Source organism: Cupriavidus cauae (genome assembly GCF_026210475.1).
Classification (GTDB): domain Bacteria; phylum Pseudomonadota; class Gammaproteobacteria; order Burkholderiales; family Burkholderiaceae; genus Cupriavidus; species Cupriavidus cauae.
Genome location: NZ_CP080293.1, coordinates 56,239 through 283,377, shown reverse-complemented (window position 1 = coordinate 283,377; position 227,139 = coordinate 56,239). Strand labels below are relative to the sequence as shown.

Here is a 227,139-nt window from a genome sequence, read left to right as displayed (position 1 = left end):
TCCGGGTAGGGCGCGGGCTCGTGGCGCAGCGCGGCCAGATAATTGGCCTCGTCGCGCTCCATCATGCGCGGCAGCCGATGCACGACCACGTTCAGGAAGCTGCCGACCACCAGCCCCAGCAGCGCCGCCGCGCCCAGCAGGAACCACGGCGGCAGCGCGGCCAGCGCGGCGATGGTCCAGGTGCCGGCCGGCATGGCCGCGTTCCAGTTCGACAGGAAGCCTTGCATCTCAGACCACCTGCGCCAGCTTGAAGATCGGTAGATACATTGCGATCACCAGCCCGCCGATCAGCACGCCCAGCACCACGACGATCAGCGGCTCGACCATCCCGGCCACCGCGGCGACGCCCTCGTCGACCTCGCGCTCGCAGCATTGCGCGACATGCAGCAGCATCGTGTCGAGCGCACCGGATTCCTCGCCGATGCGCGTCATCTGCAGCGCCATCGGGTCGAACACGGCGCTGGCGCGCATCGCCGTGGCCAGGCTGGCGCCGCAGCGCACGGCGCGTTCGATCTGCCGGGTGGCGTCGCGATACACGCGATTGCCGGACGCCCCCGCGACCAGCGCCATCGCCTCCACGACGGGCGTGCCCGCGGCGGACAGCGTCGCGAGCGTGCGCGTCCAGCGCGCCACCGCCGCCTTGCGCAGCAGCGGACCGGCCAGCGGCAACAGCAGCAGCGCCCGATCGCGCGCATGGCGCAGCGGCGGCGAGCGGCCCAGCGCATGCCGCAGGCCCAGCCACGCCAGCGGCGGCAGCGCCAGCAGCCACTGCCAATGCACGACGAAGCCGTCGGACAGCGCGATGACGAATTGCGTCGGCGTCGGCAGTTGTGCGCCGGCGCCGAAGCCGACGAAGACCTGCTTGAAGGCCGGAATCACGAACAGCATCAGGATCGTCGTCACGGCGGCGGCTACCGCGAGCACCACCAGCGGATAGCGCAGCGCGGCGCGTACCTGACGGCGCAGCGCGATTGCTTGTTCCTGGCAGGCACAGAGCCTGTCGAGCATCCCACCCAGTGCGCCGCCTTGCTCGCCGGCGTCGACCAGGCTGCAGTACAGCGCATCGAACGTGCGGGGATGCCGGCGCATGGCCTGGGCCAGGCCGCTGCCGCTCTCGATGTCGCCGCGCAATTGCGCCAGCAGACGGCGCCACGCCGGATCGCCGTGGCCGCGCGCAATGATGTCGAGCGCCGGCAGCAGCGGCACGCTCGCGCCCAGCAGCGTCGACAGCTGGCGCGTGAAGCGGGCAATGTCCTCGGCACGGATTCGTGGTGGCGCGATCGTGCGCGCCACGGCGGGGCGGCGGACTGCGGCGCGCGGAGCGGGGGCTGCCATGTTGGACCCGGATGGCATGATCGTTCGGTCGATCTTCGTTATGGATTGGTGGTCGCCAGCACCTCGGCCAGCGAGGTCGTGCCCGCCCTGACCTTGAGCAGCCCGGCCTCGCGCAACGATAGCACGCCCTCGCGGCGCGCCTGCTGCGCCAGCGCGCGCGTACTGCCGCGCGACAGGATGATGCCCTGCATCGCGTCGGAGACCGGCATTACCTGGTGGATGCCGCAGCGCCCGCGGTAGCCGCTGCCGCGGCAGGCGGCGCAGCCGACCGGCTGGCAGGGCTGCCAGTTGCCATCGAGCAGGGCGTCCGCGAAGCCCGCCTCGCGCAGCGCGGCCAGCGGCACCGGGCCGGGCCGTTTGCAGGCGCACAGCATGCGGGCCAGCCGCTGCGCGGTGATGACCAGCACGCTGGCGGCCAGATGGAAGGGCGCGACACCAAGCTGCGCCAGCCGTGTCAGCGTGCCCGGCGCATCGTTGGTATGCAGCGTCGACAGGACCAGATGGCCGGTCTGCGCGGCCTTGACCGCGATATCGGCGGTCTCGGCGTCGCGGATCTCGCCGACCATGATCACGTCCGGGTCCTGACGCAGCAACGCGCGCAGCACGGCCGGAAAGTTCAGGCCGACCTTGTCGTGGATATTGACCTGGTTGATGCCGGCCAGCTGGATCTCTGCTGGGTCCTCGGCCGTCGAGATATTGCGCTCGTCCTGGTTCAGCAGATTGAGAAAGGCGTACAGCGAGACGGTCTTGCCGCTGCCAGTCGGGCCGGTGACCAGCACCATGCCGTGCGGACGGCGCAGACGCTCCAGCAGCACGGCGAGCTGCGCCGGCTCGAAGCCGAGGCCGTCCATGTCGAGCCGCACGCTGGAGGCGTCCAGCATGCGCAGCACGATCTTCTCGCCGAACAGCGTCGGCAGCGTGGATACGCGCAGGTCGATGGCCCGCGTCGCCGCGCCCTGCGGCCCCGCATCGCCGTCGCGCCGCGGCACCACGAAGCGCATGCGGCCATCCTGGGGCACACGCTTCTCGGCGATGTCGAGCCGCGCCAGCACCTTGATCCGTGTCGCGATGCGGTCGCGAATGTCCAGCGGCGGGCGCGCGACCTCGTGCAGCAGTCCATCGATGCGAAAGCGTACGCGGTAGAAGCCTTCGTACGGTTCGAAGTGCAGGTCCGAGGCGCCGCGCCGGCAGGCCTCGGTCAGCAGCGTCTGGACGAAGCGCACGACCGGCGCATCATCGGCCGAGGGCATGGCGGGGTCGTATTCGATCGGCGCATCGGCGGTGGCGATCATGGCGAGGCAGGGCGCAGTGGAGGAGTGGCCCAGTGTGCGACGCGCCGGCCGGGGACGGGAATGCGCGCAGTCTCAAAATGGAATGGCCGGCGCGATGTGGCGTACCTGCCCGGTCCTTGCCCTGGTACCTGCGTAATCGTGGCGTGCAGCAGCCTGCCAAAACGAACGGCGTGCCGAAATGCCGCGGCGCCGGCGGCGATGCGACGACACATCCAACGCACCAAAGCAAAAGGGCCGTGCATCGCTGCACGGCCCTTCTGAAAAACTGGTCGGGGTGAGAGGATTCGAACCTCCGGCCTCTACGTCCCGAACGTAGCGCTCTACCAGGCTAAGCTACACCCCGTTTTTGTTCCCCGCCGCGTCAGAACTGACGTTGCAGCGAGAAAGCACATAACTTTATCAGTGTTTCTTTCAGTTGTGAAGGGGGAAATTGCATTGCCGCGCGTTCGGCCGCATCGGCCTCGCGTTTTGCGGCCTCGAAGGTCGCATCCAGGGCCCCGCATTGATGGATGGCGGAGAACACCGCGTCGAAATGTTCGGTGCCGCCCTGGACGATCGCCTCGCGCGCCAGCGCGCGCTGCTCCGCGGTGCCATGCTCCATCAGATGCAGCAGCGGCAGCGTCGGCTTGCCCTCGCGCAGATCGTCGCCGGCGTTCTTGCCCATCTGCTCCGCGCTGGCGGTGTAGTCCAGCATGTCGTCGATCAGCTGGAAGGCGGTGCCGATGCGGCGCCCGTATTCGGCGGCCGCTTCCTCCATCTCCGCGTCGGCGCCCGCCAGCACCGCGCCGAGCTGGGCCGAGGCCTCGAACAGCTTGGCGGTCTTGTAGCGGATCACCTGGAGGTAGCGCTCCACGGTGACGTCCGGGTCGTGCATGTTGAGCAGCTGCAGCACCTCGCCCTCGGCGATCACGTTGGTCGCATCCGACAGGATCTGCATGATGCGCATGCTGCCGGCATCGACCATCATCTGGAAGGCGCGCGAATAGAGGAAGTCGCCGACCAGCACGCTGGCGGCGTTGCCGAACACCGCGTTGGCGGTCTGGCGGCCGCGCCGCAGCTCGGATTCGTCGACCACGTCGTCGTGCAGCAGCGTGGCGGTGTGGATGAATTCCACCACCGCGGCCAGTTCATGATGGCGATGTCCGTCATAGCCGAGCGCGCGCGCGGACAGCAGCAGGATCACGGGGCGCAGGCGCTTGCCGCCCGCGCCGATGATGTATTCGCCGATCTGTTCGATCAGGGGCACTTCGGAAGACAGGCGCTGCCGGATGACTGCATCGACGGCGCGCATGTCGGCAGCGACCGGAGCGAGCAAGGCAGAGGCGGAAGACTCGGACAAGATGATCACCGTTACGCAGAACGAGCGATTATATGCGATGGCCGTGTCCAGATGGCTTGTCGTACGCGCCATCTCGCGCCATCGCGCACCGGTTCGGCGGCCGGTCTTGCCCGCTGCGGGGCGCCGCCGGAGCGGCGCACGAGCGGCCCCACACGCGGCCCCACACGCGGCCCCACAGGCGGCCCCACAGGCGGCACCACCAGGTGGTCCACACGCGGCGCCTATAATGCGGGCATGAACAAGCCCGCCGCTCCCGATGGCCATGGCCGCCGTCCCTCCCGCCGCCTTGCGTGGTGGGTCGCGTTCGCCGCCCTGGCCGGATTCCTGCTGGCCGAGGCGACCTGAGGGCCGGCTCCGGCAAGTGCGTTGCCCGCCTCTGCGGGCGTATGTGTTTGTTTTCTTTGCACTTTTCCCGTTGCTCGTATAGAATGCCGAGTTTCCTCCGGCTGAACTGCTGTTGTTGCGTCCGTGCCGGCGGGAGATAACCGGGCCGAAAGCGCATTGCCTGGCCGCTTCGCTTCACCGCGAAGCCGCGCCGGCGCTGGCTTTTGGGCGTTTATTCACATCGAGAGGTTCGACAATGTACGCGGTCGTAAAAACCGGCGGCAAGCAATACAAGGTTGCTGCTGGCGAAAAACTGAAAGTAGAACAGATACCGGCAGACATTGGCGCAGAAATCACGCTCGACCAAGTGCTCGCAGTGGGCGCTGGCGACCAGATCAAGTTTGGTACGCCGCTGGTCAGCGGGGCTTCCGTCAAAGCTACCGTTATCTCCCAAGGTCGTCACGACAAAGTGAAGATCTTCAAGATGCGCCGTCGCAAGCATTACCAGAAGCGTCAAGGCCATCGCCAGAACTACACCGAACTGCGCATCGAAGCGATCGTTGCCTGAGTCCACGCGGACGGCAACGAGACAGCAAATCGAGCGACAACTAGGTAAAGCGACAGGAGTTAAGTCATGGCACAGAAAAAAGGCGGCGGTTCCACACGGAACGGCCGCGATTCCGAATCGAAGCGTCTGGGCGTGAAGGTGTTTGGTGGCCAGGCCATCAACGCCGGCGGCATCATCGTCCGCCAGCGCGGTACCCGCGTGCATGCCGGCGAGAACGTCGGCGTGGGCAAGGACCACACCCTCTTCGCCCTGGTTGACGGCCACGTGAAGTTCGCCGTCAAGGGCGCTGCCAAGAAGCAGCAGGTCAGCGTCGTTCCGGCAGCCTGATCACTGCCTTGCAGCACGAAGGCCCCGCAACCCTTGCGGGGCTTTTTCTTTTCTGGCGACAATGTCGAACGTCGCCCGCCGCCGGCAGCGCCTGACCAGGCCTTGCGACGCGGCACGCTCCATCACGGAACCATCATGAAGTTCATCGACGAAGCCCGAATCGAAGTCATTGCCGGTAACGGGGGCAATGGCAGCGCGTCGTTCCGGCGCGAGAAGTTTGTGCCGTTCGGCGGGCCGGACGGCGGCGATGGCGGCCGTGGCGGCAGCGTCTACGCGGTGGCCGATCGCAACATCAACACGCTGATCGATTTCCGCTACGCCAAGAAGCACGTCGCCCGCAACGGCGAGAACGGCCGCGGCTCCGACTGCTACGGCGCGGCTGGCGAGGACGTGACCCTGCGCATGCCGGTCGGCACGCTGATCACCGACATGGACAGCGGCGAGGTCATCGCCGACCTGACCGAGCACGGCCAGAAGGTGTGCCTGGCCGAGGGCGGCATCGGCGGCTGGGGCAACCTGCATTTCAAGTCCAGTACCAATCGCGCGCCGCGCCAGCAGGTCGACGGCAAGCCGGGCGAGCGCCGCATGCTCAAGCTCGAACTGAAGGTGCTGGCCGACGTGGGCCTGCTGGGCATGCCGAACGCCGGCAAGTCGACCTTCATCTCGCACGTCTCCAATGCGCGGCCGAAGGTGGCGGACTATCCGTTCACCACGCTGCATCCGAACCTGGGCGTGGTGCGCGTCGACCACGAGCAATCGTTCGTGATCGCCGATATCCCGGGGCTGATCGAAGGCGCCGCCGAGGGCGCGGGCCTGGGCCATCAGTTCCTGCGCCATCTGCAGCGCACCGGGCTGCTGCTGCATATCGTCGATCTGGCGCCGTTCGACGAGGCCGTCGATCCGGTCGCCGAGGCGCGCGCCATCGTCAACGAGCTGAAGAAGTACGACGCCGAGCTGTACGAGAAGCCGCGCTGGCTGGTGCTGAACAAGCTCGACATGGTGCCGGAGGACGAGCGCGAGGCGCGCGTCAAGGACTTCATCAAGCGCTACAAGTGGAAGGGGCCGGTGTTCCGCATCTCGGCGCTGACCGGCGAGGGCTGCCGCGAGCTGGTCTACGCGATCAAGGACCATCTGGCCGCGCTGAAGGCCGAGGAGGCGGCGGCGCTGGCCGAGCCGGACGTGCGTCTGGACGAGCGGCTGCACAACGTCGACCGCGACGGACAACAAGGCTGATTTCGCGCCAAATATCCGCCCCGAACATCCGCCCCGAACATCGGCCCCGATTCGCCACGATCTGCCCCGAACACCCGCGCCGAATTTCCGCGCCGGTTCATCGCCCGGCACGACCTCACTTCAGGAGACAGAGTTGCCCACCCAATCGGTCATCGCGCAGGCCCGGCGCATCGTCGTCAAGGTCGGATCGAGCCTCGTCACCAACGATGGCAAGGGGCTTGACCACGACGCCATCGCCCGCTGGGCGGCGCAGATCGCCAAGCTGCGCACCGCCGGCAAGGAAGTGGTGCTGGTCAGTTCGGGGGCGATCGCCGAGGGCATGCAGCGGCTGGGGTGGGCGCGTCGCCCGCGCGAGATCCATGAGCTGCAGGCGGCCGCCGCGGTCGGGCAGATGGGGCTCGCCCAGGTCTACGAAAGCCAGTTCGGCCGCTATGGCATCCGTACCGCGCAGGTGCTGCTGACCCATGCCGACCTGGCCGACCGCGAGCGCTATCTGAATGCACGGTCCACGCTGCTGACGCTGCTGAGCCTGGGCGTGGTCCCGATCATCAACGAGAACGACACGGTCGTCACCGACGAAATCAAGTTCGGCGACAACGACACGCTGGGCGCGCTGGTGACCAACCTGATCGAGGGCGATGCGCTGGTGATCCTGACCGACCAGCGCGGCCTCTACACCGCCGATCCGCGCAAGGACCCGGCCGCCGAGTTCGTGCACGAGGCGCTGGCGGGCACGCCGCAACTCGAGGCGATGGCCGGCGGTGCCGGCACCGCGATCGGCCGCGGCGGCATGCTGACCAAGATCCTGGCCGCCAAGCGCGCGGCCAAGTCGGGCGCCCATACCGTGATCGCATCCGGTCGCGAGGCCGACGTGCTGGCGCGGCTGGCCGGCGGCGAGGCGATCGGCACGCAGTTGCTGGCGCCGACCGGGCGGCTGACCGCGCGCAAGCAGTGGATGGCCGACCATCTGCAGCTGCGCGGGCGCGTCGTCATCGATGCCGGCGCGGTCGACAAGCTGACCGCGGGCGGCAAGTCGCTGCTGCCGATCGGCGTGGTGGAAGTGCAGGGCGAATTCGCGCGCGGCGAGGTCATCGCCTGCGTCGATGCGCAGGGACGCGAGGTGGCGCGCGGCCTGACCAACTATTCGAGCGCGGAGGCGCGGCTGATCGCCCGCAAGCCGTCATCGGAAATTGAATCGGTGCTCGGCCACCTGAACGAGCCCGAGCTGATCCACCGGGACAATCTGGTGCTGGTCTGAGCGGAAGGCGAAGCGCCCCCCAGCCTTCTGAGCGGACGGCTAATCGCCGCCCCCGGCCTTTCTGAACGGACGGAGGGCGAATCGGCCCTCCGGTCTTCATTCCTGCCGACCGATTCGCCTTACCGGTACGCGCCCTGCCGCGCGACGCCGTCGCGGATCGCCCGCACGATGTCCTCGGTCTTGCCCGCCACCGCGCGTCCGTCGCACAGGTATTCGGACGCCAGCGTCGCCGCATAGCTGTTGCGCACGCTGGTGCTCATCGTGCGCCATTGCTCCGCGCCCGCGCTCTGGTTCGGCACCCAGGTCTTGCTGCCGGGCGGCATGGTGGCGAACAGCTTGCGCTGGAACACGTCGCAGCGCACCCCTTCGTAGCTGATGTTGCGCACGCCGGTCGGGCTGGTGATCACCGCGGTGTAGCGCACCGCGCCGTCCTCGCCGACCATGATGGACTTGGCGTCCACGGCGAACGACAGGCGCCCGGTGGTGCTGACGTCGAAGGGCAGCAGGTCGGCGTCCGCGGGCGGCGGCGGCAGCTTGGTCGCGGCCTCCTGGAAGCCCTTGGAGGCGAGCCGGTCGAGCAGGAAGACCGGTTCCTCGGCCTCCTCCGCTTCCAGCTGGGCGGCGCGCTTGGGCGTTTCTGTGCTGGTGGAACAGGCGCTCACCAGGGCGAGCGCGAACAGCGTGGCAAGCCCGGCAGCCAGACCCGAAGGGGTCGCGCTGCCGGCGCGGCGTCGGCCGAAGCCGGCGGGTTTATTCATCAGTGCTCCGCGTTTGCGCGCAGACCGGCGGTTCCGGCTGCGTCAGGGTAGGGGACGGCTGGCTGGCGGCCGGCGCATTGCCCGGTCCTTGCCGGCCTGCGCGTGGGCCGCCGGCGCGGCCGGGGTTGCCATGGGTCCCGGCATGGTGGTTGCCGTAGGGACTGAGCGGCGCCCGCGGGCCGCGATGCAGAAAGCGCGACAATTCCGTCAGCGCCATCTGGTAGACCTCGCGCTTGAATTCGATCACCGCGTCGAGCGGCACCCAGTACTGGCTCCAGCGCCAGGCATCGAATTCCGGGTGGTCGGTGGCGCGCAGGCAGATATCGCAATCGCGCGCCGCCATGCGCAGCAGGAACCAGATCTGTTTCTGCCCCTTGTAATGCCCGCGAATCTCGCGGCGTATGAACTTGTCCGGCACCTCGTAACGCAGCCAGTCGCGCGTGCGACCGACGATCCTGACGTGCTCGGGCAGCAGTCCGACCTCTTCATGCAGTTCGCGGTACATCGCCTGTTCCGGCGTCTCGCCGTATTTGATGCCGCCTTGCGGAAACTGCCAAGAATGTTCGCCGATTCGCTTGCCCCAGAACACCTCGTTCCGTGCGTTGATGAGGATGATGCCGACGTTCGGGCGAAAGCCTTCACGATCGAGCATGACTGCACCTCGAATCCTTTAGAATTACGTCGATTATAAAGGAAGCGCGGGGTCCGTCCGGGCCGCTCCGGGGTGGTGGTTTTCCCCGACGAAATGCGCCGTTTCAGGCGCCTTTCGCCGGTCCGCAAACCGTCTCACCACCCGGGTCCTTGCCCGCCTTTCCTTGACCTGTTTACCCCTTACGCCTTTTCCCATCGATCCGCGCCGCGCGCGCTGTCCCAACCGAAAGCCACGGATGAAAGCTTCGCAATTCTTCATTTCCACTCTCAAGGAAGCCCCCGCCGACGCGGAGATCGTCTCGCACAAGCTAATGATGCGCGCCGGCATGATCAAGAAGCTGGGTGCCGGCATCTATAGCTATATGCCAACCGGCCTGCGCGTGATCCGCAAGATCGAGCGGATCGTCCGTGAGGAGATGAACCGCGCCGGCGCCGTCGAACTGCTGATGCCGTTCGTGCAGCCGGCCGAGCTGTGGCAGGAGACCGGCCGCTGGGACAAGATGGGCCCGGAGCTGCTGCGCCTGAAGGACCGCCATGAGCGCGACTTCGTGCTGCAGCCGACCTCGGAGGAGGTCGTCACCGACATCGTCCGCACCGAGATCCGCAGCTACAAGCAGCTGCCGCTGAACCTGTATCAGATCCAGACCAAGTTCCGCGACGAGCGCCGGCCGCGCTTCGGCATCATGCGCGGGCGCGAATTCACGATGAAGGACGCCTATTCCTTCGATCGCGACGAGGAAGGGATGAAGGTCTCGTACCGCCAGATGTACGACGCCTATATCCGCATCTTCCAGCGCTTTGGCCTCGAATTCCGCGCGGTGGCGGCCGACAACGGCGCGATCGGCGGCTCGGGCTCGCACGAGTTCCACGTGATCGCCGACACCGGCGAGGACGCCATCGTCTACTGCCCCGAGTCGGACTACGCGGCCAACATGGAGGCTGCCGAGGCGCTGCCGTTGGTCGCCGAACGCGCGCCCGCGCGCGAGGCGCTGACGCGCACGCCCACGCCGGGCAAGGCCAAGTGCGAGGACGTCGCCGAGCTGCTGGGCATTCCGCTCGAGCGCACCGTCAAGTCGATCGTGCTGGCGACCGAGGGCGCCGAGGGCGAGCCCGCGCAGATCTGGCTGCTGCTGCTGCGCGGCGATCACGACCTGAACGAGATCAAGGCGTCCAAGGTGCCGGGCCTGGCCGAGTTCCGCTTCGCCACCGAGGCGGAGATCGTCGCCACCTTCGGCACGCCGCCGGGCTATCTGGGCCCGATCGGTGCCAAGGCGCCGATCCGCGTGGTGGCCGACCGCACCGTCGCCAACATGAGCGACTTCGTCTGCGGCGCCAACGAGCGCGACTATCACCTGACCGGCGTCAACTGGGGCCGCGACCTGCCCGAGCCGCTCGTCGCGGACCTGCGCAACGTGGTCGAGGGCGACGCCTCGCCCGACGGCAAGGGCCGCCTGGCGATCTGCCGCGGCATCGAGGTCGGCCACGTGTTCATGCTGGGCACGCGCTATTCGGCGGCGATGAACGCGACCTTCCTCGACGAGAACGGCAAGACCCAGCCGATGCAGATGGGCTGCTACGGCATCGGCGTGACCCGTATCGTCGGCGCGGCGATCGAGCAGAACTACGACGAGCGCGGCATCATCTGGCCCGCCGCGATCGCCCCGTTCGAAGTCGTGGTGTGCCCGGTCGGCTACGACCGTTCGGAAGCGGTCAAGGCCGAGGCCGACCGCATCCATGCCGAGCTGCTGGCGGCCGGCGTCGACGCGATCCTGGACGACCGCGGCGAGCGCCCCGGCGTGATGTTCGCCGACTGGGAGCTGATCGGCGTGCCGCACCGCGTGGTGGTGGGCGACCGCGGCCTGAAGGAAGGCCAGGTCGAGTACCAGGGCCGGCGCGACGCCGAGGCGAGCCGCGTGGCGGTGGCCGACATCGTCGGGCATGTGCGCAAGCTGCTGGCCGACTGAGGCCATGCAACCGCCGCGATGCGCCGCCATCGCGGCGGCGCCGCTTCCCGGCAAGTCTCCGGTCATGCGTCCGGGCGAGTTTGCGGGCAGCGTTCCGGGCAGGGTCCGGGGCAGGTTTGCTGGCCCAACGTCGGGGCTGGCGATGTTGGCGGCTGCGCTGCTGTCCGCGCTGGCGCTGCTGCTGGCTTCGCCGCCGGCGCACGCCGGTGCTCAGCGGGAAGAGCAGCTGGCCGACGCCGTGCGCGGCGCGCTGGCCGCGGCGATCGCGGATGCGCGTCCGGCCCGTCCGGTATTCGTCTCCGCCGGCGAGCGCGACGCCTATCTGCGCTGGGTGGCCGAGATGTCGCGCCGCCTCGAGCCGCGCATCCCCGAGCCGTTGATCCGCACCGAGCTGGTCGAGACCGTCTATTACGAGGCCAAGCGCGCCGGGCTGGAGCCGGCACTGGTACTGGGGCTCATTCAAGTCGAGAGCAATTTCCGCAAGTACGCGATCAGCACGGCGGGCGCGCGCGGGCTGATGCAGGTGATGCCGTTCTGGGCGCGCACCATCGGCGATGGCGACGCGCGCAAGCTGTTCCATCTGCAGAGCAATCTGCGCTACGGTTGCACCATCCTGCGCCACTACCTGGACCGCGAGTCCGGCGACCTGTTCCTGGCGCTGGGCCGTTACAACGGCAGCCGCGGCCGCGCGGAATACCCGAACGCGGTGCTGGCCGCGTGGAAGCGCTGGCAGCAGGCCGAGGTCGCGGTCACGGTGGCGAGCGCCGCCGAGTCCAATGGCGCGCTGGCGGCCGCAGCCCGCCCCGGCCGTGCGGGCGATGCCGCCGCGCGCCTGCTGCCGGCGCCGTCCCGACCCCTCGGCGGCCCCGCCGCGTTCCCGCCCACCCGCCTGTCCGATCCGTCATGACCTCCCGCTCGCATCCGGCGGCCGGCAAGACCGGCTACGCCACCTCGTCGCCCGAACTCGAACGCTGGCTGGCCCGGCATATCGCGCAGGGCTTCGGCGCCGACGCGCTGGTGCGGTCGATGTGCCAGTCCGGCTACGATGCGGGCTTCGCGCGGACCACCGTGCAGGCCGCGCTCGCCGGAGCCGGGGCGCGCGGCGCGCGGTCGGGTCCATCGCCGGCGGCATCCGCATCGTCACTGTCATCGTCATCGTCATCGTCATCGTCATCGTCGTCATCGCCATCGTCGTCGTCATCGCGGTCCGCGAAGGCCAGGACCGCTGCGGAAGTCACGACGCACACTGCGCAGGCCGCCGCCGACGCGACCCCCGCCATCACCGCCCCCAATGCGCTGCCCGCCGGCGACGGCCGCGACGTGCCGGTACTGTTCGCGATGGAATCGCCCCGCATCGCGCTGTTCCAGCGGCTGCTGATGCCGGACGAATGCGAGGCGCTGATCGCGCTGTCCCGCGGCCGGCTGGCGCGTTCGCCGGTGGTCAATCCCGATACCGGCGACGAGAACCTGATCGACGCGCGCACCAGCATGGGCGCGATGTTCCAGGTCGGCGAGCATCCGCTGATCGAAACGCTCGAGGCGCGCATCGCGGCGGTCACCGGCGTCCCGGTGGAACAGGGCGAAGGGCTGCAGATCCTGAACTACAAGCCCGGCGCCGAATACCAGCCGCACTACGACTTCTTCAATCCGCAGCGCCCGGGCGAGGCGCGCCAGCTGCGCGTCGGCGGACAGCGCATGGCGACGCTGGTGATCTACCTGAACGACGTTCCCGCCGGCGGTGCGACCGCCTTCCCGAAGCTGGGTTTGCGCGTCAATCCGGTCCAGGGCAATGCGGTGTTCTTCGCCTATCTCGGCGAGGACGGCGCCCTCGACGAGCGCACGTTGCACGCGGGGCTGCCGGTGGAGCAGGGCGAGAAGTGGATCGCCACCAAGTGGCTGCGGGAAGCGCCGTATCGGGCGGAAGGCTGAACGCACGCCGGCCCGGGCCGCCTGGCGCTCGATCGCGATCCGCGCCCGGGAATCCGCCCCCGGGAATCCGCCCCCGGAATCCGCCCCCGGAATTCGCCCCCGGACTTCGCCCCCGGAATCCGCCCTCCAGCTGTGCCGAACCGCAAGCAGCACTGTGCCGGTAATTGCCCGGCAATCTGTACCGGTACTGTATAGGACCGCCACGCTAGACTGCCGCTTCCCCTGCATTCCAAGGAGTTGCCATGGCACTGTCGGAACTGGCGGCAGGCTCTGCCGTGTTTGCCGCCTTCGGCGGCTTCGTGCTGGTGTCGTCGATCACCCCGGGACCGAACAACACGATGGTGCTGGCGTCCGGCGTCAATTTCGGTTTCGTCCGCACCATTCCGCATCTGCTCGGCATCAGCAGCGGCTTCGCGCTGATGATCGCGCTGATCGGCCTCGGGCTGGGCTCGCTGTTTACCGCACTGCCGTGGACCTGGCCGCTGCTGCGCGTGGCGGCCACCGTGTACCTGGTCTATCTGGCGTACAAGCTGGCCACCGCCGGCGGCGTGCAGGACCGCCAGGTGGCCAGGCCGATGAGCTTCCTGCAGGCGGCCGCGTTCCAGTGGGTCAATCCGAAGGCTTGGGTGATGGCGGTGGGGGCGTGCAGCGCCTATGTGCTGCACCCCAATCTGTGGCTCAACGTGCTGCTGCTGGCCGGCCTGTCGGCGATCATCAATCTGCCGAGCGTGGCGGTGTGGGCGGTGTTCGGCGCCTCGCTGCGCCGCTGGCTGGCACGGCCGCGCGTGCTGCGCGTGTTCAACGTGACGATGGCGGTCCTGCTGCTCGGCTCGCTGTGGCCGATCCTGGCGGCCGGACACTGAGGGGCGTCCGGCGGGTTTGGGCTGCGGCTCTGGCCGTGGGTGCGGTGGAGGTGCTGGAGTCCGAGCCGGAGCCGGAACCGCGGCTGGAGTCGACTCCCGCGCCGGGACCGCCTCCGGAGCCGGTGCAGGCTCAGCCCTTCAGCGCCCGGATCGTGCCGAGGTTGCGCCAGTAGCCCTTGGCGTCCATGCCGCAGCCGAACACATAGCGGTCCGGCACCGTGAAGCCGCAGAAGTCCGGATGCATCGGCTTGGCCTTGGCCAGCGTCTTCTCGCACAGCACCGCGGCGTAGAACTCGCGCGCGCCCATGTCCATGATGCGCTGGCGGATGGCCGCCATGGTCTCGCCCTCGTCGAGGATGTCGTCGAGCACCAGCACGGTCCGGTCCTTGACCGACTCGCGCGGCGCCACGCGCCACTGCATCTCGCCGCCGACCGTCTTGTTGTTGTAGCGGGACAGGTGGATGTAGTCGAACTCCAGCGGGAATTCGAGCTTGGGCAGCAGCATGCCGGTGAAGACCACGGCGCCGCCCATCACCGACAGCACCAGCGGGAAGCGGTCTCCCATCTTGTCGGTGATCTCGCGCGCCATGCGGTCCAGCGATTGCTGCACGGCCTGGGCGCTGACGATTTCCTCGGAGTTGGCCCACAGTTCGCGGGCCTGTTCGGCAGTCATCATGATGTTCGGTCCTGGTCTGGCGGTGTTCTTTGCGGCGGCAGCCGGCCAGGGAGCCAGCGTGCCGCGGTCGGTATTGCGATTGGTGGGTCCGATTGCTGGTGCGATTGCTGGTGCGATTGCTGGTGCGATTGCTGGTCCGATTGCTGGTGCGATCGATGGCGCGGTCGGTGGCGCCATCGGGCTTCGCTCGGCGGATCAGCGGTTGAACAGGCCCTTCATGCCGCCCTTCATCGCGCCCATCGAGCGCATCATCTTGGCCATGCCGCCGCCCTTGAGCTTCTTCATCATGCTCTGCATCTGGTCGAACTGGTTCAGCAGCCGGTTCACTTCCTGCACCGGCACGCCCGCGCCCGCGGCGATGCGGCGCTTGCGGCTGGCCTTGATCAGCTCGGGCTTGGCGCGCTCGGCCGGTGTCATGCTGTTGATGATGCCTTCCATGCGGCGCACCTGCTTCTCGGCCTGATCCATATTGGCGCCCTGGGCCTGCTGGGCGAACTGCGCCGGCAGCTTGTCGACGAGGCTGCCCAGTCCGCCCATCTTCTTCATCTGGCCGATCTGCGCCTTGAAGTCCTCGAGGTCGAAGCCGCCGGTCTTCTTGATCTTCTTGGCCAGCTTCTCGGCCGCTTCCATGTCGACGCCGCGCTGCGCCTCCTCGACCAGCGCGAGGATGTCGCCCATGCCCAGAATGCGCTGGGCCATGCGGTCGGGGTAGAAGGGTTCGAGGCCGTCAAGCTTCTCGCCGACGCCGACGAACTTGATCGGGCGGCCGGTCACGTGCCGCACCGACAGGGCCGCGCCGCCGCGCGCATCGCCGTCGAGCTTGGTCAGCACCACGCCGGTCAGCGGCAACGTGTCGTTGAAGGCCTTGGCGGTGTTGACCGCGTCCTGGCCGAGCATCGCGTCGACCACGAACAGCGTTTCGGCCGGCTTGAGCGCGGCGTGCAGCGCGGCGATCTCCTGCATCATCGCCTCGTCGATGCCGAGCCGGCCGGCCGTGTCGACGATCAGCACGTCGTGATAGTGCTTGCGGGCCCAGTCGACCGCGGCGCGGGCGATGTCGACAGGCTTCTGGTCCGGCTGCGAGGGGAAGAAGTCGGCGCCGACCTGTTCGGACACGGTCTTGAGCTGGGCGATCGCGGCGGGCCGGTAGACGTCGCACGAGACCGTCAGCACTTTCTTCTTCTTGTTTTCCTTGAGCCATTTGGCCAGCTTGCCCACCGTGGTGGTCTTGCCCGCGCCCTGCAGGCCGGCCATCAGGATGATCGCCGGCGGCTGCACCGCCAGGTTCAGCTCGGCCGCCTTGCCGGGCGCGCCGTCGGCCGAGACGGCTTCCTCGCCGCCGATCACCACGGTCAGTTCGCGCTGCACCACGCCGACCAGGGCCTGGCCCGGCGTGAGGCTGCCGACCACTTCCTCGCCCAGCGCCTTTTCCTTGACGCGGGCAACGAACTCGCGGACCACCGGCAGCGCGACGTCGGCCTCGAGCATGGCCAGGCGAACCTCCCGCAACATCTCGGCGGTATTGGCTTCGGTCAGGCGTGCCTCGCCGCGCATGGTCTTGACGACCCGCGCCAGGCGTTGAGTGAGATTGTCCAGCATGGCAGAAATCCGGAGAGGGGCTTTGTAGGGTTGCGGCGCGCCGCCGCGCTTATCGGCCAGTCATCGATCGGTTGTTGGCCGACCATCGGCCGGCTGTCGACCGACTGGTAACCGAGCGTCGACCGGCCATCGACCGACCGGTGACCGGGCTTCGACTGCATCGTCGACCGCGCGGGTCCGGACCGTGGCGTGGCACCGGCGGGGGGCGATGGCGCCGGGCGTCCATCGCGGCGTCGCCCGTCCGGCCTTGCCGCCGCGGCCACTGCCGTCGGTCACCACGGCAGGCGCTAGGGTAAACTGCGCGAATGGCGATTGTACTGTATGCCCTGACGGCACTCCTCTATTGCGCGCTGGCCTATCACGGCTGGGCGACGCGCCACGCCGGGCTGGCCGCCAGCACGGCGGGCGGTCCGGCGGGCGGACCCGGTATCGGAGGCCAGCCGGGCTCGATGGTGCTCGTGCCGGGCCCGACGCCGGGCGGCAGCGCCGAGGGGCAGCCCGCCTGGTGGCATGTGCTGATGGTGGCGGTGCTCGCCAGCCACGGCATGCTGCTCCATGAAACCATCTTTCCGGCCGACCGCATGGTGTTCGGCTTCGCCTTCGCGCTGTCGGCGATGCTGTGGCTCGGCGTCGGCATCTACTGGATCGAGAGCTTCTTCTTCTCGCTGGCGGGCCTGGGGCTGGTCGTGATCCCGGTGGCAATGCTGGCCAGCCTGATGCCGCTCGCCTTCCCCGGCGCGCAGATCCTGGGCTACGCCGCGCGGCCGCTGTTCAAGCTGCATTTCATCATCGCCAACGTCGCCTACGGGCTGTTCACGCTGGCGGCCTTCCATGCCTTCCTGATGCTGCTGGTCGAGCGCCGGCTGCATGGCTTCAACCGCGGCCACGGCGTGCACGTGCCGGGCGGCGCGATGGCCGCCGGCGCGCCGCAGCAGGTCGGCTGGCTGGGCCGCTGGCTCGATCTGCTGCCGCCGCTGCTGACGCTCGAGAAGCTGCTGTTCCGCCTGATCGCGGCCGGCTTCGTGCTGCTGACGCTGACCATCGCGTCCGGCCTGCTGTTTTCCGAGGAGCTGTTCGGCCGGGTCTTCCGCTTCGACCACAAGACCGTGTTCGCGGTGGTGTCGTGGGTGATGTTCGCCGGCATCCTGGCAGGCCGGCGGTTCTACGGCTGGCGCGGCCGCGTGGCGCTGCGCTGGGTCATCGCCTCGTTCTGCATCCTGCTGCTGGCCTATGTCGGCAGCCGCTTCGTGATCGAAGTGATTCTGCATCGCCTCTGAAGCAAGGCATCGTCGATGGCACGTCTGTTCCTGTTGCTGGCGATCCTGCTGGCCATTTTCTGGTGGCTCGGCAGCCGCGTGCGCGCGCGCCGGGCGGAACCCCCTCCGGTCGATGCCGGCGTGCCGCGGCAGGGCACCGACGGCCGCGCGCAGGAGCCGATGGTGCCGTGCGCCCATTGCGGCGTGCATCTGCCGCGCAGCGAGGCGATCGCCTACCAGGGCCTGCATTACTGCCGTGCCGCACATCTGCCCGAATCCCGGGACCGTTTTGGCGACGAGGGCGGCGATAACGGTGACAACCGCGGTGGCAACCGCGGCGACCGCGGCGGTCCCGCATGACGGCGCCGCTTCCGTCCCGGCTGCGGCTCGACGGCGCGGGCTGGGTCGAGGGCGCGCGCCGGGTGCCGTCGCCCAACTTCGATCCGCGTCCGCCCGGCATGCCGGTCGACCTGCTGGTGGTGCACAACATCAGCCTGCCGCCCGGCGAGTTCGGCAGCGACGATATCGAGGCGCTGTTCCTGAACCGGCTCGACCCGGCTCGCCATCCTTTCTTCGCCACCATCCACGCGGTCCGCGTGTCGGCGCATTTCCTGGTGCGGCGCAGCGGCGAGCTGGTGCAGTTCGTCTCGTGCCAGGACCGCGCCTGGCATGCCGGCCAGTCGGCCTTCTTCGGCCGCGAGCGCTGCAACGACTTCTCGATCGGTATCGAACTGGAAGGCTGCGACACGCTGCCCTTCGAACCGGCCCAGTACGACACCGCCACGGCGCTGACCCGGCTGCTGCTGCGCGCCTATCCGATCGGAGCCGTGGCCGGCCACAGCGATATCGCCCCCGGACGCAAGACCGACCCCGGCCCCTGCTTTGACTGGCCGCGCTTTGCGCGAGGCGCCGGACTGGCGCCGGCGATGCTGCCGTACCGCCGCGGCGGGGCGGCGGCCTAGCCGAAAACCCCTGCCGGTGCGGGGCTATCGCGGGCTACCGGTCGGGATCTTGGCGGGGCTATCGAAAGCGCGGCGCTCATCGAAAAAAATTCTTTCGTCGGTGCGGCAACCGACAAAACGGCCGCAAGCCTTGAGCCGCTTGGTCTGGCGGGGAGGTGGGGGTCCGGCGTGGCGCCGGAGCGGCCTGCCGAAGCGCTTGTCAAGACTGGTCAACGCGATTCATTTCACTATACTTAGTCCAGCTTTTCGTTATGACCACTATATCTAGTGGTGCTTTCGGGGAGCCGACCTAGGCGTGCAGCGTTCGCCACGGGCTCGGCAGGTTGCCTTCGCGCCACGCGCGTCAAGCGTTTCCAGCCGGCCGCCAGCGCATGCACCGGCGCGCCACAGGGTCGGCACGTCACAAGAGCCCTCCACGGGAATGCAGCAAGGCAGTAATCCGGCACGGCATCGCCGCGCACGGGATGTCTCTTTTTGCGCATTTTCCAGGGGCTCTTTGTCGTTGATAACACTGGTCAAAAAAAACAGGAGTGCTTCATGCAGACGGCCCAACAAGAATTCGCCGGCAAGGCCGGTTCCGCCGCCGTGGCGCAGCCGAGCCCCGCCGCTGACAACGCCGCTGGCAACTACCAGGATTACAAGATCATCCGCCGCAACGGCGCGGTGGTCGCTTTCGAGCCGAGCAAGATCTCGGTGGCGATGACCAAGGCCTTCCTCGCCGTCAATGGCGGGCAGGGCGCCGCCTCGGCGCGCGTGCGCGAGCTGGTCGAGCAGCTGACCCAGAACGTGGTGCGCGCGCTGCTGCGCAGCCGTCCGAACGGCGGCACCTTCCACATCGAGGACGTGCAGGACCATGTCGAGCTGGCGCTGATGCGCTCGGGCGAGCATGAGGTCGCGCGCGCCTACGTGCTCTACCGCGAGAAGCGCAACCAGGAGCGCAGCCACGCCAACGCGCAGGCCGTCGCCCGCGTGCAGGGCGGCGTCAGCTTCAACGTGACCGATGGCGGCGTCACCCGGCCGCTGGACCTGGTCGCGCTGCACGCGCTGATCGACACCGCCTGCGCCGGCCTGGGCGGCGGCGTCGAGGCCGAGCCGATCCTGAAGGAAACGGTCAAGAACCTGTACGACGGCGTGCCGATGAGCCAGGTCTACGACTCGGCCATCCTCGCCGCCCGCACGCTGATCGAGAAGGACCCGGCCTACAGCCAGGTCACGGCCCGCATCCTGCTGCACACGATCCGCAAGGAAATCCTCGGCGAGGAAGTGACCCAGGCCGAGATGGGCAGCCGCTACGCCGAGTACTTCCCGAAGTTCATCGCCCGCGGCATCGAGGCCGAGCTGCTCGACGAGAAGCTGGCGACCTTCGACCTGGCGCGCCTGGGCGCGGCGCTGGACGCCTCGCGCGACTTCCAGTTCAACTACCTGGGCCTGCAGACGCTGTACGACCGCTACTTCCTGCACATCGACGAGACCCGCATCGAGATGCCGCAGGCCTTCTTCATGCGCGTCGCGATGGGCCTGGCGCTGAACGAGAGCGACCGTGAAGGCCGCGCCATCGAGTTCTACAACCTGCTGTCGTCGTTCGACTTCATGTCGTCGACGCCGACGCTGTTCAACTCGGGCACGCGCCGCTCGCAGCTGTCCTCGTGCTACCTGACCACGATCTCCGACGATCTGGAAGGCATCTACGAGGGCCTGAAGGAGAACGCGCTGCTGTCGAAGTTCGCCGGCGGTCTGGGCAACGACTGGACCAATGTGCGCGCGCTGGGCTCGCACATCAAGGGCACCAACGGCAAGTCGCAGGGCGTCGTGCCGTTCCTGAAGGTGGTCAACGACACCGCCGTGGCGGTCAACCAGGGCGGCAAGCGCAAGGGCGCGGTCTGCGCCTACCTGGAGACCTGGCACCTGGACATCGAGGAATTCCTCGAGCTGCGCAAGAACACCGGCGACGACCGCCGCCGCACGCACGACATGAACACCGCGAACTGGATTCCGGACCTGTTCATGAAGCGCGTGATGGAGAACGGCGAATGGACGCTGTTCTCGCCGTCGACCTGCCCGGACCTGCACGACAAGGTCGGCAAGGAATTCGAGAAGGCCTACCTCGGCTACGAAGAGAAGGTCGCGCGCGGCGAGCTCAAGCTGTTCAAGAAGATCCCGGCGATGCAGCTGTGGCGCAAGATGCTGGGCATGCTGTTCGAGACCGGCCATCCGTGGATCACCTTCAAGGATCCGTGCAACATCCGCAGCCCGCAGCAGCACGTCGGCGTCGTGCACAGCTCGAACCTGTGCACCGAGATCACGCTGAACACCAACGACAGCGAAATCGCGGTCTGCAACCTGGGTTCGGTGAACCTGGTCGCCCACCTGAAGCAGCAGGCCGACGGCAGCCACGTGCTCGACCACGCCAAGCTCGAGAAGACCATCCGCACCGCGATGCGCATGCTCGACAACGTGATCGACATCAACTACTACGCGGTCGACAAGGCGCGCAATTCGAACCTGCGCCACCGCCCGGTCGGCATGGGCATCATGGGCTTCCAGGATTGCCTGCACGTGCTGCGCGTGCCGTACGCCAGCGACGCCGCCGTGCAGTTCGCCGACACCTCGATGGAAGCGGTCTGCTACTACGCCTACCAGGCCTCGACCGAGCTGGCCGAGGAGCGCGGCCGCTACAGCACCTACGAGGGCTCGCTGTGGGATCGCGGCATCCTGCCGCAGGACTCGCTGAAGCTGCTGGCCGAGGAACGCGGCGGCTACCTCGAGGTCGATCAGTCGTCGACGATGGATTGGGACAAGCTGCGCGCCCGCATCAAGCAGCACGGCATGCGCAACTCGAACTGCATCGCGATCGCGCCGACCGCGACGATCTCGAACATCATCGGCGTGTCGGCCTGCATCGAGCCGACCTTCCAGAACCTGTACGTCAAGTCGAACCTGTCGGGCGAGTTCACGGTGGTCAACGACTACCTGGTGCGCGACCTGAAGGCACGCGGCCTGTGGGACGAGGTGATGGTCGCCGACCTGAAGTACTTCGACGGTTCGCTGGCCCGCATCGACCGCATTCCGCAGGACCTGCGCGACCTGTACGCGACCGCGTTCGAGGTCGAGCCGACCTGGCTGGTGGAGGCCGCCAGCCGCCGCCAGAAGTGGATCGACCAGGCCCAGTCGCTGAACATCTACATGGCCGGCGCCTCGGGCAAGAAGCTGGACGACACCTACAAGCTGGCGTGGATCCGCGGCCTGAAGACGACCTACTACCTGCGCACCATCGCCGCCACGCACGTCGAGAAGTCGACCGTGTCGCGCGGTTCGCTGAACGCGGTGTCGTCGGGCGCCGCCGCCGGCGGTGCCTCGGCCTCGGCGCTGGACCAGGCCGCCGCCTCGGCGCCGGCGATGCCCGAAGCCGAAGGCGCGGTCTGCACGATGCGCCCGGGCGATCCGGGGTTCGACGAGTGCGAGGCCTGCCAGTAAGGAGAGAGCGATGACTAAAGAGACCTCCAAAGGTGTTGCCAGCCAAGCCTCTAAGGTGCTGCAGACATCTTCGAGTCCCGCTGTAAAAACCGTAGCTGCTAGCGTGCTGACTCAAACGAAATCGCCAGCAGAGGGGACTTCTAGTCGAGTAGCTACTGCGGCGTCAAAGATTCTGTCTGACCGCAGATTTGGAAGCGCGGCAAAGTCGGTCGCTGGCAGCGCGCTGGCGCAGAAGGGCCGCAAGTAGTGCATGCGCCGGGGGTTGTCCCCGGCCTTCAAAAAGACGCGGAAAGTATTTCGGAGCTACAAACTATGCTGAGCTGGGACGACGACGTTCAAGCCAATCCGCAGGCTGCCCCGCAGCCCGCGCCTCAACCCGCCCTGCAACCTGCCGTTGCCGCCACCGCCGACCAGCAGGGCGTGCTGCCGCCCGCTGCGACGCAGCCGGGCGCCGGCATCCTCGGCAACAACCCGAACGCCGCGGCCGCGCAGAGCACGCGCCGCGTCAACGCCGCCGACAAGCGCGTGATCAACGGCGCCACCGACGTCAACCAGCTGGTGCCGTTCAAGTACAAGTGGGCCTGGGAAAAGTACCTGGCCGGCTGCGCCAACCACTGGATGCCGCAGGAAATCAACATGTCGCGCGACATCGCGCTGTGGAAGGACCCGAACGGCCTGACCGAAGACGAGCGCCGCATCATCAAGCGCAACCTGGGCTTCTTCGTCACCGCCGATTCGCTGGCCGCCAACAACATCGTGCTGGGCACCTACCGGCAGATCACCGCGCCCGAGTGCCGCCAGTACCTGCTGCGCCAGGCCTTCGAGGAGGCCATCCACACGCACGCCTACCAGTACATCGTCGAGTCGCTGGGGCTGAACGAGGCCGAGATCTTCAACGCCTATCACGAGGTGCCGTCGATCCGCGACAAGGACGAGTTCCTGATCCCGTTCATCGACACGCTGACCGATCCGTCGTTCAAGACCGGCACGCCGGAGAACGACCAGAAGCTGCTGAAGTCGCTGATCGTGTTCGCCTGCATCATGGAAGGCCTGTTCTTCTATGTCGGCTTCACGCAGATCCTGGCGATGGGCCGGCAGAACAAGATGACCGGCGCCGCCGAGCAGTACCAGTACATCCTGCGCGACGAGTCGCTGCACTGCAATTTCGGCATCGACCTGATCAACCAGATCAAGCTCGAGAACCCGCATCTGTGGACGGCGGAGTTCAAGGAAGAGATCGTCGGCCTGTTCAGGAAGGCGGTCGACCTCGAATACCGCTACGCCGAGGACACTATGCCGCGCGGCGTGCTGGGCCTGAACGCGCCGATGTTCAAGAGCTATCTGCGCTTCATCTGCAACCGCCGCTGCCAGCAGATCGGCCTCGATCCGCTGTTCCCGAACGAGGAAAACCCGTTCCCGTGGATGAGCGAGATGATCGACCTGAAGAAGGAGCGCAACTTCTTCGAGACGCGCGTGATCGAGTACCAGACGGGCGGTGCGCTGTCCTGGGATTGAGATTGCCAGCGTCGCGCCGGGCTGTCGGACGGTAGCGAAATCAGCGGTAAGGAAGGGGACGTTTCGGTCGAAACGTCCCTTTTTTCATCAAAGAGGATGCGGGTGCGAGCGGAGCGGGGTGGGAACGCCATGCAGCAAGAGCGGATCGCGGGCAAGGAAGCCGAACTCCGGCGCATGCAACGGGTGGCGCTGGCATGCGTCGGCGCGGCGGCGGCGGTGTTCGTGGCGACGCTGTTCCTGCCGCCCACGTTCTGGGTCCGGCTGGTCCGGGCCGGTGCCGAGGCCGCGATGGTCGGCGGCCTGGCGGACTGGTTCGCGGTCGTGGCGCTGTTCCGGCGCCCGCTTGGCCTGCCGATCCCGCATACGGCGATCATCCCGAAGAACAAGAACCGCATCGCCGACAATCTTGCGGTGTTCGTTCGCGACAAGTTCCTGAACCCCGAGGTGCTGACGGACCTGATCCGGCGCAGCGATCCCGCCCAGCGGCTGGCGGTCTGGTTCAGCGAGCCCCCCAATGCGCACCGCATCGGTCAGCACGCGGCCAATCTGATGGGCGTGCTGCTCGATCTGGTGGACGACCGGCGCATCCAGGCGTTCCTCAACGATGCCGCGCGTACGGTCATCGGCCGCATCGATTTCTCGCCGGCGCTCGCTTCCGTGCTGGAGATGCTGACAAAGGGAGGCAGCCATCAGCAACTGCTCGACGCCGTGCTCAGGCATGCGATCGCGCTGCTGAAAAGGCCGGAAACCCAGCAGCTGATCGCCCAGCGCGTGGTCAACTGGCTCAGGAGCGAACACAAGTGGAAGCAGATCGTGCTGCCGACCGAGTGGCTGGGCGACAAGGCCGCGGAGGCGGCGCGCACCAACGTGATCGACTTTCTCGACGAGGTCGCCCGGATGCCGGCGCACGAGCTGCGGGCGGCCTTCGACAAGGAGCTCGAAGCGCTGATCGCGAGGCTCAAGACCGACGAAGCGTTCCTGCGCAGGGGGGAGGAGCTGAAGGACTTCGTGCTGCGCAATCCCGAGCTTGCCGACTATGCCGCCAGCGTGTGGGCCTCGCTGCGCGAATGGCTGTCCAACGACCTCCAGGCGAGCTCGCCACAGCTGCAGCAACAGGTCGAGCGCGTGGGCCTGTGGTTCGGCCGGAAGCTGTCCGGCGACGAGGAATTGCGCCGCTCCATCAATGACCACGCCGAGTCGTTCGCCGCGACGGCCGCACCGCGGTTCGCCGACTTCCTGACGTCGCATATCAGCGACACGGTGCGCAACTGGGACGCGACGGACATGTCCCGGCAGATCGAACTGAGCATCGGCCCCGACCTGCAGTACATCCGGATCAGCGGCACGGCGGTGGGTTGCTGCATCGGCATCCTGCTCTTCCTGGTATCGCACCTGGGCGAGATCTTCTGAGCGGCTGCCCGGCTTCCGCGGCGCGTTTCCGGGCTTCTTCCCCCGGGGCGCGTTTACCCTGAAGTCCGCGCCGAACTGCAAGGTTTTTTTGCCGGGGCGGTCCCTCGTCGTGAGGCCTGGGTCACCAACCCCGCAAGGAGCGGACCAAAATCGATAGTCTGCTGCCCTAACGGCATGGTCGGACGTCTCCGCCGCGGGAACAATGGCTGCCATTCGATTCGACGCTTTGATCCGACCCATCGATTCAACGCTTCGAGTCGACCCTTCGATTCAACGCTCCAATTCGATCCTTCCAGTCGAACGTCGAATCGAACAATCCACCGAGCAGCCTGATTCCACAGCGGGAGAGCCGACATGACCATTCCCAGTATCCACCGCGGCGTTGCCGTGCCTTCCGCGTCGGAGCAGGCCGGCGCGATCCCTACCGCGTCCACCAGGCCGGTGAATGCCGGTATCCAGCTCGCGGTGCATGACGCCAGCCACGCCGAGTCACCGGGCCACGATGCCGCGCCCCGGCAGCGCGGCTGGCAGGGCTTTCTGGAGCTGGCCCGGCGGCTGGTCGGGCTGCACGCGGGCGACGCCTCCCGCGCCCCGTCGACGACCGCCGCGCAGCGCAGCGCGCTGCTGCGTGGCGTCAGCCTGGACCTGCGCGACGAGGCGCCCCTGGCGGCGCTGGCCTTCGATTTCAGCAATGCGGACCTGGCGGGTGCCGATCCGCCGGTTGCCGGCGTATCGCATCTGCGTTTCAACGGCGCCAACCTGAAGCAGGCGACGCTGCGCGATATCAGCCTCGCATGGACCGATTTCAGCGGTGCCGAGCTCGACGGGGCGCGCATCACGATCGCCGCGGAGACGTTGGCGCGGGTCGCGCGGCCCAGCGTGCTGGCGCTGGCATTGCAATCGATTGCAACCATCGACCCGCGCCATGCCGGGCTGCGGCGCGCGGTGATGGAGCAGGTGCTGGGCGCGCTGCAGCAGGCGGCGGCGCTGGCCCGCAGGGACCGCGTCATGCTGCCCGCCGAGTTGCGCGCGCTGGTCTCGGTGCATCCGCTGTTTGCCGGCCTGCCGGGCCGGGAGACGGTGCTGGAGCGATGCGCACCGGCTGGTGCCGAGCGGCATCCGGCCCGCTGAGACGCCGAGCCGCCGAGCGACTGAATCGGCGAATCGGTGTCGGTGAGCCAGGGCCGGTATCGACGCCGGCCCCGTATCGAAAACCGCCGAGGCTGGCGACTACCGCCGAAACCGGCCTCAGCCCTTCCGTTCGCCGCCCAGCGCCTCGGTCAGATCGCCCAGCATGGCCGACAGCTCGCCGGCCATCAGCGCGAAGTCCGCGTCGAAGCGCTCGTCCTCGTCGCTCATGGTGCCGTCGATCTGCTCCTTGACCACATCGAGCGGCGCCACGCGCTTGATCGCCAGCGCGTCGGTCAGCACGAAGGAGACGCGGTCGTTCCAGGTCATCGCCAGGCGCGTGCAGCGCTTGCCGGCGGCAATATGGCGGCGCAGCTCTTCGGCGTCGAGCGGATGGCGGACATAGCGGACGGTCGCCTTGCTCTCGGCGCTGGCCTGCAGCTCGATCTCCTGATCGACGGTAAAGCCGGCCGGCGCCGCATCGTCGGCCAGCCAGCCGGTCATCGCCGCCACCGGCGACTGGTTGACCTGCAGCGAGGTCAGCGGCAGCGGGTCCAGCGCCTTGAACAGCAGCGTGCGGACCTCGTCGGCCTTGATCGCCGAGGCCGCGTCGATTGCCAGCCAGCCGCGCTCCGGGTCGATCCAGACGCGGGTATCGCGGCGGATGCTGAAGGCGCGCGGCAGCAATTCCTCGGTGATCTGTTCCTTCAGTTCGCGCAGCTGCTTGCGGCCCGGCTTGTAGCCCTGCTGCTCCTCGAGCTCGGCGGCGCGCGCCTTGGTCACCTGATTGACCACGGTGGCCGGCAGCAGCTTCTTCTCGGCGCGCATGGTCAGCAGCATCTGCTTGCCCACGCGGTGCACCAGCGCGCCGTTATCGCGCGGCGAGGCCCATCCCTGGGTCTGCATTTCGAGGCTGGTACCCGGATAGAAGGCGTGCGAGGCGAGGCAGGCCTCGACCTCGTCGGCGTCCTTGTTCCAGGGTGCGGAGAAGCGGTGTAGCTGAAGATTCTTGAACCACATGAGAATTCGGTACCTCGGCCGGTTGGCGAAAGGGACGAATTCTAGCGGCTTGGCGTTGCCGGTGTCGCGGACGTTGGCGTGGCGGAGGAAACAAAGGCGGCAAGGAGGCCGGCAAGGACGGCGGCAACACGGCTCGGCTTCCCAGCCACGGAATCGACAGGAAAAAGCGCCGCGGCCCCCTGCCAAGGGCCGCGGCGCGAGGTGCTGCAAGGCATCACCAGCAGATGGCGCGCCTTACAGGTCCAGCTTGGTGATCTTGGTGCCTTCGAGGCTCAGGCCAGCCATCAGGCCTGCGTTGGTCAGCGCGAAGCCCACCACCGGCTGCTGCACGGTATTGGTGTCGAGCGCGCCGTTGGCGCCGACCTTGGCGACCGCCACGGTGGCGTCGACACCCGCGGTCCAGCCGTCGCTGGCCAGGAATTTGTCGAGCGCCTGCTGGTTCATGAACATGAAGATCAGCGCCTTCGATTGCGCGCCGATCTGCCAGCCCAGCGAACCCGAGATGGTGCGGTAATAGCCGCGGGTGGTATTGCCCACGCGCAGCGCGCCATCGCCATATTCGCCGCCGACGAAGAAGCCGGCCGACAGCGTGCGCGGAAACACCAGGATGCCCCGGGCGCGCGAGGCGAGGTCGCGCGAGCCGTTGACCGAGCTGTACAGCCGGTCCAGTGTGTTTTGAACGCCGGAATCGATCTCGCGGCGGCGCGTCGTTTTCTCGGCCGGGGAAGAAGCCGAATCGCGCGTGGTGGTGCACGCGCCCAACAGCAGGCCGCTGCCGGCCACCGCCAAACCGAGACCCGCACTGGCGTTCAGGAATGCCCTACGTTCCATGTTGTTCTCCTTTGTTCCTGTCAAACACTGCGATGCCAACCAGGATGGCGCCACGCCGACGGTCGCTGGATCGTTGGACCGGGCAAATGGCTTCCATCACGCTGCCCTCCGTTTGTGCAATATACAAAGCGAGGAACGCGACCGCTGTAGGACTTCCCGCCCAGCCGGGGTGGTGTCTGTCCTACACGGCACTTTTTGCGGCGCCAATGCAACGCGATGTAACGAGGTGTTGCGATGTCCGACGTCGGCGCTACCATGCGGCATGCCTAAAGTTCTTGCCCTGATCCCCGCCATCCTGCTGGTCGGCGCGTGCGCCTCGCATGCGCCCGCGGACCAGCAGGCCGCCGCTGCCGCCACCGCCGCCGCCGCCGAGAGCCAGGCCGCCTCCGGGCCGCCGCCCGAGTGGCAGAAGAAGCGGCAGCAATACACCGACTGCGCGCGCGACAAGGCCGAAGCCCGCTCGGCCAAGCCCGGCACGACCCAGGCCGTGGTCAACGATGCGCTGCGCGACTGCCGCGGCGAACTCGATGCCGTGCGCACGTCGTTCCGCGAGTATCTCGATGGCCAGATGGTGTCGGCCCACGGCAAGCGCTCCGCGCGCCAGGCCGCCGACCGGCTGGGCCGCGATACCGAGGACAAGGTGCGCGCCTACCTGCTGCGCCACGTCGAGTACCACCGCGCCGTCGCCGCGCGCCAGTAAGCCGGCGTTCGCACCTGCGCGGCGGCCCGCCGAGGGCCGCCCGCCGCCGGGCACCGCCTCGATGGCCGCCCGGCCTTATCTCGATATTCCTCTCGATATTCCTCCCGATATTCCCCTCAATGCGGCGCGCCACTGCGCGCCGTTCCTGCGTCCGCCTGCCGGATCGGAATTCCCCTGAGTTGACCCGCGCCATTGGCGCCATGCGCGCTGTCCGGGCGCGGATAGCGCTGCGCGTCGAAGCGGTGCAGCAGCTCGGCCGCACGCGCGGTGGCGACCGCGTGCGCGGCCAGCTTGATATGGCCGAAGCCGCGTACCTTGGCAGGCAATTGCGCGATCTCGACGGCGATCGGCAGCCGCGCCTCCGTCAGCGCCGGCAGCAGGGCGCGGATGCGGGCCTCGTAGTCGGCGATGGACTGCCGCTCCAGCCTGCGCTCCGCGGTCCTGCCGAACGGGTCGAAGCGCGTGCCGCGCAGCCGCTTGCCCCTGGCGAGCCATCCCATCAACGGCCATAGCCAGGCGCCAAAGGCGATCTTGCGCGGCGGCTCGCCATGCTTGCCGGGCCGGGACAGCAGCGGCGGCGCCAGATGGAAGCGCAGCCGCAGCGGGCCGTCGAAGCGCTCGCGCAGCGCCTGCCGGAAGGCGGGATCGCTGTGCAGCCGCGCGACCTCGTATTCGTCCTTGTATGCCATCAGGCGCGCGAACTGCTCGGCCACCGCACGGGTCAGCCGGCGCTCGCGTCCGGCCTCGCCAAGGGCGTCCTCCGCGGCCTGCACGGCCTCGACGAGCGCGGTATAGCGCGCCGCGTAGGCGGCGTCCTGGTAGGCGGTCAGCAGCGCCACGCGCTCGGCGATCAGCTGCGGCAGCGGCGTGGCCGAGGTCGCCGCGGGCTCGGGCGCGACCAGGGCCAGGCCGGCGGGTTTGCCATTGCTCGCGCCCAGGCGCGTCAGCGCGAGAGGATCGCCGGCCGCCAGGCGTCCCAGCGCCAGCGCTTCCAGGTTGGCGTCCACCGCGACGCCGTTCAGCTCGATCGCCCGTGTCAGCGCCGCCAGCGAGACCGGCACCAGGCCCTTCTGCCAGGCAAAGCCGAGCACCACGATGTTGGCCGTCACCGTATCGCCGAGGAAGGCCGTGGCGAGCGCCTGCGCGTCCAGCGTGTCGATGCCGCCCGAACCCGTGGCGTGGCGCAGCTTGGCGAGCAGCGCGTCGGCATGCAGGTCGGCATCCGGATTGCGCTGGAATTCGGCCACCGGCGTCGGATGGGTATTGGCGACGATCTGCGTGCGCCGCGGCGCGACCGTCTGCAGCACGTCGGGCGAGGCGCCCACCGCCAGGTCGCAGGCCAGCACCGCATCGGCCTGCTGCGCGTCGATGCGCGCCTGGTTCAGCCACTGCCGGCTCTGCGCGAGCCGCACGAAGGACAGCACCGCGCCGCCCTTCTGCGCGAAGCCCATGAAGTCGAGCACGCTGGCCACGCGCCGCTCCAGGTGCGCCGCCATCGCGATCAGCGCGCCGACCGTCACCACGCCGGTGCCGCCGACGCCGACCACCAGGATGTCGAAGGGCCCGGGGCCGAGCCGGGGCGCCGGCTCGCGCAACGCCGAAGCCTGCTCGCGCAGCGCCGTGGCGGCGCGCTCGTGGCCCACCGGGTGGCGCAGCGTCGCGCCCTCGACGGTGACAAAGCTCGGGCAGAAGCCCTTGACGCACGACTCGTCGTGATTGCAGCTGGCCTGGTCGATCTGGCGCTTGCGCCCCAGCGCGGTCTCGACCGGCTGCACCGCCAGGCAGTTGGACTGCACGCTGCAGTCGCCGCAGCCCTCGCATACCGCCTCGTTGATGAAGACCTGCCGCGCCGGCGCCGGCGCACGGCCGCTCTTGCGGCGGCGGCGCAGTTCCGCGGCGCAGGTCTGCTCGTACAGCAGCACGGTCACGCCCGGCACCTCGCGCAGTTCGCGCTGCACCGCATCGAGCGACTCGCGCGGATGGAAGGTGGTGCCCGCCGGAAAGCAGACGCGGCGGCCGCGATGCACGTCGATGCGATCGCTGACCACGGCGACGCGCGCGACCCCTTCGGCGCTGACCTGGCGCGCGATCGCCTCGACGTCGAGCGGGCCGTCGACCGGCTGCCCGCCGGTCATCGCCACCGCGTCGTTGCACAGGATCTTGTAGGTCACGTTGGTGCGCGCGGCCACCGCCTGGCGGATCGCCAGATAGCCCGAGTGATAGTAGGTGCCGTCGCCCAGGTTCTGGAACACGTGCGGCGTCGCGGTGAAGCAGCTGTGCGCGACCCAGTCGACCCCTTCGCCGCCCATCTGGATCAGCCCCGAGGTCTCGCGGTTCATCCAGCTGGCCATGAAGTGGCAGCCGATGCCGGCCTGCGCGCGCGAGCCTTCCGGTACGCGGGTCGAGGTGTTGTGCGGACAGCCGGGGCAGAAGTAGGGCTGGCGGCGGATGCCATCGGCCGCGTTGGACAGCAGCGCGTGCTCGCTGAACTGCGGCACCAGTTCGCGCCGGTCCAGGCCGCGGCTCAGGCGGGCGAGCCAGTCGGCCACCGGCTGCATCAGCCGCGACGGCCGCATCTCCTCGCGCTCGGGCAACAGCGGCCGGCCATCGATGCCGAGCTTGCCGGCGATCGCGGGGCGCACGCCGTCGGGCGCGTTATAGAACAGCGCCTGCAGCTGCCGCTCCACCAGCGGGCCCTTTTCCTCGACCACCAGGATCTCTTCGAGGCCGCGCGCGAAGGCCAGCAGCCGGGTCGGCTCGACCGGACAGGCGAGCCCGAGCTTGTAGACGCGGATGCCGGCGTCGGCCAGCGCCTGCGTCGAGATGCCCAGGCGCCGGAACACTTCCATCAGATCGTGATGCGCCTTGCCGCAGGTCACGATGCCGGCGCGGGCTTCGTCCGCCTCGACCACCATGCGGTCGATGCTGTTGACGCGGGCGAAGGCGCGCACCGCGTCGAGCTTGGCGCCGAGCCGCTGTTCGATGCGCGGCGACGGCAGGTCGGGCCAGCGGTAGTGCAGGCCGTCGGGCGGCGGCATATGGCCGGTGGCCCGGCGTATCGCCTCCGCGTCCTGCCAGCAGGCGACGCGCGCATGGACCTGGTCGAGGTCGACCGTCATCGCGCTCTCGACGGTCTCCGACAGCGCGGTGAAGCCGACCCAGTTGCCCGAGTAGCGCGACAGCGCCCAGCCGTAGAGGCCGAACTCCAGGTACTCGGCGACATCGGCGGGGGCGAGCACCGGCATCGACCAGGCCTGCATCGCGAAATCGCTCTGGTGCGACATCGACGACGACACGCAGCCATGGTCGTCGCCGGCCACCACCAGCACGCCGCCGTGCGGCGTGCTGCCATAGGCGTTGCCATGCTTGAGCGCGTCGCCGGCGCGATCGACGCCGGGGCCCTTGCCGTACCAGAGGCTGAAGACCGCGTCGACGGTGCGTTGCGGATCGCCCTCGACCTGCTGGGTGCCGAGCACCGCGGTGGCGGCGAGCTCTTCGTTGATCGCGGGCAGGAAGCGGACGCCGGCGGCATCGAGCAGCGGCGCGGCCTTCCACATCGCCTGGTCGACCATGCCGAGCGGCGAGCCGCGATAGCCGCTGACGAAGCCGGCGGTGCCCAGGCCGGCGGCGTGGTCGCGCCGCGCCTGTTCGAGCACCAGGCGGACCAGCGCCTGCGTGCCGCTCAGAAACACCTGGCCAGCGGGCGCGGTCAGGTTGTCCGACAGTCGATAGTCGGTGCGCAGCGTGCGTGTCTCCATTGCGGCCTCCTTACGGCCTGCCGACCAGCCTCTTCTTTGGCCTGCGAGCAGCGTCCGGGCAGCGTCCCGGCAGCGCGCTGTCGTTGACGCACGGGCGATGCGCGGGCGATGCGCCGCCGGTGTACCGGCCGTCTCCAGGCCCATCTCCTGAAGACCATGTTAGGCACGCGATCGGAGAAATGGATTTCTCAATTTTGCCGCCAGGGCCTAGATTGGAGAAAACCCATCTCGATAACGGGCGATATGAAGAACGAAGAGGTTCTGGACGAGTACTCGCGCCGCATCCTCGCCGAGCTGCAGCGCGACGCGCGCCAGTCGCTGCAGCAGCTGGCCGGCGCGGTGGGCCTGTCGGTCACCCCCTGCTGGAAGCGGCTCAAGGCGATGGAGGAGAGCGGGGTGATCCGCAACTACACGGTGTGGGTCGACCGCGAGCGGGTCGGGCTGTCGAACTGCGTGCTGGCCGAAATCAATCTGACGCGCCACAGCGAGACCGTGGTCGACGAATTCGAGGCCGCGGTGCGCCGCTGCCCGGCGATCGTCGAGTGCTATCGCACCACCGGCCAGGCCGACTATCTGCTGAAGGTGCTGACGCCGGACATCCGCGCCTACGACGCCTTCCTGCACGATGTGATATTCCGGCTGCCGGGCGTCACCGGCATCCGTTCCAGCATCGTGCTGTGCGAGGTCAAGAGCGGGGCGCCGCTGCCGATCGGCGCTTGAGTTGGAGCCTGAGTCGGGGCCTGAGTCGGGGCCTGAGTCGGGGCCTGAGTCGGGGCCTGAGTCGGGGCCTGAGTCGGGCCTGAGTCGCGCGCCTGAGTGGTGCTCCCGAGTGGTGCTCCTGAGTCGCGCGCCGGAGCTGCGCGCATGCCTCGGTGCCTTGGTCGCTCTTCCCGGTCCGCGCCGGCGGTGCTACAGCATCTCCAAGGGACGCGGCCCGCGCGGCGGCGGAAACAGGGCATCGAGCTCGGCCAGTTGCGCGGCGTCGAGCGCGATCGACACCGCCGCGGCGTTCTCGCGCAGTGCGTCGCGCCGTCCCGTCTTCGGGATCGCGATCACGCCGTCGCGCGCCAGCAGCCAGGCCAGCGCGGCCTGCGCCGGGGCGATGCCATGGCGCGCGGCAAATTTCTTCAGGCCGGCATGGCGCAGCAACCGGGCCTGCTCGATCGGCGAATAGGCCATCACCGGCACGCCGCGCTCGCGCAGCCATGGCAGCAGATCCCATTCGATGCCGCGGCGGCCCAGGTTGTACAGCAGCTGGTTGGTCTGGACCCGGTCGCCGCCCGGTACCTTCCACAGCTCGCGCATATCGTCGAGGTCGAGATTGCTGACGCCAAAGTGGCGGATCTTGCCGGCCTGCTGCAGCGCGAGGAAGGCCTCCATGGTCTCGGCCAGCGGCACGCCGCCGCGCCAATGCAGCAGGTACAGGTCGATGCGGTCGGTGCCGAGCCGGCGCAGGCTCCGTTCGCAGGCCGCCACCGCGTCGCGCCGTCCGGCGTTGTGCGGATAGACCTTGGTAACCAGGAACACCTCGTCGCGCCGGCCGGCGATCGCCTCGCCGACCAGTTCTTCCGACAGCCCCTCGCCATACATCTCGGCGGTATCGATCAGCCGCAGGCCAAGGTCCAGGCCGAGCCGCAGCGTGGCGATCTCCTCGGCGCGGCGCGCGGGATCGTCGCCGATATTCCAGGTTCCCATGCCGAGGGCCGGCACGCGTTCACCGCAGGGCAGCAGCACTTGCTTCATGGCGCATCGCTCCTATGTGTTCCGGGATTCGAGGTTCGGGATCGGGATCGGGATCGGGATCGGATTCGGATTCGGATTCGGATTCGGATTCGGCATCGGGGATCGGGATCGGGATGCCGATGGCGTGGGCGCATCGGTCGGCGCCGCATCCATCGGCGCTGCCTTCGTCGGCGCTTCATCCGTCCACACTTTATCCCTCGGCGCTTCGTTCGCCGGCGCGGCCATCGATGCCGCTCTGCTGCACCAGCCATTGGCGGAACGCACGCGCCGCGGCCGGCTCGGCGCGCTCGCGCGGCCAGATCGCGTAGTAGCCGCCGCCCAGGGTCGCGCTCGCCTGGGTTGCGCGCACCAGCAGGCCGTCGCGCAGGCAGGCATCGATCATATGCCGCCAGCCCAGCACGATGCCGTGGCCCTCGATGGCCAGCTGCAGCAGGATCGGATACTGGTTGGCCACCACGCGATGGTTGGGGCGCGCATCGGGCAGGCCGTTCTGCGCCAGCCAGGTCTCCCATGACATCCATTGGCGCTGGGCGTCCTCGAGCACAAGCAGCGTCTCGTCGACCAGGTCGGCGGGTTCCAGATGCCGGCCGCGCAGGTAGCCGGGCGTGCAGACCGGGAACACTTCCTCGTCGTACAGGCGCCGTGCCGCGAAGCCCGGCGGCGGACCTTCGCGCAGGTAATAGAGGCCGATATCGAACTCGGCGCCCGACATCGAGGCGAGGCTGTCGTTGACGACCAGGCGCAGGTGGATGTCCGGATGCGCGGCGCGAAAGCGCGCCAGCCGCGGCGTCAGCCACAGCACCGCGACGCCGGACGAGCAGGCTACCGACAGCTCGGTATGTCCCTTGCGCTTCATCACGTCCTCGGTCGCCTCGGCGCATCCGACCAGCAGCCGCTGCACCACCTCGGCATAGCGCTGGCCGCTGACGGTCAGCCGCAGCGCGCGCGGCTCGCGCACGAACAGTTTCTTGCCGAGGAATTGTTCGAGCTGGGCGACCTGCCGGCTGATCGCGCTCTGCGTCAGATGCAGCTCGGCGGCGGCGCGCGTGAAGCTGCCGTGCCGCATCGCCGCCTCGAAGGCGATCAGGCAGGGCAGCGGAGGAAGCGGGGAAATGCGCATGGCGGCGTCCGGTCGGTCAAGCCGCCATGATAGTGGAGGGCCCACGTTGGGCATGAAGGGACAGCCCCGCATGGGGCTCCCCTCTCCCGCTCGCGGGAGAGGGATTGGGGGAGAGGGCAAGCGCGCTCGCCATGCGATGGGGCGCCACATCTCCCCCTCTCCCCGGCCCTCCCCGGGAGAAGGACAACTACAGAGCGACAGAGGCAGTGGACGCTACTGCGCCGCGCGTGTATGGATTCGCCCGCCCTGCATCACCAATGCCAGGTGTTCGCCCTGGCCCATCAGCAGGCCGATGTCGGCCAGCGGGTCGCCGTCGACCACCAGCAGGTCGGCCAGCGCGCCGGCGCGCACCGTGCCGAGCTCGCCCTCGCGCTGCAGCAGCGCGGCGGCGATCGAGGTGGCCGAGCGGATCGCCTCCAGGTTGCCGAGCGCGTCGGCGCGGATGCGGAACTCCTCGCTCTGGCACTGGTGCATCTCGCCGAGCAGGTCGGAGCCGAAGGCCATCGGCACGCCGGCCTCGGCGTAGATGCGCAGCGAGTCGTGGCCGGCCTGGCGCACGGTCTCGATCTTGGCTACCGACTCGGCCGGCAGGCCCAGCCGCGCGCCGTCGCGCGCCAGCGCCTCGTAGGTGATCACGGTCGGCACCACGAAGGCGCCATGCTCGCGCATCACCTCGGCGGTGGCGCGGTCGACCAGGTTGCCGTGCTCGATCGAACGGACGCCGCAACGCACCGCGCGGGCGATCGCGCGCGGCGTGTAGGCGTGCGCCGCGACATAGGTCTGCGCGGCCTCGGCCTCCTCGACGATGGCGCGGATCTCGGCCTCGCTGTACTGCGTGTTGGCGATCGGATCGGTCGGCGAGGCGACGCCGCCCGAGGCCATGATCTTGATCTGGGTCGCGCCCTTCTGGATCTCCTCGCGCACCGCCAGCCGCACCGCGTCGACGCCGTCGACCACGCGCGCGATCGCGCCGGCGCGGAACGCGCACGAGCAAGGCTCGAGCGTGTCGCCGCGCGGGCGGAAGTCGCCGTGGCCGCCGGTCTGCGACAGCGCCTTGCCCGACGGGAAGATGCGCGGCCCCGGGATCAGGCCGCTGGCGACCGCCTGCGACAGGCCCCAGTCGGCGCCACCGGCGTCGCGCACCGTGGTGAAGCCGCGCTCGAGCATCGCGCGCATGATCGGCAGCGCGCGGATGGCCACCAGCACGTTGGGCTGGGTCGCGTTCAGGCCGAGGTTGGCGAGCGAGGCCAGCACGTGCACGTGGCAGTCGATCAGCCCAGGCATCACGGTCTTGCCGGCGACGTCGATGCGCCGCAGGTCGGGGGCGTCTGGCAGGTCGAGCGGCGTGGCCGATACCGCGGCGATGCGCTCGCCGTCGATCAGGACGTCGTGGCGGCGCAGCAGGCTGCCGTGCGCCGGGTCGAGGACGTTGCCGCCCTGAAGCAGGATTCTGGTCATGAGTCTCAGTGTCGTTGCAGATAGGCCGGCTCGCGGACGAAGCGCGTGCCGACGAAGCTGATGGCGGCGGCGATCATCACGTAGAAGGCGGGCGCCATGGTGCTGCCGGTGCTGGCGATCAGCCAGGTGATGATGAACGAGGCGAAGCCGCCGAAGATCGTCACCGCCAGGTTGTAGGCGACCGACAGGCCGGTCGACAGCACCTTGGCCGGGAACAGTTCGGAGAAGGCCGCCAGGATCGGGCCGGTGTACGCGGCGATCAGCACGCCGAACACCAGCTGGAACACCAGCAGCGACGCCAGGCCCGGCACGTGGTTGATATAGAAGAACATCGGATAGGCCAGCAGCAGGATCAGCAGCGCCGAGCCCGACAGCAGCGCGCGCCGGCCGATGCGGTCGGCGAGCCAGCCGACGATGGGCGAGAACACCATGATCGCGAGGCCGCCGACCATGCCCGCGATGAAGCCGGTGGACTGCGGCACTTGGAGCACTTTGACCGAGTAGGTCGGCATATAGAACAGCAGCACGTAGGTGCAGACCGTCCACAGGATCACCATCGAGAAGCTCGCCGTGGTCTCGCGCGGGTAGGTCTGCACGATCTCCTTCAGCGGCGAGTCGGAGCGCTCGGCGTTGTCGCGGAAGGTCGGCGTCTCGTCCAGGTGATGGCGGATGTAGTAGCCGACCGGACCGATCACGATGCCCAGCAGGAAGGGCAGGCGCCAGCCCCAGCTGTTCAGTGCCTCGCGGCTCAGCGCGCTGGTGACGAAGGTACCGACCGCGGCGCCGAGCAGCACCGCGACGCCGATGCTGGCCTGGATCCAGCTCGAATAGAAGGCACGCTGGCGGGCGGGCGCGTACTCGGTCAGGAAGGCGGTCGCGCCGCCCATCTCGCCGCCGGCGGAGAAGCCCTGCATCAGCCGCGCGACCACGATCAGCAGCGGCGCGAAGACACCGATCTGGTCGTAGGTGGGGGCGATGCCGATGATGGTGGTGCCCAGCGCCATCAGCAGGATGGTCAGCGACAGCGCCTGCTTGCGGCCGACACGGTCGGCATAGATGCCGAGCACGATGCCGCCGACCGGGCGCATGAAGAAGCCGACGCCGAAGGTGGCGACCGCCAGCAACAGCGACGACAGGTCGTTGCCGGTCGGAAAGAACAGCCGGGCGATGATGACCGCGAAGAAGCTGTAGACCGTGAAGTCGAACCACTCGAGGCCGTTGCCGATCACCGTCGCGACGATGGCGCGGCGGCGTTCCCTGGCGTGAGTGGCGGGCAGCGCGTCGGCGTGGGCTACGCTCGCTTGCATGTTGTTCTCCTGTGCATGGTTTCCTCCTCTGAGATGGACAGCGCCCGTCCGCGGCAGGCGCAGCGGGCCCGACGGCCGATGTTAGAAGCTGGGCCCGCGCAGGCGGTAACGAAATCTGCGCATGTCCGCATGCCGTCGGCGCATGGATCGGGGCATGCGTCGGCGCATGCGTAGGGGCATGCGCAGGGGCATGCGATGGTGTCCGCCATCGTCCGACAGTCAGGCGCCGGCCAGCGATGGCGAGCGATGGAGGGCGATGGCGATCGAGGACCATCGAAGGGGCGTCGTGGATGCCGTCGGTCAGCGTCGAGGGTCGCGGAAGACCGTCGACGATGCGGTCGAGCGCGTGGTCGATCGCCCTCGACGGTCATCGATCGAACGTCGATCGAGCGTCGGTGGGGCATCGACATCGCGCTCGCGAAGGGCAAAGCGTTGCGTCGGCGCATCACTCGATCGACGTGCGTGCACGCTGCGCGACGACGCGCGAGGCGATGTCGATGCGCGATGCGTGCCACCATGTCGCGACGTCTGTCGTCGCCGTCGATGCGCTCGTCGCTGGGCTCGCCGCGACGGTGTCGAGCGGTGCCGCGATGCGCTGCGATGACGCCGCGGCGCACGCCGAGCAACGCGCCCGCGCCACGTGCGAACGATCTTCAGTGCATGCCGCAAAGCCTTGTCACATGCGGCTTTCCGGCAAGCATGCGGGTTCTCCCTCGTGTCGTCGTTGCGCCCGTGCGAGGGTTGGCGAAGGGGCGTCGCGAACGTCGTCGCGAGGTGCGCGCGCAGCGGTCGCGCACCGCATCGTCGGCATATCGATGAGGCCGCGATGCGATCGACGACGAGGGGCTCGCAGCGTGTCGTCGCGGCATGCGATGCGTGTCTCGACAGCGCGTCGCGCATGTCATCGCATCGATGTGTTCGTCATCGCAATGCGCGCGCATTCGATGGCGTGATTTTTTGGAACTTTTTTCTTAACATCACCGACCAAACGAATTATGATTCGCCTTGACAAGAGTCTCTCTTCATTGCATGAAGCAAGACATCGCGAAGCGAAGAACTCGAACAACAACCGCGGCGCGTTTCGATGCAGTGATGCAGGTAGCCGAGGAGCAACAGAACTTTGACGCAGACCAGACCGGGCTGGCTTCTTACAACGCGTACAGTCTCCTGTGGCCCATTGACGGGATGGGTTCGCTACCTCGAACAACACGGCGTCTGCCTGGCGCGGGCCATGATCGCGAATGCAGGTCTGCCGTCGGAATACTCCTACTTGGAAGCCGCGTGTCGTCGGGCAACGACGCGCGAGCGGATCGAATACTGCAGGACGCGGCGAGCGTTGCGCGCGGGTCATCGCGTTGCACGTCGCCACGGAAGCTTCGCCCTGCGCGGAGCGCCTGCCAAGGAATTCATTAGCGTGCGGCAGCCGTATTGCGGCACGCCGATGAATCGCTCGCTCGACTGGGGTTCGCAAGCAATAACGCCTCGGGTCGGTCGGGTCGCCAATTTTGGACATTCGATATTCACGCTCTAGTGAAGGAGTCATCCATGGCAACGACTGCGAAGAAGAAACCTGCGGCCAAGAAGGCCGCGCCCGCCAAGAAGGCAGCCGCCAAGAAGGCCGCACCGGCCAAGAAGACCGCGGTGAAGAAGGTCGCCGCGAAGAAGGCCGCGCCGGCCAAGAAGGCCGCGGCGAAGAAGGCCCCCGCCAAGAAGGTCGCGACCAAGAAGGTAGCGGCGAAGAAGGCGGCACCGGCCAAGAAGGCCGCAGCGAAGAAGGCCCCCGCCAAGAAGGTCGCGACCAAGAAGGTAGCGGCGAAGAAGGCGGCACCGGCCAAGAAGGCAGCAGCGAAGAAGGCCCCCGCCAAGAAGGCCGCGACCAAGAAGGTAGCGGCGAAGAAGGCGGCACCGGCCAAGAAGGCCGCGGCCAAGAAGACCACCGCGAAGAAGGCGACCGCCAAGAAGGCCGCGCCGGCCAAGAAGGCTGCCGCGAAGAAGGCGCCGGCGAAGAAGGCTGCCGGCAAGAAGGCCGCTGCCCAGCCTGCCTCGGCCCCTGCCTCGTCGCCCGCCTCGGCTCCCGCGCCGGCCGCCAAGACCGCGCTGAGCCCGGCCGCCGCCTGGCCGTTCCCGACCGGCAGCCGTCCGTAAGCGTTGACGCGCGACCTGTGCGCGCTCGATTCCTGCGGGAATCCTCGGGGCACCTTCGCGTGCCCGGATGACCGGATACCCCGTATCCGGCCGGCATGACTGTGGTCCTGCCAACCCGCCGCCGGCGACAGCCGCGGCGGGTTTTTTGTTTGGGGTTCGTCCCGACGCACCGCGATCTGCCCGAACGCAGCGCGACGCCATAGCGGCTCTCCGGGATCGCGCCGCCGGCGCACGCGCAAACAAAAACGCCGCCCCCCGAAGGAGGCGGCGTCGTGATCGACGGCCGGTGAAGCGCGCCGCTCAGTGCGTACGGCTCAGTACGCGGCGCTCAGTGCGTGCCGCTCAGTGCGTGACCCGCGTGACGCCGCCCGAGGACAGCAGCCGCACGCGTTCGCCCGGACGGAAGATCTCGTCGGCGTCCTGCGTGATCGCACGCATCTCGCCGTTGTCCAGGCGCACCGTGATCTCGAGCCCGCGCCGCTGGTCGACCCGGTTCTCGATCGCGCTGCCCGCCATGCCGCCGAGCACCGCGCCGAGGATGCCGGCCGCCACCGAGCCGCTGCCGCTGCCGATCGAGCTGCCCGCCGCGATGCCGCCGATGGCGCCGCCCGCCAGCGTGCCGACGCCCGATTGCTGACCCTGGATCATCACCTCGCGCACGCTCTCGACCACGCCGTAGCGCAGCGTCTGTTCACGCTGCGCCTGCCCGGGCGTATAGATGCTGGCGGAGTTCGATTGCGTGGCGCAGCCGGCCACGAGGCTGGCGGCCGCCACGAGCGCGACGCCGCAGGTTCGGATAAGGGTTTGCATGGTGATTCCCCAGCAAGGGTTTACGCGTAACGGTAGCCGAAGGCCGACTCGAACATCTGGCCGATCTGCTCGCGCGAGACCTTGTAGTTCTGCGGCCCCTGGTGCGCGATCTTGATCGCGCCCATCAGACTCGCGAGCCGGCCGGTAGTTTCCCAGTCGAGGCCTTCCTCGATGCCGTACAGCAGGCCGCCGCGGAAGGCGTCGCCGCAGCCGGTCGGATCGACGACCCGTTCGGCCTGCACCGCGGGAATATTGTACTGCCGGCCATCGGCGTGAATGGTGGCGCCGCGCTCGCCGTGCGTCACGATGAAGGCGCGCACGCGCGCCGCCACCTCGGCGCTGCTCCAGCCGGTGCGCGACAGCAGCACCTGGCCTTCGTAATCGTTGACCGTCACGTAGCTGGCCAGCTCGACGAACTGGCGCAGGTCCTCGCCGTCGAACAGCGGCATCGCCTGGCCCAGGTCGAAGATGAACGGAATGCCGGCCTCGGCGAATTGCCGGGCGTGGTGCAGCATCCCTTCGCGGCTGTCCGGCGCGACGATGCCCAGCCGGGGCGCGCGTTCGCCCTTGAGCGCGTCCTGCACCTGCGACAGCTGCGACTGGCTCATCGCGCCCGGATGGAAGGCGGTGATCTGGTTGTTCTCCAGATCGGTGGTGATCATCGCCTGCGCGGTGAAGGTGCCGGGCAGCGTGCGGATGTGCTCGGTGCCGATGCCGAGCTCGCGCAGGTAGTCCAGGTACGGGCCGGCATCCTCGCCGACCGTCGCCATCACCACCGGCTCGCCGCCGAGCAGCTTCAGGCTGTAGGCGATATTGCCCGCGCAGCCGCCGAACTCGCGGCGCATGCCGGGGACCAGGAAGGACACATTGAGCATGTGGATCTGGTCCGGCAGGATGTGTTCGCGGAACCTGCCTTCGAACGTCATGATGGTGTCGTAGGCGACGGAGCCGCAGATCAGGCTGGGCATGGATGCTCCAAGGTGTTTTGGTTCTGGTGGATCGCTGGTGGTGCTGCTTGTTTTTTCCCTCTCCCGTGGGCGGGAGAGGGAAACACGGTCGCTTACTTCAACGCTGCCAGCGCCGCGTCATAGTCCGGCTCGTTCTTGATTTCCGGCACCAGCTGGCTGTAGGTCACCGTGTCGTTCTGGTCCAGCACCACCACCGCGCGGGCCGTCACGCCGGCCAGCGGGCCGCTCTGGATGTCGACGCCGTAGTCGTGCTTGAACTGCGCGCCGCGCATCGTCGACAGCGGCACCACGTTGCTCAGGCCTTCCGCGGTGCAGAAGCGGCCCATCGCGAACGGCAGGTCGGCCGAGATGGTCAGCACCACGGTGTCGGCCAGCGCGCTGGCCTTCTCGTTGAACTTGCGGGCGGAGGCCTGGCACACCGGCGTGTCCAGGCTCGGCACGATATTGAGGACCTTGCGCTTGCCGGCGAAGTCGGCCAGCGTCACGTCCTTCAGGTCCTTGCCGACCAGCGAGAATGCGGGGGCCTTGTCACCGGGTTGGGGAAATTTGCCGCCGACTTCGATCGGGTTGCCGCCGAGGGTCACAGTGCTCATGGTCGCTCCTGGTTGAGGGGGGACGCGGCGCGCGCGGCCGGATGCCGCGGCGGCGCATCCCGGGGAATTCGAGGATGGTTCGGGTGTTCGGCGATGCATCAGCGATGCATTCGGGATGCTCAGGGATAAAACACCGACACGCGGTAGTTGTCCGCTGCCTGCCGAGTCCGGAATCGTACCTGAAGGGGCAGCTCGGCGCCCGCCTGCAGGCCCGCGGCGCCATCCGGATCGCGCGCGCGGTGGGCCGCCGGGAGGTAGTCGGCCGGCATCAGCACGCGCCGCTGCAGCGGGCGGTCCTGCGCGTCGGTCAGCACCAGCTCGATCGCCGGCAGCGCCACCACCGCGCGGCCCTCGTTGCGCAGCGTCATCGTCAGCAGATAGTCCTCGGTGCCGGCATCGGGCATCTGCAGTTGCGAGCCGTCGATGCGCAGCGCGGACAGGTGTTTCGCCGGCGGCACGCGGCAGCCCAGCGGCGCGCAGGCGGCCTCGAGCCACGGCCGCAGTGCAGGCACGCGTCCGGCCAGTTCGGTGCGCCACAGCAGCGCCGCGGCGAGCAGTGCCAGCAGTGCGGCCAGTACCGCGGCGGCCGCGGCCCAGCGCAGGCGACGGCGGCGTGCGGCCGCCCGCCGCGCCGCTAGGGCGGCCTCTTCGGGCGTGCCGGACAGATCGGCGGAGAAGGGAACGGTGTCGGGGGCGGCGCCGCCTTGCCAGCGGCGCATGGCCTGTTCGCGCGCGATCGCGCTCGGGGCGATCTCGTTGGATTCGGCGGCCCGTGCGCGCAGATAACCGCCGGCGCTCAGGCCGGCTTTGGTGCCGACGTTGGTGCCGACGTTGGTGCGGGCGTTTGCGTCGGCGCTGGCGTCGGCGTTTGCGTTGGCTTGGGCAGTGGTCCCGACGTTGGTGCCGGTGTTGGCGTCGGCGCTGGCGTCGGCGCTGGCGTCGGCATTGGTGCCAACGTCGCTGTCGGCATTGGTGCCCGCATTGGTGTCCGCATCGCTGCCGGCGTTCGTGGCGGCGTTGGCACCGGAGCGGGTGCCAGGGTCCATGCCGCCGTTGCGGCCGGCATGCCGCGGCCCGGCCTCGCGCCGGGCGTCTTCAGGGAGTTCGGAGTGATCGGCGTCAGGGGCGGGTGCCATGCAGACACACCCAGCCTTCGTCGCTGCGCCAGACGCTCAGCGGTAGCCACGGCGCATAGGCGGCGGCGACCTCGTCGGCTTGCCGTTCGAGCACGCCCGACAGCACCAGCCGGCCGCCCGGCCGTACCCGCGCGCTCAGCATCGCGGCCATCAGCTTCAGCGGGTTGGACAGGATATTGGCGACCACCAGGTCGTGGGTCGTGGCGCCGGTGGAGGCAGCCAATGCCGCGGCGTCGTCCGGCAGCGCGAAGGTCGCGCTGACACGGTTGCGCTCGGCGTTGTAGCGCGAGGCCTCGACCGCGTTCGGATCGATATCGACGCCGAGCGTGTCGCCGGCGCCGAGCTTCTTCGCGACGATGGCCAGGATGCCCGAGCCGCAGCCGTAGTCGAGCACGGTCTCGCCCGGGATCAGGTTCTGCTCGAGCCACTGCATGCACAGCCGCGTGGTCGGATGGCTGCCGGTGCCGAAGGCCAGGCCCGGATCGAGTTCGAGCACGACGGCGTCGGGTTCCGGGGCATCGTGCCAGGACGGCACCACCCAGATGCGCTCGCCGATGCGGATCGGCTCGAACTGCGACTGCGTCAGCCGCACCCAGTCCTGGTCCTCGACGCTGCGCACCTCGCTGGCTGGCACCGCGCAGCCCAGCGCGTTGGCCGCGGCGGCCAGCACCAGCGCCGGGTCGGTGTCCGCGTCGAACAGCGCCACCAGCCGCGAGTGCTGCCATGCCAGCCGGGTCGGTTCCATGCCCGGCTCGCCAAACAGCGGCTGCTCATCGGGCGTGTCGGCGTCAGCGTCCTCGACCGAGACCGACAGCGCTCCCAGCTCGAACAGCGCGTCGGACCAGGCCTCGGCCTGATCCTGGGCAATCTCGATTACACATTCCTGAAATGCCACGCGCTTTCCCCATGCTGGCCGCCTGCCGTGGTCGGCGGGGCGGCCGTCAAACTGCCTGCTGCAGCCGGCCCGGCTCGGACCGGCCCGAACCGGCTCAGACCTTCTCGCCCTTGGCCACGCTCTTCTGGGCCAGGCGGTGCTCCAGATAATGGATGCTGGTGCCGCCTTCGACGAAGTTGGCGTCGAGCATCAGCTCGCGGTGCAGCGGCACATTGGTCAGGATGCCGTCGACCACCATCTCCGACAGCGCGATCCGCATGCGGGCGATGGCCTGCTCGCGGGTGGCGCCGTAGGTGATCAGCTTGCCGATCATCGAATCGTAGTGCGGCGGCACGAAATAGCCATCATACGCGTGCGAATCGACCCGCACGCCGGGGCCGCCCGGCGCGTGCCAGGCGGTGATGCGGCCCGGCGACGGCGTGAACTTGAACGGATCTTCGGCGTTCACGCGGCATTCGATCGCGTGGCCGCGGAACTGCACGTCCTTCTGGCGATAGCGCAGCTTCTCGCCGAAGGCGATGCGGATCTGCTCCTGCACGATGTCGATGCCGGTGATCATCTCGGTCACCGGATGCTCGACCTGCACACGCGTGTTCATCTCGATGAAGTAGAACTCGTTGTTCTCGTACAGGAACTCGAACGTGCCGGCGCCGCGGTAGCCGATCTTCTTGCAGGCCTCGGCGCAGCGGTCGCCGATCCGCTCGATCAGGCGGCGCGGAATGTGCGGTGCCGGCGCTTCCTCGATGACCTTCTGGTGGCGGCGCTGCATCGAGCAGTCGCGCTCGCCCAGCCAGATCGCCTGGCGATGCTGGTCGGCCAGCACCTGGATCTCGATATGCCGGGGGTTCTCCAGGAATTTCTCCATGTAGACCTCCGGATTGCCGAACGCGCGGCCCGCCTCCTCGCGCGTCATGTTGACGGCGTTCAGCAGCGCGGCCTCGGTGTGCACCACGCGCATGCCGCGCCCGCCGCCGCCGCCGGCCGCCTTGATGATGACCGGATAGCCGACCCGGCGCGCGGTGGCCAGGATCTCCTTCGGATCCTCGGGCAGCGCACCTTCGGAGCCCGGCACGCACGGCACGCCGGACTTGATCATGGCCTGCTTGGCCGACACCTTGTCGCCCATCAGCCGGATGCATTCCGGGGTCGGGCCGATGAAGACGAAGCCGGACTTTTCCACGCGCTCGGCGAAGTCGGCGTTCTCCGACAGGAAGCCGTAGCCCGGGTGGATCGCCTGTGCGTCGGTGACCTCGGCCGCCGAGATGATGGCGGGCATGTTGAGGTAGGACTGGGGGGAGGGCGCGGGGCCGATGCAGACGGCTTCGTCGGCCAGCTTGACGTACTTGGCCTCCTTGTCGGCTTCGGAATAGACCACCACGGTCTTGATGCCGAGCTCGCGGCAGGCGCGCTGGATGCGAAGGGCGATTTCGCCGCGGTTCGCGATCAGTATTTTTTCGAACATAGTCTCTCTCTGCGCAGCAGAAGGGCGGTCACAGAAGGGCGGTTACGCCGGGGGCCGGCCACGAACGCCGCGTTGCGACCGGCGGCCGGCACCGCACGCCGCCACGCGAAACGCCCGCATGGTGCGGGCGTGGGGCGCGGCGTGCGGTCCTCGGAATCAGCCGATGACGAACAGCGGCTGGCCGTATTCGACCGCCTGGCCGTTCTCGACCAGGATTTCCTTGATCACGCCGGCCTTGTCGGACTCGATCTCGTTGAGCAGCTTCATCGCCTCGATGATGCAGACGGTCTGGCCTTCCTTGACCGTGTCGCCGACGTTGACGAAAGGCGCCGCGCCGGGCGACGGCGCGCGATAGAAGGTGCCGACCATCGGCGAGGTCACGACGTGGCCCGCGGGCAGCTGGGGCGCGGCCGGTTCGGCGGGGATCGCGGCGGGAGCGGCGGCCGGAGCCGGCGCCGCGGCGATCGCCGGGGCGGCCTGCATCGGCATCGCCTGGGCGACCACCTGGGGCGGCGCCTTGACGATGCGCACCTTGCCTTCGCCCTCGGTGACCTCCAGCTCGGAGATGCCGGATTCGGCCACCAGGTCGATCAGCGTCTTCAGCTTGCGCAGGTCCATCTTCTATCCTCCTGAATCGGGTTGTCCGGCACCGCCGCGATGGCGGGGGCCCGGAGAAAATCGTTGCGGCCGGCAATCGCGCCGCCGCGCCGGGCACGCGAGGTAGCCGGCGAGGGCGCGCACACCGGCGCGCGCCATGGGTACTGTGTCTGTTTCTGTTCGACGCGGGGGTCAGGCCCCGGGTGGCGCCTGTTCCTGCCCGAGGGCGTAGTCCAGCGCCAGCAGGTAGCCCTGCCAACCCAGCCCGCAGATCACGCCGACCGCCAGATCGGAAAAATAGGACCGATGGCGGAAGCTCTCGCGGCGATGCACGTTCGACAGGTGGACTTCGACGAACGGTATCGACACGCCCGCCAGCGCGTCGCGCAACGCCACGCTGGTGTGCGTGTAGGCGGCGGGATTGATGATGATGAAATCCACACCCTGCTCGCGCGCGGCGTGGATGCGGTCGATCAACGCACCTTCATGGTTGGACTGGAAGGTCGCCAGCCCGATGCCTGCCGCGGCCGCACGCTGCGCCAGGGCGGCATCGATGTCGGCCAGCGTGGTCGTGCCATACGTCTGCGGCTCCCGCGTGCCCAGCAAATTCAGGTTCGGTCCATGGAGGACCAGCACCTGACGGTAGCGGGCGGCGCTAGGGCTTGGACGGATATCGGTCACGGCAGCTCGACCAGTTCTACGAAATTGCGCGGAGATTACCGTAGCTTAGAGGGATTTGTCTAGCACACGGTACAAGGCGGATCCGCGAATCCCGTCTTGCCGGGGCACTATGCATCGCATTTGACCGAGCCGGGCCTTGTCATCGCCCCGTGCTGCACCATTTCGCCACAATTGCGGACCGGTTCGCCGCAGAAGGCGGCAAAACCACGTTGGCGGCACCTGCGCGGCGGCGCGTGCGCCGTTATCCCTTTGGCAGCACGGCGCGCAGTTCGTCGGGCATCACGCGTCCCATCTTGCGCATCCGCACCACGCCATCGGGATCGATCACCACCGTATAGGGCAGGCCGCCTGCGGCATTGCCGAAGCTGCGGGTCAGTTCGGTACCGGCAAAGCCGGCCACCGCCAACGGGTAGGCGACCGGGACCTTCTGGACGAACTCGCGGATATTGCTGGCCGAATCGATGCCGATGCCGACAAATTCGACGCCGCGCGACTGGTATTCCTTGTGCAGGGCGGTCAGGTCGGGCATCTCTTCCACGCAGGGGCCGCACCACGGCGCCCAGAAGTTGACGACCACCGTCTTGCCGCGCAGCGCGTCCATCCGGATCGGCTTGCCGTCCGCATCCGGCAGCTCGGTGCGGTACAGCGCTTCGACCGCCTGGTCGCTGGCCGGCTGCGGCGAGAAGACCCGGTGGCCGACCACGGCGCCGGCAATCGCGGCGGCGACGGCGATGGCCAGCCAGAACCACAGGCGGCCGCGACGAACCGGCTGCGGCGCGGAAGGTGGCGAAGACGGGGCGGAGGACGTGGACGGTTTCATGGGGCCTCTGGCAAGGAAGACGAAGAGATGGCGCCAGATGGGCGCCGGTTCTATTTATATGGTGTCGCCGTCGGGGGCCGGGTTGCCGGCCGCCGCCTCGTCCGCGGCGATCAGCGTGCGCAGCGCACCCTCGTCGATCCGCAGTGGCCGGCCGCCTGGCTCGCCGCGGGCGCCGCGTTCGTCGTTGGCGTCATACAGCGCAATATGGATGCCGACGGGCGCGCCCAGTTCGGCGCGGACCTCGCCGGCCAGCAGGCGCGCCTCGCGCTGCGCCGGCCACTGGCCGCGCCACAGGAAGCTCAGCGTCTCGACCTCGCCGCGGTTGGCGAAGTGGCGGGATTCGCTGGTCTCGAAGTCGACGCCGGCGTTCAGCAGGTGCAGCGCGACATCCTTGGGGCTGTCGCAGAAGCACTGCAGATGGATGTCGGAATGCTCGGTCGCGGTGCCGTTGAGCACCGCGCCGGCCAGATACGGGCGGAAGCCGGCCAGATCCTGCATCGCCAGCAGGGCCACGCGGCGCAGCAGCGCCAGGATGCGCGGCTGGCTGTCGGCATGGAACAGCGCCTGATAGGCGCGCACCTCGTCCTCGACCATCTCGTTGTCGGGCAGCCAGTCGCCCGCGATGCGCACGTCGCCGAGCAGCTGGCGGGCGGCCTTGCGCTTGGCGGTGGCGTAGTCGGCGCCATCCTCGGCGATCATCCGGGCGGCGGCTTGCGCGATCTCGTTGCGCAGGCGCGCCGGATCGATGGGGGTACGTCGTGACATCCCACGATGATACCCGCTGCCGCCGAGGCCCGGCTCGCACGGTACAATGCGGCACTGCGGCACGGTGCGGTCGCGCCGATGCCCGCGTCCCGCGCATCGCCGGCGGCGATCCTCGCGCCCCATCGATGCCCGCCCGATGCCCGCCGCCGGGCCGGCATCGGCCTTCGCCGCGGCTCGCGCCATCAACCCTCGCTTTCCATCCGGCTGTTCACCGATCCCCATGCATATTCATATCCTCGGTATCTGCGGCACCTTCATGGGCGGCCTCGCCGTGCTGGCCAAGCAGGCCGGCCATCGCGTCACCGGCTGCGACGCCAATGTCTATCCGCCGATGAGCACGCAGCTCGAGGCCCAGGGGATCGAGCTGATCGAGGGCTTCGATCCCGCCCAGCTGTCGCTGGAACCCGACCTGTTCGTGATCGGCAACGTGGTCTCGCGCGGCAACCCGCTGATGGAAGCCATCCTGGACCGCAACCTGCCCTATGTGTCCGGCCCCCAATGGCTGGGCGAGCATGTGCTGCGCGGCAAATGGGTGCTGGCGGTGGCCGGCACGCACGGCAAGACCACCACCACGTCGATGCTCGCCTGGATCCTGCAGGACGCCGGCTACGAGCCAGGCTTCCTGGTCGGCGGCGTGCCGCAGAACTTCGGCGTGTCGGCACGGGTGACGCCCTCGGACTTCTTCGTGATCGAAGCCGACGAGTACGACACCGCCTTCTTCGACAAGCGCAGCAAGTTCGTCCACTACCGGCCGCGCACCGCGATCCTGAACAACCTGGAGTTCGATCACGCCGACATCTTTCCCGATCTCGCCGCGATCGAGACCCAGTTCCACCATCTGGTGCGCACCGTGCCGCGCCAGGGCCGGCTGCTGGTCAATGGCCTCGAAGAGAGCCTGGCGCGCGTGCTCGAGCGCGGCTGCTGGAGCGAGGTCGAGCAGTTCGGCACCGGAGACTGGCGCGCCAGCGATGCGGCGCAGGCCGCAGGTGCCGGCGCCGAGCTGGACGCCTTCGATGTCTGGCACGGCGAGACCGTGGTCGGCCGCGTGCAATGGACGCTGCAGGGCGTGCACAACCGCATGAACGCGCTGGCCGCGATCGCCGCCGCCCGCCATGTCGGCGTGCCGCCCGCCCAGGCGATCGATTCGCTGGGCCGCTTCGCCAACGTCAAGCGCCGCATGGAAGTGCGCGGGGTGGCCGGCGGCGTCACCGTCTACGACGACTTCGCCCACCATCCGACCGCGATCCAGACCACGCTGGACGGCCTGCGCCGGCGCGTCGGCGCGGCGCGCATCCTGGCGGTGCTGGAGCCGCGCTCCAATACGATGAAGCTCGGCGTGATGAAGGCGCAGCTGCCCGCCAGCCTCGAACTGGCCGATCTGGTATTCGGCTATGGCGCCCCCAGCGGCAAGGACGCGCTGGGCTGGGACCTGACCGAGGCGCTGGCGCCGCTGGGCGAGCGCGCCGGCGCCTTCGACAATCTGGACGCGCTGGTCGCCGCGGTACGCGCCGCGGCGCGGCCGGGCGACCATGTTCTGGTGATGAGCAACGGCGGCTTCGGCGGCGTCCATCAGAAGCTGCTGGACGCGCTGGCGGCGCCCGCCAAGGGCTGAACGGAGCGGCGCCGATGCTGTTGTATCTGCACGGATTCCGTTCGTCGCCGCGCTCGTTCAAGGCGCAACTGGTGCAGCAGCGCCTGCGCGAGCGCGGGCTGGGCCGCTACTACGCCTGTCCGATGCTCGACGTGTCGCCGGCCCGCGCGATCGAGCAGGCCGAGGCCGCGATCGCCGCGGCGCGCCTGTCGGCCCCGAGCGATCGGCCTCTGGCCATCGTCGGCTCGTCGCTCGGCGGCTACTACGCGCGCTGGCTCGGCGAGCGGCACGGCTGCCCCACCGTGCTGCTCAACCCGGCCGTGCATCCGTGGACCGATCTCGAGCGCCATCTCGGCGAGCAGCCGCTGTGGCATGGCGGCGGCTCGGTCAAGGTCGAGCGCCATCATCTGCAGGAACTGCTGGATCTGCGCGTCGATACGCTGCGCCACCCGGAGCGCTTCTATCTGCTGGCCGCGACCGGCGACGAGGTGCTCGATTACCGCGAGATGGTGGCGTCCTGCCAGGGGGCGCGCATCCGCGTGATCGAGGGCAGCGACCACGGCATCAGCGAGTTCGCCGACTATGTCGACGAGGTGCTGGACTTCTGCGGCTACGGCAATGCCGACAACGCCGAGAACGCCGGGGAAACCCGCGAAACCGGGCAAGCCGGGACATCCGGCGAGGAGACGGACAACAAGGACGGTGGCAATGCCTGACGCCTGCGCGGCGCGCGTGCGCCGCTGTGCCTGGAGCGGGCATCTGCCGTTCGACGCGGCGCTGGGCGCCAACCTGCGGCGCTGGATCACCGGCGAAGGCTCGCTGACCGCCCGGCTGATCACCGCCTCGTCGCGCTTTCGCGTCAGCAAGCTGTCGCAGCGGATGGAGCGGCCACTGGCGGACGAGTGGCACACGCTCGGGCTGGGCGCGCCGCTGCCCGTGATCGCGCGCGACGTGCTGCTGGTCTGCGACAACACCCCGGCCGTGTTCGGCCACACCATCGTCCATCCGCGCCATGCGCGCCGCGACTGGCCCTTCCTCGGCGGACTGGGCGACCGGCCGCTGGGCGGCGCGCTGTTCGTCGATCCGCGCGTGCGCCGCGACCCCTTCGAATTCGCCCGCCTGCTGCCGCATCATCCGCTGGCGCAGCGGCTGCGCCGCGCGCTGCCCGAATTCGGCGAGGAGCTGGCGGGAATCATGCTGCCGGCGCGGCGCTCGGTGTTCCGCCGCGGCGCGGGCGTGATGCTGGTGACCGAGGTATTCCTGCCCGACCTCGCCACGCGCCCGGCGCCGCGCACCGCGACCGGCATGCCGGTGCCGATGCGTCCGCCGCGATAGGGGAGAGCGACCCGACAGACGCGATGGATGCGATGGATGCGATGGATGCGATGGACGCGATGGACGCGATGGACGCGATGGACGCGATGGACGCGTCGGAGGTGATGGACGCGACCGATGCGACCAATGCAATCGATGCCGACGGCGCCGCGGCCGACGACGCGCGGACCCGCCCCAACCCAAACAAAAAAACGATAACGACAGCCAACCCCACTACCACGAGAACTCAACGATGAAACTTCAGGGACGGATTGCCATCGTCACCGGCGCCGCCGCCGGTATCGGCTTTGCGACCGCGCGGCGCTTCGCCGCCGAGGGCGCCATCGTGATCCTGTGCGACGTCAACGCCGAGCGCGTCCAGCAGGCCGCCGCGCAGCTGGCCGCCGGCGGCGCCACCGTCCGCGCGCACCGGGTCGACGTCACGCAGCGCGAGCAGGTCGACACGATGGTCGCGGCGACGCTGACCGAGTACGGCCAGATCGACATCCTGGTCAACAACGCCGGCATCACCAAGGACGCGCGCCTGGTCAAGATGACCGAGGCCCAGTTCGACGCGGTGATCGACGTCAACCTGAAGGGCGTGTTCCATTGCGCGCAGGCCGTCGCCGGCCCGATGATCGAGCGCGGCCGCGGCGTGATCCTGAACGCCTCCAGCGTGGTCGGCCTGTACGGCAATTTCGGCCAGACCAACTACGCCGCGAGCAAGTTTGGCGTGGTCGGCTTCACCAAGACCTGGGCGCGCGAGCTCGGGCCCAAGGGCGTGCGCGTCAACGCGGTGTGCCCGGGTTTCGTCGCCACCGAGATCCTGCAGACGGTGCCGGACAAGGTGCTCGACGGCATGAAGCAGGCCTGCTGGCTGGGCCGGCTGGCCGAGCCGGACGAGATCGCCAGCATCTACGCCTTCCTGGCCAGCGACGACGCCAGCTATATCAACGGCACCGCGATCGAGGCCAGCGGCGGCATGTCGATCTGAGGGCGCGCTTCCGGACACACTCCCGGACGCGCTTCCGCACGCGCCTCCGGACGCGCCTCCGGACGCGTTTCCGGACGCGTTTCCGGTCGCGCGTCCGGACGGCTCCCGGGCAGGGTTTCCGGCGCGTTCGCGGGCACGTTTCCCGGCACGCTTGCCGGCACGCCGCGGCGCCGGGCACCGGCCGCCGCCGGACACGTTTTATTGCGTGGCCCGGCAGACGGCCGCGCCAGCCCGGTACGGTATCATTGACGACCGGCCGCGGCGCCCATGCGCGCGGCCCATGACCCCCCGCCCGGCCCGTGCCGGGCGGTGACGCTTATCCATTTCCGAGGCGGGCAGCGCGCCTCGCCGACGCCCGGTTTCCGGCATATCTGAAAGACCCGATCCCATGCAGTTGTTGTTCGAGGAAGGCGGCGAGATCCGCGCCGGTACCGTGCTGAATCAGCAAGGCGAGGCCTATCAGGTCGAATTGCCCGCGGGCAAGCGCACCAAGGTCAAGTCGCGCGACGTGCTGCTGCAGTTCGCGCAGCCGAGCGCGGCCGAGCTGCTGTCGCAGACGGCGGCGCTGACCGGCGAGATCGATCTCGATTTCCTGTGGGAATGCGCTCCCGAACAGGAGTTCGGCTTCACCGAGCTGGCCGCCGAGTACTACGGCGCGGCCGCCAGCCCCGCGCAACAGGCGGCGCTGGCGATGGCGCTGCACGGCAATCCGGTCTATTTCCGCCGCAAGGGCCGCGGCCGCTACCAGCGCGCGCCCGAGGACCAGCTGAAGGCAGCGCTGGCCGGGCTCGAGCGCAAGCGCCAGCAGGCGCTGGTGCAGGCGGAATACGAACAGCAACTGAAGGCCGGCGTGCTGCCCGAGGCGTTCCGCGGCAAGGTGCTGACGCTGCTGTTCAAGCCGGACAAGAACAGCCTCGAGTACAAGGCGCTCGATGCCGCGTGCACCGCGCTGGGCAAGTCGCCGATGCGGCTGATGATCGAGGTCGGCGGCGTGCCGAACGCGCGCGCGCTGCACGAGGCCCGCTTCCTGTCCGAGTGCTTCCCCAAGGGCACCGGCTTTCCGGAGATCACGGTGCCGGAGCCGGGCGGCGACCTCCCGCTCGCGCCGGTCGAGGCGTTCTCGATCGACGACGTCACCACCACCGAGATCGACGACGCGCTGTCGGTGATGCCGCTGGACGAGGGGCGCCTGCGCATCGGCATCCATATCGCGGCCCCGGGTCTGGGCATCCGCCGCGGCGATCCGCTCGACGCGATCGCGCGGCAGCGGCTGTCGACGGTCTACTTTCCGGGCGACAAGATCACGATGCTGCCGGACGCGGTGGTCGAGCGCTACACGCTGCAGGAAGGGCGACAGTGCCCGGCGCTGTCGCTGTACGTGACCTACGATCCGGCCGCGCAGCAGATCCTCGCCAGCGAGACGCGCGCCGAGATGGTTAGCATTGCGGCCAATCTGCGCCACAACCTGCTCGACGAGGTGGTGACCGAGGCCGCGCTGACCGAAGGCAGCGGCGACTATCCGTTCCGCGAGGCGCTGACCGCGCTGTGGGGCTTCGCCAATTTCCTGTACGACGAGCGCCAGCGCGCGCGCGTCGCCAGCGGCCTGCGGCCGGAGTCGCACAGCCGCGCCGACTACAGCTTCTATCTGGACGAGCAGCCCGACGGCAGCCAGCGCGTGCGCATCGAGCAGCGCAAGCGCGGATCGCCGCTGGACAAGATCGTCGCCGAGCTGATGATCCTGGCCAACAGCACCTGGGGCAAGCTGCTGGCCGACCACGGCGTGCCGGGCATCTACCGCACGCAGAAGGCCTGGGGCATGCATCGGACCCGCATGCAAACCTATCCGGCTCCGCACGAGGGGCTGGGCGTCGCGCAGTATGCGTGGAGCACCTCGCCGCTGCGCCGCTATGTCGATCTGGTCAACCAGTGGCAGATCATCGCGGCCGCGCAGCACGGCGTCACCGCCAAGCTGGTGGCGCCGTTCAAGCCCAAGGACGCCGACCTGCTGGCCGCGGTGGCGGACTTCGAGGGCACCTATGCCGCCTATGCCGAGCACCAGTCGACCATGGAGCGTTACTGGTGCCTGCGCTGGCTCGCGCAGGAGAACCGCGAACGCATGATGGCGACCGTGCTGAAGGACGGCGCGGTGCGCTTTGCCGAGATCCCGCTGGTCACGCGCGTGCCCGAACTCGCGCAGGCCGCGCGCGGCACGCAGGTGCTGCTCGAGATCGCCGGCACCGACGAGCTGACGCTGGAAGTCAGCTGTCGGGTGCTGGAGGTGTTTGCCGGCGAGGGTGAGCTGCCGGCCGAAGAACTGGAAGGCGATGAAGAATCGGCGGAGGTCTCCGCCGAAGCGGCCGCCGAGGTGGCGGCCGAGCAGGCCGCGGAAGAGGCCGCCGAGCAGGGCGCCGAGACGGTGCCGGAGACATTGGAGGGTACCGGTACCGAAGCGCCGGCCGAAGCCATCCCCGGCGAAAGGGCCAACGACAACGCCAACGCCAACGCCAACGCCAACGCCAACGCCAGCGCCGGCGACGGCGCCGATGGTCGCGACGGCGCTGCCAGGACCGCCGGCAACGGCGGCCCCGCTGCCTCCTGATCCAGGCCTGCCGTGAACCTCGCCCGCGCTTCCCGCCAGTGGTGGCAAGGCAGCAGCACGATGGCCAAGGCCATCGCGATCTCGCTGGCCGTGCATGCGCTGCTGCTGGCAGTGCGCTTCGGCGCGCCGGAGGCCTTCGAGATCAAGCGCAGCGACACCGCGCTCGACGTGGTGCTGGTCAATGCGAAGTCGGGCCAGCAGCCGCTCAAGCCAGCCGCGCTGGCGCAGGCCGATCTCGACGGCGGCGGCGACCACGAGCAGCAGCGTGCCAGCACGCCGCTGCCGGCGCAGCCCATCCCGCGCGAGGGCGATCTGGTGCGCCAGGTGCAGCGCCGCGTCGATCTGCTCGAGGAGCGCCAGCAGCGGCTGATGACACAGCTGCGCGAGAGCGCGCCGCCGGTCCACAGCCAGCCGCTGCGTCCGGGCGAACGCCGTCTCGATACCCCGGCGCGCGGCCAGGACGAGCACGATTCGCTCGACGAGATGGCGCGGCTGGAGGCCGAGATCGCCCGCAATCTGGAGCACTACGCGCGCCGGCCCAAGCGCCACCAGATCACCGCCACCAGCGCGCAGCAGGTGGTCTACGCCCGCTACTACGACCGCCTGCGCAAGAAGATCGAGGCGCGCGGCACCGCCGACTTCCCTCGCCGCGCCGGCCAGCCGCTGTACGGCGAGCTGATCGTGGCGATCAACGTCGACCGGCATGGCCGGCTCGGTTACGAGCGCGGCGGCTACCGCGTCGACGGCGTCGAGCTGGTCAAGAGCTCGGGCAACGCCGCTCTGGACCGCCAGGCCATCGCGATCGTGCGCGCCGCGGCGCCGTTCGGCGAGTTTTCGCCGGAGATGCGGGCCCGCTACGATATTCTCGAAGTGATTTCGACGTTCAAGTTCTCGCGCAGCGGGCTGGAAACCCGGCTGCAATCCCGGTTGCCGTCCCAGGCGCCATCGCCGCTGCCATCCCGATAAATGCCCAACGCTACCGACATGCCCAACCCTGACCTCGCCGTGGACCGCTATGCCGTGGTCGGCAACCCGATCGCGCATAGCCGCTCGCCGCAGATTCATGCCGCCTTCGCGCGCCAGACCGCGCAGGCGCTCAGCTACGAACGGCTGCTGGCGCCGCTGGACGGGTTTGCCGACACCGTGCGCCGGTTCTTCGCCGAGGGCGGCCAGGGCCTGAACGTGACGACGCCGTTCAAGGTGCAGGCCTTCGAGCTGGCCGACCGGCTGACGCCCGGCGCCGAGGCCGCCGGTGCGGTCAACACGCTGTGGATGGAGGGCGGCCTGCTGCACGGCGACAACACCGACGGCGTCGGCCTGGTGCGCGATATCGTCGATCGTCTCGGCGTCGAGCTCGAAGGGCGGCGCATCCTGCTGCTGGGCGCCGGCGGCGCCGCGATGGGCGCGATGCTGCCGCTGATCGATTGCCGGCCCGACCGCATCGTGGTGGCCAACCGCACCGCCGACCGCGCCAGCGAGATGCTGGAGAACTTCGCCGAGGCCGCCGGCGAGGCCGGCGTCGAACTGTGGGGCGGCGGCTTCGAGGCGCTGGCCGGGCTGTCCGAGGAGGACGGCTGCGAGGTGGTGATCAACGCGACCGCCGGCAGCCTGCAGGGCGAGGTGCCGCCGGTGCCCGAGGCGCTGCTCGGCGAGGGCGTGCTGGCCTACGACATGATGTACGGCGCCGAGCCGACCGTGTTCCTGCAGTACGCGGCGGCGCAGGGCGCCCGCCCCGCCGATGGGCTCGGCATGCTCGTCGAGCAGGCGGCGCAGGCCTTCTACCTCTGGCGCGGCGTGCATCCCGATACCGCGCCGGTGCTCGAGGAACTGCGGGCCGCGCTGCGGGCCGAAGCCGGGTGCGAAGCGGCTGCCGAACCGGGAGCCAAAGCGGCGGCCGAACCCCAGGCCAGACCGCACGGCAAACCGCAGGCCGGACGCTGACCTCGGGCGCATCCCGTTCTTCCGCTACGCCGACTGACCGACGCGAGTTCCGCCTTGGCCCAACGCAAACGCGCCGTCCGTTCCCGTGCCGCCGCCGCGTCCGCGCGCGCCGGCACTTCCGCGCCGCTGCGCTGGCTCGCATGGCTGCTGGGCAGCGTGCTGGCCGGCGTGGTCGCGATGCAGGTCTATTTCTTCCTGCAGATCGCCGCGTGGCAGGTAGTCGATCCCGGTCCGACCTCGTTCATGCGCGCCGAGCGCTGGCGCCTGTGCGGCTGGAATGTCTGGAGCTGCGGCATCGAGCGGCAGTGGGTGCCGTATGGCGAGATCTCGCGCAACCTGAAGCGCGCCGTGATCGCCAGCGAGGACGCCGACTTCGTCAATCATCCGGGCTACGACTTCGACGCGATGCTGGAAGCCTGGGAGCGCAACAAGAAGCGCGGCCATATCGTGCGCGGCGGGTCGACCATCACGCAGCAGCTGGCCAAGAACCTGTTCCTGTCGCCCGAGCAGCATTACCTGCGCAAGGGCCAGGAACTCTTGATTACCTGGATGCTGGAGTTCTGGCTCGACAAGCAGCGCATCTACGAGATCTATCTGAACTCGGTCGAGTGGGGCGAGGGCGTGTTCGGCGCCGAGGCCGCCGCCCGGCACTACTTCAGGACCAGCGCCGGCCGTCTCAGCGTGGGCCAGGCGGCGCGCCTGGCGGCGGCGCTGCCGGCGCCAAAATGCTTCGACAAGAAGCAGTACTGCGCGCATGTGCGCGTCAACTTCCGCGCCAAGGCCGGCATCATCGCGCGCCGGATGGGCTCGGCCACGCTGCCGGACTGATGACGTACGGCAGCGGGCAGCCCGCCGGGCGGCCCGGTCGTCGCGGCGCCGGGCCTTGGGGCTTCTAGCTGAGCCAGCCCTTGCGGCGGAAATAGATCAGCGGAATCGCCGCCGACACCGCCATCAGCGCAATCGCCCACGGATAGCCGCCGGCCCAGTCGAGCTCGGGCATCACCTTGAAGTTCATGCCGTAGACGCTGGCGATCAGGGTCGGCGGCATCAGCGCCACCGACACCACCGAGAACAGCTTGATGATCTTGTTCTGGTTGATGTTGATGAAACCGACCGTGGCGTCCATCAGGAAGTTGATCTTGTCGAACAGGAACGCGGTGTGGTTCTCGATCGAGTCGATATCGCGCAGGATCTGGCGCGCCTCGTCCTGCTGCTCGGCGGACAGCAGCTGGCTGCGCATCAGGAAGGACAGCGCCCGCCGGGTGTCCATCACGTTGCGGCGGATGCGGCCATTGCGGTCTTCCTCGCGCGCGATGGTCTCGAGCACATCGGCCGCCGCGGCGTCGGTCACGTTCTCGGCCAGTACGCGCTTGCTGGCGTCCTCCAGCCGTTCGTAGATCTCCTCGATCGAGTCGGCCGAGTACTCGGCGTCGGTCGCGTACAGATCCATCAGCACGTCCTTGGCGTTGCGCACCGAGCCCGGGCGCATGCGGGCGCGCAGCCGCACCAGCCGGAACACCGGCAGGTCCTCGTCGTGGATGGAGAACAGCACGTCGCGCGTCAGCACGAAGGCCACGCGCACGTTGCGCGAGACCTCGTCCTCGTCGAGCAGGAAGTCGGTGCGAATATGGATGTTTTCATCCTCGCCCTCGAAATAACGCGCCGAGGCCTCGAGGTCGCCGAGGTCCTCGAGCTCGGGCAGGGCCACGCCGTAGGCTTCCTTGATCCAGTCCAGTTCCTCGTCGTCGGGGCTGACGACATCGATCCAGATGGGCTTGTGCTGCAGCAACTCGTTGCGGTCGTCGACCTGCTCCTGGGCGAGCCGGCCTTTCTGCAGGACGAACAGATTGATCATCCCCGGTATTCCTTATGCCGTGCGATGAAGAAAAGCGGCAGGCAGGCTTGCGGCACGGCCGGGCCGCGCCCTTCGCGACGGCGAATGGCGGGCTCGAAGGCAAGCGTGATCGCGCTGCGCGGACGGGCCGTGCAAGGCGATGGCGTTTGCCGTTGATGGCTGGCAAGCCGGGTGAGGGAAGTCCGCAACAACGCGGCGGGCCTGTTGAAGCGATGGCCGCCGGTGGCAGTACGGAAAAAACACTCGCCCGCAGTGTGCTGCGGGCGGGTTCGGCGAGCGTCCGACCAGGATGGTCCGGACGGGTTCGTCGTTACGCAGCCCGCAGTGACATGGCATTCGTAGAGGTCGCGGCTTTGCCGCGGCAACTCGAACACCCGATGCTACTGCCCACGTAATTTCTCCGGGATTATGGATGGGCGCGAGTGTAGCCCAACGCGACCGCGTTTGTTAAGTGAAATCTGGATGAAGCGTCACCGCGGCCGTGGTACGGGGTATGAGGCACGGTTCGACTGCGGCTGCGGCTCTGCCCGCCTTACGCGCGACGGCGCAGCCGCGGCATCAGCAGCGGTACCAGCAGCACCGAGGCCAGCGCGGCAAACATCAGCACGATCGCGGCGTAGTCCTGCCAGTGGGGCTGCTCGCCCAGCATCCACATGCCGGAGAAGACCCCGACCACCGGGATGAACATGATCGACAGGCTCGATACCACCGGCGGCAGCGAACGGGCCAGCGCGAACCAGACCAGATGGCAGAAGGCGAACACGACCACCGCGTTGTACACGATCGCGGCCCATTCGATCGCGTTGGGCATGCGCCAGCCCTCCTCGAACAGCAGCGTGCCGGCCAGCAGGAAGGGCAGCGCGACCGCCAGCATCCAGAAGGTCAGCGTGCCGAGCGGGATATCGACCGGGGTGCGCTTCATCAGCTGGGTGCCGTAGCCCCAGCCGGCCGCGGCGGCCAGCATCATCACGGTGCCGGTCGGGCTGCCGGTCAGCGCGCCGAACTCGCTCGACATCAGCAGCAGCGTGCCGGCCAGCGCGCAGCCGATGCCGACCCAGGCCCAGGCCGAGATGCGCTCGCGGAACAAGACCAGGCCCCAGACCACGGCCCAGATCGGCATCGTGTAGCCGAGGATCGCGGCGCGGCCCGAGGACAGCATCTTGACCGCGCCGATCGCCAGCAGGTGCCAGATCACCATATTGGGCAGCGCCAGCTTGAACACCGTGCCCCAGGTCTCGCGCGGCAGCGTCAGCGGGATGCCCTTGGCGCGCAGCGCCAGCCCCAGCGCGATCAGGCCGCCGGCCATGCACAGCAGGCGAAAGCCCAGCGGCGGGAAATGGGCCACGCCGATCTTCATCACGGGCCAGTTGACGCCCCAGGCGAGCGTCAGCGCGACGAGCAGGGCAAGGTTGCGGCGATCGAGAGTCATGGAGGGGAGGCGGTTACCGGTGCGTTACCGCTCTTTCTATTGGTTTCGTCTGTCGGAAAAGCGCAAGGAAGATAGCATGCAACGGGTAAAATTGCCGGCAACGACCCGACCGTCGCCGGCCGCCGCGATTCTCTGCCCGTGCCGACAGACGATAGCCAACGGTCCGCCGCGGCCCATCCCGGGCCCGGATGCCACGCATTCGAGCGATCCATGACCCGTCCTTCCGTTCCTCCCGTCCCGTTCACCGAGCAGTTGACCCAGGCCTGGCGGCGCAACGATTCGCTGCTGTGCGTCGGGCTCGATCCGGATCCGGGCAAGCTGCCGCTGTCGCTGACCGGCGCCGGCGGCGCGATCTTTTCCTTCTGCCGCGAGATCGTCGACGCCACCGCCGACCTGGTCTGCGCCTTCAAGCCGCAGATCGCCTACTTCGCCTCGCAGCGCGCCGAGGACCAGCTCGAGCAGCTGATCCACTATATCCACGACGCACATCCCGGCATCCCGGTGATTCTCGACGCCAAGCGCGGCGACATCGGCTCGACCGCGCAGCATTACGCGATCGAGGCGTTCGACCGCTATCAGGCCGATGCCGTCACGGTCAGCCCCTATATGGGATTCGATTCGGTGGAGCCGTATCTTGCCTATCCCGAGCGCGGCGTCATCGTGCTGTGCCGGACCTCGAATCCGGGCGGCTCCGACGTGCAGTTCCTGCAGGTCGAGGGCAAGCCGATCTATCAGCTGGTGGCCGAGCAGGCGGCGGCGCGCTGGAACACCACCGGGCAGATGGGGCTGGTGGTCGGCGCGACCTTCCCGAACGAGATCGCCAAGGTGCGCGAGCTGGTCGGCGACATGCCGCTGCTGATTCCGGGCATCGGTGCCCAGGGCGGCGATATCGAAGCCACGGTCAAGGCGGGTCGCAGCGCCGACGGTACCGGCATGATGATCAATTCGTCGCGGGCGATCCTCTACGCCAGCCGCGAGAAGGACTTCGCCGCGGCGGCGCGCCGCGCCGCGCTGCAGACGCGCGACACGATCAACCGCTTCCGCCAGGGCTGAACGGCGGGGCCGCTGCGCCTGGGTACTTGGGTACTTGGGTACTGAGGTGCTCGGGTGCTCGGGCGCTCGGGTGTTGGGCGAACGGGCGAACGGGCGAACCGCCGCCCCGGCGCTCAGGCCTCGTTGCGCACCAGGTCGAGCAGGCCGCGCATCGCATGCTCGGCGGCCTGGCGGCGGATCTGCTGGCGGTCGCCCTTGAAGCGCTGGGTCTCGACCCGGGTCACGATGCGGTTGCTCCAGCCGAAGCAGACCATGCCCACCGGCTTCTCCGGCGTGCCGCCGGTCGGGCCCGCGACGCCGGTGATCGACAGCGCCACCTGGGCACGGCTGTTGAGCAGCGCGCCCTCGGCCATCGCGTGCGCGACTTCCTCGCTGACCGCGCCGAAATCGCGGATCAGCTTGGCCGGAACGCCGAGCATGGTGCTCTTGGCTTCGTTCGAGTAGGTCACGAAGCCGCGCTCGAACCAGCCGGACGAACCGGCGACGTCGGTGATGGCGGCCGCCACCAGGCCGCCGGTACAGGACTCGGCGGTGGCGACCATCAGCGATTTTTCCTTGAGGGCGATGCCGGCCTGGACGGCAAGCTGGTCGAGCAAGCGGCTGATGGACATGATGACGGCTCTCGTGCTGGCGGTGAATCGGTACGGTTCGGATGCGGCGGCGTGGATGCGCTCAGAACGAGCGCCACAGCGCGAACACCAGCAGCGTGTAGAACGCCGCGACCAGATCGTCGAACATCACGCCGAAGCCGCCGCGCAGGCCCGGGCCCTTGAGCGTGCGGTCGTAATAGGCGATCGGCGCGGGTTTGGCCATGTCGAACAGCCGGAACCACAGGAAGGCGGCGAACTGGCCCCAGAAGCCGGTCGGCATCACGAAGGCCAGCACCAGCCAGAACGCCACGATCTCGTCCCACACCATGCTGCCGTGATCGTGCACGCCCATCGCGCGCGCGGTCCGTGCGCAGGCCCACAGGCCAATCAGGAAGCCGCCGACGATGATCCACAGCCAGGCGGACGGCTGCACCCACAGCGAGATCACGACGAAGGACAGCCAGCCGTACAGCGTGCCGACCGTGCCGGGCATCACCGGCGACAGGCCGGAACCGAAGCCCAGCGCGATGAAATGCGCGGGGTGGGACAGCATGAAGCGCGCCGTCGGGCGCAGGATCTTGGCGGTCTGACCGGCCTCCAGCGTCATCGCGGGATCGGTAGACGCCGAACCGGGAGGATAGGCGGACATCAAGGTATTTGGCTCGTTTGTTATCGCGGTCGGAGGCGGGACTCGCCGGCGCGGCAGGCGGCCGGCGGCGCGGCGCTCCGCCGCATGGCGGCATCATGACATGCCGCCGTCCGGCTGTCAGGGGTTGGCGAAATGATCGAAGCTTCGGGCCCGGAAGGAGACGGGCCCGCCACCGGCATCGACCAGGCGCAACCCGGGCTCGGCGGTGATCGTGCCGACCCGTGTCAGCGGCAGAACCAACCGCTCGGCCAGCGCGGCCAGCGCTTCGCGCGTCCCGACCGGGGCGGTGAAGCACAGCTCGTAATCGTCGCCGCCGGCCAGCACGCAATCGAGCTGGCAGTCGCGCGGCTGGCTCGCCAGGACCTCCGAGCGCGGCAGCGCATCGACGTCGAGCAGCGCGCCGACCTGCGATCGCTCCAGGATATGGCCCAGATCGCCGACCAGCCCGTCCGAGATATCGAGCGCGGCATGGGCCAGCCCGCGCAGCGCCATGCCAAGCGCCACGCGCGGGGTCGGCGTGTCCATGCGCGGGCGCACCAGCGTGAAGTCGGGCTCGGGCAGCAGCCATTCGCCGCGGCAATCGCCCAGCGCCAGGCGTGCATCGCCCAGCGTGCCGGAGATCCAGATGTCGTCGCCCGGGCGGGCGGCGTCGCGGCGCAACGCGCTGCCCCGCGGCACGTCGCCGAACACCGTCAAGGACAGCGTCAGCGGGCCGCGCGTGGTGTCGCCGCCGACCAGCTCGCAGCCATGCGCGTCGGCCAGTTCCAGCATGCCGGCGGCCAGTTCGGCTAGCCAGGGGGGATCGGCCTCGGGCAGCGCCAGCGCCAGCGTGAAGGCGCGCGGCTCGGCGCCCATCGCCGCCAGATCGGACAGGTTGACGGCCAGCGCCTTGTGGCCCAGCGCGCGCGGCGGGACGTCGGGGAAGAAGTGCCGGCCGCTGACCAGCATGTCGCTGCTGACCGCCAGCAGATGGCCCGGGCGCGGATCCAGCAGCGCGCAGTCGTCGCCGACGCCGAGCACGGCCTTGCGGGCCGGACGGGTGAAATAGCGGCGGATCAGTTCAAACTCGGAAAGCGGCGCGGAAGGATCGGCGGAGGGATCGGCCGAAGGGTTCGCCGAGGGATCGGCGGAAGCGGGCGCGGCTGGGGCGGCGTCTGTCGAAGGCATGCTGGAGTCGGCTCGGAAACTCGCCCGGCGGGGCGCGGCAGGAAGGCGGGAGAGTCCCGGGAGTCTGGTGACGGCGCCGCCGGACGGAAGCTCGGACGGCATGCGTGGCTGGTCAGTCCCGCCCGCATCCGGCATATTGTACCGAAACGCAAAGGTGCCTCTCGCAAAACGCTTATTGTGAAATAAAATTTCACAATATAAAATGCGGGGCTCGATCAGGAGACAGCGGGCAGGTGGAGCCGGCCCGCGAGGGTGTGTTCCCACCGTTTTCCGCTTCGTCAAACACGGCTCCACAGACCGGAAGATGCGCCGATGACCAGTCCTTCGCAGCCCGCTTCGCAGCCGAATTCGCAGGCACTCTCGCAAGACGAACTGAAACAGCAGCAGCGCGAGGCGCTGCGCAAAGCCGCCCTCGAGTATCACGAGTTTCCGACCCCGGGCAAGATCTCGGTCACGCCGACCAAGCCGCTGTCGAACCAGCGCGACCTGGCGCTGGCCTACTCGCCGGGCGTGGCGGCCGCCTGCGAGGAAATCGTCGCCGACCCGGCCAATTCCTTCCGCTACACCGCGCGCGGCAATCTGGTCGGCGTGGTCACCAACGGCACCGCGGTGCTCGGCCTGGGCGACATCGGCCCGGCGGCATCGAAGCCGGTGATGGAAGGCAAGGCGGGCCTGTTCAAGAAGTTCGCCGGCATCGACGTCTTCGATATCGAGATCGACGAGAAGGACCCGGAGAAGCTGGTCGATATCATCGCCTCGCTGGAGCCGACTTTCGGCGGCATCAACCTCGAGGACATCAAGGCGCCGGAATGCTTCTACGTCGAGCGCAAGCTGCGCGAGCGGATGAAGATTCCCGTCTTCCACGACGACCAGCACGGCACCGCGATCGTGGTCGGCGCGGCGGTCATCAACGGGCTGCGCGTGGTCGGCAAGGACATCAAGGACGTCAAGCTGGTGGCCTCGGGCGCGGGCGCCGCGGCACTGGCCTGCCTGGACCTGCTGGTCGATCTCGGCCTGCCGCTGTTGAACATCTGGGTCACGGACCTGGCCGGCGTGGTCTACGAGGGCCGGACCGAGCTGATGGATCCGGAGAAGGCGCGCTTCGCGCAGAAGACCGACAAGCGCAAGCTGGCCGAGGTCATCGACGGCGCGGACATCTTCCTGGGCCTGTCGGCCGCCGGCGTGCTCAAGCAGGACATGGTGCAACGCATGGCCGACCGTCCGCTGGTGCTGGCGCTGGCCAACCCGAATCCGGAAATCATGCCGGAGCAGGTCAAGGAAGTGCGGCCCGACGCGGTGATCGCCACCGGCCGCACCGACTATCCGAACCAGGTCAACAACGTGCTGTGCTTCCCGTTCATCTTCCGCGGGGCGCTGGACGTGGGCGCGACCACCATTACCAAGCAGATGGAAATCGCCGCCGCGCACGCCGTGGCGGAACTGGCGCGGCAGGAGCAGAGCGATATCGTCGCTACCGCCTACGGCATCCAGGACCTGTCGTTCGGCCCCGAATACCTGATTCCGAAGCCTTTCGATCCGCGCCTGATCGTCAAGGTCGCGCCGGCCGTGGCGCAGGCCGCGATGGACTCCGGCGTGGCGACCCGCCCGATCGAGGACATGGAGGCGTACAAGCTGCAACTGCAGCAGTTCGTCTACCACTCGGGCACGCTGATGAAGCCGATCTACGCCGCCGCCCGCAAGGTGGCGATGGAGAAGAAGCGCATCGTGTTCGCCGAGGGCGAGGAAGAGCGCGTGCTGCGCGCGGTGCAGGTGATCGTCGACGAGAAGCTGGCCAACCCGATCCTGATCGGCCGCCCGGCCGTGCTGACCCACCGCATCGAACGCTTCGGCCTGCGCCTGCGCATGGGCGTGGACTTCACCGTGGTCAACCCGGAACACGACGACCGCTTCCGCGACTACTCCGACACCTACTACCGGATGATGGCGCGCCAGGGCGTGACGCCGCAGTACGCCAAGCTCGAGATGCGCCGCCGCACCACGCTGATCGGCGCGATGCTGGTGCACAAGGGCGAGGCCGACGGCATGATCTGCGGCACGGTCAGCAATACCGCCGCGCATCTGCGCTACATCGACCAGGTGCTGGGCGGCACCAACGAGGTCTATGCGGCGATGAACGGCCTGGTGCTGCCGGGCCGCCAGATCTTCCTGGTGGACACCCACGTCAACGTCGATCCGAGCGCGACGCAACTGGCCGAGATCACGATCATGGCCGCCGAGGAGCTCAAGCGCTTCGGCATCGAGCCCAAGATCGCGCTGCTGTCGCACTCGAACTTCGGCTCGTCCGAGGCGCCGTCGGCGCAGAAGATGCGCGAGACGTTGGCCATCCTGCGCGAGCGCGCGCCGGAGCTGGAGGTCGACGGCGAGATGCATGGCGACTGCGCGCTGGACCAGAAGCTGCGCGACCAGCTGGTGCCGGACGGTACGCTCAAGGGCGAAGCCAACCTGCTGGTGTGCCCGAACATCGACGCGGCCAATATCGCCTACAACCTGCTGAAGACGGCCGCCGGCAACAACGTCGCGATCGGCCCGATCCTGCTGGGTGTCAATGCGCCGGTGCACATCCTGACGCCGTCGGCGACGGTCCGCCGCATTGTCAATATGACGTCGCTGGTGGTGGTGGACGCCGCGGCGAAGCGGTAAGACCTCGCCACGCGAGTGGAGGAGCCGGGGCATGCCCCGGCTTTTTTATCGCCGCTGAAACTCGGTTAGTGTGCGCATACATTCCATTAACGCATTGAAACAATTCAGGTTTTCGCCGTCACCGAGGCGCGGGGATTGATTATTTAACAGCTTGCGCGTAACCTAGCGCCTTCGATGCAGGCGATCCGTCGACCGCGCTTGGCGTTGGATTGCTGCGCCACCAGACCAGACAACGTGGGTTCCCCGACTTCTTTGCCGCAACGCGCATCGCGCTCCGACAAGATCCTGCAACGGGTCCAACCTTCGCTCCAACGGGTTGCGCGCGGAGTTCTGCACACCTTGGCTGCGGTGGCCGTGGCGGCCACGCTGGCGCAACCGGCTCAGGCGAAGCAGTCCCCGGAGGTGCTGTCGGATACGCTGGGAACCATTGCAGTGCAGCAACTGCCCAACGAGGCACAGCAGACGCTGCAGCGCATCGAGGCCGGGGGGCCGTATCCCTACGCAAAGGATGGCTCGCGGTTCGGCAACTATGAACGGATCCTGCCTCGGCGGCCGCGCGGCTATTACCGTGAGTACACGGTTGCCCGTCCGGGCAGCCGGAATCGGGGTGCGAAGCGAATCGTCTGTGGCGGCGAACAACGGGCCGCCAACGACTGCTATTACACGGAAGACCACTACAACAGCTTCAAACGGATAATCAGATGATGACTGACATTTTCGGACTGGGCGACGCCCTTGCCGCCCGCGAAGAGCGCGGCGCCGGAGATGGCTGGCAGCGGGCTCAACAACATGCCCAGAACCTTTATGACAGTGTGCTGATGATGCCCCGCTACGAGGTCGCGCACAATAAACTGCCGCCGGCGTCGCCGCAGGACGGCAACGCCGAAGTGGCCTGCGGCAGGGAGGCCGCGTTGAACCTGTTCAAGACCGTGCGACCCAATATCGTTCAGTCGATCCGCGCCTTCCGCGTGCCCGAGCTGGCACAGGCTGCCGCCGACCTCGGCCAGCATTTCCTCTACGCCAATTGCGCCCATTGCACGACCAAGGGCGAGGTGCTGGAAACCATCGCGACCGCGTTCCTCTTTCCGAAGCACTTCGGCAAGAACTTCGATGCGCTGGCCGATTGCCTGACGGACATGATCCACAAGGCCGGCGCGCAACCCGGTTTCGTCATCGTGCTCGAAGGCCTGCCGTGCGCGCAGAAGTTCGACAAGGAAGCGCGCGAGACGCTGCTCGACGTGTTCCGCGACGCCGCCGAGTTCTGGGCCGAGCGCCGCGTGCAATTCCGCGTGTTCTACTCGTTCGCCTGACCCCGTCAAGCCGGCGCGTTCGCCGGATTCCCGCGCATCGCCGCGCAGGAACCTCGGATAGAAAAGGCCCGCCAAAACGGCGGGCCTTTTTTGCGTGCAAAACGGCGCGGCGGCCGTTCCGATACGTCGCGGAAACGATCAGGCCGCCGGCGGCACCTGGCCCTGCGGCGTCAGCTGATCGATCAGTTCCGGCAGGCCGGCGCTGAGCTGCGCCGCGACGTCGTCGCGCGACATGCCGGTGCTCGAGGACAGCGTGTCGAGCGCGCCGGTGCCTTGCAGCGCCTCGGCCAGCGAGGACGGCGACACCGGCTGATTCGGACCGGTGCCGATCCACGAGGACACCTGCTCGCCCAGTCCCGCCTGCGCGAGGATCTGCTGCAGCGCGCCGATGCCGCCGGCCGCGGCGCCGATCGTCTGTGCCTCGCCGGCCGCGCCGCCCTGGCCGCCGAGCAGGCCACCCAGCAGCGAACCGAGATCGAGCCCGCCACCGCCGCCGGCCAACCCCCCGAGCACGCCGCCCAGTCCGCCCGCCATGCCGGCCGGGTCTTGCGTCGCCTCGGCGCCACCCTGGCGGCCGCGCATGGCCAGCATCGCCAGCAGGCCGAGCGCCAGCATCATCTTCGGATTCATGCCGGCTTGGCCGGATTCGCCGGCCTGCGCCGGATTGGTTTGGCCGAGCACGCCGCCAAGCACACTATCGAGCAGTCCCATCTTCAGCTCCTTGTTGTTGATTCGTTTATCGGACCGGCCGGGTGCCATGCTGCGCGGACCGGCTCGGCTCGATAGCGGTCGACGGCGCGGTGCCGTCAGAATCCGCCCAGCAGCGCGTTCAGCGCGGCCAGGCAGGCCAGACCGGCGGTCTCGGTGCGCAGGATGCGCGGTCCGAGCGACACCGCCGTGAAACCTTGCGCCAGCGCGGCGCGTTCTTCCTCGGGCGACAGTCCGCCTTCGGGCCCGATCAGCAGCGTGACGCCGCTGGCGATCCAGTCGTCACGGTGTGCCTGCGCGAGGGCCACCAGCGTCGATTCGGCGCGCGGCGATACCAGCAGCCGCTGTCCGGCATTGGCCGGAATCGCCGCCAGCCACGCCTCCAAGTTAGCCACCGGCGACACCGCCGGCAAGCGATTGCGCCCGCATTGTTCGCAGGCCGCGGTGACCAGCGCCTGCCAGTGCGCGTGGCGCTTCTGCGCACGGTCGCCGCTGAGCCGCACCACCGCGCGCGCGGTCTGCAGCGGCTGGATCGCACCGACGCCAAGCTCGGCGGCCTTCTCGATCAGCCAGTCCATCTTGTCGCCTCCGGCAATGCCCTGGGCCAGCGTCACGCGGAAGGGCAGTTCGCATTCGGCGGTGTCGCGCGCGCCGACCTGTGCGGTCGCGCTGCGCTTGCCGATCTCGACCAGCGTCGCGGCATGGCTGCCGCCGCGCCCGTCGAACAGCGTGATGGGCTCGCCGGGATGCAGGCGCAGCACCTGGACATGGCGCACCACCGCCTCGGGCAGCGGCAGCAGGGTATCAGGGGCAAGCGGTTGATCGACGTAGAAGCGGGGTGGCATCGAATCCAGGGAAAATCGGTCAGGCGGGGCGGGTCCGCAGCATGGGCGCGACAACCGCCATGGGCAATATGGGCAACATGGGCGACAGGGCCGATATGGGCAACCGGGCCGACATGGACCCCATCGCGGCATCGGGCCCCGGCATCCGGGCGGTCAGGCTGTCAGTCGCTCAGGCAGCCTCAGAACCCGTGGCCGCGGCGACGGCCTGGTCCAGCGGGCGGGCGAAGCCCCAGCGGTAGCCGTCGAGGTCCTCGACCATGCAATAGCGGTCGCCCCAGAACTGGTCGCCGGGCGCCATCAGGCTGACCGCGCCGGCCGCCACCGCACGGGTGCATCGTGTCGACGTCGTCGCAGTAAAGGTAGAAGGTCTGCGGGCATTCGAAGCCGGTCGAGCGCGGCGTGCGCGCGGTGCTGCCCCAGGCGCCCTCGGGGGCGAACATCACGACCAGCTCGCCGTGATAGTGCATCTCGGCATGGGTGGGCACGCCGTTCTCGTCGACCACATTGCCAGGCACGAAGCCGAAGGCGCGGCTGTAGAAGTCGAGCGCGCGGCGTGCATCGCTGACGGTCAGGTAGGGAATCAGCCAGGGCGTGTTGGCAGGTTTGGTCATGATGGTGTCCTCCCGGATTCCGTACGGCAGAGGCGCCGGGGTGGGCGCACCTGCACGCACGCTCCACGGTGGCAGGCATCGCGCGCGAAGCGAACGCCGGACGAGCGCTGCGCCTGGCTTGCCGCAAGTCCCCCCGGTGGAGCGGTCAGCCGAGCATATCATGCCGATGTGGCGCCGCCGTCGAACAGCGGCTGCAGGTGGCGCGGCAGCGCGAACAGCGCCGCATGCAGGCCGGCGTGATAGCAGCGCAGCGCGCCGTCGAGCTGCCAGTCCGCGAGCCGCGCGGCCAGCATGACCGGATCGGCGGCGCGCACGTCCAGCGTGTCGCTGGCGACCGCAATCGCCCATAGCGCCCCATAGACCGGGATCGCCACCGTCATCGGCTGCACCAGGCGGAAATGGTCGCCCAGCCGCCGCCACAGCAGCCGCGCCGTGTCGGGGCGGTGGAAGGGCGGCCCCAGATGCAGCGACATCGCGCCGCCCGGCGCCAGGCAGTCGTGCGCCGCCTGCAGGCCGCGCGCACCGAACAGCGCGGCGGCGGGGCTGCCATCGTCGGCCTCGGTCAGATCGAACACCAGCAGGTCGAAGCGGCGGCCTGAACCGCGCAACGCCTCCATCACGGCCAGGCCGTCGCCGATTTCGAGCGTCACGCGTGGATCGTCGAAGGCGCCGTGGTGGATGCCCGGCAGCCAGCGCCGCGCCAGCCGGACCACCTCGGCATCGAGCTCCGCGACCACGACCTCGCGGATGCCCGGCAGCCGCAGCAGTTCGCGCGCCGAGCCGCCGTCGCCGCCCCCGATCACCAGCGCGCTGGCGGGTGAGCCGTGAGCGAGCGCCATCGGATGGACCATCACCTCATGCTGGATGAACGCGTCGGCTTCCGCGCTCATGATGCGGCCATCGAGCCGGAACACGCGGCCGAACAGCGGATGCTCGCCGATCTCGATGTGCTGGTGGGCTGAGCGCACCGAGGCCCGGAGGGTGATGTCAGCCAGTGTGGAGCCGACGCCGCTCGTCAGCCATTCGCGCCATTCGAGGGCCGCCTCGGAAGGCGCCGGCGGGGTCGCCGCCGTACCGGAAACGTCGCCTCGTTCTGGTAAAATCGCGCTTTTCCCGCCGCCAATTTCCCGCCGCATGTCTCACCTCGCACACCCAGCCACCAGCCCCTATGCCAGCCAGCCCGCGTCGCTGATGGCCAATGCGATCCGCGTCCTGGCGATGGACGCCGTCCAGCAGGCCAATTCGGGCCACCCGGGCATGCCGATGGGCATGGCCGATATCGCCGTCGCGTTGTGGAGCCGTCATCTGAAGCATAACCCGGTCAATCCGAAGTGGGCCGACCGCGACCGCTTCGTGCTGTCCAACGGGCACGGCTCGATGCTGCTGTACGCGCTGCTGCATCTGACCGGCTACGAGCTGCCGATCGAGGAGCTGAAGAACTTCCGCCAGCTGCACAGCAAGACCGCGGGCCATCCGGAATACGGCATCACGCCGGGCGTCGAGACCACCACCGGCCCGCTGGGCCAGGGCATCACCAACGCGGTCGGCATGGCGCTGGCCGAGCGGCTGCTGGGCGAGGAATTCAACCGTCCCGGCTTCGACATCGTCAACCACTACACCTATGTCTTCCTCGGCGACGGCTGCCTGATGGAAGGCATCAGCCACGAGGCCTGCTCGCTGGCCGGCACGCTGCAGCTGAACAAGCTGATCGCGCTGTGGGACGACAACGGCATCTCGATCGACGGCGACGTCGAGCACTGGTTCTCCGACGACACCCCGAAGCGCTTCGAGGCCTACGGCTGGAACGTGATCCGCGCGGTCGATGGCCATGATGTCAACGCGATCGATGCCGCCATCGCGCAGGCCAAGGCCAGCGACAAGCCGACGCTGATCTGCTGCCGCACCGTGATCGGCAAGGGCTCGCCGAACAAGCAGGGCGGCCACGACGTGCACGGCGCCCCGCTGGGCGGCGCCGAAATCCTGGCCACGCGCGAGGCGCTGGGCTGGAGCCACGCTCCGTTCGAGCTGCCGGAAGAGGTCTACACGGCGTGGGACGCCAAGGCCAACGGCGCGGCGCTGGAGAAGGCCTGGACCGCGCTGTTCGAGGGCTATTCGGAGCGTTATCCGTACGAAGCCGGCGAGTTCGAGCGCCGCATGCGCGGCGAGCTGCCCGGCGCGTTCGACGCCGCGGTGGAAGCCTACCTGGCCAAGTGCGAGGAGAAGGCCGAGACCATCGCCACCCGCAAGGCCAGCCAGAACGCGATCGAGGCGCTGGCGCCGGTGCTGCCCGAACTGCTCGGCGGCTCGGCCGACCTGACCGGCTCGAACCTGACCAACTGGTCGGGCAGCAAGGCGGTGCGCGTCGATGCCTGGGGCAACCACATCAACTATGGTGTGCGCGAGTTCGGCATGAGCGCGATCATGAACGGCATCACGCTGCATGGCGGCTACATCCCCTACGGCGGTACCTTCCTGACCTTCTCGGACTACAGCCGCAATGCGCTGCGCATGGCGGCGCTGATGAAGATCCGCACGCTGTTTGTGTTCACCCACGATTCGATCGGCCTGGGCGAGGACGGTCCGACCCACCAGTCGATCGAGCACGTGGCCAGCCTGCGCCTGATCCCGAATATGGACGTCTGGCGCACCGCCGACACCACCGAGACCGCGGTGGCCTGGGCCGAGGCAATCCGCCGCCAGAATGGCCCGAGCTGCCTGATCTTCAGCCGCCAGAACCTGCCGTTCCAGAAGCGCGACGACGCCACCCGCGCCAACATCGCGCGCGGCGGCTATGTGCTGCGCGACAACGTCGACCCGCGCACCGGCCTGCCGCATGCGGTGATCGTCGCCACCGGCTCGGAAGTCGGCCTGGCGGTCGGCGCGGCCGACCAGCTGGCCGCGGAAGGCATCCGCGTGCGCGTCGTGTCTGTGCCCTCGACGACTGTGTTCGACAAGCAGGATGCGGCATACAAGTCGGCAGTCCTGCCGGCGGGCGTGCCCCGCGTGGCGGTCGAGGCCGGCGTCACCGACTTCTGGTGGAAGTACCAGGTGCAGGCGGTGGTGGGCATCGACACCTTCGGCGAATCCGCGCCGGCTGGCGTATTGTTCAAGCACTTCGGTTTCACCGTCGAGAACGTGGCGAACACCGTCAAGAGCGTGATCTGACTTCGAGGGACGTGCGGGCGCGGCGGCGCTGCCGTCGCCGGCCCGGGCGCCCGCAGCTTTTTCTACTTCCCGTTCAGGAGACGTACCATGACCATCAAGGTTGCCATCAACGGCTATGGCCGTATCGGCCGCAACGTGCTGCGCGCCCACTACGAAGGCGGCAAGAAGCATGACATCGAGATCGTCGCGATCAACGACCTCGGCGATGCCAAGACCAACGCCCACCTGACGCAGTACGACACCGCCCATGGCAAGTTCCCGGGCACCGTGTCGGTCGAGGGCGACTACATGGTCGTCAACGGCGACAAGATCCGCGTGCTGGCCAATCGCAACCCGGCCGAGCTGCCGTGGGGCGAGCTGGGCGTCGACGTGGTGATGGAGTGCACCGGCTTCTTCACCTCGAAGGAAAAGGCCTCGGCCCACCTGGCCGGCGGCGCCAAGAAGGTCATCATTTCCGCGCCGGGCGGCAAGGATGTCGACGCGACGATCGTCTACGGCGTCAACCACAACGTGCTGAAGGCTTCGGACACCGTGATCTCGAACGCCTCGTGCACCACCAACTGCCTGGCCCCGCTGGTCAAGCCGCTGCACGAGAAGCTGGGCGTGGTGACCGGCCTGATGACCACGGTGCACGCCTACACCAACGACCAGGTGCTGACCGACGTCTACCACGAGGACCTGCGCCGCGCCCGTTCGGCGACCCAGTCGATGATCCCGACCAAGACCGGCGCCGCCGCCGCGGTCGGCCTGGTGATGCCGGAACTGAACGGCAAGCTGGACGGCTTCGCGATCCGCGTGCCGACCATCAACGTGTCGCTGGTCGACCTGTCGTTCGTCGCCGCGCGCGAAACCACCGTCGACGAAGTGAACGCGATCCTGAAGGCCGCCTCGGAAGGCGAACTGAAGGGCATCCTCGACTACAACACCGCACCGCTGGTGTCGGTCGACTTCAACCACAACCCGGCTTCGTCGACCTTCGACGCGACGCTGACCAAGGTGTCCGGCAACCTGGTCAAGGTGTCGAGCTGGTACGACAACGAGTGGGGCTTCTCCAACCGGATGCTCGATACCACCGTGGCGCTGATGAACGCCAAGTAATCGGCTTGGTAGTGGATGTGGATGGCCGATGTCGCCGCTTTGGCGGCGACTCGGAAGCGGCGCCCTGGTGGCGCCGTTTTTCATGGTCAGTGTGCGCTACCACACGCACGCGCTATAAAATATGGTAAATACGACACACGAACCCTTCCACGGAGGGGTTCCCGGGCGGGTAAAAATGGCGTTTTCGCTTCCCCGAAGTGGCGATTTGATCTTACACTAGCCTTAGTGTCCTCGCGTGCGCTCGCCTGGCCACGCGTATCAAACCTGAACTGGGCGTGATCATGGTGAACGTTGACACCAAGCTGCTCGTGATCTTCACCGAGTTGCTCAGCAAGCGGAACGCGACCTATGTCGCGGAGAAGATGCACATGACGGCGCCGGCGGTGTCCCACTCGCTGGGCCGCCTGCGCGAAATCTTCGACGATCCGCTGTTCATCCGCGTCCCGCATGGCCTGACGCCGACGCCGCGCGCGCTCGAGCTCGGTCCGAAGATTCGCGAGATGCTCGACCTGTGGGCCTCGATCAACGAGGGCGACGTCGACAATTTCGATCCCGCGGTCGCGTCCGGCACGCTGCATATCGGCTTCGCCGCCGAACTCGGCGATACGGTATTCAACCGCTTCGTGCTGCGCTTGGCGCAGCTCGCCCCCGAACTGCACATCCGCCTGGTCGAATCCCATTCGTGGGAGGCCGACGTGGCGTCGATGCGCGCCAACGAGCTCGACCTGGCATTCTGCGCGCTGCCCACCGGCCACCCCGAGATCGTCGAGGAAACGGTGGCCTCGCTGAACCTGTGGGTCTGCGCGCGCAAGGGACATCCGTTGCTGCAGACGGCCTGCACGCTCGACCACTATCTCGAATGCGGCCATATCTTCATGGCCTCCGCGGGCGGCACCGGGCGGCCGGCGCCTTCGCTGATTCCACTGGACTACGCGTTGCAGCAGCGTGGCCTGAAGCGCAACGCGGCCCTGACCGTGCATTCGTGGCGGGCCCAGGCCGAACTGGCCGCGCAGACCGACATGATCTTCACCGTCAACGCGCTGACCAAGGATGTGGCGTGCGAAAGCTACGGCCTGAACGCGTTCCCGCTGCCGGCCGAAATCCAGACCACGCTGGGCCTGAACATGTTCTGGCACCGCAGCCGCAACACGCATCCGATGCTGGTGTGGGCGCGCGGGCTGTTCCGTCAGGTCGTGGCCGAATTCGTCGGTGCGCCGGCGCCCGGGCTGCCGCAGCGCATGGCCGAGATCGAGCGCGAGCAGGCCTAGGCCGCGCGGCCTCGCTGCACATCGCTCCACAATAAAAAACCGGCGCCAGGCGCCGGTTTTTCCTTGCTGCGTGCCTCGTCGCACGCGGTCTCCGTATCAGCGCTTGGGCCGATGCGGGCAAGCGGTCTTGGTGCAATTGCCATACAGCGACAGCGCATGCTCCTGCAGCGCGAAGCCGCGCTCGCGCGCGATGCTTTGCTGGCGATGTTCGATCTCGGCGTCGAAGAATTCCTCGACGCGCCCGCAATCGAGGCAGACCAGGTGATCGTGGTGCTTGCCTTCGTTGAGCTCGAAGATCGCCTTGCCCGATTCGAAGTTGTTGCGCGACAGCAGGCCGGCTTGTTCGAACTGGGTCAGCACCCGATACACGGTGGCCAGCCCGATATCCATATGCTCGTTGAGCAGGATGCGATAGACGTCTTCCGCGCTCAGATGGCGCTGCTCGCTGGTCTGGAAGATTTCGAGGATCTTCAGCCGCGGCACGGTCGCTTTCAGGCCGATATTTTTGAGTTCCGCCGGACTCGGCATGGGCGTGACTCCCTAGAGTACAATGTCTGGATTGTTGAATCATAAGGGTTTTGCCGGCAAAAGTCGCCCGGCGTCGCCGGTGCCGGCAATGCGCTGAGCCCTTCACGCGGCGGCGAGCGCGTGTCCGCGCGGGCACGTTGCCGGACACGTCGTGCGGGCCGCCCATCCAGCCCACCGCCCGGCACTTTCCCTTTCTTCGGTAGCGAGAACTGCGAGTTACATGGATTCCATTCGAACATCCGCCCTGCGCCCGGCGCTGCTGACCACGCTTCTGGCAGCCATCACGCTGGCCTCCGCCGCCTGCTCGACCTACGACAGCACTTCCCGCAAGATCGCCAGCGCGATCACGCCGTACCGGATCAATATCGTCCAGGGCAACTTCGTCTCGCGCGAAGCCGCGGCGCAACTGCGCGAAGGCATGACGCGCGACCAGGTGCAGTTCCTGCTGGGCACGCCGCTGCTGACGGACGTGTTCCACGCCAATCGCTGGGACTATGTGTTCTCGTTCAAGCGCGGCAACACCCAGGTGGTGCAGCAGCGCCGCTTCACGGTGTTCTTCGACAATGATCGCCTGGTGCGCTTTGGCGGCGACGAATTGCCGTCGGAATACGAGCTGATCGCCGAAATCGACGGCATGAAGCGCACGCCGGACGCAAAGGGCACCAAGTCGGCCCCGCAGCAGGCCGCCGCCCCAGCCGAGCAGCAGACCCAGCAGCCGCAGGCGCCGGCCGATGCCGCGCAGCCGCAGGCCGAGGCCCAGCCGTCCGCCTCGGCGCCCGAGGCCGCCGCGACGCCCGCCGGTGCGGCGCCGTCGCAGCCGGCGGCCGAGCCGGCCAGCGAGCGCGCCGCCAGCGCCAGCCCCGCCGACACCGTCAAGTAAATCGCAGGGTGCGGCCCGCGGGGCCGCCCATGCCGTTGCACCGGCGCCGTCGCGCGATGAGGACAGTCAAGCCACGCCTGGGCGTGGCCTTCCCACGCAGCGCCGGCGTCGTGCCTTGTCCTCCTGTCCTGACTTCACTGTTATTCGCCTGATTTCTTTCCGGGGAACCGACTCGCCATGAAACTCGCTATTGCCGGGGCCTCCGGCCGCATGGGCCGCATGTTGATCGAATATGTGCTGAACGCGGAGGGCGTGACGCTGGCCGGCGCGCTCGACGTGCCCGGCGCGGCCGCGCTGGGGCAGGACGCGGGCCTGTTCCTCGGGCGCGAAACCGGTGTCAGGATCACCTCGGACATCGAGGCCGCGCTGTCCGGCGCCGACTGCCTGATCGACTTCACCCGTCCCGAAGGCACGCTGGCCCACCTGCAGGTGGCGCGCCGGCTCGGCGTCAAGATGGTGATCGGCACCACCGGCTTCGACGACGCCGGCAAGGCCGCGCTGGCCGAGGCCGCGCAGTCGATCGGCGTGGTCTTCGCCGCCAATATGAGCGTCGGCGTCAACGCGACCTTCAAGCTGCTGGAGGTCGCGGCGAAGATGCTGTCCTCCGGCTACGACATTGAAATCATCGAGGCGCACCATCGCCACAAGGTCGATGCGCCCTCGGGCACCGCGCTGAAGATGGGCGAGATCATCGCCGAGGCGCTCGGCCGCGACCTGAAGACCTGCGGCGTGTTCGCCCGCGAAGGCCATACCGGCCCGCGCGATCCGAATTCGATCGGCTTTGCCACGGTGCGCGGCGGCGATATCGTCGGCGACCACACCGTGCTGTTCGCCGGCATCGGCGAGCGCATCGAGATCACGCACAAGTCCTCGAGCCGCCAGTCGTATGCCGACGGCGCGGTGCGCGCCGCCCGCTTCCTGGCGGACAAGCCGAACGGGATGTTCGACATGCAGGACGTGCTGGGGCTCAAGTAACTGGCCCGACGTCAGTACGCCTGAAGCAAGCGGGCCGGAAGTTGGCACGCGCGAAGTAGGCAGCCCTGAAGCCAGCGGGCCTGAAGTACGACGCGCAGCCTGCCCGGCCGCGCCTGCCGTCCCCAAGGCGGCGCGCGCAGGCCGTTTCCGCGGCCCACCGCCGGTTATAATCGGCGTTTCCCGCACGCCGCCAACGGCTGGCGTGCCCCCAACCGCTGCCAGATTCCACATCGCTGGTGCGCCGCGCGCGCGCCGCTGTCCCAACCATGCAAGACAAATACCTCCCCGCCGAAGTCGAAGAATCCGCCCGCCAGCACTGGCAAGCCATCGACGCCTATCGCGTCGACGAGCACGCGGTGGGCCCCGACGGCAAGGAGAAGCCCAAGTTCTACGCCTGCTCGATGCTGCCGTATCCGTCGGGCAAGCTCCATATGGGGCACGTGCGCAACTACACCATCAACGACGTGATGGCGCGCTACCTGCGCATGAACGGGCATAACGTACTGATGCCGATGGGCTGGGACGCCTTCGGCATGCCGGCCGAGAACGCCGCGATCAACAACCGCGTGGCGCCGGCGGCCTGGACCTACGACAACATCGCATACATGAAGAAGCAGATGGCGTCGATGGGCCTGGCGATCGACTGGTCGCGCGAGGTCGCCACCTGCGATCCTAACTACTACCGCTGGAACCAGTGGCTGTTCCTGAAGATGCTGGAGAAGGGCATCGCCTACCGCAAGACCGGCACCGTCAACTGGGACCCGGTGGACCAGACCGTGCTGGCCAACGAGCAGGTGATCGACGGCCGCGGCTGGCGCTCGGGGGCGGTGGTCGAGAAGCGCGAGATTCCGATGTACTACCTCGGCATCACGCAGTACGCCGAGGAGCTGCTGGGCGAGCTGGAGGGCCTGGGCTGGCCCGAGCGCGTCAAGGTGATGCAGCAGAACTGGATCGGCAAGAGCGAGGGCGTGCGCTTCGCCTTCCCGCACGCGATCGTCGGCGACGACGGCGAACTGATCGGCGGCGGCAAGCTGTACGTGTTCACCACGCGCGCCGACACCATCATGGGCGTGACCTTCTGCGCGGTCGCGGCCGAGCACCCGCTGGCCACGCACGCCGCCTCGACCAATCCCGAGCTGGCCGCCTTCATCGACGAGTGCAAGCGCGGCTCGGTGATGGAAGCCGACATGGCGACCATGGAAAAGAAGGGCATGCCGACCGGTCTGAAGGTCGTGCACCCGCTGACCGGCGAGCCGGTCGACGTCTGGGTCGGCAACTACGTGCTGATGACCTACGGCGACGGCGCGGTGATGGGCGTGCCTGCGCACGACGAGCGCGACTTCGCCTTTGCGCGCAAGTACGGCCTGCCGATCAAGCAGGTCATCGACGTCAAGGGCCAGCCGTTCTCGACCGAGGCCTGGCAGGACTGGTACGCCGACAAGGAGCATGGCCGCTGCATCCATAGCGGCCACTACGATGGCCTGCACCATCGCGCCGCGGTGGACGCGATCGCCGCCGACCTGGCGGCCAAGGGCCTGGGCGAGAAGAAGGTGACCTGGCGCCTGCGCGACTGGGGCATTTCGCGCCAGCGCTACTGGGGCACGCCGATCCCGCTGATCCATTGCGACAGCTGCGGCGTGGTGCCGGTGCCCGAGAAGGACTTGCCGGTGGTGCTGCCGGAGGACCTGGTGCCGGACGGCAGCGGCAACCCGCTGGCCAAGGACCCGCGCTTCCTCGAATGCACGTGCCCGTCCTGCGGCAAGCCGGCCCGGCGCGAGACCGACACGATGGACACGTTCATCGACTCGTGCTGGTACTACATGCGCTATACCTGCCCGGACGCGGACACGATGGTCGATGCGCGCAACGATTACTGGATGCCGATGGACCAGTACATCGGCGGCATCGAACACGCGATCCTGCACCTGCTGTACGCGCGCTTCTGGACCAAGGTGATGCGCGACCTCGGCCTGGTCAAGTTCGGCGAGCCGTTCACCAACCTGCTGACGCAGGGCATGGTGCTGAACGAGACGTACTATCGCGAGGACGCGAACGGCAAGAAGCATTGGTTCAATCCGGCCGACGTCGACGTCAGGACCGACGAGCGCGGCCGCCCGGTCGGCGCCACGCTGAAGGCCGACGGCCAGCCGGTCGAGATCGGCGGCGTCGAGAAGATGTCGAAGTCCAAGAACAACGGCATCGACCCGCAGGCGCTGATCGACCAGTACGGTGCCGATACCGCGCGCCTCTTCACGATGTTCGCCGCGCCGCCCGAGCAGCAGCTCGAGTGGAGCAGCTCCGGCGTCGAGGGCGCCTCGCGCTTCCTGCGCCGGGTCTGGGCCTATGGCCAGGCGAACGCCGAGGCGATCCGTGCCGCCGGTGCCGGCGGCGAGACCGTCGACGCCGACCGCGCGCTGCGCCGCGACGTGCATGGCGTGCTGCGCCAGGCCAACTACGACTACCAGCGCATCCAGTACAACACCGTGGTGTCCGCCGCGATGAAGATGCTCAACGCGCTGGAAGATGCCAAGTCGGCCTCGCCGGCCGCGCGCCGCGAGGGCTTCGGCATCCTGCTGCGCGTGCTGTACCCGGTGGTGCCGCACATCACCCACGTGCTGTGGCAGGAGCTGGGCTACGCCGCCGCGCATGGCGACCTGCTCGATGCGCCGTGGCCGCAGGTCGACGAGGCGGCGCTGGTGCAGAGCGAGATCGAACTGGTGCTGCAGGTCAACGGCAAGGTGCGCGGCAGCCTGACGGTGCCCGCCGATGCCGACCGCGCCGCGATCGAGGCGATGGCCGCCGCCAGCGAGACCGTCGCCAAGTTCGCCGCAGGCGCCGCGCCGAAGAAAATCGTGGTGGTGCCCGGCCGCCTGGTCAATGTGGTGATCTGAGGCGGGCCGCCACCGCAATGGCATCCCGCCGCCGCGCCATCGACCCAATCAAAGGAATCGCGCCATGACTAGACCGAACCCGAATCGCCGCGCCGTGCTGGCCGCGCTGCTGGCCGCCGGTGCGCTGGCCGGCTGCGGCTTCCATCTGCGCGGCAGCTCGGACTTCGCCTTCAAGCGGCTGTATGTCGGCATCCCGAAGAACTCGCTGATGGGCGCCGAACTGACGCGCGCCATCCAGGGCGGTTCCGACACCATCGTCGTCACCGATCCCAAGCAGGCCGACGCGCTGCTCGACGTGCTCGAGGACAGCCGCACCAAGACCGTGCTGTCGATCACGACGGCGGGCGTCGTGCGCGAATACCGGCTGACGCAGCGCTTCACGTTCCGGCTGCGTGATGCGGCCGGCCGCGAGATGATCGCGCCGTCGCAGATGGTGCTGTTCCGCGACCTGACCTACAACGAGGCCAACGCGCTGGCCAAGGGCTACGAGGAAGAGCAGCTGTACCGCGACATGCAGCGCGACATCGTGCAGCAGCTGATGCGTCGGCTCGCCGCCGCCAAGCCCGCCTGAGGCCGCGCACGCAGCGCGCCTAGGTACGACAGCCAAGACAGCCAGGACAGGCGAATACCACCACCGGATGCAGCTCAAGCTCGACGCTCTCGACGGTCACCTGCGCCAGGCCCAGGCGCGCGGGCTGGCGCCGCTGTACGTGGTGCACGGCGACGAGCATCTGCTGGTGCTCGAAGCGGTCGATCGCCTGCGCCAGGCCGCGCGCGCGGCCGGCTACAGCGAGCGCGACGTGCTGGTGTCCGAGCGCGGCTTCCAGTGGAGCCAGCTGCTCGAGGCCCAGCAGTCGATGTCGCTGTTCGGCGACCGCAAGATCGTCGAGCTGCGCATTCCGTCCGGCAAGCCCGGCAAGGAAGGCGGCGAGGTGCTGCGCGCTGTCGCGGCGCAGCTGTCGGCTTCGCCGGTCGCCTCCGATCTGGTGATGCTGATCACGCTGCCGCGGCTGGATTTTGCCGCGTCGAAGTCCGCCTGGTTCCAGGCCCTCGAAGGCGCCGGCGTCTCGATCAAGGTCGACAGCGTCGATCGCACCCGGCTGCCGGCCTGGGTCGGCGAACGGCTGGCGCTGCAGAACCAGCGCGTGGAGCCAGGCGAACCGGGCCGCCGCGCGCTGCAGTTCATCGCGGACAAGGTCGAGGGCAACCTGCTGGCCGCCCATCAGGAAATCCAGAAGCTCGGCCTGCTGTATCCCGCCGGCGTGCTGACCTTCGACCAGGTCCACGACGCGGTGCTCAATGTCGCCCGCTACGACGTGTTCAAGCTGTCCGAGGCGATGCTCGGCGGCGACGTGCCGCGGCTGGTGCGGATGCTTGAAGGACTGCGCGGCGAGGGCGAGGCCACGGTGCTGGTGCTGTGGGCGCTGACCGAGGAAATTCGCGTATTATCCAAGGTCCGGCAGGGGCTGGCCGGCGGCAAGCCGATGGGCGTGCTGACCCGCGAGCTGCGCATCTGGGGACCGCGCGAGAAGCTGGTGCCGCAGGCCGCGCAGCGGCTGTCCACCGAGCGGCTCGAGGCCGCGCTGGCGATGGCCGCGAAGCTGGACCGGCAGACCAAGGGCCTGCGCGTCGACGGCATGCCGGCCGAGCCGTGGGACGGCCTGCTGCAGCTGGCGCTGATGATCGCGCGCTGATGGCTTCGGGCTGATGGTTTGGCGCTGACGATGTTTCGCTGACCATCTTGCGCTGACCATCTTGCGCTCACCATTGCGCGGAAGAACGGCACGCTGATCTGCCCTAACGCTGCGGCCGAGCGCCGCCGGAACCCGCGACGTCGCGCCGCCCGCAGCGCGCCCGCCAAATACAAGATTGCCAGGCCGCACCGACCGGCCACCGATATGAACCAGCTCGACCTCTACCAGTACATGGACCGCGTCGGCCGCCAGGCCCGCGCCGCGTCGCGCGCGATGGCGCGCGCCTCCACCGCCGACAAGAACCGCGCGCTGCTGACCATCGCCGCCGCGATCCGCCGCGACGCCGAGCAGCTGAAGGCCGTCAATGCGCGCGATGTCGAGCGCGCCCGCGCCAACGGCCAGGACGCCGCCTTCGTCGATCGACTGACGCTGTCGGACAAGGCCATCGCCACCATGGCCGCCGGACTGGAACAGATTGCCGCGCTGCCCGATCCGATCGGCGAGATCGGCAACATGAAATACCGGCCGACCGGCATCCAGGTCGGCCAGATGCGCGTGCCGCTCGGCGTGATCGGCATCATCTACGAGTCGCGCCCCAATGTGACCATCGACGCAGCGGCGCTGTGCCTGAAGTCGGGCAATGCGACCATCCTGCGCGGCGGCTCGGAAGCCATCGAATCGAATACCGCGCTGGCCAGGCTGGTCGCCGAGGGCCTGGCCGAGGCCGGGCTGCCGGCCGAGGCGGTGCAGGTCATCGAGACCACCGACCGCGCCGCAGTCGGGCGCCTGATCACGATGACCGAGTATGTCGACGTGATCGTGCCGCGCGGCGGCAAGAGCCTGATCGCGCGGCTGATGGAAGAGGCGCGCGTGCCGATGATCAAGCATCTGGACGGCATCTGCCATGTCTATGTCGACGGCGACGCCGACCTCGACAAGGCGGTGCGCATCTGCGACAACGCCAAGACGCAGCGCTACGCGCCGTGCAATACGATGGAAACGCTGCTGGTGGCCGAGTCGATTGCCGCGCGCGTACTGCCGCCGCTGTGCACGATCTATCAGCAGAAGGGCGTCGAGCTGCGGGTCTGCCCGGCCACGCGCGCCACGCTGGAAGCCGCGGGCATCGAAGGCCTGGTCGATGCGACCGAGGAAGACTGGCGCCTCGAATACTTGGCGCCGGTGCTGGCGATCCGCACCGTGTCCGGCCTCGACGAGGCGATCGCCCACATCAACACCTACGGCTCGGCCCACACCGATTCGATCGTCACCGAGAACTATTCGGCCGGCATGCGCTTCCTGCGCGAGGTCGATTCGGCCAGCGTGATGATCAACGCGTCGACGCGTTTCGCGGACGGCTTCGAGTACGGCCTCGGCGCGGAGATCGGCATCTCGAACGACAAGCTGCACGCACGCGGCCCGGTCGGCCTCGAAGGGCTGACCTCGCTGAAGTACGTGGTGTTCGGCCACGGCGAAGTTCGCACGTAAATCACCGGGTCATACGGATCGCCGATGCTCTGGGTCAAATCGCTGCATATCGTCTTCGTGGTCTCCTGGTTCGCGGGGCTGTTCTACCTGCCGCGCATCTTCGTCAATCTGGCGATGGAGACCGATCCCGCCGCGGTGGCGCGGCTGCTGGCGATGGCGCGCAAGCTGCTGCGCTTCATGACGATGCTGGCGATCCCCGCGCTGGCGTTCGGGCTGTGGCTCTATCTGGGCTATGGCATCGGGCGCGGGCCGGGACAGGGCTGGATGCATGCCAAGCTGGCGCTGGTGCTGGTTGTGCTCGGTTATCACCATGGCTGCGCGGTGCTGCTGCGCAAATTCGAGGCCGGACGCAATACGCGCTCGCATCGCTTCTACCGCTGGTTCAACGAACTGCCGGTGCTGGTGCTGCTGGCGATCGTGGTGCTGGTGGTGGTCAAGCCGTTCTGACGCCTCCATGTCGGGCGGCATGGCCGAACCCTCGGCATTGCCTGGATCGGCCGCAACGCCCCTGAATTCCCCCGCCTGAACCTACCCCGAGGAACCGATGAGCAAGCAGATCGACTACTACTTCTCGCCGCAGTCGCCGTACGTGTACCTCGGCCACGCGCGCTTTACCGAGATCGCGACCCGCCATGGCGCGCAGGTCAATCTGAAGCCCTGCGACCTGGGCAAGGTGTTCGCGACCTCGGGCGGCCTGCCGCTGGCCCAGCGGCCGCCGCAGCGCCAGGCCTACCGGCTGGTTGAACTGGCGCGCTGGCGCGACTACCTCGGCGTGCCGCTCAATCTGGAGCCCAAATACTTTCCGGTCTCCGGCGACGCCGCCAGCCGGCTGATCATCGCGGCGCGGCTGGCCCATGGCACGGCGCGCGCGATGGCGCTGCTCGGTGCGATCGGCCGGGCGCTGTGGGCGGAGGAGCGTAATATCGCCGATGCCGCCACGCTGGCCGAGCTGGCCGACCGCCTGGACCTCGATGGCGCGGCGCTGTTGAAGGCCAGCGAAGGGCAGGGCGTGCAGGAGGAATACGCGCGCCATACCCAGGATGCGATCTCGGCCGGCGTGTTCGGCGCGCCCTGGTACGTCTACGACGGCCAGCCGTACTGGGGCCAGGACCGGCTCGACTTTCTCGATCGCGCGCTGGCGGCCGCCTGAGCGCGGTCCTGCCGGTCCGGCCCGGGGCTGGCGCCGGCGCCTGCAGTCCGCCACGGCGGACGTTTTTGTTTGAAGCGGTTGCCTCGTTTCGCCTGCTGTTGATTTGACCCGTTGCGACCGTTCGCGACCTTTGCGACCCGTTCGCGCCCCCTTTTTGCCGGACCGCTGTGATGACCCAAGCCTTCTTCGCCCCCTGCCCGCGCGGCCTCGAGAGCGCGCTCGCCGACGAGCTGCGCGAGATCGCCGTGCGGCCCGATGTGGATGCCCTCGCACCGTTCGACGTCCATCGCGAGGTGCCTGGCGGCGTCAGCTTCTCCGGCGACATGGCGGCCGCCTATGCGGTCAATCTGCATTCGCGCATCGCCAGCCGCGTGCTGCTGCGGGTCGCCGCCCGCGGCTACCGCCACGAGGACGATATCTACGAGCTGGCGCGCACGCAGCGCTGGGACCAGTGGTTCGGCCCGGAAGAGACCATCAAGATCGAGCTGACCGCGCACCGCTCGCCGCTGCGCAGCCTGAACTTCACCGCGCTGCGGGTCAAGGACGGCGTCTGCGACGCGATGCGCGAGCGCCTCGGTGCGCGGCCCAGCGTCGACACCGCCAGCCCCGACGTACGGATCTACGCGCATCTGACCGAGCACGACTGCACGCTGTACCTGGACACCACCGGCGAGCCGCTGTTCAAGCGCGGCTGGCGCATGGAAAAGGGCGAGGCGCCGCTGAAGGAGAACCTGGCCGCCGGCATCCTGCGGCTGGCCGGCTGGACGCCGGGCAAGACCTCGCGGCCTTTCTACGACCCGATGTGCGGCAGCGGCACGTTCCTGGTCGAGGCGGCGCAGGTCGCGCTCGGGCTGGCCCCGGGCGCGGCGCGCAGCTTCGCCTTCGAATGGCTCAAGGGAATCAACCTGAAGCCCTGGAAGGCGCTCAAGAGCGAGGCCCAGGCCGCGAGCCAGCGCGCCGCCGCCGCCGCGCCGGCGGACCTGGCCATTGCCGGCAGCGATATCTCGACGGACATGCTGGCGATGGCCAGCGCCAACTGGCAGCGTGCGGGCCTGCCGGGCGAGCTGCGGGCCAAGCAGGTCGACGCGCGCCACGTGCAGCCGCCGTTCGCGGAACCGGGCCTGCTGCTGCTGAACCCGCCCTATGGCGAGCGGATCGCGGTGCGCGGCCAGCGCCGTCCGGCGTTCGACGAGGCGCCGGTGGACAGCGCCGAGGAGGCCGCCGCCAACCAGTTCGCCAGCGCGTTCGCGACCACGCTGAAGCAGCATTTCTCGGGCTGGGAGGCCTGGATCTTCACCGGCGACCTGTCGCTGCCGCGCCGCCTGCGGCTGAAGGAATCGCGGCGCGTGCCGCTCTACAACGGCAATATCGAATGCCGGCTGTTCCGCTTCGAGATGGTGAAGGGCGGCAACCGGGCGCAGTCGTAGAAAGCGAGGGCGTCCTCGCGCTCCCCAACCGGGCTTAGGCCAGCGGGAGAGGGAGTGGACCGACGTGACGCTCAACGCCCCGTCAGGCTTCCCTCGTTGCGCTCGAATTCCGTCAGGAAGGTCCGGAAGCTGACCACCGGCTCGTCGAGCAGATGGCGGGGCAGGTCGAACAGCGCGTACAGGAATTCCTCGCGGCCCTCGACGCGTTCGGCCGGCAGGCAGTACTGCTCCCAGTCGACGCAGGCCGGCGTGTACATGCCGTTGCCGGGCCAGAAGAACGGCACGATGCGGCCTTCGCGCAGGCCTTCGGTCAGCGCAGCGGGCGCATCGTAGGCCTCGGCCGACTCGACCTGGCTGGCGAGGCTCGTGCGCGTTTCGATCACCATCAGCGTGGCCTGTCCCTGCGCGGTCAGCAGCAGGATGCCGGCGGGGTTCGGGTACAGGTAGTACTCGACGAAGCCGTAGCGCGCCGCCAGCTGGCGCACGCGCTCGGCCATCGCGGCATCGGACAGGAACGAGAACGAGTGCCGCGTCAGCAGGTCGCGCAGCGTGTGCGACAGCGTGGTGAAGTACTGCTGCTGCAGCGCGTCGATCTCCTGGTCCAGCCGCTCGACCATATTGCTGTCGTGCTTCTTGACGTAGCGGTCGATCAGGCCGTGGTTGAAGCCCTGCACCGCGACGCCTTCATCCGCGGTACCGGTCAGCAGGATGGTCTTGCACGGCAGGTCCTGCAGCGCGCGGCAGAACTCGAGCCCGTCCATCTGCGGCATCGAATAATCGACCACGATCACGCCCGGCTGCACGAAGCGGTGAATGTCGTGGATCTGCCGATGGATGCGGTCGATATCGAGCTGCACCGTGCGGCGCTCGGTCAGGAAGGTCAGATCGTCGTGCGTGACGCGCACCGGCAGGAAGCCGGTGAAGCGCGTGGTGTAGGCCTCGCGGATCCACTGCAGCGCCTCGCGCGGGTCGGTGAAGGTGACCACCGGGCGGGTCCGGTCCATCTGGAAGACCAGGCTGTCCATGAAGGAACGGCTGTCGTCGACCAGTACGGTCAGGATCGGATGTTGGAAGACCGGCAGATGCCTGTCCTGCGGATTGAATGTCATGTCGCGTGCGACCCCGGGAGGCAAGGAGCGGGTCCGGCTGCAGCAGGGAACGCGGGGCCGGCGCCAGGGCCGTGATGGCCGGCGCATGCCGGCCCCCGCGGCCGAGGGCCAGTATAGCGCGCCGGAGCGGGGGCGCAACCGACCCCGGAGGGGGCCGGCGCAATGCGATTTCCGGGCCGGACTCCCCCGGTCAGGCGACCGCCTTGACCATGTCCTCGACCACCTTCTTGGCGTCGCCGAACACCATCATCGTCTTGTCCATGTAGAACAGCTCGTTGTCCAGCCCGGCATAGCCGGCTGCCATCGAACGCTTGTTGACGATGATGGTCTTGGCCTTGTAGGCCTCGAGGATCGGCATGCCGGCGATCGGCGAGTTCGGGTCGGTCTTGGCCGCCGGGTTGACCACGTCGTTGGCGCCGAGCACCAGCACCACGTCGGCCTGTCCGAACTCGCTGTTGATGTCCTCCATCTCGAAGACCTGGTCGTACGGCACCTCGGCCTCGGCGAGCAGCACGTTCATGTGGCCCGGCATGCGGCCCGCCACCGGGTGGATCGCGTACTTCACCGTGACGCCCTTCTCGGACAGCATCTCGGTCAGCTCCTTGAGCGCATGCTGGGCGCGCGCCACCGCCAGGCCGTAGCCGGGCACGATGATCACGGTCTCGGCATTGCCCATCAGGAAGGCCGCGTCGTCCGGCGAGCCCGACTTGACGTTGCGCTGCGCCTGCGAGCCCGCCGCGGCCGCGCTGCTCGCCTCGCCGCCGAAGCCACCCAGGATCACGTTGAAGAACGAGCGGTTCATCGCCCGGCACATGATGTACGACAGGATCGCACCGGAGGAGCCCACCAGCGAGCCGGCGATGATCAGCATCGGATTGTTCAGCGAAAAGCCGATGCCCGCCGCCGCCCAGCCCGAGTACGAGTTCAGCATCGACACCACCACCGGCATGTCGGCGCCGCCGATCGGGATGATGATCAGCACGCCGAGCACGAAGGCGATCGCCAGCATCACCAGGAAGGGCAGCCACTGCTGCGTCATGAAGAAGGCGATGCCGAAGCCGACCATCGCGACCGCCAGCGCCAGGTTCAGCCAGTGCTGGCCCGAGAACACCACCGGCGCGCCCTGGAACAGCCGGAACTTGTAGCGCCCGGCCAGCTTGCCGAAGGCGATCACCGAGCCCGAGAACGTGATCGCGCCGACGAAGCAGCCGATGAACAGCTCGATGCGGTTGCCCAGCGGGATCTCGTGCGAGCCGGCCGCCGTGATGCCGAAGGCCGCCGGTTCGGCCACCGCCGCGATGGCGATGAAGACCGCGGCCAGGCCGATCAGCGAGTGCATCGCCGCGACCAGTTCCGGCATCTTGGTCATCTCGACCTTCTTCGCGACGTAGGCGCCGATGCCGCCGCCGACCACCAGTCCGGCGAGGATCAGGCCCAGGCCGGTGCCGATCGACGACTGGCCGATGCCGGCGGCCAGGAACTCGTTCTTCAGCTTGACGATCAGCGCGACGGTGGTCAGCGCGGCGATCGCCATGCCGATCATGCCGAAGGCATTGCCGCGGCGCGCGGTGGCCGGATGCGAGAGCCCCTTCAAGGCCTGGATGAAGCAGACCGAGGCCACCAGGTAGAGCAGCGTGACGACGTTCATGCTCATTGCGCGCCCTCCTTGCTCGCGGCCTGCGCGGCCTTCTTCGGCTCCTTCTTCTTGAACATCTCCAGCATGCGCTGGGTCACCAGGAAGCCGCCGAACACGTTGACCGCGGCCAGGGCCACGGCGAGCGTGCCCATCGCGCGGCCGACGCCGCCCTCGGTCAGCCCGGCGGCCAGCATCGCGCCGACGATGATGATCGCCGAGATCGCGTTGGTGACCGCCATCAGCGGGGTATGCAGCGCCGGCGTGACCGTCCAGACCACGTGGTAGCCCACGTAGATCGCCAGCACGAAGATGATCAGGTTGATCACCGTGTGGTTCACCATCTCCATCGACTTCTCCTCCCGTTGCTTGAATTCGGTTGTCCGCTCTTCCCAGCGCAGTTGCGCCCGCGGTTTCCCGCGCAGCTTTTCCACACAGTTCCGCGTTACGGCGCGGCCGGCCTCGCCATTGGCTCGCCGGCCAGCGCCCGGCCTGGCGCCGACGGCGCCACGAACACGCGTTCCCAGTCGCGCCGCATGCTGACCACGGTCCAGCGGTGCGCGGCGGCGGCCTTCAGCGAGGCGCCATCCGGCTCGGTGTAGGCCGACTCGCGCTGCGCGTCGTCATGGTCGATCAACAACTGGAACGACGGCCCGCGCCGTCCCTGGCTGTAGGCCAGCATCGCGATATCGCCCGCGCCGCCGACATTGCCGGCGGCGAACACGGGCCGCTTGCCGATCTGCAGCGCGATATTGGCGGGCTTGTTCTCTTTGTCGTTGAAGCTGTCGACGCGCGGCTCGCGCCAGACGGCGTTGCCCTGCGCGGTCTCGCGAAAGCGCAGCGCCAGCCGCGAGCCGATCACCTGCTGCGGCGCGATGCCGTAGTAGTCGGCGGCGAAGGCGCGCATGAAGTCGGCGGTGGAACCCGCGCACAGCCAGGTCTGGTAGCCCTGCGCGCGCAGCAAGCCGAGCAATTCCAGCATCGGCTGGTAGATGCCGTCGCGCAGCGGCGCGCGGCTGCGGGGATGGCGGGCGACGGCGAGAAAGCGCCGCGCCTCGTCCTGGAACGATTCGACCGCGGTGTTGCCGTACACCGCGTGCAGCAGCTGCAGCGCCGCGGTGTCGCCGCGCTGCAGATAGCCGCGCGGATCGGCGAGGAATTCGCGGTAGGGGCTTTGCGCGCCGAGCGTCGGATCGGCGTCGGTGCGTGCTCGCGCGAGATGCGCGACGAACAGCAGCTCGGCGCGCGGGTCCTCGCGCCACAGCGTGCCGTCGTTGTCGAAGATGGCGATGCGGTCGGCCGGGGCGATGAAGTCGCGGCCGCCCGGGGTGGTGGTGTCGCGCACGAAGCGCAGGATCGCCTGCTTGGCGGCGCCGTCGCGCCAGGAGGGTAGCGGGTCCGCCGCCGAAGCGGGCGGGGCGCCGACGTCAGGCGATGGCGATGCCGGCGTCGAGTCGGACGCCGACACCGGGGCCGTAACCGGCGCCGCAGCTGGTGCCGTAACGGGTGCCGTACCGGGTGCCGTACTGGGTGCCGATACGCCGGCGCAGGCCGCACAGCCCGACGCCACGACAACGATGAGCCAGCGGCGCCATGCGCCAGGGCCACCGTCGGCATGCCGGGACTGCGGGCGAGACTGCCTGCGCGCGGCGATCATGGGATCACACCTTCTTGATTTCCTTGATGCGGTTGTTGTCGTCGACCAGCACGATCTTCGGCTTGTAGTCGGCCAGTTCCGCATCGCTCATCGGCGCGTAGGTGCAGATGATCAGGTGGTCGCCCAGATGGGCCCGGCGCGCGGCGGCGCCGTTCAGCGAGATCTCGCCGGTGCCGCGCTTGCCCTTGATGATGTAGGTCGAGAAACGCTCGCCGTTGTTGACGTTGTAGAGCTCGATCTTCTCGTACTCCTTCATGTCCGCCGCGTCGAGCAGATCCTCGTCGATGCCGCACGACCCCTCGTAGTGCAGGTCCGCCTGCGTCACGGTGACGCGATGCAGCTTGGCGCGCAGAATGATGCGTTGCATGGTGTTGCTTTCCTTCGTTGATGCTGGCGCCGCGACGGCTCGAACGGGTGGCCGCGGCACCGTGAAAACGCGCCCGGGATGGGCGCGGGTTGAATCCGGGTTGAATCGATCTGGAGGGTTGGCGCTGCCGGCGCGCCGATCGCACAGGCAGCGCCGATCCGGCAGCCGCTCAGGCGGCCTGGCGGGCCAGCGCGCCGTCCTTGCTGATCAGGCAGGCCGCGACAATATCGTCTTCCGGGTTGATTGTCAGCTTGCCGTCCTTGTCGACGATCAGCTTGAGGAAGTCGAGCACGTTGCGCGCGTACAGCGCGGAGGCATCGGCCGCGACCATGCTGGCCAGATTGGTGTAGCCGACCAGCGTCACGCCATGGCGCTCGACCACCTCGTCCGCCACGGTCAGCGGGCAGTTGCCGCCTTGCGCGGCGGCCAGGTCGACCACCACCGAGCCCGGCTTCATCGCCTGCACGGTCTCTTCCTTGAGCAGCACCGGCGCGCGTCGCCCGGGGATCAGCGCGGTCGTGATGACGATATCGGCCTGCTTCGCGCGCTCGTGCACCAGCGCGGCCTGGCGCTGCATCCAGCTGGCCGGCATCGGCCGCGCGTAGCCGCCGACGCCCTGCGCGATCTCGCGCTCCTCGTCGGTTTCGAACGGCACGTCGAGAAACTTCGCGCCCAGCGATTCGATCTGTTCCTTGACCGCGGGCCGCACGTCGGAGGCCTCGATCACCGCGCCCAGCCGCTTGGCGGTCGCGATCGCCTGCAGGCCGGCCACGCCGGCGCCGAGAATCAGCACGCGCGCGGCCTTGACCGTACCGGCGGCGGTCATCAGCATCGGCATGAAGCGTTGATAGTGGTTGGCGGCGACCAGCACGGCCTTGTAGCCGGCGATGTTTGCCTGCGAGGACAGCACGTCCATGCTTTGCGCGCGGGTCGTGCGCGGCGCGGCCTCGAGCGCGAAGGCGACGATGCCGGCGGCGGCCATGCGCGCATTGTTGTCGGCGTCGAACGGATCGAGCATGCCGACCAGCGTGGCGCCGGGGCGAATCTGCGACAGTTCCTGCGGATCGGGGGAGCGGACCTTCAACACGAGCTCGGCGCCGAACGCGCGGGCCGCATCGACGATGCTGGCGCCGGCCGCCTCGTAGGCCGCGTCCGGACAGCTGGCACGTACACCGGCACCGCTCTGCACGAGCACCTGATGGCCTTGGGCGACGTACTTCTTGACGGTCTCGGGGGTGGCGGCGACACGCGCTTCGCCGGCCCGTGTCTCCAGCGGGATACCGATCTGCATCGTCAGCTTCTCCTGTTGCGGTGCCGCTCCGGGCTACGGCCGGGCAGGCATCCGGGCTCGTTTGTGGGCGCCGCCGTCCAGCGCAGCGCACAATTTTTTCGCAGCTTACAGGAATCTGCCGGCAATGGGTGCGATCGGGGTGCGTTCCGCGCGAGGCCCTGGCGCGGTCCGTCTCGCTGCAGCGCCGCGCGCCAGCCGGTAGAATGCCGGATTGCCTAAAACTTGTGCATCATGTCCCAAGACTGGAAAACCAGCGTCACCGTGGCGGCCGTGATCGAGCGCGGCGGCCGCTTCCTGCTGGTCGAAGAAGAAACCCGCGACGGCCTGAAGCTGAATCAGCCGGCCGGCCATCTGGACCCGGGCGAGAGCCTGGTGCGCGCCGTGATCCGCGAAACGCTGGAAGAAACCGCGCACAGCTTCGAGCCGCGCGCGCTGCTCGGCTGTTATCTGGCCGGTTCGGTGACCTCGCCGACCGGCCAGCATCCCGACGGCAACATCACCTATGTGCGGTTCGCCTTCACCGGCGATCTGGGTCCGCTCGACAGCGGCCGTCCCCTCGATACCGGCATCGTGCGCACGGTCTGGCTCAGCGCCGACGAGATCCGCGCCTGCCCGGAGCGCCATCGCTCGCCGCTGGTGCTGGCCTGCGTCGAGGACTATCTGGCCGGCAAGCGCTTCGCGCTCGACGCGCTGTACACGCATCCGTCGGCGCTGATGCCGGGAGCGCTGCCATGAGCGTCGTCACGAGCGCCGTCACGAGCGCCGCCACTTCGGCCGGCCCCGAACTGAATCCCGGCATCGGCCGCGGCGAACGCGTCGTGGTCGGCATGTCGGGCGGGGTGGACTCGTCCGTCACCGCCTGGCTGCTCAAGCAGCAGGGCTACGAGGTGGTCGGCCTGTTCATGAAGAACTGGGAGGACGACGACGACAGCGAGTACTGCTCGACGCGCCAGGACTGGCTCGACGTGGTGTCGGTGGCCGACCTGATCGGCGTCGACGTCGAGGCGGTCAACTTCGCCGCCGAGTACAAGGACCGCGTGTTCGCCGATTTCCTGCGCGAGTATTCGGCCGGGCGCACGCCCAATCCCGACGTGCTGTGCAACGCCGAGATCAAGTTCAAGGCCTTCCTCGACCATGCGATGTCGCTCGGTGCCGAGCGCATCGCCACCGGCCACTATGCGCGCGTGCGGCAGGGCGGGCACGGCCGCTTCGAACTGCTCAAGGCGCTGGACCATACCAAGGACCAGAGCTACTTCCTGCACCGCTTGAACCAGGCGCAGCTGTCGCGCACGCTGTTTCCGCTGGGCGAGCTGCCGAAGACGCAGGTGCGCGAAATCGCCGCGGAAATCGGCCTGCCGAACGCGAAGAAGAAGGATTCCACCGGAATCTGCTTTATTGGCGAGCGCCCATTCCGGGATTTTCTGAATCGCTATCTGCCGACCAAACCGGGGCCGATGAAGACGGCCGACGGCAAGGTCGTCGGCGAGCATATCGGGCTGGCGTTCTACACGCTGGGCCAGCGCAAGGGCATCGGCCTGGGCGGCAGCCGCGACGGCAGCGGCGATGCCTGGTACGTCGCGCGCAAGGACATGGCGTCGAACACGCTGTACGTGGTGCAGGGGCACGATCATCCGTGGCTGCTGTCGCCGACGCTGCGCGCGGCCGACCTGTCGTGGGTCGCCGGCGAAGCGCCGCGCGCGGGCACCGCGCTCAGCGCCAAGACGCGCTATCGGCAGAGCGATGCGCCGTGCCTCGTCGACGCGGCCGACGCCGACAACCTGCAGCTGCGCTTCGACGAAGCGCAATGGGCCGTGACGCCGGGGCAATCGGCGGTGTTGTACGACGGCGAGGTCTGCCTGGGCGGCGGCATCATCCAGTGATGCCGCGCACGCCGTCCTCCAGCGACGGCGTGCCGGTGGCCGCGGTCGCCACGGTTCACGGTGGCCACAGCGACCTCGGTGGCCACGGTGACCCCGGTCATCCTCAGCCCCGCGGCGGCTCCGTATCGATGAACGACTGGCGCTTGCTGACCTTGTCGTGGAAGGCGACCAGGTTGGGATGGCGCTCGCGCCAGGCGATGTCCGGGAAGCGGAAGTCCAGATAGGACAGCGCGCAGCCGACCGCGACGTCGGCCAGCGAATAATGGTTGCCGGCGCACCAGGTGCGGTCGGCCAGGCCGTTGGCCATCGCCACCAGCGCGCCGTCGATCTTGCCAAGCTGGCGGCGCACCCAGCGCTCGCTGCGCTCGGCCGGCTCGCGCTGCGTATGTTCCAGACGCGCCAGCAGCGCGGCGTCGAGCAGGCCGTCGGCCAGCGCTTCCCAGCAGCGCACCTCGAGCCGCTCGCGGCTGCCCTGCGGGATCATGCGGCTGACCGGCGTCAGCGTGTCGACGTACTCGACGATCACGCGCGAATCGAACACCGCGCCGCCGTCTTCCATCACCAGGCAGGGCACCTTGCCGAGGGGATTGAATTGACCGATCACCGTGTCCGGCGACCACACGTCGACTTCCACCAGCTGATAGTCGATCTTCTTCTCGGCCATCACCACGCGCACCTTGCGCGCGTAAGGGCTGGTCTGCGATGCGTACAGCTTCATGTTCTCCCCTTGAGCTCGTTATGGAGTGCATCGGGCGCTTCGCGATGGAGCGGCTGGCCTTGTGCGCCGGCGGTGGCGCGCGGGTCCTGTCTGCCTTGATGCACTTCGTAACAGGCTACTGGCTCGGCGTGGCGAGTATAACCGCCCGGGCGGCCGTTCCGGCACGGCGCCGGCGTGCAGCGGCGGGCCGGCGGGATTGCCCGCAACACTGACGACGATCGCGCGGCGCAGCGGGAAGGGCGGTGGTAAAATCGCGGCTTTCCAGCGCCGGCTGCCAGGCTGGTGCGCCGGATCGCCCCGGATCGCGCAGGATCGTACTTCCCGGCTTTGTATGCGCTTGAGTACATGGGATGTGCCAGCGCAGCTCGCCGCTGCCGCGTGCGCCGACGCCCCTGCCGACACCGTTCCAGTTTCCCTCTTCATTCCCTCCCGCCGTCTGCCAGCATGTCCGCTACCGCCTCCCCCGCCGCGCTCTCGCCGCTCACCGCCCTGTCCCCGATCGATGGCCGCTATGCCGCCAAGGCCGACCCGCTGCGCGAATGGCTGTCAGAGGCCGCCTTCATGCGCCACCGCGTCAAGGTCGAAGTCCATTGGCTGATCGCGCTGGCCCGCACCGGCCTGCCCGACATGCCGAAGTTCTCGGCGCAGTCCGAAGCCGCGCTGCTGGCGCTGGTCGACAACTTCAGCGAGGCCGACGCGGCCCGGATCAAGGAAATCGAGGCGGTCACCAATCACGACGTCAAGGCGGTCGAGTACTGGATGAAGGAGCGCGTGCAGGACAACGCCGAGCTGGTGGCCGCCAGCGAATTCATCCACTTCGCCTGCACCTCCGAGGACATCAACAACACCTCGCACGGCATGATGCTCAAGGGCGCGCGCGACAGCGTGCTGGTGCCGACGCTGCGCCGCGTGCATGCGCGGCTGGTGGAACTGGCGCACGCCAACGCCCGCGAGCCGATGCTGTCGCGCACGCACGGCCAGCCCGCCAGCCCGACCACGCTGGGCAAGGAAATGGCGAACGTCGCGGCCCGCCTGGCGCGCGCGATCGAACGGATCGAGCGGGTCGAGCTGCTGGGCAAGATGAACGGCGCGGTGGGCAACTACAACGCGCATCTGTCGGCCTATCCCGAGTTCGACTGGGAGGCCTTCTCGCGCGACGTCATCGAGAACCGGCTGGGCCTGGCCTTCAACCCGTACACGATCCAGATCGAACCGCACGACTACATGGCCGAGCTGTTCGACGCGGTGGCCCGCGCCAACACCATCCTGCTGGACCTGGACCGCGACGTCTGGGGCTATATCTCGCTGGGCTACTTCAAGCAGAAGACCAAGGCCGGCGAAATCGGCTCGTCGACGATGCCGCACAAGGTCAATCCGATCGACTTCGAGAACTCCGAGGGCAACCTGGGCCTGGCCAACGCGCTGCTGCGCCACCTGTCGGAGAAGCTGCCCGTCTCGCGCTGGCAGCGCGACCTGACCGACTCGACGGTGCTGCGCAATATCGGCGTCGCCTTCGGCTACAGCCTGCTGGCCTACGAGGCCTGCCTGCGCGGCCTGGGCAAGCTGGAAACCAATCCGGAGCGGCTGGCCGAGGACCTGGACAACTGCTGGGAAGTGCTGGCCGAGCCGGTACAGACCGTGATGCGCCGCCACGGCATCGCCAATCCCTATGAGCAACTGAAGGAACTGACCCGCGGCAAGGGCATCTCCCGCGAGGCGCTGCGCACCTTCATCGAAGGCCTGGCGATCCCCGACGAGGCCAAGGCTCGCCTGCTGGCGATGACCCCGGGCAGCTATATCGGCCGGGCGGTGGAGTTGGCGGAAAGGTTGAAGTAAGGCCTCGAGGGGTGCCGACACGATCTTGTGTCGGTGGCGCACGACGATTCCTTAAAGCCGTCCCTCCGGGCGGCTTTTTCTTTGGAGCGGTGACTGGCAACTGCTCGAGAAATGGGAGCCGCTCCGGGAAAGCCGGCGGGATATCGACCACTTGCCGCCGAAACCGCTTGATCCTCGAATCGGTCAAATTTGCGGTTGCGACTTTTGCGACACACCATAATCCGACCGGTTCTGCGCCGACGTCGGGGACCGGATCTATTCAAACGCTTTGAACGACTCAATGAAGTTCCGCCTTCCCGACGTCACTTTGCGGACGCAATAATGCGAGAATTAACAGCGTCTGCCGAAATAATAAAGACCGAAGCCGGATTTCATCGATGCGTTCCACTACCCCAGCGCGCTATGGCGCGACCGCGATCGGCCTGCACTGGATCGTCGCTCTGCTGATTTTCGCGGCCTTCGGGCTCGGTCTTTACATGACCGACATCCCGGGCTTCACGCCGACCAAGCTCAAGCTGTACTCGTGGCACAAGTGGCTGGGCGTGACGGTGTTCGCGCTGGCGGTGCTGCGCGTGCTCTGGCGCCTGACGCATGCCGCGCCGGCGCCGGTGGCCGGCATGCCGGCCTGGCAGGCAGGCGCGGCCAAGGCCGCCCACGGGCTGCTCTATCTGCTGATCCTGGTGGTGCCGGTAACCGGCTATCTGTACAGCCTCGCCGCCGGCGTGCCCGTCGTCTATCTGGGCCTGTGGCCGCTGCCGACGCTGATCGAGCCGAACGACGCGCTGAAGGAAACGCTGAAGTTCGCCCATGTCTGGCTGAACTATCTGATGGCCGCGCTCGTCGTGCTGCATGCCGCGGCGGCGCTCAAGCACCAGTGGCTGGACCGCGACGGCACGCTCGGCCGCATGCTGCCGTTCCTGCGCTGAGTCCGGCCGATCGCTGCCGCTGTTCCGCTGTTCCGCTGTTCTGCTGTTCTGCTGTTCCGCATTGACCGAATGAAACCGAGGAGTCCTCGATGAAACGTATTCTCCGTCCCGGTGCCTTGCTGCTGGCCGCGTCGCTGGCCTGCGCCGGCTTTGCCGCCAATCTCGCCGCCGCCCAGCTCGATGCCGGCAAGAGTTCGGTGACCGCGGTCGCGCGCCAGATCGGCGTGCCGATGGAAGGCAAGTTCAAGCGCTTTGCCGCCGCGGTGGACTTCGATCCCGCCAGGCTGGCCAGCTCCAGCGCCAAGGTCGAGATCGACGTGGCCAGCTTCGAGATCGGCGACGCCGCCACCACCAAGGAGGTCAAGGGCAAGGACTGGTTCGATGCCGCGCGCTTCCCCAAGGCGGTGTTCGAATCGACCGGCATCAAGCCGGCAGCCGCCGGCAAGTTCGATGTCGCCGGCAAGCTGACCATCAAGGGCAAGACCGTGGACGTGGTGGTGCCTGCGACCTATCGCCAGGAAGGCGCCAATCAGGTCTTCGAGGGCGTGCTGCCGATCAAGCGCAGCGTCTTCAATATCGGCGAGGGCGAGTGGAAGGACACCTCGGTGGTCGCCGACGAGGTCCAGATCAAGTTCCGCCTCGTCACGGCCGCCAAGTCCTGAGCCGGACGACCACCGCCCCCGGGAATCGCGATCCCGCCCTGAAACCATCGTTGCGGTCACCGCCGCACCTGCCCGACGAAACCAACGGCTGAATCCAATCGCCGAACCAACGCTTACCGGAGAACCCATGAAACTGCGTACCGCCGCCGCCATCCTCGCCGCCGCTTCCGCCACCGCCTTCGCCGGCCTCGCCTCGGCGGCCGCCGTGACCTACAACCTCGATCCGACCCATACGTATCCGAGCTTCGAGGCCGATCACCTGGGCGGGCTGTCGAAGTGGCGCGGCAAGTTCGAGAAGTCCAGCGGGGTGGTCACGCTGGACCGCGCCGCCAAGACCGGCACGCTCGACATCAAGATCGATACCGCGTCGATCGACTTCGGCCACGGCAAGATGAACGAGCACGCCAAGAGCCCGGACATGTTCGACGTCCAGGCCTATCCCGAGGCGACCTACAAGGGCAAGTTCTCGAAGTTCGCCGGCGACGTGCCGACCGAGGTCGATGGCGTGCTGACGCTGCGCGGCGTGTCCAAGCCGGTCAAGCTGGAGATCCGCGAGTTCAAGTGCATGCAGCATCCGATGCTCAAGCGCGAGGCCTGCGGTGCCGACGCCTATGCCACCTTCAACCGCACCGACTTCGGCATCGACTACGGCGTCAAGATGGGCTTCAAGCCCGAGGTCAAGCTGGCGATCCAGGTCGAGGGCGTGCGCGCCGACTGAGGCTGCGGCGTCCGAACCTGCCGTTCCCGCGCAAGCGGGGTCCCGTTGAATTTCAAGGACGCCGGATTGCCGCTTGCGCGGGAACGACAGCATCGTGACACCAGTTTGTCAGCAGTTCGAGGGCCGGTTCAACCGGCCCTTTTTCATTGGCGGCAACCCTCCCGCGGTGGGGGGCCATGTGGGGTGGCTCCCCTCGTTGGGATGAGGGCCGTTGTCCACTGCAGCGAGCGCACAGTACAATCGGTCGCTGATTCGCACCTGGCGGCCCGGGAGCGAGACCGGGGGCAGGCATTGCCGGCCCGCGCTCCAGGCCGTTGCCGGCCGGCTTTCGGTCAGGCTGCTGGCCCGCATCGGCCTGTCGTTGGCCCGGCGGCAGTCCCGCAGCTTGCCCCTTCGCCGCTCACTTCCCGATCAGGATCGCAAGCGTATGCCCAACCCCTAGTTTCCGTGCATCGCCTTCGCCGAGCCGTTCGCGAGTTCCTTCGCCCATGCCGCGCCGGACCGTTCCGACCACCGTGTCGGCATGAGCCAGCCGCATCCTTCGGATTTTCCCTGGCGCAAAACCGTGTACTCCCAAACGCAAATTGATCCGGTGGTCAGCTTCCGCAACTCGCAGGGCGAGCAGGTGCGGGGCACGATCATTAATCTCCAGAGAAAATCTCTGGTGATGGAAGTCTATAACCCGTACTCGATTGTCCAGGTCAGCGAGGTATTGAGCGACCTGAGCGTCAGGATCGGGGCCAAGAACGCCTATCTTGGCAAAGCGGTGGTGATGAGCCTGGTCAATACCGGTCTCACGGCGGTGGTCTCGCTGACGCTGATCGACGAATGGCGCGAACTGAGCGACCTGCCCAACGAGCCCCGCTCGGTGGGGCGCGAGGCCGAGCTGTTCGTCAGCGACTGGGACACGCGCTTCAACATCCGCCGCGATTACCAGATCGCCGTCAACGAGATGCGCGCCTTCCTGTCCGAGGTCTCGCGCTGGGTCGAGCAGGTCGACCTGACCGAAAGCCTGCCCAAGGTCGACGGCCGCTTGCGCGCAGACGTGTTCCAGGAGCTGGCCACGCCGCTGATGGTGAAGGTCAAGTCGTACCTGGACCGGCTCGAAGGGGAGGCCGAGCGCGTCGACGTCGAGCTGGCGCCGGTGCATCGGACCTATGCGCAATCGGCGCTGCATCCGCTGCTGCTGCGCGCGCCGTTCGTCTATCGCACCTTCACCAAGCCGCTCGGCTACGCCGGCGACTACGAGATGGTGAACCAGATCCTGAGCGATCCGCAGCAGGGACCGACCACCTACTTCCAGATCGTCAATACGGCCTTCCTGAAGGCGGCGGTCGCCACCGCGCACCGCAACCGCATCGATCTGCTGGTCAACTTCCTCAGCCGGCAGGCGGACAGCGCCCGCGCGGCGGGGCGGCCGTTCCGCGTGCTGAACGTCGGCTGCGGCCCGGCCTTCGAGATCCAGCGCTTTGCGCGCGAATACGCCGAGCCGGACCGGCTGTCGTTCCAGCTGGTCGACTTCAGCGAGGAGACCCTCGAATTTACCCGCGGCTCCATCCAGCGCGCCGCCCGGGAGGCGGGACGCAGCCTGCAGGTCGAGATGGTGCACGAGTCGGTGCACGAGCTGCTCAAGCGGCGTATCGCGGTCGAGGATCCTTCGGTGCGCGAGTTCGATGCGGTCTATTGCGCCGGCCTGTTCGACTATCTGTCCGACAAGGTCTGCGCCCGTCTGCTGAGCCATTTCGCCGCGCGCACGCGCCCGGGCGGGCGGGTGCTGGTCACCAACGTCCATTCGAACAATCCCGAGCGATACGGGATGGAACATCTGCTCGAGTGGTACCTGATCTATCGCGACGAACCAAAGATGCTGAGCCTGCTGCCCGAGCAGTCGACCGACCACGAGGTCTATGTCGATGCCACGGGCGTCAACGTGTTCGCTGAAGCCACCATCTCCTGAGGCGGCGCCGCCGATCTGCCATGACTGTCAACCGACTCTACGCCGGATACCAGGCCGAACTGGCCGACTTTCGCCTGGCGTTCAGCCGCGGCGGAGCCTACACCGCCATCGTGCTGGTGCTGCTCGGCATGGGTCTCGACTACGGCCAGTACCCGGAGTGGCAGGGACCCTTCGCGGTCGCGCGCATCGTCGTCTCGATGCTGATCGCCGGCATCGTCGTGGTGCTGTACAGCCAGCACGGGCGCAGGCTGGCGCCATGGCTGACGCTGTCGTGGCTGTTGCTGCCGCAGCTGATGATCGCGTGGATGATCTGGGAGACCGATGGCGTCGCCTCGCCGTACTACGTCGGCCTGAACCTGGCGATCTTCGCCTCGGGTATCGCGCTGCCGTTCGGCCTGTGGCAGAACGTGGTGTTCGGCGGCCTGTCGTACCTTTGCTATCTGGTGGCCTGCCTGCTGCATCCGGATGGCCTGCATCCGGTCGGCACCTTCCTGGTCAACTCGCTGTTCGTGCTGTTTGCCGGCGCCGCCAGCGCGGTCTACACCTACTTCAACGAGAAGGGCCGCTTCCAGCTGTTCCGGCTGAAGGAAGAACTGGCCAACAAGAACGACGAGCTCGCCCGCATCAACGAGAATCTGGCGCAGATCAAGGGCCAGCTGCTGCAGCAGGAGAAGATGGCCGCGGTCGGTACGCTGGCCGCGGGGCTGCTGCACGAGGTCAACAACCCGGTCAATTTCTGCCTGATGGCGATCGAGATCGCGCTGGAGGAACCGCAGGCCAAGGAGAGCGCCTCGCTGCAGGAATGCCTGATCGACGCCCGGCAAGGGATGCAGCGGATCCAGCATATCGTCTCGGACCTGAAGATCTTTGCCTATCGGCAACCCGGCGCCGAGGTCGAGGGCCGCCCCTTCCTGTTCGAGAAGGCGCTCGACTCGGCCAGCCGGCTGACCGCGCACGAACTGCGCGGCGTGCGGATGACGCGCGAGCTGCCGCCGGACACGCTGGTGTTCGGCGACGAGGCCGCCATCATCGGCGTGCTGATCAACCTGTTCTCGAACGCCGCGCTGGCGATGCGCAAGGCCGGCACGCCGGCACCGGCGATCCATACCACCGTGGTGTGGAAGGACGGCCGGCTGCACGTCAACGTACGCGACAACGGCCCGGGCATCCCCAGCGAGAATCTCGCGCGCGTGTTCGAGCCCTTCTTCACCACGCGCGAGGTCGGCCTGGGCCTGGGCCTGGGCCTGTCGATCAGCTATGCGGTGATCGAGCGGCATGGCGGCGTGCTGTTCGCCGAAAGCGAACTGGGCCAGTGGGCCGCGTTCAGCTTCGATCTGCCGCGGGCGGAATGAGCGCGCCATGACGGAACAGCGGACAGAGCCGCGGACCGAACTGCGGACCGATTTGCGCCAGCCCCGGCTGACCGTGCTCTACGTCGACGACGAGGAGATGGCCTGCAAGTATTTCGCCCGCGCCGCCGGCGCGGAGTACGAAGTGCTGCTCGCCCAGGGCGCGGACCAGGCCATCGAGATGCTGCGCAACGACAGCGGCCGCACCGCGGTGCTGGTCACGGACTTCCGCATGCCGGGGCGCAACGGCGCCGATCTGCTGCGGCAGGTCGCCGCCGAGTATCCGCAGATCGTGCGGATCCTGGTGACGGCCTACGCCGACAAGGACATGCTGCTGCAGACCGTCAACAGCGGCGAGGTATTTCGCATTCTCGAGAAGCCGCTCGGCCTGCAGGCGGTGCGGGATGTGCTGGCCCTCGCGCGGGAGCGTCATCGCGAACGGCAGTCGCGGCACCAGCGGCTGACCGCGATCGACGAGACGCTGGCTTTCCTCGCGCACGAACTTAACACCCCGCTGGCGGCTATCGCGAATTTCGCCCGCGGTGTTGAAAGCCGCAGCAGCGCCGAATACGATCCGCAGCGCCAGGCCGAGATCGGCCAGGCGGCCGCGGTGATGCACAGCAATGCGCAGTACTGCCTGGCGGTGATTTCGTCGTTCCTGCAGTCGGTGCGCGGCAATGGCGAACGGCCGCTGACCAGCGAGAACGATCGCGACATCACCGCAGGCAGCCTGATCATGGCGCTGCTCGACAGCTATCCGTTCACCGGGCCGCAGCGCAACTGGGTCGAGGTCGAACTGCACGGCGACTTCATCGTCCATACGCTGCCGAACTGCGTGTCGCTGGTGCTGTCGTCGCTGCTGAACAATGGCTTGCGGGCGCTGACCGATGTCCCCAAGCCGTCGCTGCGCTTCCGTGTCGTGGCGCAGCCCGACCCCGTGATCTGCATCAGCGACAACGGCCCAGGCATTCCGCCCGACGTGATGGAGCGCCTGCTGGTCGATCCGGTCACCACGCATGCCGCCGCCGGCGGAAATGGCCTCGGCATGATTTTCTGCAACCGCGTCATGCAGTCGTTCGGCGGCGGCATCCGGATCGAATCGATTCCGGGCGCCGGCACCACCGTGACGCTGGAATTCCCTCAGACGAAGAATCGAATGCACAGCAATAGGAGCGGTCAATGAACGAACCGAACGACAACCAGGCATCGCCTCCCGCGATTCTGTTCGTCGACGACGAGGCCACCGCGGTCAAGTATTTCCAGAGGGCGATCGGCGGGCTGGCGCCCGTGGTCACCGGCGGTTCGGTCGAGGAGGGCAAGGCGCTGCTCGAAGCCCATGGCGACACGCTGGCCGTGCTGGTCTCCGACCAGCGCATGCCGGGCGAATACGGCAACGAGCTGCTGCGCCATGCGCGCGAGCACTATCCGCATATCGTCCGCATCCTGACCACCGCGTATTCCGAGCTCGAGTCGACCGTGCAGGCGGTCAACGAAGGGCAGATCCACCGCTATATCAAGAAGCCGTGGGACATTACCGCGCTGCGCATGGAGCTCAAGCAGGCGCTGGAGATCGCCGGCCTGCGCCGCGAACGCGACCAGCTGGTGCGCGAGAAGCTGAGCGTGATCCAGCGCCAGACGCTGGCGGGGCGCATCGGCATGGTGCGCGCGCTGTGCGCCAGCCTGATCGGTCCGGAGCGCTTCCAGCCGGTCGAGACCTATCTGGCGGCGGCCGTGATGGCCGGTGCCAAGGGTCCGGAGCCCGACTGGGCAAGGATGGACTACGCCGACCTGATCGGCGCCGAAAGCCAGCGCAGCGGCGCCTTCGGCCATGCGGTGGCGAGCCGGCTGGCACAACTGCGCAGCGCGCATGACGCCGCGGCGGGTGCCGACGCGCTGGCGGTGATCGCGCAGCAGCTGGGCGAGGCGGTGCGCCGCGATGGTGACGCGCTGGTGTGGCTGTCGTTGCCGGTGCTGTCCGAATTCCTCGGCGCGCCGGTCGGCACCGCGGTGTCGGACCAGCACGCAGCGTGGTTTGCCGCGCTGCTGTGGCTCGATCGCAGCGGCAATGCGCTGCAGATGCTGCGCGACGGCAATACCATCGTCTCGCGCCTGGCGCCGGCGTCGACGCAGTTCGGCGCCGACCGGCTGGCGATCTGGATCGAGCAGTTCTGACCGAACCTGACAGCATCTGAAGGAAGCCGGTTCGCTTCCTTCCGCCGGGAGCGGGGCAATGAAAAACGGGGCCTGAGCCCCGTTTTTTTACGCCTGCTTTCTGGCTAGCGGCACGTCATGCCTGCGCGCCGTAGTTCGGATCGTCGCGGTCTGCCCCGCCGGCCTTCTTTTCGCCCTTGATCAGGTCCTCGCGCTTGACGCCCAGCCACATGGCCAGCGCCGCGGCGACGAACACCGACGAATAGATGCCGAACAGGATGCCCACCGTCAGCGCCAGCGCGAAGTAGTGCAGCGTCGGACCGCCGAAGAAGAACATCGACAGCACCATCATCTCGGTCGAGCCGTGCGTGATGATGGTTCGCGAGATGGTGCTGGTGATCGCGTTGTCGATGACCTCGTGGGTATTCATCTTGCGGAACTTGCGGAAGTTCTCGCGGATCCGGTCGAAGATCACCACCGACTCGTTGACCGAATAGCCGAGCACCGCCAGCACCGCCGCCAGCACCGACAGCGAGAATTCCCACTGGAAGAAGGCGAAGAAGCCCAGGATGATCACGATGTCGTGCAGGTTGGCGATGATGCCCGCCACCGCGAACTTCCATTCGAAGCGGATCGACAGGTAGATCACGATGCCGGCGATCACGCACAGCAGCGCCAGCAGGCCGTCGGTGGCCAGCTCCTTGCCGACCTGCGGGCCGACGAATTCGACGCGCTGCAGGTTGGCGTCGGGCGAGACCGCCTTGAGCGCGCCCATCACCTGCTCGCTCTGCTGTGCCGAGCTGACCGGCTTGCCGTCGGCGCCTTTCTGCAGCGGCAGGCGGATCATCACGTCGCGCGAGGTGCCGAAGTTCTGCACCTGCACGTCGGTGTAGCCGAGCTTGCCGACCTGGCCGCGGATCCGTTCCAGATCGGCGGGTTGCTGGTAGCTGACCTCCATCACCGTGCCGCCAGTGAATTCGATCGACAGGTGCAGGCCCTTCTGCCAGAGGAAAAAGACGGCGGCGAAGAACGTCACGAAGGAGATCACGTTGAAGATCAACGCGTGCTTCATGAACGGAATGTCGCGCCGGATGCGGAAGAATTCCATGGTGAATCCTGTATCTGCTGCAGCGTGCTGCGTTCGGGTGTTTCGTTCGAGGGTATCGTGCGAAGGTGACGTTCGAGGGTGTTGTTCGAGTCTGGCCTTCAGGCCGGAGCCGCGGGGCAGGGCCCCGCCGCGCTCACGCTCATTGCCCTCACTTGTTGGCCACGGTGCCCTTGTTGTCCGGGCCGGGCTTCCAGATCTGGCCGATCGACACGCTCTGCAGCTTCTTCTTGCGGCCGTACCAGAGGTTGACCAGGCCGCGGTTGAAGAACACCGCCGAGAACACCGACGTCAGGATGCCCAGGCAGTGCACCACCGCGAAGCCGCGCACCGGGCCCGAACCGAAGGCCAGCAGCGCCAGGCCGGCGATCAGCGTGGTCACGTTCGAGTCCAGGATCGTGGCCCAGGCGCGGTCGAAGCCGACCGCGATCGCCATCTGCGGCGACGCCCCCGCGCGCAGTTCCTCGCGGATGCGCTCGTTGATCAGCACGTTGGCGTCGATCGCCATGCCCAGCACCAGCGCGATGGCCGCGATGCCGGGCAGCGTCAGCGTGGCCTGCAGCATCGACAGCACCGCGATCAGCAGCAGCAGGTTGACGCCCAGCGCGATCACCGAGAACACGCCGAACAGCAGGTAGTACAGCACCATGAAGACGGCGATCGCGGCAAAGCCGTAGGCCACCGAGTCGAAGCCCTTCTCGATGTTGTCGGCGCCCAGCGACGGGCCGATGGTGCGTTCCTCGATGATGTCCATCGGCGCGGCCAGCGAGCCGGCGCGCAGCAGCAGCGCGAGGTCGTTGGCGGCCTCGGTCGAGTACGAGCCGGTGATCTGGAAGCTCGAGCCCAGTTCGGACTGGATCGTCGCCACCGTCAGCACTTCACCCTTGCCCTTCTCGAACAGCACGATGCCCATCGGCTTGCCGATGTTCTCGCGCGAGACGTCGCGCAGCACGCGGCCGCCCTGGGCGTCGAGCTTGATGTTGACCGACGGGCGCTGGTTCTGGTCGAAGCCGGCCGACGCGCTTTCGATGCGGTCCCCGGTGAAGATCACCTGCTTCTTCAGCACCACCGGGGCGCCGTTGCCGTGCAGGAACAGCTCGCTGCCGAACGGGATCGGATCGCCCTGGCGCGGGGCGCGCGGTGCGTCCGGATCGACCAGGCGGGCCTCCAGCGTGGCGGTGCGGCCGATGATGTCCTTGGCCTTGGCGGTGTCCTGCACGCCCGGCAGCTGCACCACGATGCGCTCCGCGCCTTGCTGCTGGATCACCGGCTCGGCCACGCCCAGTTCATTGACGCGGTTGTGCAGCGTGGTGATGTTCTGCTTCACGGCGGCGTCCTGCACCGCGCGGCGCGCCACCTCGGTGAAGGTGCCGACCACGTTGTTGCCGTCCATCGCGAAGGTCAGGTCCGGCAGGCTGTCGGCCAGCACGCCGCGGGCGCGGGTGGCGTCCTCGGGGTTGTTGAAGCGCACCGTCACGCGGTCGCCGTTGCGGTCCACGCCGCCGTGGCGGATGCCCTTGTCGCGCAGCACGGTGCGCGCGTCGCCGGCCAGGCTGTCCAGCTTCTTGTCTACCGCGCCCTTCATGTCGACCTGCAGCAGGAAGTGCACGCCGCCGCGCAGGTCCAGGCCCAGGTACATCGGCAGCGCATGCAGCGAGGTCAGCCACTTCGGCGAGCCGGACAGCAGGTTCAGCGCGACCACATAGGTCGGATCGTTCGGATCGGGATTGAGCGCGCGCGACAGCACGTCCTTGGCGCGCAGCTGCTCGTCGGTGGTGCGGAAGCGCGCCTTGACCGAGCCGGACTGTCCCGACACGTCATAGAACACGCCGTCGGGCTGCAAGCCGTTCTGCGCCAGCACCTGCTCGATCTGCTTCTGCATCGCCAGATCGACCTTGACGGTGGCCTTGCCCGACGAGACCTGCACCGCAGGCGCCTCGCCGAAGAAGTTGGGCAGCGTATAGATGATGCCGATGGCAAGCGCCACCAGGATCACGAGGTATTTCCAAAGCGGATAGCGATTCATCTTCGGCCAGTCTTTCTACGGTCTTTCTACGGCCGGCGCAGCGCGCGGACGGGAATCCGCGGGCGTATCGCGCAGGCAACCGGTTGGCAAACAGCCGCCTGGCCCGACCGGAGACTTCCCGGGGCGGGGCCAGGCGGCTGTGCGGGCACGCTATTGGCGGCGTGCCGGAACCTTGCGGCGGACCCGCAAGGCCTGAGAGAGCGAGGGGCTCAGAGCGCCTTCAGCGAACCCTTCGGCAGCACCGCGGTGACGGCGTTCTTCTGCACCGTGATCTCGGTGCCTTCGGCGATTTCCAGCGTCACATACTGCTCGTTGACCTTGGTGACCCGGCCCAGGATGCCGCCGGCGGTGACGACTTCGTCGTTCTTGGCCAGCGCTTCCAGCATCGCCTTGGCTTCCTTCTGCCGCTTCATCTGCGGGCGGATCATGATGAACCACAGCACCGCGAACATCAGGATGATCGGCAGGAAACTCATCAGGCCACCCGCCGCGCCGCCGGCCCCGCCGGCGGTCTGGGCAAATGCGTTCGAAATCAGCACGTTGCTTCTCCGTCACAAAATTGATTCAAGGAATCGGGCATTCTATCACCCGGTTCGGCCCGTTCAGCGGCTTGCGTCGCCTTGCCGGGCCCGCCCGTCGCGGGCCGCCGGCGGCAGGGCGGCAGGGGCCGTCTTACTGCGTGCCGCGCGCCCGGTCGGCGGCGAACTGGCGGCGGAAGGCGTCGAAGCGGTGTTGCTCGATCGCCTCGCGGATTTCGCGCATCAGCTGCAGGTAGTAATACAGATTGTGGATCGTATTGAGCCGCGCGCCCAGAATTTCTCCGACCCGGTGCAGATGGTGCAGATAGGCCCGCGAGAAATTGCGGCAGGTGTAGCAGGCGCAGCTTTCGTCCAGCGGCCGCGGGTCGTTGCGGTGCGCCGCGTTCTTGATCTTGACGTCGCCGAAGCGGGTAAACAGCCAGCCGTTGCGGGCATTGCGGGTCGGCATCACGCAGTCGAACATGTCGACGCCGGAGGCCACGCCCGCCACCAGGTCCTCCGGCGTGCCGACGCCCATCAGATAGTGCGGCTTGTCCGCCGGCAGCCTCGGGCCGACGTGTTCGAGCACCCGCATCATGTCTTCCTTGGGCTCGCCGACCGACAGGCCGCCGATCGCCAGGCCATGGAAGCCCAGCTCCGACAGCCCGGCCAGCGATTCGTCGCGCAGGTCCTCGAACATGCCGCCCTGGACGATGCCGAACAGCGCGTTCGGGTTGGCCAGCCGCTCGAACTCGTCGCGCGAGCGCTTGGCCCAGCGCAGGCTCATGCGCATCGAGCGCGCGGCCTCCTCGTGCGTGGCCGGGCGGCCCTCGATCTCGTACGGCGTGCATTCGTCGAACTGCATCACGATGTCCGAGTTCAGCGTGCGCTGGATCTGCATCGAGATCTCGGGCGACAGGAACAGCTTGTCGCCGTTGACCGGCGAGGCGAAGGTCACGCCTTCCTCGGTGATCTTGCGCAGCTCGCCCAGCGAGAACACCTGGAAGCCGCCCGAATCGGTCAGGATCGGCTTGTCCCAGCCGATGAAGCGGTGCAGGCCCTGGTGGGTGTCGATGACCTCCAGCCCGGGCCGCAGCCACAGATGGAAGGTATTGCCCAGGATGATCTGCGCGCCGATTTCGTTGAGCTCCAGCGGCGACATCGCCTTGACCGAGCCATAGGTGCCGACCGGCATGAAGATCGGCGTCTCGACCACGCCGTGGTTCAGGGTGACGCGGCCGCGGCGGGCGTTGCCGTCGGTGGTGAGCAGTTCGAATTCGAGCATGGCGTAGGGGTGGCGGAGATTCGGTGGGCCGGGGCGTGCCGGGGCAGGGCGCGGGCGGCGGTTCAGGGCTGGCGCTGCAGCAGCATCGCGTCGCCGTAGCTGAAGAAGCGATAGCGCTGCTCGACCGCATGGCGATAGGCGATGCGGATCGGCTCGATGCCGGCCAGCGCCGACACCAGCATCAGCAGCGTCGACTTGGGCAGATGGAAGTTGGTGATCAGCGCGTCGACCAGCCGGAAGCGATAGCCCGGCGTGATGAAGATGTCGGTGTCGCCGCTGCCGGCCCGCAGTTCGCCTTCGGGCGTCGCGGCCGATTCCAGCGCGCGCAGCGAGGTGGTGCCGACCGCGATCACGCGGCCGCCGGCGGCGCGGGTGTCGCGCACCGCCTGCGCCAGTTCCTCGGAGATCGCGTACCACTCCGAATGCATCTTGTGCTCGGCCAGGTTCTCCGTGCGCACCGGCTGGAAGGTGCCGGCGCCGACGTGCAGCGTCAGGAAGGCGCGCCGCACGCCGTGGGCGTCGAGCCGGGCGAACAGCGCGTCGTCGAAATGCAGCCCGGCCGTCGGCGCCGCCACCGCGCCCGGATGGCGCGCATAGACGGTTTGGTAGCGGCTCTCGTCGTAGGCGTCCGGATCGTGCGTGATATAGGGCGGCAGCGGCAGGCGGCCGAAGCGCTCGATCAGGTCCAGCGCCGGCTCGGGAAAGCGCAGCGTGAAAAACTGGTCCACGCGCGGGCCGACCGTGACATCAAAAGCATCGGCCAGCCGCAGCGTGCTGCCCTCGGCCGGCGTCTTCGAGGCGCGCACCTGGGCCAGCACCGTGTCGGCGTCGAGCACGCGCTCGACCAGCACCTCGACCTTGCCGCCGCTGGCCTTCTGGCCGAAGAAGCGGGCCTTGATCACGCGGGTGTCGTTGAACACCAGCAGGTCGTCCGGGCGCAGATAGTCGGTCAGGTCGGCGAAGGCGCGATCGTCCAGCTCGGTGGCGCCGTCCGCGCCGGTCCGCACGACCAGCAGCCGGCTCGCGCTGCGGTCGGGCAGCGCGGTCTGGGCGATCAGTTCGGGGGGCAGCGGAAAGTCGAAATCGGACAGCGTCAGCATAAAAGGACAGGGACCGGCGCCTCGCAACGAGGCCGGCGGCAGGTGCAAAAGGGGCAGCGGGTCGGGATACCGCCGGTGGCGCCTGGAGCGCGCGGCGCAGGCATGGGTACAATCGGCGGACCCGCTATTGTAAGGCTTCGGCCGCCAGGCTTGCCGCCATGGCCGTGATGGCGGGTATTCCGCCGGGGCGACCCGCGGAGCGCCGACGGCCCCGCCGTTTCCCACGATCCGATCCGACACGCCCGCGGCGCCGCCGCGCCCTGCCGACCACGCCTCGATGCCCGTCACCGCCAGCGAACGCACGCCCGAGCCAGACGCCCAGCCGCAATCGGCCAAGCCGGCTGTCAAATCCGCCAAGGCCGCCAAGTCCGGCGCGCCCGCCAAATCGGGCAAGCCCGCCGCGCCGTCGTCGGCGATGGCCAAGCTCGCCAAGCTGGGCCTGAAGCGCGACGTCGACCTGGTGCTGCATCTGCCGATGCGCTACGAGGACGAGACCACGCTGCTGCCGATCAGGGAGGCCGTGCATCGCGCGGGCCTGGGCTTCGCCGTGCAGGTCGAGGGGGAGGTGGTGTCCAACGAGGTCACGCTGCGGCCGCGCCGGCAACTGGTGGTGCGCATCGCCGACGACAGCGGCGAGCTGACGCTGCGCTTTCTCAATTTCTACGGCAGCCAGGCAAAGCAGATGGCCGAGGGCGTGCGGCTGCGCGTGCGCGGCGAAGTCCGCGGCGGCTTCTTCGGCGCTGAGATGATCCATCCCGTCGTGCGCCCGGTCGGCCCCGACGAGCCGCTGCCGGACCGCTTGACGCCGGTCTATCCCGCTACCGCCGGCATCTCGCAGGCCTATCTGCGCAAGGCGATCGGCGGGGCGCTGCAGCGCACGCCGCTGCCGGAGACGCTGCCGCGGCCGCTGCTCGACGGCCCGCTGGCGCCGTTGAAGCTGCAGCCGCTGGCCGAATCGCTGCGGCTGCTCCATGCGCCGCCGCCGCAGGTCGACGAGGCCGCGCTGATCGACCGCTCGCACCCGGCGTGGGTGCGCATCAAGTTCGACGAGCTGCTGGCCCAGCAGCTGTCGCTCAAGCGCGCGCAGGCGGCGCGCCGCGCCCGCAACGCGCCGCCGATGCCGCGCCGCGCCGGCGGCCTGCTGGACCGTTTCCTCGCCGCGCTGCCGTTCGCGCTGACCGGCGCGCAGCAGCGCGTGGTCAAGGAGATCGCCGCCGACATGGGCGCGCCGCACCCGATGCACCGGCTGCTGCAGGGCGATGTCGGCAGCGGCAAGACCATCGTCGCGGCACTGGCCGCCTGCCAGGCGATCGACGCCGGCTACCAGGCCGCGCTGATGGCGCCGACCGAGATCCTGGCCGAGCAGCATTACCGCAAGCTGTCGGGCTGGCTCGCGCCGCTGGGCGTCGAGGTGGTATGGCTGGCCGGGAGCCTGAAGCGCACCGAAAAGCGCGACGCCGTGGCACGGGTCGAATCCGGCCAGGCGCAGCTGGCGATCGGCACGCACGCGCTGATCCAGGACACGGTGCGGTTCGCCAGGTTGGGCCTGTCGGTCGTCGACGAGCAGCACCGCTTCGGCGTGGCGCAGCGGCTGGCGCTGCGCGGCAAGGCGGACGGGGCCGAGCAGGACGGCGCGGGGTCCGCACCACACGCCGACGAGCCCGCCACCGTGCCGCACCAGCTGATGATGTCGGCCACGCCGATCCCGCGCACGCTGGCGATGACCTATTACGCCGACCTCGACGTGTCGGTGATCGACGAGTTGCCGCCCGGCCGCAGCCCGGTGGTCACGCGGCTGGTCAACGACGCGCGCCGCGACGAGGTGATCGAGCGCGTGCACCACGCCGCCGCGCAGGGCCGGCAGGTCTACTGGGTCTGTCCGCTGATCGAGGAGAGCGAGGCGCTGCAGCTGCAGACCGCGCAGGAAACGTATGAGACGCTGGCCGCCGCCTTGCCGGACCTGAAGGTCGGGCTGGTCCATGGGCGCCTGCCGCCGGCCGAGAAGGCCGCGGTGATGGACGCCTTTTCCGCCAACCGGCTGCAGGTACTGGTGGCGACCACGGTGATCGAGGTCGGCGTCGACGTGCCCAACGCCTCGCTGATGGTGATCGAGCATGCCGAGCGCTTCGGCCTCGCGCAGCTGCATCAGCTGCGCGGCCGCGTCGGCCGGGGCAGCGCGGAGTCGGTCTGCCTGCTGATGTACCAGGCGCCGCTGTCGCCGACCGCCAAGCAGCGGCTGGCGACGATGCGCGAGACGACCGACGGCTTCGAGATCGCCCGGCGCGACCTGCAGATTCGCGGGCCGGGCGAGTTCCTGGGGGCGCGCCAGTCGGGCGAGGCGATGCTGCGCTTTGCCGATCTCGAAACCGACGCCTGGCTGGTCGAGCCGGCGCAGCAGGCGGCGGAACTGCTGCTGAGCCGTTACCCCGAAGCGGCGCAGGCGCATCTGTCGCGCTGGCTGGGCGGGCGGGAGCATTACTTGAAGGCGTGAAGGCGTGAAGGCGTGAAGGCGTGAGGGCGTGAGGGCGTGAGGGCGTGAGGGCGTGAGGGCGTGAGGGCGTGAGGGCGTGAGGGCGTGAGGGCGTGAGGGCGTGGGAGCGTGGGAGCGTGGGAGCCGAGAATCCCGGGCCGCAAGCTCGGAAGTCCGCCTTCGCCGCGCCGGTGGCCCAAGAGCAGTGCACGCCGCTTTGCCGCGCGGCTCTGACAGAACCTCGATTCGAAGGTAAAATCTATCGCTTCTGAAAAGCGATAATTTGCGAAGCACTTCTGTCACGTGCTTTCGCGGCGATTCGACCGGCGATCCGACTGTCTCGCCGGCTGCACCAGCCCGCCGGGACACCCCTTTCGGACCATCCCGACATCGCCCGCTCCACCACAATCCCAAGCCGATACGACATGACGCTGACCGAACTGAAGTACATCGTTGCCGTCGCGCGAGAGCGCCATTTCGGCCGTGCCGCCGAGGCCTGCTTCGTGTCGCAGCCGACGCTGTCGGTGGCGATCAAGAAGCTGGAAGACGAGCTGAACGTGCAGATCTTCGAGCGCGGCACCTCCGAGGTCTCGGTGACCGCGGTCGGCGAGCAGATCGTCGCGCAGGCGCAGCGGGTGCTGGAACAGACCATGGCGATCCGCGAGATCGCCAAGCAGGGCAAGGACCCGCTGGCCGGGCCGCTGCGCGTCGGCGTGATCTACACGATTGGGCCGTACCTGCTGCCGGCGCTGGTCAAGCAGATGATCCACACCGTGCCGCAGATGCCGCTGATGCTGCAGGAGAACTACACGGTCAAGCTGATCGAACTGCTCAAGCAGGGCGAGATCGACTGCGCGATCATGGCCGAGCCGTTCCCGGACTCCGGCCTGACGGTGCGGCCGCTGTACGACGAGCCCTTCGTCGTCGCGGTGCCGCGCGGGCATCAGCTGGAAAAGGCGGAAAACGTCGCGCCCGACGAACTCAAGCAGCAAACCATGCTGCTGCTTGGCAGCGGCCACTGCTTCCGCGACCATGTGCTGGGCGTCTGCCCGGAACTGTCGCGCTTCTCGCAGGCCGCCGACGGCATCCAGAAGACCTTCGAGGGCTCCTCGCTCGAGACCATCCGCCATATGGTGGCCAGCGGTGTCGGCATTACCGTGCTGCCGCGGACCTCGGTGCCCGACATGCACGCCGGCAACGATCTGCTGTCCTACGTGCCGTTCGCCGAGCCGGTGCCCGATCGCCGCGTCGTGCTCGCCTGGCGCAAGAGCTTCACCCGGCTGCCGGCAATGGAAGCGCTGTGCGCGGCGGTGGCGGCCTGCGAACTGCCGGGCGTGCGGAAGCTGACGCCGGACGCGCTGGCCAAGGCGGCCTGAGGCTTTCCGGAACCTCTCCAGACCGTTTCTCCGAGCGCGGCCGGCGCCGCGCTGCGCCTCGGACTCGCCGGATTCAGCCGCCTCTTTCGGGCTCCTTTCGGCTTGCTTCCCCCGCCGCCTTTTCCTCGCCGTCTGCCGCTTCGTTCCGCCTTCTTCCCCGCCGGCCCGCCTGTTAGCTTTACGCTATATCATAGTTTTAAATAATTAAATTCCTATACCAATAGGTGATTGTTAAACTCCTTCCATCGACGCACGATACCGCTCGCAAAAGGAGTCAGCATGAACCGCAACCGTCCCTTGCCGTTGCCCGCCCCGGGCGCCGTCTGGCGCGACCTGCGCCGTCAGCTGACCGACTGCCTGGCCTGTTTCGCCACCGTCTATTGATGGGCGACAGCCTGCGGCGGCGTCACGGCGGCATCGCAAACGCCGCGTAGTCTCGCGGTCGTTGATGCAGCCGTTTCGCGCATCCCGGTATTTCCGTATTTCCGGTATTCCCCGGTTACTCCGTACCACCCTATCCCCACCAGCAGAGGTCACGATGAGCAAGGACAAGGACACCCTCACCACCGCCGCCGGCGCGCCGGTCGCCGACAACCAGAATTCGCTGACCGCCGGCGTGCGCGGTCCGATGCTGCTGCAGGACGTCTGGTTCCTGGAGAAGCTGGCGCACTTCGATCGCGAGGTCATTCCCGAGCGGCGCGTGCATGCCAAGGGCTCGGGTGCCCACGGCACCTTCACCGTGACGCATGACATCACGCAGTACACCAAGGCCTCGATCTTCGCCGAGGTCGGCAAGCAGACCCCGCTGTTCCTGCGCTTCTCGACGGTGGCCGGCGAGCGCGGCGCCGCCGATGCCGAGCGCGACGTGCGCGGCTTCTCGGTCAAGTTCTATACCGACGAGGGCAACTGGGACGTGGTGGGCAACAACACGCCGGTGTTCTTCGTCCGCGATCCGCTCAAGTTCCCCGACTTCATCCACACGCAGAAGCGCAATCCGCGCACCAACCTGCGCGATCCGATCGCGGTCTGGGACTTCTGGTCGCGCCATCCGGAATCGCTGCACCAGGTCACGATCCTGATGAGCGACCGCGGCCTGCCGCAGAACTACCGGCAGATGCACGGCTTCGGCTCGCACACGTACTCGTTCATCAACGCGGCGGGCGAGCGCTTCTGGGTCAAGTTCCACTTCAAGTCGCAGCAGGGCATCGCCAACTGGACCAACGAGGAAGCGGCCAAAGTGGTCGCCGGCGACCGCGAGAGCGCGCAGCGCGACCTGTACGAGAACATCGAGCAGGGCAATTTCCCGCGCTGGATGCTGCAGGTGCAGATCATGCCCGAGGCCGACGCGGCGACGTATCGCATCAATCCGTTCGACCTGACCAAGGTGTGGCCGCATGCCGACTACCCGCTGATCGACGTCGGCGTGCTGGAGCTGAACCGCAATCCGGACAACTATTTCGCCGAGGTCGAGCAGGTGGCGATGAACCCGTCCAACATCGTGCCCGGCATCGGCTTCTCGCCGGACCGGATGCTGCAGGGCCGGCTGTTTTCGTACGGGGACACGCAGCGCTACCGGCTGGGCGTCAATCACCACCAGATCCCGGTCAACGCGCCGAAATGCCCGTTCCACAACAGCTTCCACCGCGACGGCGCGATGCGCGTGGACGGCAACCAGGGCAGCAAGCTGAACTACGAGCCGAACCGGCAGGGCGCTTTCGCCGCCGGCGAGCGCGCGGTCGAGCCGCCGCTGGCGGTGGGCGCGGTGGCGGACCGCTTCGACCACCGGGCGGACGACGACGATTACTACAGCCAGCCGCGCGCGCTGTTCCAGCTGTTCGACGAGGGTCAGCGCCAGCGCCTGTTCGGCAATATCGCGGCGGCGATGCAGGGCGTGCCGGCCGACATCGTGCAGGTCCAGCTCGCGCACTTCCGCAAGGTTGATCCGGCCTATGCGGAAGGGGTGGAGCGGGCGCTGAACGTCCGCTGACCGTACGCTGAAGGTCGGCGCAGGGCGCCCGAACGGCCGGCGCGGGTTTGTCCGCGCCGCCGTTCGGATGCCATAATGCGATGCCGGGGCCGCTGGCGCAGAGCTGGCGGCCCCTGTCGCATTTTTTTCCGCAGTTAGTCGTGGCCACATCAGAACGGAGCGTATCGATCATGGCGAAGAAGAACGAGATGAGCGTGAACATCGGGATTTCGGACAAGGACCGCAAGAAGATCGCCGAGGGCCTGTCCAAGCTGCTGGCGGACACCTACACGCTTTATCTGAAGACGCACAACTTCCACTGGAACGTCACCGGCCCGATGTTCAACACGCTGCATCTGATGTTCGAGACGCAGTACACCGAACTGGCGCTGGCGGTCGACTCGATCGCGGAACGCATCCGCGCGTTGGGCTATCCGGCACCGGGCACCTACAAGGAATACGCGCGGCTGTCGTCGATCCAGGAGGAAGAGGGCGTGCCCGAGGCCACCGAGATGATCCGCAAGCTGGTCGAGGGCCAGGAGGCCGTGGTGCGCACCGCGCGCTCGATCTTCCCGCTGGTCGAGGCCGCCGCCGACGAGCCGTCCGCCGACCTGCTGACCCAGCGCATGCAGACGCACGAAAAGACCGCGTGGATGCTGCGCTCGATGCTGGCCTGAGCAGGCTCGCGTCCTGACGATGCGCCGCCGCCGCGCCGGCGGCGTATCGTTCCAGGTTGTGGCAGGGGCCTCGCCAGGGGCGATCGATCTGCCCGCGACCGCCGGGCCACGATGCCGATCCTGATCCGATCCTCGTCCGCTCCATCCCGGTCCCTCGCCGGTCCTTCCGATCCCTCGCCGCTCCCGATCCCTCCGCCAATCCCGTGCCGCTGTCCCCGTCCCACCACCCGACCCCGATGTTCGAACGTCTCGCCCTGTACGCGCGCCTGGTGCGCATCGACAAGCCGATCGGCACGCTGCTGCTGCTGTGGCCGACCTTGTGGGCGCTGTGGATGGCCGCCGGCGGGCCGCCGCCGTGGCCCATCTTCTGGATCTTCGTGGTGGGTACGTTCCTGATGCGCTCGGCCGGCTGCGCGATGAACGACTGGGCCGACCGCGACTTCGACAAGCATGTGAAGCGCACCCGCGAGCGGCCGCTGACAGCCGGGCGCATCCAGCCCTGGGAGGCGCTGGCGGTGGCCGGCACGCTGGCCGTGCTGGCCTTCCTGCTGATCCTGCCGCTCAATGCGCTGACCAAGTGGCTGTCGGTGGTGGCGGTGATCGTTGCGGCGACCTATCCCTTCTTCAAGCGCTTCTTCGCGATTCCGCAGGCGTACCTGGGCATCGCGTTCGGCTTCGGTATCCCGATGGCCTTCGCCGCGGTGCAGGAGCAGGTGCCACCGGTGGCCTGGCTGATGCTGCTGGCCAATGTGTTCTGGTCGGTGGCCTACGACACCGCGTATGCGATGGTCGATCGCGACGACGATCTGCTGATCGGCATGAAGACTTCGGCCATCACGTTCGGCCGCTTCGATGTCGCGGCGATCATGATCTGCTACGCCGGCTTCCTGGCGCTGATGGCGCTGGCCGGTGGCATGCTCGGACTGGGTTGGCCGTACTGGCTCGGCCTCGCGGCGGCCGCGGCGACCGCCGTGTACCACTACACGCTGATCCGCGGGCGCGACCGCATGCAGTGCTTCGCGGCGTTCCGCCACAACAACTGGCTCGGCGCCTGGGTATTTGCCGGCACCGCGCTGGCGTACGCGCTGCGGTAGTCCTGTCGTTCCCGCATAGGGGACCAGCGACCTCGGGAACGAGCGGCGCCGGAAAGTCGCGGTCTCCCCGCCTGCGCGGGGACGACCGTCCTGCAATCCCGCCTCAACCCTCGCGGCCGAATTCCTCGCCCATTTCCGCGCCGCGCGCCGCCGCGGCGTGCACGGCCTTGACGAAGGCCTCGCCCACGCCCGACTGCTCCAGTACCGTCAGCGCCGCGTAGGTGGTGCCGCCCTTGGACGTCACACGCTCGCGCAGCGTCGCGACCGGCTCGCTCGATTGCGCCGCCAGCGCGGCCGCGCCGCGGAAGGTCTCGATCGCCAGCTGGCGGCCTTGCGCCGCGCTCAGGCCCAGCTCGGTGGCGGCGCGCTCCATCGCCTCGATCACGTAGAACACATAGGCGGGGCCGCTGCCCGAGACCGCGGTGACCGCGTCCATCTGCGCATCGTTGTCCAGCCACAGGCATTGGCCGACCGCCTCGGCTAGCGCGGTGGCGACGGCGCGGTCCTCGGCCGACAGGGCGGCCGGCGCGCTCAGCCCCGTCATGCCCTTGCCGGCCAGCGCCGGCGTATTGGGCATCGAGCGCACCACGCGCGCATGGCCGCCGAGCCAGCGCTGGATGTCCTGCAGGCGAATGCCGGCGGCCACGCTGACCACCAGGCCGCGGCTGCCGGCGGTGCGCAGATGCGGCAGCAGCTGCTCGGCCGCCTCGCGGAACTGCTGCGGCTTGGTCGCCATCACGATCACGTCGCTGCCGGCCAGTTCGACGTCGGGCGTCTCGACGGTATGCACGCGCTGCTCGCGCGCCAGCCGTTCGCGCGCGGGCGCGTAGGGGTCGGCGACGCGGATCGACGAAGGCGGCACGCCGCGGGCGATCAGGCCGCCGATCAGGGCGGTGGCGAGGTTGCCGCCGCCGACGAAGCCGAAGGTCAGAGTGGTGAGCATGGGTGGGTCTCGCTGTGAGTCGGGAATCGGGGAATCGGGGAATCGGGGAATCGGGAAATCGGGAAATCGGGAAATCGGGAAATCGGGAAATCGGAACGTCGGCAGCCGGTCCCGGGACGGTTCGCGCCAGCCCGGGCAGCGTCAGGGCCGCATCAGGGCCGCATCACGGCGCGCCGGCCGGGTTCATGCCGCTTTCGGCCGGCCGCGGACGGGCGCCGAAGATCGCGGTGCCGACCCGCACGATCGTCGCGCCTTCGGCCACCGCCGCCTCGAGGTCGCCGGACATGCCCATCGACAGCGTGTCGACCGCCAGGCCGTCCTCGCGCAACGTGGCCAGCAGCGCGCGCAGCGCGGCGAAGGGGCGGCGCTGCGCCGCGATATCGTCCGCCGGCTCGGGAATGGCCATCAGCCCCCGCAGATGCAGATTGGGCAGCGGCGCGATGGCGCGCGCGAGGGCCAGCACGTCGGCCGGCGCGACGCCGCTCTTGCTGGCCTCGCCGCTGATATTGACCTGGATGCAGACCTGCAGCGGTCCCATCGAGGCGGGGCGCTGCGCCGACAGCCGCTCGGCGATGCGCAGCCGGTCGACCGAATGCACCCAGTCGAAGTGCTCGGCCACCGCGCGCGTCTTGTTGCTTTGCAGGGGACCGATGAAGTGCCACGACAGGTGCTCGCGCAGCGATGCCAGCGCGGCGATCTTGTCCAGGCCTTCCTGCACATAGTTCTCGCCGAAGGCGCGCTGGCCTGCCTCGAAGGCCGTGCGTACCGCGCCGGGCGGGAAGGTCTTGGACACCGCCAGCAGCGACACCTCGCCGGCCGATCGGCCCGCCTCGAGTTCGGCGGCGGCAAGGCGCCGCCGCACGGTTTGGAGATTCGCGGCTATGACCGACATGGTTCGGCAAACATCGAAAGAAACGGTTGGCAACAAGGGGTAGGCCATTATAGTGTTTGCTCCCAACCCATTCGCCGACAGGAACACGCCATGGACAACGTCTACCAGTTCAGCGCCGAATCGCTGGCCGGCCAGCCGGTTTCGCTATCGCAGTTCGAGGGCAAGGTGCTGCTGATCGTCAATACCGCCAGCGAATGCGGCTTCACGCCGCAGTACGCCGGCCTGCAGCGGCTGCACGAGCGCCATGCCGGGCGCGGTTTCGCGGTACTCGGCTTCCCGTGCAACCAGTTCGGCAAGCAGGAGCCCGGCGATGCGCAGCAGATCGGCCAGTTCTGCGAAACGCGCTTCCAGGTCAGCTTTCCGATGTTCGCCAAGATCGACGTCAACGGCGCCAACGCGCATCCGCTGTATCGCTGGCTGACCGGGCAGAAGCCCGGCCTGCTCGGCATCGAGGCGATCAAGTGGAACTTCACCAAGTTCCTGCTGCGCCGCGACGGCACGGTGTACAAGCGCTATGCGCCGACCACCAAGCCCGAGGACATCGAGGCCGACATCGAGACGCTGCTGGCCGAGCCGGCGCGCTGAAGCGGAAGCCGAAGCCGCAGCCGGCCGAACCCGCGTCCAACTCGCGCCGAACCTGCGCCGAACCTGCGCCGAACCTGCGCCGAAACCTGCGCCGAAACCTGCGCCGAAACCGCGCTGAGCCGACGCTGGCCGGCGCCCCGGGGGCTCAGTCCTGCGGCGGCCCCGCCGGCGGCTGGGTCTCGCGGTCGCGCAGCAGCCGCTCCAGCAGCCGGTCGCGCGCGCGGTGGCGGCGCTCCAGCCGGTTCGATTCCTCGTCGAGCGCGCGGAACAGGCTAAAGCACATCGCCGCCATCACCACCGCGAAGGGCAGCGCCGCCAGGATCGACATCGACTGCAGCCCCTTCAGCCCGCCGGACACCAGCAGCACCCCGGCGATCAGCGCGATCAGCACGCCCCAGATCAGCTTGAGCCGCGCCGGCGGACGCGGATTGCCGTGGTCGGACATCATGCCGAGCACGAAGGTGGCCGAGTCGGCCGAGGTCACGAAGAACACCGTGACCAGCACGATCGCCAGGATCGAGGTCAGCGTCGCCGCCGGGTAGGCCTCCAGCAGCGCGAACAGCGCCAGCGAGGGGTCCTGCTGCACCGCCTGCACCACCGGCACGTTCTCGAACATCGACGCATACAGCCCCGCGCCGCCAAAGACGCCGAACCACAGGAGGCTGATCAGCGTCGGCGCCAGCAGCACGCCGACGATGAACTCGCGGATGGTGCGGCCCTTCGAGATGCGCGCGATGAAGGTGCCCACGAAGGGCGCCCAGGCGATCCACCAGGCCCAGTAGAACAGCGTCCAGTCGGCGACCCAGGTGCCCTTGCTGAACGGCGTCATGCGCATGCTCATGCCGACCAGGTTGTCCAGGTAGGCGCCGACCGTGGTGGTCAGCGCGTCCAGGATGAACGACGTCGGCCCCAGCACGAACACCGTCAACAGCAGCAGCACGGCCAGCACCATGTTCAGGTTGCTGAGCCACTGGATGCCGCGCGTCAGGCCGCTCAGCGACGACAGGATGTACAGCGCGCCGGCGACCGCGATGATGATCAGCTCGACCGCGATATCGTTGGGTATGCCGAACACCCGGTACAGGCCGGCATTGATCTGCAGCGCGCCCAGTCCCAGCGAGGTGGCCACGCCGAAGGCGGTGGCGATCAGCGCCAGCACGTCGATCCATTTGCCGAGTGGCCCGTTGGCGCGCGCGCCGATCAGCGGCTCGAAGGTGGTGCTGATCAGCATCGGCCGGTCGCGGTTGAACTGGAAGAAGGCCAGCGCCAGCGCGACGATCGAGTAGGCCGCCCACGGATGCAGCCCCCAGTGGAAGAAGGCGTAGCGCAGCCCGGTGCCGGCCGCCTGCGGCGTCAGCGGTTCGAGGCCGAGCGGCGGCTTGATCAGGTGGGAGACCGGCTCGGCCACGCCCCAGAAGACCAGGCCGATGCCCATGCCGGCGGCGAACAGCATCGAGAACCAGCTGAGCCGGTGGAACTGCGGCTCGGCGTCCTCCCCGCCGAGCCGGATGCTGCCGAAGCGGCCGAACGCCAGGTACAGCGCGAACACCAGGAAGCCGAACATCGACAGCAGGTAGAACCAGCCGAAGCGCGCGATCACGCCCGTCAGCAGCCATTGCATGGTGGTGCCGAGCTGGTCGGGCGCCAGCGCGCCCCACAGCACGAACAGCGAGACGAGCGCCAGAGCGAGCTTCAGTACCATCGCGTTCTCCCTTCGGTTGTCGTTCGGTCCTGCGGCGCCGGGCGCGGGCGTGCTTGGATGCGTTTGGCTGCGTTCAGGAACCTCAGCCAGGCTCAGGCGCGCCCAGGCCCGCGTTCAGACACGCGCCCAGGCACGCCCAAGCGCATGCCTGCGTGTACCAGCCGCGAAGCCCGGCTCAGCGCGGCATCCACGTCGCCAGCAAGGGCACCAGCACCGCGGTCAGCACGCCGTTCAGGCCCATGCCGAGCGCGGCAAAGGCGCCGGCCTCCTGATTGACCTGGAAGGCCCGTGCGGTACCGATGCCGTGCGCCGCCAGCCCGGTGGCGAAGCCGCGCACGCTGTAGTCGCGCATGCCGAGCAGGTTCAGGATCTTGGTCGCGCTGATCGCGCCGATGATGCCGGTGCCCATCACCAGCACCGCGGTCAGCGACGGCAGGCCGCCGATCTTCTCGGCCACGCCCATCGCGATCGGAATGGTCACCGACTTGGGCGCCAGCGAGCGCACCACCTCGGGAGAAGCGCCCAGCAGCCACGCGATGCCGACCGCCGACACCACCGCGACCAGCGAGCCGGCCAGCAGCCCGCCGAGCAGCGGCAGCACGTGCGCGCGCAGCTTGGGCAACTGCTGGTAGAGCGGCACCGCCAGCGCCACCGTGGCCGGACCAAGCAGGAAGTGCACGAATTGCGCGCCGTCGAAGTAGGTCTGGTACGGCGTGCCGGTCACCGTCAGCACCGCGACCAGCAGCGCGACCGAGATCATCACCGGATTGGCCAGCGGCGAGAAACGCGCGCGTTCGTAGATGCGGAAGGCGAACACATAGGCCAGCAGCGTCGCGGTCAGCCCGAGCAGCGGGCTGGCGGCCAGATAGACCCAGATCTCGTTCAGGCGCGGGGTCATTGGCGCTCTCCCGCGTCGCTGGCGGCATCGTCCGCGGAGGGGCCGGCGGAGGACGCCGGGGAGGCCGGAGAGGCCGGAGAGGCCGGAGAGGCCGGAGAGGCCGGAGAGGCCGGAGAGGCCGGAGAGGCCGGGGGTTTGCGCATCAGCGCGCGCGTGACCAGCGCCGTGGTGGCGATCGCCAGCCAGGTCGACAACACCAGCGCGACGATGATCGGCATCCATTCGCCGCCGATACGGCTGCCGTGCACCATGATGCCGACGCCGGCCGGCACGAACAGCAGCGACAGATGCTTGAGCAGCTCGGCGGTGGTGTCCTGGATGATCGCCAGCAGGCGATCGTCGATCGCGAGCCAGCAGAACAGCAGGATCATGCCGATCACGGGACCGGGCACGGGCAGGCGCAGCGCGTAGCTGAACACCTCGCCCACGGATTGGAATACCAGCAGGATGGCAAGCGTCTGGAGCATGCGAGGGGCAGGTTGGTCGGCCAGGCGGAATCACCGCGATTCCACCGGCGGCAGCCTCCCGCGCACCGTCAACCGAGCATGCGATCCACCAGTTCGATCCAGTGCAGCACCGGCGTCTGCGTGCCGCTTTGCAGATGGGTGATGCAGCCGATATTGGCGGACACGATGGTGTCCGGCTGCGTGGCCTGCAGTTTGGCGAGCTTGTCGTCGCGCAGGCGATAGGCCAGGTCCGGCTGCAACACCGAGTAGGTACCCGCCGATCCGCAGCACAGGTGGCTGTCAGCGCAGAGTTTGACCTCCACGCCGAGTGCGGTCAAGAGCGCCTCCACCTTGCCGCGAATCTGCTGGCCGTGCTGCAGCGTGCAGGGCGGGTGCCATGCGACGCGCTGCGCGGGCGGCGGCGCGGCCTCGGCCAGGCGTTGCAGCGGCTCGGCAAACGCGGGCAGCAGTTCGGACACGTCGCGCGTCAGCGCCGAGATGCGCGCCGCGCGTTCGGCGTACTTCGGGTCATGGCGCAGCAGATGGCCGTACTCCTTGACCATCACGCCGCAGCCCGAGGCGTTCATCACGATGGCTTCGGCGCCGGCCTCGACGTGCGGCCACCATGCATCGATATTGCGGCGCATATTGTCGAGCCCGCCCGGATGGTCGCCATTGTGGTAACGGATTGCCCCGCAACAACCTGCCTCGGGCGCGACCACCATCTGCACGCCGAGACGATCGAACACGCGCGCGGTCGCGGCATTGATGTCGGGCGACATCGACGGCTGCACGCAGCCGGCCAGCAGCAGCATCTTGCGGGCGTGCTCGCGTTGCGGCCATGCGCCGGCCGGCGCGGCCACCGGCACCTTGTTGCGCAGCACCTCGGGCAGCAGCGGACGCACCAGCTGTCCCATGCGCATCGCCGCGCCGAACAGGCGTGGGCGCGTCAGCCCTTCGCGCAGCACCCAGCGCGCGATGCGCTGGCGTGCCGGACGATGCAGGCCCTGCTCGGCCAGCCGCTCGTCGACGACCTGGCGGCCGATATCGACCAGCCGGCCGTAGGTCACGCCCGACGGGCAGGTCGATTCGCAGTTGCGGCAGGTCAGGCAGCGGTCCAGATGCAGGCGCGTGCTTTCGGTGACGGGGTTGCCTTCCAGCACCTGCTTCATCAGGTAGATGCGTCCGCGCGGCCCGTCGAGCTCGTCGCCGAGCAGCTGGTAGGTCGGACAGGTCGCGGTACAGAAGCCGCAGTGCACGCACTTGCCGACGATGGACTTGGCTTCTTCGCCATCGGGCGTGTCGCGGAGGAAATCGGCCAGGGTCGTTTGCATGATAGGGACCAGAGTGGTTGTCGCGCCGGCTTGTCGTTTGGCTTGTCGTCGGGCTTGTCGCCTGTGTTTGTCGTGGGGACTTGCCGGGGCGTTTGTCTAGCGGATCGGGGATGGCGCGCAATGGAGCCGGGAATGGAGCCGGGAATGGAGCGCCAAATTCAGAGGTCCGGGTACAGCCGCCCCGGATTGAAGATGCCGGCCGGATCGAAGGCCGCCTTCAGCCGCGCGTGGATCGCCATCAGCGACGCCGACTGCGGCGTGAACACGCTTTCGGACTTGTCGCCGTTACGGAACAGCGTCGCGTGCCCGCCCGCGGCCTGCGCGATGGCGCGCACCTGCGCGGCCGGTACCGGCTGCGCGGGAATCCACCAGCGCTGGCCGCCGCCCCATTCGATCAGCTGCGTGCCGCCCGCCGCCGGTGGCAGGGCCAGCGGCGCGGCCGTGGTCGGCAGCGCCAGGCGCCACAGCGGCGCGCCGGCATGGGACGGCGCGAAGAACGGATGGGTCTGCTCGCGCAGCGCCTGCCACAGGGCCTGCGCCTCGCCTTGCTCGATCGCCTCGCCGCCGAGACGCTCGCGCGCGGCGCGCAACGCCGCCGCCGCGCCGGACAGCCGCACGTGCAGCACGCCGTTGTGCCAGACCGAGGCCGCGATCGGCAGCGGCTGGCCGCCCCACTGGTTCAGGCGCTGCAGCGCGTCGGCCTCGCCAAGTTCAAAACGCAGCGTGGCGTCGTCGAACGGCACAGGCAGCACCTTCAGCGAGACTTCGAGAATCAGGCCCAGCGTGCCGAGCGAGCCGGCGATCAGCCGCGAGACATCGTAGCCCGCGACGTTCTTCATCACCTGGCCGCCGAACTGCAGCGTGTCGCCGCGGCCGTCCATCATCTGCACGCCGAGCACGAAGTCGCGCAGCGCGCCGACCGACTGCCGGCGCGGACCCGAGAGGCCCGCCGCGACCGCGCCGCCCAGCGTCGCGCGGCTGACGCCGTCGGCGCCGGCGAAGTGCGGCGGCTCGAAGGCCAGCATCTGGCGCCGTTCGGCCAGCGTCGCCTCGATCTCGGCCAGCGGCGTGCCGCAGCGCGCGGTGATCACCAGCTCGGCCGGGTCGTAGTCGACGATGCCGGCATGGCCGCGCGTGTCCAGCAGCTCGCCCTCGGGTGGCTGGCCGTAGAAATCCTTGCTGCCGCCGCCGGTGAAGCGCAGCGGCGTACGGCTGGCGGCGGCGTGCCGGATGGCATCGCGGAAGGCGTCGAGCTTGTCTTGCATGGCGTGGGCAGGGGATGGCTAGGGTTCTGGTTGTCTTCGGTTCAGGCGCTTGGGGGCGGCACATGGCCGCGCCCGGCGGGCGCTTCTGTTCTGTCGTTCTGTTGTCCTGGCGTTCCGTCGTTCGTCGCCGCGGGACGTCAGGTCTGGTCGCCGACCTCGACCTGATAGGGCGGCAGCTTCTTGCCGCAGTGCTTGCAATAGGAGGCGTCGGGGTCGTGCCCCTCGGTCAGGCAATGCACGCAGGTGCGCGTCGTCAGCGGGCGCCGGATGATGCTGGCGGCCAGTTCCGCGCCGACGATGCCGGTCGGGAAGGCGATGATGCCGTAGCCGAGCAGGATGGTCAGCGAGGTGATGAACTGCCCCACGGCGGTCTTCGGCACCATGTCGCCGTAGCCGGTGGTGGTCAGCGTCACGACCGCCCAGTACATGCTGCGCGGGATGCTGACGAAGCCGTTCTCGGGCCCCTCGACCACGTACATCACGGTGCCGAGGATCACGGTGATGATGAACACCGTGCCGAGAAACACGGCGATCTTGCGGCGGCTGTTGGCCAGCGCGCGATACAGGATCTGCGCCTCCTCGAAGTAGACCGTCAGCTTCAGGATCCGGAACACGCGCAGCAGCCGCAGCAGCCGCACGTCGATCAGGAAGGCCAGCTCCGGCATGAAGAAGGCCAGCCAGGTCGGCATGATCGAGACGAAGTCGATGATGCCGAAGAAGCTGAACACATAGCGCAGGCGCCGCCGCACCACCAGGATGCGCATCACGTACTCGGCGGTGAACAGCAGCGTGAACATCCACTCGAGCACCGTGAAGGCTATGCCGAACCGCGCATGGATCGCCGGCACGCTGTCGAGCATCACCACCATCACGCTGGCCACGATCGCCAGCAGCAGCGCGACATCGAACTGCCGGCCCTCGCGGGTATCCGCCTCGAAGATGATCGTGTACCAGCGCTGGCGCCAGCCGGTGTCCGGCTTGCCCAGGTACTGGCGGACGAACGCTTCCTGGCGCCGGCGCGGATCGTCGCGCCGGGGCTGGCCCGGCGCCTCGCGAGTGGCCTGGCGCGGTGCTTGGCGAGGGGCTTGACGGTAGTCGGCCATCGGCGTGCGGGTCTCGCTCAGAAGCGCGGCAGGTCCGGATGCGGCAGCAGGCCGCGGCGCACGTGCATCTTGCCGTACTCGGCGCAGCGCGCCAGCGTCGGAATGGCCTTGTCCGGATTGAGCAGCCGCGCCGGATCGAAGGCCGCCTTCACGCGCAGGAAGGCCTCGCGCTCCTCGGGCGCGAACTGCACGCACATCGAATTGAGCTTCTCGACGCCGACGCCGTGCTCGCCGGTGACGGTGCCGCCGAGCTCGACGCAGGTCTCCAGGATGTCGGCGCCGAACAGCTCGGCGCGCTGCCACTCGTCATGGTCCGCGCCATCGAACAGGATCAGCGGATGCATGTTGCCGTCGCCGGCATGGAAGACGTTGATGCAGCGCAGGCCGTACTTGTGCTCCATCTGCTCGATGCGCTTGAGCAACGTGCCGATGTGCTTGCGCGGGATGGTGCCGTCCATGCAGTAGTAGTCGGGCGAGATCCGGCCCGCGGCGGGGAAGGCGTTCTTGCGGCCGCTCCAGAAGCGCAGCCGCTCGGGCTCGCTTTGCGACACCGCGATGCGGGTCGCGCCGGATGCGCGCAGCACCTCGCTCATGCGCTCGATTTCCTCGGCCACTTCCTCGGGCGTGCCATCGGACTCGCACAGCAGGATCGCGGCGGCATCGAGGTCATAGCCCGCATGGACGAATTCCTCGACCGCGGCGGTGGCCGGCTTGTCCATCATCTCCAGCCCGGCCGGGATGATGCCGGCGGCGATCACGTCGGCGACCGCATTGCCGCCTTTCTCGACGTCGTCGAAGCTGGCCATGATGACCTGCGCCAGCTGCGGCCGCGGCACCAGCTTGACGGTGACCTCGGTGGTGACCGCCAGCATGCCCTCCGAGCCGATCAGCACCGCGAGCAGGTCCAGGCCCGGGGCGTCGGGCGCGGCGCTGCCGAACTCGACCACCTCGCCTTCCATCGTGATCGCGCGCACGCGCAGCACGTTGTGAACGGTCAGGCCGTATTTCAGGCAATGCACGCCGCCGGAATTCTCGGCGACGTTGCCGCCGATGGTGCAGGCGATCTGCGAGGACGGATCGGGCGCGTAGTACAGGCCGTACGGTGCGGCGGCTTCGGAGATCGCCAGATTGCGCACGCCGGGCTGGACGATGGCGGTGCGCGACAGCGGATCGATCGACACGATGCGCTTGAACTTGGCGAGCGACAGCACCACGCCGCTGGCGATCGGCATCGCGCCGCCGGACAGGCTGGTGCCGGCGCCGCGCGGCACCACGGGCACCCGCAGCCGGTGGCACAGCCGCAGGATCGCGATCACCTGTTCCTCGGTATCGGGCAGCACCACCGCGAGCGGCACCTGGCGATAGGCCGCCAGGCCGTCGCATTCATAGGGCACGGTGTCTTCGGGGCGCGTCAGCAGCGCGGGCTCGGGGAGGATGCGCGCGAGTTCGCGCAGCAGCTCGGCGGTCTGCTCGGGCGAGAGCGCGGCGGCCAGCGCGGCGGAGGAGGCCGCGGGGATGGCAGCGTCTTGCGGGGCGTTCATGGCGACTCCTGTATGGCCTCGCGGCCCTGGCGGCGCAGGCGAGGCGGGGGACGGCAGACTATAGCGCAGGCGATGGCCGCGCAGCCGCCGCCGCACGTGAATTCGGCGCGCCGCGCCGATCAAAATCGCTCATGCCGTGGCGGCTTGGCGGGCCTGCCACGCGTGCGGCGCGGCTGGTTGGCGCGGCGCCGAGGCCATGCCGGGACCGGGCGGCCGGGCCGGCAGCAGCCGGGCGCCCGGCGAGGGGCATGCCCCTACCACTCCAGGCTGAGCAGCCAGTCGACGAAGTAGCGGGCCTCGGGCTTGAGCGGCGCCTGTTCGCGCTCGACGATGTAGTAGCCATGCGGCGACTCCGATTCGATATCGAGCAGCCGCACCATCTGGCCCAGCGACAGCCAGTGCCGCGCCATGCGCTGGCGCACCAGGGCGACACCCTGGTTCGAGGCGACCGCCTCCAGCATGAAGCCGATGTCGTTGAACTGCGGGCCGCTCTGCGGCTCGGGCCAGTCCAGCCCGGCAGTCTCGAACCACGGCTTCCACGGCTCCAGCGGACTGCGCAGCAGCACCAGATTGGCCAGGTGCTCGGGCCGCGTGATCGCGCGTCCGTCGATCCGTTCATAGTACTCGCGCCCGCAGGCCGGAAACACCGGCTCTACCAGCAGCCGCGTGGTCTTCAGGTCCGGGTAGCGGCCGGTGCCATAGCGGATCTCGACGTCGGTGTCCTCGGCCTTCACGTCGAGGAAGGGGATCGCCAGCTGCAGTTCCAGGTCGATATGCGGATAGAGCGCCCCGAACTCGGGCAGCCGCGGCACCAGATGCTGGCGGCCGAAGGTCGGCGGCGTGGCGACTCGCAGCCGCGTGCGCATCTTGTTGTACTCGGGCCGGGCGAGCTCGTTCAGCGACTTGAGGGCGTCCTGCACATTGCGCAGATAGCGCGTGCCCGCCGCGGTCAGCCGCAGCGCGGTGTTGGCGCGCACGAACAGGTCCTCGCCCCACAGCTCCTCGAGATTCTTGATCCGGTGCGACACCGCGCTGGGCGTGACCGACAGCTCCTCGGCCGCGCGGGCGAAGCTGCCCAGCCGCGACGCCGCCTCGAAGGCGATCAGCAGGTGGAGCGGCGGGATGCGGTTGAACAGCGCGGCCATGGTCGGTTTCGGGTGGGCTTGAGGGGGCGGCTCAGCGGTTCAGTGATTTAGCGGTTCAGCGGCTCGGACGGAAGATCTTGCCCGGATTCAGGATGCCGTTCGGGTCCAGCGCCCGCTTGATCGCGCGCATCACGTCCAGCGCGTCTTCGCCATGCTCGCTGACCAGGAAGTCCATCTTGTGCAGGCCGACGCCGTGCTCGCCGGTGCAGGTGCCGCCCATCGCCAGCGCGCGCGAGACGATCGCCGCGTTCAGCGCTTCCGCCTGTTCCAGTTCCTCGGGCTTGTCGGGGTCGGTCAGGATCGCCACGTGGAAATTGCCGTCGCCGACGTGGCCGACGATGGGGCAGGGCAGGCCAGAGGCGATCAGGTCGCGCTCGGTCTCGACCACGCAGTCGGCCAGCCGCGAGATCGGCACGCAGACGTCGGTGGTCACCGCGCGGCACCCTGGCTTGAGTTGCAGCATCGCGAAGTAGGCGGTATGGCGGGCGTTCCACAGTCGGCTGCGGTCTTCCGGCCGCGTCGCCCATTCGAAGCCGTGGCCGCCATGCTCGGCGGTGATCTGCTGCACGGTCTCGGCCTGCTCGCGCACGCCGGCCTCGGTGCCGTGGAATTCGAAGAACAGATGCGGGCTTTCGGGCAGCGTCAGACGGTCGTGGCGGTTGATCGCGCGGATCGCCAGCGCGTCGACGAACTCGACGCGCGCGATCGGCACGCCCAGCTGAATGGTGTCGATCACGGCCCGCACCGCGCTGCCCATGTCGGGGAAGGCGCAGACTGCGGCCGAGATCGCCTCGGGCTGCGGATACAGCCGCACCGTGACCTCGGTGATGATGCCCAGCGTGCCTTCGCTGCCGACGAACAGCCGGGTCAGGTCGTAGCCGGCGGAGGACTTGCGGGCGTGGGTGCCGGTCTTGATCACGCGGCCGTCGGCGGTCACCACGGTCAGCGCCAGCACGTTCTCGCGCATGGTGCCGTAGCGCACGGCGTTGGTGCCCGACGCCCGCGTCGCGCACATGCCGCCCAGCGAGGCGTCGGCGCCCGGGTCGATCGGGAAGAACAGGCCGGTGTCCTTGATTTCCTGGTTCAGCTGCTTGCGGGTGACGCCGGGCTGCACCGTGACGGTCAGGTCCTCCGGCTGGACCGCCAGCACCTGGTTCATCTGCGACAGGTCCAGGCTGATGCCGCCGGCCACGGCCAGCAGATGGCCTTCCAGCGACGAGCCGGCGCCGTAGGGAATCAGCGGCACGCCGTGGGCGTTGCACAGCCGGGCGACCTCGGCGACTTCCTCGGTGCTGTGGGCGAACACCACCGCATCGGGCGGGGCCGGCGGGAACGGCGATTCGTCGCGGCCGTGGTGCTCGCGCACGCCCGCCGAGGTAGTGAAGCGCTCGCCGAAGCGCGCCTGCAGGGCGTCGGCCACCTCCGGCGGCAGCGGACGGCGAATCAGGTCGGCGTGGGGCGTGGGATGGTTCATGCTGGTCTCCGGCGGGGCTGGGCGGGCCAAGCAGGCTGCTTGGCCTTGTCTGGCTGCGGTCGGCATGGACGGTCGTCGTTCATTGCGACCGGGCGAGCCGCCGCCCGTGTCAGGATGCGGCCGCACGGGGCGGCCCGGTGTTGCGGACCCCGTTATTCTACGCCGCGTGCATGGCGCGCCATAATGCGACATCGAGACGGAGGACTTCCATGGGCAATCGATTGAGCCGGATCGCCACCCGCACCGGCGATGCGGGCACCACCGGACTGGGGGACGGCAGCCGTACCGGCAAGGACAGCCTGCGCATCGCCGCCATCGGCGAGGTGGACGAACTGAACGCACAGCTCGGCGTGCTGCTGACCGAGGCGCTGCCCGACGACATCCGCGCGGCGCTGCTGCACATCCAGCACGACCTGTTCGATCTGGGCGGGGAGCTGTCGATCCCTGGATACACCCTGGTCAAGCCCGAGCAGGTCGCCCAACTCGACGACTGGCTGGCGCACTACAACGCCGATCTGCCCCGGCTGGCCGAGTTCATTCTGCCGGGCGGCACCCGCGCGGCGGCGCTGGCCCATGTCTGCCGCACCGTCTGCCGGCGGGCCGAACGGGCGCTGGTCGCCCTCGGCGCGGTCGAAGCGGTCAATGAGGCGCCCCGCCAGTACCTGAACCGACTGTCGGACCTGCTGTTCGTGCTGGCGCGCGTCGCCAACCGGGCCGGTGGGCAGACCGACGTGCAATGGCAACGCGGCCGCAAGAATTGATTTGACATAAGTGACGGTTCGGGCCGATTCTCGCCCCCGGCGGCGCCGGCGCCCGGCGCCCTAAAAACCAACAAAATTACTCGGATTTGCCGGTTCCGCCCTTGAAAAGGTGCCGGCCGGCCACACTTCGGCCTCAGGTTGAGTTGAGGCCGCGCGGATAGCGATGGCTCAAGAGGAGAGAATAAATGGGTAAGATCATCGGTATCGACCTCGGTACCACCAACAGCTGCGTCGCGATCATGGAGGGCAACACGCCCAAGGTGATCGAGAACTCGGAAGGGGCGCGTACCACCCCCTCGGTCATCGCCTACATGGAAGACGGCGAGATCCTGGTCGGCGCCCCCGCCAAGCGCCAGGCAGTGACCAATCCCCGCAACACCCTGTACGCCGTCAAACGGCTGATCGGCCGCAAGTTCGAAGAGAAGGAAGTCCAGAAGGACATCGGCCTGATGCCGTACTCGATCGTCAAGGCCGACAACGGCGACGCCTGGGTGTCGGTGCGCGACCAGAAGCTGGCCCCGCCGCAAGTCTCGGCCGAAGTGCTGCGCAAGATGAAGAAGACCGCCGAGGACTACCTCGGCGAGCCGGTGACCGAAGCGGTCATCACCGTGCCGGCGTACTTCAACGACGCCCAGCGTCAGGCCACCAAGGACGCGGGCCGCATCGCCGGCCTGGAGGTCAAGCGCATCATCAACGAGCCGACCGCGGCCGCGCTGGCCTTCGGCATGGACAAGAACGAGAAGGGCGACCGCAAGATCGCGGTGTATGACCTCGGCGGCGGTACCTTCGACATCTCGATCATCGAGATCGCGGATGTCGACGGCGAGAAGCAGTTCGAAGTGCTGTCGACCAACGGCGACACCTTCCTCGGCGGCGAGGACTTCGACCAGCGCCTGATCGACTACATCATCGCCGAGTTCAAGAAGGAGCAGGGCGTCGACCTGTCCAAGGACGTGCTCGCGCTGCAGCGCCTGAAGGAAGCGGCCGAGAAGGCCAAGATCGAACTGTCGAGCTCGCAGCAGACGGAAATCAATCTGCCGTACATCACGGCCGACGCCTCGGGTCCGAAGCACTTGAACCTGAAGATCACGCGCGCCAAGTTCGAAGCGCTGGTCGAGGAACTGATCACGCGCACCATCGAACCGTGCCGCATCGCGATCAAGGACGCCGGCGTCAAGGTCAGCGATATCGACGACGTGATCCTGGTCGGCGGCATGACCCGCATGCCCAAGGTGCAGGAGCAGGTGCGCGAGTTCTTCGGCCGCGATGCCCGCAAGGACGTGAACCCGGATGAAGCCGTTGCGGTTGGCGCGGCGATCCAGGGCTCGGTGCTGTCCGGCGATCGCAAGGATGTGCTGCTGCTCGACGTGACCCCGCTGTCGCTGGGCATCGAGACGCTGGGCGGCGTGATGACCAAGATGATCAGCAAGAACACCACGATCCCGACCAAGCATGCGCAGGTGTTCTCGACGGCCGACGACAACCAGCCGGCGGTGACCATCAAGGTCTACCAGGGCGAGCGCGAGATGGCCAGCGGCAACAAGCTGCTGGGCGAGTTCAACCTGGAAGGCATCGCTCCGGCGCCGCGCGGCATGCCGCAGATCGAGGTGTCGTTCGACATCGACGCCAACGGCATCCTGCACGTCGGCGCCAAGGACAAGGCGACCGGCAAGGAAAACCGGATCACCATCAAGGCGAATTCGGGCCTGTCGGAAGAAGAGATCCAGCGCATGGTCAAGGACGCCGAGGCCAACGCCGAGGAAGACCGCAAGGCCCGCGAACTGGCCGACGCGCGCAACCAGGCCGACGCGCTGGTGCACTCGACCCGCAAGGCGCTGACCGAGTACGGAGACAAGCTGGAGTCGGGCGAGAAGGAAAAGATCGAGGCTGCGATCAAGGAACTGGAAGACGCCGCACGCGGCGGCGACAAGACCGAGATCGACGCCAAGGTCGCGACGCTGTCCGAGGTCAGCCAGAAGCTGGGCGAGAAGGTCTACGCCGACATGCAGGCCAAGGCCGGCGAAACCGGCGCCGCGGGGGCTGGTGCCGGCGCTGGCGCGGCCGGCGGTGCGCACGAAGCGCAGCCGCAGGACGACAACGTCGTGGATGCCGAGTTCAAGGAAGTCAACGACAAGAAGTAATGCGACGGACATGGGATGGCGCGGGCCTTGCGCCGGCGCCATGCCTGTCCCGACGCCGGGCGGCGGATATCGGACCAAGCGCGGACCTGCGGGCCGGCGCCGTCGGATTTCCCCGCTCGGCTTTTTGCTATTCGTCGACCGGCGCGCATGTGCGCACCGGTCGGCCAATCAGGGTTTGAGCCACCATGGCAAAACGTGACTACTACGAAGTGCTCGGGGTGGGCAAGAACGCGAGCGACGACGACATCAAGAAGGCGTATCGCAAGCTCGCGATGAAGTACCACCCGGACCGCAATCCGGACAGCAAGGATGCGGAGGAGAAATTCAAGGAGGCCAAGGAGGCCTACGAGATGCTCTCCGATCCCGAGAAGAAGGCGGCCTACGATCAGTACGGCCACGCGGGCGTTGACCCGAACATGGCGGGCGGCTTCGGCGGTGCCCAGGGCTACGGCGGTTTCGCCGAGGCCTTCGGCGATATCTTCGGCGACATCTTTGGCCAGGCGGCCGGCGGGCGGCAACGCGGCGGTCCGCAGGTCTATCGCGGCGCCGACCTGCGCTACAGCATGGAGATCACGCTCGAGCAGGCCGCGCACGGCCACGAGGCGCAGATCCGCGTGCCGCACTGGGACGATTGCGACCACTGCCACGGCAACGGCGCCGAGCCCGGCTCGCACGTCGAAACCTGCCCCACCTGCAAGGGCATCGGACAGGTGCGCGTGTCGCAGGGCTTCTTCACGATGCAGCAGACTTGCCCGAAGTGCCACGGCACCGGCAAGTACATCCCCAAGCCGTGCGTCAAATGCCACGGCCAGGGCAAGATCAAGACGCAGAAGACCCTCGAGGTCAAGATCCCGGCCGGCATCGACGAAGGCATGCGGATCCGCTCGACCGGCAATGGCGAACCCGGCATCAACGGCGGCCCTCCGGGCGACCTCTATGTCGAGGTCCATATCAAGCCGCACCCGGTGTTCGAGCGCGACGGCGACGACCTGCATTGCCAGATGCCAATCTCGTACGCCACCGCTGCGCTGGGCGGCGACCTCGAAGTGCCGACGCTGAATGGCAAGGCCAGCTTCCCGGTTCCCGAAGGCACCCAGACCGGCCGCACCTTCCGCCTGCGCGGCAAGGGCATCAAGGGCGTCCGCTCTGGCACGCCCGGCGACCTCTACGTGCACGTCAACGTCGAGACGCCGGTCAAGCTGACCGAGGCGCAGAAGGAACTGCTGCGCCAGTTCGATCGCTCGGTCCACGAAGGCGGCTCGCGGCATAGTCCGCAGGAGCAGTCCTGGTTGGATAAGGTCAAGAGCTTTTTTAGCTGAGTCGCGCTTCCCCGCGGTGTGCGGGGAATGACAAAAAGCCGCGCCCTTGGTTGGGCGCGGCTTTTTTATTGGCGCGGGAGGCGTTGTGTGCCGGCTATGCCGACTGGGCCGTCATACGACGTTGCATAGAAGCTGCGAGCAGCTGCGGTCCGGCTTAGGTCGTCCGGTGCCCGTTTCCATCGTCTTCGGCTGCTGGGGTACCCAGTCGATCCTCTTCGGCTCCACGAAGCGGAAGGTTTTGACGTCCTGACGCCAGGTGCCATTGGGTTCGTAGTCGGGCGCCACGACATGGAAGATGTCGGCAAAGGCTTGCCTCATCGATTCCTCGTTGTCGAAGGGGCCGAGGACTTTCAGTGGAACGCCCTTCCTTTCGGCGGCGAGCAGGCGGAGCTTGTAGTGGTTTGTGGAAGTGTAGAAGTCGGGGCCTTGTTCCAAGTCGGCACAGATGAGCGGAATCTGCCCCTTCAACTCTTGTCGACGGTAGCTTGTATCCTTTATCAGCACGTTGTAGGGATGGCAGTAGAAGCGATCGGCCAAGGGCGAAGGCGGAGGCAATACTGGTGTGCCGGGAAAGTGGTGTTGTAAAAACCGTCCCTTGGGCCCAGGACCGTATAGCAGCTCAAAATCCTCCATGTCGATTACGCCGTTCAACAGGCCCGCCACTAGCACGATGTCGTGCCGGGAATCATGCAATGGTAATTTTTGAGCATCGGTTGCTGAAATTCCTAAACGCGTGAGGTGGTGCGGCTTAATTCCATCGGGATGGTCCGAGTCTCTCCGAACGTGTTGGACAAACAGCTCGAGGGTGTCAAAAAACACTTTGCGCGTTATCTTGTCCGCCGCATACGCGGAAGCCACCAGCAAGATGGCTGGGATGCCTAGAAAATATATATGCGCGCCGTGAACAGTCAGGTTGCGCGCTTTCAGCGTCTTCAGCATGTCGCTCTTGCGCACCGGTTCCGGGTTCGCGGATTTACATGCATTCGCCACGCCATCGGCTGAATGACCGCTTGGCGCGATAGCGAATTGTCCTAAGCACTTCGTATCTGAAGGCGATGCATCGATGCAGGTACGCGCAATGAAGGCCGAGGCCCGACGCGCGTGATCCATGGGGTTTAACGTGTTCAAAGGTGACGAGCGGCTAGTGGAGGAGTGGAGCATGGTCTAATTCCTGGGATGGGATTGGGGAGCCGACTTGCGCCTGGACCTCGGAATGGGACGGGTTACGCAACTCGGGGGAATATGACGCACGGGCTGGCTTTTCTCGCGGCTGCACAAGCAACGTGGGGTTGGTTCCTTCAGATCCCGATGCGTCTGTCTCCTCCAAAGACTTCGGTGCGCGTGGAAAGATTCGAGCGTTGAACCACAGCAGCTCCGTCGACACGGATACCGTTCTGGTCTCCGTGAGCATCAAGCCACCGTGGAGGCCGATCTCTTCTTCGCGAAAGTCGCCCGTGTAGGCGCCGAATCCGCCAAGCTTGTAGTGCTCGTTCTTGGTCAGCAAACTCAAGCAGCGCTGCGTCACCGCGTAGCGATCACACAGGTCGCCAAACGGAAAGATGTCGCCGCTCAGTCCTTCTGCCAATGCCGTCCATGCGTTGAGCTCGGTGAGCTTGTCGTCCACCAGATATCGCCGGACCATGAAGGTCTGCCTGGAGTCCCGAGTGTGCAATCGCAGGTACTGCATGCACTTGTCGAGCTCCAGTTTCATCGCGTCAGGCGTCAGCGATTCGTTGTACGCACCCCATTGTTCTTGCACTTCCGGAATGTTCGAGTGTGCGATCAAGTCGTCGACATTGCGAAAAACGATGTCCCACGCGAAAGAAGGCTGGGTGAGGCCATCCCTTGTTTCTCGCCGAATAAAATGTTGAGCGCCTCGTTCCCTGAAAGTTACTGTTGTACCCACCAGCTCGCCTGATGACAGGGCGCTCTTGAGATGGCTTGTGAGTTCACTTGGCAGCACGGTAGCGAGCACGCGCACTGCCGCACTGCAGCGGGAGCCGGCCCCAATGCCGTGAACCGCCACCCGCGTGGATCCGGTCCGGTCGACCCGCGTCTGGCGAGTCAGCAGATCGGTCTCCTTGCCCAGGCGTGCATTGAGAGAGCCCTGAAGAAGCCCTTCTTTTACCTTGAATCCAACGCCGGCAGAAATGCCAGCATTGACGGATTCTGATGAGGTCTTGTTGTCAAAGACATTCAGGGCGAGTGTCCCCTTCAACAGGGGCTGAAAGCACTGGTAGCACAGCTCTCGAAGCGCGCGGTCACCTTTCGATGGATACGGCGCAGCAGCCAGGTCTTTCTCAATCTTGTTCGCCAATTTCTTGCCGAATACGACGTTGACGGCGTCCTGGCTAGTCTTTACCCAGTCTCTTGAGCCGGGGGTGGCCGGGGAACGTATGGCGATGCCGATCTCGGTACCGTCTCGATCGACGTAGCTTGCGTCCACACCGACGTCCAGGGCGGTCGTCGTGGAGACGCTGATGCCGGCCCCGACCTGGCCGGTATCTCCCGTGGTCTCGCTGACGGTCATCGTTTGCCCACCGACGGAACTACTCAAGATGCCGAAGCTTCCCGTACGGGTGGTGGTACTCGCCTGCGAGAACGAGACGCTTATCGTGGGGACGGGGCCGGCGAGGATGGTGGAGGCGCCGGCACCGATGCTGACGCTCGCCCCTGCACCCCCAGTCCTCGAAACGCTGCCCTTGGCGCCGTTGCCGAGATTGGTGTCGATTCGATGGCTAGCGATCTGTCGGAAGTCTTCCCTGGTGCGCGGCGTTTCGGGAAGTACCACCCCGGCATCGGCCTTGTCGCGGCCGGCTCGCAGCATCGCGACGACCTGCCGGTATTCCTGGAAGCGGCGAGATATCTCAGGCACTTCCGTAGACACTCCCGTCCTTGCCGGGATCGCTTCCGGTGACGTTGCACTCAGCACGCCGGCCTCCGCCGCCCATTCGTCAATCACGTCTAGATCGATTCGTGTAATGCCGCTCAATTCCGCTTCAATTTCTAGTCGATGCGGACGATTGGCTGGAACATCGATCAGGTCGCTGATGACGGCGCTCTTGAATGCATCCGTGACGGTATATGCGTGCAGACGCATGCCGAATTCAGTGGAGCACAGCCATTGCGTTAGAAGGCCACCTCGGACAAGGAAGACTATTCGCTGCGTGGCCGTAACGTACTCCGCCGCTCCATCGAATGATGGCTCCGACTGGAGAGCTAAGTCGGCCTTCGGATACCGCGCTTGTATGGCCACCAGTTGCTGATGCAGCCGTGCTACGCGTGTCTTGGCATCGCCTTGAATGTGGAGGTGGTGATGCAACCTGCGGACATCATGCTCTGAGTAGTTCTGAAACTCACTATCTACCTCAATCGTCCGTATCACGTTGTCGAGTCGATTCAATATCTGCTCGAGTTCCAGCTCCAACTGCGCAGCGGCTTCTACCGATAAACCAAGTTTCCGTACTTCATCCCCGAATCCCAAAACATCCCGCAACAATACCTCATGCTGAAGCAACGGAATCCCCGCGACCATCTTGAAATGCAACACCAGCAATCGTGTCATCCGGCCCATTGCCGTGTGGTAGTCCTGGCTCTGCTGCGTCACGGTTCTTCGGGTGACTGCCTGCGTCATCGGATCACCCAACGCCAAGGCAACGGGTGATTCGTCGGGCATCAGCTCGTTCTCGACACCCGTCAGCAGATCGACGCGCCTGCGCGGCAGCCACTCCAATACCAGCTTGTTGAGCAGGTGCTGAAATTGTGCGAGCAGGCCATCATCCAGGTCGTCGCGGAAGCCGTTACGCCACAAGGCGAGCGCCACGACTTCGTCTTTCGACAACGGTGCCGCCAAGGATGGCACCGAACCTGCGCCCTCCATCGCTCGGCGCTGGGCCTTCATCCATGCAGGATCGGCCAACGCGAGAATCTGCATCAGCTTGACGGCACCGATCAACGCGCGATACGCCAGCCGGTTCTCCCGTCGATGGTTTGCATCGGCCAGCATGGCCGCGGCATATTCGGCGGCGCCGATGGGATGTCCGGTCCAGGCCCGCAGGGCATCAAGTTCGCTTGCGATGTTGCCGTCGGCGTTTGCCGATCCACGGCGCGCGTCCTCGTGGCGGGCCGCATCACTACGGGAGCTCAAGTAATCGCACGCTTGAAGATAGATCCGCAATGCCGCTTGCCACTGTTCCACGACCGGCTCCGGCAAATCCGTGGGCCGGCCGATCAGCTCCAGGAGCATCTGAAGGCCAAGCTCGCAACGAGATAGCCGACGAGCGGCCTGCCAGCATTGAATCGCTGCCTCACTGTGGTCGCTCAACTGATGCCAAGAAGAGCCCAGCATGCCGAGCACCTCGGCTGCTTCCTGCGGTGACCGTTTCCGTGGCGTTTGTTCGGCACAGACGTGGGTCGAGATTGCGCATCCAAGCAACAGCAGCTTTGCGCGTGTAACGAGCGGCACGTTCGCACTGCCAGCATTGGCAACCGCGGCCCCCTGGACGCCAACCATGGCGAGCATCGTTTCATATAGCCGCGCAAATGCCTGCTGTGCGTCTTCGCCGGCGAGGTCGAAGGCTGCCGTGAGTTCCGTTCGGCAAGCTTCGTCATCCAATTCTGGCGCTGCTCCAGCCTGCAATTTCGTTGCTGGCCCAAAGAGCCGACAGAGCAAGCCATTTCGCCACGCGTAATCGCGTTCGCTCAGAGGCTTGCACGCTGTCGAAATCTTGATCTTGCCCGCCGGCCGCGTACCATGGTTTGCCAAATGCACGACGGCGTAGTTGGACTGGCCTTCCGTCGTTTTTTTACCGGGCGTCTGGATACTGACTGTTGGCGCCAGTACGCTCGGCGGCCCCTCCGCCTTCTCCTGCCCATCCGCAAATCCCGTCCAGCTTTCGACTGCCTTGCCGATCCGATAGGACCGGCTGCCTACACCGCGGAGTTGAAAAAAATCGGCAACTCGGTGAGTAAAGAACTCCTTGATGGCCTGGAAGAATCGCGTGGCGAGCGGGAGATCTTCGATATCGAGTCGGCAGACCTGAACGCCGAACTGGCCGGTTCTGGTGACCAGGTATTCGTGGCCCTCGACTTGTACATTCACATAGCCGATGTCGCCTTCACGAACCCGGAGCAGCGGTTCCTTCTCTGACCTTGGGACGGTGGCCAAGTCCTCGAGGCGCGCACACTTGATGGTAGATGTCCTGGCTCCCATCTCTCCCCCGTAGCGGTTTCAGTCCCGTGCGTCATGCACGGGGCGACGGTCCCGTTTTCTTTTTTCGCCATCACTGCGGACGGCATGGCGGCAACGATCCGCGCATTGGGCAGACCTCGCTATAAAAAACGGCGGAGAGTTGTTTTTGCTGGCAACGACGAAGACTGTGCGCTTGTGGGAAGGCGCGCGGACGGCGACGTCGAGCGGTGGTTGTCCCGCGAGCGAATTGCGAAGGCGGGTTCATCGCGGGCGATAATGTGGCCTCTCTTTTGTCTGCCGGCCCGAAGCCGCGCCCAAGGCGTTCCCTAACCCTGCCGCCCGATGTCCACGTTGTCCCCTAGCTCAGGCCATTCCGCTTCGTCCTTCCTGCCTCGGATCGACCCTGGCGCGCCGTTCGTCCTGTTCGACGAGGCCACGGGCGAGGGAGCGACGTGCCGGCTCTATACCGGCTTCATGCGCATGGACGTCGTGCCGGCGGGTGCACTGGAGCATTTGGAGCCGAGCCTGAAAGACGGGTGGAGGGAAGGTTGGCATGCCTGCCTGTTCGCCCCTTACGAATTCGGCGCGCCCCTGGTTCGGGTGCCGACGCTGGCGCAGCCCAGAGCCGACAATCCGTTTGCCGATGGCGGGATGCGCGTCCTGTGGTTCGCGTCCAAGACGGTGTGCGATGCGGCGAAGATCGGGCGCTGGCTCGATGAACATTGCGACACCACCGCGCCCGCCGGCGCGATGCAGGTCCGCTCGGATACCGACGAACGCAGCTTCCACGCGGCCATCGCCCGCATCCACGAATGGATCGAGGCCGGCGATACCTATCAGGTCAATTTCACGCAGCGCCTGCGCTTCGCATCCTTTGGCGATCCGATCGCTTTTTATCGGGACTTGCGCCGCGCGCAGCCGGTGCCGTATGGCGCGCTGGCCAGGCTGCCCGCCGATCACTGGGTGCTGTCGCTATCGCCCGAGCTGTTCTTCCGTCATGACGGCGGCGGCAAGCTGGTGACCCGGCCGATGAAGGGCACCGCCTTGCGCAGCGGCGATGCGAAGCGCGATGCCGAAGCCGCGGCCGCGCTGGCGGCGGACGACAAGAACCGGGCCGAGAACGTGATGATCGTTGACCTGCTGCGCAACGATCTCGGCAGGGTCGCGCAGCCGGGTACGGTGCAGGTGCCGGAACGCTTCGCCGTGCAGCCGTTCGGCCAGGTCCTGCAAATGACTTCGACGGTGACGGCCACCGCTCGCGCCGGGACCACGCTGGCCGGCCTGCTGGCCGCGCTGTTTCCGTGCGGCTCGATCACCGGTGCGCCGAAGCGCCGGACCATGGAGATCATCGCCGAGCTGGAGCGCGCCCCGCGCGGCCTCTATACCGGCGCGATCGGCTGGGTCGATGCGCCCGAACCGGGCGAAACGCTGGGACAGGCGGCCTTGTCCGTGGCGATCCGCACGCTGGTGCTCGGTCCGCGCCGCGACGACGGCCTGAGGGCATGCGAAATGGGTGTCGGCAGCGGCATCGTGCACGACAGCGTTGCCGCCGACGAATACGCCGAATGCGGCTGGAAGGCGCGCTTCCTGACGGGGCACGATCCGGGCTTCACGTTGATCGAGACGATGCGCGTGGAGCAGGGCCGCTGCCTGCGGCTAGATGCGCATCTGGACCGGCTGCGTGCGTCAGCGGCGTGTTTCGGTTTTCGTTTCGATCAGCAAGCGGTGCGCGAGGCGATCGCGCGGGAGGCGGCAGCCCTCGCACAAGGTCCCGCGCGGCTACGGCTCACGCTGGACAAGGCCGGAACGCTGCGATGCACCTCCGGTGCGCTGGCCCCGTTGCCGCAAGGACCGGTGGGCCTGATCGTCGCCGACGTCGCCTTGCCTGTCGCCGATCCCTTGCGCCGGCACAAGACCAGCGCGCGCGACACCTTCGACGCCGGTTGGCGCGAAGCCGAGCGCATCGGCGCTTTCGACAGCCTGTTCTTCAACACGCGTGGCGAACTGCTGGAAGGGGGACGCAGCTCGGTCTTCGTGCGCGTCGACGGCCGCTGGCTGACGCCGCCGCTGTCGGCGGACATCCTGCCGGGCGTGATGCGTAACGAGGTGCTGCGCGATGGCGTTGGCTATCTCGGCGGAACGGTGGTCGAGAGCCCGATCACGCGCGAGATGCTGCTGCGCGCCGACGAACTGGCGATCGCCAACGCGCTGCGCGGCGTGCTGCCCGCCATGCTGCGCTTGCCCGCAGAAAAGCCCTAGCGGTGATGGGTGTCGAGCCGCCCGTCGGTCAGCTTCCAGCGCACCACGCCGGGCAGATTGATCAGGTCGCGGTCGTGGCAGATCATCACCACGGTCCGCCCTTCGGCGGCAAGCTCGCGCACCAGCGCGATCACCTGTTCGCGCGCGTGGCCGTCCAGGTTCGAGGTCGGCTCGTCGAGCAGCAGCAGGTCCGGCTCGAGCACCTTGGCGCGGGCCAGCGCCACGCGCTGGATTTCGCCGCCGGACAGGCGGTCGGGCGCGGTGTCCTGGACATGCGTGATACCGGCCCAGCCCAGCGCGGCGCCGACGCGGCGCGCGACCTCGTCGGCCGGCAGTCCGCGCGCATGCAGCCCGTAGGCGATGTTCTCGCGCACCGAGGTACGGAACAGGTAGGGATGCTGATGCATGTAGGCGATGCGCTGGCGCAGCGCGAGCGGCAGCGGATCGAGCGAGGCGCTGCACGGCCGGCCGTCGGCGCCGGTCCAGTCGACGGTGGCGCCGGGCGCGGGTTCAAGGCCGGCGATCATCCGCAGCAGCGTGGTCTTGCCGGCGCCGTTGACGCCGGTCAGCACCACCGCGGTAGCGCGCGGAAAGGCCAGCGCGTCGATATCGAACAGCGCTCGCGCGCCGATGCGGCGGCGCAGCCCGCGCACCACCAGCAGCGGCGGCGCCAGCGCGTCCCCGGCGGGGCGGTTCCGATCCGGCTCCGGTGCATTCATCGGCGAAATCCTCCGGCGCCCTGCAACCACGCCAGCAGCACGTTGACCAGCAGCGCGAGGGCCACCAGCACGATGCCAAGCGCGATGCCCTGGGCGAATTCGCCCTTGCTGGTCTCCAGGGCGATCGCGGTGGTGATGGTACGGGTCGAGCCTTCGATATTGCCACCGATCATCAGCGCCGAGCCCACTTCCGCGATCACGCGGCCGAAGCCGGCGACCACCGCCGCCATCAGGCCGAAGCGCAGCTCGCGCAGTACGGTGAAGAAGGTGCGCCAGGCGCCGGCGCCCAGCACCCAGGCGGTCTCGCGCAGCCGCGCATCGGCGCCCTGCAGCGTCGACAGCGCGAACGCCAGCACCACCGGAAAGCCGATCACGGCCTGGCCGATCACCATGCCGGTGGGTGTGAACAGCAGCCCGAGGCTGCCCAGCGGCCCCTGGCGCGTCAGCAGCAGATAGAGGATCAGGCCGACCAGCACGGTCGGAAACGACAGGAAGGCCTGCGCCAGCACCACCACCAGCCGCCGGCCGGGGAAGTCATGGGTGGCGATCAGGTAGGCGGCGCCGATCGCCGGGGCGGTGGCGATGGCCAGCCCGGCGAAGGCGACCTTCAGCGAGGTCCAGACGATCTCCCACAGCGCGGGATCGCCGCCGGCGAGCAGCGCGAAGGCGGTCGCGGTGGCGGCGCCGATCTCCATCGGGCGGCGTCAGGCCGAGAAGGTGTGTTCGGGCGCGGGGAAGCTGCCGTCCTTGACCGCGGCGACATAGGCGCGGATCGCGGCCTCGATCGAGGTCTGGCCTTCCATGAAGTTGCGCACGAACTTCGCCTTGCGGCCGGGATAGATGTTCAGCATGTCTTGCAGCACCAGCACCTGGCCCGAGCAATCCACGCCGGCGCCGATGCCGATGGTCGGAATCTCCAGCTGGCTGGTCACGGTGGCGGCCAGCGCGGCCGGCACCGCTTCCATCACGATCAGCTGGGCGCCGGCGCTTTGCAGCGCCTCGGCGTCGCGGCGCAGCTGGGCCGCGCTCGCGTCGGTCTTGCCCTGTACCTTGAAGCCACCGAAGGCATGCACCGACTGCGGCGTCAGCCCGATATGCGCGCACACCGGAATGCTGCGCTCGACCAGGAAGCGGACGGTCGGCGCCAGCCACTCGCCGCCTTCGAGCTTGACCATCTGCGCGCCGGCGCGCATCAGCGTCACGGCGCTGGCGAAGGCCTGCTCGGGCGTGCCGTAGGTGCCGAAGGGCAGGTCGGTGACGACCAGCGCGGTCTGGTTGCCGCGCGCCACGCATTCGGTGTGGTACGCCATCTGTTCCAGCGTGACGGGCAGCGTGGTCTGCTGGCCCTGCATCACGTTGCCCAGCGAATCGCCGATCAGGATCACCTCGACGCCGCAGTGGTCGAGCAGCGCGGCAAAGCTCGAGTCGTACGCGGTCAGCATCACGATCTTTTCGCCGGCGGCGCGCATCGCCTGCAGCTTGGGGATCGTGATGGACTTGCGGGAGGGTTCCAGGAGATAGCTCATCGTTGTGCCTCGGAGGTCCGCTGGCCGGCGCCCGGAACGGGCGGGGCCGTCAGCTGCGGAAGATGAAATAGACGGCACCGACCATGCACAGCGCCGCCCACACGTAGTCCCACTTGAAGCTTTGCTGCATGTACAGCAGCGAGAACGGCACGAACACCGTCAGCGTGATCGCTTCCTGCAGGATCTTCAGTTGCGCCAGCGAGATGCCATGCTGGAAACCGATCCGGTTGGCCGGCACCTGCAGCAGGTACTCGAACAGCGCGATGCCCCAGCTGACGATCGCCGCGATATACCAGGGGCGGCTGCCCAGGTCCTTCAGGTGGCCGTACCACGCGAAGGTCATGAACACATTGGACAGCGTCAGCAGGCCGGCAGTCAGGAAGAACGGGGAGATTCCGCTTGGCGCGTACATTGGCAGAAGGAAACTTTGTCGATGCGCTGGCCCGCGACCGCGGGCAGATGGTCGGCCGCGCGGCCCAGGCCCGGAATCACCAGCTCGGGTTCGAGCTCGAGCAGCGGCACCAGCGTGAACGCGCGCGCCGCGACGCGCGGATGCGGCACGGTCAGTTGCGCGCCGTCATGCATTTCGTCGCCGAACACCAGCAGGTCCAGGTCCAGCGTGCGCGGTGCATTGCGAAAGGGCCGCTCGCGGCCGAACTGGTCTTCGATATGGTGGCAGATGACCAGCAGCTGGGCGGCCGTGAAGCTGGTCTCCAGCTTGACCACCGCATTGTAGTAATCGTCGCCGCCGGCATCGACCGGCGCGCTGCGGTACAGCGAGGATCGCGCCACGATCCGGATGCCGACCTGCTGCGCCAGGCAGACGATGGCATCCTTGACGGCTTGTCTTGCGTCGCCCAGATTGGCGCCGATGCCGATGAAGGCCAGTGTCATTCGGTTTCCTCCGGCTGGCCGCGCGCGCCGCCTTGCTGGTCGGCTGCCGCGTCCGTCTCATCCCGGGGGGAAACTTTATCCGATTTCCGCGCCGGCCGCCGACGGCGCTTCTTGCGCGCCGGACCCTCGCTGCCGGCGGTGCCGGAGGCGCGTGCCGCTTCGATCAGATTCTCGCGGCCTTCGGAGTCGGCGTTCTGGAAGTCCAGCCACCAGGTCGCCAGTTCGGCCGGCATCTCACCGGCCTCGCAGCGCAGCTGCAGGAAGTCGAAGCCGGCGCGGAAGCGCGGCGATTCCAGCAGGCGGAACGGCATGCGGCCGACGCGTTTCTCGAAGCGCGGCTGCATGCCCCAGATGTCGCGCATGTCGGTGACGAAGCGGCGCTGGATGGCCAGCTGGCCGGTCTGCCGCTCGAGCACGTCGTCCATCGCCGCATTGAGCGCCGCGATCGGATGCTCGCCGCCTTCGCGCAGCGACTTCCAGCGCTGCAGCACGTGGTGCCACAGCAGCGCGGCGAACAGGAAGCCCGGCGAAACCGGCTTGCCGGCCTGCACGCGGCGGTCGGTGTTGTCCAGCGCCAGCTGCACGAAGCGCTGGCCCAGCGGCTGTTCGATCGCGACGTCGAGCAGCGGCAGCAGGCCCTTGTGCAGGCCGGCCTTGCGCAGCTCCTGCAGCGAGGCCCAGGCGTGGCCCGACATCAGCAGCTTGAGCATTTCGTCGAACAGGCGCGCGCTCGGCACGTTGTGGATCAGCGAGGCCAGGTCGGCGATCGGCTGGCGCGTGGCCTCGTCGATGTCGAAGCCGGTCTTGGCGGCGAACCGCACCACGCGCAGCATCCGCACCGGGTCCTCGCGATAGCGGGTGACCGGATCGCCGATCATCCGCAGCGTGCGCGCCCGCATGTCTTCCATGCCGTGGTGGTAGTCGTGCACGGTCTGCTCGGCCGGGTCGTAGTACATCGCATTGATGGTGAAGTCGCGCCGTTCGGCGTCCTCCGCCTGCGAGCCCCAGACGTTGTCGCGCAGCACCCGGCCGGAGGCGTCGATCGCGTGGGTCTTGTTGTCCAGTTCGGCGCGCTTGAGCCGGCGGCCTTCGGGCAGCGTTTCGCTGGCCACCGCGTCGACCAGCGCGCGGAAGGTCGACACCTCGATGATTTCCTGCTCGCGCCCGCCGTAGAAGGTCACGTGCACGATCTGGAAGCGCCGGCCGATGATGCGCGAGCGGCGGAACAGCGCCTGCACCTGGTCAGGCGTGGCGTTGGTCGCCACGTCGAAGTCCTTGGGCTTGATGCCGAGCAGCAGGTCGCGCACCGCGCCGCCGACGATGAAGGCCTGGTAGCCGGCCTGCTGCAGCGTGCTGGTGACCTTGACCGCGTTGCGCGACAGCAGCGTGGGATCGATCTGGTGCTCGTCGGCGCTGATGATGCGCGGTGTGTGGGCGCGGCCGAGGCGTCGCTGCTTGGGCCCGGGCTTGCCCAGCAGCCGGTTGATAAGCTTCTTGATCACGTCAGAACAGGTCCATGATGCGCCAGCCGGCCGCGGCGGCATGATGGCGGAGGCGCTCGTCCGGGTTGGTGGCGATCGGCTCGGTGACCTTGGCCAAGAGCGGCAGGTCGTTCATCGAATCGCTGTAGAAAGTGGTGGTGGCGAAGTCCTGCCAGCGCGCGCCCTGTTCCTTCAGCCAGGCCTCGACGCGGGCGATCTTGCCTTCGCGGAAGCTCGGGATGCCGAACACCTCGCCGGTGTAGGCGCTCTCGGCCAGGCCGTCGGCGGTGGCGGGTTCGGTGGCGATCAGGTGCTTGATGCCGAAGGCGGCGGCGATCGGCGCGGTGACGAAGCTGTTGGTCGCCGTGACGATGGCGCACAGGTCGCCGGCGTCCAGATGCTTGTAGACCAGCGCGCGCGCCTGCGGCGTGATGGCCGGCTCGATCACTTCGTGCATGAACTGCTGGCGCCAGGCGTTCAGGCGCTCGCGCGGATGGGCCGCCAGCGGGGCCAGCGCGAACTTCAGGAAGGCCTGGATATCGAGGGTGCCGGCCTTGTAGTGGCCGTAGAACTCGTCGTTCTTGCGACGATAGGTTTCCTCGTCGACCACGCCAAGACGGACCAGAAAGCGGCCCCATTCGTGGTCGCTGTCGGTCGGGATCAGGGTGTGGTCGAGGTCGAACAATGCCAGATTCATGGGCGGCGATTTTACCTTAAGGGGATGACGGCCGGCTTGGCGGCCGATTGCAGGGAGCGTGCCAGGGGGCGGGCCGCGTGCGAGCCGGTGTTTGAGGCCGCTGCGCGGGCCGGCGTGTGGGCCGGTGTGTAGGGCTTCCGGCCGGCCCGCGCGCTATTCACGCAACTCGGCGAACATTTCGCGCAGCAGCGGCAGCGTCACCGCCCGCTTGCGTTCGAGCGAATAGGTATCGAGCGCGTCCAGCAGCGCCATCAGGCTGGGCATGTCGCGATAGTGGCGCGTCACCAGCCAGTGCGGGATTTCGGGGGACAGCTGCAGCCCGCGTTCGCGCGCGGCCTGCACCAGCGCGGCCATCTTGTCGTCGTCCGACAGCGGCGCGAGCTGGTAGACCAGGCCCCAGCCGAGCCGGGTGCGCAGGTCCTCGCGCACCGGCATGGTGACAGGAGCCAGGCTGCCGGCCACCACCAGCGCGGTGCGCACGTGCGCGCGCACCTCGTTATACAGGGAAAACACCGCGATCTGGCGGGCCTCGTCGAGCAGGTCGACGTCGTCGACCGTGTACAGCTGGCAGCTCGGATCGAAGATGAAATCGGCCAGCGCGTGGTGCGGGCTCAGATAGCGGCAGCGCAGGCCGGCATGGGCGCCGGCGTCGCACAGCGCGTGCAGCAGATGGGTGCGGCCCGAGCCGGTCTCGCCCCACAGATAGATCAGCCGGTCGGCGGCGCGCTCCTGCGCCACCGCGCCCGGCAGCTCGCGCAGCCGCTGCACCGGTTCGCGGTTGGCCGACACGAAGAAGTTCTCGAAGGTCGACGGTGGCGGGCTGCCCAGTTCGAGCGACAGTTGCTTGGGGCGCGGAGACATGGCGTATCGATTACTTCCGGTAGAGGTCGCTTGTCACATACAGCCGCCGCAACTGGCGGGCGCCGACCAGCAGGACCGCGCAGGTCGGCAGCGCCAGCAGCACGCCGAAGAAGCCGAACAGCTGCCCGAAGGCCAGCAGCGCGAAGATCACCACCAGCGGATGCAACCCGATTCGGTCGCCCACCAGGCGCGGCGTCAGATAGAAGCTCTCGACGAACTGGCCGATGCCGTAGACCAGGGCGACCGCGCCCAGCCCGTACAGATTGCCGAACTGCAGCAGCGCCGCGACGATCGCCAGCGCCAGGCCGAAGCCGAAGCCGATATAGGGGATGAAGACCGCCAGGCCGGTGAACACGCCGATCGGGATCGCGATCTCGAAGCCGGCGATGGTCAGGCCGATCGAATACAAGGCGGCCAGGATCAGCATCACCACGATCTGCCCGCGCAGATACTGCGACAGCAGCGCGTCGGTCTCGGCGGTCAGCTCGCGCACCTTGGGCACCCAGCGGCGCGGCACCAGGCCCTCGATGCGGCGCATCACCATGTGCCAGTCCATCAGCAGATAGAACATGACGATCGGCACCAGCAGCGCCAGCCCGCCATAGGTGATCAGCGCGGTGCCGGAGACGCGCACATAGGTCAGCAGCACCGCCAGCAGGTCCTCCGGGCTGGCGGCGAAGCGCTCCGACATCATGCGGCGCAGCCCCGGGAAGTCGAAGCGCACGCGCACGCCGAGTTCGGACAAGCGCGGGGCCACCACCGAATTGAGTTTCTTCAGCAGTTCGGGCAGCTGCTCGCGCAACTGCGGAATCTCGCGCTGGAGCACGGCGATGACCAGCAGCACCAGCAACACCACGACGACGATCAGCAGCAGGATCATCAGCGAGACGGCAATCACCCGTGGCACCTTGTGCCGCTGCAGCCAATCGACGCCGGGGTTCAGGATGTAGGCGAAGATGAACGCGAACAGGAAGGGCGACAGCACCGGCGCCAGCGCCAGCAGCGTGGCGAACAGCGCGACGCCGAGCGCGACCCAGAGCAGAATGCGCTTGGCCTCGTGGGACAGCAGGGGGGCGTTCATCGGGACAGTGGGGGAATGACCGGTAAAAAGAGACCAGCTGAAAGAGACCAGCAAAAGGAAAGCCGAGGACGCGCGGCAAGCGCGGGTCGTCGCCCGGCGGCGGCGGGTTTGCACGGCACAAGCCGATGCAACTGGAAGCCGACACCCGGTATCCGTTAAAATCGCGATTCTACTGGACTCGCGACCCGCCAACCGGCGCCGCGAGGGCCGCATTCCTCACTTGTGCGTGGTCCGACGCGTGATCCGACTCGCCCGAGTGTCGTCATTTCCACCATCCAGGACCCGCAGAATTCCATGAGCGCAGCCCCCACTTCCGGCCAGGCAGGCCTTTCGTACCGCGATGCCGGCGTTGACATCGATGCGGGCGACGCGCTCGTCGACCGTATCAAGCCCTTCGCCAAGCGCACCATGCGCGAGGGCGTGATGGCCGGCATCGGGGGCTTCGGCGCGCTGTTCGAGTTGTCGCGCAAGTTCAAGGAGCCGGTGCTGGTGTCCGGCACGGACGGCGTCGGCACCAAGCTGAAGCTGGCCTTCCAGCTGAACCGCCACGACACCGTGGGCCAGGATCTGGTCGCGATGAGCGTCAACGACATCCTGGTGCAGGGCGCCGAGCCGCTGTTCTTCCTCGACTATTTCGCCTGCGGCAAGCTGGACGTCGATACCGCCGCCACCGTGATCCAGGGCATCGCCCATGGCTGCGAACTGGCCGGCTGCGCGCTGATCGGCGGCGAGACCGCGGAAATGCCGAGCATGTACCCGGACGGCGAATACGATCTGGCCGGCTTCGCGGTCGGCGCGGTCGAGAAGAGCCGCATCATCGACGGCACCACCATCGTGCCGGGCGATGTGGTGCTGGGCCTGGCCTCGTCGGGCGCGCATTCGAACGGCTATTCGCTGGTGCGCAAGATCATCGAGGTCGCCAAGCCGGACCTGGAGGCCGATTTCCACGGCCAGCGCCTGCAGGACGCCATCATGGCGCCGACGCGCATCTACGTGAAGCCGCTGCTGTCGCTGATCGAGACGCTCCCGGTCAAGGGCATGGCCCACATCACCGGTGGCGGCCTGACCGAGAACGTGCCGCGCGTGCTGCCCAAGGAAGTCACCGCGGTGCTGCAGCGCGATGCCTGGACGCTGCCGCCGCTGTTCCAGTGGCTGCAGGCCCAGGGCCGCGTCGCCGACGACGAGATGCACCGCGTGTTCAACTGCGGCATCGGCATGGTGGTGATCGTGGCCAAGGAAGACGCCGAACGCGCGATCCGGCATCTGCAGGCCGCCGGCGAGGCGGTGTGGCAGATCGGCGAGATCCGCGAACGCGAGGAGGGGCAGGCGCCGACCGTGGTGGTCTGACCACGGTGGTCTGATCCTCCCGGCGTTGGGACAAAAAAACAGGCGGATGCTTTGGCATCCGCCTGTTTTCGTTTGGGCGCGTCGCTGCCCGTGTCGAGGCAGGCCGGCTTGTCCAGGCCCGTTTGTTCAAGCCCGCTTGTTCACGCCCGCTTCTTCAAGCCCGCTTGTTCACGCCCGCTTCTTCAAGCCCGTTTGTTCAAGCCCGCTTGTTCATGCCCGCGCCGTCAGGCTGACTTCCCCGCCATCGCCGTCAACGCCTCGCCGGTAACCCGGCAGATGCGCCAGTCCGGCAGCACGCTGGCGCCCATCGCGCGATAGAAGTCGATCGACGGCGTGTTCCAGTCCAGCACGGTCCATTCGAAACGGCCGCAGCCGCGCTCGACCGCCAGTCCCGCCAGATGGATCAGCAGGGCCTTGCCGATGCCGTGGCCGCGCCAGGCCGGCTCGACATACAGGTCCTCCAGATAGAGGCCGGGCTTGGCCAGGAACGTCGAGTAGTTATGGAAGAACAGCGCGAAGCCGATCGCGCGCGGGCCTTCGGGCGTGGGCACCTCGGCCAGCACGGCCTCGGCCAGCGGGCGCGCGCCGAACAGCGTCCGGCGCAGTTTCTCGGGCGTGGCCTCGACCAGATGGGTCAGCTTCTCGTACTCGGCGAGCTCGGCGATCAGGCGCAGCAGCGTGTCGCAGTCGTCGGCGGTGGCGGGGCGCAGCGTGAAGGCGGTGGCGGTCATGGCGGCGGAATTTGAATGTAGTAGCCCGGACGGGACGAAGCCGCGATTATCGCGCGCTCGCCGTGCCGTCGGCTACGGGCCCGGCTGCGCCAGCCGCGCGACCTGCTCGACATAGTCCGGCGCCAGGCAATCGACCACCAGCCGCTCGGGCGTCGAGCGCAGCCACGTCAGCTGCCGCTTGCACAGCTGGCGCGTCGCCGCGATGCCGCGCTCGCGCATCGTGGCGAAGTCGCAGAGGCCGTCCAGATATTCCCAGACCTGCCGGTAGCCGACGCAGCGGATCGATGGCAGTCCCGGATGCAGGTCGCCGCGTGCCCGCAGGCGTTCGACCTCGTCCAGCAGCCCGCCGGCGAGCATCGCGTCGAAGCGGGCCTCGATGCGCGCGTGCAGCACCGCGCGGTCCGACGGCTCCAGCGCGATCGCGCGAAAGCGCGCGCCGGCCGCGCCGTCGAAGGTGCGCGCATCGGCCTGGCGTGCCAGCAGCGCCGACATTGGACGGCCGGTCAGCCGGTGGATCTCCAGCGCGCGCTGGATGCGCTGTGCGTCGTTGGGCGCCAGCCGCGCCGCCGTGACCGGATCGACCTCGGCCAGCATCGCATGCAACGCCGGCCAGCCGCGCTGCTCGGCCAGCTTGTCGAGCTCGGCGCGCACCTGCGGATCGGCCTGCGGCAGGTCGTTCAGGCCCTGGGTCAGCGCCTTGTAATAGAGCATGGTGCCGCCGACGATCAGCGGCTCGCGGCCGCGCGCGCGGATCGCGTCGATCAGCGCATTGGTATCGGCGACGAATTGCGCGGCCGAATAGCTGTCGGCCGGATCGATGATGTCGATCAGATGGTGCGGCACCGCGGCCAGTTCGGCGGCAGAGGGCTTGGCGGTGCCGATGTCCATCTCGCGATAGACCAGCGCCGAATCCATGCTGATGATCTCGATCGGCGCGCGTGCGGCCAGCGCCAGGGCGGCCGCGGTCTTGCCCGAGGCGGTGGGGCCGAGCAGGCAGACGATGGGAGCGGGCGAGGCGGAGGCCATGGAATAAGCGGACAACGACGAAGCGGACAACGACGAAGCGGACAACGACAGCGCGCGGCCTTACTGGCCGCGCAGGAACAGCCGGTCCAGCTCGGCCACGGTCAGCTGGACCCAGGTCGGCCGGCCATGGTTGCACTGGTCGGCGCGCTCCGTCTGTTCCATCTGGCGCAGCAGCGCGTTCATTTCCTCGACGGTCAGCTTGCGGTTGGCGCGCACGGCGCTGTGGCAGGCCAGCGTCGCCAGCAGTTCGTTCTGGCGCTCGGCCAGCACGCGCGAACCGCCATAGGCATGCAGGTCGCGCAGCACGTCGCGCGCCAGCGCCTCGGCGTCGGCCTGCTTCAGCAGCGCCGGAATCGCGCGCACCGCCAGCGTGGTCGGCGAGACCGGCGCGATGTCGAAGCCCAGCAGCGCCAGCGTGTCCTGGTGTTCCTCGGCGGCGCCGATCTCGACCGGGCTGGCCGGCAGCGTGACCGGAATCAGCAGCGGCTGCACCGTCATCTGGCGCGCGTCGAGCGCGGTCTTGATCTGCTCGTACAGGATGCGCTCGTGCGCGGCGTGCATGTCGACCAGCACCAGGCCGCGCGCGTTCTGCGCCAGCACGTAGATGCCGTGCAGCTGGGCAATCGCATAGCCGAGCGGATGGTCGCCGGCGTCGTCCTGTTGGCCGTCGCCGGCGCCCACGCCGTGCATCGGCGCACGGTCGAGCAGCGACGGCGGTTCGTCCGCGCGGGCGGCGCGCGCATCGGCCAGCCATGCGGGCGGCTGGCTCGATGGCGTGAAGCGCTGGCCGGCCGGCGACAGCGCATCGCGGACCATGCCCAGATACGCCTGCCGCGGCTGCGCGATACCGAGCTCGGTCTGGCGCGCGGCCGCGGTGTAATCGACCCAGGGGCGACCGCCCGGCTGCGCGGGGCTGGTGGCGGCGACGCGCAGCGCCGGGGCCTGGCCGCCATGACCGATGCCGTCGTCGCCGGTATGCAGGCTGTCGCCGTTTTCGCCCGCCTGGCGCGCCAGGCAGCGCTGCACCGCGTGGTAGACGAACTGATGGACCGCGCGCGATTCGCGGAAGCGCACCTCGATCTTGGACGGGTGCACGTTGACGTCGACCAGCTCGGGCGGCAGGTCCAGGCACAGCACGTACGAAGGGAAACGGTCGCCGTGCAGCACGTCCTGATAGGCGCTGCGCACCGCGTGCGTCAGCAGCTTGTCGCGGACGAAGCGGCCATTGACGAAGAAGAACTGCTGGTCGGGACGGCCGCGCGAGGCGGTCGGCAATCCGGCGAAGCCGTACAGCGCGAGCTCGCCGGCCTGTTCTTCCAGCGGCAGCCGCGCCCGGGCGAATTCGCTGCCGAGCACCTGCGCGGTACGCGTGGCGACATCGCCCGCATTCCAGTGCTCCATCGGCTTGCCGTTGTGATGGACCGACAGCGTGACGTCGGGCCGGGCCAGTGCGATGCGCCGGATCACCTCGAGGCAATGGCCGAGCTCGGTCTGTTCGCTCTTCAGGAATTTGCGGCGGGCCGGCGTATTGAAATACAGGTGCTGCACGTCGACGGTGGTGCCGACCCCACCCGAGGCGGGCTGCAGCGCGCCGGTGTCCGCATGGATCTGGCTGGCGTGGGGGCAGTTCGCCGTGCGGCTGGTCAGCACCAGCTGCGAGACCGAGGCGATCGAGGCCAGCGCCTCGCCCCGAAAGCCCAGCGTCAGCACCGATTCGAGCTCATCGAGCGAGGCGATCTTGCTGGTGGCATGGCGCATCAGCGCGACCGAGAGCTCCTCGGCCGGGATGCCGCAGCCGTTGTCGGTGATCACGATGCGGCGTACGCCGCCTTCCTCGAGCCGCACCGACAACTGCGTCGCGCCGGCGTCCAGCGCGTTCTCCAGCAGCTCCTTGACCACCGAGGCCGGGCGCTCGACCACCTCGCCGGCCGCGATCTGGCTGACCAGCTGATCGGGCAGCGGGCGGATCGGGCGTGAGGGGGCCAGGCGGCGCTGCGGGCGGTCTGCACGCGGGTCGGCACCCGGGGTGGTGCCCGATGCGGGAAATGCGGCGGCGGAGGCAGGAGAGGAGGGTGGCGCGGACATGGCAGCGATTATACGTGCCGGCCTCGTTGCGGCATGGGAGCGGAACGGGGCCGCGACGCGTCGGGGACGGGGCCGGGATGGCGCGGGAGCGATGTGCCCGATTGCGTGCGGAAGCTCGCACCCCTGCCGCAGATGGGGGGGTTACGCCACCGGTGCGGCCACGTTCGTCTTGTATGATGTCGGGCTGGACAAAGATGGGGAACGTCTTGGAAATCGTATTGCAGTTCATCGACATGCTGCTGCACGTCGACAAGTATCTCGGCACCGTGATTCAGCAATATGGCGCCTGGGTCTATGCCATTCTGTTCGCGATCGTCTTTGCCGAGACCGGCCTGGTCGTGGTGCCCTTCCTGCCCGGGGATTCGCTGCTCTTTATCGCCGGCGCGTTCTGCGCCACCGGGGCGATGAACGAGTGGGTGTTGATCGGGCTGCTGCTCGCCGCCGCGATCGGCGGCAATACCGTCAACTACTGGATCGGCAGCTGGATCGGCCCGAAGGTGTTCGACCATCAATGGCGCTTCCTCGACCAGCAGGCGCTGCGCAAGACGCACGACTTCTACGAGCGCCACGGCGGCAAGACGCTGGTGATCGCGCGCTTCGTGCCGATCGTGCGTACGTTTGCGCCCTTCGTCGCGGGGGTGTCGCAGATGACGTTCGCGCGCTTCCAGTTCTTCAATGTGCTCGGCGCGGTCATCTGGGTGTTCGGCCTGGTGTTCGCCGGCTATTTCTTCGGCAACCTGCCCTTCATCAAGCAGTACCTGAACCTGATCGTGCTGGCCGGCATCAGCGCGGCGATCGTGCCGCTGATCCTGGGCGGCCTGTGGCGGCTGCTGCGGCGCGGCGACAAGCGCCGCCGCGTGTCGTAAGACGTGTCGTAGGACGCGGCTTGCTGCGAGGCCGGCATCTTCGCGATGCCGGCCTGTCTCTTTCTCTGTCTCTCCCTTCTTCCTTGCCCGGTTGCGTTCGCCCGCTCAGTTCAGCGACCGGCTCATCATCCGCAGCGCCGGCATGCGGTCGCGGATCTGGGTCGAATCGGCCGCATCGGGCCGGGCGCTGACATAGGCCTCCAGATCTTCCAGCGCGGGCCGGAAGCATTCCAGATTCGCGTAGGCCAGGCCCCGGTCGCGCACTTCCTCGATCGAATCGGGCAGCAGGATCACCAGCCGGTTCTGCACCGCCAGCAGCCGCTGCCAGCGCGACTCCTGCAGATAGATCGCCTTCAGATTGCGCAGCATCCGCGCGATGATCTCGCGATGGCTGGCGGTCTGCAGGAACAGGCCGAGCGGCACCGCGTTCGGATCGGCGATGCCCTCGCGCTCCAGGTACGGGTCCAGCATGTCCTGCAGCTGTTCCTTGGACAGCGTCTCGCCGGTCAGCGGATCGAGCACGACCTCGCCCGCCGGAATCGACATCCGCAGCAGGAAGTGGTTGGGGAAGGAAACGCCCTTGAGCGGCAGGCCGATCTGCTGGCCCAGCTCCATGTACAGCACCGCCAGCGAGATCGGAATGCCGCGCCGCTGCCGCAGCACCACGTTCAGATACGAATTGTCGGGGTCGTAGTAGTCGTTCGCGTTGGGCCCGAAGCCCAGGTCGCGATAGAAGAAATGGTTCAGCAGGCGCAGGCGCTGGATGGCCGGGGTGCCGTCGGCGATCCGCCGTTTCAGCCGCAGGGCCAATACGTCGATGGCGGCCAGTTCGGCCTGCAGATCCAGGTCAGGGTAGGCATCCTGTGCGATCGACAGGGCCGTTTCGGTCAGCGGGATACCGCTGTCGTCCGCCACCAGCGCGGCAAAATAGTCCAGGACTTTGGTCGAGGTCATAGCGGTTCCTGGTTGCGGCCGGCGCCATGTCTTCAGGCTGCTTTGCGCTTGAAGGCAGCATAGCGCAGGCCCGTGAGCCACAGTGTACCGAAGTAGACGACCGCCGCAAGCACCAGGCACGAGGCCATCAGCGCGATCCGCAGCAGCGGGGTGGTACCCAGGGCGACCCAGTCGAAGGTGCGCGCGAACCACAGCAGCACGCCCGCCAGCAGCGTCGCCGCGGCCGACAGCTGTGCGAGGAACAGCCACCAGCCCGGCGCGGGCCGGTAGACGCCGACGCGGCGCAGGCCGATGAACAGCAGCACGGCATTGAGCGTCGCGCTGACACTGATCGACAGCGCCAGCCCTGCGTGCCCGAGCCAAGGCACGAAGGCGAGGTTGGCGAGCTGCGTCATCACCAGCATCGCGATCGCGATCTTGACCGGCGTGCGGATGTCCTGCCGCGCGTAGAAGCCGGGCGCGAGGATCTTGACCAGGATCTGGCCGACCAGGCCGACGCCGTAGGCCATCACCGCGAGCCTGGTCATCTCGACCGCATGGGCGTCGAACTTGCCGTAGTGGAACAGCACCGCGGTCAGCGGCCGGCCAAAGACATAGAGGCCGATCGCGCTCGGGATCGCCAGCAGGAAGGTCAGCCGCAGGCCCCAGTCGAGCAGCGCGGAATATTCGACGCTGTCCTCGCGCGCGCTGGCCTTCGACAGGCTCGGCAGCAGGATCGTGCCGATCGCCACGCCGAGCAGCGCGGTCGGAAACTCCATCAGGCGGTCGGCATAGGTCAGGAAGGACACGCTGCCGGTGGCCAGGCGCGAGGCGATATTGGTATTGATGATCAGGCTGATCTGCGCCACGGACACGCCCAGCAGCGCCGGGCCCATCTGCCGCAGGATGCGGCGCACGCCGGGGTCGCGCCAGGCGGCGCGCAGGTTCACGCCGATGCGCGGCAGCATGCCGATGCGCTTGAGCGCGGGCACCTGGATCGCCAGCTGCAGCAGGCCGCCGACCAGCACGCCCCAGGCCTGCGCGTAGATCGGCTGCTGCAGATGGGGCGCGACGAACAGCGCGGCGCCGATCAGCGACAGGTTCAGCAGCACCGGCGTGAAGGCGGGCACCGCGAAGTTGCGCCAGGTGTTCAGCACGCCCGAGGCCAGCGCGACCATCGAGATCAGGCCTATGTAGGGGAACATCACGCGGGTCATGAAGACGGCCGCGTCGTAGGTCTGGTTGTCGCCGCGAAAGCCGGTCGCGACGATCGTCATGATCACCGGGGCGGCCAGCACGCCGACCAGCGACACCGCGGCCAGCGCCCACGCCATCACGGTGGCGACCGCATCGACCAGCAGCCGGGTCGGCTCGTCGCCGCGCTTGCCGTGGTATTCGCCGAGGATCGGCACGAAGGCCTGCTGGAAGGCGCCCTCGCCGAAGATCCGGCGCAGCATGTTCGGGATGCGGAAGGCGACATTGAACGCGTCGGTCATGTCGGAGGCGCCGAACGCGCGGGCGATCAGGATCTCGCGGATCAGGCCGGTGATGCGCGACAGCATCGTCAGGCCGCTGATGGTGGCGAGCGATTTGAGCAGGTTCAAGGTCGGGGAGGAGAGGAAACGGTTGTGGCGCCGCCGGGACGCGTCGCCGGGCGGCGGATCGCAGTCAGACGGCCGCGGAGCGCCGAAAGTTGCAATGCCACCACACCGGGCGAGCCTGGGCCCGCCAATTGTGGCGCCAATTATACGGATTGGTGTGCGCGGCCCGCCGCCTTCGCCGACGGGCGGGATCTTCCTTGCGGCGGCTTCGATCTTGTGTGTATAATCGCCGATTCGAGAAGATAGTTGCGTTCCGGATTCGTGTGTCAGTGCATCCCGGGTCGCTCTTGTGCAATCCACGCACGCATCTGAATTCAGGATATTTACGAAATGGCAAATTCCGCACAAGCTCGCAAGCGCGCGCGTCAAGCCGTCGCCCAGAACGCGCACAATTCCAGCCTGCGCTCGCGTCTGCGCACGGCCGTCAAGGCAGTCCGCAAGGCGATCGACGCCGGCGACAAGGCCGCTGCTGCCGAGATCTTCAAGAACTCGCAAGCCGTGATCGACAGCATCGCCGACAAGAAGATCGTTCACAAGAACAAGGCAGCGCGCCACAAGTCGCGTCTGTCGGCTGCGATCAAGGCCATGGCCGCCTGATTGCCGCGTTCACCGGCCGCGCCTGGCGCGCGGTCGGCGCAGTAAAAAAGCCCGTCCGATGACGGGCTTTTTGCATTCCGCTTGGCGCTTCGGCATTGCGCTTCGGCGTTGCGCTTCGGCGTTGCGCTTCCGATTTGCGGCATTGCGCTTCGTCCTTGCCCTTCGCCCTCGGCGCGCTCCCGCGCTTATTCGTCGATGCACTCAATCCAGCGAGCAGGCCTCGACCAGCTGCAGGTGGTTGTCGCGCGCGAAGTTCAGCACGAAGTCCAGCGCCTTGGGCTCGATCTCGCGCAGCCGCGCATCGACCACCACGCATTTGACGCCGCCGGACATCACCGGGCGCACGTAAGGGGAGTAGGTCAGGCGGGGATCGCCGGTATCGCCGGGCGGGCGGAATTGCGCCATCACGCCGCACAGCCGTTCAGCCCAATCGCTCGGACGGAAGGTCTTGCCTTCCTTGGTGATGCCCTGGATGAAGTACTGGCGAACGGTGGAATTCATGGACTGCGGTGAGGCTGGTGACTCGACGGGAAACCCGCAACGGGCGCCCGTTTGACGCGGCGAGCGGCGATGGGTTCGCGCGAATCTGGCCGGAAGGCGGGGCGTCGGTCGTGGCGGGGGCACTTTTGATGCCGGCGGCGGGCGGCGGCAAGGGTATGCCGGGCCCCGCGTGAATCAGCGAGTATTATATCTTATATAAGACTGCCGCATAAGCCGGGGAGGGCTCCCCGGCGGCCCGGCCGTGCGCCCGCCCAGGCTCGCCAAAGCAGGAATAATCCCTTATGATTCCTGAACTCACATTGCGCAAGCGACGCGAAAGGCGGCTCCGCGACAGCGTGGTTCCATGACCGTTCATGGCCTCGCGTGTCCCCATCGAGCCGCCTTCTTTGTTTTATGAGCCCAACGCCGATCAAGCACTATCTCCAATTCAGCGACCTCGATGCGAAGGAGTACGAGTACCTGCTCGACCGCGCCCGGATTCTGAAGACCAAGTTCAAGAACTACGAGACCTGGCATCCGCTGCACGACCGTACGCTGGCGATGATCTTCGAGAAGAACTCGACCCGCACGCGACTGTCGTTCGAGGCCGGCATCCACCAGCTGGGCGGCCACGCGGTGTTCCTGAACACGCGCGACTCGCAGCTGGGCCGCGGCGAGCCGATCGAGGACGCCGCGCAGGTGATCTCCCGCATGGTGGACATCATCATGATCCGCACCTTCGGGCAGGAGATCATCGACCGTTTCGCCGCCCATTCGCGCGTGCCGGTGATCAACGGGCTGACCAACGAATACCATCCGTGCCAGGTGCTGGCCGACGTCTTCACCTATATCGAGCACCGCGGCAGCATCCGCGGCAAGGTGGTGGCGTGGATCGGCGATGCCAACAACATGGCCTATACCTGGATCCAGGCCGCCGAACGGCTGGGCTTCACCTTTCATTTCTCGGCGCCGCCGGGATACCAGCTCGATCCGGCGATGGTGCCGGCCAGCGCCGCGAGCCTGGTCAAGGTCTTCGACAACCCGCTGGCCGCGTGCCAGGGTGCCGATCTGGTGACCACCGACGTCTGGACCAGCATGGGCTTCGAGGCCGAGAACGAGGTGCGCAAGCGTGCCTTCCAGGACTGGATGGTGACCACCGCGATGATGGACCGCGCCAATCCCGACGCGCTGTTCATGCACTGCCTGCCGGCGCACCGCGGCGAGGAAGTCGAGGCCGCCGTGATCGACGGCCCCAAGAGCGTGGTCTGGGACGAGGCCGAGAACCGGCTGCACGTGCAGAAGGCGCTGATGGAGTACCTGCTGTGCGGGCGCTATTGAGCGACGCGTCGGATCGATGATCCGGTCGATCGCCTGGCATCCGAGCCGCGCCGTCCGGCGATGTGGCGCCCAAGCCCGGGCGGTCATGTCAAAATAGCGGCTTTCCGTTTTTCCATATCCGATGTGCGGACTGTCTTACCTGCCGGTCCGCGCCTCTTTTGCGCATCGAGTCGAACATGAGCGATATCAAGAAAGTCGTGCTCGCCTACTCCGGCGGGCTGGACACTTCGGTGATCCTGAAGTGGCTGCAAGACACCTACCAATGCGAGGTGGTCACCTTCACGGCCGACATCGGCCAGGGTGAGGAACTGGAGCCGGCTCGCCAGAAGGCGCTCAAGTTCGGCATCAAGCCCGAAAACATCTTTATCGACGACCTGCGCGAAGAATTCGTGCGCGACTTCGTCTTCCCGATGTTCCGCGCCAATGCGGTCTACGAAGGCGAATACCTGCTGGGCACGTCGATCGCCCGTCCGCTGATCGCCAAGCGCCAGATCGAGATCCTGCGCAGCACCGGCGCCGACGCCGTGTCGCACGGCGCCACCGGCAAGGGCAACGACCAGGTCCGCTTCGAGCTCGGCTATTACGGCCTGGAGCCGGGCGTCAAGGTCATCGCCCCGTGGCGCGAGTGGGACCTGCTGTCGCGCGAGAAGCTGCTGGCCTACGCCGAGAAGGCCGGCATCGAAATCGACATGAAGCACAAGAAGGGCGGCGCACCGTACTCGATGGACGCCAACCTGCTGCACATCTCGTTCGAAGGCCGCCATCTGGAAGACCCGAAGGCCGAGGCCGAGGAAGACATGTGGCGCTGGACGGTGTCGCCGGAGCAGGCGCCGGACGCGCCCGAGTTCCTCGACATCGAGTTCGAGCAGGGCGACATCGTCGCGCTGAACGGCAAGCGCATGTCGCCGGCCGAAGTGCTGACCGAACTGAACCGCCTGGGCGGCAAGCATGGCATCGGCCGTCTGGACCTGGTCGAGAACCGCTACGTCGGCATGAAGAGCCGCGGCTGCTATGAAACGCCGGGGGGCACGATCCTGCTGCGCGCCCACCGCGCGATCGAATCGATCACGCTGGACCGCGAAGTCGCCCACCTGAAGGACGACCTGATGCCGCGCTACGCCAGCCTGATCTACAACGGCTACTGGTGGAGCCCGGAGCGCCGCGCGCTGCAGGTGCTGATCGACCATACGCAGCAAAACGTCAACGGCTGGGTGCGCGTCAAGCTGTACAAGGGCAACGTCATCGTGCTGGCCCGCGATTCGAAGGACACGCTGTTCGACAAGACCATCGCCACCTTCGACGACGACTTCGGCGCCTACAACCAGGCCGACGCCGGCGGCTTCATCAAGCTGAACGCGCTGCGCATGCGCATCGCCGAGAATGCGCGCCGCCAGCGCGGCAAGTAAGCCGTCAGCGAGCGGCTGCCACGCGCATCGGTAAGGAAGGAGAGGGGCCCAGGCGGCCCCTCTTTTCATGTCCGCGCAGGTCGGCACATGTCCGCGCAGGTCCTTTCAGGCCCACGTAGGTCCATGTGGGTCCGCCCCCAACATCCATCGTTCATCAGGAGAGTCACCATGAGCCAGTTCGACAATGTTTCCGTCGTCAAGCAAGCCAATCTGTATTTCGACGGCAAATGTGTCAGCCACACCGTGCTGTTTCCGGACGGCACCCGCAAGACGCTGGGCGTGATCTTCCCCGCCTCGCTGACCTTCAACACCGGCGCGCCGGAAATCATGGAGATCAACGCCGGCGTCTGCCGCGTGCGGCTGGCGGGCTCCGACGAATGGCAGACCTACGGCGCGGGCCAGCAGTTCAACGTCCCGGGCGACAGCAGCTTCGATATCGAGGTGCAGCAGACGCTCGACTACGTCTGCCACTTCGGCTGATCGCTCGCCGCGCGTCCGCGGCCGCGCGCATGGCGCGGCCGTCTCTCCTGATCGTCCCCCTTGATCGCCCCGCTTCACGGAGTTCCGCATGGCCAATCGACACAAGCCGCTCAATCTCGCCCTGCAGGGCGGCGGCGCGCACGGCGCCTTCGGCTGGGGCGTGCTCGACGCGCTGCTGGAGGATGGCCGCCTGCGTTTCGACGGCATCAGCGGCACCAGCGCCGGCTCGATGAACGCGGTGGTGATGATCGACGGCCTGCTCGAAGGTGGCCCGGAACGCGCGCGCGAGAAGCTGCACGACTTCTGGTTCGGCGTGTCGCGCGCCGGCTCGCCGTTCTCGACGCTGGGCCAGCAGACGGTCGACTGGCTGTCCGGCCAGCCCGGCAACAGCTGGCCGCTGCAGGACTGGATGCGGATGTGGTCCGGCTGGTGGAGCGCAACCGCGCAGGGCAGCACGTTCAACCCGTTGCGCTCGCTGCTCGAGGATCAGGTCGACTTCGAGCGCGTGCGAGCCTGCCCGGAAACGAAGCTGTTCATCGCCGCCACGGACGTCAACAGCGGCAACGTGCGGGTGTTCCAGACCGCCGATCTCACCGTCGACGCGGTGCTGGCCTCGGCCTGTTTGCCGTACCTGTATCCGGCCATCGAGATCGGCGAGCGGTACTACTGGGACGGCGGCTACATGGGCAATCCGGTGCTGTTCCCGTTCTTCTACCAGACCGCGACGCGCGACATCCTGGTCGTCCATATCAATCCGATCTCGCGCCCCGACGTGCCCACGCAGCCGCAGGAAGTGATGGAGCGGCTCAACGAGATCACCTTCAACGCGTCGCTGCTGCGCGAGATGCGTGCGATCGCCTTTGTGCAGAAGCTGCTCGATGAGGAGTGGCTCAAGCCCGAATACCGCGACAAGCTCAAATACATCCTGCTGCATTCGATCCGCGCCGACGAGGCGCTGGCGGACCTGTCGTCGTCGACCAAGCTGGTGACCGACTGGAATTTCCTGCTGATGCTGCGCGAGCGCGGACGCACCGCCGCGCAGGCCTGGCTCGAGCAGCATTACGATGCCGTCGGCAAGCGCGGCACCGTCGATATCCGCAAGGAGTTCCTGCAGGATCTGCCGTTGTAACCGGTCAGCGCGCAAGCACCGGCGGGCAACCTCGGCGGCCAACATCGGCGGGGAACCATCGAGCCGCTGTGGGCATGCTCCCCTCTCCCGCGGGCCGGGGGAGGGGGGAAAGGGCGCTCGCAGTACCGCCGAAGCTACCGCCGGAACTACCGTCCGGACTACAGCACCACCGGCTCGGGCTCGATCCCGACGCCAAAGCGCTCCCGCACCGTATCGGCGATGCGCGCCGCCAGCGCCAGCAGCGCACGGCCGTCGCCGCCGCCATGGTGCACGAGCACCAGCGCCTGCCGCTCGTGCACGCCGACCGGGCCTTCGCGCAGGCCCTTGAATCCGCAGCGATCGATCAGCCAGCCCGCGGCAAGCTTGTAGCTGCCGTCCGGCTGCAGATGGCTGACCAGGTCCGGATGCGCGGCCACCAGCGCGTCGCGCTGGGCGGCGCTGACCACCGGATTCTTGAAGAAGCTGCCGGCATTGCCCAGCACCGCGGGGTCGGGCAGCTTGCGCTGGCGGATCGCGATGACCGCGTCGCGGATCGCGGCCGCATCGGGTGCCGGATGATCGTGCAGCTCGCGGGCGAGCTCGGCATAGCCGAGCGCCGGCTGCCAGCGGCGCGGCAGGCGCAGCGTGACCGCGGTGATCACGTAGCGATCCCGGCCGGCCTGCTTGAACAGGCTGTCCCGATAACCGAAGGCGCAATCGCTCAGGCTCAGCGTGACGAAGCCGCGGGTTTGCCGGTCCCAGGCGCGCAGGCTGTCAAAGCGCTCGCGCAGCTCGACGCCGTAGGCGCCGATGTTCTGGATCGGCGCGGCGCCCACGCTGCCGGGAATCAGCGCCAGGTTCTCGAGCCCCGGCATGCCGTCGGCGATGGTCCGATTGACGGTTGCGTGCCAGTTCTCGCCGGCACCCACCGTCACCAGCCAGGCGTCGTCGTCGCTGGCGACGGTGTAGCCCGGAATTTGCATCAGCAGCACGACCGCATCGAGATCGCCGGTCAGCACCACGTTGCTGCCGCCGCCCAGCACGACCACCGGCCGCTGCGCGGCGCGGGGGTCGGCGAGCGCCTCGACGAGGTCGCTTTCGCTGCGCACCGCCATCGCAAAGCGCGCGCGTACGTCGAAACCCAATGTGTTGTGCTGGCGCAGCGGATAAAATTCGTGGAAATCTGCCATGCGGAAAAAGTTGCCGGACGAGGATGCCCGAACAGGGGGATGGAGCGGAACGGCCTGGACTGCAGGGTTGGCTGGATTATACGGAACCGCCGGCGAGGGCCGGCCAGGTTCAGGGACCGAACAGGGTACCGAGGTCCGAGGTACCGGAAATACAAAAGGAGTAGGCGATGCCGTCGTTTGACGTGGTGTGCGAAGCGAATATGGTCGAGGTCAAGAATGCGGTCGAGCAGGCCAACAAGGAAATCTCGACGCGCTTCGACTTCAAGGGTTCCGATTCCCGTGTCGAGCAGAAGGAAGGCGAACTGACCGCGTTTGCCGATGACGACTTCAAGCTCGGCCAGGTCAAGGACGTGCTGCTCAGCAAGATGGCCAAGCGCAATGTCGACGTGCGCTTCCTCGACTATGGCAAGACCGAGAAGATCAGCGGCGACAAGGTCAAGCAGGTCATCACGATCAAGAAGGGCGTTACCGGCGATCTGGCCAAGAAGATCGTGCGCATGATCAAGGACAGCAAGATCAAGGTGCAGGCCAGCATCCAGGGTGATGCGGTGCGCGTGTCGGGCGCGAAGCGCGACGATCTGCAAAACGTGATTGCGATGCTGCGCAAGGACGTGTCCGAGGCACCGCTGGACTTCAACAACTTCCGGGACTGAAGTCCGGATCGGGGCCTGATGGGCCCTGCGATGCCGACGCGGCCTCTGAAGGCCGCGTCTTCCTTCCGGCCTGCTCTTTACGGGGCCGTCTTATTGCGGGGGCAGGCCGCCGATCTTCGCGCCGGCCTTGATGCCCTTCTGCGCGAACCAGCCCTGGTTCATCTCCAGCGCATAGCGGATCGCCGCCTTTGGGCAGTGGTTGTCCTCGCTGTGCGGCCGCATGTCCTCGATGTTGACGATGGTGCCGTCGTCGGCCAGGAAGGCGATCGACAGCGGCAGCTCGGTGTTCTTCATCCAGAAGCAGTGACCGGCCTTCTGCTCGAACACGAACAGCATGCCGGCGTTGGCGGGCATCGACTTGCGGTACATCAGCCCTTGCTGGCGGGATTGCTGATCGGCGGCGACCTCGGCGCGGATCACGTACATGCCCGCGCTCAGCGACACCACCGGCAGCCGCTGCTGCGTTTGCGTTTGCCCGTGCGCGAGCGGTGCCAGCAGCGCCGCGCCACAGGCGAGGGCGGCGAGCCGGCGTGCCAGGCGGCGGCGGGGCGAAGACAGGAGGGCGCAATCGAGCGGCGCGGCGGACGACGGACAGCGGACAGGCATGGCGGAAAGGGCGAGGGTCATGTCGGCGGAGTCAGGAAAACGCGGCGCGACGCGGCGGAACCGCAGCGGAACGCAGCCGCAAGCATAGCGCAGCGCGGCTAGCCCGGCCGCCGGCGGCGGCTGGGGCCGGCAGTCCGGTCCGAGTCGTTACGGCCGGCGTTGGTGCGGCCGGTGTTGGTACGACCCGCGTCGGTACGGCGGGCCTTGCCGGGGCCGGCGTTTTCGGGGCTCGTGCCGGTGCGCCCCGGACTGGCGGGGCCGGGGCTCGTGCGGCCCGGCTTCGTGCGGCCCGAGTTGGCGCCACCGGAACTTGGCCGAGGCCGGACGGGCGTGGCGCCACGGGCAGGCCCGCTCATGCCCAGGCTCTGCGGCGCGACCTCCTGCCATTGCCCCGGGGCGAGACCCAGCTGGCGCAGGTCCAGCGCGCCGATGCCGACCCGGACCAGCCGCAGCGTCGGGTAGCCGACCGCCGCGGTCATGCGGCGCACCTGCCGGTTCTTGCCCTCGTGGATCACGATCTCCAGCCACTGCGTCGGGATCGCGGCGCGAAAGCGGATCGGCGGCGTGCGCGGCCACAGGAAATCCGGCTCGTCGATCAACGTGGCCTGCGCCGGCAGGGTTTGGAAGTCGCCAAGGTCGAGGCCGGCGCGCAGCCGGGCCAGCGCGGCCTCGTCCGGCACGCCTTCGACCTGCGCCAGATAGGTCTTGGCCAGCTTCTGGCGCGGGTCGGCGATGCGCGCCTGCAGCACGCCGTCATCGGTCAGCAGCAGCAGCCCCTCGCTGTCGGCGTCGAGCCGGCCGGCGGGATAGACGTCCGGCATCGCGATCCAGTCGGCGAGCGTCTGCCGGCTCGGATGGGGCGAGAACTGGCTCATGGTGCCGAACGGCTTGTTCAGGGCGATCAATGTCATGGGGAAACCGGTGCGGGAAAGGCGCCAGTATGCCGCAGCGGGCATGACGCAAGCGGCTGTCCGGGATGGCGGATGATGAAAAATTGCTGCATAATACGAAACCGGTCTTGTGTCTTATATAAGACCCAGATAGGACGCAGTCTCGCGATGCAGCAATGCCGGTGTCGCGAGGGCCGTTACAATGCCTCCCGCTAGGCCCGCATTTCGCCGTCTGGTCACGAACCCGCCGGCCGTTCGAAAACCCCCGTTCCGTACTGGAGACGTCATGTACCAACACATCAAGGTCCCGGCCGGTGAGAAGATCACGGTCAACCAGGATCTCTCGCTGAATGTTCCGGACAACCCGATCATCCCTTATATCGAAGGCGACGGTACCGGCTTCGATATCACCCCGGTGATGATCAAGGTGGTGGACGCGGCCGTGGCCAAGGCCTACGCCGGCAAGCGCAAGATCTCCTGGATGGAGATCTACGCCGGCGAGAAGTCGACCAAGGTCTATGGCCCGGATGTGTGGCTGCCCGACGAAACCCTGGACGTGCTGCGTGAATACGTGGTCTCGATCAAGGGCCCGCTGACCACGCCGGTCGGCGGCGGTATCCGCTCGCTGAACGTCGCGCTGCGCCAGCAGCTGGACCTGTATGTCTGCCTGCGCCCGGTGCGCTATTTCAAGGGCGTCCCCTCGCCGGTGCGCGAGCCCGAGAAGACCGACATGGTGATCTTCCGTGAGAACTCGGAAGACATCTACGCCGGTATCGAGTGGGAAGCCGATAGCGAGCAGGCCAAGAAGGTCATCGCCTTCCTGCAGAACGAAATGGGCGTCAAGAAGATCCGCTTCCCGGAAACCTCGGGTATCGGCGTCAAGCCCGTGTCGAAGCAGGGCACCCAGCGCCTGGTCCGCAAGGCCATCCAGTACGCGATCGACAACGACAAGCCCTCGGTGACCCTGGTCCACAAGGGCAACATCATGAAGTTCACCGAAGGCGGCTTCCGCGATTGGGGCTACGAGCTGGCGCAGAAGGAATTCGGTGCCGAGCTGATCGATGGCGGCCCGTGGTGCAAGTTCAAGAATCCGAAGACCGGCAAGGACATCATCGTCAAGGACGCGATCGCTGACGCGTTCCTGCAGCAGATCCTGCTGCGTCCCGCCGAGTACTCGGTGATCGCCACGCTGAACCTGAACGGCGACTACATCTCCGACGCGCTGGCCGCGCAGGTCGGCGGCATCGGCATCGCGCCGGGCGCCAACCTGTCGGATTCGGTGGCGATGTTCGAAGCGACCCACGGTACCGCGCCGAAGTACGCCGGCAAGGACTACGTGAATCCGGGTTCGGAAATCCTGTCGGCCGAAATGATGCTGCGCCATATGGGCTGGACCGAGGCGGCGGACCTGATCATCTCGTCGATGGAGAAGTCGATCCTGTCGAAGAAGGTCACGTACGACTTCGCCCGTCTGCTCGAAGGCGCGACCCAGGTCTCGTGCTCGGGCTTCGGTCAGGTGATGATCGACAATATGTAATCGCCCGCTTCGCGCGCGTCGCGCTGCCTCTCGGCTGCGCGGTGCGCGGTGTTGGCGCGAACCCCCGTTGCCGTCAGGTAGCGGGGGTTTGTTTTTTTGAGCCGGGTTTAAAGCGGGCCGATGTAGGCGACCAACGTGGACGACCAACGTGGGCGGCCAAGGTCGGCGGCCAAGGTGGGCAGCCAAGGTCGGCAGCCAAGGTCGGCGGCCAAGGTCGGCGGCCAAGGTGGGTCGCCAAGGTCGGCGGCCAAGGTGGGTGGCCAGGATCTATGGCCCAGGGAGGTGGTCGATGTGGGCGGCCGATATGGGTCACCGATGCCGGCGGCCGATGTGGGCGGCCGATGCGGGGGTGCCGGAATGGAAAAGGCCCGGCATTGCCGGGCCCTTTCCCCAGGATTCAACGACCTGCGCCTCGGCAATCGATGATCCGATTGCCCCCGCCGGACGCCTGCCGCCGAAGCCTGTAGCGACCGCCGCGCGCTCTGTCGGCCGGTGCGGTCGCGATGTCGCGCTCAGGCGGCGCTCTGGATGTTCGTGGCTTGCTTGCCCTTCGGACCTTGCACGATTTCGAATGAAACGCGCTGGCCCTCTTTCAGGGTTTTGAAGCCATTCATCTGGATAGCCGAAAAGTGCGCAAACAGTTCTTCGTTACCGTCGTCCGGGGTGATAAACCCGAAGCCCTTGGCATCATTGAACCATTTGACCGTACCGCTTGCCATAAACTCCCCCAACGAAAAAACAGATTTCAAACAGGGGGGCGCTCAGGCCAGCCGCCGGCGCAACGCACCGTTGCACCAAACACTGCAGCGCCTCTGTCGAGGCGCCGCTGCCAGCTCCGTAGGCCTCCCTGCTCACGGAGCACTCGAGGTCCGGTCTGTTGCTTTGGCTCGCGGGACCGGACCTGAATGTCCGAACGATTCTTCTGGCAAACAATCAGACTGTCAACCCGGCACATTCCCGACCCTGATGCCAATGTGGCAGGAATGGGACGGCGGGCAACCGTGCTACTGTGACGGCTCGCGCAGCGCGCATTGGCACGCCCTCGGGCACGCCGTTCCCCGCTGCGCCGGGCGGCGCGGTTGGAGGGGCGAGGATTGGTCCGGAAATGGTAGCTGGCCCTTGAAACCGACAGCTTTTGCCCAAATTGCAGACTTGAGCGGAGGGGTTAGAATAAAGCCATGGCTACACGGCTGGCGAATGTCCCACAACGCGATGCAGGCACCGTACTGGAGCGGAAAGAGCAGGCGCTCAAACCGCCGGCCATGTACAAGGTCGTCCTGCTGAACGACGACTACACTCCGATGGAGTTTGTCGTCATGATCCTGCAACAGTATTTCAGCAGGGACCGAGAAACGGCGACGCAAATCATGCTGACCGTCCATCGGGAAGGCAAGGGAGTCTGCGGTATCTATACCAGGGATATCGCCGCGACGAAGGTCGAGCTGGTGTCAACGCACGCGCGGCAGGCAGGGCATCCACTGCAGTGCGTGATGGAGGAAGCATGATTGCGCAAGAACTGGAAGTCAGCCTGCATATGGCCTTCGTCGAGGCCAGGCAGGCACGCCACGAATTCATCACCGTGGAGCACCTGCTGTTGGCGTTGCTGGACAACCCGACCGCAGCGGAAGTTCTGCGCGCCTGCGCGGCCAATATCGAGGACCTGCGCACCAGCCTGAAGAATTTCATCGTCGACAACACCCCCGTCGTGCCTGGTACCGACGAGGTGGACACGCAGCCGACGCTCGGCTTTCAGCGCGTGATTCAGCGCGCGATCATGCATGTCCAGTCGACCTCCAACGGCAAGAAGGAAGTCACCGGCGCCAACGTGCTGGTGGCCATCTTCGGCGAGAAGGACTCGCACGCCGTCTACTACCTGCAACAGCAGGGCGTGACGCGCCTGGACGTCGTCAACTTCATCAGCCACGGCATCCGCAAGGATCAGTCCGAGCCCGCCAAGCATGGCGACGGCGCGGCCGAGGGCGAGGGCGGCGACGGCAAGGAAAGCCCGCTGGAGCAGTACACCCAGAACATGAACGCGCTGGCCAAGGCCGGCAAGATCGATCCGCTGATCGGCCGCGAGAGCGAAGTCGAGCGCGTGGTGCAGGTCCTGTGCCGGCGGCGCAAGAACAATCCGCTGCTGGTCGGCGAGGCCGGCGTCGGCAAGACCGCGATCGCCGAAGGCCTGGCCTGGCGGATCACCAAGAACGAGGTGCCCGACATCCTCGAGAAGGCGGTCGTCTACTCGCTGGACATGGGCGCGCTGCTGGCCGGCACCAAGTACCGCGGCGACTTCGAGCAGCGCCTCAAGGGCGTGCTGAAATCGCTGAAGGACAACCCCAACGCGATCCTGTTCATCGACGAGATCCACACGCTGATCGGCGCGGGCGCCGCCTCGGGCGGCACGCTGGACGCCAGCAACCTGCTGAAGCCGGCGCTGTCGTCGGGCCAGCTCAAGTGCATCGGCGCCACGACGTTCACTGAATATCGCGGCATCTTCGAGAAAGATGCGGCGCTTTCGCGGCGCTTCCAGAAGATCGACGTGGTCGAACCCTCGGTCGACCAGACCGTGCAGATCCTGCGCGGCCTGAAGTCGCGCTTCGAGGAGCACCACGGCGTCAAGTACGCCTCGGCGGCGCTGACCGCGGCGGCCGAGCTGTCGGCGCGCTTCATCACCGACCGTCATCTGCCCGACAAGGCGATCGATGTGATCGATGAGGCCGGCGCAGCGCAGCGGATCCTGCCGAAGTCCAAGCAGAAGAAGACCATCGGCAAGGGCGAGATCGAGGACATCGTCTCGCGCATCGCCCGCATCCCGCCGCAGAGCGTCAACCAGGACGACCGCAGCAAGCTGCAGACGCTGGACCGCGATCTGAAGTCGGTGGTGTTCGGCCAGGATCCGGCGATCGAGGCGCTCGCCTCGGCGATCAAGATGTCGCGCGCGGGCCTGGGCAAGACCGACAAGCCGATCGGCTCCTTCCTGTTCTCCGGCCCGACCGGTGTCGGCAAGACCGAAGTGGCGAAGCAGCTGGCCTTCATCATGGGCATCGAGCTGATCCGCTTCGACATGTCCGAATACATGGAGCGCCATGCGGTGAGCCGCCTGATCGGCGCGCCCCCGGGCTACGTGGGCTTCGACCAGGGCGGTCTGCTGACCGAGGCAGTGACGAAGAAGCCGCACTGCGTGCTGCTGCTGGACGAGATCGAAAAGGCGCATCCGGATATCTTCAACATCCTGCTGCAGGTGATGGACCACGGTTCGCTGACCGACAACAACGGCCGGCGCGCGGACTTCCGCAACGTGATCATCATCATGACGACCAACGCCGGCGCCGAGACCATGAACCGGGCGACGATCGGCTTCACGTCGTCGCGCGAGCAGGGCGACGAGATGGCGGACATCAAGCGGATGTTCACGCCCGAGTTCCGCAACCGGCTCGACGCGATCATCAGCTTCCGCTCGCTGGACGAGGAAATCATCCTGCGCGTGGTCGACAAGTTCCTGATGCAGCTGGAAGAGCAACTGCACGAGAAGAAGGTCGAGGCCAGCTTCACCGAGAAGCTGCGCAAGTTCCTGGCGCGCAAGGGCTTCGATCCGCTGATGGGCGCGCGTCCGATGCAACGGCTGATCCAGGACATGATCCGCAAGGCCCTGGCCGACGAACTGCTGTTCGGCCAGCTGGCGTCGGGCGGCAAGGTCGTGGTCGACCTGGACGAGAAGGACCAGATCAAGCTGGAGTTCGCCGAGATCGATACCGAGCCGCCGGAGGCGCCGGAAAGCGAGCAACGCGCGGAGGCCTGATCGCAGGAAAGGAAGCGGGTGGCGGGGCGGACAAGGCCCGTCACCCGCGTTCCATGCTATCCTTCGGCAAAATAGTACGGGGCGGCAGCGATGCCGCCCCTATTCATTTGGCCGAGCACGGTGCGGGCCGCCGCCTGACGCGGCGCCGAGCCTGCCGGCAAGCTGAACGAGCCACCGATGTTTCGCCTGCGTCGTCTGATGCTGAAGTCGCTGCCGCTGGCCGCGACGTCCCCGATCCCGTTGACCGCCCACGCTTTGCCGGGCGAGTCCGCGAGCACGTACGGCGGCCACGTGGCGATGGTGCTGCCGATCCCGCCGGGCGGCAGCGGCGACGTGGTGGCCCGCCAGCTGCAGCCGGGCCTGAAGCAGGCGCTCGGCCAGCCGGTGGTGGTCGATCACCGTCCCGGCGCCGCGGGCCTGCAGGCCGCCGCCGCGGTGGCGCGCGCCCGGCCCGATGGGCAGACGCTGCTGATGGCCTTCGACAGCCTCGCCCTGCAGCCGATCGCCTACAAGCAGCTGCCGTACGACACCTTCCGCGACTTCACGCCGATCTCGCAGCTGGCGCGTCATCCGCTGGTGGTCGCCGTCCATCCTTCGCTGCCCGTCGACAATATTCGTGCGCTGATCGGCCTGGCCCGGCAGCGTGACGAAGCGATCCGGGTCGCGTCGCCCGGCTCCGGCAGCCTGAGTCAGCTGGCCGCGCAGGCGCTGGCGAGCGAGGGCGGGGCGTCGTGGCGGCACGTGGCATTCAAGGGCACGGGGCCGGCGGTGCAGGCGGTGCTGTCGGACCAGGCGGACCTGGTGCTGGCGAGCTACGCGGCCGTGCAGGCCCACCTGCAGACGCGCACGCTAAAGGCGCTGGCCGTGACCGGCGAGCGCCGGCTGGCACAGCTGCCGCAGGTGCCGACCGTCGCGGAGCAGGGCCTGGCGGGCTTCGAGGCCTATGGCTGGATCGGCGTGTTCGGTCCGGCCGGACTGCCGGCGGCCGTGGTCGGTCGCCTGCATGGCGCCCTGTCGAACGCGATTCGCGCGCCGCGGGTCGCCTCGGCGCTGGCCGCGCATGGCCTCGAACCCGTGGCAGGTACACCCGAAGCGCTGGGCCAGCTGGTCCGGCGCGAGCACGACAGGTGGCAGGCGGTTGCCCGCCATGCCAATCTTCAGTTCGAATAATCGCCCCGAGACCGATCTCCGATCGATCCGGGCAATCGTCCCACCGTGACGCAAGGACAGCGGCAATGACAGCGACCATCGCAGCGCAGCGCCAGTTCGACCATGCCGTCGTGATCTGCCCCGACCTGGATGCCGCCGCGCAGACCTGGCAACGGCTCGGCTTCACGCTGACGCCGCGGGGCTTCCATACGCTGGGCTCGCAGAACCATTGCGTGATGCTGGCTCGCGACTATCTCGAGCTGATGCATGTCGACGGCCCCAGCGAGGCGCTGCAGTACTACTGGCACAGCCAGCAGCACGGCGGGGGCTGCGCCGCGCTGTCGTGCCGCAGCGACGATGCGGTGGCCGATGCCGCGACCCTGCGCGGCGGCGGCTGGCATACCGCCGAGCCGGTCGAGTTCTCGCGTCCGGTGCGCCTGGACGACGGATCGGAACACCCGGCCACCTTCCGCGTAACCGCGATGGACGACGCGCCCGGCGCCCGCTTCTTCCTGTGCGAGCACCGCACGCCCGAGCTGCTGTGGCGGCCGGAATGGATGACGCACGCGAACGGTGCGCAGGCGATCGGGACGATGTTCCTGGTGGTGGCGCCGTCGCTGGTCGATGCCGCCGCGCGGGCCTATGCCGAACTGATGGGCGCCGAGCTGACCCAGCTGAGCGAGCACGTCTGCAGCTTGGCCGTCGGCGACGCGACGCTCGTGTTGTCGACCCCGCAGGCCCTTGCCGCCGCGACCGGCACGGGCCATATCCGCCAGGCGGTGCCGGGCTATGCGGCAATCCGCTTGCGCACCGCGTCGCTGGAACAGGGGCGCGCGCTGTGGCGCGAGGCCGGCGTGCCCAGCCTCGACCTGAGCGCGACCGAGACGCTGATCCCGGCCCACGCGGCCGCCGGCGTCGCGCTGCTGTTCGAGCAGCGCTGAGGCCCGGTCACCGGGCCGGTGACTGCGCAGGGGACCGCGCCGGCGACTGCGGCGGCAACTGCGTTGGTGACTGCGTGGGTGGCTGCGTTGGCGACCGCGCCAGTGACCGCCTCGGTGACCGCGCCGGCGACCCTCAGGCTGCCGCGCCGCCGTGATGCACGCCGGTCGAGCCGAAGCCGCCGGCGCCGCGCGCCGATTCGCTCGAGAACGCTTCCACCGTCGTGAAGACCGGGCGCAGCACCGGCACGAACATCATCTGCGCGATGCGCTCGCCCGGCTGGATCACGATCGGCTCGGTGCCCGGCGCATTGCGGTTCCAGACGCTGACCATGATCGGGCCCTGGTAGTCGGCGTCGATCACGCCGATCGAGTTGCCCAGCACCAGGCCCTTCTTGTGTCCCAGGCCCGAGCGCGGCGCGATCGTCGCGGCCATATACGGGTTGCCCATATGCACCGCGATGCCGGCCGGCACCAGTTGCGCGGGCGTGCCCGGCTCGATCGTCAGCGGCGCGTCCAGGCAGGCGTGCAGGTCGATCGCGGCGGCCATGTCGCTCTGGTAGCTGGGCAGGCCCCACTCATGCAGGCGCGCGTCCAGGATCTTGATTTCGACGGTCGGGTTCGGGGAAGCGGTCATGGGAATGTGCGAATCGGGAATATGGAATACGGGAATACGGGATCAGGGGCTCGAAGGGAGACCGTGTTCCCCTTCTCCGCCTCAGGTGGAGAGGGGAGACAAGCAGGGGGCGGTGATATGCGCGATGCCGGTCAAGGCCGCGCGACCGGCAGCCGCTCGGCGATCGCCGCCACCAGCTGCCGGGCCAGCGCCAGCTTGTCCGCCCGCGGCAGACGCGTGGCGCCGCGCTCGTCGAACAGCACGATCTCGTTCTCGTCCAGGCCGAAGGTGTGGTGGCCGATATTGCCGACCAGCAGCGGCACGCCCTTGCGGCGGCGCTTCTGCTCGCCGTACTGCTCCAGGTTTTCGCTTTCGGCGGCAAAGCCCACGCAATAGGGCGCATCCGGCCGGGCCGCCACGGTGGCCAGGATGTCCGGGTTCTGCACGAAGCGCAGCGTCGGCGTGTCGGTGTCGTTGGCCTTCTTCAGCTTCTGCTCCGCCACCTCGGCCGGGCGCCAGTCGGCCACCGCGGCCACCGCGACGAAGACGTCGGTGCCGCGCAGTTGCGACAGCACCGCGTCGTGCATCTGCTGAGCGCTCTGCACGTCGATGCGGGCGACGCCGCGCGGGGTCGGCAGCCCGGTCGGGCCCGCCACCACCAGCACGTCGGCGCCGGCCTCGCGCGCCGCGCGCGCGAGCGCGAAGCCCATCTTGCCCGACGAGCGGTTGGTGATGCCGCGCACCGGATCGATCGCCTCGAAGGTCGGGCCGGCGGTGATCAGCATGCGGCGGCCCGCCAGCACCTTCGGCTGGAAGTGGGCCACGATATCGTCGAGCAGTTCCTCGGGCTCCAGCATGCGGCCGTCGCCGACCTCGCCGCAGGCCTGGTCGCCGCTGCCCGGACCGAGCACCGCGACGCCGTCGGCGCGCAGCTGCGCGATGTTGCGCTGGGTCGCGGGCGCCATCCACATCTGCCGGTTCATCGCCGGCGCCACCAGCAGCGGGCAATCGCGCGCGATGCACAGCGTCGACAGCAGGTCGTCGCACAGGCCGTTGGCCAGCCGCGCGAGGAAATCGGTCGAGGCCGGCGCGATCACGATCGCATCGGCCTCGCGCGACAGGTCGATATGCGCCATGTTGTTGGCGATCCGGCCGTCCCATTGCGAGGTGAACACGGGGCGCCCGGACAGCGCCTGCATCGTGACCGGCGTGATGAACTGCGTCGCCGCCTCGGTCATCACGACCTGGACGGTGGCGCCGGCCTTGGTCAGCAGCCGGACCAGCTCGGCCGACTTGTAGCAGGCGATGCCGCCGGTCAGCCCGAGTACGAGATGTTTGCCGCGCAGATCCATGGAGTGGCCTTCGATGCGAGGGGGAGGGAGTCGATGATACCGGCGCGCCGAACGACGCGCCGGCTCATCGCACGGCGCGCTTCGGCGCGGGCTCAGTGCCGGCGCACCCGCCGGAATTCGTCGACGATCAGCAGCACCGCGCCGACCGTGATCGCGCAGTCGGCGACGTTGAACGCCGGCCAGTGGTAGCCGCGCAGATGGAAGTCGAGAAAGTCGACCACATGCCCATAGACGATGCGGTCGATCACGTTGCCGATCGCGCCGCCGAGCACCAGCGACACCGCCAGGCTGAACAGCCTCTGGCCGGCATGGCGGAACAGCAGCCAGACGATGAACGCGCCGACCGCCAGCCCCAGCCCGGTGAAGAACCAGCGCTGCCAGCCGCCGGCGTCGGCCAGGAAGCTGAACGCGGCGCCCTTGTTGTAGACCAGCACCAGGTTGAAGAAGCCGGTGACCGGGCGCGATTCTCCATAGTCGAAGCTGCGCACGATCACGATCTTGAAGAACTGGTCCAGCACCACGACCAGCGCGGCGAAGGCCAGCCACAGCAGCGGCGTGCCGCTGCGGCTCTTGTTGCTCGCGGCCCGGCCGCGGGCGGTACGGGTGGTCGCGGCCATCAGGCGTGGCTCCTCGGTTCACCGGCGCCGAACAGATTGCTGGTGCAGCGGCCGCACAGGGTCGGATGCGCGGCGTCATGGCCGACGTCCTCGCGATAGTGCCAGCAGCGCTCGCACTTGGCATGGCTGGACGGATGCACGGTCACCAGCAGGTCGCCCGCCTCGGGCGCCGGCGACACCGTGGCGGCCGAGGTCAGCAGCACGAAGCGCAGATCGTCGCCGAGGCTGGCCAGCGCCTCCAGCGCCGGACCACCGGCCTGGATCGACACCTCGGCCTGCAGCGACGAGCCGATGCCGCCTTCGGCCCGCACCGCCTCCAGCTGCTTCGTCACCTCCGCGCGCACCGCGCGCACCGCGTGCCACTTCTGCAGCAGATCGTCGGCCTGGTCGACCTCCGGCACCGTGTAGTAGGTGCTGGTGAAGATCGTGTCGGCATGCGCGGTGCCGTGCGCGAACACCTGCCACGCTTCCTCGGCGGTGAACGACAGGAACGGCGCCATCCAGTGCAGCATCGCCTGCGTGATGTGGAACAGCGCGTTCTGCGCGGCACGGCGCGCCTTCGAGTCCGGCGCGGTGGTATAGAGCCGGTCCTTCAGCACGTCCAGGTAGAAGCCGCCCAGGTCCTCCGAGCAGAACGTCTGCAGCTTGGCCACCACCGGGTGGAACTCGTAGACGTCGTAGTGCGACAGCACTTCCTTCTGCAGCTGCGCGGTCAGCGCGACGGCGTAGCGGTCGATTTCCAGCCATTCCGACGGCGGCAGCGCGTCGCGCGCGTGGTCGTAGTCGGTCAGGTTGGCCAGCAGGAAGCGCAGCGTATTGCGGATGCGGCGGTAGCCCTCGACCACGCGCTTCAGGATCTCGTCGGAGATCGACAGCTCGCCCGAGTAGTCGGTCGAGGCCACCCACAGGCGGATGATCTCCGCGCCCATCTTGTTGGCGATGTCCTGCGGCGACACGGTGTTGCCGACCGACTTCGACATCTTTCGGCCCTCGCCGTCGACGGTGAAGCCGTGCGTCAGCAGCGCCTTGTAGGGCGGCTTGCCGTACAGCATCGAGGCGGTCAGCAGCGACGAGTGGAACCAGCCGCGGTGCTGGTCCGAGCCTTCCAGGTAGAGGTCGGCCAGGCGGCCGTCCGGCGTATCGGCGGCCGCATCGTACAGGTCTTCCCGATGCGAGCCGCGGATCACGGTCCAGTGCGTGGTGCCCGAGTCGAACCACACGTCCAGCGTGTCGCGGTTCTTCTCGTACATCGCGGCGTCGGCCTCGCCCAGCTCGGTCAGGAAGGCGGTCGCGTCCAGCGTCTGCCAGGCCTCGATGCCATGCTGCTCGACCCGCTTGGCCACGGCTTCGAGCAGCTGCGGCGTGCGCGGATGCAGCGCGCCGGTTTCCTTGTGGACGAAGAACGCCATCGGCACGCCCCACTGGCGCTGGCGCGACAGCGTCCAGTCCGGCCGGTTGGCGATCATGTTGTGCAGGCGCTGCTTGCCCCAGGACGGGTAGAAGGCGGTCGCCTCGATGCCGGCCAGCGCGGTCTCGCGCAGCGTCGGGCCGTTGTCGGCGGGCACCACATCCATGCCGGCGAACCACTGCGAGGTCGCGCGGTAGATGATCGGCGTCTTGTGCCGCCAGCAGTGCATGTAGCTGTGCTCGTAGCGGTGCGAGTTGAACAGGTTGCCCGAGGCCTTCAGCGTCTCGACGATGCGCGGATTGGCGTCCCAGATCGACAGGCCGCCGAACAGCGGCAGCCAGCTGGCATAGACGCCGTCGCCCATCACCGGGCTCAGGATGTCCTCGTCGCGCATGCCGTGCGCCTTGCAGGACTGGAAGTCCTCGATGCCGTAGGCGGGCGCCGAGTGCACGATGCCGGTGCCGGTATCGGTGGTCACGTAGTCGCCGAGGTAGATCGGCGACAGGCGGTCGTAGCCGGCGTCCATCTTCGCCAGCGGATGGTGGAAGCGGATCTCGGTCAGCGCCGCGCCCGAGCAGGTCGCCACGACCTTGCCTTCCAGCTCGTAGACCTTGAGCTGTTCCTCGACGCGCTCGGCGGCCAGGATCAGGAAGCCGCGCGGTGTGTCGACCAGCGCGTATTCGACTTCGGGATGCAGGTTCAGCGCCTGGTTCGACGGGATCGTCCAGGGCGTGGTGGTCCAGATCACGATCCAGCCGGGCTTCGCGCCCAGCGTTTCCAGCGGCACGTGGAAGGCGCGCGCCAGCTTGTCGGTCTCGGCGAACGGGAAGCCGACATCGATCGACAGGTCGGTCTTGTCCTTGTACTCGACCTCGGCCTCGGCCAGCGCCGAGCCGCAGTCGAAGCACCAGTTGACCGGCTTCAGGCCGCGGAAGACGTAGCCCTTCTCGAGGATCTTGCCGAGCGCCCGGATCTCGTCGGCCTCGTTGCTGAAGTTCATCGTCAGGTAGGGATCGTCCCAGTCGCCCAGCACGCCCAGCCGTTCGAAGTCCTTGCGCTGGCGCGCGATCTGCTCGGTCGCGTAGGCGCGCGCCTTGGCCTGGACCTCCTGCACCGGCAGGCCCTTGCCGTACTGCTTCTCGATCTGGATCTCGATCGGCATGCCGTGGCAGTCCCAGCCCGGCACGTAGACGGCGTCGAGCCCGCTCAGCCCGCGCGCCTTGATGATCATGTCCTTCAGGACCTTGTTGACGGCGTGGCCGATGTGGATGTCGCCGTTGGCATACGGGGGGCCGTCGTGCAGCACGAACTTCTTCGCGCCGCGACGCGCCGCGCGGATCGCTTGGTAGATCTTCTTTTCCTGCCACTGCTTGACCCACAGCGGTTCGCGCTTGGGCAGGTCCCCCCGCATCGGGAACGGGGTGTCGAGCAGGTTCACCGGGTATTTGCTCTTCTCGGCGCTCTTGTTCTCCGGCTTGGCGCCGGCCTTGGCTTGCTTGGTGTCGGACATGACGATTCTCAGGGCGATTCGGTGAGCGCCCGGCCCGGGCGGTGCGGGCCGGCGCGAAAATTGGGGCTGGGTCGGCGGTGACCCGGCTGCGCGCGCATGCGCGGCGAAAGCCGGCCGCTAGCTAATTCGGTCCGTGGCCGAGGTGGTGCGCTCCGCCGGCGTGCCGGCAGCGCCGGCGGCGTCCGCCGCGGCCTGCGCATCGGGCTCGGTCATGCCGAAGAAGGCGCGCGCGTCGGCGCAATCCTTGGCGATCGCCGCGGTCAGCGCTTCCAGCGAGTCGAAACGCGCTTCGTCGCGCAGCTTCTTGATGAACTCGACCCGCACCAGCTTGCCGTAGACGCTGCGGTCGAAATCGAACAGATGGACTTCCAGCAGCACCCGCCCGGCGTCCTCGACCGTGGGCCGCACGCCGATGCTGGCCACGCCGGGCAGCGGGGTGTCGGCGATGCCGTGCACCTGTACCACGAAGATCCCGTTGACGGCCGGGCGCTTGTGCGGAATGCGCAGGTTCAGCGTCGGAAAGCCGAGGTCGCGGCCCAGCTTGCGGCCATGCACGACGTGGCCGCTGATCGCATAGCCATGGCCCAGCAGCCGGCGCGCGTGGTCCAGGTCGCCCTCGGCCAGCGCCTGGCGCACCGCCGAACTGGAAATCCGCACGCCGCCCTCGGAGACCGAGCCCATCTGCTCGACGTCGAAGCCGTAGCGCTTGCCGGCCTGCTGCAGATAGGCGAAGTCGCCGGCGCGCTTCGCGCCGAAGCGGAAGTCGTCGCCGACCAGCACCCAGCGCGCATGCAGCCCGTGCCACAGCACGTTCTCGACGAAGGCTTCGGGGGACTGGGCGGCGAAATGGGCGTTGAAGTGCTCGACCACCACGCGGTCGACGCCGTTGCGGCGCAGGCTTTCGAGCTTGTCGCGCAGCAGCGCGATGCGGGTCGGGGCGCGGTCCGGCGTGAAGAATTCGCGCGGGTGCGGCTCGAAGGTCATCACGCACAGCGGCAGTCCGCGCGCGTCGGCGGCCGCGCGCGCGCGCGCGAGCAGGGACTGGTGGCCCCGGTGCACGCCATCGAAATTGCCGATGGTCAGTGCGCAGGGTGCCCGGCTCTCGGCATTGGGCAGGCCGCGGAAGACTTTCACGAGGACGGCGACAATCGGTTGGATAAAGGCAGGATTATAAAGGGAATGGGCGCTTTCCCCCCGCCTTGCCGCACAACACTGCCCGGTGCCTGCCGGGCGGCCGTGGCGGGGGCACCCTCGGCTGTGTCGAGGCCCCAGGCCCGGTGGCGGACGGCGGCGAAAGTCGGCATGATATGTCGCGTCCACATTCTCGCCGTCACGCACGCCGCTTCCCGGTGCCGCCCGCCAACCTGATCGCGCTGCTCAAGCGCATCCTTCCGCCGCCCGCGCCGCCGCTGGACGCCGATACCGAGGCCAAGCTGCTGGCCGCGGTGCATCGTGTGATGCCCAGCGGCATCGTGACGGCCCTGCTGCTGCCCGGACTGACGGCCGCCGCCTTCTGGCACGAGGCCAGCCGCGGCGCGCTGCTGGCCTGGTGCGCGGCGATGCTGCTGCAGGCGGCCGGTTGCGGCTGGTTCTACCTGGGCTACCTGCGCGATATCCCGACGCTGAGCCGCTCGGCCCATACCCGCAAGTGGCGCGACCCGATGCGCGGCGTGGCGGTGCTGGTGGGCGTGAGCTGGGGCAGCGCGGCGCTGCTGCACCTGGTGTCGTCGTCCCCGGTGTTTTCCGGCGTGCTGCTGGTGCTGACGCTCGGCGCGCTGGCCGGCGGCGCGAGCTCGCAGGCGCCGGCCCCGGTCAACCTGCTCTATGTCGGCATTCCGATCCTGGTGCCCAATCTGTTGCTGGCGGGCTACGCGTTTCCCGGCCACGGCGGCTATATCCGGCTGCTGCTGGTGATCTATGCGCTGATGCTGGCGCGCCATGCGCTGAACCTGCACGGCTCGCTGGTGCGGGCGATCCGGCTGGAGGGCGAAAGCCGCCGGCTGGCGCGGCAGTTCCAGCAGGAGAAGGAGCGCGCCCTGCATGCCAGCGAGGAGAAATCCCGCTTCCTGGCGGCGGCGAGCCACGACCTGCGCCAGCCGGTGCATGCGCTGGTGATGCTGGTCGAGGCGCTGCGCGCGCGCAACGATTCGCCGGCGCTGCGGCCGCTGGTCGAGCAGGTCGCGGCCGGCACGCAGACCATCGATCTGCTGTTCCGCTCGCTGCTGGACCTGTCCAAGCTGGAAGGCCGCAAGGTCTTGCCGACGCTCGAGCCCTGCGATGTCGGCCAGCTGGTGCGCGAGGTCTGCGACCAGTTTGCCGGGGACGCACGGGCGGCCGGGCTGCGGCTGTCGCCGCGCGTGGCCGGCGAGCTGCACGCGATGGCCGAGCCGGTGCTGCTGCGCCGGGCGCTGTTCAATCTGGTGCAGAACGCGCTGCGCTACACGCGCCAGGGCCGGGTGCTGGTCGGCGCCCGCATGCGCGGCAGCCAGGTGCGCATCGAGGTCTGGGACACCGGCGCCGGCATCCCGGCCGAGCACTTGCCGGACATCTTCGGGCCGTACTTCCAGGTCCACAACCCGCAGCGCGACCGCTCGCACGGGCTCGGTCTGGGGCTGGCGATCTTCAAGGAATGCGTGCGGCTGATGCGCGGGACCTACGGCGTACGCTCGGTGCCGGGCAAGGGCTCGATGTTCTGGTTCACGCTCAATCCGGCGCCGGCCGAGTCGGTGGCCACGATCCGCGCGATGCGCCGCGACGCGGTGGCCCAGCACGCGATGCCGGACCGGCTGCACGGCCAGGTGCTTGTGGTCGACGACGACAGCCACGTGCGCAATGCCTGGATCGCGCTGATGGAGGCCTGGGGCGTGCGGGTGTCGTGCGCCGCCGATGGCGCCGAGGCCGAGCGGATGTTCGCCGGCGGCCTGCGGCCCGACATCATCTTCTGCGACCTGCGGCTGCCGGGAACGGAGAACGGGCTGGCGCTGCTCGAGCGGTGGCAGCAGACCCAGCCGCAGGCGCGCAGCGCGCTGCTGACCGGCGACCTCAAGTCGGCCGCGCTGGCCGAGGCCGAGGAGGCCGGCTATTTCGTGCTGCCCAAGCCGGTCGACCCGGGGGCGTTGCGGATGCTGCTGCGGCGCTGGCTGCGGACGGCATGAAGGCGTTGGCGGCCGCCTGAGCTGCCTGAGCCGCACCAGGCCGCCCCGAGCCGCCCTGAACCGCCCCGAGCCGCCCTGAACCAGATTGAGCTGGCAACTGGACTTTGACGGGCTTCAACAGGCTTTGACTCGCCTGAGCCGGCTGGCCGCGTGCTGCCCGGCGAGCCGCGCCTACTGTCGCAGCCGGAACCGCTCCATGCGGGACATCACCTGCATCCGCGTGCGCACGCCCAGCCGCTGCAGGATCGCCGACACGTGTTCCTTGACGGTGTTCTCCGTCAGGCCCAGCTCGCGCGCGATGACCTTGTTGGGCAGCCCTTCTAGCACCAGCGCCAGCACCGACCCCTGGCGCGGCGTCAGGCCGAGTTCGGCCGGCGTGACCGGGATGCTGTGCGTCGGGCCGAAGGCGCGCGGCTGGCCGTTCAGCGCCTCGTCGGACGGAAAGGCGGTGTCGCCGGCCAGCACGCGGCGCACCACCGCGGCGAAGGCCGGCGCGTCCAGATGCTTGCCGACGAAGCCGAAGGCGGACAGCGCGCGGGCCCGCTCGACGATCTCGGGCGTGGCCTCGGCCGACATGAAGATGAAGCGTGCGGCCGGCACGATGGCCTTGAGCGTCTGCATGGCATCGAAGCCGGTGCCGTCGTTCAGCCAGATGTCGAGCAGCACGATATCGGGCCGGAGCCCGCGTTGGAGGGTGTCCAGCGCCTCGGAGGCGCTCCCGGCGGCATGGACCGCAACATCGGGCATCACCTGCGCCAGGAACAGGGTGGTGCCGGACAGCGCCATGGGGTGGTCGTCGACCACCAGCAAGGTCGGTGCAACATTCGACATGCGATTTCCCGTCTAAAACAGCTTCGCCCTTGTTGTATGGTCCCGTCCCGTCGAGCGGGCGGATGGGCGATAGGGCGACTCTAGCAGAGCGAGCGGGACGTCACAATCCGCAATCGGGGGAAGCGCGGGCCAGTCAGTTTGCGGAGGAAGGCTTCCACGGCGCTGTCGCGGGGCGCCGCTTGGTAGAATTGCGCGATGAAAAATATCGTCATCCTCATCTCGGGGCGCGGTTCCAACATGGAAGCGATCGTCCGGGCCTGCGCCGAGCAGGCCTGGCCGGCACGGATCGCCGCCGTGCTGTCCAACCGCCCCGACGCGCCCGGCCTCAAGTTCGCCGCGGCGCAAGGCATTCCGGTCGGCGTGGTCGATCATCGCCACTATCCCGACCGGGCCAGCTTCGACAAGGCGCTGGCGAACGCGATCGACGCCCACGTGCCGGACCTGGTGGTGCTGGCCGGCTTCATGCGGATCCTGACGCCGGAGTTCGTCGAGCACTATGCCGGCCGCATGATGAATATCCATCCGTCGCTGCTGCCCAGTTTCCCCGGCCTGCATACCCACCAGCAGGCGCTGGAGGCCGGCGTCAAGGTGCACGGCGCCAGCGTGCATTTCGTCACCGCCGCGCTGGACCACGGTCCCATCGTGCTGCAGGCGGCGATCGAGGTCGGTCCTGGTGACACCCCCGACACGCTGGCGCAGCGGCTGCTGCCCTGCGAGCATCAGATCTATCCCCGCGCGGTGCGCTGGTTCGTCGAAGGGCGGCTGCGCGTCAAGGACAGCGTGGTCCATGTCGAGCCGCCCGAACCGCAATTGCTGATCGCGCTGGCCGCATCGTCCGACGATGCCGCCACCGCCCCGAATTCCGCTTCGAACCCCACTTCGGACTCCCCCTCGGACTCCGCCACCCCCATCGATACCACCGGAGCCCGTCAATGACCCGTCCCGCCCAGGCACCGCGCGGCGGCGCGCGTCCGCCCTCCCGCACCAAACGCAAGACAAGCCCGCTGCGCAAGGCCACCTCGCCGCGCGAGAGCGCCAACGACGGACAGGCGCGTCCGCACGGCGCCCTGCACGCCACGCATATCCAGCATATCGACCGGTTGCTCGGCAAGGTGATGCTGTTCGCGCGGCCCGCTGACGCCGTGGTCAGCTACTACTTCCGCGAGAATCCCAAGCTCGGCCACCGCGAGCGGGGCATCATCGCCGAGGCCGTGTTTGCCGTGCTGCGCCGGCGCGTGGAATTCGCCCAGTTCGCCGAGTCCGGCTCGGGCGCCGCGCCGCGCCGGCTGGCCCTGCTGGGCCTTGCGGCGACGCTGGGTCGCGACGCGCTGACGCCGTTCCTGTATCCGGAAGAGGCCCAGTGGCTGGACCGGCTGATGACCATCGAACGCGCCAGCCTGGCGCCGCGCGTGCGCGCCAATCTGCCTGAGTGGCTGTACGAGCAGTTGGTCGCCCGGCACGGCGAGGCCTTTACCGCCGCGCTCGGCGATGCCTGGCTGCGGCCCGCGCCGCTGGATCTGCGCGCCAATCTGATCAAGACCTCGCGCGAGGCCGTGCTGGCGGAGCTGGAGGAGGCCGGACTTGCGGCCGAGCCGACGCCGATCGCCCCGACCGGCATCCGCCTGGCGGGCAAGCCGGCGCTGAACCAGCTGCCGCTGTTCATCAACGGACTGGTCGAGGTGCAGGACGAGGGTAGCCAGCTGCTGTGCCATCTGGTCGCCCCGCGGCGCGGCGAGATGGTGGTCGACTTCTGCGCCGGTGCCGGCGGCAAGACGCTGGCGCTCGGCGCGCTGATGCGCTCGACCGGGCGGCTCTACGCCTTCGACGTGTCCGACAAGCGCCTGGCCAACCTGAAGCCGCGCCTGGCGCGCAGCGGACTGTCGAACGTCCATCCGGTGCTGATCGACTCGGAGCAGGACGCCAAGGTCAAGCGGCTGGCCGGCAAGATCGACCGCGTGCTGGTCGACGCGCCTTGCAGCGGCCTGGGCACGCTGCGGCGCAATCCGGACCTCAAATGGCGCCAGAGCCCGCAGACGGTGCTGGAGCTGACCGCCAAGCAGGCGGCCATCCTCGAATCGGCGGCGCGCCTGGTCAAGCCGGGCGGCCGCGTGGTCTATGCCACCTGCAGCGTGCTCGAGGCCGAGAACGAGGCGATCGTGCGTGACTTCCTGAGCCGCCATGCCGACTTCCAGCTCGTGCCGGTGGCACAGGTGCTGGCCGAGCAGAAGATCGCGATCGCCGACCTGCCCGAGGACGCGCAGACGCTGGCGCTCTATCCCCATCTGCACCAGACCGACGGATTCTTCGCGGCGGTGCTGGAGCGCTCGCGCCAATGAGCATGGGGGCCCCGGCCCCTGTCGTTTCGCGGATACCGGGCACTCACCGCCCGGTATTTTTTTGTTCTTCACTGTCGTTGCTTTCTTCACTGGTTGAACTCGTCGATCGATGGCCTCCAACTCCCTGACCGATCTGTCGCAATCCCATGCCGTGTTCGGCAAGATGCTGGGCGACCTGATGCAGGATGCCGGCGACCCCGGCTTCCTGTGGCAACTGGCCGCGCTGGCCGGCTGCGTGCTGCTGGCCTGGCCGCTGGCGCGCCATGTCGCCGGGCGGCTCGAGGCGCGCTACGCGGGTTCGAGCTTCGCGCTGCGCTTTGCCGCCGCGAGCCTGGAGCGCGCGATGTTTCCGCTGTTCGGCTGGCTGCTGGTGCTGGCGGCGCGCTTCGCGCTGGCGCCGCTGATTCCGGTCAGCATGCTGCGGCTGGCGCTGGTGCCGCTGTTCGGCATCACCTTCCTCTATTTCGCCTTCTACGTGCTGCGCCGCGTGCTGTCCGGCAACGGCCAGCTGCACGGCATGCTGACGCTGGTGGAGAAGGTGCTGACCACGCTGGTCTGGGTCGGCATGGCGCTGTACGTGCTCGGCATGCTGTCCGAGGCGGTGCAGTGGCTCGATTCGATCCAGTTCGCCCTCGGGCAGCAGCGCATCAGCGTGGCCGATCTGCTGATGGCCTGCGTGTGGATCCTGCTGACGGTGCTGGCCGCGCTGTGGTTCGGTTCGTGGCTGGAAGAGCGGCTGATGCGCTCGGCGACCATCGACACCAGCCTGCGCGTGGTGCTGACGCGGCTGTCCAAGGCGCTGCTGCTGCTGGTTTCGCTGCTGTTCAGCCTGTCGCTGGTCGGCATCGACCTGACCGTGCTGTCGGTGTTCGGCGGCGCGCTCGGCGTCGGCCTGGGCCTGGGTCTGCAGAAGATCGCCAGCAACTACGTGTCCGGCTTCATCATCCTGCTGGACCGCTCGGTCAAGCTCGGCGACCAGATCACGGTCGACAAGTACACCGGCATCGTGGCGCAGATCCGCACCCGCTACACCGTGGTGCGCAATGGCGACGGCGAGACGCTGGTGCCGAACGAGCAGCTGGTCGCGCAGTCGGTGCAGAACCATTCGTTCTCGAATACCAATGTACGGGTGGCGACCCGGGTGCAGGCCGACTACGACGCCGATCCCGAGATGGTGCTGGCACTGCTGACCGAGGCCGTGCGCGGCATTCCGCGCCTGCTGGCGGACCCGGCGCCGGCGGCCTTCCTGGTGGCGTTTGCCGACAGCGGGGTCGAGTACGAGGTGGCGGGCTTCATCGCCGATCCGCAGAACGGCAAGCTCGGCGTGCAATCGGAAATGAACCGCGCCATCTGGAAGGCATTCCGGGCCAGCGGCATTTCGATTCCCTATCCGCAGCGCGAGTTGCGTGTGCTGCCCACGGACGGGACGCCGGTGTCGCGGGTCGCGGCCAATGCGGCGGAATCGGCATAAGAAAGGCGCGACAGGTCGCGTATGTGACGCCATCGCCATTGAAGGAACGAAGTATCGTTTTCGGCGTCCAACACGGCAAACGAAAAGCACACGCACGGGTAAAAGCGGATGCCGGGACGCTGGCGTTCCGGTAAAATCGCGGGTCGTCCCGGGGATTCCCCCGGCCGGACTACCGATCCGTGCCCGAGGGCCAGCCGCCAGATTGCAGCGGCGCGTGCCGGGGTCCCGCGAAGGCGCAAGACGCCTTGGCTGACGCCATAAGACGCAATCACTGGATTTGCAGTCATTTTTCTGCGCGTTGCTGCGACACCCCGACACGTCGCAGCCAGCCTCTATCAAGCACGGAGAACAGTTTGTTCGACACAATTCTTCAGTGGGCCGCCAACGGCCTTCTCGACTGGTCCTGGTGGAAGATCGTGATCTTCACCCTGGTCATGACCCACATCACCATCGCCGGTGTCACGATTTTCCTGCACCGGTGCATGGCGCACCGCTCGCTCGATCTGCACCCGATCGCCGCGCACTTCTTCCGCTTCTGGCTGTGGCTGACCACGGGCATGGTCACCAAGGAGTGGACTGCGATCCACCGCAAGCACCACGCCAAGTGCGAAACCGAAGACGATCCGCATAGCCCGCAGACCCGCGGCATCCGCAAGGTGCTGCTCGAAGGCGCCGAGCTGTACCGGGCCGAAGCCAAGAACAAGGAAACGCTGGCCAAGTTCGGCCACGGCACGCCCAACGACTGGATCGAGCGCAACCTGTATTCGCGCTTCACCTGGCAGGGCGTCGGCCTGATGCTGATCATCGACCTGGCGCTGTTCGGCGTGGTCGGCCTGTCGGTCTGGGGCGTGCAGATGCTATGGATCCCGATTCATGCCGCCGGCATCATCAACGGCCTGGGCCACTGGTGGGGCTATCGCAACTACGATTGCGAGGACGCGTCGACCAATGTGTCGCCGTGGGGCATCATCATCGGGGGCGAGGAACTGCACAACAACCACCATACCTATCCGACCTCGGCCAAGTTCTCGATCAAGTGGTACGAGTTCGATATCGGCTGGTGCTACATCCGCGCGATGCAGGCGGTCGGCCTGGCCAAGGTCAAGAAGACCCCGCCCAAGGCGCGTCTGGTCGAGGCCCGTCCGGTCGATCACAACACGCTGGAAGCCATCATCGCCAACCGCTATGACGTGATGGCGCGCTATGCCAAGGCCGTCAAGAATGCGTACCGCGAGGAACTGGCCCAGCTGAAGGCCAAGCGCGTTGCCGACTATCGCCGCTTCAAGCTGGCGCGCAAGTGGTTCCACCGCGACGAGACCAAGCTGGCCGAGCCCCAGCGCCAGCAACTGGCCAGCATCGTCGAGCACAACAAGGCACTGCAGACCTTCGTCGAGATGCGCCGCGAACTGGCCGCGATCTGGGGCCGTTCGAACCTGACGCGCGAACAGCTGCTGCAACAGCTGCAGGCCTGGTGCCACCGCGCCGAAGCGAGCGGCATCCAGGCGCTGCAGGAGTTCTCGCTGCGCCTGCGCCGCTACGCGTAACGCCTGATAAGAAGGACAGCGCCTGCTACAATGCCAGGCGCGCCCGAAGCCCCGCCATGCTGTCGCTGGCGGGGCTTTTCTTTTGGCGACGCCGCCCCATCTAGAGGCCGGTCCCGGCCGCAATGACCAAGCGAGGCGATGCGGCGGCGAGCACGGGTGCCCCGAGGAGTACAGGAGATGACCCCCCAAACGATCAAGACCGTCGAGTTCGAGAAACCGACGCAGATGCAGGCGGACGGTGGCGCGAGCTGCGTCGCCCACGCCTGGGCCAAGGTGCCGCCCGCGCTGACGCCGGACGAGCGCTCGGCATTGAAGGATCGCATCCGCGCGCTGCTGAAGGCGCGCAATGCGGTGCTGGTCGCGCACTACTATGTCGACGCCGACCTGCAGGACCTTGCCGAGGAAACCGGCGGTTGCGTGTCCGATTCGCTGGAGATGGCCCGCTTCGGGCGCGACCATCCGGCGCAGACGCTGGTGGTGGCCGGCGTGCGCTTCATGGGCGAGACCGCCAAGATCCTCAGTCCCGAAAAGACCATCCTGATGCCCGACCTGGACGCGACCTGTTCGCTGGACCTGGGCTGCCCGGCCGACGAGTTCGCCGCGTTCTGCGACACGCATCCGGACCGTACCGTGGTGGTCTATGCGAACACCAGCGCCGCGGTCAAGGCGCGCGCCGACTGGATGGTGACCTCCAGCATCGGCCTGAAGATCGTCGAACATCTGCACGCGCGCGGCGAGAAGATCCTGTGGGCGCCCGACAAGCATCTGGGTGGCTATATCCAGCGCCAGACCGGCGCCGACATGCTGCTGTGGCAGGGCTCGTGCCTGGTGCACGACGAGTTCAAGGGCATCGAGCTCGATCTGCTGCGCAAGGAACATCCGAAGGCCAGGATCCTGGTGCATCCGGAATCGCCGGCCAACGTGGTGGCCCAGGCCGACGTGGTCGGCTCGACCTCGCAGCTGATCGCCGCCGCCCAGCAGCTCGACGCCAACGAATTCATCGTCGCCACCGACAACGGCATCCTGCACAAGATGCGGATGGCCGCGCCGGGCAAGCATTTCATCGAGGCGCCGACCGCCGGCAACAGCGCGACCTGCAAGAGCTGCGCGCATTGCCCGTGGATGGCGATGAACGCGCTGACCAATCTGGCCGAGGTGCTGGAGACCGGCCGCAACGAGATCCATGTCGATCCCGACATCGGGCGTCGCGCCTATACCTGCATCGACCGCATGCTCGACTTTGCCGCGCGGCAGAAGGCCAACGTACGGCCCGCCGCCGACCTGGCCAAGGAGCAGGCGCTGTTCCAGGGGATCGGTCCGGCATGAGCGAGTCCGCGATGAACGATACAGGCGATACAGTGAATCCGGTCTTCGACCAGTACGGACCCGCGCTGGCCGAGGCGCTGCGCGAGAACGTCCGCGCGGCGATCGCCGAGGACGTCGGCTCGGGCGACTGGACCGGCCAGCTGGTGCCGGCCGACAAGCAGGCGCACGCCCGTGTGATCGTGCGCGAGGAGGCGGTGCTGTGCGGGCAGCCATGGTTCGATGCCTGCATGCATGCGGTCGATCCGCGTTTGCAAATCCGCTGGCTGCAACGGGAAGGCACTCTCATGGCGGCCGATTCCGTGGTCTGCGAGATCGACGGCCCGGCCCGTTCGCTGCTGACCGCCGAGCGGCCATCGCTGAATTTCCTGCAACTGCTGTCGGGCGTGGCCACCGCGACGCGGCGCTATGCCGACCTGGTCGTCGGTACGCGCGCCCGCGTGCTCGACACGCGCAAGACGCTGCCGGGACTGCGCCTGGCGCAGAAGTACGCGGTCAAGGTCGGCGGCGGCGACAACCAGCGGCTTGCGCTCTATGACGGCATCCTGATCAAGGAAAACCATATCGCCGCGGCGGGCGGCGTCACCGCGGCGCTGCAGGCCGCGGCCGCGCTGAACGCCGGCGTGCCGGTGCAGGTCGAGGTCGAGTCGCTGGTCGAACTGGAGGAGGCGCTGGCCGCCGGTGCCGTCTCGATCCTGCTCGACAACTTCACCGAGCCGATGATGCGCGAAGCGGTGCGGGTCAATCGCGGCCGCGCGGTGCTGGAAGTGTCCGGCGGCGTCAACGCGAATACGATCCGGCGTTTCGCCGAGACCGGCGTCGACCGGATTTCGGTGGGCGCGCTGACCAAGGACGTGCGCGCAACCGACTACTCGTTGCGCATCATCGGCTGAGCCGGCTCGGGCCGCATCGGGCTCGAGCCTGCTGTCTGTCCGGGCCCGATCGGACCCGGCTCGCCTTCGGGTGCGCTTCCGTCGCGCTGCGGGTGCGTTTCGGGTGCGCTTCGGTATCGTTTCGGTCGGTGTTCAGTTGCCGCGGCGGCGACCGTTCGGCGGCTGCAGCACGGTCGGCAGCGCCTTCGGCAATGTCCCGGGATAGTCGCGGCTGAAATGCAGGCCGCGGCTTTCATGGCGCGCATAGGCGCTGTCGACGATCATCGCCGCCACTTCGACCAGATTGCGCAGTTCCAGCAGGTCGCGCGTGACGCGGAAATTCGCGTAGTACTCGGTGATCTCCTCGCGCAGCAGCGCGATCCGATGCTGCGCGCGTTCCAGCCGCTTGCTGGTGCGCACGATGCCGACGTAGTTCCACATCATCCGGCGCAGCTCGTCCCAGTTGTGCGAGACCACGACCTCCTCGTCGGCATCGGACACGCGGCTCTCGTCCCACGGCGGCAACGCCAGATCGGGTTTGCCGGCCTTGGCCTGCGAGGCGATGTCGTTGGCGGCCGCCCGGCCGATCACCATGCATTCGAGCAGCGAGTTCGATGCCAGCCGGTTGGCGCCGTGCAGGCCGGTGTAGGCCGTCTCGCCGACGGCGTACAGATTGTCCAGATCGGTGCGTCCCGACGTGTCGGTGACCACGCCGCCGCAGGTGTAGTGCGCGGCCGGCACCACCGGGATTGGCTGGCGCGTGATGTCGATGCCCAGTTCCAGGCAGCGCGCGTGGATGGTGGGGAAGTGTTCGCGCAGGAAGGGCGCGGGCTGGTGCGTGATGTCGAGGTACACGCAGTCCAGGCCGCGCTTTTTCATCTCGAAGTCGATCGCGCGGGCCACCACGTCGCGCGGCGCCAGTTCGGCGCGCGCATCGTGCTCCGGCATGAAGCGGGTGCCGTCGGGCAGCACCAGCCGGCCGCCTTCCCCGCGCACCGCCTCGGAAATCAGGAATGACTTGGCATACGGGTGGTACAGGCAGGTCGGATGGAACTGGATGAATTCCATGTTCGCGACCCGGCAGCCCGCGCGCCAGGCCATCGCGATGCCGTCGCCAGTAGCCGTGTCCGGATTGGTCGTATAGAGATAGACCTTGCCCGCGCCGCCGGTGGCCAGCACGGTATGGCTGGCGGTCAGCGTATGCACCTGGCCGTTGGCGTCGTCGAGCACGTACAGCCCGAGGCAACGGTTGCCGCCCAGTCCCATCTTGCGCGAGGTGATCAGGTCGATCGCGAAATGGTCTTCGAGGATCGTGATATTGGGATGGCGGCGCACCTGCTCGGTCAGCGTCGTGACCACGGCATGGCCGGTGGCGTCGGCCGCGTGGATGATGCGGCGACGGCTGTGGCCGCCTTCGCGGGTCAGGTGATAGCCGAGCTCGGCCTGTTCGTCGCGCGTGAACGGCACGCCCCGGTCGATCAGCCACTGGATTGCTTCGCGCCCGTGCTCGACGATGAAGCGGGTCGCGCCTTCATCGCACAGGCCGGCACCGGCGATCAGCGTATCCTGCGTGTGTTCGTCGTGGCTGTCGCCGGAGTCCAGCACCGCCGCGATGCCGCCCTGGGCCCAGTCGCTGGCGCCTTGCGTCATGGCGCGCTTGCTCACGATGACAACCCGGTGGCTGTCGGCCAGTTGCAGCGCGACCGTGAGGCCGGCCAGGCCGCTGCCGACGATGGCGACGTCGAAGTTCATGATGCGTGGTGGCGCGGCGAGGGCGCCGGTGGTGCGGGAAAGCTCGAAAGTGTACACCGCCGATCAAGCCGCCGCGCCTTGCCCCTGCTGGCGGCGCGGCGTGCTGCGTCTCCCCACGGCATGTTGGGCAGAGTTGGCAGTGGGGGAGCCGGGAGGTCGGGGGAAGTTGGGGGAAGTCGGGGAGCGGGGAGCGGGGAGCGGGGAGCGGGGAGCGGGGAGCGGGGAAGTCGGGGAGCGGGGCAGCGGCGACGAGCAGGCAACAAAAAACCCCGCCATGGCGGGGTTCTTCGCTGGAACGCAGGATCAATTACTTGATCTTGGTTTCCTTGTACTCGACGTGCTTGCGCGCGACCGGATCAAATTTCTTGATCGACATCTTTTCCGGCATGGTGCGCTTGTTCTTGTCGGTGGTGTAGAAGTGACCGGTACCCGCGGTGGATTCCAGTTTGATCTTGTCGCGTCCGCCTTTGCTGGCCATGATGAACTCCTAATTAGACTTCGCCGCGTGCGCGCAGGTCGGCGAGCACGGAGTCGATGCCTTTCTTGTCGATCAGGCGCAGACCGGCGTTCGAGACGCGCAGGCTCACCCAGCGGTTTTCCGATTCAACAAAGAAACGACGGTTCTGCAGGTTGGGCAGAAAACGGCGCTTGGTCTTGTTGTTTGCGTGGGAAACGTTGTTGCCGACCATCGGCGCTTTCCCGGTCACTTGACAGACGCGTGCCATGAAGCACTCCTAAATCTTCTATTCGTGGACAATGTTCGCAACAGATCAACAAAAGGCGCGCGGGCCCGGACTGCAGCGGTTAAGACTTCAGCAAAACGGGCATTATAGACCGAAATCCCTCAGCCGATCAATGCCTTCTGTGCGTTGACGCCACGGCGACACGCCCGTGCCTTTGGCGTCACAGTTGCCGGTGCTCGGCCAGCGAGTAGGTCGTATTGCCGGCGACGATGAAGTGGTCGAGCACATGGACGTCGATCAGCGCCAGCGAATGCGCCAGCGCCTTGGTCATCGCCAGGTCCGCGGGACTCGGCGCCGGATTGCCCGACGGGTGGTTGTGGGCGACGATCACCGCGGCCGCATTATGCGCCAACGCCTGCCTGGCCACCTCGCGCGGGTAGACGCTGGTTTGCGTCAGCGTGCCGCGGAACAGCTCCTCGGCGGCCAGCAGCCGGTTGCGCGCATCCAGGAACAGGCACAGGAACACCTCGTAAGGCCGCTGCGCCAGCGACAACCGCAGGTAGTCCCGTACGGCCTGCGGCGACTCCAGGCCCGGCGCCATCGCCAGCTGCTCGGCCAACGCCCGCCGCGTCAACTCGACCACCGCCTGCAGCTGCACGTACTTGGCGGTGCCGACGCCGCGCACCCGGCTCAGTTCGGTCTGGCTGGCGGCGAGCAGCCCGGTCAGCGAGCCGAATGCCGCGATCAGCTCGCGCGCCACATCGACCGCGCTCTTGCCCGGCACGCCGACGCGCAGGAATACCGCGAGCAGTTCGGCGTCGGACAACGAGGCGGCACCGGCTTGCAGCAGCTTTTCGCGAGGACGTTCGCTGGCGGGCCAATCGGGGATGGGCATGGCGGTCTCGTTCGGGAAGCGCGTCGGCGGGCGGGGCGGGCCCGTGGCCGTGATCGGCGGCGCCGGGTCCAGTCGCTTACAATACGGGTTCTCGACTGGTTGAGCATTCATGAATTCGCAAACTTTTGCGTCGGACTCCGGCGGCGCCACCGCGCGCAAGACCGTGCAGGCCGATTCCTTCCTGACCTTGCATTACCGCATCTCGCTGGAGAACGGTACCGAGGTCGTCAGCACCTTCGACGACAAGCCCGCCACGCTGCTGCTGGGGCAGGGCCAGTTCGCGCCCACGCTGGAACAGGCGCTGCTCGGCATGGCCGAGGGCGAGCGCACCAGCTACCGTCTGGCGCCGGAGCACGCCTTCGGGCCGCGCAATCCCGAGCTGCTGCAGCGCGTGTCGCTGGCCACGCTGCGCGAGAACAGCTCGTTCGAAGAGGACTACAGCCCGGGTGACCTGGTCGAGTTCAACGCGCCCGGCGGCGGCAAATATGCCGGCGTCCTCAAGGAAATCGGCGAGACCTCGGCGCTGTTCGACTTCAATCATCCGCTGGCCGGACAGACCATCCTGTTCGACGTCCAGCTGATCGGCATCCTCTGACGACCTGCTCCGGCCGCCTCGGCAGCCGGAGCGCAGCTACCTCCCCGCATGTCCGAAATGACTCCCGCCCCCGACGCCGAGATCCTGCTGGCCCAGCCGCGCGGCTTCTGCGCCGGGGTCGATCGCGCGATCGAGATCGTGGAGCGCGCGCTCCAGCGCTTTGGCGCGCCGATCTACGTGCGCCATGAAATCGTGCACAACGCCTATGTCGTGGCCGATCTGCGCCGCAAGGGCGCCGTCTTCGTGCAGGACCTCGACGAGGTGCCGGCCGGCGCGACCGTGATCTTCAGCGCCCACGGCGTGTCGCGCAGCGTCCGCGCCGAGGCGCAGGCGCGCGGCCTGAACGTCTTCGACGCGACCTGTCCGCTGGTGACCAAGGTGCATGTCGAGGTCGGCAAGATGCGCGCCGAAGGCTGCGAGATCGTGATGATCGGCCATCGCGGCCACCCCGAGGTCGAGGGCACGATGGGCCAGGCCGACGGCGGCATGCTGCTGGTCGAGTCGCCCGCCGACGTGCAGACCCTGCAGGTCGCCGATCCCACGCGGCTGGCCTATGTCACGCAGACCACGCTGTCGGTCGACGAGACCGAGGAGATCGTCGCCGCGCTGAAGGCACGCTTCCCGGAAATCCGCGAGCCGAAGAAGCAGGACATCTGCTATGCGACGCAGAACCGCCAGGACGCCGTCAAGTTCATGGCGCCGCAGGTCGACGTGGTGATCGTGGTCGGCAGTCCCAACAGCTCCAACTCGAACCGCCTGCGCGAACTGGCCGAGCGGCTTGGCGTGCCTGCCTATATGGTCGATGCGCCGGAACAGGTCCGTCCCGAATGGATCGCCGGCAAGCGCCGCATCGGGCTGACCGCCGGCGCTTCGGCGCCGGAGGCGCTGGCCCAGTCGATCGTCGACCGGCTGCGCGCGCTCGGCGCGCGGCAGGTGCGTCCGCTGGAGGGCATCGAGGAAAACATGTCGTTCCCCCTGCCCAAGGGCCTGCAGGCGACCGCCGCCTGAGTCCCGCGGACCTTCCCGGTTTTTAGCAGCGCCCCGCCTCGAGCGGGGCGTTGTCGTTTTGGCCGGCGCGTTTTCGCGCCATCGCACTGTGCCATGCCGAGTGTCGGGCTTCCGTCGAAAGAAACTTAATCGTCACAACGATATATTGACTCGGCACAAGGCGCGTCTTTTGCGAAGGACTTTAGGGTAATTCCCCTAAATACGGGTTTTCCCTCGATTGGTGCGAACGCGGATTGCCGACATTCTAAATTGGTGCATATTTCTTTTATGAAATGCCTAATTAATATCTATAAAGATAGGTGCCTTGTCAGCCACGCTGGAACGTCCGGAAGGCCGCCTGGTGACGTGGCGGGCACGGATCTTGTTAGGTATCTCAAAGAGCCCCTGTTGTGAATGGGAATTGCCCCAATGACGGCATTGGGGAAATTACCTAGCTCAATAGAAGGGTAAAAGGCCCAGGTTGTTGCGTCGCGTATTGCATCCGCAAAAAAAGGGGATACAATGCGCGCGTTTCAAATTGAAACTAAACCAAGGCGGTGCAGGGAAACGGACGGGAGGCGTTGCGTAACCCTGATCTTGTGAATCCTAGGAGATCACTCATGCAAATCACGTTGGCCAAGATTCTGCCGATCGCAGCGGCAGTGGCACTGGTTACTGCCTGCGGCAAGAAGGAAGAGGCGGCGCCCGGTGCGACGGCCTCGGCACCTGCCGCGGCGGCACCGGCTGGCGGCGAGGTGGTGGTAAAGATCGGCCATGCGGCGCCGCTGACCGGTGGGATCGCCCACCTTGGCAAGGACAACGAGAACGGCGCGCGCCTGGCCGTCGAAGAGGTCAACAAGGCCGGTCTGGAACTGGGCGGCAAGAAGGTCCGCCTGGAACTGGTCGGCGAAGACGACGCGGCCGATCCGAAGACCGGCACCTCGGTGGCCCAGAAGCTGGTCGACGAGAAGGTCGTCGCCGTGGTCGGCCACCTGAACTCGGGCGTGTCGATTCCTGCCTCCAAGATCTATAGCGATGCGGGCATCGTGCAGATCTCGCCGTCCTCGACCAACCCCGACTACACCAAGCAGGGCTTCAAGACGACCTTCCGCGTGGTGGCCACCGATGCCCAGCAGGGCCCGGCCCTGGCCAACTACGCCGCCAAGAGCCTGAACGCCAAGAGCGTGGCGATCGTCGACGACGCCACCGCCTACGGCAAGGGCCTGGCCGACGAGTTCGAGAAGACCGCCAAGGCCGCCGGCGTCAACATCGTGGCGCGCGAGGCCACCAACGACAAGGCCACCGACTTCAAGGCCATCCTGACCAAGATCAAGGGCAAGAAGCCGGACGTCATCATGTACGGCGGCATGGACGCCACCGGCGGCCCGTTCGCCAAGCAGGCCAAGGAACTCGGCATCCCGGCCAAGATCGTCGGCGGCGACGGCGTCTGTACCGACAAGGTCGCGGAACTGGCGGGCGATGCGGTCAGCAACATCATCTGCTCCGAGGCCGGCCTGGCGTTGTCCAAGATGGAGAAGGGCGCCGAGTTCCAGAAGCGCTACCAGGAACGTTTCAACGCACCGGTGCAGATCTACGCTCCGTTCACCTACGACGCCGTGATGGTGATCGTCGATGCGATGAAGCGCGCCGGCTCGACCGAGCCCGCGGCGATCCTGGCGGAGATGCCCAAGACCAACTACCAGGGCGTGATCGGCAACATCGCCTTCGACGAGAAGGGCGACATGAAGGAAGGCACCATCACGCTGTACGACTACAAGGACAAGAAGAAGTCCGTGCTTGACGTCGTGAAGATGTAATTCGGACCTACCCGGTCCTCCGAACGGCACCGTGAGTACTTTGCGGTGCCGTTCTTTTTAGCCTCGCCTTTTGTGACAGCGCCCTTACCATGGGTGGAACGCGGCAGGCCGTTGCTTTACCCGCTTACCAGCACATAACCACTTACCAAACCACTCACACCCCGCTGCCCGGTCGGCATCCATCCATGCCGGAAGTGCGGGCGGCAAGCCAGGAGTATTCATGGATATCCTTATCCAGCAGATCGTGAATGGTCTGGTGCTCGGCAGCATCTATGCGCTGATTGCACTCGGCTACACCATGGTCTACGGCATTCTCGGGATCATCAACTTCGCCCACGGCGATGTGCTGATGATCGGCGCGCTGACCGCACTGTCGGCGATTCTCGCACTCCAGCAATTCGCCCCCGGCCTGCCGGAATGGCTGACGCTCGTGATCGCCACGCTGATCGCGATGCCGGTCTGCGCGATGCTGTCCTATTCGATCGAACGGATTGCCTACCGGCCGCTGCGCAACGCGCCCCGGCTGGCTCCGCTGATCACCGCGATCGGCGTCTCCATCATGCTGCAGACCATCGCGATGATGATCTGGTCGCGCAATCCGCTGACCTTCCCGCAGCTGCTGCCCTCGAGCCCGATCGATATCGGCAACACCGGGGCCACCATCACCGGCAAGGAGATGGTCATCATCGGCATGGCCGTGATGGTGATGGCCGGGCTGCTGACGCTGGTCAACCGCACCAAGCTCGGCCGCGCGATGCGCGCCACCGCCGAGAATCAGCGCGTGGCGGGCCTGATGGGCGTGAACCCGAACTTCGTGATCTCGGCCACCTTCATGATCGGCGCGACCCTGGCTGCGCTGGCCGGCGTGATGATGGCGACCAACTATGGCAACGCGCACTTCTACATGGGCTTCATCCCCGGCCTGAAGGCGTTTACCGCGGCCGTGCTCGGCGGCATCGGCAACCTCGCCGGCGCGATGGTCGGCGGCATGCTGCTGGGCCTGATCGAGGCGCTGGGCGCCGGCTATATCGGCGACCTGACCAACGGCGTGTTCGGCTCGAACTACCAGGACGTGTTTGCCTTCATCGTGCTGATCACCGTGCTGGTGTTCCGTCCGTCCGGCATCATGGGCGAACGTGTGGCCGACCGGGCGTAAGGGGATCGCAACGATGAACACTCCGATTTCTACGACGGCGCAGGCCGCGCCGCTGACCAAGACGCCGGCCAAGACCATGTTCGCGCTGGCGGCCTTCCTGGTGATCGGCCTGTGCGCGCCGTTCGCCGTGCAGTTCCTGGGCGGCAACTACTGGGTTCGCGTGCTCGACTTCGCGCTGCTGTACATCATGCTGGCGCTGGGCCTGAACATCGTGGTCGGCTTCGCCGGCCTGCTGGACCTGGGCTACATCGCCTTCTATGCGGTGGGCGCCTATCTGATGGCGCTGCTCGGCTCGCCGCATCTGGCCAACCAGTTCGAGACCATCGCGCAGCTGTTCCCCAACGGCTTCCATGTCAGCGTCTGGTGGGTGCTGCCATTGGCGGCATTGGTGGCGGGCATCTTCGGCGTGCTGCTCGGTGCGCCGACGCTGAAGCTGCGCGGCGACTATCTGGCGATCGTCACGCTCGGCTTCGGCGAGATCATCCGCATCTTCATGAACAACCTGGACCGGCCGGTCAATATCACCAACGGTCCCAAGGGCATCACCGCGGTCGATCCGATCACCATCTTCGGCTTCAACTTCTCCAAGACGCACGAGTTCTTCGGCCTGAAATTCACGCCGGTGTTCATGTACTACTACCTGCTGATCCTGCTGGTCGTGGCAATCGTGTTCGTCTCGCTGCGGCTGCAGAACTCGCGCATCGGCCGCGCCTGGGTGGCGATCCGCGAGGACGAGATCGCGGCCAAGGCGATGGGCATCAACACCCGCAACATCAAGCTGCTGGCCTTCGCCATGGGCGCGTCGTTCGGCGGTGTCTCGGGCGCGGTGTTCGGCGCCTTCCAGGGCTTCGTCTCGCCGGAATCGTTCACGCTGTGGGAATCGATCTATGTGCTGGCGATCGTGGTGCTCGGCGGCATGGGCCATATCCCGGGCGTGATCCTGGGCGGCATCCTGCTGATCGGCTTCCAGGAGCTGCTGCGCGTGGTGGCCGAGCCGGTGCAGAACATGCTGTTCGGCCATGTGATCGTCGACGCCGAGGTGCTGCGTCAGCTGCTGTTCGGCCTGGCGCTGGTCGGCGTGATGCTGTATCGCCCGGCGGGCCTGTGGCCGTCGCCGCGCAAGGAAGACCGGCCGGTGATTCGCCGCCCCGGTAGCGTTGGACGTCTGTGAAGCGGGAGGACCTGATGAGCAACGAAAACATCCTCCTGTCCGTCAAGGGAGTGAACAAGCGCTTCGGCGGCCTGCAGGCGCTGTCGGATGTGGGCCTGGAGATCCGGTCCGGCGAGATCTACGGCCTGATCGGCCCGAACGGCGCCGGCAAGACCACCTTCTTCAACGTGATCACCGGGCTCTACACCCCCGATTCCGGCGAGTTCGTGCTGGACGGCAAGCCCTATCAGCCGACCGCGGTGCATGAAGTGGCCAAGGCTGGCATCGCCCGCACCTTCCAGAACATCCGCCTGTTCGGCGACATGACGGCGCTCGAGAACGTGATGGTCGGCCGCCACGTGCGGACCAAGGCCGGCGTGATCGGGGCGATCTTCCGTCCGCCAGCGGTGCGCAAGGAAGAAGAGGGCGTCGAGGACATGGCGCATGACCTGCTCGAGTACGTCGGCATCGGCAAGTACGCCAACTTCACCTCGCGCAATCTGTCGTACGGCCACCAGCGCCGTCTCGAGATCGCCCGCGCGCTGGCGACCGAGCCCAAGCTGCTGGCGCTGGACGAGCCCGCTGCCGGCATGAACGCGACCGAGAAGGTCGAGCTGCGCGGCCTGCTCGACAAGATCCGCAGCGATGGCCGGACCATCCTGCTGATCGAGCACGACGTGAAGCTGGTGATGGGCCTGTGCGACCGCATGACCGTGCTCGACTACGGCAAGGTCATCGCGCAGGGCCTGCCGTACGATGTCCAGAACAACCCGGCGGTGATCGAGGCCTACCTCGGCACTTCGGCCCACTGACGGGAGCCGCACATGAAAGACACACTACTGAAGATCGCCGGCCTGAAGGTCGCGTACGGCGGCATCCAGGCCGTCAAGGGCATCGACCTGGAAATCCGCGACGGCGAACTGGTGACGCTGATCGGCGCCAATGGCGCCGGCAAGACCACCACGATGAAGGCGATCACCGGCCTGCAGCCCTGGGCCGGCGGCGAGGTCGAATACCTGGGCCGCTCGATCAAGGGCGTGCCGAGCTACGAGCTGCTGAAGCAGGGCCTGGCGATGGTGCCGGAAGGCCGCGGCGTGTTCGCGCGCATGACCATCACCGAGAACCTGCTGATGGGCGCCTTCACGCGCAAGGACGAGGCCGGCATCAAGGACGACATCGACCGCATGTTCGGCATCTTCCCGCGGCTGAAGGAACGCGCCAACCAGCTGGCCGGCACCATGTCCGGCGGCGAGCAGCAGATGCTGGCCATGGCGCGCGCGCTGATGAGCCAGCCGCGCCTGCTGCTGCTGGACGAACCGTCGATGGGCCTGTCGCCGATCATGGTCGAGAAGATCTTCGAGGTCGTGCGCGATATCTCCGGCCAGGGCGTCACCGTGCTGCTGGTCGAGCAGAACGCCCGCCTCGCGCTGCAGGCCGCCAACCGCGGCTATGTGATGGAGTCCGGCCTGATCACGATGAGCGGCAACGCCGCCGACATGCTCGACGACCCGAAGGTACGCGCCGCGTATCTGGGGGAATGAGCCTGTCGCGATAGGAAAACGGCGGCCGAAGGGCCGCCGTGCAGTCGCCAGCCCCGCCATGCCTGCATGGACGGGGCTTTTTTTATCGTTCCGCCGGCGCAGGCCGGATCGAATTGTGCGACGACACCACCTGCCACCCATGCGGCGTGCGTACGAACACATCGGTGAAGACGACGTCCGTCGGCTTGGCCTTCGCATTGGGCCGATAACGGTTGACGCCGGTGACCACCGCGCTGTCGCGAAACGTGCGTACCTTCAGTTCGGTCAGCGTCTGGCTGGAGCCCGGCGGCGGGGGGCCGGCGGACAGCGATTCGGCGCGGTTGCGCATCCCTCCCAGCGGCGAGATGTTGACGAAGGTCGGATGGAGCAGGCGTTCCAGCGCCGCGCGATCGCCGGACTCGGTGGCGGTCAGCCAGTCCTGCTCGGCCTTGAGGATGGCGGCGTGGTCGGCGGCCTCGTCGGCCGCGGCCGGTGTGGCGGCCAGGGTGCCGAGCGCCAGGGTGGCCACGGCAAGCGTGGTAGCCAGCCCGCGCCTGTGGGGATGGAGGCGACCGCCCATTGTTGTTCTCCCGGTCCTGGATGGCATCAGTATAGGCAAGCGAATATTACCGTCGTCCCCACGCGCGGCGGGTGGCGGTGAACGAAGGGGGGCTACGGAGAGGAGCCAAAGAAAAAGGCCGCCGTGCCATCGCAGCAGGGCGGCCCGTTTCCGAACCGGGCGACCATCGCCGACCATCGCCGACCATCACGGACCCAGCGCGCCGTGGACGACGGCAGACGGCCGGTGCGCGAAGATCAGGCCAGCGACTTCAGCAGCGTTCGCAGCATGCCGATCATCTGGTCGATCTCCTCGCGGGTCACGTTCAGCGCCGGCATGAAGCGCAGAAGGTTCGGCCGCGGCGAATTGAGCAGCAGGCCCTCCGGCTGCATCTCGCGCGCCTGCTCGACCAGCTGCGGGCCGATGTCCTTGCCGAGCATCAGCGCGCGCAGCAGGCCCTCGCCCCGTTCGCCGGCCAGGCCGAACTCGTTCGACAGCGCCAGCAGCTGTTCGCGCAGATACGCGCCCTTCTCCTGCACCTGCTGCAGGAAGCCCGGCGCCAGCAGCTGCTCGAACACCGCACTGCCCACCGCGCACATCAGCGGGTTGCCGTTGTAGGTGCCGCCCTGGTCGCCGGCTTCGAAGCTCGCCACCTCGGCCTTGCACAGCAGGGCCGACAGCGGCACGCCGCCGCCGATGCCCTTGCCCAGCGTCATGATGTCCGGCTCGACGTTCGACAGCTCGTAGGCGAACAGCGTGCCGCAGCGGGCGCAGCCGGCCTGCACCTCGTCGACGATGAACAGCAGCTTGTGCTTGTCGGCCAGCGCGCGCAGCCCTTGCATGAATTCGCGCGTGGCGGGCACCACGCCGCTCTCGCCCTGCACCGGCTCGAGCATGATGCCGACCGTCTTGTCGTTGATCAGCGCCTCGACCGAAGCCAGGTCATTGAGCTGGGCCTTCGGAAAGCCCGGCACCTGCGGCGCGAAGATCGTGTCCCAGCCGGCCTTGCCCGACGCGCTCATGGTCGCCAGCGTGCGGCCATGGAAGCTGTGGTCCATCGTGATGATCTCGTAGGCGCCGTTCTTGTGCTTGCGCCCCCATTTGCGCGCCAGCTTGATCGCGCCCTCGTTGGCCTCCGCGCCGCTGTTGGCGAAGAACACCTTGTCGAAGCAGCTGTTGTCGGTCAGCGTCTTGGCCAGCCGCAGCATCGGCTCGTTGTAGAAGGCCGGGCTCGGATTGATCAGCTTGCGGGCCTGCTCGTTCAGCGCCGCGATCATGCCCTCGTTCGAGTGGCCCAGGCAGTTGACGGCCCAGCCCTGCACGAAGTCCAGATAGCGCTTGCCCTGATGGTCCGTCAGCCACGAGCCCTTGCCCTCGGTGAAGACGAGCTCGGGCCGGTTGGTGATGTACATCAGCGATTGGACGGGATACTCAGCAAATGCCATGGCGGACTCCAGAGATCGGCAAACAAGGAAAAGGGAAGGGCGGCAAAACAAAAAAGCCACGGGGGTTGCCCGTGGCTTGATGACCTGAACAGACGCTGTCGACGGTCAGCCGCGTGGCACCCTGGCGGGATGCGACGTACGGAAGCTGCGTCGGATGTTGGCGTGGTTCATGCGGCCAACTATAAGACGCAGTCGCCCCAGTGTCAAAGACGACGGTGGCGGCCCGGGTCGTCATTGTTGTTCTCGCGAAACGATGGTGCGGTCGTGTGCGGGCGTGGCACGGCAAGCGGCGCGGGCCGGGCAGGGCGCGATCCGGGCCAGCAGGGCCAGCCGGGCCGCGCCGCGAGCCCGGGTTCAGGCCACGCCGGCCGGGTGCAGGTCGGCCTCGGAGGTGAACGAGTCGGCGAAGAACGCATCCGCGTGCAGCGCGCACTGGGCGGTGAAGTCGCGCCGCGCCGATTCGACCATCACCGGGGCGCCGCAGGCATAGACCTCGTGGCCCGACAGATCCGGGTAGTCCGCCATCACGGCCTGGTGGACGAAGCCGGTGCGGCCGTCCCACTCGTCCTCGGCCAGCGCGTCCGAGACCACCGGCACGTAGCGGAAGTTCGGCAGCTCGCGCGCCCACTGCTCGCACAGCACGTGCATGTAGAGATCGCGCGGACGGCGGCCGCCCCAGTACAGCGTCATCGGCCGCGTGATGCCGGTGTAGGCCGCGTGCTCGACGATGGCCTTGATCGGCGCGAACCCGGTGCCCGAGGCCAGCAGGATGATCGGCTTGTCCGAGTCCTCGCGCAGGAAGAAGCTGCCCAGCGGACCCTCGAAGCGCAGGATGTCGCGCTCCTTCATTGCCGGCTGGCCCTCGCGCGCGCCGAACACATAGTCGGTGAAGGCGCCGCCCGGCATATGGCGGAAATGCAGTTCGATCGGGCCTTCCTCGTGCGGCGGCGTGGCGATCGAATAGCTGCGGCGCTTGCCGTCCCGCAGCAGGAATTCGACGTACTGGCCGGCCAGGTATTGCAGGCGCTCGGTGGCCGGCAATTGCAGCTTCGCCACGATGACGTCTTCGGCCACGCGTTCCAGCGATTGCACGCGGCACGGCACCTTCTTGATCGGGATATCGCCGGCGCCATGCACCTCGCGGCATTCGATGGTCACGTCCGAGGCCGCATTGGCGCAGCAGAACAGCGCGCGGCCCTCGGTCTTTTCCTGCGCGGTCAGCGCGGAGGCGGCATGGTCGCCCTGGACGATGTCGCCGGCGGTGACGCGGCCCTTGCACGAACCGCAGGCGCCGTTCTTGCAGCCATAAGGCAGGCCAATGCCTTGACGCAGCGCCGCCGACAGGATGGTTTCGTTCGCTTCCGCCTCGAATTGGCGGCCGCTCGGCAGCACGGTTACTTGATAAGCCATAATCTCTCGATGAGCAAAGATCTGTCGCCACCCCGTCTGGCCGGCCCGCGCTTGCTGATCGTGGGCTGTGGGGACGTAGGCATGCGTTGCCTGCAAATGCTTGCCCCGCGCTGGCGCGTGTTCGCCGTGACGTCGCAGCCCGGCCGCGTGGCGGCCTTGCGGGCGGCCGGCGCGGTGCCGTTGGTAGCCAATCTGGACGAGCCGGCGACGCTGAAGCGCCTGGGCGGCCTGGCCGATCGCGTGTTGCACCTGGCGCCGCCGCCGGCGCGCGGCGAAGACGATCCACGTACCGTTGCCCTGTTGCGGGCGCTGCGGCGCAGCGCATGGCGCCGCCCCGCGCGGGAACCCCGCATTCTACCCGAGCGGCCCGGACGGGGGACCGGCGTGGCCACTCGCGGCGGCGCGCCGGCGCTGGTCTACGCCAGCACCAGCGGCGTCTATGGCGACCGCGGCGGCGCGCGCATCGGCGAGGCCCAGCCGGTACGGCCGCAGACCGCGCGGGCACGCCGCCGCGTGGCCGCCGAGCGGGCGGTGCGGAGCTTCGGCCGCGCCAGCGGCTGGCGTGCCAGCATCGTCCGGATTCCCGGCATCTACGCCGCCGACCGGCTGCCGGTGGCGCGCCTGCTCAAGGGCACGCCGGCGCTGGTGCGCGACGATGATGTCTACACCAACCACATCCACGCCGACGACCTGGCCCGCGCCATGATCGCCGCGCTGCTGCGCGGCCGGCCGCAGCGCGTCGTCCATGCCAGCGACGACAGCGAACTGCGCATGGCCGACTATTTCGACCTGGTGGCCGACCGGCGCGGGCTGCCGCGGCCGCCCCGGCTGTCGCGCGAGCAGATCCGCCAGGCCGTCGAGCCGGCGCTGCTGAGCTTCATGAGCGAATCGCGCCGGCTCGAGAACGCGAGGCTCAAGCGCGAGCTGCGGCTGCGGCTGCGTTATCCGACGGTTCACCACTTCTTCGAGACCTGACCCCCGCGGCCAGCGGCGCACACACCCCAGCAAGTGCCGCACCGCCGCGGCAGGCGCCGCACCTCCGCGGCAATCGTCGTACCCCCGCGGCAAGCGCCGCCCCCCGATGGCATGGCGATTGCGTGCTTACGCCCGCCACCCTGTCTATACAGCATATTGGGGCACGATGCCCGCAGGCCGTGCGGCGCCGTCACCAGCCTGGTGCGGGATACCGATCCGGCTGACCGCCGCGGGGCCCGCCAATCCCTTGCATCGCCCGTTATCGCTTTCCCTATCAGGGTTTGCGAGCAACGCCCGGGATCCGGGGCTGCCATTGGAGACGTCCCTTCGGCGGCGTGCCGTAGTGACGTTTCGTCGCCTTGACTTGTATATACAGGATTGCTACATTGCCCGGAAACCGACCGGCGCCCCGACCGAGGACGCCGGCACGACCCGGGCGGGCCGCCAGCCGGCGGCACCGTTCGCGACACCAAAGGAGCCAAACAGTGCAGATGCAGAAGCGGAAGTTGGGGAGTAAAGGGGGCGCCGGCCGTGCGCTCGGTTGGCTGGCCACGGTGGCGCTCGCCGCCGGTGCCGGCGCGGCGCAGGCCCAAACCACCAAGGTGGCGCTGGGCATGAGCGGCTGGACCGGCTTCGCGCCGCTGACGCTGGCCGCCAAGGCCGGCATCTTCGAAAAACACGGCGTCGACGTCGACATCAAGATGATTCCGCAGAAGGACCGCCATCTGGCGCTGGCCTCGGGCGCGATCCAGTGCGCCGCGACCACGGTGGAAACCCACGTGGCGTGGAATGCCAACGGCGTGCCGATCACGCAGATCGTGCAGCTCGACAAGTCCTACGGCGCCGACGGGCTGGCGGTGCGCAACGACGTCAAGACCTTCGCCGACCTGAAGGGCAAGACCATCGGCGTCGACGCGCCGGGCACCGCGCCGTATTTCGGACTGGCGTGGATGCTGAAGAAGAACGGCATGACCATCAAGGACGTCAAGACCACCACGCTGTCGCCGCAGGCGGCCGCGCAGGCCTTCGTCTCGGGCCAGAACGACGCCGCGATGACCTACGAGCCGTACCTGTCGACCGTGCGGCAGAACCCCGACAAGGGCAAGATCCTCGCCACCACGCTGGACTACCCGATGGTGATGGACACGCTCGGCTGCGCGCCGAAATGGTTGAAGGAGAACCCGAAGGCCGCGCAGGCGCTGGTCGACGGCTACTTCGAGGCGCTCGAGATGATCCGCAAGGAGCCGGCCAAGTCCAACGAGATCATGGGCGCGGCCGTCAAGCAGACCGCCGAGCAGTTCGCCAAGTCGTCCTCGTATCTGCGCTGGCAGGATCGCGAGGCCAACCGCAAGTTCTTCGCCGGCGAGCTGGCGCAGTTCAGCAAGGAGGCCGCCGCGGTGCTGCTCGATGTCGGCGTGATCCGCCAGGTGCCGGACGTGACGACGCTGTACGACCCGCGGTTCATCCGCTAAGCGGCAGGAGTAGCGATGACACAACCGTTGCACGCCGATTCGCTGCGGGCCGTCGCGCCCGACAGCCCGGCGCCCGCCCGGACGATGCCGGCCGCGCCGCGTGCGCGCCGGACCCATCCGTGGCTGACGCCGCTGACCCCCGTCGCGCCGCGCACCCGCTGGGTGCTGGGCCTGGGCTTTTTCGTGCTGTTCTTCGCCGTCTGGGGCGCGGTGACGCTGGGCGGCCTGGTGCCGCCGACCTTCCTCGCCGACCCGATGACGATGGCGCGCGAGGCGTGGCTGCTGTTTACCGAATACGGCTTTCTCGGCGACATCGGCATGACGGTCTGGCGCGTGCTGGGCGGCTTCGTGCTGGCCGCGGTGCTGGCGGTGCCGCTGGGCATCCTGATGGGCGCCTACAAGGCCGCCGAAGCCTTCTTCGAGCCCTTCGTCTCGTTCTGCCGCTACCTGCCGGCGTCGGCCTTCATTCCGCTGCTGATCCTGTGGGCCGGCATCGGCGAGACGCAGAAGCTGCTGGTGATCTTCATCGGCTCGTTCTTCCAGATCGTGCTGATGGTCGCCGTGACGGTAGGGGGCGCGCGCCGTGACCTGGTCGAGGCCGCCTACACGCTGGGCGCCAACAGCGCCGGCATCGTCAAGCGCGTGCTGATCCCCGGCGCCGCGCCCGGCATCGCCGAAATCCTGCGGCTCGTGCTGGGCTGGGCCTGGACCTATGTGATCGTCGCCGAGCTGATCGGCTCGTCGTCCGGCATCGGCCACATGATCACCGACAGCCAGGCGCTGCTCAATACCGGGCAGATCATCTTCGGCATCATCGTGATCGGCTGCATCGGCCTGGTCTCGGACCTGCTGTTCAAGCTCGCCAACCAGCGGCTGTTTCCGTGGAGCACCATCCAATGAGCGCGCTGTCGATCCAGCAGGTGTCGCGCACCTTCGTCAATCCGCGCGGTGGCCAGACCCAGGCCTTGCTGCCGGTGGACTTCGAGGTCCGCGAGAACGACTTCGTCACCATCCTCGGGCCGTCCGGCTGCGGCAAATCGACGTTGCTGCGCATCGTCGCCGGCCTCGACGCGCCGACCTCCGGTCGCGTGCTGCTCGACGGCGAGCCGGTCACCGGACCGGGCGCGGACCGCGGCATGGTGTTCCAGTCCTATACGCTGTTCCCGTGGCTGACGATCGAGCAGAACGTCCGCTTCGGCCTGCGCGAGCGCGGCATGAGCGTGGCGGAGCAGCGCGAGCGCAGCGATTTCTTCATCGCCCGCGTGGGCCTGCGCGGCTTCGAGCATCACTATCCGAAGCAGCTGTCGGGCGGCATGCAGCAGCGCACCGCGATCGCCCGGGCGTTGGCCAACGATCCGAAGATCCTGCTGCTCGACGAGCCGTTCGGCGCGCTCGACAACCAGACCCGCGTGCTGATGCAGGAACTGCTGCTCGGCATCTGGGAGAGCGCGCGCAAGACGGTGCTGTTCGTCACGCACGATATCGACGAGGCGATCTTCATGGCCAACCGGGTTGCGGTATTCTCTGCGCGGCCCGGACGGATCAAGACCGAGATCGCGGTCGACTTCGCCCATCCGCGCCACTACACGATCAAGACCTCGCCGGAATTCTCGGCGTTGAAGGCGCGGCTGACCGAAGAGATCCGTGCCGAGGCGATGGCCTCGGCCGAGCATTGAGGCGGCCAATGAAGTCCACCGACTTGCGCATCGGCCGACGCATCGACCGACGCATCGACCCACGCAACCACCGACCATGACCGTAGAAGCCGGCACCCGCCGCCCCGCCACCCGTTCCGATGCCAACGGCCACCGCCCGTCGTCCGATGCCACGCCGACCGCGCTGTACCAGCAGGTCAAGGAGTACATCGCGCGCCAGATCCAGAGCGGCGCCTGGCAGCCGGGCGATCGCGTGCCGTCCGAGCAGGAGCTGGTCAACCGCTTCGCCGTGTCGCGCATGACGGTCAACCGCGCGCTGCGCGAGCTGGCCGAGCAGGGCAGGGTGGTGCGGGTGGCGGGCGTCGGCACTTTCGTTGCCGAGCACAAGCCGCAGTCGACGCTGCTGTCGGTGGTCAATCTGCAGGACGAGATCCGCATGCGCGGGCACGACTACGCCTGCGACGTGATCCTGGTCGAGCGCGCCTCGGCCTCGATCGAGGTGGCGGCGGCGCTCGACCTGCGCACCGGCGAGTCGGTCTTCCATTCGGTATGCGTGCATCGCGAGGACGGCGTGCCGGTGCAGCTGGAGGACCGCTACGTGAATCCGCGCGTGGCGCCCGACTTCATCAACCAGGACTTCAGCGGCGTCAAGCCGGGCGAATATCTGCTGCGGCACGTGCCCTACGACCAGGTCGAGCACGTGGTCGACGCGGTCGCGGCCACGCCCGAGCAGGCCAGCCAGCTGGAGATGCCGGTGACCCAGCCCTGCCTGCTGCTGACGCGGCGCACCTGGACCGCCGGCACGCCGGTGACCTTCGTGCGCTGCCTGCATCCCGGCAACCGCTATCGCCTCGGCAGCCGCTTCCGTGCCGATGGCAATCCGGCGTTCGGCTAGCGTGGCGGCCCGCGGCACGGCCCGCAGCCGCGCTGCCGTCGCCACCGAACGGACCGAGCGCTTCCGCACCTGACTTCGACCACGATTCGACCTAAGCTGATTTAAGCCGTACCAAGCTGTATAGACAGGACCATACAATGACAACCCAATCCTCCGTGCAACACGCCGCTTCCCAATCCCGTCCCACGCTGACCCTGCATCCCGGCGAGGTCTCGCTCGCCGAACTGCGCCGCATCTACCGCGGCGAGGTCCAGCTGGCGATGGCGGATTCGGCCTGGGCCGATGTGCGCGCCGCGCAGGCCACCGTGCAGCAGATCGTCGACACCGACGCGGTGGTCTACGGCATCAACACCGGCTTCGGCAAGCTGGCCAACACGCGCATCCCGCACGACAAGCTGGCCGAGCTGCAGCGCAACCTGGTGCTGTCGCACAGCGTCGGCACCGGCCGCGACCTGCCCGCCGATACGGTGCGCCTGATCCTGGCGACCAAGGCCGTCAGCCTGGCGCGCGGCCATTCGGGCGTGCGGCCCGAACTGATCGAGGCGCTGCTGGCGCTGGCCAACCACGGCGTCACGCCGTGCATTCCGGCCAAGGGCTCGGTCGGCGCGTCCGGCGATCTCGCGCCGCTGGCGCATCTGTCGTGCACGCTGATCGGCGTCGGCGAGGCGATCGTCGACGGCCGCCGTCTGCCGGCCGTCGAGGCGCTGGCGCATGCCGGTCTGAAGCCGTTCGAGCTCGGACCGAAGGAAGGCCTGGCGCTGCTGAACGGCACGCAGGTGTCGACCGCGCTGGCGCTGGCCGGCCTGTTCGCCGCCGAGGACGTGTTCGCCGCCGGGCTGGTTGCGGGCGCGCTGTCGCTCGAGGCCATCAAGGGCTCGGTCAAGCCGTTCGACGCCCGCATCCACGCCGCCCGCGGCCAGGCCGGCCAGATCGCCGTCGCCGGCGCGGTGCGCGAGCTGCTGGCCGGCAGCGAGATCGTCGACTCGCATCGCGAGTGCGGCCGCGTGCAGGACCCGTATTCGATCCGTTGCCAGCCGCAGGTGATGGGCGCGTGCCTGGACAATCTGCGCCACGCCGCGCGCGTGCTGCAGATCGAGGCCAATGCCGCGTCGGACAACCCGCTGGTGTTCTCCGAACAGGGCGACGTGGTGTCCGGCGGCAACTTCCACGCCGAGCCGGTGGCCTTCGCCGCCGACATCATCGCGCTGGCGCTGGCCGAGATCGGCGCGATTTCCGAGCGGCGCCTGGCGCTGCTGCTCGACACCGGCCTGTCGGGCCTGCCGCCCTTCCTGGTGCGCGACGGCGGCCTGCATTCGGGCTTCATGATCGCGCAGGTCACCGCCGCCGCGCTGGCGTCGGAGAACAAGTCGCTGGCGCATCCGTCGAGCGTCGACAGCCTGCCGACCTCGGCCAACCAGGAGGACCACGTGTCGATGGCCACCTACGGCGCGCGCCGGCTCGGCGACATGGCCGAGAACACCGCGGTCGTGGTCGGCATCGAGGCGATGGCCGCCGCGCAGGGCATCGAATTCCATCGGCCGCTGAAGTCCTCGCCGCTGGTCGAGACCGAACTGGCCCGCATCCGCGCCCGCGTCGATTTCGTCGAGGTCGACCGCTACCTGGCGCCCGATATCGAGGCGATGAAGCAGTGGGTGCTGCAGGGCGACGCCGGCGCGGGCTGGCCCCAGGCCGTGCGTGCCGTGCTGCCGGCGCAGGGCGAAGCGCAATAAGCGCGGCCATTGACGCTCGCCTATCGAAGCACCGCAAACCGCATACGCAACCGAATACGTAGCCGAACACGCAACCGAACACGCAACCGAATACCGCTCGCAGGAGACCACCATGAACGCCAACGAACAGCAATTCCTCGCCCGCGGCCAGCGCGAAGTCCGCGCGCCGCGCGGCACCCAGCTGCACTGCAAGAACTGGCTGATCGAAGCCGCCTATCGCATGATCCAGAACAACCTGGACCCGGACGTCGCCGAGCGCCCGCAGGACCTGGTGGTCTACGGCGGCATCGGCAAGGCCGCGCGCAACTGGGAATGCTTCGACGCGATTCTCGACAGCCTGCGCCGCCTCGGCGAAGACGAATCGCTGCTGGTGCAGTCCGGCAAGCCGGTCGGCGTGTTCCGCACGCATGCCGACGCGCCGCGCGTGCTGATCGCCAACTCCAACCTGGTGCCGCACTGGGCCAACTGGGGCAAGTTCAACGAGCTCGATCGCGCCGGCCTGATGATGTACGGCCAGATGACCGCCGGCTCGTGGATCTACATCGGCACGCAGGGCATCGTGCAGGGCACCTATGAGACCTTCGTCGAGGCGGGCCGCCAGCACTACGGCGGCGACCTGTCCGGCAAGTGGATCCTGACCGCGGGCCTGGGCGGCATGGGCGGCGCGCAGCCGCTGGCCGGCGTGCTGGCCGGGGCGTGCGTGCTGGCGATCGAATGCCAGGAATCGCGCATCGACTTCCGCCTGCGCACGCGCTATCTGGACAAGAAGGCCACCACGCTGGACGAGGCGCTGGCGATGATCGCCGAGGCCACCACCAGCAAGCAGGCGATCTCGGTCGGCCTGCTCGGCAATGCCGCCGAGATCGTGCCCGAGCTGGTCAAGCGCGCGCAGGCCGGCGGCATGCGCCCGGATATCGTCACCGACCAGACCTCGGCGCACGACCTGGTCAACGGCTATCTGCCGGCCGGCTGGACCGTCGAGCAGTGGGAAGCCGCGCGCAAGGCCGATCCGAAATCGGTCGAGGCGGCCGCGCGCCCGTCGATCGTCGAACACGTCAAGGCGATGCTGGCCTTCCAGCAGATGGGCGTGCCGACGCTGGACTACGGCAACAACATCCGCCAGGTCGCCTTCGACGAGGGCGTCAAGAACGCCTTCGACTTCCCGGGCTTCGTGCCGGCCTATATCCGCCCGCTGTTCTGTCGCGGCAAGGGGCCGTTCCGCTGGGTCGCGCTGTCCGGCGATCCCGAGGACATCTACAAGACTGACGCCAAGATGAAGGAGCTGTTCCCGGAGGACAAGCACCTGCACCGCTGGCTCGACATGGCGCGCGAGCGCATCGCCTTCCAGGGCCTGCCGGCGCGCATCTGCTGGGTCGGACTGGACGAGCGCCATCGCGCGGGCCTGGCCTTCAACGAGATGGTCAAGTCGGGCGAGCTGAAGGCGCCGGTGGTGATCGGCCGGGACCATCTGGACTGCGGCTCGGTGGCGTCGCCCAACCGCGAGACCGAGGCGATGAAGGACGGTTCGGACGCCGTGTCCGACTGGCCGCTGCTCAATGCGCTGCTCAATACCGCGGGCGGCGCGACTTGGGTCAGCCTGCACCACGGCGGCGGCGTCGGCATGGGTTTCTCGCAGCATAGCGGCGTGGTGATCGTCTGCGACGGCACCGATGCCGCTGCCCGCCGCATCGAGCGCGTGCTGTGGAACGACCCGGCCACCGGCGTGATGCGCCACGCCGACGCGGGCTACGACATCGCGATCGACTGCGCGCGCGAGAAGGGGCTGAACCTGCCGATGGTCAATCGCGCATGAGCGCGGCGCCATCGCTATCCCCGCAAGCACGGCGCTTTGCGCTGGACGAGCTGACGCCGATGCCGTGGAAGAACGGCGGCGGCACCACGCGCGAGATCGCCGCGTGGCCGCCCGCCGCCGGGCTGGATGCATTCGACTGGCGCCTGAGCATCGCCGACATCGCGGCCGACGGCCCGTTCTCGGCGTTCCCCGGCATCGACCGCCAGATCGTGCTGCTCGATGGCGACGGCGTGCGGCTGCACGCGCGCGATGGCAGCTTCGATCATCGCTTGGTGGCGGTCGGCGAGCCGTTCGCCTTTGCCGGCGAAGCGACGGTCGACGCCACGCTGCTGGGCGGGCCGACGCGCGACTTCAATGTGATGACGCGCCGCGGCCGCTGCCGAGCGAGCGTGGCGTCCACCGGCGCGGCCATCGATAGCGCCGGGGTCGAGTCGGATACGACGGTCGTGCTCTACGTGCTGGCCGGCAGCTGGCACTGCGATGATGCGCAGGACGCCGAGGCCGGCGTGCTGACGGCCGGCAGCGGCATGCTGCTGCCGCCGGGCGGCGCCTTCCGCTGGCTGCCCCAGGACGAGGGCGAGGGCGCCCGCTGCCTCGTCGTCAGGCTGCAATCGACGCAGTCATCCTCCGATAGGGAAACCACGTCATGACGCAGTCCGTTGAAGACTTCGCTGTCGATGCCAGCGTGGCCGGCGCGCCGTCGGCCGACGGCGTCTGGCATCGCTGCCATCTGCTGCCGGATGCCGATCCGGCCAACGCCATTCGCGATGCCGCGCTGGTCGTCGAGCAGGGGCGTATTGCATGGCTTGGCCAGCAGGCCGTGTTGCCCGAGGCCTACCGCGGCCTGCCGCATCACGATGCTGGCGGGGCGTGGATCACGCCGGGCCTGATCGACTGCCACACGCATCTGGTCTACGGTGGCCAGCGCGCCGACGAGTTCGCGATGCGGCTCGCCGGCGCGAGCTACGAGGAAATCGCTCGCGCCGGCGGCGGCATCGTGTCGACGGTGCGGGCCACGCGCGCGGCCGACGAAGACACGCTGTTCGCGCAGGCCGCGACGCGGCTGAAGCCGTTGCTGGCCGAAGGCGTCACCGCGATCGAGATCAAGTCGGGCTACGGCCTCGATCTCGATACGGAGCGCAAGCAGTTGCGCGTCGCGCGGCGGCTCGGCAAGGCCTACGGCGTTGCGGTGCATACCACCTTCCTCGGCGCGCATGCGTTGCCGCCCGAATACGCGGACCGCGCCGACGACTACATCGCGCTGGTCTGCGACACGATGCTGCCGGCCCTGGCGCAGGAAGGCCTGGTCGATGCGGTCGACGCCTTCTGCGAGGGCATCGGCTTCTCGCCGGCGCAGACCGAGCGCGTGTTCCAGGCCGCGCACCGGCATGGCCTGCCGGTCAAGCTGCATGCCGAACAGCTGAGCAATCTCGGCGGCGCCGCGCTGGCGGCCCGCTATCGCGCCCTGTCGGCCGATCATCTGGAGCATCTGGACGAGGCCGGCGTCGCGGCGATGGCCGAGGCGGGGACCGTCGCCGTGCTGCTGCCCGGTGCCTACTATTTCCTGCGCGACACGCATCTGCCGCCGATCGCGCTGCTGCGCCGGTACGGCGTGCCGATCGCGCTGTCGACCGACCACAATCCCGGCACGTCGCCGGTGACCTCGCTGCTGCTGATGCTCAACATGGCCTGCACGCTGTTCCGCATGACGGTGCCCGAGGCGCTCGCCGGCGTCACCAAGCACGCGGCGCGCGCGCTGGGCGCCAGCGATCGGCATGGGCTGCTGGCCGCGGGCCGCGGCGCGGATCTTGCGCTGTGGCGCATCGATTCGCCGGCCGAGCTGGCCTACTGGTTCGGCCGCAACCCGCTCGCCGCGGTGGTACGCCAGGGGCGCGTGTTCTTCGGACCCGCCTCTTCGGCCGCGCAGGAGTTTCGCGATGAAGCCTGACCTCGATTCCACGCTGTTCGCCGCCGAGGCGCTGCTGCCTGACGGTTGGGCCGGCAATGTGCTGCTGAGCTGGGACGCCGATGGCAGGCTGACCGCGGTGGCGCCAAACGCCACGCCGTCGGCCGGCACGCCGCGCGCCGTCGGCCCGGTGCTGCCGGGCATGACCAATCTGCATTCGCACGCCTTCCAGCGGGGCTTCGCCGGCCTGACCGAATTCCGTTCGGCGGCCGACGATTCGTTCTGGAGCTGGCGCGAGCTGATGTACCGCTTTGCGCTGCGGCTCGCGCCCGAGACGCTGGAGGCGATCGCGACGCAGCTCTATGTCGAGATGCTGCGCGCGGGCTATACCAGCGTCTGCGAATTCCACTATGTCCATCACCAGGCCGACGGCACGCCCTATGCCGATCCGGCCGAGATGTCGCTGCGGCTGCTGCGCGCTGCGCAGCGCGCCGGCATCGGCATCACGCTGCTGCCGGTGCTGTACCAGAGTGCGGGCTTCGGCCCCAAGCCGCCGCTGGCCGAGCAACGCCGCTTCCTGCACGAGACCGACGCGATGCTGGCGCTGCTGCAGCGGCTCGCGCCGGCGTGCACGGGCACGGCACGGCTCGGCCTCGCGCCGCACTCGCTGCGCGCGGTGCCGCCCGACAGCCTGCGTGCGGCGGTGGCGGGCCTGCATGCGATGGACCCGGCCGCGCCGGTGCATATCCATATCGCCGAACAGCAGCGCGAGGTCGACGAATGCCTGGCGTGGTGCGGCACCCGTCCCGTCGACTGGCTGCTGGACCATGCGCCGGTCGACCAGCGCTGGTGCCTGGTGCATGCCACGCATCTGGACTGGGACGAGCGCCGGCGGCTTGCGCACAGCGGCGCGGTGGCCGGCATCTGTCCAACCACCGAAGCGAACCTGGGCGACGGCGTGTTCGATGCCGCGCCGTATCTGGAACAGGGCGGGGCGTGGGGCATCGGCTCGGACAGCCATGCCAGCGTCAGCGTCAGCGAGGAACTGCGGCTGTTCGAATACGGGCAGCGGCTCGCGCTGCAGAAGCGCAACGTGCTCGCGTCGAGCCGGCATCCGCAGGTGGCCGATCGGCTCTATCTCGATGCGGTCGCCGGCGGGGCGCGTGCTGCGGGACGCGCGGTCGGCGGCCTGGCCATCGGACAGCAGGCGGATTTCGTCGTGCTGGACGGCAGCCATCCGACGCTGGCGGGCCTGCGCGGCGAGCAGGCGCTGGCCGTGCACGTGTTCGCCAATCACGGACATGAGACACTAGCGGAAGTCCGCAGCGCGGGACGCTGCCGCGTGCAGCGCGGCGTCCATGCCTTGCAGGCCGAGGCGGGCGCGGCCTTCGCCAGCGCGCGCGCCAGCCTGCTGGCGCCATGACGATGGGCTCGCCCACGCCGACACCTACGCGCCGCGGACCGCATTCCCCACGAAACCTGATATCGCCACCGGCCCCGCGCAACACGCGACAAGCGACAAGCAAAGCGAAACTTGCCGGTCGCGATGCCACTCGTAGCAGCAATATGACTTCCTTCTCCACCGATACCCCGGCCTTCACGCTGCAGCGTGGCACACGCCCACTGCTGATCTCGATGCCCCATGTGGGCACGTATCTACCGCCGTCGGTCGCCGACCGGCTGACCGACGAGGCGCGTACCGTGCCGGACACCGACTGGCACATGGACCGGCTCTACGGCTTCGCCCGCGAGCTCGGCGCGTCGGTCCTGATGGCGACGCACTCGCGCTATGTGGTCGACCTGAACCGCCCGCCCGACAACGCCAACCTGTATCCGGGCCAGGACACCACCGGGCTCTGTCCGGTCGATACCTTCGACAAGACGCCGGTGTATGCCAACGGCGTGGGTCCCGACGAGACCGAGATCTTCGCGCGCCGCGACGCGGTCTGGCGTCCCTATCACGATGCGCTGGCCGGCGAACTGGCGCGGCTGCGCGCCGAGCACGGCACGATCGCGCTGTGGGACGCGCATTCGATCCGCTCGGTGCTGCCGCGCTTCTTCGACGGCAAGCTGCCCGACTTCAATCTCGGCACCGCCAACGGCGCGAGCTGCGATGCGGGGCTGGCCGAGCAGGTGGCGAAGATCGCCGCCGAAGCCCAGGGCTATACCTCGGTGCTGAACGGCCGCTTCAAGGGCGGCTATATCACGCGCCAATACGGGCAGCCCGCGCAGGGCGTGCATGCGATCCAGCTCGAGCTGTCGCAATGCACCTATATGCGCGAGCAATATCCGTTCGACTACGACGAGGCGCTGGCCGGCAAGCTGCAGCCGACGCTGCGGCGGATGCTGGAGGCCGTGCTGGCCTTCGTCGAGGCGCGCTGATGCCCTGGTGAGGTCGCTGATGTCGCGCTGATGTCGCGATGACCTCGGCCGATGAGAGACGGCGTGTTCGTCTCTCATCGGAGGCCTTCGTATCGCACGCCTACGTAGCGCACGCCGCCGTATCGCAGGCCGCCGCATAGCGGGCCGACGTATCAGCCCAATGTACAGCAGGCGCCGTTACTTCCCGCTGCGCAGCCGCTCCTCGATATGCTGGGCGCGCTGCAGCGAACCGGGGTGCGTGCTCAGCATGCTCGATTGCCCGCCGTCGAGCGCCGCCATCTTGCGGAAGGCCGTCACCAGCGCCTCGCGATTGGACTTGTTCTTCGTCAGCAGATCGAAGGAATAGTCGTCCGCCGCGGTTTCCTGCCGCTGCGAGAACTGCGAATTGACCAGCGTCTCGGCCAGCTCGCCCACTTGCGACGACGACAGCGCGGTCAGCGTGGCGCTGCCCGCCGAGCCGAGCAGACCGCGCGCCGCCGCGGTTGCGTAGGCGACCTGCATCGCCGCCTTGGTATGGCCGAGCGCCACGTGGCCGATCTCGTGCCCCACGACGCCGCGCACTTCGTCGTCGGTCATCATGTCCATCAGCCCGCTGTAGATCCGCACGCAGCCGTTGGCCATCGCCCAGGCATTGATCTCCTTGGTCTCGTAGACCTTGGCGTCGAGGGGCAGGCCGGTGTTCTGCAGGCCCGCCATGATCTTGGTCAGCCGCTGCCCGTAGGTGCTCGTCGGCGCGGCGATCTTGTTCTTCTTGTCCATCTCGGCGCAGGACTGGTCCGACAGCGTCTTGATATTGGCGTCGCTGAGCGTCGCGGCGGTGAACAGGCTGCCGCCCGCCTGCGTCAGGCCCTGCATGTTGGCGCCGGCGCAGCCGGCCAGCAGGGCGGCGGTGAAGGTCGCGAGCAGGGTGGCTTTGACGCGGAAGGCGGTGCGGCGGGGCGAGGCTGGAGTCATGACGGTTCCTCTCGGTGCTGGGAAATCCAGCAGCATACGCAGCGAAACCGCACGGCGGTAGCGGACGATGTCCGACGTAGGGTGAATTATTCGGCACAAGATCCCCCGTCATGTCGCAAAAATCGCGTTTTGGCGACACGTCCCGTCGATATGTCGCTGGCGGCGACATGAGCGTCGGACCTGTCGCCATTTTCCCGTTTCGGCGACATGAGGCTCTTGGACTCACCCATATCGCGGCGGGCGATGCAGCTCCACGCAGCGCGGACGGCGCTTGCGCGAAAGCCTCCCGTCCGCGCTCAAAACCCTTCCAGCACCACCTTGCCCCGCGCGCGCCCGCTTTCGATCAGCGCATGGGCGCGGCGCAGGTTGGCCGCGTTGATCGTGCCGAAGTGTTCGCCGAGCGTGGTGCGGATCGTGCCGGCGTCGATCAGTTGCGCGACGCGGGTCAGCAGTTCGTGCTGGCGGATCATGTCGGGCGTCTCGTACATCGGCCGCGCGAACATGAATTCCCAATGCAGCGACAGCGACTTGCGCTTCATCGGCATGACGTCGAGCGTGGCCGGATCGTCGATCACGGCGAGCTGGCCCTGCGGCGCCAGCACGTCGATCAGCTGCGGGTAGTGCTGTCCGGTATGGGTCAGGCTGGCGACATGCTCGACGTGCGGCACGCCGATGCGCTCCAGTTCCTCGCGCAGCGGCTTCGTGTGGTCGATCACATGATGGGCGCCCAGCGACTTCACCCAGTCGCGCGTCTCCGGACGCGAGGCCGTGCCGATCACGGTCAGGCCGGTCAGCTGGCGGGCCAGCTGCGTCAGGATCGAGCCGACCCCGCCGCCCGCGCCGACGATCAGCAGATGCTGGCCCGCGCCGCCGTGCTCGGGAACGCGCAGCCGGTCGAACAGCAGTTCCCAAGCGGTAATCGTCGTCAGCGGCAGCGCCGCGGCCTCGGCGTCCGACAGCGAAGCGGGCTTGCGCGCGGCGATGCGTTCGTCGACGAGGCAGTACTCGGCATTGCTGCCCGAGCGCGTGATCGAGCCGGCAAAGTAAACCTCGTCGCCTGGCGCGAACAGCGTGACCGCGCTGCCCGCGCGGACGACCTTGCCGACAGCGTCCCAGCCCAGCACGCGCAGCGCGGCGACGGCGGACGAGGCGCGGACCTTGGTATCGACAGGATTGACGGCGATGGCCCGCACCTGCACCAGCAGGTCGCGTGGACCGGGCTCGGGCATCGGCAGATCGACGTCGATCAGCGCGGCAGGATCGTCGATCGGCAGGCCGTGCTGCAGGTAGGCGATGGCTTTCATATGGGGAGGCTCCGTAATTGGAAAGGGCGGTATTGCGTGGATGGTGCCGTCATCTTGCCCCCGATCCCGCCTATCCGGTAAGCGGTAAAATCCGCCAGCACTTTCTCTCCGCGAGTGAAGATGATCCGTCTCGAAGACCTGACCCTGTTCGTGCGCAGCGCCGCCCTCGGCAGCTTTTCCAGCGCGGCGCGCGAGGCCGATCTGCTGCCGGGGCAGGTCAGCGCCGCGGTCAAGCGGCTCGAGCGCGATCTCGATATCCGCCTGTTCGCCCGCTCGACCCGCAGCCTGCGCCTGACCGCGGAGGGCGAGCGCTATCTGCCCTACGCGCAGGAGGTCCTGGCCACGCTGAACGAGGGCCGCGACAGGCTGCGCGGCGATGGCGCTGCGCTCAGCGGGCTGCTGCGCGTCACGGCGCCGTCGGACCTCGGCCGCAATGTGCTGCTGCCCTGGATCACCGAATTCCGCCGCGCCCATCCCGACCTGACCCTGCGGCTCTATCTGTCCGACCACGTCACCGACGTGTTCCGCGATCCGATCGATGTCGCCATCCGCTATGGGCGCATCGAGGAGGCCAGCTATGTCGCCCTGCCGCTGGCGCCGGAGAACCGGCGCGTGCTGATCGCCTCGCCCGCTTATCTGGCCCGGCACGGCCGTCCGCAATCGCTGGACGAACTCGCCTCGCATCGCTGCCTGCTGTACCACCTGAGCGGCCGCGTCTACGACAAATGGCCGTTCGAGACAGCGGGCGGCCCGCGGCTGATCCCCGTCAAGGGAAGCCTGTACACCGACGACGCCGACGTGGTCCGCCGCTGGGCGGTGCAGGGCGAGGGCATCGCCTACAAGTCGTGGCTCGACGTCTGCGGCGACGTGCAGGCCGGCCGCCTGACGGTGCTGCTGCCGCACGAGCCGGGCGAAAGCACGCCGCTGCAACTGGTCTGCCCGCACCGCAAGCAGTTCTCCCCGGCCGTGCGGCAATTGCAGGCGTTGTTGAAGGAGCGATGCGCGGGATTGACAGCGCAGTATGCGGAAGTGATGGCGTGACGCCGGCATCCAGGGTGGCCGCGGTGGTGGTCGGACTGTCACCGCAAGGGATGCGGTGATTGGCGGGCCGATTCGCCGCACGTTATGCGGTGATTAGCCGGCCTGTTCACCGCGCGGTCTGCAGCGGTTGAAGGCTCGTCGCGATAGCGTCGGCGGCCTCGTTACCGCCGACAGCGCGCTAGGATTGCTGTGCCATTGAACGAGGCGAACAACGACCCGACGCCCCAACGACGACACTGCACCATGCCACCGCCTGCGAACGACCCCGTGCCGATCGAAGTCCAGCCCATTCTCGATGTCGTGGTCCGCGCGCTGGGTGACGACATCGCCGGCGCGTACCTGTTCGGCTCCGCCATTGCCGGCGGGCTGCGGCCGGACAGCGATGTCGACCTGCTGGTGCTGACGCATCGAACGATGTCCCGGCAGAGCCGCGAGGATCTGGTGGCCGCGTTGATGGAAGTCTCCGGCGCGCGCGCGGGGCGGGGGCCGGCCCGCAATGCCGAGGTCACGGTCGTCGTGCTCGGCGACATCGCCCCGTGGCGCCACCCGGCGCGGAGCGACTTCGTCTACGGCGAATGGCTGCGCGACGATTTCGCAGCGGGCGTGGTGCCGGCGCCGACCGCCGATCCCGATCTGACGCTGGTGCTGGCCACGGCCTTGCAGAGCCACCGCGCATTGATGGGGCCGGGGCTTGCCGAATTTCTCCCCGCGATTCCTTACGCCGATATCCGGCGCGCGATGGCGGACAGCTTGCCGGGGCTGGTGGCCAACGTCCGCGGCGACGAACGCAACGTCATGCTGACGCTGGCCCGCATGTGGGTCACGGTTGCCACGGGCGACATCGTGCCGAAGGACGCGGCGGCCGATTGGCTGCTGCCGCGTCTGCCGCCGGAGCGGCGCGCGTTATTGGCGACGGCGCGCGACGCGTATCGCGGTCATGTCGCCGACGAAGCCTGGCACGAATGTCGGGCCGACGTCAGCCAATGGGTGAGCGAGGTCAGCCAGGCCATCGCGCGAACGCTCCACGACAGCGTCCAGGCATGACTGATCGCCCAAGCCGCCACGCTAGGCGGTGCGCCTGACCTGGGCGGCCATCACGATCAGCGCCGCGACCGCGAGGGCCAGCGGCACGAACGATACCCACAACACGGTATCCCAGTCGTACGCGGCCAATAGACCGCCGGAGGCAAACGAGCCGATCGCCATCGTGCCGAAGACGATGAAGTCGTTCAGCGACTGCACCTTGGTCTTTTCCTCGGGCCGGTGGCACTCCAGCACCAGCGCCGAGGCGCCGACGAAGCCGAAGTTCCAGCCCAGCCCCAGCAGGATCAAGGTCAGCCAGAAGTGGGCCACGTCGATGCCGGTCAGGCCGATCGCCGCGGAGATCCCGGTCAGCAGCAGGCCGGCCGAGACGACGCGCTGCGCGCCGAAGCGGGTAATCAGCCGTCCCGTGAAGAAGCTGGGCGCGTACATCGCGATGACGTGCCACTGCAGGCCGAGGTTGGCGTTCTCCTGCGAATGGCCGCACAGATGCATCGCCAGCGGCGCCGCCGTCATCAGGAAATTCATCAGCATGTAGGTCACGGCCCCGCACATGACCGCGGTGACGAACAGCGGCTGGCGCGCGATCGTCGACAACGGCCGCCCCCTGGCGACTTCCGCCGCCGTCGGCATCGGCAGCCGCACGCCCCACAGCACCAGCGCCGACACCAGCGCGACGACGGCCTGCATGACGAAGGTCGCCGCGAACATGTGCGGCGGCCACAGATGCATGGTGTGCGTGACCAGTTGCGGGCCGACGACCCCGGCGACGACGCCGCCTCCCATCACGAACGAGAGCGCGCGCGGACGCAGCGCCGGCGAGACGCCGTCGGCCGCGGCGAAGCGGAACGACAGCACCACGGCCGCATAGGCGCCGCCGAAGAAGGTCGCCAGGCAGAACAGCCAGAACGAACTCCAGACGACCGCGGCCGCGGCCAGCAGGCCGACCAGCACGCCGCAGGCGGTGCCGGCCAGGAAGGAGGCACGCCTGCCGTAACGGCGCGCGATGGCGCCCGTCGGCAGGATGCACGCCGCCATGCCGACGACGAAGATCGAAATGGGCAGCGTGGCCAGCGTCTTGTCCGGGGCGAGCATGTCGCCGACGATCGCGCCGGTCGCGTAGACCACGACCGAATTCGCGCCTGCCAGCGCCTGCGCGACGGTCAGCCGCATGATGTTGCCGCGCTGCTCGCGTTCGGAGATTTCGGCGACGGAATCGCTCAATGCGGCTGGGGCGACGTTTGACAAGACATACCTCGGCAGAAAATTGGGTTCCCACTTCTGAACGGTGACGCAGGGTCGGTGGAAATCCCGGGACGGGAGGACAGCGGCGATTCTTTGAGGATTATCCTCGACCGGCAAACAAGATTAAATATCGATGATGGAAAGAATGTCGCGCCGCGTACCGCGCCATTGGAACGCCTGGGCGCAAGGTAAAGCATGCTGCAGCGCATGACCGGCCCCGATGTCGGTCCTGCTGTAGAGTAACGGTTCTTCTTCCCAGCGATGCTCGCCACCAGGAGACCGAGCCATGGAATTCGTTATCCCCAGTACAGGCAATCTGATTCTGTTCGTCAGCGCGGCGCTCGTGTTGTTGGTGATTCCGGGCCCCGCGGTGCTGTACATCATTGCGCAATCGGTGGAGCAGGGCCGCAAGGCCGGGCTGGTATCGGATCTGGGCATCCATACGGCCACGCTGGTGCACGTGCTGGCCGCCGCGCTGGGCCTGTCCGCATTGCTGGCCTCGTCGGCCGTGGCGTTCAGCATCCTGAAGTATGCCGGTGCCGCCTATCTGATCTGGCTCGGGCTGAAGAAGATCTTCGGCCGGCCGGGGCCCGTTGCCGTCGATGCCGTACCGCAGCAGCGCCGCTATGCGCGGCTGTTCCGCGACGGCTTCATCGTCAATCTGCTCAATCCCAAGACGGCGCTGTTCTTCCTGGCCTTCCTGCCGCAGTTCGTCGACGTCGGTCGCGGCCACGTGGCGATGCAGATCGTGTTCCTGGGATTGCTGTTCACGCTGCTGGGCCTGGTCAGCGATGCGTGCTATGCGTTTGCCGCGAGCGCGGCGGGCCGGTGGCTGCGGCATAGCCGCGGCTATCTGGCGTTCGAGCGCTACGTCGGTGGCTCGTTGCTGATCGGGCTGGGCATTACGGCGGCGTTTGCGGGGAACGGCAAGAAATAGCGGCGGCGGTCCACATGGAATTGGAATTGCCGCGTCGATACAACCGGATATCGCGCGGCGTCCTTCCTCTGTTGATGGCGTTGATGGCGTTGATGGCCCTGCGATTTTCATCTCGCACATTCCGACTCTAAGCGGCTCGGCGAGAAAATCAAGTATTCCTATGGATAGTGGTTAGGCGCCGCCAATTGCGCCATCCTTGCCCGACGGGATGCAAGGCTGCATCGTCTCGGCATCATGCATGCAGCATCGAGACGCGTCCCCGTAGCGGAGTGCAAGGAATGATCAGGGGCGTGAGAATTCGAGCCGCCAAGGCGGTCGATTTGGCAGCAGTCCTGGAGGTGCTCGATATCTGCAGTCTGAAGTACAAGGTAGCCGAAGCATCGACCCATCTGTATCACCTCGCCATGCTTGGCAAACAGCCGATCGGCTGCGTATGCGGCGAGATTCATGGCGAAACGGTCGTCATCCGCGCAGTCGCCGTTCTTCCCGAATATCGCGACCAACGGATCGCGACACATCTCGTCGGCGCCGTGCTGATGCGCGCCCGCGCCAATGGCTGCAAATCCGCTGCCTTGTTTACCAACAGGCATCCAAGCTTCTTTGCGCGATACGGCTTTTCGCTCAGTTCCCCGGAGCAATTGCCGGAAGAGATCCGGATCGCCAGGGACTTCCACCGGCGTTTCAGCGCAAGGACATACTGCATGTGCCGCCGTCTTGATTGACGCATCGACGCGCGGCCATGCAACGTGTCAGGCCGGCTTGTCCGGTGCTTGCGCATCGGGCCACGCCAGTTGCGCGCCGCGCTGGCGCGCGGCATAGATGGCTTCCGCCTTGTTGCGCGCGCCCAGGCGCTGGTACAGCTGCCCCGAATGACTTTTGACTGTCGCAAGCGAGATGTCCAGCATGCGGCTGATGACCTTTTGCTGGTGCCCCATCGAAAGCAGCACCAGTATCTGGTATTGACGCAGTGTCAGGTCGAGCTTGCGCGCTTCCTCCTCTGCGTCGGCGAACGCGTCGCCCAACGCCGATGGCTGTGGCATGGGACGAATGCCCGCGGATATCACGCGCACGGCATGCTCGAACGCAGCCTGCCTGTGGTCGACGGCGTTCCCATCGATTTGCTCCAGGCACGGCAACAGCACGATCGGCAATTCGCGCGCGCAATGCCACGCCTTTTCCAATTGGGCCATGGCAAGCTCGTACGAAGAGGCTTTCGCCATGATCAGCAGTTGCGCCCCATGCTCGGCCAACTGGCTGCACAGCGTTTCGAGTTCGGAAAAACCGATGCAGGAAACCAGTTCGACATCGCGGTGACGCCGCAGCCAATCGGCGAGCGCCGTTTGTCGCG

The 227,139-nt window shown here is 67.9% G+C and carries 197 protein-coding genes, 1 tRNA gene and 5 pseudogenes (2 of these 203 cut by a window edge); 106 read left to right on the top strand and 97 right to left on the bottom strand.

The window, feature by feature from the left end; genetic code table 11:
- The 5 genes and pseudogenes from KZ686_RS01280 to ispB form a co-directional block, all read right to left on the bottom strand.
- A protein-coding gene (locus KZ686_RS01280; protein WP_283949972.1) for a prepilin peptidase crosses the window boundary here: on the bottom strand, positions 1-227 show its start. It extends 715 nt beyond the left edge of the window; the window shows 227 of its 942 coding nt (coding positions 1-227); it begins with the start codon at positions 225-227; the stop codon falls past the left edge of the window.
- Position 228: 1 nt separating this feature from the next.
- Entirely contained in the window at positions 229-1,335 is a 1,107-nt protein-coding gene (locus KZ686_RS01275) for a type II secretion system F family protein (protein ID WP_265632863.1), read from the bottom strand.
- 38 nt (positions 1,336-1,373) lie between these two features.
- Positions 1,374-2,603, bottom strand: a pseudogene (locus KZ686_RS01270) (GspE/PulE family protein); the annotation flags it as partial.
- Positions 2,604-2,893: 290 nt separating this feature from the next.
- Positions 2,894-2,970, bottom strand: a tRNA-Pro gene (locus tag KZ686_RS01265).
- 18 nt (positions 2,971-2,988) lie between these two features.
- Positions 2,989-3,918: an octaprenyl diphosphate synthase gene (gene ispB / locus KZ686_RS01260; RefSeq protein ID WP_150082151.1), complete on the bottom strand. Its 930-nt coding sequence runs from the start codon at positions 3,916-3,918 to the stop codon at positions 2,989-2,991.
- 628 nt (positions 3,919-4,546) lie between these two features.
- Between ispB and rplU the strand changes: the two genes are divergently transcribed.
- The 4 genes from rplU (at position 4,547) to proB (ending at position 7,676) form a co-directional block, all read left to right on the top strand.
- Entirely contained in the window at positions 4,547-4,858 is a 312-nt protein-coding gene (gene rplU, locus KZ686_RS01255) for a 50S ribosomal protein L21 (RefSeq protein ID WP_006576525.1), read from the top strand.
- Between the two features lie 66 nt (positions 4,859-4,924).
- Positions 4,925-5,185, top strand: coding sequence for a 50S ribosomal protein L27 (rpmA, locus tag KZ686_RS01250; protein ID WP_053822556.1), 261 nt, complete (start codon positions 4,925-4,927; stop codon positions 5,183-5,185).
- Positions 5,186-5,320: 135 nt separating this feature from the next.
- A complete protein-coding gene (obgE, locus tag KZ686_RS01245) occupies positions 5,321-6,418 on the top strand; it encodes a GTPase ObgE (protein WP_150082120.1) in 1,098 nt (365 codons plus the stop codon).
- A gap of 133 nt (positions 6,419-6,551) precedes the next feature.
- The gene (gene proB / locus KZ686_RS01240; protein ID WP_226107095.1) at positions 6,552-7,676 is read left to right on the top strand and encodes a glutamate 5-kinase; all 1,125 of its coding nucleotides are present in this window, start codon (positions 6,552-6,554) and stop codon (positions 7,674-7,676) included.
- A 119-nt stretch (positions 7,677-7,795) separates the two neighbouring features.
- Here the strand turns inward: proB and KZ686_RS01235 are convergent, their stop codons facing one another.
- Entirely contained in the window at positions 7,796-8,434 is a 639-nt protein-coding gene (locus tag KZ686_RS01235) for a CNP1-like family protein (protein WP_223819432.1), read from the bottom strand.
- Complete coding sequence (locus tag KZ686_RS01230; protein ID WP_150082123.1) at positions 8,427-9,086, bottom strand: RNA pyrophosphohydrolase; 660 nt, start codon at positions 9,084-9,086, stop codon at positions 8,427-8,429. Before KZ686_RS01230 ends, KZ686_RS01235 begins: the two co-directional genes overlap by 8 nt.
- 235 nt (positions 9,087-9,321) lie before the next feature.
- Here KZ686_RS01230 and KZ686_RS01225 point away from each other — a divergent pair, with 235 nt between their 5' ends.
- From KZ686_RS01225 to KZ686_RS01210, 4 genes are all read left to right on the top strand, one after another.
- Positions 9,322-11,049, top strand: coding sequence for a proline--tRNA ligase (locus KZ686_RS01225; RefSeq protein ID WP_149316588.1), 1,728 nt, complete (start codon positions 9,322-9,324; stop codon positions 11,047-11,049).
- A gap of 142 nt (positions 11,050-11,191) precedes the next feature.
- A complete protein-coding gene (locus KZ686_RS01220) occupies positions 11,192-11,956 on the top strand; it encodes a lytic transglycosylase domain-containing protein (RefSeq protein WP_226107646.1) in 765 nt (254 codons plus the stop codon).
- Positions 11,953-12,978: a 2OG-Fe(II) oxygenase gene (locus tag KZ686_RS01215; RefSeq protein WP_265632862.1), complete on the top strand. Its 1,026-nt coding sequence runs from the start codon at positions 11,953-11,955 to the stop codon at positions 12,976-12,978. The genes KZ686_RS01220 and KZ686_RS01215 overlap by 4 nt, the downstream gene beginning before the upstream one ends.
- A 242-nt stretch (positions 12,979-13,220) precedes the next feature.
- Entirely contained in the window at positions 13,221-13,841 is a 621-nt protein-coding gene (locus tag KZ686_RS01210) for a LysE family translocator (RefSeq protein ID WP_149316590.1), read from the top strand.
- Positions 13,842-13,971: 130 nt separating this feature from the next.
- On the opposite strand, the gene KZ686_RS01205 is transcribed toward KZ686_RS01210, so the two are convergent.
- Together KZ686_RS01205 and ffh are read right to left on the bottom strand one after the other, a co-directional pair.
- Entirely contained in the window at positions 13,972-14,517 is a 546-nt protein-coding gene (locus tag KZ686_RS01205) for a hypoxanthine-guanine phosphoribosyltransferase (protein ID WP_149316591.1), read from the bottom strand.
- Positions 14,518-14,712: 195 nt separating this feature from the next.
- Positions 14,713-16,116: a signal recognition particle protein gene (gene ffh, locus KZ686_RS01200; RefSeq protein WP_265632861.1), complete on the bottom strand. Its 1,404-nt coding sequence runs from the start codon at positions 16,114-16,116 to the stop codon at positions 14,713-14,715.
- Positions 16,117-16,421: 305 nt separating this feature from the next.
- Between ffh and KZ686_RS01195 the strand changes: the two genes are divergently transcribed.
- The 7 genes from KZ686_RS01195 to KZ686_RS01165 all read left to right on the top strand — a co-directional run bounded on the left by KZ686_RS01195 (position 16,422) and on the right by KZ686_RS01165 (position 25,864).
- Positions 16,422-17,393 (top strand): cytochrome C assembly family protein, encoded by a 972-nt coding sequence (locus tag KZ686_RS01195; protein WP_149316593.1) that lies wholly within the window; start codon positions 16,422-16,424, stop codon positions 17,391-17,393.
- A 15-nt stretch (positions 17,394-17,408) separates the two neighbouring features.
- Complete coding sequence (locus tag KZ686_RS01190) at positions 17,409-17,732, top strand: PP0621 family protein (protein WP_265632860.1); 324 nt, start codon at positions 17,409-17,411, stop codon at positions 17,730-17,732.
- Positions 17,729-18,334 carry a 1,6-anhydro-N-acetylmuramyl-L-alanine amidase AmpD gene (gene ampD, locus KZ686_RS01185; RefSeq protein ID WP_265632859.1) on the top strand — a complete coding sequence of 202 codons (606 nt, stop codon included), beginning with the start codon at positions 17,729-17,731 and terminating at the stop codon, positions 18,332-18,334. The genes KZ686_RS01190 and ampD overlap by 4 nt, the downstream gene beginning before the upstream one ends.
- 537 nt (positions 18,335-18,871) lie before the next feature.
- Complete coding sequence (locus KZ686_RS01180) at positions 18,872-21,808, top strand: ribonucleoside-diphosphate reductase subunit alpha (RefSeq protein ID WP_226107108.1); 2,937 nt, start codon at positions 18,872-18,874, stop codon at positions 21,806-21,808.
- Positions 21,809-22,120: 312 nt separating this feature from the next.
- Positions 22,121-23,323 carry a ribonucleotide-diphosphate reductase subunit beta gene (locus tag KZ686_RS01175; RefSeq protein WP_149316597.1) on the top strand — a complete coding sequence of 401 codons (1,203 nt, stop codon included), beginning with the start codon at positions 22,121-22,123 and terminating at the stop codon, positions 23,321-23,323.
- Between the two features lie 129 nt (positions 23,324-23,452).
- Positions 23,453-24,733, top strand: coding sequence for a DUF445 domain-containing protein (locus KZ686_RS01170; RefSeq protein WP_265632858.1), 1,281 nt, complete (start codon positions 23,453-23,455; stop codon positions 24,731-24,733).
- 354 nt (positions 24,734-25,087) lie between these two features.
- Positions 25,088-25,864: a pentapeptide repeat-containing protein gene (locus KZ686_RS01165; protein ID WP_265632857.1), complete on the top strand. Its 777-nt coding sequence runs from the start codon at positions 25,088-25,090 to the stop codon at positions 25,862-25,864.
- Between the two features lie 117 nt (positions 25,865-25,981).
- Here the strand turns inward: KZ686_RS01165 and KZ686_RS01160 are convergent, their stop codons facing one another.
- The gene (locus KZ686_RS01160) at positions 25,982-26,881 is read right to left on the bottom strand and encodes a recombination-associated protein RdgC (RefSeq protein WP_149316600.1); all 900 of its coding nucleotides are present in this window, start codon (positions 26,879-26,881) and stop codon (positions 25,982-25,984) included.
- A 234-nt stretch (positions 26,882-27,115) separates the two neighbouring features.
- The gene (locus KZ686_RS01155; protein WP_149316601.1) at positions 27,116-27,712 is read right to left on the bottom strand and encodes a BPSL1445 family SYLF domain-containing lipoprotein; all 597 of its coding nucleotides are present in this window, start codon (positions 27,710-27,712) and stop codon (positions 27,116-27,118) included.
- A gap of 262 nt (positions 27,713-27,974) precedes the next feature.
- Here KZ686_RS01155 and KZ686_RS01150 point away from each other — a divergent pair, with 262 nt between their 5' ends.
- Entirely contained in the window at positions 27,975-28,412 is a 438-nt protein-coding gene (locus KZ686_RS01150; RefSeq protein ID WP_226107114.1) for a hypothetical protein, read from the top strand.
- 116 nt (positions 28,413-28,528) lie between these two features.
- On the opposite strand, the gene KZ686_RS01145 is transcribed toward KZ686_RS01150, so the two are convergent.
- Positions 28,529-32,170, bottom strand: a complete 3,642-nt coding sequence (locus KZ686_RS01145; RefSeq protein ID WP_265632856.1) for an indolepyruvate ferredoxin oxidoreductase family protein — start codon at positions 32,168-32,170, stop codon at positions 28,529-28,531.
- Positions 32,171-32,413: 243 nt separating this feature from the next.
- Between KZ686_RS01145 and KZ686_RS01140 the strand changes: the two genes are divergently transcribed.
- Positions 32,414-32,890 carry an Lrp/AsnC family transcriptional regulator gene (locus KZ686_RS01140; RefSeq protein ID WP_006578359.1) on the top strand — a complete coding sequence of 159 codons (477 nt, stop codon included), beginning with the start codon at positions 32,414-32,416 and terminating at the stop codon, positions 32,888-32,890.
- A gap of 189 nt (positions 32,891-33,079) precedes the next feature.
- On the opposite strand, the gene KZ686_RS01135 is transcribed toward KZ686_RS01140, so the two are convergent.
- The 4 genes from KZ686_RS01135 to KZ686_RS01120 form a co-directional block, all read right to left on the bottom strand.
- Positions 33,080-33,913 (bottom strand): aldo/keto reductase, encoded by an 834-nt coding sequence (locus KZ686_RS01135; RefSeq protein WP_265632855.1) that lies wholly within the window; start codon positions 33,911-33,913, stop codon positions 33,080-33,082.
- A 190-nt stretch (positions 33,914-34,103) separates the two neighbouring features.
- On the bottom strand, positions 34,104-35,033 hold the full coding sequence (locus KZ686_RS01130) for a LysR substrate-binding domain-containing protein (RefSeq protein ID WP_226107122.1): 930 nt from the start codon (positions 35,031-35,033) through the stop codon (positions 34,104-34,106).
- Between the two features lie 213 nt (positions 35,034-35,246).
- The gene (locus tag KZ686_RS01125) at positions 35,247-36,491 is read right to left on the bottom strand and encodes a metal-dependent hydrolase family protein (protein WP_149316605.1); all 1,245 of its coding nucleotides are present in this window, start codon (positions 36,489-36,491) and stop codon (positions 35,247-35,249) included.
- Positions 36,492-36,496: 5 nt separating this feature from the next.
- The gene (locus tag KZ686_RS01120) at positions 36,497-37,798 is read right to left on the bottom strand and encodes an MFS transporter (RefSeq protein ID WP_226107124.1); all 1,302 of its coding nucleotides are present in this window, start codon (positions 37,796-37,798) and stop codon (positions 36,497-36,499) included.
- A 290-nt stretch (positions 37,799-38,088) separates the two neighbouring features.
- Between KZ686_RS01120 and KZ686_RS01115 the strand changes: the two genes are divergently transcribed.
- A complete protein-coding gene (locus tag KZ686_RS01115) occupies positions 38,089-38,751 on the top strand; it encodes a hypothetical protein (RefSeq protein ID WP_265632854.1) in 663 nt (220 codons plus the stop codon).
- A 475-nt stretch (positions 38,752-39,226) separates the two neighbouring features.
- A complete protein-coding gene (locus KZ686_RS01110; protein ID WP_187829090.1) occupies positions 39,227-39,943 on the top strand; it encodes a histone H1-like DNA-binding protein in 717 nt (238 codons plus the stop codon).
- Positions 39,944-40,285: 342 nt separating this feature from the next.
- Here KZ686_RS01110 and KZ686_RS01105 read toward each other — a convergent pair whose 3' ends face one another.
- The 10 genes from KZ686_RS01105 to KZ686_RS01060 form a co-directional block, all read right to left on the bottom strand.
- Positions 40,286-40,753: an outer membrane lipoprotein gene (locus KZ686_RS01105; RefSeq protein WP_053822532.1), complete on the bottom strand. Its 468-nt coding sequence runs from the start codon at positions 40,751-40,753 to the stop codon at positions 40,286-40,288.
- A 20-nt stretch (positions 40,754-40,773) separates the two neighbouring features.
- Positions 40,774-41,721, bottom strand: a complete 948-nt coding sequence (locus KZ686_RS01100; protein WP_150082137.1) for a carbohydrate kinase family protein — start codon at positions 41,719-41,721, stop codon at positions 40,774-40,776.
- Between the two features lie 92 nt (positions 41,722-41,813).
- Positions 41,814-42,314: a thiol peroxidase gene (gene tpx / locus KZ686_RS01095; RefSeq protein WP_149316610.1), complete on the bottom strand. Its 501-nt coding sequence runs from the start codon at positions 42,312-42,314 to the stop codon at positions 41,814-41,816.
- Positions 42,315-42,433: 119 nt separating this feature from the next.
- Positions 42,434-43,450 (bottom strand): DUF3426 domain-containing protein, encoded by a 1,017-nt coding sequence (locus KZ686_RS01090; protein WP_226107128.1) that lies wholly within the window; start codon positions 43,448-43,450, stop codon positions 42,434-42,436.
- On the bottom strand, positions 43,434-44,345 hold the full coding sequence (gene prmA / locus KZ686_RS01085) for a 50S ribosomal protein L11 methyltransferase (protein WP_149316611.1): 912 nt from the start codon (positions 44,343-44,345) through the stop codon (positions 43,434-43,436). The genes KZ686_RS01090 and prmA overlap by 17 nt, the downstream gene beginning before the upstream one ends.
- 94 nt (positions 44,346-44,439) lie before the next feature.
- Positions 44,440-45,807: an acetyl-CoA carboxylase biotin carboxylase subunit gene (gene accC / locus KZ686_RS01080; RefSeq protein WP_149316612.1), complete on the bottom strand. Its 1,368-nt coding sequence runs from the start codon at positions 45,805-45,807 to the stop codon at positions 44,440-44,442.
- A 156-nt stretch (positions 45,808-45,963) separates the two neighbouring features.
- Positions 45,964-46,425: an acetyl-CoA carboxylase biotin carboxyl carrier protein gene (gene accB, locus KZ686_RS01075; protein ID WP_149316613.1), complete on the bottom strand. Its 462-nt coding sequence runs from the start codon at positions 46,423-46,425 to the stop codon at positions 45,964-45,966.
- 171 nt (positions 46,426-46,596) lie between these two features.
- Complete coding sequence (aroQ, locus tag KZ686_RS01070; protein ID WP_226107648.1) at positions 46,597-47,076, bottom strand: type II 3-dehydroquinate dehydratase; 480 nt, start codon at positions 47,074-47,076, stop codon at positions 46,597-46,599.
- Positions 47,077-47,326: 250 nt separating this feature from the next.
- Entirely contained in the window at positions 47,327-47,905 is a 579-nt protein-coding gene (locus KZ686_RS01065) for a TlpA family protein disulfide reductase (RefSeq protein ID WP_149316614.1), read from the bottom strand.
- A gap of 54 nt (positions 47,906-47,959) precedes the next feature.
- Positions 47,960-48,670, bottom strand: a complete 711-nt coding sequence (locus tag KZ686_RS01060; protein WP_149316615.1) for a UDP-N-acetylmuramate--alanine ligase — start codon at positions 48,668-48,670, stop codon at positions 47,960-47,962.
- 220 nt (positions 48,671-48,890) lie between these two features.
- Here KZ686_RS01060 and mpl point away from each other — a divergent pair, with 220 nt between their 5' ends.
- The 9 genes and pseudogenes from mpl to mtgA all read left to right on the top strand — a co-directional run bounded on the left by mpl (position 48,891) and on the right by mtgA (position 57,937).
- Positions 48,891-50,282 carry a UDP-N-acetylmuramate:L-alanyl-gamma-D-glutamyl-meso-diaminopimelate ligase gene (mpl, locus tag KZ686_RS01055; RefSeq protein WP_149316616.1) on the top strand — a complete coding sequence of 464 codons (1,392 nt, stop codon included), beginning with the start codon at positions 48,891-48,893 and terminating at the stop codon, positions 50,280-50,282.
- A 14-nt stretch (positions 50,283-50,296) separates the two neighbouring features.
- Positions 50,297-50,977 carry a YqiA/YcfP family alpha/beta fold hydrolase gene (locus tag KZ686_RS01050; protein ID WP_265632853.1) on the top strand — a complete coding sequence of 227 codons (681 nt, stop codon included), beginning with the start codon at positions 50,297-50,299 and terminating at the stop codon, positions 50,975-50,977.
- Entirely contained in the window at positions 50,970-51,596 is a 627-nt protein-coding gene (locus tag KZ686_RS01045) for a chorismate--pyruvate lyase family protein (protein WP_149316617.1), read from the top strand. Before KZ686_RS01050 ends, KZ686_RS01045 begins: the two co-directional genes overlap by 8 nt.
- Positions 51,597-51,619: 23 nt before the next feature.
- On the top strand, positions 51,620-51,832 hold the full coding sequence (locus KZ686_RS01040; protein ID WP_265632852.1) for a hypothetical protein: 213 nt from the start codon (positions 51,620-51,622) through the stop codon (positions 51,830-51,832).
- Positions 51,829-52,569 (top strand): 3-oxoacyl-ACP reductase FabG, encoded by a 741-nt coding sequence (gene fabG / locus KZ686_RS01035; RefSeq protein ID WP_150082139.1) that lies wholly within the window; start codon positions 51,829-51,831, stop codon positions 52,567-52,569. The genes KZ686_RS01040 and fabG overlap by 4 nt, the downstream gene beginning before the upstream one ends.
- A gap of 388 nt (positions 52,570-52,957) precedes the next feature.
- Positions 52,958-55,168, top strand: a complete 2,211-nt coding sequence (locus KZ686_RS01030) for a ribonuclease catalytic domain-containing protein (RefSeq protein ID WP_265632851.1) — start codon at positions 52,958-52,960, stop codon at positions 55,166-55,168.
- Between the two features lie 60 nt (positions 55,169-55,228).
- Positions 55,229-56,134 (top strand): energy transducer TonB, encoded by a 906-nt coding sequence (locus tag KZ686_RS01025; RefSeq protein ID WP_190286285.1) that lies wholly within the window; start codon positions 55,229-55,231, stop codon positions 56,132-56,134.
- An 18-nt stretch (positions 56,135-56,152) separates the two neighbouring features.
- Positions 56,153-57,019 (top strand): annotated as a pseudogene (gene aroE, locus KZ686_RS01020) (shikimate dehydrogenase); the annotation flags it as partial.
- 216 nt (positions 57,020-57,235) lie between these two features.
- Complete coding sequence (gene mtgA, locus KZ686_RS01015; RefSeq protein WP_149317078.1) at positions 57,236-57,937, top strand: monofunctional biosynthetic peptidoglycan transglycosylase; 702 nt, start codon at positions 57,236-57,238, stop codon at positions 57,935-57,937.
- Positions 57,938-58,001: 64 nt separating this feature from the next.
- On the opposite strand, the gene corA is transcribed toward mtgA, so the two are convergent.
- Both corA and KZ686_RS01005 read right to left on the bottom strand, forming a co-directional pair.
- Positions 58,002-58,964 (bottom strand): magnesium/cobalt transporter CorA, encoded by a 963-nt coding sequence (gene corA, locus KZ686_RS01010; protein WP_149316622.1) that lies wholly within the window; start codon positions 58,962-58,964, stop codon positions 58,002-58,004.
- Positions 58,965-59,496: 532 nt separating this feature from the next.
- Positions 59,497-60,393: a DMT family transporter gene (locus KZ686_RS01005; protein ID WP_226107137.1), complete on the bottom strand. Its 897-nt coding sequence runs from the start codon at positions 60,391-60,393 to the stop codon at positions 59,497-59,499.
- Positions 60,394-60,603: 210 nt separating this feature from the next.
- Between KZ686_RS01005 and pyrF the strand changes: the two genes are divergently transcribed.
- Positions 60,604-61,446, top strand: a complete 843-nt coding sequence (gene pyrF / locus KZ686_RS01000; protein WP_149316624.1) for an orotidine-5'-phosphate decarboxylase — start codon at positions 60,604-60,606, stop codon at positions 61,444-61,446.
- 113 nt (positions 61,447-61,559) lie between these two features.
- On the opposite strand, the gene KZ686_RS00995 is transcribed toward pyrF, so the two are convergent.
- From KZ686_RS00995 to thiL, 3 genes are all read right to left on the bottom strand, one after another.
- Entirely contained in the window at positions 61,560-62,057 is a 498-nt protein-coding gene (locus KZ686_RS00995) for a CinA family protein (protein WP_149316625.1), read from the bottom strand.
- 61 nt (positions 62,058-62,118) lie between these two features.
- Positions 62,119-62,685, bottom strand: coding sequence for a phosphatidylglycerophosphatase A family protein (locus tag KZ686_RS00990; protein ID WP_149316626.1), 567 nt, complete (start codon positions 62,683-62,685; stop codon positions 62,119-62,121).
- Between the two features lie 117 nt (positions 62,686-62,802).
- Entirely contained in the window at positions 62,803-63,852 is a 1,050-nt protein-coding gene (gene thiL, locus KZ686_RS00985) for a thiamine-phosphate kinase (protein ID WP_226107139.1), read from the bottom strand.
- Between the two features lie 312 nt (positions 63,853-64,164).
- On the opposite strand from thiL, the gene KZ686_RS00980 reads away from it, so the two are divergent.
- From KZ686_RS00980 to KZ686_RS00970, 3 genes are all read left to right on the top strand, one after another.
- A complete protein-coding gene (locus KZ686_RS00980) occupies positions 64,165-66,513 on the top strand; it encodes an NADP-dependent malic enzyme (RefSeq protein WP_265632850.1) in 2,349 nt (782 codons plus the stop codon).
- A gap of 330 nt (positions 66,514-66,843) precedes the next feature.
- Complete coding sequence (locus KZ686_RS00975; protein WP_149317079.1) at positions 66,844-67,218, top strand: ribonuclease domain-containing protein; 375 nt, start codon at positions 66,844-66,846, stop codon at positions 67,216-67,218.
- Positions 67,215-67,823 carry a barstar family protein gene (locus KZ686_RS00970; RefSeq protein ID WP_149316629.1) on the top strand — a complete coding sequence of 203 codons (609 nt, stop codon included), beginning with the start codon at positions 67,215-67,217 and terminating at the stop codon, positions 67,821-67,823. Before KZ686_RS00975 ends, KZ686_RS00970 begins: the two co-directional genes overlap by 4 nt.
- Before the next feature lie 138 nt (positions 67,824-67,961).
- Here the strand turns inward: KZ686_RS00970 and KZ686_RS00965 are convergent, their stop codons facing one another.
- The 4 genes and pseudogenes from KZ686_RS00965 to KZ686_RS00950 all read right to left on the bottom strand — a co-directional run bounded on the left by KZ686_RS00965 (position 67,962) and on the right by KZ686_RS00950 (position 70,955).
- The gene (locus KZ686_RS00965; RefSeq protein WP_149316630.1) at positions 67,962-68,534 is read right to left on the bottom strand and encodes a YidB family protein; all 573 of its coding nucleotides are present in this window, start codon (positions 68,532-68,534) and stop codon (positions 67,962-67,964) included.
- Between the two features lie 95 nt (positions 68,535-68,629).
- Positions 68,630-69,376, bottom strand: a complete 747-nt coding sequence (locus tag KZ686_RS00960; protein WP_265632849.1) for a 16S rRNA (uracil(1498)-N(3))-methyltransferase — start codon at positions 69,374-69,376, stop codon at positions 68,630-68,632.
- Positions 69,377-69,545: 169 nt separating this feature from the next.
- Positions 69,546-69,987 (bottom strand): annotated as a pseudogene (locus KZ686_RS00955) (VOC family protein).
- A 158-nt stretch (positions 69,988-70,145) separates the two neighbouring features.
- On the bottom strand, positions 70,146-70,955 hold the full coding sequence (locus tag KZ686_RS00950) for a spermine/spermidine synthase domain-containing protein (protein WP_265632848.1): 810 nt from the start codon (positions 70,953-70,955) through the stop codon (positions 70,146-70,148).
- A 166-nt stretch (positions 70,956-71,121) separates the two neighbouring features.
- Here KZ686_RS00950 and tkt point away from each other — a divergent pair, with 166 nt between their 5' ends.
- From tkt to KZ686_RS00935, 3 genes are all read left to right on the top strand, one after another.
- Positions 71,122-73,152 (top strand): transketolase, encoded by a 2,031-nt coding sequence (gene tkt, locus KZ686_RS00945; RefSeq protein ID WP_187829091.1) that lies wholly within the window; start codon positions 71,122-71,124, stop codon positions 73,150-73,152.
- Positions 73,153-73,239: 87 nt separating this feature from the next.
- Positions 73,240-74,250 (top strand): type I glyceraldehyde-3-phosphate dehydrogenase, encoded by a 1,011-nt coding sequence (gap, locus tag KZ686_RS00940; protein WP_006579985.1) that lies wholly within the window; start codon positions 73,240-73,242, stop codon positions 74,248-74,250.
- Between the two features lie 281 nt (positions 74,251-74,531).
- Positions 74,532-75,518 carry a LysR family transcriptional regulator gene (locus KZ686_RS00935; RefSeq protein WP_149316634.1) on the top strand — a complete coding sequence of 329 codons (987 nt, stop codon included), beginning with the start codon at positions 74,532-74,534 and terminating at the stop codon, positions 75,516-75,518.
- Positions 75,519-75,614: 96 nt separating this feature from the next.
- On the opposite strand, the gene fur is transcribed toward KZ686_RS00935, so the two are convergent.
- Positions 75,615-76,046, bottom strand: coding sequence for a ferric iron uptake transcriptional regulator (gene fur, locus KZ686_RS00930; protein WP_149316635.1), 432 nt, complete (start codon positions 76,044-76,046; stop codon positions 75,615-75,617).
- A 220-nt stretch (positions 76,047-76,266) separates the two neighbouring features.
- Here fur and KZ686_RS00925 point away from each other — a divergent pair, with 220 nt between their 5' ends.
- From KZ686_RS00925 to KZ686_RS00885, 9 genes are all read left to right on the top strand, one after another.
- Positions 76,267-76,926, top strand: coding sequence for an outer membrane protein assembly factor BamE (locus KZ686_RS00925; RefSeq protein ID WP_226107142.1), 660 nt, complete (start codon positions 76,267-76,269; stop codon positions 76,924-76,926).
- 177 nt (positions 76,927-77,103) lie between these two features.
- Complete coding sequence (gene dapB, locus KZ686_RS00920) at positions 77,104-77,901, top strand: 4-hydroxy-tetrahydrodipicolinate reductase (RefSeq protein ID WP_149316637.1); 798 nt, start codon at positions 77,104-77,106, stop codon at positions 77,899-77,901.
- A 266-nt stretch (positions 77,902-78,167) separates the two neighbouring features.
- The gene (leuS, locus tag KZ686_RS00915; RefSeq protein WP_150083398.1) at positions 78,168-80,792 is read left to right on the top strand and encodes a leucine--tRNA ligase; all 2,625 of its coding nucleotides are present in this window, start codon (positions 78,168-78,170) and stop codon (positions 80,790-80,792) included.
- A gap of 64 nt (positions 80,793-80,856) precedes the next feature.
- Positions 80,857-81,363, top strand: coding sequence for an LPS-assembly lipoprotein LptE (locus KZ686_RS00910; RefSeq protein ID WP_149316639.1), 507 nt, complete (start codon positions 80,857-80,859; stop codon positions 81,361-81,363).
- A gap of 67 nt (positions 81,364-81,430) precedes the next feature.
- The gene (holA, locus tag KZ686_RS00905; protein WP_150083397.1) at positions 81,431-82,486 is read left to right on the top strand and encodes a DNA polymerase III subunit delta; all 1,056 of its coding nucleotides are present in this window, start codon (positions 81,431-81,433) and stop codon (positions 82,484-82,486) included.
- Positions 82,487-82,690: 204 nt separating this feature from the next.
- Positions 82,691-83,971: a glutamate-5-semialdehyde dehydrogenase gene (locus tag KZ686_RS00900; protein WP_149316641.1), complete on the top strand. Its 1,281-nt coding sequence runs from the start codon at positions 82,691-82,693 to the stop codon at positions 83,969-83,971.
- 24 nt (positions 83,972-83,995) lie between these two features.
- Complete coding sequence (locus KZ686_RS00895) at positions 83,996-84,418, top strand: CopD family protein (RefSeq protein ID WP_265632847.1); 423 nt, start codon at positions 83,996-83,998, stop codon at positions 84,416-84,418.
- Between the two features lie 97 nt (positions 84,419-84,515).
- Complete coding sequence (locus KZ686_RS00890) at positions 84,516-85,121, top strand: 2-hydroxychromene-2-carboxylate isomerase (RefSeq protein WP_150083396.1); 606 nt, start codon at positions 84,516-84,518, stop codon at positions 85,119-85,121.
- Between the two features lie 170 nt (positions 85,122-85,291).
- Positions 85,292-86,548 carry a THUMP domain-containing class I SAM-dependent RNA methyltransferase gene (locus KZ686_RS00885; RefSeq protein ID WP_265632846.1) on the top strand — a complete coding sequence of 419 codons (1,257 nt, stop codon included), beginning with the start codon at positions 85,292-85,294 and terminating at the stop codon, positions 86,546-86,548.
- Positions 86,549-86,619: 71 nt separating this feature from the next.
- Here KZ686_RS00885 and KZ686_RS00880 read toward each other — a convergent pair whose 3' ends face one another.
- From KZ686_RS00880 to KZ686_RS00855, 6 genes are all read right to left on the bottom strand, one after another.
- Positions 86,620-87,657: a response regulator gene (locus tag KZ686_RS00880; protein WP_006580100.1), complete on the bottom strand. Its 1,038-nt coding sequence runs from the start codon at positions 87,655-87,657 to the stop codon at positions 86,620-86,622.
- Between the two features lie 190 nt (positions 87,658-87,847).
- Positions 87,848-89,311: an NAD(P)(+) transhydrogenase (Re/Si-specific) subunit beta gene (locus tag KZ686_RS00875; protein WP_149316645.1), complete on the bottom strand. Its 1,464-nt coding sequence runs from the start codon at positions 89,309-89,311 to the stop codon at positions 87,848-87,850.
- Positions 89,308-89,640 carry an NAD(P) transhydrogenase subunit alpha gene (locus KZ686_RS00870; RefSeq protein WP_150083394.1) on the bottom strand — a complete coding sequence of 111 codons (333 nt, stop codon included), beginning with the start codon at positions 89,638-89,640 and terminating at the stop codon, positions 89,308-89,310. Before KZ686_RS00870 ends, KZ686_RS00875 begins: the two co-directional genes overlap by 4 nt.
- A gap of 95 nt (positions 89,641-89,735) precedes the next feature.
- Positions 89,736-90,758, bottom strand: a complete 1,023-nt coding sequence (locus KZ686_RS00865) for an HAD family hydrolase (RefSeq protein WP_226107148.1) — start codon at positions 90,756-90,758, stop codon at positions 89,736-89,738.
- Positions 90,759-90,951: 193 nt separating this feature from the next.
- A complete protein-coding gene (gene panD / locus KZ686_RS00860) occupies positions 90,952-91,314 on the bottom strand; it encodes an aspartate 1-decarboxylase (RefSeq protein WP_006577190.1) in 363 nt (120 codons plus the stop codon).
- A gap of 169 nt (positions 91,315-91,483) precedes the next feature.
- Positions 91,484-92,605: a Re/Si-specific NAD(P)(+) transhydrogenase subunit alpha gene (locus KZ686_RS00855; RefSeq protein WP_149316648.1), complete on the bottom strand. Its 1,122-nt coding sequence runs from the start codon at positions 92,603-92,605 to the stop codon at positions 91,484-91,486.
- 231 nt (positions 92,606-92,836) lie between these two features.
- Here KZ686_RS00855 and KZ686_RS00850 point away from each other — a divergent pair, with 231 nt between their 5' ends.
- Both KZ686_RS00850 and mnmA read left to right on the top strand, forming a co-directional pair.
- Positions 92,837-93,340, top strand: coding sequence for an NUDIX hydrolase (locus tag KZ686_RS00850; protein WP_187829092.1), 504 nt, complete (start codon positions 92,837-92,839; stop codon positions 93,338-93,340).
- Entirely contained in the window at positions 93,337-94,485 is a 1,149-nt protein-coding gene (mnmA, locus tag KZ686_RS00845; RefSeq protein ID WP_265632845.1) for a tRNA 2-thiouridine(34) synthase MnmA, read from the top strand. The genes KZ686_RS00850 and mnmA overlap by 4 nt, the downstream gene beginning before the upstream one ends.
- Before the next feature lie 103 nt (positions 94,486-94,588).
- Here mnmA and KZ686_RS00840 read toward each other — a convergent pair whose 3' ends face one another.
- Positions 94,589-95,203: a glutathione S-transferase family protein gene (locus KZ686_RS00840; protein WP_226107154.1), complete on the bottom strand. Its 615-nt coding sequence runs from the start codon at positions 95,201-95,203 to the stop codon at positions 94,589-94,591.
- A 444-nt stretch (positions 95,204-95,647) separates the two neighbouring features.
- On the opposite strand from KZ686_RS00840, the gene purB reads away from it, so the two are divergent.
- From purB to KZ686_RS00800, 8 genes are all read left to right on the top strand, one after another.
- Positions 95,648-97,039 carry an adenylosuccinate lyase gene (purB, locus tag KZ686_RS00835; RefSeq protein WP_149316651.1) on the top strand — a complete coding sequence of 464 codons (1,392 nt, stop codon included), beginning with the start codon at positions 95,648-95,650 and terminating at the stop codon, positions 97,037-97,039.
- Between the two features lie 377 nt (positions 97,040-97,416).
- The gene (locus KZ686_RS00830; RefSeq protein WP_149316652.1) at positions 97,417-97,965 is read left to right on the top strand and encodes a cytochrome b; all 549 of its coding nucleotides are present in this window, start codon (positions 97,417-97,419) and stop codon (positions 97,963-97,965) included.
- 89 nt (positions 97,966-98,054) lie between these two features.
- The gene (locus KZ686_RS00825; protein WP_265632844.1) at positions 98,055-98,627 is read left to right on the top strand and encodes a YceI family protein; all 573 of its coding nucleotides are present in this window, start codon (positions 98,055-98,057) and stop codon (positions 98,625-98,627) included.
- Positions 98,628-98,754: 127 nt separating this feature from the next.
- Entirely contained in the window at positions 98,755-99,345 is a 591-nt protein-coding gene (locus tag KZ686_RS00820) for a YceI family protein (protein WP_149316654.1), read from the top strand.
- Positions 99,346-99,910: 565 nt separating this feature from the next.
- Positions 99,911-101,302: an SAM-dependent methyltransferase gene (locus KZ686_RS00815; RefSeq protein ID WP_150083391.1), complete on the top strand. Its 1,392-nt coding sequence runs from the start codon at positions 99,911-99,913 to the stop codon at positions 101,300-101,302.
- Between the two features lie 20 nt (positions 101,303-101,322).
- Positions 101,323-102,654 carry a sensor histidine kinase gene (locus KZ686_RS00810; RefSeq protein ID WP_265632843.1) on the top strand — a complete coding sequence of 444 codons (1,332 nt, stop codon included), beginning with the start codon at positions 101,323-101,325 and terminating at the stop codon, positions 102,652-102,654.
- Between the two features lie 7 nt (positions 102,655-102,661).
- The gene (locus tag KZ686_RS00805; protein ID WP_265632842.1) at positions 102,662-103,834 is read left to right on the top strand and encodes a hybrid sensor histidine kinase/response regulator; all 1,173 of its coding nucleotides are present in this window, start codon (positions 102,662-102,664) and stop codon (positions 103,832-103,834) included.
- Positions 103,831-104,823 carry a response regulator gene (locus tag KZ686_RS00800; protein ID WP_149316657.1) on the top strand — a complete coding sequence of 331 codons (993 nt, stop codon included), beginning with the start codon at positions 103,831-103,833 and terminating at the stop codon, positions 104,821-104,823. The genes KZ686_RS00805 and KZ686_RS00800 overlap by 4 nt, the downstream gene beginning before the upstream one ends.
- Positions 104,824-104,938: 115 nt before the next feature.
- On the opposite strand, the gene secF is transcribed toward KZ686_RS00800, so the two are convergent.
- The 5 genes from secF to queA all read right to left on the bottom strand — a co-directional run bounded on the left by secF (position 104,939) and on the right by queA (position 110,836).
- Positions 104,939-105,910, bottom strand: coding sequence for a protein translocase subunit SecF (gene secF, locus KZ686_RS00795; RefSeq protein WP_149316658.1), 972 nt, complete (start codon positions 105,908-105,910; stop codon positions 104,939-104,941).
- 148 nt (positions 105,911-106,058) lie between these two features.
- Positions 106,059-107,933 carry a protein translocase subunit SecD gene (secD, locus tag KZ686_RS00790; RefSeq protein ID WP_150083390.1) on the bottom strand — a complete coding sequence of 625 codons (1,875 nt, stop codon included), beginning with the start codon at positions 107,931-107,933 and terminating at the stop codon, positions 106,059-106,061.
- 209 nt (positions 107,934-108,142) lie between these two features.
- Positions 108,143-108,472 (bottom strand): preprotein translocase subunit YajC, encoded by a 330-nt coding sequence (gene yajC, locus KZ686_RS00785; RefSeq protein ID WP_149316660.1) that lies wholly within the window; start codon positions 108,470-108,472, stop codon positions 108,143-108,145.
- 133 nt (positions 108,473-108,605) lie between these two features.
- Positions 108,606-109,736, bottom strand: coding sequence for a tRNA guanosine(34) transglycosylase Tgt (gene tgt, locus KZ686_RS00780; RefSeq protein WP_226107158.1), 1,131 nt, complete (start codon positions 109,734-109,736; stop codon positions 108,606-108,608).
- 62 nt (positions 109,737-109,798) lie between these two features.
- Complete coding sequence (queA, locus tag KZ686_RS00775; protein ID WP_226107160.1) at positions 109,799-110,836, bottom strand: tRNA preQ1(34) S-adenosylmethionine ribosyltransferase-isomerase QueA; 1,038 nt, start codon at positions 110,834-110,836, stop codon at positions 109,799-109,801.
- Between the two features lie 277 nt (positions 110,837-111,113).
- Here queA and recG point away from each other — a divergent pair, with 277 nt between their 5' ends.
- The 5 genes from recG (at position 111,114) to ubiA (ending at position 118,419) form a co-directional block, all read left to right on the top strand.
- Positions 111,114-113,327, top strand: coding sequence for an ATP-dependent DNA helicase RecG (gene recG, locus KZ686_RS00770; RefSeq protein ID WP_265632841.1), 2,214 nt, complete (start codon positions 111,114-111,116; stop codon positions 113,325-113,327).
- A 404-nt stretch (positions 113,328-113,731) separates the two neighbouring features.
- Complete coding sequence (locus KZ686_RS00765) at positions 113,732-114,682, top strand: LysR substrate-binding domain-containing protein (protein ID WP_149316664.1); 951 nt, start codon at positions 113,732-113,734, stop codon at positions 114,680-114,682.
- A gap of 538 nt (positions 114,683-115,220) precedes the next feature.
- Positions 115,221-116,669: a catalase gene (locus KZ686_RS00760; protein ID WP_149316665.1), complete on the top strand. Its 1,449-nt coding sequence runs from the start codon at positions 115,221-115,223 to the stop codon at positions 116,667-116,669.
- Positions 116,670-116,839: 170 nt separating this feature from the next.
- On the top strand, positions 116,840-117,325 hold the full coding sequence (locus KZ686_RS00755; protein WP_149316666.1) for a Dps family protein: 486 nt from the start codon (positions 116,840-116,842) through the stop codon (positions 117,323-117,325).
- A 236-nt stretch (positions 117,326-117,561) separates the two neighbouring features.
- Positions 117,562-118,419, top strand: a complete 858-nt coding sequence (ubiA, locus tag KZ686_RS00750) for a 4-hydroxybenzoate octaprenyltransferase (protein ID WP_150083385.1) — start codon at positions 117,562-117,564, stop codon at positions 118,417-118,419.
- 103 nt (positions 118,420-118,522) lie between these two features.
- Here the strand turns inward: ubiA and proC are convergent, their stop codons facing one another.
- Positions 118,523-119,362, bottom strand: a complete 840-nt coding sequence (gene proC, locus KZ686_RS00745) for a pyrroline-5-carboxylate reductase (protein ID WP_149316668.1) — start codon at positions 119,360-119,362, stop codon at positions 118,523-118,525.
- 163 nt (positions 119,363-119,525) lie between these two features.
- Complete coding sequence (locus KZ686_RS00740) at positions 119,526-120,254, bottom strand: YggS family pyridoxal phosphate-dependent enzyme (RefSeq protein ID WP_265632840.1); 729 nt, start codon at positions 120,252-120,254, stop codon at positions 119,526-119,528.
- A 90-nt stretch (positions 120,255-120,344) separates the two neighbouring features.
- Between KZ686_RS00740 and KZ686_RS00735 the strand changes: the two genes are divergently transcribed.
- Complete coding sequence (locus KZ686_RS00735; protein ID WP_149316670.1) at positions 120,345-120,839, top strand: glutathione peroxidase; 495 nt, start codon at positions 120,345-120,347, stop codon at positions 120,837-120,839.
- Between the two features lie 145 nt (positions 120,840-120,984).
- Here KZ686_RS00735 and KZ686_RS00730 read toward each other — a convergent pair whose 3' ends face one another.
- The 9 genes and pseudogenes from KZ686_RS00730 to KZ686_RS00690 all read right to left on the bottom strand — a co-directional run bounded on the left by KZ686_RS00730 (position 120,985) and on the right by KZ686_RS00690 (position 131,747).
- Positions 120,985-122,541, bottom strand: coding sequence for a glycine betaine uptake BCCT transporter (locus KZ686_RS00730; RefSeq protein ID WP_265632839.1), 1,557 nt, complete (start codon positions 122,539-122,541; stop codon positions 120,985-120,987).
- 175 nt (positions 122,542-122,716) lie between these two features.
- A complete protein-coding gene (locus KZ686_RS00725) occupies positions 122,717-123,439 on the bottom strand; it encodes an LrgB family protein (protein WP_006578593.1) in 723 nt (240 codons plus the stop codon).
- Positions 123,440-123,546: 107 nt separating this feature from the next.
- A pseudogene (locus KZ686_RS00720) lies at positions 123,547-123,906 on the bottom strand (CidA/LrgA family protein); the annotation flags it as partial.
- Positions 123,907-123,974: 68 nt separating this feature from the next.
- Positions 123,975-125,219 carry a glycolate oxidase subunit GlcF gene (gene glcF / locus KZ686_RS00715; RefSeq protein ID WP_150083381.1) on the bottom strand — a complete coding sequence of 415 codons (1,245 nt, stop codon included), beginning with the start codon at positions 125,217-125,219 and terminating at the stop codon, positions 123,975-123,977.
- Positions 125,220-125,377: 158 nt separating this feature from the next.
- Positions 125,378-126,484: a glycolate oxidase subunit GlcE gene (glcE, locus tag KZ686_RS00710; protein WP_265632838.1), complete on the bottom strand. Its 1,107-nt coding sequence runs from the start codon at positions 126,482-126,484 to the stop codon at positions 125,378-125,380.
- A 137-nt stretch (positions 126,485-126,621) separates the two neighbouring features.
- On the bottom strand, positions 126,622-127,587 hold the full coding sequence (locus tag KZ686_RS00705) for an ion transporter (protein ID WP_265632837.1): 966 nt from the start codon (positions 127,585-127,587) through the stop codon (positions 126,622-126,624).
- A 17-nt stretch (positions 127,588-127,604) separates the two neighbouring features.
- The gene (locus tag KZ686_RS00700) at positions 127,605-129,128 is read right to left on the bottom strand and encodes an FAD-linked oxidase C-terminal domain-containing protein (protein ID WP_149316675.1); all 1,524 of its coding nucleotides are present in this window, start codon (positions 129,126-129,128) and stop codon (positions 127,605-127,607) included.
- A gap of 254 nt (positions 129,129-129,382) precedes the next feature.
- Positions 129,383-130,273, bottom strand: a complete 891-nt coding sequence (locus KZ686_RS00695) for a LysR substrate-binding domain-containing protein (protein ID WP_149316676.1) — start codon at positions 130,271-130,273, stop codon at positions 129,383-129,385.
- A gap of 55 nt (positions 130,274-130,328) precedes the next feature.
- Positions 130,329-131,747: an FAD-binding oxidoreductase gene (locus tag KZ686_RS00690; RefSeq protein ID WP_265632836.1), complete on the bottom strand. Its 1,419-nt coding sequence runs from the start codon at positions 131,745-131,747 to the stop codon at positions 130,329-130,331.
- A 209-nt stretch (positions 131,748-131,956) separates the two neighbouring features.
- Between KZ686_RS00690 and KZ686_RS00685 the strand changes: the two genes are divergently transcribed.
- From KZ686_RS00685 to dnaJ, 3 genes are all read left to right on the top strand, one after another.
- Complete coding sequence (locus KZ686_RS00685) at positions 131,957-132,508, top strand: cob(I)yrinic acid a,c-diamide adenosyltransferase (protein WP_053822473.1); 552 nt, start codon at positions 131,957-131,959, stop codon at positions 132,506-132,508.
- Between the two features lie 185 nt (positions 132,509-132,693).
- Positions 132,694-134,649 (top strand): molecular chaperone DnaK, encoded by a 1,956-nt coding sequence (dnaK, locus tag KZ686_RS00680; protein WP_149316678.1) that lies wholly within the window; start codon positions 132,694-132,696, stop codon positions 134,647-134,649.
- Between the two features lie 185 nt (positions 134,650-134,834).
- Positions 134,835-135,968, top strand: a complete 1,134-nt coding sequence (gene dnaJ / locus KZ686_RS00675; RefSeq protein WP_006575623.1) for a molecular chaperone DnaJ — start codon at positions 134,835-134,837, stop codon at positions 135,966-135,968.
- A 111-nt stretch (positions 135,969-136,079) separates the two neighbouring features.
- Here dnaJ and KZ686_RS00670 read toward each other — a convergent pair whose 3' ends face one another.
- Both KZ686_RS00670 and KZ686_RS00665 read right to left on the bottom strand, forming a co-directional pair.
- Complete coding sequence (locus tag KZ686_RS00670; protein ID WP_265632835.1) at positions 136,080-137,129, bottom strand: hypothetical protein; 1,050 nt, start codon at positions 137,127-137,129, stop codon at positions 136,080-136,082.
- Positions 137,110-141,135, bottom strand: a complete 4,026-nt coding sequence (locus KZ686_RS00665; RefSeq protein ID WP_265632834.1) for a hypothetical protein — start codon at positions 141,133-141,135, stop codon at positions 137,110-137,112. Before KZ686_RS00665 ends, KZ686_RS00670 begins: the two co-directional genes overlap by 20 nt.
- A 366-nt stretch (positions 141,136-141,501) precedes the next feature.
- On the opposite strand from KZ686_RS00665, the gene KZ686_RS00660 reads away from it, so the two are divergent.
- Positions 141,502-143,418, top strand: a complete 1,917-nt coding sequence (locus tag KZ686_RS00660; RefSeq protein WP_407648498.1) for a chorismate-binding protein — start codon at positions 141,502-141,504, stop codon at positions 143,416-143,418.
- Here the strand turns inward: KZ686_RS00660 and KZ686_RS00655 are convergent.
- The 9 genes from KZ686_RS00655 to KZ686_RS00615 all read right to left on the bottom strand — a co-directional run bounded on the left by KZ686_RS00655 (position 143,415) and on the right by KZ686_RS00615 (position 150,677).
- Positions 143,415-144,137, bottom strand: a complete 723-nt coding sequence (locus tag KZ686_RS00655) for an ATP-binding cassette domain-containing protein (protein ID WP_265632833.1) — start codon at positions 144,135-144,137, stop codon at positions 143,415-143,417. The two genes, KZ686_RS00660 and KZ686_RS00655, sit on opposite strands and share 4 nt — an antisense overlap.
- A complete protein-coding gene (locus KZ686_RS00650) occupies positions 144,134-144,832 on the bottom strand; it encodes an ABC transporter permease (RefSeq protein ID WP_149316682.1) in 699 nt (232 codons plus the stop codon). Before KZ686_RS00650 ends, KZ686_RS00655 begins: the two co-directional genes overlap by 4 nt.
- Before the next feature lie 9 nt (positions 144,833-144,841).
- Positions 144,842-145,663, bottom strand: a complete 822-nt coding sequence (gene panB / locus KZ686_RS00645; RefSeq protein ID WP_149316683.1) for a 3-methyl-2-oxobutanoate hydroxymethyltransferase — start codon at positions 145,661-145,663, stop codon at positions 144,842-144,844.
- Between the two features lie 49 nt (positions 145,664-145,712).
- Positions 145,713-146,075, bottom strand: a complete 363-nt coding sequence (locus KZ686_RS00640) for a DMT family protein (RefSeq protein WP_149316684.1) — start codon at positions 146,073-146,075, stop codon at positions 145,713-145,715.
- Positions 146,039-146,557, bottom strand: coding sequence for a 2-amino-4-hydroxy-6-hydroxymethyldihydropteridine diphosphokinase (gene folK / locus KZ686_RS00635; protein WP_149316685.1), 519 nt, complete (start codon positions 146,555-146,557; stop codon positions 146,039-146,041). Before folK ends, KZ686_RS00640 begins: the two co-directional genes overlap by 37 nt.
- Positions 146,554-148,059 carry a polynucleotide adenylyltransferase PcnB gene (pcnB, locus tag KZ686_RS00630; protein WP_149316686.1) on the bottom strand — a complete coding sequence of 502 codons (1,506 nt, stop codon included), beginning with the start codon at positions 148,057-148,059 and terminating at the stop codon, positions 146,554-146,556. The genes folK and pcnB overlap by 4 nt, the downstream gene beginning before the upstream one ends.
- Before the next feature lies 1 nt (position 148,060).
- A complete protein-coding gene (locus tag KZ686_RS00625) occupies positions 148,061-148,735 on the bottom strand; it encodes a histidinol-phosphatase (RefSeq protein ID WP_006578919.1) in 675 nt (224 codons plus the stop codon).
- 153 nt (positions 148,736-148,888) lie between these two features.
- Positions 148,889-149,596, bottom strand: a complete 708-nt coding sequence (hda, locus tag KZ686_RS00620) for a DnaA regulatory inactivator Hda (RefSeq protein WP_064576515.1) — start codon at positions 149,594-149,596, stop codon at positions 148,889-148,891.
- 10 nt (positions 149,597-149,606) lie between these two features.
- Positions 149,607-150,677 carry an AI-2E family transporter gene (locus KZ686_RS00615; RefSeq protein WP_149316688.1) on the bottom strand — a complete coding sequence of 357 codons (1,071 nt, stop codon included), beginning with the start codon at positions 150,675-150,677 and terminating at the stop codon, positions 149,607-149,609.
- Positions 150,678-150,971: 294 nt separating this feature from the next.
- Here KZ686_RS00615 and purM point away from each other — a divergent pair, with 294 nt between their 5' ends.
- Positions 150,972-152,024 carry a phosphoribosylformylglycinamidine cyclo-ligase gene (gene purM, locus KZ686_RS00610; RefSeq protein ID WP_006578916.1) on the top strand — a complete coding sequence of 351 codons (1,053 nt, stop codon included), beginning with the start codon at positions 150,972-150,974 and terminating at the stop codon, positions 152,022-152,024.
- A gap of 224 nt (positions 152,025-152,248) precedes the next feature.
- Here the strand turns inward: purM and KZ686_RS00605 are convergent, their stop codons facing one another.
- The 3 genes from KZ686_RS00605 to mutL form a co-directional block, all read right to left on the bottom strand.
- The gene (locus KZ686_RS00605) at positions 152,249-152,755 is read right to left on the bottom strand and encodes a GNAT family N-acetyltransferase (RefSeq protein ID WP_149316690.1); all 507 of its coding nucleotides are present in this window, start codon (positions 152,753-152,755) and stop codon (positions 152,249-152,251) included.
- 72 nt (positions 152,756-152,827) lie between these two features.
- On the bottom strand, positions 152,828-153,781 hold the full coding sequence (gene miaA, locus KZ686_RS00600; protein ID WP_265632832.1) for a tRNA (adenosine(37)-N6)-dimethylallyltransferase MiaA: 954 nt from the start codon (positions 153,779-153,781) through the stop codon (positions 152,828-152,830).
- A 60-nt stretch (positions 153,782-153,841) separates the two neighbouring features.
- Positions 153,842-155,866, bottom strand: a complete 2,025-nt coding sequence (gene mutL / locus KZ686_RS00595) for a DNA mismatch repair endonuclease MutL (RefSeq protein WP_265632831.1) — start codon at positions 155,864-155,866, stop codon at positions 153,842-153,844.
- A gap of 218 nt (positions 155,867-156,084) precedes the next feature.
- On the opposite strand from mutL, the gene KZ686_RS00590 reads away from it, so the two are divergent.
- Positions 156,085-156,732 (top strand): VTT domain-containing protein, encoded by a 648-nt coding sequence (locus KZ686_RS00590; protein WP_187829116.1) that lies wholly within the window; start codon positions 156,085-156,087, stop codon positions 156,730-156,732.
- Between the two features lie 105 nt (positions 156,733-156,837).
- Here the strand turns inward: KZ686_RS00590 and KZ686_RS00585 are convergent, their stop codons facing one another.
- Both KZ686_RS00585 and murJ read right to left on the bottom strand, forming a co-directional pair.
- Positions 156,838-157,686, bottom strand: a complete 849-nt coding sequence (locus KZ686_RS00585; protein WP_023263957.1) for a SirB1 family protein — start codon at positions 157,684-157,686, stop codon at positions 156,838-156,840.
- A 32-nt stretch (positions 157,687-157,718) separates the two neighbouring features.
- A complete protein-coding gene (gene murJ, locus KZ686_RS00580) occupies positions 157,719-159,269 on the bottom strand; it encodes a murein biosynthesis integral membrane protein MurJ (RefSeq protein WP_149316694.1) in 1,551 nt (516 codons plus the stop codon).
- Positions 159,270-159,596: 327 nt separating this feature from the next.
- Here murJ and rpsT point away from each other — a divergent pair, with 327 nt between their 5' ends.
- Positions 159,597-159,863, top strand: coding sequence for a 30S ribosomal protein S20 (gene rpsT, locus KZ686_RS00575; RefSeq protein WP_006579059.1), 267 nt, complete (start codon positions 159,597-159,599; stop codon positions 159,861-159,863).
- Between the two features lie 201 nt (positions 159,864-160,064).
- Here the strand turns inward: rpsT and KZ686_RS00570 are convergent, their stop codons facing one another.
- The gene (locus KZ686_RS00570; RefSeq protein WP_006579060.1) at positions 160,065-160,364 is read right to left on the bottom strand and encodes a DUF3579 domain-containing protein; all 300 of its coding nucleotides are present in this window, start codon (positions 160,362-160,364) and stop codon (positions 160,065-160,067) included.
- Positions 160,365-160,757: 393 nt separating this feature from the next.
- Between KZ686_RS00570 and argF the strand changes: the two genes are divergently transcribed.
- The 4 genes from argF (at position 160,758) to KZ686_RS00550 (ending at position 164,696) form a co-directional block, all read left to right on the top strand.
- Positions 160,758-161,681 carry an ornithine carbamoyltransferase gene (gene argF, locus KZ686_RS00565; protein WP_149316695.1) on the top strand — a complete coding sequence of 308 codons (924 nt, stop codon included), beginning with the start codon at positions 160,758-160,760 and terminating at the stop codon, positions 161,679-161,681.
- A gap of 176 nt (positions 161,682-161,857) precedes the next feature.
- Complete coding sequence (locus tag KZ686_RS00560) at positions 161,858-163,087, top strand: argininosuccinate synthase (RefSeq protein WP_144829900.1); 1,230 nt, start codon at positions 161,858-161,860, stop codon at positions 163,085-163,087.
- A gap of 168 nt (positions 163,088-163,255) precedes the next feature.
- Positions 163,256-163,567 (top strand): pyrimidine/purine nucleoside phosphorylase, encoded by a 312-nt coding sequence (gene ppnP, locus KZ686_RS00555; RefSeq protein WP_265632830.1) that lies wholly within the window; start codon positions 163,256-163,258, stop codon positions 163,565-163,567.
- An 88-nt stretch (positions 163,568-163,655) separates the two neighbouring features.
- Positions 163,656-164,696, top strand: coding sequence for a patatin-like phospholipase family protein (locus tag KZ686_RS00550; protein WP_265632829.1), 1,041 nt, complete (start codon positions 163,656-163,658; stop codon positions 164,694-164,696).
- A 158-nt stretch (positions 164,697-164,854) separates the two neighbouring features.
- Here KZ686_RS00550 and murB read toward each other — a convergent pair whose 3' ends face one another.
- Complete coding sequence (murB, locus tag KZ686_RS00545; RefSeq protein WP_265632827.1) at positions 164,855-165,865, bottom strand: UDP-N-acetylmuramate dehydrogenase; 1,011 nt, start codon at positions 165,863-165,865, stop codon at positions 164,855-164,857.
- 167 nt (positions 165,866-166,032) lie between these two features.
- Here murB and KZ686_RS00540 point away from each other — a divergent pair, with 167 nt between their 5' ends.
- Entirely contained in the window at positions 166,033-166,518 is a 486-nt protein-coding gene (locus KZ686_RS00540; protein WP_149316699.1) for a YajQ family cyclic di-GMP-binding protein, read from the top strand.
- Between the two features lie 90 nt (positions 166,519-166,608).
- On the opposite strand, the gene KZ686_RS00535 is transcribed toward KZ686_RS00540, so the two are convergent.
- Positions 166,609-167,145 (bottom strand): DUF192 domain-containing protein, encoded by a 537-nt coding sequence (locus tag KZ686_RS00535; protein ID WP_223819616.1) that lies wholly within the window; start codon positions 167,143-167,145, stop codon positions 166,609-166,611.
- 275 nt (positions 167,146-167,420) lie between these two features.
- Positions 167,421-168,035: pseudogene (locus tag KZ686_RS00530) on the bottom strand (pseudouridine synthase); the annotation flags it as partial.
- A gap of 265 nt (positions 168,036-168,300) precedes the next feature.
- On the opposite strand from KZ686_RS00530, the gene icd reads away from it, so the two are divergent.
- Complete coding sequence (gene icd, locus KZ686_RS00525; RefSeq protein ID WP_226107188.1) at positions 168,301-169,551, top strand: NADP-dependent isocitrate dehydrogenase; 1,251 nt, start codon at positions 168,301-168,303, stop codon at positions 169,549-169,551.
- 512 nt (positions 169,552-170,063) lie between these two features.
- Here the strand turns inward: icd and KZ686_RS00520 are convergent.
- Complete coding sequence (locus tag KZ686_RS00520) at positions 170,064-170,270, bottom strand: cold-shock protein (protein ID WP_006578050.1); 207 nt, start codon at positions 170,268-170,270, stop codon at positions 170,064-170,066.
- Positions 170,271-170,729: 459 nt separating this feature from the next.
- Here KZ686_RS00520 and clpS point away from each other — a divergent pair, with 459 nt between their 5' ends.
- From clpS to KZ686_RS00500, 4 genes are all read left to right on the top strand, one after another.
- Positions 170,730-171,056, top strand: a complete 327-nt coding sequence (clpS, locus tag KZ686_RS00515) for an ATP-dependent Clp protease adapter ClpS (protein ID WP_006578051.1) — start codon at positions 170,730-170,732, stop codon at positions 171,054-171,056.
- Positions 171,053-173,350, top strand: a complete 2,298-nt coding sequence (gene clpA / locus KZ686_RS00510; RefSeq protein WP_149316702.1) for an ATP-dependent Clp protease ATP-binding subunit ClpA — start codon at positions 171,053-171,055, stop codon at positions 173,348-173,350. Before clpS ends, clpA begins: the two co-directional genes overlap by 4 nt.
- A gap of 177 nt (positions 173,351-173,527) precedes the next feature.
- The gene (locus KZ686_RS00505; protein ID WP_149316703.1) at positions 173,528-174,520 is read left to right on the top strand and encodes a tripartite tricarboxylate transporter substrate-binding protein; all 993 of its coding nucleotides are present in this window, start codon (positions 173,528-173,530) and stop codon (positions 174,518-174,520) included.
- Positions 174,521-174,585: 65 nt separating this feature from the next.
- Entirely contained in the window at positions 174,586-175,440 is an 855-nt protein-coding gene (locus KZ686_RS00500) for a VOC family protein (protein WP_265632819.1), read from the top strand.
- Positions 175,441-175,573: 133 nt separating this feature from the next.
- Here KZ686_RS00500 and dut read toward each other — a convergent pair whose 3' ends face one another.
- The 5 genes from dut to KZ686_RS00475 form a co-directional block, all read right to left on the bottom strand.
- A complete protein-coding gene (dut, locus tag KZ686_RS00495; protein ID WP_149316705.1) occupies positions 175,574-176,074 on the bottom strand; it encodes a dUTP diphosphatase in 501 nt (166 codons plus the stop codon).
- A 131-nt stretch (positions 176,075-176,205) separates the two neighbouring features.
- A complete protein-coding gene (gene coaBC / locus KZ686_RS00490; protein WP_265632817.1) occupies positions 176,206-177,405 on the bottom strand; it encodes a bifunctional phosphopantothenoylcysteine decarboxylase/phosphopantothenate--cysteine ligase CoaBC in 1,200 nt (399 codons plus the stop codon).
- Positions 177,406-177,497: 92 nt separating this feature from the next.
- Positions 177,498-178,022 (bottom strand): signal peptidase II, encoded by a 525-nt coding sequence (lspA, locus tag KZ686_RS00485; protein WP_006578057.1) that lies wholly within the window; start codon positions 178,020-178,022, stop codon positions 177,498-177,500.
- Positions 178,022-180,940, bottom strand: coding sequence for an isoleucine--tRNA ligase (ileS, locus tag KZ686_RS00480; RefSeq protein ID WP_226107220.1), 2,919 nt, complete (start codon positions 180,938-180,940; stop codon positions 178,022-178,024). The genes lspA and ileS overlap by 1 nt, the downstream gene beginning before the upstream one ends.
- A gap of 117 nt (positions 180,941-181,057) precedes the next feature.
- The gene (locus KZ686_RS00475) at positions 181,058-182,074 is read right to left on the bottom strand and encodes a bifunctional riboflavin kinase/FAD synthetase (RefSeq protein WP_149316708.1); all 1,017 of its coding nucleotides are present in this window, start codon (positions 182,072-182,074) and stop codon (positions 181,058-181,060) included.
- A gap of 173 nt (positions 182,075-182,247) precedes the next feature.
- Between KZ686_RS00475 and KZ686_RS00470 the strand changes: the two genes are divergently transcribed.
- On the top strand, positions 182,248-184,095 hold the full coding sequence (locus KZ686_RS00470) for a hybrid sensor histidine kinase/response regulator (protein ID WP_265632813.1): 1,848 nt from the start codon (positions 182,248-182,250) through the stop codon (positions 184,093-184,095).
- Positions 184,096-184,266: 171 nt separating this feature from the next.
- Here KZ686_RS00470 and KZ686_RS00465 read toward each other — a convergent pair whose 3' ends face one another.
- The gene (locus KZ686_RS00465) at positions 184,267-184,926 is read right to left on the bottom strand and encodes a response regulator (protein ID WP_149316710.1); all 660 of its coding nucleotides are present in this window, start codon (positions 184,924-184,926) and stop codon (positions 184,267-184,269) included.
- 195 nt (positions 184,927-185,121) lie between these two features.
- On the opposite strand from KZ686_RS00465, the gene purN reads away from it, so the two are divergent.
- The 6 genes from purN (at position 185,122) to nadC (ending at position 192,493) form a co-directional block, all read left to right on the top strand.
- Entirely contained in the window at positions 185,122-185,862 is a 741-nt protein-coding gene (gene purN / locus KZ686_RS00460; RefSeq protein WP_226107225.1) for a phosphoribosylglycinamide formyltransferase, read from the top strand.
- A complete protein-coding gene (locus KZ686_RS00455; protein ID WP_149316712.1) occupies positions 185,859-187,262 on the top strand; it encodes an RsmB/NOP family class I SAM-dependent RNA methyltransferase in 1,404 nt (467 codons plus the stop codon). The genes purN and KZ686_RS00455 overlap by 4 nt, the downstream gene beginning before the upstream one ends.
- Positions 187,263-187,371: 109 nt before the next feature.
- Positions 187,372-188,733, top strand: coding sequence for a mechanosensitive ion channel family protein (locus KZ686_RS00450; RefSeq protein WP_265632812.1), 1,362 nt, complete (start codon positions 187,372-187,374; stop codon positions 188,731-188,733).
- A 353-nt stretch (positions 188,734-189,086) separates the two neighbouring features.
- Positions 189,087-190,277 carry a DesA family fatty acid desaturase gene (locus KZ686_RS00445; protein ID WP_006575665.1) on the top strand — a complete coding sequence of 397 codons (1,191 nt, stop codon included), beginning with the start codon at positions 189,087-189,089 and terminating at the stop codon, positions 190,275-190,277.
- Positions 190,278-190,454: 177 nt separating this feature from the next.
- Entirely contained in the window at positions 190,455-191,603 is a 1,149-nt protein-coding gene (nadA, locus tag KZ686_RS00440) for a quinolinate synthase NadA (protein WP_265632811.1), read from the top strand.
- A gap of 11 nt (positions 191,604-191,614) precedes the next feature.
- Positions 191,615-192,493, top strand: a complete 879-nt coding sequence (gene nadC / locus KZ686_RS00435) for a carboxylating nicotinate-nucleotide diphosphorylase (protein ID WP_265632810.1) — start codon at positions 191,615-191,617, stop codon at positions 192,491-192,493.
- A gap of 132 nt (positions 192,494-192,625) precedes the next feature.
- Here nadC and nadB read toward each other — a convergent pair whose 3' ends face one another.
- The 4 genes from nadB to radC form a co-directional block, all read right to left on the bottom strand.
- Positions 192,626-194,224, bottom strand: a complete 1,599-nt coding sequence (gene nadB / locus KZ686_RS00430) for an L-aspartate oxidase (protein WP_265633501.1) — start codon at positions 194,222-194,224, stop codon at positions 192,626-192,628.
- A gap of 307 nt (positions 194,225-194,531) precedes the next feature.
- Positions 194,532-194,702, bottom strand: coding sequence for a 50S ribosomal protein L33 (rpmG, locus tag KZ686_RS00425; protein WP_006575662.1), 171 nt, complete (start codon positions 194,700-194,702; stop codon positions 194,532-194,534).
- A gap of 13 nt (positions 194,703-194,715) precedes the next feature.
- A complete protein-coding gene (rpmB, locus tag KZ686_RS00420) occupies positions 194,716-194,949 on the bottom strand; it encodes a 50S ribosomal protein L28 (protein ID WP_006575661.1) in 234 nt (77 codons plus the stop codon).
- A 178-nt stretch (positions 194,950-195,127) separates the two neighbouring features.
- Positions 195,128-195,802 (bottom strand): RadC family protein, encoded by a 675-nt coding sequence (gene radC, locus KZ686_RS00415; protein ID WP_149316716.1) that lies wholly within the window; start codon positions 195,800-195,802, stop codon positions 195,128-195,130.
- A 109-nt stretch (positions 195,803-195,911) separates the two neighbouring features.
- Here radC and KZ686_RS00410 point away from each other — a divergent pair, with 109 nt between their 5' ends.
- The 7 genes from KZ686_RS00410 (at position 195,912) to KZ686_RS00380 (ending at position 203,048) form a co-directional block, all read left to right on the top strand.
- On the top strand, positions 195,912-196,397 hold the full coding sequence (locus KZ686_RS00410; protein ID WP_006575659.1) for an FKBP-type peptidyl-prolyl cis-trans isomerase: 486 nt from the start codon (positions 195,912-195,914) through the stop codon (positions 196,395-196,397).
- 48 nt (positions 196,398-196,445) lie between these two features.
- Positions 196,446-197,405 (top strand): 4-hydroxy-3-methylbut-2-enyl diphosphate reductase, encoded by a 960-nt coding sequence (gene ispH / locus KZ686_RS00405; RefSeq protein WP_149316717.1) that lies wholly within the window; start codon positions 196,446-196,448, stop codon positions 197,403-197,405.
- A 599-nt stretch (positions 197,406-198,004) separates the two neighbouring features.
- Entirely contained in the window at positions 198,005-199,201 is a 1,197-nt protein-coding gene (locus KZ686_RS00400) for a branched-chain amino acid ABC transporter substrate-binding protein (RefSeq protein ID WP_149316718.1), read from the top strand.
- A gap of 220 nt (positions 199,202-199,421) precedes the next feature.
- Positions 199,422-200,357 carry a branched-chain amino acid ABC transporter permease gene (locus KZ686_RS00395; RefSeq protein ID WP_149316719.1) on the top strand — a complete coding sequence of 312 codons (936 nt, stop codon included), beginning with the start codon at positions 199,422-199,424 and terminating at the stop codon, positions 200,355-200,357.
- Between the two features lie 13 nt (positions 200,358-200,370).
- Positions 200,371-201,528, top strand: coding sequence for an ABC transporter permease subunit (locus tag KZ686_RS00390; RefSeq protein ID WP_149316720.1), 1,158 nt, complete (start codon positions 200,371-200,373; stop codon positions 201,526-201,528).
- A 14-nt stretch (positions 201,529-201,542) separates the two neighbouring features.
- On the top strand, positions 201,543-202,319 hold the full coding sequence (locus KZ686_RS00385) for an ABC transporter ATP-binding protein (protein WP_149316721.1): 777 nt from the start codon (positions 201,543-201,545) through the stop codon (positions 202,317-202,319).
- 12 nt (positions 202,320-202,331) lie between these two features.
- Positions 202,332-203,048, top strand: a complete 717-nt coding sequence (locus KZ686_RS00380; protein WP_149316722.1) for an ABC transporter ATP-binding protein — start codon at positions 202,332-202,334, stop codon at positions 203,046-203,048.
- Positions 203,049-203,130: 82 nt separating this feature from the next.
- On the opposite strand, the gene KZ686_RS00375 is transcribed toward KZ686_RS00380, so the two are convergent.
- The 3 genes from KZ686_RS00375 to KZ686_RS00365 all read right to left on the bottom strand — a co-directional run bounded on the left by KZ686_RS00375 (position 203,131) and on the right by KZ686_RS00365 (position 206,441).
- Positions 203,131-203,607, bottom strand: coding sequence for a nuclear transport factor 2 family protein (locus KZ686_RS00375; RefSeq protein ID WP_187829095.1), 477 nt, complete (start codon positions 203,605-203,607; stop codon positions 203,131-203,133).
- 236 nt (positions 203,608-203,843) lie between these two features.
- Positions 203,844-205,031 carry an acetylornithine transaminase gene (locus KZ686_RS00370; protein ID WP_149316724.1) on the bottom strand — a complete coding sequence of 396 codons (1,188 nt, stop codon included), beginning with the start codon at positions 205,029-205,031 and terminating at the stop codon, positions 203,844-203,846.
- Between the two features lie 354 nt (positions 205,032-205,385).
- Positions 205,386-206,441, bottom strand: a complete 1,056-nt coding sequence (locus KZ686_RS00365; protein WP_265632805.1) for a CDP-6-deoxy-delta-3,4-glucoseen reductase — start codon at positions 206,439-206,441, stop codon at positions 205,386-205,388.
- A gap of 9 nt (positions 206,442-206,450) precedes the next feature.
- On the opposite strand from KZ686_RS00365, the gene KZ686_RS00360 reads away from it, so the two are divergent.
- From KZ686_RS00360 to hutG, 11 genes are all read left to right on the top strand, one after another.
- Positions 206,451-207,416, top strand: a complete 966-nt coding sequence (locus KZ686_RS00360) for an NAD-dependent epimerase/dehydratase family protein (protein ID WP_265632804.1) — start codon at positions 206,451-206,453, stop codon at positions 207,414-207,416.
- Positions 207,417-207,907: 491 nt separating this feature from the next.
- Complete coding sequence (locus tag KZ686_RS00355; protein WP_149316727.1) at positions 207,908-208,888, top strand: ABC transporter substrate-binding protein; 981 nt, start codon at positions 207,908-207,910, stop codon at positions 208,886-208,888.
- A gap of 15 nt (positions 208,889-208,903) precedes the next feature.
- Positions 208,904-209,788, top strand: coding sequence for an ABC transporter permease (locus KZ686_RS00350; RefSeq protein WP_149316728.1), 885 nt, complete (start codon positions 208,904-208,906; stop codon positions 209,786-209,788).
- Positions 209,785-210,564: an ABC transporter ATP-binding protein gene (locus tag KZ686_RS00345; protein ID WP_149316729.1), complete on the top strand. Its 780-nt coding sequence runs from the start codon at positions 209,785-209,787 to the stop codon at positions 210,562-210,564. Before KZ686_RS00350 ends, KZ686_RS00345 begins: the two co-directional genes overlap by 4 nt.
- A 76-nt stretch (positions 210,565-210,640) precedes the next feature.
- Positions 210,641-211,438, top strand: coding sequence for a histidine utilization repressor (gene hutC, locus KZ686_RS00340; RefSeq protein WP_265632803.1), 798 nt, complete (start codon positions 210,641-210,643; stop codon positions 211,436-211,438).
- Positions 211,439-211,575: 137 nt separating this feature from the next.
- Positions 211,576-213,168, top strand: a complete 1,593-nt coding sequence (gene hutH, locus KZ686_RS00335; protein WP_149316730.1) for a histidine ammonia-lyase — start codon at positions 211,576-211,578, stop codon at positions 213,166-213,168.
- Positions 213,169-213,280: 112 nt separating this feature from the next.
- On the top strand, positions 213,281-214,981 hold the full coding sequence (gene hutU / locus KZ686_RS00330) for a urocanate hydratase (protein ID WP_265632801.1): 1,701 nt from the start codon (positions 213,281-213,283) through the stop codon (positions 214,979-214,981).
- Positions 214,978-215,631 (top strand): HutD/Ves family protein, encoded by a 654-nt coding sequence (locus KZ686_RS00325; protein WP_149316732.1) that lies wholly within the window; start codon positions 214,978-214,980, stop codon positions 215,629-215,631. Before hutU ends, KZ686_RS00325 begins: the two co-directional genes overlap by 4 nt.
- Positions 215,628-216,929 (top strand): imidazolonepropionase, encoded by a 1,302-nt coding sequence (gene hutI / locus KZ686_RS00320; protein WP_265632800.1) that lies wholly within the window; start codon positions 215,628-215,630, stop codon positions 216,927-216,929. Before KZ686_RS00325 ends, hutI begins: the two co-directional genes overlap by 4 nt.
- Complete coding sequence (locus KZ686_RS00315; RefSeq protein WP_265632799.1) at positions 216,919-218,310, top strand: formimidoylglutamate deiminase; 1,392 nt, start codon at positions 216,919-216,921, stop codon at positions 218,308-218,310. Before hutI ends, KZ686_RS00315 begins: the two co-directional genes overlap by 11 nt.
- A gap of 143 nt (positions 218,311-218,453) precedes the next feature.
- Positions 218,454-219,269, top strand: a complete 816-nt coding sequence (hutG, locus tag KZ686_RS00310) for an N-formylglutamate deformylase (protein ID WP_149316735.1) — start codon at positions 218,454-218,456, stop codon at positions 219,267-219,269.
- Between the two features lie 177 nt (positions 219,270-219,446).
- On the opposite strand, the gene loiP is transcribed toward hutG, so the two are convergent.
- Together loiP and KZ686_RS00300 are read right to left on the bottom strand one after the other, a co-directional pair.
- Positions 219,447-220,223, bottom strand: a complete 777-nt coding sequence (loiP, locus tag KZ686_RS00305) for a metalloprotease LoiP (RefSeq protein WP_265632798.1) — start codon at positions 220,221-220,223, stop codon at positions 219,447-219,449.
- Between the two features lie 296 nt (positions 220,224-220,519).
- Positions 220,520-221,527, bottom strand: coding sequence for a zinc-binding alcohol dehydrogenase family protein (locus KZ686_RS00300; protein ID WP_265632796.1), 1,008 nt, complete (start codon positions 221,525-221,527; stop codon positions 220,520-220,522).
- 120 nt (positions 221,528-221,647) lie between these two features.
- Here KZ686_RS00300 and KZ686_RS00295 point away from each other — a divergent pair, with 120 nt between their 5' ends.
- Together KZ686_RS00295 and ant(3'')-Ib are read left to right on the top strand one after the other, a co-directional pair.
- Positions 221,648-222,568 carry a LysR family transcriptional regulator gene (locus KZ686_RS00295; RefSeq protein WP_265632795.1) on the top strand — a complete coding sequence of 307 codons (921 nt, stop codon included), beginning with the start codon at positions 221,648-221,650 and terminating at the stop codon, positions 222,566-222,568.
- 243 nt (positions 222,569-222,811) lie between these two features.
- Positions 222,812-223,612 (top strand): aminoglycoside nucleotidyltransferase ANT(3'')-Ib, encoded by an 801-nt coding sequence (gene ant(3'')-Ib, locus KZ686_RS00290; protein WP_265633500.1) that lies wholly within the window; start codon positions 222,812-222,814, stop codon positions 223,610-223,612.
- A gap of 21 nt (positions 223,613-223,633) precedes the next feature.
- Here ant(3'')-Ib and KZ686_RS00285 read toward each other — a convergent pair whose 3' ends face one another.
- Positions 223,634-224,782 carry an MFS transporter gene (locus tag KZ686_RS00285; RefSeq protein ID WP_265633499.1) on the bottom strand — a complete coding sequence of 383 codons (1,149 nt, stop codon included), beginning with the start codon at positions 224,780-224,782 and terminating at the stop codon, positions 223,634-223,636.
- 358 nt (positions 224,783-225,140) lie between these two features.
- Here KZ686_RS00285 and KZ686_RS00280 point away from each other — a divergent pair, with 358 nt between their 5' ends.
- Together KZ686_RS00280 and KZ686_RS00275 are read left to right on the top strand one after the other, a co-directional pair.
- Positions 225,141-225,791, top strand: a complete 651-nt coding sequence (locus tag KZ686_RS00280; RefSeq protein ID WP_265632794.1) for a LysE family translocator — start codon at positions 225,141-225,143, stop codon at positions 225,789-225,791.
- A gap of 278 nt (positions 225,792-226,069) precedes the next feature.
- Entirely contained in the window at positions 226,070-226,513 is a 444-nt protein-coding gene (locus tag KZ686_RS00275; protein ID WP_149316743.1) for a GNAT family N-acetyltransferase, read from the top strand.
- Between the two features lie 27 nt (positions 226,514-226,540).
- Here KZ686_RS00275 and KZ686_RS25445 read toward each other — a convergent pair whose 3' ends face one another.
- Positions 226,541-227,139: the 3' portion of a helix-turn-helix transcriptional regulator gene (locus tag KZ686_RS25445; RefSeq protein WP_322784878.1), read on the bottom strand. The gene runs 31 nt beyond the window's last position; the window shows 599 of its 630 coding nt (coding positions 32-630); its start codon lies beyond the right edge, outside the window; its stop codon occupies positions 226,541-226,543.

Bases quoted from the DNA above. Each gene is read 5' to 3' on its own strand.
- KZ686_RS01275 (WP_265632863.1), bottom strand. From the start codon at position 1,335: ATGGCAGCCCCCGCTCCGCGCGCCGCAGTCCGCCGCCCCGCCGTGGCG.
- ispB (WP_150082151.1), bottom strand. From the start codon at position 3,918: ATGCGCGCCGTCGATGCAGTCATCCGGCAGCGCCTGTCTTCCGAAGTG.
- rplU (WP_006576525.1), top strand. From the start codon at position 4,547: ATGTACGCGGTCGTAAAAACCGGCGGCAAGCAATACAAGGTTGCTGCT.
- rpmA (WP_053822556.1), top strand. From the start codon at position 4,925: ATGGCACAGAAAAAAGGCGGCGGTTCCACACGGAACGGCCGCGATTCC.
- obgE (WP_150082120.1), top strand. From the start codon at position 5,321: ATGAAGTTCATCGACGAAGCCCGAATCGAAGTCATTGCCGGTAACGGG.
- KZ686_RS01235 (WP_223819432.1), bottom strand. From the start codon at position 8,434: ATGAATAAACCCGCCGGCTTCGGCCGACGCCGCGCCGGCAGCGCGACC.
- KZ686_RS01230 (WP_150082123.1), bottom strand. From the start codon at position 9,086: ATGCTCGATCGTGAAGGCTTTCGCCCGAACGTCGGCATCATCCTCATC.
- KZ686_RS01225 (WP_149316588.1), top strand. From the start codon at position 9,322: ATGAAAGCTTCGCAATTCTTCATTTCCACTCTCAAGGAAGCCCCCGCC.
- KZ686_RS01220 (WP_226107646.1), top strand. From the start codon at position 11,192: ATGTTGGCGGCTGCGCTGCTGTCCGCGCTGGCGCTGCTGCTGGCTTCG.
- KZ686_RS01215 (WP_265632862.1), top strand. From the start codon at position 11,953: ATGACCTCCCGCTCGCATCCGGCGGCCGGCAAGACCGGCTACGCCACC.
- KZ686_RS01210 (WP_149316590.1), top strand. From the start codon at position 13,221: ATGGCACTGTCGGAACTGGCGGCAGGCTCTGCCGTGTTTGCCGCCTTC.
- KZ686_RS01205 (WP_149316591.1), bottom strand. From the start codon at position 14,517: ATGATGACTGCCGAACAGGCCCGCGAACTGTGGGCCAACTCCGAGGAA.
- ffh (WP_265632861.1), bottom strand. From the start codon at position 16,116: ATGCTGGACAATCTCACTCAACGCCTGGCGCGGGTCGTCAAGACCATG.
- KZ686_RS01195 (WP_149316593.1), top strand. From the start codon at position 16,422: ATGGCGATTGTACTGTATGCCCTGACGGCACTCCTCTATTGCGCGCTG.
- KZ686_RS01190 (WP_265632860.1), top strand. From the start codon at position 17,409: ATGGCACGTCTGTTCCTGTTGCTGGCGATCCTGCTGGCCATTTTCTGG.
- ampD (WP_265632859.1), top strand. From the start codon at position 17,729: ATGACGGCGCCGCTTCCGTCCCGGCTGCGGCTCGACGGCGCGGGCTGG.
- KZ686_RS01180 (WP_226107108.1), top strand. From the start codon at position 18,872: ATGCAGACGGCCCAACAAGAATTCGCCGGCAAGGCCGGTTCCGCCGCC.
- KZ686_RS01175 (WP_149316597.1), top strand. From the start codon at position 22,121: ATGCTGAGCTGGGACGACGACGTTCAAGCCAATCCGCAGGCTGCCCCG.
- KZ686_RS01170 (WP_265632858.1), top strand. From the start codon at position 23,453: ATGCAGCAAGAGCGGATCGCGGGCAAGGAAGCCGAACTCCGGCGCATG.
- KZ686_RS01165 (WP_265632857.1), top strand. From the start codon at position 25,088: ATGACCATTCCCAGTATCCACCGCGGCGTTGCCGTGCCTTCCGCGTCG.
- KZ686_RS01160 (WP_149316600.1), bottom strand. From the start codon at position 26,881: ATGTGGTTCAAGAATCTTCAGCTACACCGCTTCTCCGCACCCTGGAAC.
- KZ686_RS01155 (WP_149316601.1), bottom strand. From the start codon at position 27,712: ATGGAACGTAGGGCATTCCTGAACGCCAGTGCGGGTCTCGGTTTGGCG.
- KZ686_RS01150 (WP_226107114.1), top strand. From the start codon at position 27,975: ATGCCTAAAGTTCTTGCCCTGATCCCCGCCATCCTGCTGGTCGGCGCG.
- KZ686_RS01145 (WP_265632856.1), bottom strand. From the start codon at position 32,170: ATGGAGACACGCACGCTGCGCACCGACTATCGACTGTCGGACAACCTG.
- KZ686_RS01140 (WP_006578359.1), top strand. From the start codon at position 32,414: ATGAAGAACGAAGAGGTTCTGGACGAGTACTCGCGCCGCATCCTCGCC.
- KZ686_RS01135 (WP_265632855.1), bottom strand. From the start codon at position 33,913: ATGAAGCAAGTGCTGCTGCCCTGCGGTGAACGCGTGCCGGCCCTCGGC.
- KZ686_RS01130 (WP_226107122.1), bottom strand. From the start codon at position 35,033: ATGCGCATTTCCCCGCTTCCTCCGCTGCCCTGCCTGATCGCCTTCGAG.
- KZ686_RS01125 (WP_149316605.1), bottom strand. From the start codon at position 36,491: ATGACCAGAATCCTGCTTCAGGGCGGCAACGTCCTCGACCCGGCGCAC.
- KZ686_RS01120 (WP_226107124.1), bottom strand. From the start codon at position 37,798: ATGCAAGCGAGCGTAGCCCACGCCGACGCGCTGCCCGCCACTCACGCC.
- KZ686_RS01115 (WP_265632854.1), top strand. From the start codon at position 38,089: ATGCCGTCGGTCAGCGTCGAGGGTCGCGGAAGACCGTCGACGATGCGG.
- KZ686_RS01105 (WP_053822532.1), bottom strand. From the start codon at position 40,753: ATGCAAACCCTTATCCGAACCTGCGGCGTCGCGCTCGTGGCGGCCGCC.
- KZ686_RS01100 (WP_150082137.1), bottom strand. From the start codon at position 41,721: ATGCCCAGCCTGATCTGCGGCTCCGTCGCCTACGACACCATCATGACG.
- tpx (WP_149316610.1), bottom strand. From the start codon at position 42,314: ATGAGCACTGTGACCCTCGGCGGCAACCCGATCGAAGTCGGCGGCAAA.
- KZ686_RS01090 (WP_226107128.1), bottom strand. From the start codon at position 43,450: ATGGCACCCGCCCCTGACGCCGATCACTCCGAACTCCCTGAAGACGCC.
- accC (WP_149316612.1), bottom strand. From the start codon at position 45,807: ATGTTCGAAAAAATACTGATCGCGAACCGCGGCGAAATCGCCCTTCGC.
- accB (WP_149316613.1), bottom strand. From the start codon at position 46,425: ATGGACCTGCGCAAGCTGAAGACGCTGATCGACCTGGTGGCCGAATCC.
- KZ686_RS01065 (WP_149316614.1), bottom strand. From the start codon at position 47,905: ATGAAACCGTCCACGTCCTCCGCCCCGTCTTCGCCACCTTCCGCGCCG.
- KZ686_RS01060 (WP_149316615.1), bottom strand. From the start codon at position 48,670: ATGTCACGACGTACCCCCATCGATCCGGCGCGCCTGCGCAACGAGATC.
- mpl (WP_149316616.1), top strand. From the start codon at position 48,891: ATGCATATTCATATCCTCGGTATCTGCGGCACCTTCATGGGCGGCCTC.
- KZ686_RS01050 (WP_265632853.1), top strand. From the start codon at position 50,297: ATGCTGTTGTATCTGCACGGATTCCGTTCGTCGCCGCGCTCGTTCAAG.
- KZ686_RS01045 (WP_149316617.1), top strand. From the start codon at position 50,970: ATGCCTGACGCCTGCGCGGCGCGCGTGCGCCGCTGTGCCTGGAGCGGG.
- KZ686_RS01040 (WP_265632852.1), top strand. From the start codon at position 51,620: ATGGATGCGATGGATGCGATGGATGCGATGGACGCGATGGACGCGATG.
- fabG (WP_150082139.1), top strand. From the start codon at position 51,829: ATGAAACTTCAGGGACGGATTGCCATCGTCACCGGCGCCGCCGCCGGT.
- KZ686_RS01030 (WP_265632851.1), top strand. From the start codon at position 52,958: ATGCAGTTGTTGTTCGAGGAAGGCGGCGAGATCCGCGCCGGTACCGTG.
- KZ686_RS01025 (WP_190286285.1), top strand. From the start codon at position 55,229: ATGGCCAAGGCCATCGCGATCTCGCTGGCCGTGCATGCGCTGCTGCTG.
- corA (WP_149316622.1), bottom strand. From the start codon at position 58,964: ATGATCAATCTGTTCGTCCTGCAGAAAGGCCGGCTCGCCCAGGAGCAG.
- KZ686_RS01005 (WP_226107137.1), bottom strand. From the start codon at position 60,393: ATGACTCTCGATCGCCGCAACCTTGCCCTGCTCGTCGCGCTGACGCTC.
- pyrF (WP_149316624.1), top strand. From the start codon at position 60,604: ATGACCCGTCCTTCCGTTCCTCCCGTCCCGTTCACCGAGCAGTTGACC.
- KZ686_RS00995 (WP_149316625.1), bottom strand. From the start codon at position 62,057: ATGTCCATCAGCCGCTTGCTCGACCAGCTTGCCGTCCAGGCCGGCATC.
- KZ686_RS00990 (WP_149316626.1), bottom strand. From the start codon at position 62,685: ATGTCCGCCTATCCTCCCGGTTCGGCGTCTACCGATCCCGCGATGACG.
- thiL (WP_226107139.1), bottom strand. From the start codon at position 63,852: ATGCCTTCGACAGACGCCGCCCCAGCCGCGCCCGCTTCCGCCGATCCC.
- KZ686_RS00980 (WP_265632850.1), top strand. From the start codon at position 64,165: ATGACCAGTCCTTCGCAGCCCGCTTCGCAGCCGAATTCGCAGGCACTC.
- KZ686_RS00970 (WP_149316629.1), top strand. From the start codon at position 67,215: ATGATGACTGACATTTTCGGACTGGGCGACGCCCTTGCCGCCCGCGAA.
- KZ686_RS00965 (WP_149316630.1), bottom strand. From the start codon at position 68,534: ATGGGACTGCTCGATAGTGTGCTTGGCGGCGTGCTCGGCCAAACCAAT.
- KZ686_RS00960 (WP_265632849.1), bottom strand. From the start codon at position 69,376: ATGCCACCCCGCTTCTACGTCGATCAACCGCTTGCCCCTGATACCCTG.
- tkt (WP_187829091.1), top strand. From the start codon at position 71,122: ATGTCTCACCTCGCACACCCAGCCACCAGCCCCTATGCCAGCCAGCCC.
- gap (WP_006579985.1), top strand. From the start codon at position 73,240: ATGACCATCAAGGTTGCCATCAACGGCTATGGCCGTATCGGCCGCAAC.
- KZ686_RS00935 (WP_149316634.1), top strand. From the start codon at position 74,532: ATGGTGAACGTTGACACCAAGCTGCTCGTGATCTTCACCGAGTTGCTC.
- fur (WP_149316635.1), bottom strand. From the start codon at position 76,046: ATGCCGAGTCCGGCGGAACTCAAAAATATCGGCCTGAAAGCGACCGTG.
- KZ686_RS00925 (WP_226107142.1), top strand. From the start codon at position 76,267: ATGGATTCCATTCGAACATCCGCCCTGCGCCCGGCGCTGCTGACCACG.
- dapB (WP_149316637.1), top strand. From the start codon at position 77,104: ATGAAACTCGCTATTGCCGGGGCCTCCGGCCGCATGGGCCGCATGTTG.
- leuS (WP_150083398.1), top strand. From the start codon at position 78,168: ATGCAAGACAAATACCTCCCCGCCGAAGTCGAAGAATCCGCCCGCCAG.
- KZ686_RS00910 (WP_149316639.1), top strand. From the start codon at position 80,857: ATGACTAGACCGAACCCGAATCGCCGCGCCGTGCTGGCCGCGCTGCTG.
- holA (WP_150083397.1), top strand. From the start codon at position 81,431: ATGCAGCTCAAGCTCGACGCTCTCGACGGTCACCTGCGCCAGGCCCAG.
- KZ686_RS00900 (WP_149316641.1), top strand. From the start codon at position 82,691: ATGAACCAGCTCGACCTCTACCAGTACATGGACCGCGTCGGCCGCCAG.
- KZ686_RS00895 (WP_265632847.1), top strand. From the start codon at position 83,996: ATGCTCTGGGTCAAATCGCTGCATATCGTCTTCGTGGTCTCCTGGTTC.
- KZ686_RS00890 (WP_150083396.1), top strand. From the start codon at position 84,516: ATGAGCAAGCAGATCGACTACTACTTCTCGCCGCAGTCGCCGTACGTG.
- KZ686_RS00885 (WP_265632846.1), top strand. From the start codon at position 85,292: ATGACCCAAGCCTTCTTCGCCCCCTGCCCGCGCGGCCTCGAGAGCGCG.
- KZ686_RS00880 (WP_006580100.1), bottom strand. From the start codon at position 87,657: ATGACATTCAATCCGCAGGACAGGCATCTGCCGGTCTTCCAACATCCG.
- KZ686_RS00875 (WP_149316645.1), bottom strand. From the start codon at position 89,311: ATGAGCATGAACGTCGTCACGCTGCTCTACCTGGTGGCCTCGGTCTGC.
- KZ686_RS00870 (WP_150083394.1), bottom strand. From the start codon at position 89,640: ATGGAGATGGTGAACCACACGGTGATCAACCTGATCATCTTCGTGCTG.
- panD (WP_006577190.1), bottom strand. From the start codon at position 91,314: ATGCAACGCATCATTCTGCGCGCCAAGCTGCATCGCGTCACCGTGACG.
- KZ686_RS00855 (WP_149316648.1), bottom strand. From the start codon at position 92,605: ATGCAGATCGGTATCCCGCTGGAGACACGGGCCGGCGAAGCGCGTGTC.
- KZ686_RS00850 (WP_187829092.1), top strand. From the start codon at position 92,837: ATGTCCCAAGACTGGAAAACCAGCGTCACCGTGGCGGCCGTGATCGAG.
- mnmA (WP_265632845.1), top strand. From the start codon at position 93,337: ATGAGCGTCGTCACGAGCGCCGTCACGAGCGCCGCCACTTCGGCCGGC.
- KZ686_RS00840 (WP_226107154.1), bottom strand. From the start codon at position 95,203: ATGAAGCTGTACGCATCGCAGACCAGCCCTTACGCGCGCAAGGTGCGC.
- purB (WP_149316651.1), top strand. From the start codon at position 95,648: ATGTCCGCTACCGCCTCCCCCGCCGCGCTCTCGCCGCTCACCGCCCTG.
- KZ686_RS00830 (WP_149316652.1), top strand. From the start codon at position 97,417: ATGCGTTCCACTACCCCAGCGCGCTATGGCGCGACCGCGATCGGCCTG.
- KZ686_RS00825 (WP_265632844.1), top strand. From the start codon at position 98,055: ATGAAACGTATTCTCCGTCCCGGTGCCTTGCTGCTGGCCGCGTCGCTG.
- KZ686_RS00820 (WP_149316654.1), top strand. From the start codon at position 98,755: ATGAAACTGCGTACCGCCGCCGCCATCCTCGCCGCCGCTTCCGCCACC.
- KZ686_RS00810 (WP_265632843.1), top strand. From the start codon at position 101,323: ATGACTGTCAACCGACTCTACGCCGGATACCAGGCCGAACTGGCCGAC.
- KZ686_RS00805 (WP_265632842.1), top strand. From the start codon at position 102,662: ATGACGGAACAGCGGACAGAGCCGCGGACCGAACTGCGGACCGATTTG.
- KZ686_RS00800 (WP_149316657.1), top strand. From the start codon at position 103,831: ATGAACGAACCGAACGACAACCAGGCATCGCCTCCCGCGATTCTGTTC.
- secF (WP_149316658.1), bottom strand. From the start codon at position 105,910: ATGGAATTCTTCCGCATCCGGCGCGACATTCCGTTCATGAAGCACGCG.
- secD (WP_150083390.1), bottom strand. From the start codon at position 107,933: ATGAATCGCTATCCGCTTTGGAAATACCTCGTGATCCTGGTGGCGCTT.
- tgt (WP_226107158.1), bottom strand. From the start codon at position 109,736: ATGCTCGAATTCGAACTGCTCACCACCGACGGCAACGCCCGCCGCGGC.
- queA (WP_226107160.1), bottom strand. From the start codon at position 110,836: ATGCTGACGCTGTCCGATTTCGACTTTCCGCTGCCCCCCGAACTGATC.
- recG (WP_265632841.1), top strand. From the start codon at position 111,114: ATGCCCGTCACCGCCAGCGAACGCACGCCCGAGCCAGACGCCCAGCCG.
- KZ686_RS00765 (WP_149316664.1), top strand. From the start codon at position 113,732: ATGACGCTGACCGAACTGAAGTACATCGTTGCCGTCGCGCGAGAGCGC.
- KZ686_RS00760 (WP_149316665.1), top strand. From the start codon at position 115,221: ATGAGCAAGGACAAGGACACCCTCACCACCGCCGCCGGCGCGCCGGTC.
- KZ686_RS00755 (WP_149316666.1), top strand. From the start codon at position 116,840: ATGGCGAAGAAGAACGAGATGAGCGTGAACATCGGGATTTCGGACAAG.
- ubiA (WP_150083385.1), top strand. From the start codon at position 117,562: ATGTTCGAACGTCTCGCCCTGTACGCGCGCCTGGTGCGCATCGACAAG.
- proC (WP_149316668.1), bottom strand. From the start codon at position 119,362: ATGCTCACCACTCTGACCTTCGGCTTCGTCGGCGGCGGCAACCTCGCC.
- KZ686_RS00740 (WP_265632840.1), bottom strand. From the start codon at position 120,254: ATGTCGGTCATAGCCGCGAATCTCCAAACCGTGCGGCGGCGCCTTGCC.
- KZ686_RS00735 (WP_149316670.1), top strand. From the start codon at position 120,345: ATGGACAACGTCTACCAGTTCAGCGCCGAATCGCTGGCCGGCCAGCCG.
- KZ686_RS00730 (WP_265632839.1), bottom strand. From the start codon at position 122,541: ATGGTACTGAAGCTCGCTCTGGCGCTCGTCTCGCTGTTCGTGCTGTGG.
- KZ686_RS00725 (WP_006578593.1), bottom strand. From the start codon at position 123,439: ATGACCCCGCGCCTGAACGAGATCTGGGTCTATCTGGCCGCCAGCCCG.
- glcF (WP_150083381.1), bottom strand. From the start codon at position 125,219: ATGCAAACGACCCTGGCCGATTTCCTCCGCGACACGCCCGATGGCGAA.
- glcE (WP_265632838.1), bottom strand. From the start codon at position 126,484: ATGCAAGACAAGCTCGACGCCTTCCGCGATGCCATCCGGCACGCCGCC.
- KZ686_RS00705 (WP_265632837.1), bottom strand. From the start codon at position 127,587: ATGGCCGACTACCGTCAAGCCCCTCGCCAAGCACCGCGCCAGGCCACT.
- KZ686_RS00700 (WP_149316675.1), bottom strand. From the start codon at position 129,128: ATGAACGCCCCGCAAGACGCTGCCATCCCCGCGGCCTCCTCCGCCGCG.
- KZ686_RS00695 (WP_149316676.1), bottom strand. From the start codon at position 130,273: ATGGCCGCGCTGTTCAACCGCATCCCGCCGCTCCACCTGCTGATCGCC.
- KZ686_RS00690 (WP_265632836.1), bottom strand. From the start codon at position 131,747: ATGAACCATCCCACGCCCCACGCCGACCTGATTCGCCGTCCGCTGCCG.
- KZ686_RS00685 (WP_053822473.1), top strand. From the start codon at position 131,957: ATGGGCAATCGATTGAGCCGGATCGCCACCCGCACCGGCGATGCGGGC.
- dnaK (WP_149316678.1), top strand. From the start codon at position 132,694: ATGGGTAAGATCATCGGTATCGACCTCGGTACCACCAACAGCTGCGTC.
- dnaJ (WP_006575623.1), top strand. From the start codon at position 134,835: ATGGCAAAACGTGACTACTACGAAGTGCTCGGGGTGGGCAAGAACGCG.
- KZ686_RS00670 (WP_265632835.1), bottom strand. From the start codon at position 137,129: ATGCTCCACTCCTCCACTAGCCGCTCGTCACCTTTGAACACGTTAAAC.
- KZ686_RS00660 (WP_407648498.1), top strand. From the start codon at position 141,502: ATGTCCACGTTGTCCCCTAGCTCAGGCCATTCCGCTTCGTCCTTCCTG.
- KZ686_RS00655 (WP_265632833.1), bottom strand. From the start codon at position 144,137: ATGAATGCACCGGAGCCGGATCGGAACCGCCCCGCCGGGGACGCGCTG.
- KZ686_RS00650 (WP_149316682.1), bottom strand. From the start codon at position 144,832: ATGGAGATCGGCGCCGCCACCGCGACCGCCTTCGCGCTGCTCGCCGGC.
- panB (WP_149316683.1), bottom strand. From the start codon at position 145,663: ATGAGCTATCTCCTGGAACCCTCCCGCAAGTCCATCACGATCCCCAAG.
- KZ686_RS00640 (WP_149316684.1), bottom strand. From the start codon at position 146,075: ATGTACGCGCCAAGCGGAATCTCCCCGTTCTTCCTGACTGCCGGCCTG.
- folK (WP_149316685.1), bottom strand. From the start codon at position 146,557: ATGACACTGGCCTTCATCGGCATCGGCGCCAATCTGGGCGACGCAAGA.
- KZ686_RS00625 (WP_006578919.1), bottom strand. From the start codon at position 148,735: ATGAATCTGGCATTGTTCGACCTCGACCACACCCTGATCCCGACCGAC.
- hda (WP_064576515.1), bottom strand. From the start codon at position 149,596: ATGTCTCCGCGCCCCAAGCAACTGTCGCTCGAACTGGGCAGCCCGCCA.
- KZ686_RS00615 (WP_149316688.1), bottom strand. From the start codon at position 150,677: ATGAACGCCCCCCTGCTGTCCCACGAGGCCAAGCGCATTCTGCTCTGG.
- purM (WP_006578916.1), top strand. From the start codon at position 150,972: ATGAGCGCAGCCCCCACTTCCGGCCAGGCAGGCCTTTCGTACCGCGAT.
- KZ686_RS00605 (WP_149316690.1), bottom strand. From the start codon at position 152,755: ATGACCGCCACCGCCTTCACGCTGCGCCCCGCCACCGCCGACGACTGC.
- miaA (WP_265632832.1), bottom strand. From the start codon at position 153,781: ATGGCCTCCGCCTCGCCCGCTCCCATCGTCTGCCTGCTCGGCCCCACC.
- mutL (WP_265632831.1), bottom strand. From the start codon at position 155,866: ATGTCCGCGCCACCCTCCTCTCCTGCCTCCGCCGCCGCATTTCCCGCA.
- KZ686_RS00585 (WP_023263957.1), bottom strand. From the start codon at position 157,686: ATGACCTCGACCAAAGTCCTGGACTATTTTGCCGCGCTGGTGGCGGAC.
- rpsT (WP_006579059.1), top strand. From the start codon at position 159,597: ATGGCAAATTCCGCACAAGCTCGCAAGCGCGCGCGTCAAGCCGTCGCC.
- KZ686_RS00570 (WP_006579060.1), bottom strand. From the start codon at position 160,364: ATGAATTCCACCGTTCGCCAGTACTTCATCCAGGGCATCACCAAGGAA.
- argF (WP_149316695.1), top strand. From the start codon at position 160,758: ATGAGCCCAACGCCGATCAAGCACTATCTCCAATTCAGCGACCTCGAT.
- KZ686_RS00560 (WP_144829900.1), top strand. From the start codon at position 161,858: ATGAGCGATATCAAGAAAGTCGTGCTCGCCTACTCCGGCGGGCTGGAC.
- ppnP (WP_265632830.1), top strand. From the start codon at position 163,256: ATGAGCCAGTTCGACAATGTTTCCGTCGTCAAGCAAGCCAATCTGTAT.
- KZ686_RS00550 (WP_265632829.1), top strand. From the start codon at position 163,656: ATGGCCAATCGACACAAGCCGCTCAATCTCGCCCTGCAGGGCGGCGGC.
- murB (WP_265632827.1), bottom strand. From the start codon at position 165,865: ATGGCAGATTTCCACGAATTTTATCCGCTGCGCCAGCACAACACATTG.
- KZ686_RS00540 (WP_149316699.1), top strand. From the start codon at position 166,033: ATGCCGTCGTTTGACGTGGTGTGCGAAGCGAATATGGTCGAGGTCAAG.
- KZ686_RS00535 (WP_223819616.1), bottom strand. From the start codon at position 167,145: ATGACCCTCGCCCTTTCCGCCATGCCTGTCCGCTGTCCGTCGTCCGCC.
- icd (WP_226107188.1), top strand. From the start codon at position 168,301: ATGTACCAACACATCAAGGTCCCGGCCGGTGAGAAGATCACGGTCAAC.
- KZ686_RS00520 (WP_006578050.1), bottom strand. From the start codon at position 170,270: ATGGCAAGCGGTACGGTCAAATGGTTCAATGATGCCAAGGGCTTCGGG.
- clpS (WP_006578051.1), top strand. From the start codon at position 170,730: ATGGCTACACGGCTGGCGAATGTCCCACAACGCGATGCAGGCACCGTA.
- clpA (WP_149316702.1), top strand. From the start codon at position 171,053: ATGATTGCGCAAGAACTGGAAGTCAGCCTGCATATGGCCTTCGTCGAG.
- KZ686_RS00505 (WP_149316703.1), top strand. From the start codon at position 173,528: ATGTTTCGCCTGCGTCGTCTGATGCTGAAGTCGCTGCCGCTGGCCGCG.
- KZ686_RS00500 (WP_265632819.1), top strand. From the start codon at position 174,586: ATGACAGCGACCATCGCAGCGCAGCGCCAGTTCGACCATGCCGTCGTG.
- dut (WP_149316705.1), bottom strand. From the start codon at position 176,074: ATGACCGCTTCCCCGAACCCGACCGTCGAAATCAAGATCCTGGACGCG.
- coaBC (WP_265632817.1), bottom strand. From the start codon at position 177,405: ATGGATCTGCGCGGCAAACATCTCGTACTCGGGCTGACCGGCGGCATC.
- lspA (WP_006578057.1), bottom strand. From the start codon at position 178,022: ATGGCCGCGACCACCCGTACCGCCCGCGGCCGGGCCGCGAGCAACAAG.
- ileS (WP_226107220.1), bottom strand. From the start codon at position 180,940: ATGTCCGACACCAAGCAAGCCAAGGCCGGCGCCAAGCCGGAGAACAAG.
- KZ686_RS00470 (WP_265632813.1), top strand. From the start codon at position 182,248: ATGTCGCGTCCACATTCTCGCCGTCACGCACGCCGCTTCCCGGTGCCG.
- KZ686_RS00465 (WP_149316710.1), bottom strand. From the start codon at position 184,926: ATGTCGAATGTTGCACCGACCTTGCTGGTGGTCGACGACCACCCCATG.
- purN (WP_226107225.1), top strand. From the start codon at position 185,122: ATGAAAAATATCGTCATCCTCATCTCGGGGCGCGGTTCCAACATGGAA.
- KZ686_RS00455 (WP_149316712.1), top strand. From the start codon at position 185,859: ATGACCCGTCCCGCCCAGGCACCGCGCGGCGGCGCGCGTCCGCCCTCC.
- KZ686_RS00450 (WP_265632812.1), top strand. From the start codon at position 187,372: ATGGCCTCCAACTCCCTGACCGATCTGTCGCAATCCCATGCCGTGTTC.
- nadA (WP_265632811.1), top strand. From the start codon at position 190,455: ATGACCCCCCAAACGATCAAGACCGTCGAGTTCGAGAAACCGACGCAG.
- nadC (WP_265632810.1), top strand. From the start codon at position 191,615: ATGAACGATACAGGCGATACAGTGAATCCGGTCTTCGACCAGTACGGA.
- nadB (WP_265633501.1), bottom strand. From the start codon at position 194,224: ATGAACTTCGACGTCGCCATCGTCGGCAGCGGCCTGGCCGGCCTCACG.
- rpmG (WP_006575662.1), bottom strand. From the start codon at position 194,702: ATGGCCAGCAAAGGCGGACGCGACAAGATCAAACTGGAATCCACCGCG.
- rpmB (WP_006575661.1), bottom strand. From the start codon at position 194,949: ATGGCACGCGTCTGTCAAGTGACCGGGAAAGCGCCGATGGTCGGCAAC.
- radC (WP_149316716.1), bottom strand. From the start codon at position 195,802: ATGCCCATCCCCGATTGGCCCGCCAGCGAACGTCCTCGCGAAAAGCTG.
- KZ686_RS00410 (WP_006575659.1), top strand. From the start codon at position 195,912: ATGAATTCGCAAACTTTTGCGTCGGACTCCGGCGGCGCCACCGCGCGC.
- ispH (WP_149316717.1), top strand. From the start codon at position 196,446: ATGTCCGAAATGACTCCCGCCCCCGACGCCGAGATCCTGCTGGCCCAG.
- KZ686_RS00400 (WP_149316718.1), top strand. From the start codon at position 198,005: ATGCAAATCACGTTGGCCAAGATTCTGCCGATCGCAGCGGCAGTGGCA.
- KZ686_RS00395 (WP_149316719.1), top strand. From the start codon at position 199,422: ATGGATATCCTTATCCAGCAGATCGTGAATGGTCTGGTGCTCGGCAGC.
- KZ686_RS00390 (WP_149316720.1), top strand. From the start codon at position 200,371: ATGAACACTCCGATTTCTACGACGGCGCAGGCCGCGCCGCTGACCAAG.
- KZ686_RS00385 (WP_149316721.1), top strand. From the start codon at position 201,543: ATGAGCAACGAAAACATCCTCCTGTCCGTCAAGGGAGTGAACAAGCGC.
- KZ686_RS00380 (WP_149316722.1), top strand. From the start codon at position 202,332: ATGAAAGACACACTACTGAAGATCGCCGGCCTGAAGGTCGCGTACGGC.
- KZ686_RS00375 (WP_187829095.1), bottom strand. From the start codon at position 203,607: ATGGGCGGTCGCCTCCATCCCCACAGGCGCGGGCTGGCTACCACGCTT.
- KZ686_RS00370 (WP_149316724.1), bottom strand. From the start codon at position 205,031: ATGGCATTTGCTGAGTATCCCGTCCAATCGCTGATGTACATCACCAAC.
- KZ686_RS00365 (WP_265632805.1), bottom strand. From the start codon at position 206,441: ATGGCTTATCAAGTAACCGTGCTGCCGAGCGGCCGCCAATTCGAGGCG.
- KZ686_RS00360 (WP_265632804.1), top strand. From the start codon at position 206,451: ATGAGCAAAGATCTGTCGCCACCCCGTCTGGCCGGCCCGCGCTTGCTG.
- KZ686_RS00355 (WP_149316727.1), top strand. From the start codon at position 207,908: ATGCAGAAGCGGAAGTTGGGGAGTAAAGGGGGCGCCGGCCGTGCGCTC.
- KZ686_RS00350 (WP_149316728.1), top strand. From the start codon at position 208,904: ATGACACAACCGTTGCACGCCGATTCGCTGCGGGCCGTCGCGCCCGAC.
- KZ686_RS00345 (WP_149316729.1), top strand. From the start codon at position 209,785: ATGAGCGCGCTGTCGATCCAGCAGGTGTCGCGCACCTTCGTCAATCCG.
- hutC (WP_265632803.1), top strand. From the start codon at position 210,641: ATGACCGTAGAAGCCGGCACCCGCCGCCCCGCCACCCGTTCCGATGCC.
- hutH (WP_149316730.1), top strand. From the start codon at position 211,576: ATGACAACCCAATCCTCCGTGCAACACGCCGCTTCCCAATCCCGTCCC.
- hutU (WP_265632801.1), top strand. From the start codon at position 213,281: ATGAACGCCAACGAACAGCAATTCCTCGCCCGCGGCCAGCGCGAAGTC.
- KZ686_RS00325 (WP_149316732.1), top strand. From the start codon at position 214,978: ATGAGCGCGGCGCCATCGCTATCCCCGCAAGCACGGCGCTTTGCGCTG.
- hutI (WP_265632800.1), top strand. From the start codon at position 215,628: ATGACGCAGTCCGTTGAAGACTTCGCTGTCGATGCCAGCGTGGCCGGC.
- KZ686_RS00315 (WP_265632799.1), top strand. From the start codon at position 216,919: ATGAAGCCTGACCTCGATTCCACGCTGTTCGCCGCCGAGGCGCTGCTG.
- hutG (WP_149316735.1), top strand. From the start codon at position 218,454: ATGACTTCCTTCTCCACCGATACCCCGGCCTTCACGCTGCAGCGTGGC.
- loiP (WP_265632798.1), bottom strand. From the start codon at position 220,223: ATGACTCCAGCCTCGCCCCGCCGCACCGCCTTCCGCGTCAAAGCCACC.
- KZ686_RS00300 (WP_265632796.1), bottom strand. From the start codon at position 221,527: ATGAAAGCCATCGCCTACCTGCAGCACGGCCTGCCGATCGACGATCCT.
- KZ686_RS00295 (WP_265632795.1), top strand. From the start codon at position 221,648: ATGATCCGTCTCGAAGACCTGACCCTGTTCGTGCGCAGCGCCGCCCTC.
- KZ686_RS00285 (WP_265633499.1), bottom strand. From the start codon at position 224,782: ATGCGGCTGACCGTCGCGCAGGCGCTGGCAGGCGCGAATTCGGTCGTG.
- KZ686_RS00280 (WP_265632794.1), top strand. From the start codon at position 225,141: ATGGAATTCGTTATCCCCAGTACAGGCAATCTGATTCTGTTCGTCAGC.
- KZ686_RS00275 (WP_149316743.1), top strand. From the start codon at position 226,070: ATGATCAGGGGCGTGAGAATTCGAGCCGCCAAGGCGGTCGATTTGGCA.